This is a genomic window from Brucella sp. (assembly GCF_032066345.1).
GTDB lineage: Bacteria > Pseudomonadota > Alphaproteobacteria > Rhizobiales > Rhizobiaceae > Brucella > Brucella pseudogrignonensis.
The window spans coordinates 1-199,439 of the sequence record NZ_DAMBKZ010000007.1; the positions used below are offsets into that span (position 1 = coordinate 1).

The following is a 199,439-nucleotide window of genomic DNA, read 5'->3' on the forward strand; positions in this document are numbered from 1 at the left end:
CGCTGATCAGCCAGTATCTCGGAACACTTTATCCGGCTGTTGCAGCCGGCAAGGTTGAAGCCACGCCACATGCGCTGATGGTCGAAGCCGTCAGAAACGTTATCCGCGTCTATGGAAAAGCCGTCGGAACGCATTAAGCCGGTACCTCCGAGAAAAGGCGGCCGTTACGGCCGCCCTTGAAAACTCACGCGTCAAGCGAAGCCATGTCAATGACAAAGCGATAGCGGACGTCGCTCTTCAACACACGTTCATAGGCTTCATTGATGTCCTTCATCGCAATCATCTCGATTTCCGAAACAATATTGTGCTTGCCGCAGAAGTCGAGCATTTCCTGGGTCTCCTTGATCGAACCGATCATTGACCCCGCCAGTGTCTTGCGTCCGGGTACAAGCGAGAAGGCATGAACCGGAACCATATCTTCGGGCACACCGACAACCACCATGGTGCCGTTGATCTTGAGCAGGCCCAGATAAGCGTTCCAGTCAATCGCCACACCGACCGTGCAGATGATGAGATCAAATGTTCCGGCCAGCGACTTGAAGGTTTCCTGATCGCTGGTGGCGTAATATTCCTTGGCACCAAGCTTCAGCCCATCTTCCTTCTTGGAAAGCGACTGACTAAGCACGGTGACATCTGCACCCATCGCCGTGGCCAACTTGACGCCCATATGGCCAAGACCACCCATTCCGACGATCGCCACCTTCTTGCCAGGCCCCGCCTGCCAGTGTCGCAACGGTGAATAGAGCGTGATGCCGGCGCAAAGTAACGGCGCCGAGGCATTCAGTGGCAGATTGTCCGGCATTGACAGGACATAGCCCTCCTTGACCACGATCTGGTCAGAATAGCCACCCTGGGTCCGTGTCACACCATCACGATCAAAGGTGTTATAGGTCTGGACCAGACCCGGAAGATAATGTTCATTCTCAAGATCGCGCGTCGCGCAGCCAACACATGAATCGACAAAGCAGCCAACCCCAACCTTATCACCAATCTTGAACTTGCTGACATTGGCGCCAATTGCGGTTACCACACCAACAATCTCGTGGCCGGGCACGATCGGATAGACGGCGTTTCTCCACTCATTACGCACCGTATGAATATCAGAATGGCAAACGCCACAATACTGGATCGCAATGACAACATCATCCGCATTGGGCTCACGGCGTTCAAAGGTGAACGGAACCAGCGGCTGATCGGCATCGGTTGCAGCATAGCCTCTTGCAATAGCCATAATAAACTCCAATCATAAAATAGGGATGGGCATCGGAAAGGGACGCTGCACTATGCGGATTAAACCGGCAAGCAGGTAGATCGATCCTGCAAGCTTCTTGCACGATCCTGCAAAAATTGCTCTATGCCGCTCGCAGACTGCCCGCATCCACTATAGATTTGCATGGAACAAGCAATCAAGAGGGCGTCATGACATCTTCAGCACAAGCCTATCGCGAACTCGCTTTGCTGGCTGCACGGCACATCGAGGCAGACGGAGAAATCCGTACGCCGATCGATGGTCTCTCGCTCAGCCGGCGCTCAGAACCCAGCACGCCCTGTCATGGAAGCTACCGGCCTTGTCTTGCCATGGTCCTCCAGGGGGCAAAATCCTTGCAGCTGGGGACTGAAACCATTCATTACGCAACCGGCGAATATCTTGTCACCTCTCTCGACCTGCCGGTGACATGGCGGGTGTCTCAGGCCAGTGTCGAGGCACCGCATTTCTGCCTGTCGCTGGCAATTGACAGCGAGAAACTGGTTGATGTGCTTGGGCGCATGGATCTGCGCCGAAAACCCGACAGCTCGGCGGCCAAAACTGGCATCGCGGTCAATGCAGCGCCTGCTGAACTGCTTGATGCAACAATCCGCTTGCTGCGCCTTCTTGATACGCCTTCGGAAATTCCGGTGATGGCACCGCTCATCGAACAGGAGATCCTCTATCGCCTTCTTTCAGGTTCCGATGGAGAGCGCCTCATCAATATTGCAACCGTTGACAGCCACGCCAACCGCATCGCCCGCTCCATCGGTTGGTTAAGACAGAATTTCGCGATGCCGCTCCGCGTCGAACATCTTGCGGAATACGTGCATATGAGCGCCTCATCCTTTCACCACCATTTCAAAGCCATTACCGCCATGACCCCGTTGCAATATCAAAAGCAACTGCGTCTCACCGAAGCTCGACGCCTGATGCTTGTCGAACGGCTGGATGCGGGAACGGCCGGCCATCGCGTCGGCTATCAAAGCCCTTCGCAGTTTAGCCGCGAATATAGCCGCCTTTACGGAAACCCGCCGGTTCGCGACATCGAAGCCGCATAGCGTTCAAACGAAAGCTGAAAGCAAACTTAGCCCGGTCGAGGTGCCGGGATGACCAGCGCTGCGCAGGCACCCCCGCCCGGCCTGTTTGACAATTGCAAACGTCCCCCATGCGCGACAGCGATCGCCTGAACCACCGAGAGCCCCAATCCCGTGCCACCGGTGGCGCGTGAGCGCGAGGCCTCTCCGCGCAGAAACGGCTTGGGCTCGCGCGCGCAGATATCCGAAGGGAAGCCCGGGCCGCGATCCAGGACGCGCAGCCAGATCTCACCTGTTCCCAACGCCAGTTCAAAGCGCAAACTGCCGCCACACGCCGCATAGTGACAGGCATTCTCTATCAGCGCCAGAATGGCCTGCCGGATGCGTTGTGCGTCAACCGATACGGCATGCCCGGCAAGCGCAGTTTCCACCGTTATGCTTTGGGCGTCCAGCATCGGACGGGCCGATGTAACCACCGCATAAATCAGCCCTCCCAGATCAGTCATCTCTTTCTGCGTCACAAGCTGCTGACCGATCGCCAGTGACAGCGTCCTGAGATCCTCAACAATCCGTGACAGGCCTTCGGCCTGCAGAAGCAGGCTGGCGAGCGCCTTTTTCTCCATCGGAAAGACATCGTCGACCATGCCCTGCATGGTTCCCTGCAAGATTGTCAGCGGTGTCCGCAATTCATGCGCGACAGCCATCGTATTAAAGCGCAGCCGCTGTTCCATCGTCTCAAGACTGGTTGCAAGCGCGTTGAAACTTTCGATCAGGCTTTTCACCTCGCGCGTGCCACGATGCGAGCGCAGCATACGGACCGAAAAATCACCGCCCTCTAAAGCCTGTGCCGCCCGCGTCAATTGTTCGAGCGGCCGGGCAATCTTGCGGACGAGATAGATTCCAATCGCGCTGCAGATCATTGCCGACAGCAGTCCCGAGACCAGCACCGACATATAAAGATGCCAGTCCAGCGGCTCCGAAAAACCGTTAAGCTGATCAAACAAGGCCTCCAGGGCCTTTGTGTCAGGGACGATGCCAGCATTCATGTCGCGATAGGCTGATGCGGCATCGGCAGGCAATTGCTGCAAAAGCCCCGCCTCAAGATAGGCTGAATACCAACTGACACCCAGATAGGCCAAACCGACACTGAGCAGCAGCATCGCGGTGATGATCACTGCGGTCAGCGTTGCAAGCGAGAGCGTGGGTATCCTCATCTGGGTTCACAAAACCGGTAGCCCACACCGCGCACCGCGCAGAAAAAACCCAGCTGTCCGAGTTCCTCCACCTTGCGCCGGAGATTGGAAATATGGGTATCGACAGTGCGCGCCAATGCTTCACTCTCCGGCAGACAGGCATCCAAAAGATCCGCTCTTTCAAAGGCATGGGTCGGTCGGCGGATCATATAGGCGAGGATGCGGAACTCGCTTAAAGTCAATTGTAAAGCAACCCTGCCTTCCTGTTGATGGACAAAGGCCGTATAGGCTTTGAAATCCACTTCAAAATTGCCAAACCGCCGTGTCGTTTGATCCATTTCTCCCCGGCTCCGCCGCAGCACTGCCTTGACCCGCGCCACCACCTCCTGCGGATTGAACGGTTTGACAATATAGTCATCGGCGCCAAGCCTGAGCCCGCTCAAGCGATCGAGATCCTCAGCCAGAGCCGTTATCATGATCACCGGCGTGTTGTGGGTATGCCGCAACCGCCCCAGCACGGAAAAGCCATCCAGCTTTGGTAGGCGCGCGTCGAGCAAGACAATGTCGGGTGAAAGAAACGCGTGGTGCTGCAAGGCGGTTTCGCCATCGCCAGCGCGAACCGTGCGATAGCCTTCGCGTTCGAGATAGGCACTGAGAATATGCGCAATGTCCGGCTCGTCCTCAACGATCAGAACAAGACTGTTCTCCATTCTCACCTCCCCCTTGTCCCGTAACAAAAATAGAAAGCCCCAGTGCGCGTCGAACTTATGGCGCAGAAACTCTCCGCCGGCAATTTCTCAGCATCCGTTTTCCACTCCCGCACAGGCTGTGGTGGCCGGGTTCGACAGAGCGCGGATGCAATCTCCATCATCTCTTGACAATCAGCAATCACATCGGGGTCGTGTCAATTCTCAAGGCCGGTTTCATGCAAGACGCAGCTTCACACGTCCCTTCCCCTTCCAATCGGATCCACCATGATGGCCCATCAACAATCTGGGCAAGCCAGGTCCTCACGATCCTTCTGGTATCCAGTTTTATTTTTATCCTTTTTCCTGCCTTCGATCTGGCTGTCAGTCGCTTTTTTGCGCGTGGGCACGCATTTCCTCTGTCGGATAACAGCCTGTTGCTCGCAATAAGGGATGTAAACAGGCGGGCGACGATCTACCTGCTTTCAAGCATGATCGGCTTGACTTTTCTCTATGCGATCAACCCGCGCCGGTTGCGCCATTTGCCGCCCCACAAGAGCTTTTTTGTATTGCTGACCTTCCTGCTCGGACCATTCTTAACTGTCCAGGCCCTCAAACATTTAATCGGACGCGCGCGTCCGCGCAGCCTGATTGAATTTGGCGGATCGGCCGAGTTCACGCCCCTGTGGCAGGTTGCCGGCCATTGCAATCGCAACTGCTCGTTTCCATCCGGGGAAGCGGCGACCGCCGCCGCAAGCCTGGCAGTCATTGTGTTCTTTCCAAAAAAATGGCGGATTTCTGCCCTGACGATCATGGTGCCGGTCGCCTTGTTTACCGCCTTCAACCGGGTGATATTTGGAGCGCATTTTCTATCGGACGTGGTCATCGCCTGGGGCCTGATGCTCTGCCTGATGATCTGGCTCTGGCAACGCATTGCCACACATGCTGAGAGGATCGATGCGGCGATCGCACGGCTTGGCCGCAGGTTTCACGGCTGATCGTCCAGCGGCCAAGGTCTCGAAAAGCTCAGCCCGAAAACCCGGAAAGCGCTGGCAGGCTAAGGATCAACAGCCTTGCACCTGCGGCAGCGCGCTGCCGATTGAGCCTTCCTGCTCACACCACACAACACCTGTCGATCAAACAAGCGCTGGGCTCACGCATGACGCAGTCCTATGCTGTTTGATATAGGCCAGCACCGATATTCGAGAATTCAGCGTGTATAAAAGCTCCACGCCCCGACCCATCTTTGTCTCCGCAAAACCCTGCACGAGATCGACGCAGATATCCTCGTAATCGAGCATCACATAATCCAGCGGAAAGACCGCCTTGTAGACAGCTTCCTTTGCGCAGAACAAGAGCCTGTCCATCAGTGCCTCGTCAAAGCCTTGCGGGGTCCGATCATCGGCGTGCCTGACAAGCGCACGGATTTCCTCAGGCAATCGCAAAGCAGGCTCCACATCGACGCCCAGCGCCCGATAATCAGACGAGCAGCCAATCGCTGCGACAGCCACCTCATCATCATGGGCCAGAGATCCGACAATGCTATCGGGCCAGACCGGCGCCCCCGATGATGCGCGCCCGATCACCGCATCTGGCCAACCGCGTGACGCCAACAGCTGTCGCGCTACAAAGCGCGCAGCCCCACTCTGATCCCGGCGCGGCAACGACTTCGTTACCAGGCTGCGCTGTTCCTCTGCCAATAAAAATCGCGCATCCCCCGCCTCGACCCGTCGATAGCCGAGCGAAACGCCTTCCGGACAGAGCCGTTTGAAATCATCGATCATTGGTGATCATGTCCGGCAAGGTAAGATAGCAATCATCTCGCCATCCGCGTCAATGCCCTGCTCGACAAAACCGGCCTTCGCGTATAATTGCCGTGCGGCAAAATTTCCAGGCTCATAGCAGATGCTGACCTGTTTGATGGCAGTGATCGATCGAATTTCCGCCAGAAAGGTCTGCAACGCAGCAAAACCATAGCCACGACCCTGGTAGCGGCGGTCGATCATCAACCGGTAAAGCTGTGCAGTGGCCGGTTCACTGGTTGCATCATACATCAAGAACCCGACCAGATCGGCATCAATCAGAATGGCCGTGGGTCTTGCATCTGGATCCTCGTCTGCCTCCAAAAGCGAGTCCTGATTGCAGGCGACCAGATCCTGCTGCCCCTCGGCCAGTTCAAGAGCCGCGACGCGGGACCGGATCGCATCGGTCACCGCGACGAGTTCAACGTGGATCGGGGTTTGTGGCTTCGTCATGCTCAACCCTTCTGCGCCGCAGGCGCTGTTGTGCCCCTCGGATAGAGCCGGCCTGCATGGCTGACATCGGCGAGCACCACACCCTGCGGATCAACCGGGACCACAAACCGGTTCAGCTTGGCCGGATTGCCACGCCACACCGAATAAGGCTCAAGAACTTCGCCCTTCATGACAAAGGAATCCACATCGACGATCGAACCTTCCCCCATGACGACCCCATAATGAATGAACGCCGAGGGGCCCAAGGTACAGCCACTACCAATGGTGATATAATCCGATTTGAAAGCGCCTTCTTCGAGCGAATGCGGCTGAATGACCGATCCCTCGTTCAGCGTCGCATCATCACCGATGATCACCAGCGATCGTTCGGTGAGATTTGCACCGCCATCATAGACGCGCTTGCCCACTTTCACGCCCAGCATTCTTAGGATCATTGGTCGGAACGGCGTGCCGGGGAACAACCGCGTAATCGGCGAATCCGACAATTTCCAATGCCGCTCATGACGCCAGAACGCAGCGTCGTAGATGGTGGTCATGCGTGGCTTGAGCCCTTTGAAGCCCAACGACAACCGCTCGATCAGAATATAAAATGGAATGGCGATCGCCGAAGTCAGAAAGACTGCGACAAACAACGCCTTATGCGTCCAGGCATCATAATAGTTGAGCGCGCGGTCCCAAATGGCAATCGTCGCAAACAGCATCAGCCACTGCGCGGCGAGGAACATCACACCGGTGCGTAGATTGTGGAAATTCTTGCGCCGCAACCGCGCCAGACGATCCGTCTCGTCAATATTGGCGATCAGTTCCTTGTCACGATTGACAATGCGCGGGATTTCAAAGGATGGCGATCCCAGCAGCCCCACATTCTCGCGCAACGGCCCGTCAATCGGCACCATGACTTTGGTGCCCAAAAGGCAATTATCCCCGGTCTTGCCGTCGGGCGGATAAAAGATGTTGTTGCCGAAATAATTGCGTTCCCCAATCCGCGTGTGCTCCAGCCTGAAGGTGGCGGCGGACTTGTGCATATTGATCATGAACAGCCCGTCGGAAACCATGGTCTTCGAGCCGATCTCGCAGAGCAGCGGATTTTCCTGCTGCTGATTGGTCCCGAAATTCGATCCTGTCTGCACGACCTCATTGAGGTTCCAGCCAATCGCCCGTATATAGTGAACAATCGCCGAGCTGTCGCCAAACAACAGATTGAGCAGTCGCGAATTGCTGCTGAGTTCCACCAAGGATTGGAGCCAGTAATGGAAGCCGTATAATGTGTAGGTCCGGTTGGCTTTCAGGAAAAGCCGGACAATGCGCGGCACAGCCACCGCCGCAAGCAATGAAACGGCGATCGCGCCAAACAGCGTGACCGTGGTGCCGATCGCTACAATGCCGATCGTCTCCTGATAATCATCGCTCACATTCTGCCAGTAGCTATGAAAAAGCAACGGAAACGGGGTGACTAGTGTGAACAGGCCAATAAGCTGCAGCAGTTCAAAAATCACGCGGCGGGTCTTTGACAGCGTGATGCTGCGGACCTTGCAGTAATCAGCCGTTGTCCGCGCCGCAGGCGAGCCGTGCCAATGTTCGCCTTCGGGAATGAACTGGCCGCGCTGCAATGACGATGCATGTCCGAGCTGCGCACCATCGCCGATCCCGGTGTCAATATCGAGTGTTGAGCCAACACCGACAAAGGCGTCCCTGCCAATGATCACCGAGCCGGTATGGATATAGCCACTCTCTGCGCGATAGCCCAGAATATTGCTCTCACGACGCAGGATCGAGTTTTCGCCGATCGAAATCAGGTCGGTGCACACCGGAATCGCCCGACATTCAATAGCCGTGTTGCGACCAAGCTTGGCGCCCAGCAGACGCAGATAGAGGCTGTAAAGCGGATTGCCCCGAAACAGCACAACCGGCGCTGTCCGTATCAATGTCTGGACCACCCAGAAACGATAATAGCGCAGCCCCCAGATCGGAAAGCGCTCTTGTTTCCAGCGACCAATCAGTAGCCATTTGGCAAGTATCGCAAAGCCGGTCATCCCGAAAAAGCTGGCGCCGGCCAGAACAACGCAGCGCAAATAAAGCTGCACGGGTTCATCAAGCTTCAGATAGACCCAGTCCAACCCCTTGTCGAAGAACATCAGACCGACATAGCTGTAGAGCGCGTAGAAAGCGAGCTGCGCGGCGCCACACGCCCAATAAGCCAGATTGGAGGCCTTATGGGTCAGGCTCTGTTCGGTCACAGACGCGACCGTCTGCTCAGGCACCAGCAGATGCCGTGCAAGGCCGCTGATGGTCGGATGCAGATAAATATCGCGCATCGAGGCCATTTCCCAGCCCTGGGCGGTGCGCAGACGCGCGCAGAAACGCGCCATCAACAGCGAGTTGGCACCCAGATCGTCAAAGAAATGATCATCCACCGAGACCACATCGAGATTGAGGATCTCAGCCAGCGCCTCCACCATGAAGCGTTCGTCATCGTTTTCAGGCGCAACCAGTTCGCGCTCGGCCGACAGCCGCACATTGGTGGGCTTGGGCAATTGCCGCAGATCGGCCTTGTTGGAGACCGTCATCGGGATCGCATCGAGCTCTTCCAGATAGGCCGGAACCATATAGGACGGCAGTCGCCGTTTCAGCTCGCGCGCTATATCGGCGCGCTGAATCGGCGGCATGCCGGATTTCGGTGCATAATAGGCAACCAGCTCCACACGACCTGGTTCCACTTCCCAGGTGGTGACGGCGGCCTGGGCAACGGCCGGTTCATCCAACAGCACCGCTTCAATCTCACCAAGTTCAATCCGGTAACCGCGGATCTTGACCTGGGTATCGATGCGGCCGCGATACTCGATCTCGCCCTGTGCATTGATACGGCCCAGATCACCGGTGCGGTAAATCCGCCGGGACGGATTGTTCGGCAGACCCAAGAAATCGGGGATGAATTTTTGGTCGGTCAGGTCCTGCCGGTTGAGATAGCCAACCGCAAGGCCAATACCGGCAATGCCGATCTCACCCAGTTCGTCAGCTTCACTGAGCTTGGGTTCATTGGGATCAATGATGACGATGGAATAGGTCGGCAAAGGCGCACCAATCGTCACTGGCTTTTCGGGCGTCAACACACCCATGGTTGCCGTGACCGTCGCCTCGGTCGGGCCATAGGTATTAAGCAACAGACGCCCGGGTTTGGTCCAGCGCGCAACCAGATTGAGCGGACAAGCCTCACCGCCCACCATCAAAAGGCGGAGCTTCGGCACATCACTCTCAATGGAGGAGAGCAAGGTCGGGCTGCAGGCCATGCAATTGATCGCATTGTCGCGTAGAAAATCCGCCAATTCCTCGCCAACAAGTGTCAGCGGTCCCGGCGCGGGTATGACGGTCGCACCTGCCACAAACGGCACCCAATATTCCTCGGCGGAAAAATCAAAGGCGATCGTCATGCCGTGATAAACCCGGTCACTTGCCTGATAGCCATAAGCGGTCGCAGCGACGCGGAGAAAATTGCAGAAGCTCTGATGCCGGATGGCAACGCCCTTCGGCCGGCCGGTCGTCCCCGATGTGTAGAGAATATAGCAGATCTCGTCGGGATTGGCGCCTCTCGCCGCAGTCTCGAACCGGGCTTTGGATTGTTCGGCAATGGCCGCAGCACAATCGTCAATCAAAACATGCGGCACCGGCATTTTCTCAACCCGCTCAGCATAGGCTCGCAGGGAAATCACCAGCTTGACATTGGCGTCCTCGATGATCAGCGCCATCCGGTCTTCCGGAAACGCTGTTGCCAGCGGGACATAGGCAGCCCCTGCCTTCATCACCGCAAGCAGCGTGATATAGGTCTCCGCAGAGCGGTCGAGCAACAGACCAATCCGGTCACCCGGCGCAACGCCACGATCCTTGAGCAGGCGCGCGAACTGATTGGCGCGTTCGTCGAGATCCTGATAGGTCAGACTTTCACCATCCGAAATGACCGCGATGGAGGAACGGTACTGATCCGCCAGTTGCTCGAAGAACATATCAAGCCGTTCGCCGGCTTGGCCCGATTGCGGAAAATCCGCGCCACATAGGACCTGCTGCCCGTCCTCACCAAAGCGTCGGCTCTGTGATCGCAAGCCGCTATGCGGCGCTGAAGACACATCCGCAACCGGCTCAACCATCTGTTCAAACTCATTTACATTCTCGGTCGCTGAAACCTTATTCGTTTCAGCACCCTGACTACCGTGGCTCATTCTTTACACTCACTGACCAAAGGTCGCGCTTCGCCGGGCATTTGTTCGCGTTAGGTGAGAAACCTGACTATCAAGCAGGGATTATCTATCGTCGGACTGTGCACAGCGGCTCATCTGACCGCTTTGGGAAGGCAACTAGCAAATTATACAAAATAAGAAAGTGACATTGTGTTGACTAAAAAAATGCTTTCGTAAGTGTTGCAGATTAGTACGCAGCTTTAAAGTCCTCTATCCTCTATCCTCTATCCTCAGAAATCAGTCCATTGCCGCCAAGGGCAAGCTTTCCCTCGCCGCCCGTTTCCTTCCCCCTTATCGCTGATAGCCAATTGGCAATGAGGACAGGCCGCTCGCTGGTAAACCACAGCAAATTCGTCCTCAAGACTTGTTCCCCGCCGCATTCGTCTCTAAAGTCAACGCCTCCAGGACGAGCCATTCACCCCATGCAGCAATTTCTGACAAGAATTTTTGTGAAACCGGGCTGGGGCGCACCCGTTTCCATTCTGTTTCATCTGGCGCTGGCTGTCCTTGTGTTTTACCGCTTGCCTGCCATCCGCCTGCCAGAACCCGATCCGAACGTTAATGTCGAGCTGGTTGATCCGCCCATCCATGAGCCAGACAAGCCCAAGCCGGAGGAGGCGCCGAAGTCTCAACCGCAGGCGTTTGAAAGCGCCAGCCAAGACGTGAGAAAGATGGAACCCACGCAATCGCCGCCCACGCCAACAGATGCGAGCGATAATGAAGTCGACCAAAAAAAATCCGACAATGACCACCGGCGCGATCCGCCTTCAAGGCCAACGAACGACACAGACCAGGTCAACCTTCCACGCCAGGAGCCTGTTCTGAGCGCCCGATCGCAATCCGAGACAACGAACGCACCTGCTGATCCGCAACGCGCCAACAGCGAAGCGGTCATCCCAACGCCTCTGCAAAAGCCTGCAAAGCTGAAGCCCGCCCAACAGATTTATGCGAAAGATACGCTCGCTGATCCGCGTATTAAACAGGCTCTTGGAAAATTGCCCAAGCGAGACCGGATGCTGCAAATCTGTGGCATCGAAGCGATGGAGCAGGTGCGTCACCAAAGGCGCAACACCTTCCCGGACATGCTGGCCCCCAGCGGCGGCACGGTTTCCGGAAACAGTTTTTCAGTCCGCAATGGGGCGTTTCGCCGCCGCGCGCGCTGGTATGCGATCGATTTTGATTGCCAGCTTGACGATAAAGCAATGCAGATAACGCAATTTAGCTACGCGATCGGGGCGGAAATTCCGCCTGCACAATGGCGTGCGCGCGAACTGCCACTGCAATGAAAACACCGATCTGAGCCGGACAGGCTGCGGACGATTATAAGAAAGCGGATTGGTAAAGGGGACAAGTATGCTGTTTGCTTATCATCATCGTCCCTGCTTCGATTTGGTCCGATCGCCTTGATCTACACGACGATCGTGCGGTTTCTCCTGGCCAAACGGTGTCCTATCGCCAGTTTTGAGGGTGAAACGGCTTTTGCTTCGAGGAGCCGTCAGTACGAAGCTTGGACGAGAGACGAAATCAGCATAGCTATTCCTTGGTCAAGACATCCGGCGGAATCCGCCTTCGTGTCGCGAATTTTGACTGCACAATACCCAAGCTCAACCGACTAAGTCAAAGAATGGCGAGAGCCCCTCTCTCGCCATTCGCTCAAGCTCAAACCCGTCCGGCTACAGCTGGGTTTTGCGAGGTCGCGAGGGCGGGTTCTGCTAACCCTCAGTTTAGCGTGTGATTGATAACCCCATCGATCCCATCGGCCGCGCGCAGCAAAAACTGCGCGACTTTGCGCGCATTATCGGAATCCAACTCCATATGAACCCGCCCTGTCTCCATGTCGTCCGGAAAATCAAACTCCAGAAGGATTTTTCCCTTGTGTTCAAGGATCGCTTTCAAACATTCAACGCCAGTCAGTTCTTCAATTTTCAATGAAAAATTCCTTTCAAAAAACCGCAAAAGAAATGATTCTTCTTACAGAGTAAATCATCACAAAGGTTCCACCGGCTCTGTTGCGCCAGCTTTGCAGCCAATGGATGCAACGCCAGTGCGCCCTGGCGCCGTCGCAGCCACGAAGTGCAGTGGATACAAACCAGGCATCCGCGAGCGATGCACCGCCGCCCCGTTGAACCCGTCGCAACCGCGTCTTGATCATCGATCCGAACGATCTTGCTCTTTGACTGGCCTAGTTGTCGGGCCCCGATCCCGATTGTTAGCCACTTCCGCCTTTCAACCCCACGCGCGCAGAGCGGCTGCAAACCTCAAACGAATGGCGTCTTTGCAATCGCTGAAGCCACGACAACAAAAAACGCCATCCCATCACCCACCGATTTGATAGGCACTGCCATCAGCCCCTTTCCAGCCGAGCCTACGCTGCGTGCATTGTTGTATAGCTGGCGAGTTTTCGATTTTTTGACTGCATGACGCCGCTCCCAAAGGTGATCCGGGCTGTGCAATGCTACAAGCAGAGATAGACATGGAAAGAAGAGACATCATTGCGACACTTGAAATCTTATTCATATTACTTGCTTCTGTTATTTCAGAGTTTATTTTAATTAGCGAGTCTAACGTTCTACAATATTATTTCATATTTATTGTCTTAAACTTTACTTATTGACGAACTATACTAAATATGTGAGCGTATACTCACATTGTCTACTCGCTTTTGGAATCCGCCTCGATGACCCTGCAAATCCTGACAAATCCCCGAAAATCTGCCTCTCAGCAACGTTCGCGCGTCACTGTCGAAGCCATTCTTGACGCCACTGCTCGCATTTTGACCAAGGAAGGTTATGCGCGCGCCAGTACAAATCGCATTGCCGCAGTGGCGGGTGTCAGCATTGGATCGCTCTATCAGTATTTTCCCAACAAACAGGCACTGATCGCAGCGCTGGTTGCACGGCACAATCGTGAAATCCTCGATCTGCTGGAACAAGCGATGCAGCACTGCGTCCATGACAAACTCGTCGACGCCATGCGTGACCTTGTCCGCGCCATGCTCGCCGCGCATCGGATTAATCCCGCGCTGCACCGCATCTTCAAAGAGGAGGTTCCCCGCATCGGCAAACTTGTTGAAGTCGAAGCAATCCGTAAAGACACGCTCGACGTTGTGAAGCGTTTCATGCAGCAATGTCAGGACGAAATCCTGGTATCGGATCTCGAGGCAGCAGCCTTCATCTGCGTGACAACCGTCGAGGCTCTGACCCACGCACTGGTCATTAATGATTGCGGACATTCGTTGACAGAGGAGGAGGATGCCGTTGAACATGTGACGCGACTGCTGGCAGGCTATCTCAGCATTGCGCCAGAACCGCTCCGCCCTATTCTCAAGTCAGCCGGTTTATTGCCGGGTTGAGCGACGTTTGTCCTGCAGCCAACGCCAAGTTCGGCCTTCCGCTTCACGAGGGGAAATGATGACGGCGCAACCTTGCCGCCGCTGACGAATGCGTGGTCTCAGCAAATTGGCAATGAATTTTGCGGGATCACAGCATGACCTGCCCGGAAAGCGCACAGTCAGCGAAAGGATTCACTCGCGGCGCGCATCAGTAGGTCGATCAAAATAGCCTTGTCGATCATCAACGGCACGCCATGTCAATTTTCTTCAACCGTCGGCAAGGGTGCATCTCGGCTCATTGCGTGATCCAGCACACGCTGCAGATTGGCGGCATGCCGGAAATTCGGCTCCAATCCCACACCATCCGCGACGGCGCGGGCAAAGCGCTGATAATTTGTCTCCACCGGTTCCGCCTCTATTGCGCGCCAGGATGGAATTTCAATATCAGTGCCGATCGAGCCGCGCAGGCTTGAGCCAATTGGGGTGTGAATGACTTCCAGTGCCCCCTTGTCCCCATGGATGCGCAGACGCAATTCATTGAGATGGCCGGTCGCCCAGCGGCTGGCATGAATGACACCGAGCGCGCCATTGCCATATTCCGCCATCATGACGAAGCTGTCATTGGCATCGAGCACATATTCACCGATATGGTCATTCTCCGCCTTGTCAAAGGTCTTCAGCCGCGCGGAGGCGCGTTCAACGTCACTACCGATGGCATAGGACGCGAAATCCAGGATATGGATGCCGACATCACCCAGCACGCCATTGGAGCCATGCCGGGTGGAAAGACGCCAGAGCCATTTGCTTTCCGACTTCCAGTCTCCCCACGTCTTGGAGACCAGCCAGCTTTGCAAATAAGAGGCTTCGAAATGGCGAACCTGGCCGATCTCGCCCGCCATCACGAGTTGTCGCGCCTTCTGCAACGGCGCCACGTTGCGATAGGTCAGGTTAACCATATTCACGATGGATGCCTGTTCGGCCGCATCCGCCATTTCCGCAGCCTTTTGATAGCTTTCCGCCAGCGGCTTTTCGCAGAAAATATGCTTTCCCGCGCCGGTTAGCGCCATAGATGTCGGGTGATGGATGGCATCGGGCGTGACATTGGCGACCGCGTCAAATCGATCCCAGTCAAGCGCATCTTCAAGCCGGGTGAAACGATTATGAATACCGTGATTTTCCGAGAAAGCATCGACGCGCTCCGCCGACACATCGCAGGCCGCAACAACTTCAACCCCATCGATCGCCGCAAAGGCCTCGACATGGTTTTTTGCCATCCCGCCTGTTCCAAGAATGAGAAGACGCATGCTTCACCTCAACGATAGCCGGCTTCGCCCGGCTTATGCAGCTTGGGCCCGCGCTCGACGATTGGTTCCAGAGCCTGTTCGATCGCGACATTTGGAGCAGTATGAATGGCCGTGAAAGCGGGCTGCGGGTTGAAGGCCCATTTGACGGCGTTGCGCAGCACCAGTCGGACATTGCCATCATGATAAGTCGGGTAGGTTTCATGCCCGGGTCGGAAATAAAACACATTGCCCGCCCCCCGACGCCAGGTCATGCCGGAGCGGAACACTTCGCCGCCTGCGAACCAGGAAATGAACACCGTCTCCAGCGGCTCGGGAACCGAAAACTGCTCGCCATACATTTCCTCGTTTTCCAGCACGAAATTGTCGTCAAGCCCCTGAGCGATCGGATGACCTTTATTAACCACCCACACTCGCTCGCGCTCACCGGCTTCCCGCCATTTCAGCGCGCAGGGCGTCCCCATCAGACGCTTGAAGATCTTCGAAAAATGTCCGGAATGCAGCACGATCAGCCCCATACCTTCAAAAACCCGGCGGGCGACGCGTTCCACCACATCATCCCTGACACCGCCATGGTCCTGATGGCCCCACCAGACCAGAACGTCCGTTTCAGCAAGCCGCTCTTCGCTTAAGCCATGGTCCGCCTCCTGCAATGTGGCAGTCGAGGCCGCAATGGCGCTGTCTTCATTCAACGCCGCAGCGATCGTGTGATGCATCCCGTCAGGATAAAGTTGACGCACGGTTTCATTGACCTGCTCGTGTATATTCTCGCCCCAGACGATCGTCCTTATCGACACGTGATTTCTCCTTTGATCGCGACGCCATCGTCGCCGTTTCGTTTGAGTTCGGGAGAAGACTTCAGACAGGAAAACCCAATCCTGCTGCGGATTGTTCCTGAATTTCTTCATCTTTGTGTTCCCACGCCTTGGCAAGCGCGCGCCCATCCTGATCAAACCGATGCATCTGCGCGGCCATCGGTTTGATCGACACCGGCGCTCCGGGCCTTCGCTGCGAAACGCCGCTTTCACGGACCACAACCGGCTCATCAAGCCCAAGATCCACATAGACGTAGCTGTCGGAACCCAGAATTTCCGAGTGGATCACCCGACCACGCCAACAGCCGTCACTGTCGACAAACACCAGATGTTCCGGACGGATACCAACCGTCGAGGCCCCGAACCGCGTAGCATGCATGGCCGATAGTAGATTCATCCTTGGCGAACCAATGAAGGAGGCGACAAAGGTCGAATTGGGATATTGATACAGTTCAAGCGGCGTTCCGATCTGTTCAACCCGCCCGTCACGCAGGACACAGATCCGGTCGGCCAGCGTCATCGCCTCGACCTGGTCATGGGTAACATAGATCATCGTGGTATCCGCCATGCCCTCGTGCAGCTTTGCGATTTCCAGCCGCGTCGCAACCCGCAACGCTGCATCCAGATTGGAGAGCGGCTCATCAAACAGAAACAGTTTGGGGTCTCGGACAATCGTACGACCGATCGCAACGCGCTGCCTTTGGCCACCGGAAAGCTGGCGCGGCAATCGGCTAAGATAGGGCGACAGCTGCAACATCTCGGCAGCCTGCTCAATACGCTGCTTGCACGCCGGTTTACTGCTGCCGGCAAGCTGCATTCCAAACGCCATGTTCTGATAGACAGTCATATGGGGATACAGCGCATAGGACTGAAACACCATCGCCACACCCCGTTTGGACGGACTGAGACCATTGACCTCGACGCCATCGATCAGAAGGCTGCCAGCGGTGATATCTTCAAGCCCGGCGATCAATCGCAACAGGGTCGGCTTCCCACAACCCGACGGACCGACGAACACCATGAATTCGCCAGCGCGGATATCCATGTTCACGCCTTTGATCACCTCAAAATTCCCAAATGATTTGCGCAGATTACGCAGTTGTAAATCAGCCATTTTAAATTCCTATCCTTTCACGCCACCGGCCGTCAGACCCGATACGATCCGCCGCTGAAAGATGAGAACAAGTATGACAAGCGGCACAGTCACAATCACCGATGCCGCCATGATATTGCCCCAGGGGATTTCGAACTGCGAACTGCCCGACAACAAGGCAATCGCGACCGGAACCGTGCGCTGCTCGGCAGAGGCCGTGAAGGTCAACGCGAACAGGAATTCATTCCAGGCGGAGATGAACGCAAGCAGCCCTGTTGTCACAAGCGCTGGCCACATCAGCGGCATGAACACTCTTGTAATGATGACAAACGGTGTCGCGCCGTCAACAATCGCTGCCTCCTCGATTTCCACCGGCAAATCGCGCATGAAAGTCGTTAAGACCCAGACGGTGAAGGGAAGCGTAAAGATCATATAGGAGAAAATGAGCGCCAGTGGCGTGTTGAAGATACCCAGAAAGCGGATCAACTCGAACAAGCCGGCCAGAACCGCAATCTGCGGAAACATCGAGACCGACAGAATGGTGAGCAATAACAGTCCACGCCCGCGAAAACGCACCCGCGCCAGCGCATAGGCGGCTGAAACCGCCAGCAGCAGCGACAAGACCACCAACACTGTCGCCACCAGCAGCGAGTTTGCCAGACTGCGCAGGAAGCCACCCTTTGCCAGCACCGCTGCATAATTATGAAGCGAAAAATGTCCAGGCCAGAAATCAACCACGAAAAGCGCGGTGCCGGATTTGAAACTGGTCAGGATTGCGTAATAAAATGGAAACACAGCGATCACGATGATGACCGCCACAACCAGATAAAACCCCAGGAACTTCACCGCTCGCATCCTCATTCCCCCCGACTGGCAATACTTACACGCCCGAAAAACATGTAGATGAGGGTGATGGCCGCGATGATCACAAACAACATCGTCGATGCCGTCGCGCCATAGGCGAATTTGTCAAAGTCGAAAAGATTTTCGCGCGCAAACACCGACATTGTCTTGGTCTGTGCATTGTTGGTGGTCAGAACATAGATTAAATCGAAAATCCGCAGGGCATCGAGCATCCGGAAGATCACAGCAACCATCAAGGCCGGCCGGATCAGCGGCAGTGTCACGCGCCAGAAGACCTTGATTGGATGCACGCCATCGACCCGTGCTGCCTCATAAATATCGGATGGAACCATCTGCAGACCGGCAAGGATCAACAGCGCCATGAACGGTGTTGTCTTCCAGACATCCACGATGAGAATGGCAATAATTGCAGTGTCCGGATTGGCGGTCCAGGCGATTTTCTGACTGATCAGACCCAGGCCGAGCAGAATATGGTTCAGGATGCCGAACTGATCATTGAGCATCCATGCCCACATTTTTCCCGAGACGATGGTCGGTATCGCCCAGGGGATCAGAATAGCTGCCCTTACAAGCCCGCGTCCCGGAAAACGCGCATTGAGAACCAGCGCCACGATCAAGCCGAAAATGGTTTCGAGACTAACCGAAATAAAGGTAAAACTGATGGTGTTCCACACCGCACCCCACCACGCCGGATCCGCCAGAAGTCCGCGATAGACCGTGCGCCCGCTCTTCAGCGTTACCCAGGACAGGTAATTCTTGAAGCCGACAAATTCCGCGCCCGCGAGATTGGTCAGCGATGCATTCGTGAAGCTGAAGCAAATGGTTCTCATGAGCGGCCAGCCCGCCACCAACGCAAGCACAAGCAAGGTCGGCGCCAGGAACAGCCAGGCCGCGCGGATGCGCGCCCGCTTCAAATCAGAATGCCGCGGGCCGATTGCGCGTGCGGGTGAAACATCAATCGAAGTCTCTGCCATTCTCGTCCTCCGGCTCTGCTTGCTCCTCGATTAAAGCGTTCGGATCGCTTGGGGAACCCGAACGCCGCTTGATGCGTCGCTACCAGCCGGATCCTTCGAGTTCCGTCAGTTCGACCTCAAGCATTTCGAGATTCTCCGCAGCCGTTCCCTGTCCAGAAAGCGTTCTGTGGACCCCATTCCAGAATTTCGACGACACTTCATTATACTTGACCTTCGTCGCCGCCGACGGCCGTGGCACCGCATTGTGCCAGGATGATCCAGCCATTGTCCTCACGAACCGCCACAAAATCTCCGGTCCCTTTGCCTCGATCGCGCCAGCCAGTGCATTTAACCTCGATTGCCTTCGTTCCCGGATTGGAACTGACAGAACGGATTCCCGGCAGGGCGCGGAACCCCCGATTGCAAGCGCACAACTGCAATATTCCCCGCACTTAGCAACAGCAGTGCCGTATCAAGTCCCATATCAGCTTTCCCCTATCCTCTTTGAATCTGCACATCGATTTCCTTTCGATCATGCTCCCTGCGCGCGCCCGTCGAACGGGCCGTCGCCAGAGCCAGCAATGGGCCAGCTGCGACAACACAACCGCTATGGCTACGATGGCTGTGCACAACAACAGTGTTGATTGCCAAGGCTCAAAGCCTTATGAAAACCGCAAACCTGCAACAATCACGCGGTGCGCAGTCTTTTCGCGCCCCTTCAAATAGAGCGTCGAGATCACAATGACCCTTTACATGGATTACCTGGCTGAGATCAAAAGCAGACAACCGCAAGGTCTTGATCCGAAGCCGATCGATGATGGCGGGCTCGTTGCGGAAATCATTGCTCTGATCGAAGATACCGAAAACCCGCTGCGCGCCGACGCCCTGAAATTCTTCATTTACAATACGCTACCCGGAACCACGGCCGCAGCCGCGGTCAAGGCAGCGTTTCTCAAACAGATCATTCAGGGTGAAAAGAACGTTGCGGAGATTTCTCCGGACTTCGCGCTTGAACTGCTCTCCCACATGAAGGGCGGCCCATCGATCCGAGTGCTGCTCGACATCACTCTGGGCGATGATGCCGTCCTGGCCGTCAAGGCGGGCGAAGTCCTCAAGACGCAGGTCTTTCTCTACGACGCCGACATGTTCCGCTTGCGCGACGCCTTCCAAGCCGGCAACGCCATTGCAAAAGACGTCCTTGAGAGCTACGCGAAGGCCGAGTTCTTCACCAAGCTCCCCGAAGTGGATGACGAGATCAAGGTGGTGACATTCATCGCTGCCGAGGGTGATATTTCCACCGATCTGCTTTCGCCGGGTAACCAGGCCCATTCGCGCTCGGATCGTCAGCTGCACGGCCAATGCATGATCACGCCCGAAGCACAGCAGGAAATCGTTGCGCTCCAGAAGCAGCACCCTGACAAGCGGGTGATGATGATCGCCGAAAAGGGAACCATGGGCGTCGGCTCGTCGCGTATGTCCGGCGTCAACAATGTCGCCCTTTGGACCGGCAAACAGGCAAGCCCCTATGTGCCCTTTGTCAATTTTGCCCCAATCGTCGCCGGAACCAACGGTATTTCGCCGATTTTCGCGACCACCGTCGATGTGACCGGCGGTATCGGTATCAATCTGAAAAACTGGACCAAGAAGACCGGTGACGATGGAAAGCCGATCCTCAATAATGACGGCAATCCGATCCTCGAACAGCAATTCTCGGTCGAAACCGGAACGGTGCTGAAGATAAATGTCAAGAACAAGCAGCTCTGTGACGAGCAAGGCAATGTTCTGGTGGATGTCGCCTCGGCCTTCACACCGCAAAAAATGGAGTTCATGAAAGCAGGCAGTTCCTACGCGATCGTGTTTGGCAAGAAACTGCAGACATTTGCTGCCCAGACCCTTGGCGTCGAAGTCACTCCGGTATTTGCTGCCAACAAGGAAATCACGGTTGAAGGTCAGGGCCTGACCGCCGTTGAAAAAATCTTCAATCGCAATGCTGTCGGTGTAACCCCAGGCAAGGTTCTGCACGCTGGCTCCGACGTCCGCGTCAAGGTCAATATTGTCGGCTCGCAGGACACAACCGGCCTGATGACCGCTCAGGAACTCGAAGCCATGGCAGCGACGGTGATCTCGCCTTTAGTGGATGGCGCCTACCAGTCGGGCTGCCACACGGCTTCGGTCTGGGACAAGAAAGCCCAGGCCAATATCCCCAAGCTGATGAGTTTCATGAATAATTTCGGGCTCATCACCGCCCGTGATCCTAAAGGCGTCTATCATTCCATGACCGACGTCATCCATAAGGTGCTCAACGATATTACCGTCGATGACTGGGCGATTATCATTGGCGGCGACAGCCATACCCGCATGTCGAAAGGCGTGGCCTTTGGCGCGGATTCGGGCACGGTCGCTCTGGCGCTGGCAACCGGCGAAGCCACGATGCCAATCCCGCAATCTGTCAAGGTGACGTTCAAGGGCAGTATGCAGCCGCATATGGACTTCCGTGACGTCGTGCACGCAACCCAGGCGCAGATGCTCAAGCAATGCGGTGACAACGTCTTCCAGGGCCGGATCATCGAAGTCCATATTGGCACATTGCTTGCCGACCAGGCTTTCACCTTCACCGACTGGACAGCTGAAATGAAGGCCAAGGCATCGATCTGCATCTCCGAGGACGAGACGCTGATCCAGTCACTCGAGATCGCCAAGTCCCGCATTCAGATCATGATCGAAAAAGGCATGGAAAACGCCGCCGGAACGCTGCGTGGCCTGATCGCCAAGGCGGATGCGCGCATTGCCGAAATCCGTTCAGGCGAAAAACCTGCCCTGGCTCCCGATGCCAATGCACATTATTTCGCTGAGGTGGTCGTCGATCTCGATCTGATCGATGAACCGATGATCGCCGATCCCGACGTCAACAATGCCGATGTCTCCAAACGCTATACCCATGATACCATTCGTCCGGTATCCTATTACGGCGGCACCAAAAAGGTTGATCTTGGCTTTGTCGGTTCGTGCATGGTGCATAAGGGCGATATGAAGATCGTCGCGCAAATGCTCAAGAACATTGAGAAAAACGAAGGCAAGGTGTCGTTCAAGGCCCCGCTTGTCGTCGCCGCACCGACCTACAACATCATCGACGAACTCAAAGCAGAGGGCGACTGGGAAATCCTCCAGCGCTATTCTGGCTTCGAATTTGACGACTTGATGCCAAAAAATGCCGCGCGCACCGAATATGAAAATATTCTCTATCTTGAGCGTCCAGGCTGCAATCTCTGTATGGGCAATCAGGAAAAGGCTGAGAAGGGGGATACCGTTCTTGCGACCTCAACCCGCCTGTTTCAGGGCCGCGTCGTTGAAGATTCTGCCGAAAAGAAGGGCGAGTCTCTGCTTGCTTCGACCCCGGTCGTGGTGCTCTCGGCCATTCTCGGTCGAACCCCAAGTGCCGAGGAATATAAGGCAGCAGTCGAAGGCATCGATCTGACAAAGTTCGCGCCGCCAAAAACCACTCCGCTCGACGCCCTTTCGGTTCACTACTAAGCGCGCCGCACCATCACAGCGCCCTCATCACGCCTCGCCCGATCCTTGCTGATCGGGCGAGGCGAAACCTTGCGATGACGCTTTTGCTTTCAAGCCAGTTGCTGCGCAAAAAATCTGCGCTCCGGATCCCGGATTGACATGCGGCTTGCTTTTACCGCCTCGCCCGCTCTGCCGCCAGCTTTCTCCAATCGCAGGATAAAACCTTCGTTCAAGCCCTTTCAACGACCATGATCAAGCGGCACCCGACCGCTGAAAATGCGAAGCGATCGACCCGCTTGCGCAAACCACAAAGGGTTCCACGTCGCAACTGCGCCATGCCGCAGCGCGCAAGCGAGCCCTCCTGCCATCGCACCGGATCTGCGGCTGTTTTTAAACGGTCCCAACCTCACCTTCTTTTCGACACGCCCGCGGTTCTCCATTGCCACCCGGACCATCATCCCGCGCTCATGGGCAAGAAGCAGCTACGCAATTTTGTGTCGCATCCAGGTCACTTTTGAGAAAAAGTAAAAAGCTCCGCCTGCAATGCATTGCAGTTTATTGCCGGATCAGTATAGGTAGGCCTTTGATCAATGCCGTGCGCGCGACAATGGCAAAGGAGCAATGACGGTCCTGCAGTCCCCCCGCTTCGCGCGCCTGGAGGAGTGTTTATGAGAGAAAATCCCAGCCGCGCCAATATCCAGCCAGGCCCATGCCACCATGGATAAAAGTTCTTCTGCGAGCCGGCAAACCATCCTGCCCTTACCAGCGATCGATCTCAACAATGTGCAGATCTCCTTCGCCCTCGCCAATGGCCAGCGCTTCGACGCAGTCGCGGAAAGCAATCTGCAGGTTGCCGATCATGAGTTTGTCGCCATTGTCGGACCGACCGGCTGTGGCAAGTCAACCTTGCTCAATGCCGTTGCAGGTCTGCTGGTGCCGGCCAGTGGCCGCGTCGAAATCGAAGGCCAGCCGCTGCGCGGTCTTAATCGCAAGGCCGGCTATCTGTTTCAGCAAGACGCACTGATGCCATGGAAAACCGTGCTCGAAAATGTGGCGATCGGCCTCGAAGTTGCCGGGACGGCAAAGGCCGATGCGCGCGCTAAGGCCGAGCAATGGTTAACCAAGGTCGGACTTGCGAATTTCGGGGATCGCTATCCGCACATGTTGTCCGGCGGCCAGCGCAAACGCGTTGGCTTGGCGCAGGTGCTGATCCGCAATCCCAAATATCTGCTGATGGATGAACCCTTCGGACCGCTCGATGCGCAAACCCGCGTCATCATGGGCGATCTTCTGCTGGATCTGTGGTCGCAGGACAAGAAGGCGGTGATGTTTGTCACCCATGATCTTGAGGAAGCCATCGCGCTGGCCGATCGGGTCGTCATCATGTCGGCCGGTCCGCGTGCCCGCATCATGGCCGAATATAGGATCCCGCTCGAGCGCCCGCGCGAAATCTCGGAAATTCGCCTGCTCGACGCGTTCCATGACATCCATCGCGAAATCTGGAACGCTCTGAAGGACGAAGTGCTTAAAGCCTATCAGCAGACAAGCGGAGCAAGAGCATGAAAAAGCCGGCATTATTCCTGGCTCAGCTGAGCGTTGCGGTCATTCTGCTGCTGGTCTGGCACGTGTTTACCGCAACCCATCTGTTGGGTAACCCTGCAAAAAGCCAGTTCTTCTTTTCAACGCCCGTCGATGTCGCCGCGCGCATCTATAAATGGTTTGTCGAAGGCACCATCTGGTATCATCTCGGCATCACCTTGCTTGAAGCGATGCTGGCATTTTTTATCGGTTCAGCCGGTGGTGTGCTGATTGGCTTCTGGTTCGCCCGCAAACCGGTGCTGGCTGCCATCTTTGACCCCTATGTGAAGGCTGCCAATTCCCTGCCACGCGTGGTTCTTGCACCTATTTTTGCGCTGTGGCTCGGCCTTGGCATCTGGTCGAAGGTCGCGCTTGGCGTATCACTGGTATTCTTCATCGTGTTCTTCAATGTCTATCAGGGCGTCAAGGAAGTGAACCAGACCGTCTTGTCGAACGCGCGCATGCTCGGCATGAATGAACGTCAGCTGTTGCGCAATGTCTATTTGCCCTCCGCGCTGTCCTGGATGTTCTCCAGCCTGCACACAGCCGTTGGATTTGCAGTGGTCGGTGCGGTGGTCGGTGAATATCTCGGCTCCTCGGCAGGTCTGGGCTACCTTATTCATCAGGCTGAAGGCGTGTTCGATGTCACCGGCGTCTTTGCCGGCATGTTCGTGCTGACGGCTTTTGTGTTGTTGATCGACTGGGTGGTTTCTCTGGTCGAGGAACGATTGCTCATCTGGCGCCCCAAGACCGCCAGCGCGAACGGCGCCTGAGATCGGGCGCTTCAACATATTTTAAGGAGGAAGGCCATGAATTTTACCCGCAGAGATCTGTTGCTCGGCGCAGCAGCGATGGGAATAGCCAATCTCGCAGCCCGTCTGCCCGCCTATGCCCAGGACGCATCGGCAACCCCGGAAAAGCCGGAACTGATGTTTGGCGTCGGCGGCAAGCCGCTGTTCTACTACCTGCCGCTGACCATTGCCGAGCGCAAGGGCTTCTTCAAGGAGGAAGGGCTTTCGGTCACCGTCAATGATTTTGGCGGCGGTGCAAAATCACTGCAGGCTCTGATCGGTGGCTCGGTCGATGTGGTTACCGGCGCCTATGAACACACAATTCGCATGCAAAATCGCGGCCAGGATATCAAGGCAATCTGCGAACTTGGCCAGTTTCCCGGCATCTGCATCGCGGTGCGCAAGGACCTCGCCAACGACATCAAAACCATTGCCGACCTCAAAGGACAGAATGTCGGGGTGACCGCACCAGGGTCTTCAACCTCGCTGTTCCTGCAATATGCATTGATCAAGAACGGCCTGGCGGCTGATGACGCGTCAATCATCGGTGTCGGCGGCGGCGCCAGCGCTGTGGCAGCCGTCAAGAAGGGTGAAATCGCCGCCCTGGTGCACCTCGATCCGGTCATCACCCGTCTCGAGGTCGATGGTGATATCTCGATCCTTCTCGACACCCGCACGGAAGCCGGAACCCGCGCCTTGTTCGGCGGCACAAACCCGGCTGCCATCACCTATGTCCAGCAAAGCTTTATCGACGCAAACCCCGTCACCACCCAGCGCGTTGTCAATGCCTTTGTCAAATCACTGAACTGGATTCACCAGGCATCCGCTGATGATGTGGCCGATACGGTGCCGGAAGAATACCTGCTGGGTGACCGCGCCCTCTATAAGACCGGGTTTGAGAAATCGCGCGCCATGTATTCACAAAAAGGCATCATCGCCGCCGATGGTTTTGACAGCATGATGAACATGCTCAAGGCGCTCGATCCCGAACTGGCCAATTCAAAGATCACATTCGCCCAGACCTTTGATCCACGTTTTGCGCAAGCGGCCAAGACGTAACAGAGCTAAAACAGCATCAGCTGTTCCGGCAAGCCTGTGCTGCCGGAACAGCCGAGACCAACCTTGAACGACCTTTGATGGCGACAGACGACAATTCCAGATGAATTGATCAACCCATCGAACCAATTGCTCCGACGCGCGTTTAAAAATCGAAAATGCCGCGTGAAGGAACATCAATTTGACGCAACAAGAAGCAACGCAGAAGCGACAATTGCGACAGTCCCAGCCCTATTGGGAAACAACCCCGAAAATTACACTCACCACGCGACAAAAACCGTCCCGCCGTCACTATGATGTCGTGGTGGTCGGCGCCGGCATCAGTGGCGCGCTGATCGCCCAGGCACTCATGGATGGCAAACGAAAAATCGCCATCTTTGACCGCCGCCGCCCGGTGTTTGGCAGCACAATGGCCAGCACGGCAATGCTGCAGCATGAAATCGATGTTCCCTTGTTCAAGCTCAAGAAGCGTTTATCACCAAACGCCGCCGAGCGTATCTGGCAGCGCTCAGCGGACAGTGTCGACGCCTTGATCAAACTGACAGCCGAGCTGGATATCCATTGCTCGATGCAACGCAAGAAGGCCCTTTATCTAGCCGGCGACGAATACGGCGCACGCGCGCTTGGCCAGGAAGTCGAGGCGCGGCAGGCGATCGGTCTTCATGCTGAATTTCTTGATGCCCATATTTTGAAGGAACGCTTTGCGATCGACCGAACGGCTGCGATCGAAAGCGATATGTCGGCCTCCGCCAATCCCGCCCAGTTGACCGCAGGTTTGTTACGGCACTGCGTGAAAGGTGGAATAGAAATCATTCGTGACATGGAAATCACCGATTTTCTGAGCCTCAATCAGCAGGTCGCTCTCGCCACCGCGCAGGGCGCGGTGATAAGCGCCGGCGCTGTCGTGTTCTGTACCGGCTATCAATTCCTCAAAGCGCTGGCCCATAAAAATCACAAGATCATCTCGACCTGGGCGATCGCCGGCGCAAAGCAACAGCCCACACCCGCCTGGCTGCGCGATTATCTGGTCTGGGAAGCCTCCGATCCCTATCTGTATTTTCGTAATGCGAGCGATGGCAGACTGATCGCCGGTGGCGAGGATGAAGCTTCTGAGACGGCGTTTGAGGATCCACAGAAAGCCGCACAAAAAAGCCAGACAATTGCGCGCAAAATCAGCCGGTTGATCGGCTGTGATGTCGGCAAGCCGGCTTATCAATGGTCGGCCGCCTTTGGCTCAACCCCGACCGGTACGCCGATGATCGGAGCCATTGAAGGCCATCCCAACGTCTATGCCGCCATGGGCTATGGTGGCAATGGCATCACATTCAGCAAGATTGCCGCCGAAATTCTCGCCAAGGCGCTCAATGGCAAGGAAGATCGCGACGCAGCCCTCTTCGCCTTTCGATAGCTGAAGAAAGCGGCGTGCTGCGCGGGTTCATCCCCCAAGCCATAAGCCGACGGAACAATCCGTACGGCGCGCGGTTAACTTTCAAGACCGTCTGCAACCGCCCGGCTTCAAAACCGGACCGCGCTTGTGACGGTGATGATCCACAGATGCAATCGCCTTGAGCAAGGCAAGGATCTGACGCACCGATCTTTCAACTGGAGCAGGAAAACGCATGACATCCAACCACACCGATCCGCTCACCCAGGATGAAGACATCAAGTTTCTGGCTGAAAACTCCGATCTGTCGCCGCTTCAGGCCAAGGCGCTGATCGAAAAATTTGGCCGTGACCGCGAAAAATTGCTTGAAGAGGCCAAGAATTTCAAGGCGGAGAGCTAAGAGGCCGAGGCGTCTTCGTTCTGTGGCTGCCCTTTTCCGCCAGCAGCGAAGACGCGCTGCGATCGCTGCGGCTGGAGCGCGCCAATCCGTAAGGTTTCAAGCGGCTATTTCAGCCTACCGGCGCCCTTTGCGGCAACGCAGATGTCATCTGAGCAATAGCACTCAGCGCTCGTTTGCGCTGATATCCGTGCCGACGTGGCGTAGCCATTTTAAGGCAGTCCGTTCATCCTGATCAAGCTGTGGCGCCACCACACGCAGGCTGGAGGCCGCTTGCACCGTTGCAGCCAGTTGATCCTGCTGCCATTGCTCAAACACCAGTGGATGAATATAGGAACGCCGGCAGACGGCGCGGGTATTACAGAGCCGCTGCGCGATCCTGTCGATTTCCGCATTCAGCGCCCGCTTTGATGCCGCGGCGCTCTCTGGCCGCGGCAAGGCTGACAATCCCTTCACAGCCGAAGCGGTCGCTGCCCAGGTCCGGAAATGCTTTGACGTGAAGTCGGCCTTCGTCACATCGCGAAGATAGTCGTTGATATCCTGCGAGCTGATCGCATGGCGCTGTCCCTCATCATCGAGATATTGAAACAGATGCTGACCGGGGAGTTCCTGCAGCGAGCGGATAATTCTGGCGATCCGTCTGTCGGAAATCTTCAGGTTCCAATCTTTTCCCGATTTGCCCTTGAAGATCAGCCGCAAGCTGGTGCCGTCAGTCTTCAAATGACGGTTGCGCAAGGTCGTCACGCCAAAGCTCTTGTTGGAACGCGCATAATTGGGGCTGCCGACGCGCACAAGCAACCGGTCCATCAGCCAGACAATCGTTGCGATCACTTTTTCACGACAGAACGAGCGCCGCCGCATATCAGCCTCGACCTGCTGGCGCAAACTGCTCAACACGCTCGCAAAATCAGCAAGACTGGAGAATTTCGTCTCTCCCTGCATCGCAGACCATGTAGAATGATAGCGATATTGCTTGCGTCCGCGTTGATCCCTGCCAGTCGCCTGAATATGCCCTTTTGAATGGGCACAGATCCAGACATCCTCCCAGGCGGGCGGAATGGCCAGCGCCTTGATTCGCTCAATGTCCTTCGGCAAGACCTTGCCTGCACCGATCGCTTTGTAACGAAAACCCGCGCCGCAGCGTTGTCTTCGAATGCCGGGTTCGCTGTCGCTGACATAATGCAGCTCGCAGTCCAGAAGCGGCACGGGCTCTGTAGCAGAAGCGTTCAATCGATCAAGCAAATGGCACCTCGCACGGTTAGCGCAGCAGAAACCTGCAGCCATTAACGCAATGCGTCGCTTCAGGTTCCCGATTCAGCCCGGCTGCGGAACCAAGCCCCCATTGAGGCGTTCAACCACGTAACCCGATGTGCAATTCGGCCGGTAACCGGCCAGGACTCGGACCTCAACGCGAAAAGGATAAAGCGGTGCCCAGACCTTTCTGGAAAGGCTACCTCAAACTCTCGCTCGTCACCTGTGCCGTCGAACTGCGACCTGCCACCAGTGAAGCCGAACGCGTGCGCTTCCATACGCTGAACGAGAAAACCGGCAATCGAGTGATCATTCGCTACGTAGACCAGGAGAGCAAAAAGCCTGTGCGCGATCAGGATCAGGCAAAAGGCTTCGAGAAAGCAGAGGGTGACTACATCATTCTGGAGGACGAGGAGCTTGAAGCAGTCGCGCTCGAAAGCACCCGAACCATTGATATCGACAGGTTCGTCCCGCGCGATAGTATCGGTTGGATCTGGTACGACAAACCGCATTTTCTGTCGCCCGCCGATAAGATTGGGGCGGAAGCTTTTGCGGTCATCCGCGAGGCAATGGACAGCGCCGAGGTTTCAGGCCTCGCACGCCTAGTGATGTATCGGCGCGAGCGCGCTGTCTTACTGGAGCCGCGAGACAAGGGCATTGTGCTCTGGACACTCCGCTACGGCGATGAAGTACGCGATGCGAACGACTATTTCAGCAAGGTCGACGCCGACAAGCCCGAAAAGAAAATGCTGACGATGGTGCGCAGTCTCATTCAGCAGCGGACGCAGGACTGGGACGAGGAACTGCTCACAGATCCCGTGCAAAAAAACCTGAAGCGGATGATCGCAGCGAAGAAAAAGAAAAGCAAACCCCGCGCCCAGACAAAGCGCGAGACCAAGGCGCCTCGCGGCGGCAATGTGATCGATATTATGGAAGCCCTGCGTAAAAGTCTCGAGAAGGAGGGGAAGGCATAATCCCCCGATATTTCCAGGCAGGCCTTCAGTTTGTTCACACTTTGAAGGCGCAAAGGCGGAGCGCTGCAGGTCTTTTGTCAGACTGTGTTTCAATAGCATCGGCCTTATAACCAGCCTTACTAAGGCGGCGGAGAAGAGAGCTCTGCCGGTCCACCATAGCACTGGCCGTGCGTTGCAGCTCTCACTCACGTTCCTGGCCGCTCTCACCCAAATCACAAAGGAAAATCTTGTCTGAGAATAACATCACGCGATTGTCCGATGTGCCGACAATAGCGGTCAGCAACAGATAACGGTCGCGAAAGCAAAGGACCGCTAGTCAAGTCACTGGTTGATAAAGGCGCAGCTGGTTGAATCGAGCGCCTCTCTAACTCGCCTTTTTGCTACTACTCTGCTTAGCCGGAGCTTTCTTGCCGCCCGCCTTCGGGCGAGATGATTTTTTGGCAGCTGCCGCCAATCCAGCACTCTTACGCAGTGCTTCCTTGAGATCGATGACCTGCGCTGACTTGGTTTGTGCCGGTTTCTTGAACGGCTTGCCGGCAATTTTGGCCTTTATCAGATCCGCAAGCGCCGCATCATAACGGTCATCAAAGCCCGCCGGATCGAAACGGCCCATCTTGGTATCGATAATATGCTTTGCGAGCTCCAGCATTTCCTCGTCGAACTTGAAACTGCCGATATCCGAGAACGCTTCCTTTGTTGAGCGCACCTCATAATCAAAATTGAGCGTGGTCGCCAGAAGCCCGTCATCATATGCGCGGATCAGCAGCTTGCGGGCGCGCCGAAATAAAACCGCCTCGGCAATTGCGCCGACTTTCTCCAGCTGCATCGCCTCGCGTAACAATGTGAACGCTTCCTGATTGTCGTCGGTCGGTGCGATATAGTAAGGCCGGTCCAGATAAACATCATCAATTGCATCGCAGGCAACAAAGCACAGCACATTCAACGTCTTGTCGCTTTCAGGCACTGCGGCTGCAATCTCATCCTCGCTGAAACTCACATAGGCCCCAGAGGCGACTTCGTAGCCTTTCACCTGATCTTCACGCGCGACCGGCTTGCCGGTATCGCTATCGACAAATTCGCGATTAAGCCGATTGCCGGTCTTCCGATTGACAAGGTGAAACGAAACACGCTCCGAGGTTGAGGCCGCAGTATAAAGCGCGACTGGACATAAAAGCTCGTCGATCTTGATCTGTCCCTTCCAATTCGCCCGCGGTGCCATTGTCACGCTCCATCCTCGTGCGAACTGGCTTTGCCAACCCGTTTCAAGATCTTTTCAAAGGCAAAGCCAAAGCCCAACAACACAGGAAGACCGAGCAATACGATCCAGAACAACAACCATCCCATTGCTTTTCCTCCCTCCTGTTGGAACACGGAACAATTAGATCAAGGCAGAGAGCCCGCGCCTTGCTCATTGCTGAGACAACCCACCGCCTCGACAATGGTTCCCTATATTGGGGTTCCCTAGCAGCGTTGGCGAGCCCTCTCAGCGTTGAAGTTGACTACCGACACTGCAGAGAACTCACGTTCTCCTGGACCGCAACCCGTATGCCCCATGGACCACGCATTGCACTTGGGTGCAGCAGTGCAAGCATTGCGAGCTGCGCCTCCCTCAGGCGGCTTACCGCTTTCGTGCGCTCTTCAAATCATCCCTCGAACCGCTATCGCGATCGCGTGTGGCGCAATCACGCACTTGGAGAGCGTGCGGCGCGGATCAAAACGTCATCGGCGCCACCACGAGCTTTTTCAAGGGAACGAAGGTTCGCGCTGTTCGTTAACAGCCAATTCGCGGCGCATGGAGGCTTTGATGAGAAATATCGACAGGAAAGATCGCTTGATCCTGGCGCTCGCAGCATTGCTACGGGCTGAACGCGAAACCCGTGGCGCTCTGCAAGCAGCACTCCAGAATGACAGCGTCAACGTCGAGACATTGCGCGCTATCCTGTCCGATCCGGTGCCAGTCGTCACCGAAGAGGACATCTTATTTGCCGAGCATTTCGCCCGATCAAGACAACTCCCTCCATTCCATCTCAACAGCAACCAACTGAGGACAACCAAAGAGACTTTCTGATAGATCGAAACCCCTGTTGTCGTTCTCCAAAAATGCGCTAATCTTGCGTCCTTCTTCTGTTTGATATTGTTTCAGGATTTCCGATTGTGGAGTGGACTGTGAGCGGCAACAGAATTCGAGAGGGAGCTAGGCTTGTTGATTGCCAGGCGCGAGAGGAAGCCCTTGCCTCTGCGATAGACACACCGGACTGCCGGAGCCTTCTTCAGACAATGGATTGGTCAAAAAGCCCACTCGGCCCACTGGATACCTGGCCGTCTGCCTTGCGCTGCGCATTGGACCTCGCTCTTCCGTCCGACGCGCAGATTGTCATTTTCTGGGGCCCCGCGTTCATCGCGCTTTACAACGACGCCTATCGTCCGACCATCGGCCAAAAACATCCCGCAGCCTTTGGTCGACCGGCGAAGGAAAACTGGACAGAATTGTGGGATGATCTCGAACCCTTGCTTAAAACCGTGCTTGAAACTGGTAAGACCGTCTCCGCACAGAACCGCCCTTTTCACATTGAGCGTTTCGGCTATCCGGAAACAGTTTATTTTGATATCTCCTATTCGCCGATCAGTGCGTCCGAAAAGGGTGCGTTAGGTGTTCTTTGCATCGTCAATGAAACCACCGCGCGCGTCGTCGCGCAGCAGAAGCTCATCGAAAACCAGCAGCGACTGGAGTTGCTTTTCTCGCAGACCGACGCGGGAATAGCTCTGAGTGATCGCGCGGGCACGATGATCAAGGTCAATCCGCGGCTCTGCGCCCTTTCCGGTCACAGTGAAGAAGCCATGCTGGCTGGCACGCTCGAAGCCATGCTTGATCCTGCAGATCGGGCGGCTTACCGGGCCTCCATCAAAGCGCTGTTCACAAGCGGGGAAAGCTTTGTTCAGCGCTTCACCCTCATCGGGGCCGACGGTCGCCACACGCCCGTCAGCTGCGCTGCAAGCCCGGTACGCGACGGAACGGGCGTTATAACGCACGCGGTCTGGACCATTATCGACATTACCGAGCAACTGCGCGCACAACACCTCGAAAGTCAGTTGGCAGCAATCGTTTCATCTTCCCATGACGCAATTCTAAGCACCGATCTTAACATGTGCATTCTCAGCTGGAATCACGGCGCCGAACGCCTTTATGGCTACAGCGCTGCCGAGGCCATCGGGGGCAAAGTCACCATGCTGCTCCCATCCGACAGATTGCACGAAGAGGTCGAGATCATCGAAAAGATCTCGCATGGTGTGGCGGTCGCCCCCCATGAGACAGTGCGGCTCAACAAGAACGGCACGCGACTGGATGTTCGATTGACCGTATCGCCGGTCCGGGATGGCAGTGGCCGCATTATCGGTGCTTCCAAAAGCGCCCATGATATCAGCGACCAAAAAAAATCCGAGCAGCTGCAACAGGCAATTCTGGGCGAGATGAAACATCGTATCAAGAATGTTCTGGCCACCGTTCAGGCATTGGCGCGTCAGACCTTTCGAAATCCGGCTCATAAAAGCGCCTATCAAACCTTTGAGGCTCGATTGGGCGCCATGGCTCGCACGCATGATCTTCTCACCGCCGATGTCTGGCAGGCAACAGAACTCAATAAGCTGGTCGAAGAAGCGCTGCTGCCCTTCGGTCTCGCTAATTTTTCCATCAAAGGCCCCAAGATCGAGGTTTCTTCACGCGCCGCCATGGCCTTTTCCCTGGGCCTGCATGAACTTGCGACCAATGCCTCGAAATATGGTGCGCTGTCAGTGCCAGGCGGCTCTGTTGAAGTCACATGGTCCCACGATCAAGCGTTGCAGCAGCTCGATTTTATCTGGAACGAAAAAGGCGGCCCCAGCGTCTCAGCCCCCAAAGGCAAGGGTTTCGGCAGCAAACTCATCGAGCGCGTGCTTGCAGGAGAAATCAGCGGTCGCGTCAAACTGACTTATCTCGCGCAAGGTTTGCATTGTCAGCTCAGCACCAAGATCGCAAATCTCAAGCAGCAAGGATAAGTCACACGCATTTTGCGCGACGATACCCAACATCCACCCGTTCAACGTCAACTGCACAGTTTCACAATCTCACCTTGCCATCCAGATTGGAGATGCGCGCTGATTGGGTCTATGCAAGCGCATGGCGCCCATCATTTACGCCCGCGAGCCGATCTTTGTTCAGAAAAAGACTCTGAGGCATGAAACAAAGCCTCGCCTTGAAGGTTCGGTCACTGTGCGCTTGCGAAGAAGCATGCCGCATCGACACGAAATTCAAAGGAGGAGCCGGAAATGGCCAAAGCAAAGCAACGCAATCTTGACGATCTGTTTTACGACACTTTGAAAGATATCTACTATGCCGAACGCAAAATTCTCAAGGCGCTTCCCAAAATGGCGCGCGCGGCCAACGATGAAAAGCTGAAAGCTGCGTTTGAAACCCACCGCGATCAGACCGAAACCCATGTCGAGCGCCTGCAGCAATGTTTCGAATTGCTTGGAAAACGCGCGCAAGGCAAAACCTGCGACGCCATCGAGGGGATCCTTGCCGAAGGCGAAGAGATCATGGAGGAATTTTCCGACAGCGTTGCGCTTGACGCAGGCCTGATCTCTGCCGCCCAGGCAGTCGAGCATTATGAGATCACCCGTTACGGCACACTCAAGCGCTGGGCAGAAACTCTCGGCCACAAGGATATCGCCAAGCTTCTTGATGCAACACTGCAGGAAGAAGGTCAGACGGACAAGGATCTGACATCACTGGCAGAAACCTCGGCGAACGGTACGGCGCAGGCCGCCTGACAGGGACCGGGCTAGAGACCGGGCATGTCGCATTGTTTGGTGGTCAGGAACACCGTGCGGGACCGCGATTTGCGGTCCCATAGTTGCAAAGGGAGGCAAAATGGCTTGTGTGAGCGGACTTTTCGACAGCTTTGACGAGGCCTATGACGCGATGACCGCACTGCGGCAAGGCGGTATAGGTGCCGAGCATTTAAGCCTGATCACCAACAACATGGTATTGCAGGCGAACCGGGAAGCGAAGCTATCCACCACCCGGACATCGGATGCGTCTCAAAGCGATGCTGCAGCGCCAGTGTCGCCACCTCCGGACAGCCATGCCTTTGAAGCCCTGGGCATTATGACCTTGCCCGGTATTGGTGAAGTGGCCGCTATCGGCTGGGTGACGGCCGCGCTGGTAGGGGTGGCCGGTTCAACCCAAAATGCAATGCAGCCCGCAAGCCTCGTCAACACACTGCAACAAAATGACGTTTCTGAGCGAATGGCTGAAACCTATAGCGAAGCTCTGCGTCGCGGAAGCACGCTGCTGCTCATTCGCTGTGCAAAGGCGGAGATCGCCCAGGTCGAAGCGCTGCTCGATGAATGGGGCAGTGTCAAAATCGACGAGCGCCGCGATGCCTATGTGGCGGAGGGCTGGATCACCTTTGATCGCACCATGCCAGCCTTGACCTTCGAAGAGATCGAACGGGATCGCCGCACAAGAGGGCTCGTGCGATGAAAAAGATTGATCCGGACAAAGCCCGTCAGGGTCCCAAAGGCAGGTCCGTGCTCCTTGTCCTTCTGACAAGCCTGATCCTCGCCCTGCTTGTCTGGGGTGCAGTCGAATTCTACGGGCAGATGCACCCGGGACGCGGTTTCATGGATGATGACGCAACGCCGCCAGCCTCCACACCGTCGCAAACGCCGCCTTCTGCAAGCGGTCGTCAATAAGAGGTTTGATCAGCGATGTCTGTCTTTGTCAGGCCGCAGCTTCTGCTTGCGTCCCATGATATCCAGGCTTCACGTGCATCATAACACCGCTTCTTGCCTCAGCCTTGCCGGCTTTTCCGATCCATTCTCGCGATAGGCGCACCGCGGTCTTCCGACCATCCCGACAAGATGACGGACTTGAAGGCAAAGGGCACCGCGTGCTGATCGCAGGCAACAGGCAAAGGAAACTGATCGTTCGTCCGTCACCCATTGTCGGCAAGCGCATACGAACTCTTCAACAATGTCTTGGCTGTTGCCAACGGGCTTTCCCGTCGCTCAGCCCTCGTATAGCGCCGATCATCTGCAGCGGCAAAAGCCGCGAGCGCGTTAATCGTGAACTATATTACAGTGGCATTTGCGGAACATCCCCCTCCCCGCACGGTTAGACTCCCATCACCCACGATAAATTCCAGCCACCAAGAATAAATGGGGAGGAAATCACGATGGAACAAAATCATAACCAGGGCAGTAGCCACCAACAACATGTCAAGGCTGGCCAGCAGAGTCTCAAAAACACCGGCAAACACGCCAGCAAAAGCGACGATAACAAACAGAATGTGTCATCGTCACCTGGCGGCAGCCATGAACTGCATGTCAAGGCCGGTCAACAAAGCCATAAAAATTCATAGTGTTAAAAGGGCAGCGTCCGCTGCCCGAACCGGGCCTTACCCGGAAAGGCTGGACCAATGTTATCCAGATCGCCTAATCATAATGCGTCCGACCCCGTGCTTGAACCAGATCAACTGGTCGCCATGATTCCTGCTTTGCGGGCCTTCGCGCGTAAATTCTACCGTGAAAGAGAGGACGTCGAGGATCTCGTTCAGGAAACACTCGTCAAAGCAATCGCCAATCGCAGCAAATACGTCCCTTACGCGCCGCTGAAATCGTGGTTGTTTACCATCATGCGCAACACATTCTGCACGCGCATTCGGATTCAAACCCGCGAAGCGCCCGGACTTAATGACTGCATTTCGCAGGATATGGTGGTCAAACCGTCCCAGCAATACGCACTCGAAGCGCATGAGGTCCAACTGGCCCTCGAGACATTGTCAGACAAGTATCAGGAGGTTCTCGCTCTGGTGGTTTTTGAAGGCAAGTCCTATCAACGCACCGCTGAGCTCTGTGACTGCTCTGTCGGCACCGTCAAGAGCCGACTGCATCGCGCTCGCCAACAGTTACACATGATCGTGGACGGGTGATCGTTGAAATGACTGCGGCGCGGAAAACTTCTCGCGCGTGGCTTGCAAATTGCAATCAACCATGGCCAACTCTCTGTAATGGTTCAATCAAAGCGTTGCTCCCCGCATCTTTATCGCGGCAAGAAATTACTGATCTTCGAGGAAAGTTTCCTGCTGAGCGAGGAAGCAAAGACGAAGCTTATGGCGCTCGGCGCCTCCATTCTGGGACCCGTCGATAGCGCGAAAAGCATCCTCGCTTATCTGGCGAGCGAAACCGTCGACGCGGTGATACTGGATGTCACAATCGAACCGGAAATCGTCCTGCCGGTTATTTCAGCGCTGGAAACTCATCATATTCCCTTCATATTCGCGTTATCGAGCCATCCAGGGCTTAATGGGCAGCGCTTTGCCGGCTTTGTGTTAAGCGCCGCTGACGACGATCTTGCAACCATCGCCACCGCATTGTTCGGACAACCTTCCCTGATGCACTGACCGCGGTCGTAGCAAGAAATGCAGCCAGCCATTGCTGCAAAGCCTTCATCAACTTGCAGCTTGCCTTGCGACATTGTCTTAACGCCGCCCAAACTACACTTCGACTTTGGCGCAGGCACGTGTTTGTCTGCTATCGTACAGAAAAACCACGCCGGATCAGGGTGTTATAGATTGTTCCTCGTCGAATAGAATCGAGGGGGCGATGTGGTGCGGAGCGCGTTCCAGGCCCAAAGTAGGATACATGGACGGCGTCAGACAATTGCAGAACCGAATACTCAACAGCCTGCCCCCCGATATATTTTGCGAAATCATTCCATCTCTTGAGCCCGTCACCCTGGAGCGCGGCCAGGTGATCGTCACCGCGGATCAACCGATCGATTACCTCTATTTCCTTTGCAGAGGTATCGGTTCCGTCATTACAGTTTCTTCAAGCGGTCAACTTGCTGAAGCCGGCATGGTCGGGCGCGAAGGATTTGGCCCAACTTCGCTTGCCGTTGGCGCCCAGAAAAGCATCCACCAGATTGTGATGCAGGTCGGCGGCTACGGCCACCGGATGACGGCGCGCGCCGCACGCCGCCATATTGAGCGCCACAGCCTGTTCGCCAATCTGCTCGCCCGTTACCTTCAAAGCTTTTCCTCGCAGGTCTCCTACACGGTCTGGGCCAATGTCAATTTAACCATTCATGAGCGGTTGGCGCGCTGGCTGCTGATGACCCATGACAGGACCGATGGCGACGAAATCATCCTCACGCATGACTTTATCGCGCTTATGCTTGGTGTCAGGCGCCCAAGCATCACCACCAGCCTGCATATGCTGGAGGGAAAGAAACTGGTGCGCTCTGAACGGGGACGAATTACCATTCGCGACAGAAAGGGATTGGAGGAATTTGCAGGCGAAGCCTATGGCAAGCCTGAGGAGGAATATAATGAACTCTTCGGCACAAAGCTTTGAGCGAGGAAAAAACCTCTACCGCCTCGCCACATATGCGCAAATACCGTGCAAAGCCTTGATCACGGCCCGCCTGCGCGAAGCGCGCATTTCCTCTCTATAACAGGCACCTTGCTCGCCGGGGCTCCGCCAAACCTACAGCGTTGCTTGAAGAACGCGGTTTGTCTTTGCCCCGCGCCAGCCGGTCGGCTTCTTCACAACCGATCGAACTGCACCTCCCTCGATGCGCTTTGCGCCAAGAGCAGGATCGACCAACGTCTCATGAGCCGCCAGCCTGTTTGACTGCGTGCTCGACCCGCTTCACGCTGGCTGGACGCTTGCTTCTGAGCGCAGATCCTGCATCAGACGACGATATTCCTGTTCTGCCCAGCCATAGGCACCACCGGCATAGGCCTCAAGCGCTTTGCGGTCTCGGATCACAATATTGTTTCGCAACGAGCGGATAAGCCCCAGTCCCTCCAGCACGTGAAGTGACGTCGTGACACTGGGTCGCCGCACAGCAAGCATGATGGAGAGAAACTCGTGCGTCAGCGCAATTTCTGAGCCTGAAATGCGGTCATCACACATCAAAAGCCAGCGCGCCAGACGCTGATTGATCTCGTGAATGGCGTTCGTCACCGCAGTTGAAGCCAGTTGCACCGAAAAGGCTTCGATCGCGCGGATCATCACCTTGGCAAAGCTGCGGCTCGTCTCCATCTGCTCTCGGAACCTGCGATAGGCCACCGCATAGCCCTGTCCCGCCACCTGCATGGTGACATCATAGGAACTGGTCTCGACACCTGCGACGGCGGATGTTGGCACATATCCATCCAGTCCAAACAGCCCAGCTTCTGCGCGGTGACCCTCCTTCGTGGTCACGATCACCGAACCAATGCCCGCGGTTAGAAAATAGACGGTTTCGATTTCCTGGCCGGCTTGCGCCAGTATATGCCCGCGGGGAAGTTCGACATAGCGCGCATGCCCGGCAATCGCATCGTAATCGGCTTGAGGAAGCAGGGACAGCAGCCGATTTTCCATATTTTGCAGCTCGGGAAATGTCATTTCTACTTTGCCTTGTCTTGCCGCCTTTAAAGCAAAACAAAGGCCTCCGGCTTTTGTTCCACCCACAGCCGATCATCACTGGCATACATCAACGCCGCTTTCGTACGCTAGCGGACAAAAAAGGACCGCATCCCGATATAGGCTATGCTGAACGAAGATCACCGATCGGTGATCATCACATCGAGGAGATTGCCGTGCCCCTGTTTAACGAAGCGAGCAGAATTTACGCGCCAGATGAGATCGACTTTCTAAGAAACTGCGTCGCTCTTGCTTCCCTGAAACTCTCCAGCACGCAACTCGACGAAACCGTTCTGGCGGAGCGTATCTTACGGCTCTATGAAAGTGGTCTGCGTGATGCCTCGACAATCTGTGATCTGGCAGTTCGTTTGATCAATCCAGCAAACGAAAGCGCAGACATCTTCGCCGCAAATGGCAATGCTCCGCATGAAATCGACCTGCTTCCCGAATAAGCAATCTGTTAAGACGCTGTGTTCAGATCGGATTCCAGCTGCATGCGGGCCCGACACAGACGGCTTTTTATCGTGCCAATTGTGCAACCGCTCTCTGTCGCCGCATGTTCATAACTCAAGCCATTGAAGACTACCAAATCAATGACATTGCGATGCCTTGCTGAGAGCTTGCTGTAAGCGCGGCCCACGTCCTGCAGTTCGATCGCCATTTCCTGCGGAGCGCTGATCGTTGGGCCCGTTTCATCCAGCAAAGGTGTTTCGCGACGCGCGCGTTTAATCCGGCTGCAAAAGCTGTTCTTCATGATGGTGAACAACCACGATTTGAGCGAGCCATAAGGCTGGTATTTATCCCGGTTTTTCAGGGCTTTGACCAAGGTCTCCTGAACGAGATCCTCTGCATCGGCGGATTGGCGACATAACGATCGCGCAAACTGGGTCAAAGCGGGCAGAAGTTGCATCAACGCATCTTCGAAATCTGGCTGTGATAACATCATCTCTCTCCCTGCCCCGCCTGGGATTTAAGGCGTGAACCGCGCTTTGGTTCCGGGAGAGCAACCCACCGTACGATAGCGTACACGAATGATCGTTATCGCGTTTCAGCGAGAGCTGCTGCGGTTCAAAACCTTTAACGGCGGCTACGCTCTAAAAGGCGGGAACGAAAATGGATTGGCGGAGTTTGGTGGGTGAACCAGCGGCCCGGTGAGCGCAGGAACCCTCCATCATTCCAACTGGTCGCCTGATTGTTGAGAAAGCGTGAGATCAAGATGCTGCCTGAAACCGGGATTACCAAAGGAACCCTCCGTGCTGGAAGCATGCATCTTTGCATCGATATGCAGAAATTGTTTGGGCCCGGCGCGCCCTGGCATGTGCCGTGGGCGGAGGCGGTTCTCCCCAATATTATCAGAGCTTGCGAGATTTTTGGCGAGCGAACAATCTTCACACGGTTTATTCCACCCCAGTCTCCAGACGACGCCATCGGCGCCTGGAAACGCTATTATTATAAATGGCAGAACGTGACGCTTGAACGCCTTGATCGTGATCTGCTCAATCTTGTTGACCCCTTGCAACGTTTCGTCCCGCCGGCAACGATTCTGGACAAGGCTGTCTACTCACCCTGGACGCAAGGCCTGCTGCAGAAACTCCTGTATAAAAAACGTGTCCACACTTTGATTGTCAGTGGAGCCGAAACCGATCTCTGCGTGCTCGCAACCCTTCTTGGCGCGGTGGATCGCGGCTATCGCGTCATTCTGGTGACCGATGCCGTCTGCAGCACATCCGATGCAAGCCATGATGCAATCCTCGCGCTTTGTCACCAGAGGCTCACAGAACAACTGGAACTGACGACAACACAACAACTGATTGATGCGTGGTGAACGCGCGTTTGAGAGAGGATGAAAAACATGCAATGGAACAATGCCGTTATTGTCAGGAAATCGGAGGGCTTGCATCAGGCTGTCGCAAGCGTTGCTGAAGCGGAAGCCCTGCTGCTCGACGATTGGCAAATCTTTGAATTGGAAAGTCTCGGCAATGCCCTCAAAGCTTGCCTGCTGTGCAACCATGACGAAAACAGCACGCGGACAGCCCGTACAGCTTTCGAAACTGCTGCCCGGTGTTCCGGCATTCTGATGCAGCAATCCTATTGAGACGAACTGCGCATTTTTGGGCCGTTTTCGCAAAACCCATGACAATTTGCGAAAGAAAATTAGCTGCGGCTCAAAACGGGTGAAGGGCATCCCAGTCTGCTGCGCAACCCGTGATTCATACAAATATCAGTGGCTCATCAAAGAGCTAATCGATTGACAGCTTCCGCGCGATAGCCTTCGGTTCCACCAATCTGCAAGCGGAGAGCAGGCGATCCTGGATTGATCGGGTCTGGCGGAATTTCTACCGGCTGCGGAACATCGGGAGCAGGGTCCGGGCGATCGGGAATATCAGGACCAAGCGGTTCGGGTAAAATATCTGGCTGCTGCTCAGGCACGCTTGCCGGCGGAATATCCGGTATCTCAGGCTTTGGTTGCGGTGGTTGAGGGGGTGAACTCGCATGGGCTGGACGCAAGAATGGTTGGTAGGTCATTATTCGCTCCTCGTTTCTGCAATGCCCAACCCGGCCGAACCCTCTTTGTTCCAATCAAATTGATAGCTTCACAACACCTCTCAGATTTTAGAGCCATCCACAGCCGGCCCGCTGATCGAAAGCCTGAAGCCAGCACCGCCTTCCATTCGCGCTATTTCTGTGCTCTTGCGCCGCCTCTCAAATGCCTGTCATTGGAGCGTCGCTCACAAAAACCGCCCGCCGTTTCCTCAGTCCCAGAGCAAAGTGAACTGTTCCGCGCAACGCGTTTGCCGGGCAGCCACGTGATGGCCGACACCCTCCCGAGCAGTTGACAGCGATGTCTTAAGCGCCAAAAGTGGTTCAGGGGTCAATATAGCTTTCCACGCGCAGCTTCAGATCTTGATTGCGCGGATCTTTTGCAAAGAACAGCGCACCCTTGGTCTGGGCCTTCGATGCAACATAATCAAATGTCGCTTCGGCCTGCTCGCCACCCCCTTTCTGTTCGCCCACAATTCCGACAACGCGCACCTGGGCGGCGCTTGATCGTGTCAGATTGAATACAGAGAATGCGACACGATACCCATTTTCGACCGCGCTAAAATTCGTCACGTCAACACGGAAATCAGCTTTGTCTGGTTGATACTGATAGCTTTGATATCCCAGAAAGCCGAGCAGTGCGACAATGAGCAGGGCGGATAACGCGCCTGCAAGCCACTCACTCCAATGGACTTCCGCCCTCTTTGAATCAGACTTCGTGCTGTTGGCTCTCTTGTTCATGTCACCGCCTCATAAAACCAGACGGGCAGACGCCGCGCCGATTGCTGCCGGAAACGACAGCACAATAATCGTTGTCACCATTTGCGTAAAAGAGGCTTCATCCAGCCGTTCAAAGGTCCATAATGTATAGGCACTGGTCGCAAAGGCCAGCAGATAGCCGGGCAGCGTGAAACGAATGAGCGAATTCCACCACGGCGCTCCTTCCTTTACCCCATGTCCACCTTTGAAATGGACGCTATAGACAAAGCCATGCATGATGGCGATCGACGAAAGCAGGATCAGCGCAGTTTGAAGGGGGACAATCTTATAGGCAATCAGGATCATCTCCTCGGTGGGGGCCACATTCAATCCCAAAAATAGCGCTCCAACGACCATCATGAACAATTCGTTGAAATAGCCGCTTTCTCCCTCATATTCGCCGGCCTCTTCGTCATCCTCCTCTGAGCGTATCCCCAGTTGGCTTCGACCAAGCAAGGCCCCAATACTGGCGGGCACAGCCTGAAGGGCAATCATCGCAACCATATGCTCAAACGGCAATTCGGGGCTCAACAGACCAAACAGCCAGAGGATCATCCCGCTCAACACGATGCCGAGCGCCAAGGCGATCGCCGCATCCCTTAGCGTCTGTGTCCAGGTGGTCATCCGCTCAAAACCGATCCGATAGGCAAGCCCCACCAGCAACGGGATGTTCAACAGGCAGAGCAACAACAACCGCAAAGGATTGGCATAAAGACCGAGCTCCCACATTTCCATCGTCATCAGCATCGGCAGCGCAAACAACAGCGCGCCGCCCAGACCGCGCGCCAGGCCTGTAAAAAAGTCGGGGTGGATCTTGGGAGAAGAAACGGTTGACGTGGAACGCACAATTAACACCTCATCATTGCGACCAGACAAATCTGAAACTGCCTTCACGGCAACATGTTCCCGCAGCCACCCGTGCGCACCATCCCGGCAATTATTCTTTGTCGTTTTGGAAGTTTTTTGGAACTTAAACCAAGGGCGGTAGTTCGGTAAGTGTAGACATTACATCAGTGGAGAAAAACCATGAAAATCAGCGTTTTAGCGCTCGCTGGCGCTTGCCTTGTCGCGCCATCTCTTGCCTTTGCTCAGGATAGTGGTGCCACTTCACCGGAAACACCAGCCGTCTCGACCCCCGACAGCAAAAACCCGGATGCACCGGTTAAGGGTGCCAACAGCTTCACCGAAGATCAGGCCCAAAGCCGTATTGAAGAAGCTGGCTACAAAGATGTCACCGGTTTGAAGCTCCGTGAGGATGGCGTCTGGGAAGCCTCGGCGATGAAGGGCACTGAAAAGCTGGATGTCCAGCTTGATTACCAGGGCAACGTCACCAAGAAGGCGATGTGACCCCATTCCCCTCACACCAATAGCTTTATGAACAAGGGAGAAGAATATGCGAACTGTAACTGGACTTTTTGATAGCTATTCCGCAGCTCAGGACGCTGTTGCGCGTCTGGAAAGCGCGGGCTTTCCTTCCGACGATATTTCGATCGTCTCCCATCATGATGAAAAAGAAAGCAATGCTGGCTCCGGAGCAGGTGTTGGCGCAGGGCTTGGTGCAGCCGTCGGCGGTGCTGGCGGGCTCCTCGCCGGCCTCGGCATCATGGCCATTCCCGGCGTCGGTCCCGTGGTGGCTGCCGGTTGGCTCGCAGCCACTCTGACCGGCGCTGTGGGTGGTGCCGTGGTTGGCGGCGTGGCGGGCGGCCTGATTGGCGCCCTCACCGAAAGCGGCGTCTCGGAGGACGACGCGCATGTCTACGCAGAAAGCGTGCGTCGTGGCGGCTCGCTGGTCACTGCACGCGTCGATGACGAGCGCTATGCAGAAGCGGATGCTATCCTGGCTGGCACCAGCAGGGTTGATGTCGCCACGCGTCGCAAGCTTTACACCGAGGAAGGCTGGCAGCGCTTTGACGCCGATGCCGATCCTTACACGCCCGAGGAAGTCGAGCGCGAACGCAGTCGTTACTTGTAAGTGAGAGAGCGGGCGAAAGCCCGCTTTTTTCCTATTTGGAAGAAACGAATTGAGTTTCCATTTCTTCCTCATTCACAAAGGAAGAGAAAATGTCTGATAATCCCACCCTCCAGGATCCTCGAACGCTTTATCCGGCTCCGCCTTTTCCGCAACAACGCCAGCAAAGACCCGGCATTGCTGAAAAGATGCAACCCGAACCTGATCACGGTGAAAAATCCTATCAGGGCCACAATCGCTTGCAGGGGCGACGCGCTTTGATCACCGGCGGCGATTCCGGCATCGGCCGGGCTGCAGCGATCGCCTTTGCGCGTGAAGGTGCCGATGTGGCAATTTCCTATCTCCCGGAGGAAGAAGAGGACGCCCAGTCGGTCATCGCCTTGATCAGCGCTGAAGGCCGCAAAGCGGTTGCACTTCCAGGTGATATCAGCGACGAGGCCTGGTGCCGCGATATGGTCGCTCAGGCTGCGCTTAAGCTCGGTGGGCTCGACATCCTGGTTATCAATGCCGGACGCCAGCAGTTCCGTGCCGAGATTTCCGAACTGACCAGCGCGGATTTCGACAAAACCATGAAGACCAATCTTTACGCGCTGCATTGGATCGCTCAAACAGCAGCTCCATTGCTGCCCGCCGGTGCCGCAGTGATCACAACGGCATCAATCCAGGCCTATCAGCCCTCGGAAATCCTGCTTGATTATGCCACCACCAAGGCCGGTATCGTTGCCTACACCAAAGCCTTGGCCAAGCAGTTCATCAAAAAAGGCGTGCGTGTGAATGCCGTTGCACCGGGTCCCGTCTGGACGGTGCTGCAGCCTTCCGGTGGACAACCCGATGAGAAGGTGGTGCATTTTGGTGAGAACAGCGATTTCGGCCGGCCGGGTCAGCCGGTTGAACTGGCACCGATCTACGTGTTTCTGGCCTCCAAGGAAGCAAGCTTCATCAATGGTGAAGTCTATGGCGCCACCGGGGGCAAGGGCATCGGCTAGATCATGGCCCATGGTTATCCAAATGGGTATCCCAAAAGAAGGGGGGCCGACCGGCCCCCTTTTGCGTTGCGGGACACCCGAAAAGGGCGTTACGCGCACAAGCCAGTCAGGCCGGGATATCTCTGGATGCCAATACAAGCGAGCGGGAGTCGGCAATGCAGAAATGGCGCCGCCGCCCGGTCGGCCAAGATGGATAGCTAACATCAGTTTAATCCTAACCAGCTCCTCTGGCGGCCACCAAAAAGCTGTTGGCTGATTGAAAGCACCCCGCAAAAAGGTGATCATGGCGCCGTTGCCACCGCTTTTCCGCTATCAACGCTCAGCCATTGGGTCTCATCACAACCTTGATGCAGCCATCCTGTTTGTCGCGAAACCTCTTATAGGCCTCGGGGCCGTCTTCAAGACCGACGCGGTCCGTGATCAAAAAGGATGGGTCGATCTTTCCTTCTAAGATTAACTGCAACAACGGCTCGAGATAGCGCTGCACATGGGTTTGTCCTGTCTTCAAGGTGAGCCCCTTGCCGACCACCGCCCCCAGTGCCGTTGAAACTGCAGACCCTACGAATACCCCGGGAATCGACACTGTGCCACCCGGCCGACAAGCGAGAATTGCCTGGTTTAGGGCATATGGCCGTTCACTGGCGGTAAGGTTTGATTGGAGGGTTTCGATCACTCCGCCCGCTCCGTGACTTTCCATGCACACTGCTTCGATGACCGCATCCGGGCCCTGTCCGTTTGTCAGATCGATGATCTGCTGCTGAAGCTCTTCACTTGTATAATCCAACACCTCAGCCCCTGCCTGCCGGGCCAAGGCGAGCCGTTCGGGAATGGTGTCAATCGCTATTACTTTCTCCGCACCCAGGAGGAAGGCCGACTTGATTGCAAAAAGGCCAACGGGGCCACAGCCGAAAACCGCAACGCTCTGTCCTGGCCGAATGTCGCAATTCTCCGCCGCCATATATCCGGTTGGAAAAATGTCTGACAAAAAGAGAACCTGGTCATCGCTGAGCGCGTCCGGTATCACGACCGAGCCGACATCAGCGAAAGGCACCCGGAGATACTGCGCCTGCCCACCTGGAAAACGTCCGTAGAGTTCGGAGTAACCAAATAGACCGGCGGTTGGATAACCGATCTGCTTGGCCTGCATGGCAGCTTTCGGATTTGAACGTTCGCAGAGCGAAAAAAGCCCACTGCTACACATTCGACATGCGCCGCATGAAATCGTAAAAGGCACAACGATGCGGTCGCCTACTTTCAACTTGCTATTTCCTCTGCCCACCTCCACCACTTCGCCCATGGTTTCGTGGCCCATAATGTCGCCAGCATGCATCCCTGGTACAAAGCCACCATAAAGATGCAGGTCAGAGCCACAGATGGCACAGCTTGTCACCTTGATGATCGCATCGCGCTCATCCTGGATGATCGGATCGTCGACTTCCTCACAACGTATGTCGCCAGTACCGTGCCACGTTAACGCCTTCATTGTCTTCTCCCTGTGTCAAACCGCGGACATGCCGCTCAACGAGATGGCTTATCCCAAGCCCGCGTCTCGGTTCCCATTGTTGCTATTGTTATCATTTTCATCCCCCGAACCCGTCGGGGCGGCAACTGTTCCATCTGCGAAAGATTTTCTTCGGGTCGCAAAGCAAAGGGAACAAGTGCTTCTCAGCTAGGTTCGGCCATCAAAGCATCACGCCAGAAGGAGTGTCCCATGCGATATCGCGATATCAACCCACCCAATGACTGGGGCGAAGCGCCAGAGCCCGGCATTGCAGTCAAACCCTTGACCGAAATGTATCTATATGCCCTCCTTCCTCAGGAAGGGGCCGAGGGCCAGGATCGAGCCCCAATTTCAGGCGGGCGGCTGGTCGCGGCTGCGTCCGCCGCCGATGCGAGACTGGTCGCCGCCGAAACAGAATTCATGCCGGAAACAGAGCAGCATCTGAAGCCAGGCTTAAACCATAGTTCGGCCTTCCGCGACGAAAAGCTTTACCGTGTCCAGCAAATCGATCAACGGCCCATTGACGCGGCTCGGGGTCTGATCGCAACCGAGTTTGATGAGCAGTGCCAGTCATTTCTCTCGCTGCCCAATCCGCGCCGCTAGTCGCGAAAAGAACGGTTCTGTTGCGGGCACGTTTCGTGTTGGCGGGGGTTTGACGTTACGCAGGCTTGCCCTTGTGCTTTCGCAATGTGTTAGCCGGCTTTAACAACCAAGCCAGGCCCAAGCCAAGCCATTGAGGGCGGATGCATCTGGGGGTCCTATAAAGCCACCGCACCTATGAAAACACGCCGTGGAATGCGCAACAATCGTCCCATGCCCGGCCAATGAGAGTGATTGGAGTTCAAAACTGACGACACCAAAATATGCGCCTTCCGCGTTTCTCTAACGCAGGCGGAAGGCGCATGGCTTGTCACAATTTGACTGCGGTTTCACGCGCCCAGACACGCAATTTCGCGCAGGCCGCGTAAAAATGATGGATAGCATCCTCGTCCTCAAGAGACATCAGCCCATCATCCAGATCTGGATCGATACCGGCCAGATCAAGCAGCGGCACAGCTCCTTTGCTGAACGCTATGAATTTGCAGTGCGCAAAGGCATCGCCGACAAAATCGCGCGCCGTCGCTTCTCCGCATAAACGTTGCGCTGCCTCTTCGCTCAGCACAAGTGCGACAGCGTCGAACAGGACCGATGGACCGCCATCGATCATATAATCACCTTCAATCAAGCTGCCATCCTGGGCGACCACACCGCCAACCTTTGGTGCAATCACCTCAACGACCGCACCCTTGGCTTCGAAATGCTGCTTCAGACTGTTGAACAATTCGCGATCGCTGCCCGGACCAACGAGCACACCCAGTTTCCGACCGGCAAAGTCCGCGGGGCCATTCGAGACGATACTGAGCGCCGCCGACACTTCAAGATCCTTGCGCGGCGCGACAGCCGCATCGGCCGCCGCAGGCATGGTCTGCAGGCCAAGCTTATCAGCGACGGTGGTCGCCAGACCCTCATCAATGTTGAGAAGGTGTGACACCATTCTCTCCCGGATCCGAACATTTTCGCATCGGCTTAATTCAAACGTCACGGCAGCGGCGATATGGTGTTGTTCCACTTCGGTCTGACTGATGAAAAACTGGCGTGCCTGGCTATAGTGATCCGCAAAGCTTTCCGGGCGAAGCCGGAGCTTTTTTCCCTCTTCCTCCGCCGGATAGGTGGTGAAACCAGTCTGCGGATCTTCACGCGGCTCCTCCTCCCATGAATTGGGCTGATAATTGACCCGCCCCACCGGATTGCGCATCGCCATATGCCCATCCTGCTGAAAATGGTGGAATGGGCATTTGGGTGCGTTGATCGGCAGATGTGTGAAATTCGTGCTTCCCAGCCTCTTGAGCTGCGTATCGAGATAGGAAAAATTACGGCCCTGCAACAGGGGATCATTCGAGAAATCAATGCCCGGCGGCACATTCTGCGTCATGAACGCAACCTGCTCTGTCTCCGCAAAGAAATTGTCCGGCATCCGGTCCAACACCATGCGGCCAACCGGGATGGGCGCCAGGATCTCTTCCGGGATAATCTTGGTGGGATCGAGCACATCAAAATCAAATTGATCGGCGAATTGCTGATCGAATAATTGGAGATTGAGTTCCCATTCGGGGAAGTTTCCCGCAGAAATTGCGTCCCACAGATCACGACGGTGGAAATCGGGATCAGCCCCATTGATCTTGACTGCTTCGTTCCAAACAACCGACTGCATGCCCAATTTCGGTTTCCAGATAAATTTCACGAATGTGGATTCGCCCCTGGCATTGACCAGACGGAACGTGTGGACCCCAAATCCTTCCATGAAACGGAAAGAGCGCGGTATGGCGCGGTCAGACATCACCCACATTATCATATGCATGGATTCCGGCGTAAGGCTGATGAAATCCCAGAAATTGTCATGCGCGGATTGCGCTTGCGGGAAACCGCGATCCGGCTCCGGCTTCACCGCGTGAATGATGTCCGGGAATTTGATCGCGTCCTGAATGAAGAAGACCGGTATATTGTTGCCGACAAGATCCCAGTTTCCTTCCTGGGTGTAGAATTTGACGGCGAAACCGCGCACGTCCCGCGCCAGATCAAACGATCCTTTCGAGCCCGCCACCGTGGAAAAGCGGACAAAAACCGGCGTTTTCTCGCCAGCACGCTGAAAAAGATCTGCCCGTGTGTAGGCAGCCAGCGACGCATAATTCTCGAAATAGCCATGCGCGCCATATCCCCGTGCATGAACCACACGTTCGGGAATTCGCTCATGATCGAAATGAAAAATTTTCTCCCGAAAATGAAAATCCTCCATGAGAACCGGGCCGCGCGACCCGATCTTGAGACTGTTCTGATCGTCCGCTATCGGTACGCCGTGGGCGGTGGTCAGCCGCGCCTTGCCCTCCTCGACAGTCTGATGAAGCTCTCCTCCCGCCCCTCTTTGAAGCTTCTGGTCGTGAATCGTGGCGGTTGCTGGCTGGCTTTTCCTGGCTGGCATTCGCTCTCTCCCTTCAAGAACTGCGTGCCTAACCCGCCGATTGGTTCAAGGTTCCCTAATCTTTAAGACAAAGCCGCATTTCGCTGTCACATCCCACCCAGCCACGAGGTTCGGCGGACATCTCATCCCAAATTGCGACCAATGCAGTGGAGGGAGCGCGAAACATTTTGCAGTTGCTGTGGTTAGGTCAACCGCGACAATACCGATCCATAACCGGTCAATGGCGCGGGTATGGCCGCGCCCCGACACCAAGAAACAGTTGGGTGCACCCGGACTGTGCCGGTATAAACAACAAAGGAATCATCATGAGCAGCCGATCGCAGAAGCCGTTGAAAGCTCTCGCTCTCAACGCGACATTGAAAACGTCTGACAAGCAGTCCTCGACAAAAAAGCTGTTATCCTATGTCGAAACTGAGCTTCATCCGTTTGGTGTGGAAACCGAACATGTCCTTCTGACAGATTTTACCATCGCGCCTGGCGTCAGCTCGGATGAAGGTGGGGATGATCAATGGCCCGAGCTGCGACAGAAAATCGTCGAAGCCGATATTATTCTGATCGGCACGCCGATCTGGCTCGGCCAACCATCCAGCGTCTGCAAACGCGCTTTGGAACGTATGGACGCGTTTTTATCGGAAACCGATGACAAAAACCGCATGCCCTCCTACGGACGCGTCGCGGCTGTCGTTGTGGTAGGAAACGAGGACGGAGCGCATCATGTTTCGGCCGAGCTTTTTCAGGCGCTCAATGATGTTGGCTTCACATTGCCTGCCAACGCCGTCACCTACTGGGTGGGGGAGGCCATGCAGTCCACTAATTTTATCGATCTCGACGAAATCCCCGACGCCGTTGTGACCGCCACCAGGCTGCTGGCAGCCAATTGTGTTCACCTGGCTGCATGTTTGCGAAACAAGCCCTACCCGGGCTTCACGTGATACAGAGGTGAAACTCCGATAGCCGCTTTCTTAGCCGGAGCGCGATGTTGGGGTGGCCGTAACCATTACGTCAGTCTGCGGGCAGGCGGGCGGCTGACATAAGGACTTCCTGAAAGCCAAAACCGCCAGGCAACCTCCTGCGCCCGGCTGATCCCGATGCGCGGGCCTGTTTCAATGTGTGGATCCGCCTGTGAAGCGATGAGTTCGAACGGCTGATCAAAAAGTGGCGCGCCGTCAAGCTCAGCGGTAACCCCCATCGCCTGGGCAAGTTTCGCAGGCCCTGAGCACAAAGCCAACCCATTGCTGGTCCCTCTTCTTTGTTGCATGAAAGCAAGACCCTTGGCGGGTGCTAGCGCTCGCAACAAGACAGCAGAACCATCCAGGCAGACAAAGTTCAAACACCAATGCAGACCGTATATTCGATAGACATAAGCATGCCCAGGAGGTCCAAACATCGAACGATTTCTTCGGGTCTGGCCTTTGAAGCTGTGGGAGGCGGGATCCATCCGGTTATAGGCTTCGGTCTCCACAATCATGCCCCCAATTCCCTCGATCGTTAGTTCCCAGCCGATGAGCTGCGGTGCCACCACACTCGCATCGCGGGCAAAGAAAGATTGAAGATCATTATTTTTCAATGGGGAACATCTCCCTAAAACCGGCGGCGTTCCGTGTTAATTTGGCGCGAGGGGATTGCACGTTCGCGGCAAAACATCAGCTGTTCCGACGCTTCCTTGTTCCCTGGCTGCTGACCCTATAGCCCCCTCTGCCGAACCGCAATGGCTCACATTTCCTCATCGGTCGAGAAGTTTGCCTGTCAATTGGAGCGGCTTTCAAACGGGCTTGCGCGCCAATTCGCTGAATCAAAATTTTGAACGCCAAAGCGGAAGCGCGGCAATTGTGAAGACGCGCAATAAAAACTCTCCCAAAAGCCAAAGATTTATCTTCGCGCTTCCGCAACCAGCGCACGATCCAGATCGTCAGCCACGCGACCAAAGTCGCTCCTTTCCGATGTCATGCACGTTGCAGGCGGATGCTAGGGGAACAAAGCTGTTGCGCATTGGTTAGGGGCGTCTCCCACAACAGGAGATTGGACATGACAGAAGCAAAGAAAGGCTCGTCCGGTGGCTGCGTAGCGCCCATGCCATGGAGAGACAGGCGAAAACAATGATGTCCCGAATTAAAGAACTATCCGGTGCTGGCCGAAAGCATCCGGCAGCGTCCAACAAGCCTGCGCAACACGAGCCACAGCCTGCATGAGATTTTAAACGCGATCTTTATTTGCAAATGATGAAAACATGAAGGGAGTTTTAAACATGCCTGCCAAGTCAAAAGCGCAACAACAAGCAGCGGGTGCGGCCCTTGCCGCAAAGCGTGGTGACAAAGCCAAAGCAGAGCTTCGGGGAGCCTCGAAACAAATGGAAAACACGATGAGTAAAAAAGAGCTCGAGGAACTCGCTTCAACCAAACACAAGGGCAAGCCTTCGCATAAGAAAAAGCAATCATAAAACAATCCTGGCCGCGAACAGCCCGACGGCTGGCAGTTTAAAATAGGGACCAAGGATCAATTATCGATCAGGGTGTGTCGCGCTCCTACGCACTCGTTGAAGTTCGCGACGCCTAAATTGCCACAGGCTGTCGCCCGCCTTTCATTGTAGGAGGCATGACGTGTCATTTATCGAAATGCCAATAGATGACCTGTGCTAAAGCGGGTTCATTGCTTGCGGTGTTTCACATTATATTCCCGACATGCTTTGGCATCCTGTCCCGGCGCGCATTTCTTGAGCTTTTCTGCCTTGCGTTGCGCATCTTCCTGCTGCTCCTGCGGAGATTTTGGCGCCGGTTTGATGTCGGGTGGAACAGGTTTTGCGCCCGTAGTGGAATTGTTGCCAGGGACCTCGGGTTCTTGTCCACTTGATTGATTGGGAAGGCCGGATTCTTCCGCCGATACGGCGCTGGGCAGATGCCCGAGCGCCAGTGTGAAGAGGACCGCAGCAATGGTAGCAGGTTTCATAGTTCACTCCTTAGGCTGGACTAGCCTTGACTGCGCTTGCTCCCGACCTAACATCGCAGCGATTCGAATGTTCCGCGCCGCCTCTGGCAACGATAATCATTTTAGCTATAGCCCAAAACCTCCAGCCTCGATGGATTAGTCATTTTCCTGATCGACAACGCGTGAGTTGAAGCCTTCTGCGGACAATGGTCGCAACCAAACAATCACTGGCAGGGAAACAGAGCCTCATGATGCTTTTCGCTTTGCCTTCATCCGCTGACCTCACCATTTGCCCCAGACGAGAAGGATGACTGCGACCCCGAGCACTGCAGACAGCCCTATGGAAGCTGCATGAAGGCCGCTATCAAGCAGCGTGGAAAGCTTTGGCTTACTAAGGATATCTCGGCTCTGGATCATTTTAACACATTGAAATATCACCAGATAAGCAATCATTGCCAGAAGACCCGAGGTCCATGCAAAATCCTGCCCAGGCGTTGGGTTGCCCGGCACACCCAGAATCCACGGCAACAGCAGCAAACCGGATAGACAAGCGGCGAAACTGGCAAAGTAGCGTCTGAAGAAGCGAGGAACCATCTGAAATCCGGATCCGTTATTTTCCAATGAGTTGCTTATAGCAACAATGATGCAGTGGATGGAAACGACATCGTGACGGGCTCACAAATTCTGGCTCTGAACTCTAGAGATCAACCGGCTTGCCCGATCCTTCTTCTTCAAGTGTAACTGCGACATCCGCATTCGCCGAGAGCCTGACGCGCACATCACTTTCGATATCAGCAACAAATCCCAGCTCGATATAATGATGATGATCGCGGTGGCCTGGCAAATTATCGGTCTTTTTAAGTTTGATCCGGTTGCCCTCAAGCCGGTCAACGGTGCCAATATGCACACCATCTGCGCGGATAACCTCCATATTCTCATGAATTCGGTGTTGCATCGCTATTTCCTCCTCAAGCGAAATCGACACTTCTTCGAAATAGTGCATCATCGCAAAAAGGCGATGCCGAATGAAATTTCCCGGCTGATCAGGTAGCGGTTCCTGCTGATTGCTGATGCGCAGCCCCCGGATAGAAGTGCGACTTAATGACCAGAAAGCCTCAATGGCCGATGTTTTTTCCCAGCTTTTCGACGCAAAGATACTTGTCTGAAGAAATGGATCCGACTTTTTCCCGATATGAGGGCATTTTGAAACTTTCTCCCGCATGCCGAGTTAATGCAGGGGAGGAAACGGCGAATGGGTTGGTTCATCACAGCGGTCTCGATCGCGCTTTTTGCGTTAATCGTTTTCATGGTCATTTCGGAGCACCGCCGCAGATGATATTTCTCGACGTCGCTTTGTCGGATCAGACATTCCTGGTTGTTGGAGCCGTGATCGCAACAGCTCTCGCCTGCTTTTTGCTGTGGTGGTTGCCGCATTGATAATGCCCGCCCAGCCGGTTGAGTGTGGCAGTCTTTGCGCGGCTGGCATAGATGGAATGGCAGTACCCGAATTTTGCAGAGGGCGGGCAAAATAGCGTCGTCGGTTTGAACCGCATCGCATAAATGCCTATCTTGGCATGAGACTTCATAATTCTCGCTCGGGAGAGAGATGCCAGGATATTTACAGATAGCGATGATGATCGTCGGTATAGTCACATTTCCCGCGCTTGCAGCAACGGACTCGGAAGTGGTGACGGACCTGGCGAGCAAATGCCTGAGCTTGCCCCCCGACACCAGCTACAATCGAGCATCCGCGACCTTTGAAGTGAGCTACGACGCGAGTGGCAAGCTTACAAGGATCATCACAGTCGAATTTCAGCCCGTAAGGCAGGCCGGCGAAGCTTTCGCAATTGCCGCGCAAGATGCCATTTTGCAATGCGCCAGCCAGACGCGTGTGCAGTCACGAACCATTCGGGTGGTGCTGCGTTATTTCGAACAAAATTCCAATGGCCCGCTGATTATGAAAAAACCGCTCCGCTAGCCAAGCGCGCTTTTCCGCGCGCAATCGGGTCATGGATCGAAACGATTGGCCCCTCTTAATTCAATCAGCATCCTATCACCCTGATACCACGAACAGGCGGATCAATTGGCAGATGATGCCGATTTATTTTTGACTTTGTTTCTTGACAGGGAGTCCAGTCTCCTTACTTCACTCGTCATTCACATCCTGTGAACTGGAGGGACTTTAAATGCGTAAAATTGGACTGTGCCTGGTTGGACTGATGGCAATCTCCGGATGTACATCGACCGAAAAAGACCTCAGCGTTGGCACCGTTGCCGGTGCTGCGATTGGCGGTATCGCCGGTGGTGGACGCGGCGCTCTGATCGGTGCGGGAGCCGGCGCAGTCGGTGGCCTTCTTGTTCGCAATCTGCGCAATGGCAACTGCCAGTATCGCGATCGGCATGGCCGGATTTACACGGCACGCTGCCGCTAGAAGCAACTGGGCGGCGTTCAATCTCCGCCCAGCTGACCCATCTTCCAACACCGGATCATTTGAAACCGCCACAAGCCACAGCCAGACAACTGCGAGCTTTTAAACCGCTTTCCCCTCTTTACAGAACTGCCAGCCGTCTATCGCAAATGACGGCGAAGTGCATGATCGCCCGTCGCAAAATTGACGTTGCAGTGGGACTTTTGCGATCCGCATTCTTTTTTGAATCTTTGAAACCAAAAGCCTTGCGCTGCGTTTTTTCTTTCGCATCGCAGCCTTCGCTGCCCACCCATTATTGAAAAGGAATAGTCTCAATGGCAAACGAACCAGAAAACACTGTCGCCGATCAGATCAGCGAACTTCGTAGCCAGCTGAGCAGTCTGTCGTCGCAGCTTGCCGATCGACTGGGATCTGCAACCGACAAGGCTGACAACGCCTTGTCATCAGCCTCATCAGCCTTTGACGATGTTGCGTCCAGTGCGCGTTATCACGGGGAACGTGTCCTCAATGCGGCGCGAGAAAATCCCGGAGCCACCACCGCGACACTGGCAACTGTCGGTATTGTCGGTGTGCTGGCTGGTATGTTGCTTGGTCGTTGCCGTCGATAGAAGCGCGGTTTGACAAGACAATCGAAAAGGGCGGCATGCGCAGAACGCTCATAGCCGCCCTTAAGCTTGCCTGATCAGTCGCTATGGCGGCTCCGCGCAAGCGATCCAGGCTTTTATCACCTGGCTGCCATCGCTGGCCTGAGGCCGCAGGGCCAAGAACCGAACCTTTTCAGCGATTTTCTCAGCGCTTGAGCTGAGCCATTGAATTTTCACGGCGACCAGGGCGCCAAGGGCGCGCTTCAATCTAGCGCGCTTTTTGCTGGGATACCCATAATATCTTGCTTGCGTCGACATGGAGGTCGCGCGCAGCGCGCAGCGCCCTTTTTTTAAGGCTTTGCGTGAGTTTGGATTGACGCGACAACACCCAGAAATACTTATTTGGGTTGGGACCCACAACAATTGCCCATTGATAATCTTCATCCAGAGCAACAATATCGTAGCCGCCATAAAATGGTGGGAAGAACGAGACCTTCAGCGCCCCCACATCCTTTGTCTCGACGAACTTCGCTTTGCCAATCGCTTCCCGAACCTTTCCCTTGGCCGGATCATAGCCCGCATTCACAACCCTTATCGTACCGTCACGATTAAGCGAATATTGGGCCGTTGTGTCAGTCATTCCGCGTTCGAAGCGGTTCTCGATGCGACCAAGTTCATACCACTTGCCAAGATAGCGGGTTGCATCGAAATTGCGGACCGGGACAATTCCAGCCTGTCTGTTGACAGATTTGGCGTAACCGGCACAGCCAACCAGGGCAACGAGAGAAACCAGAGCGAATATTCGATATTTCATGGGGCCACCTATTGCTATCCTCTCCGCACCAATTAGCGTTGCCGCGTTCGTTTTCAACGGGATGGCGCAACGCGCTCGGATAACCACGTCTCCACCCATCAACACCGCAATCAGCGCCAATCGCTTTTTGCGAAAGAGGCAACAACGTGCGTCAGGAGCAATTGGCTTCATTGAGCCGGCAGCCAATCCAGGGCGGCCAGCTCCTTTCTCCTCGGCTGATATGCTCCCTCCGAATTGGAGTTGTTGCCATTTGAAAATCGTGATGGAGTTGCATGCGCTTGTCTCCTGCCTTTCAAGCGCTTGCTCCGGACTGGGTTGGCTGCGATGTTTACACAACCGTCCGGAGCAACCTCAGACCTATTCTGCCTGTTCGCGTCTCGCTTGTGAGCTGCCTGGGCCTTGCACCACCTCAATTAGCAAGCGGTCCGGCAGGAATTTTGATCATTTCCTGTAGCCCTCCCTTGTGCGGCACTTCTATTCTCCCTCGCGTAATAGCTGGCGATATATTGGGATGTTCTTTCGCAGTGCTCTCGGCTTACTCTTTGCCGCATTTTTCAACGAGATCGCTTATGAATCACTTTGTAAAATCTATGTCAGCCACGCTGATGCTCCCTGTCTTGTCTTCCACCTGTGCCGCGCAGGCCTGTAATTCAACGGTGCTGACGGTCAAGGACTGGTCCGTTATCGAAAGCAGGCACCCAAACCGGACGTCTGGAAACCATCATTCAATCCAATGCCTCACAAAAAACTAACCGTGATAAACGCTTCGATCGTTTTTGAAGACGCCGAAGGCGACATGTTATTTTCATCCTATATTGATCAGGGCCTAACCCTAGCACCCCACGAGACACACGGATTTCAGGCAACCATTATGAAGGCGGAAGCGCTTTATCACCTGCGCAAACAAACGGTGAAAGCCAGCGTCTGCATGAGATCCCTGAAATATAGTGATGGTCGTATCCAGAATTTCGATTCAGGCCGACCCAAATTATCCAGCAGCCGTCATCTTCTCTTGAAAACTGCAAGTGATCTTTTGTGTGCAATGGCAGTCCGAGCACGTCTGGCCGGCCAACGCCACAGGGTTGAATCCCGCGGTCACTGGGAGTAGATTACAAAGGATCACGACCCTTCCTCATCGGCTCCAGGATTGAAGCGACCCTATGAAATTCCCCGTCAAACGATTGATCGTAGAATATAAGAATCGCCGCGCGCGCAAGAACGTGACATCGCTCTGGGGGGATATAAATATCAAGGAAATCGCGCGCGCGGTTGAAGATGACACTGCAGCCCCTTCCGATATCAAGAAAGATACGCCTCCAGCACCTGAGCAAGAAACTCCAGTGGCAACAGCTGCAGAAAAGGGCGTAGTGCCGGCACTGACTGGCGGTCGCATCCTCGCGGCAATACCGCCGGCTACTCCCTTCGATAAGGCGCCGAAGCCGCGTCAGGCAAAAAAAGCTAACATAGAATTTGCTGCGTCAGCAAGGCATGAGGGAGCGGCAAAGCCCACCTCTCAAGCGGGGGCTGACAACAGCCCGAGGATTGCTTCCGCCACAGATACCACCCTATCGCCGAAAATCGATCCGCAGCGAATGCCTAGATCCGGTCCGTCCGATCTGTCTGAAGAAACGGCCACTGCAGTAGCGATGACGGACGAGAGCAGCGTGCCGGTCGCAAAGCCTGCCCATCGCAAGTCCGCACCGGTCGACCAAGCACCTGCTGCGAATGCCAAGCCCGACCAGCTGGATAGAAAAACCCGCAAAGTCAAGGCCAGGACGGTCAATCACGCACAACGGCAAGCGCCACGACAGCCATCGGTCGGTTTCTACCAGATCCCGGCAGATATCAACGAAGACATCGCCAAGCTCGAGAAGGAAAACACCGAGCTCAAGCGATCGCTGATCAAACATTTGCAGGCGGAGAACAGACGGCTGGAAAAAATGATCCTGCGCGCGTCCAGTCCGATCGAAACCAGGTGACGGGGCGGGCGCTGAGCGCGACGCCGGCACCATACCAGGCCATATGCCCGTTCGGTGGTTGACCCTTGCTGGGAAGGCAGTGCTACGAGCAACGCTGGCACGGCTAATCGCCGGCTTTGATACGGATCTATGCTTGCAGCCTGTAGCCATAGGTCGGAACGCCCAGCGCAATCGCTGCAGACCGACGCTTTGCCACATCGGTTGCGATCGTCAGGCCGAGTCTGGTCCCTTCCGGCCTTCAGGAACCCGGGATAAGTAAAAAGCGCTGAAACACCGCCTCGGCTTGATGTGCGGGGATGCCAGGACCGGTGTCGCAGACCTGAACCAGCCATGTATTATTGCAGGCCGCAGCAATCACCACATGGACCCGGCCGGATGTCGGGGAATATTTCATGGCATTCTCGAGTATATTCTCAAGCAGCAGGCGTAGCAGGGCTTCATCGGTTTTCACCCAGGCCGTTTCGCAGCCTGAAAGCACGACATCCTGCGCCTTGCTCCGGATCGTTTCACCCAATTCGGCCAGGATCGATGCGGCGACGTCGTAAAGATTGACCGGACCGATTACCAGGTCCTGGTGATTGACGCGCCCCGATTGCAGCAATTGCTCGATGAGGCGAAGCGCCTTGTCATTACTGCGGACCAGATTGTTCAGGATCATCATCCTCTCGTCTTCCTGCTCCGCCTGCTGCAGCATCTGAAGCAGCGGACGAAGGCTAGCTTGTGGGTTCCGCAATTGATGCTTAACATGATCAGCAAATTGTCGCTCGGTGGTCAGAGGTCGATCGTGCTTGCTTAACAGCAGATTTGCCGATTCCTCCAAATGGGAGTAGATCGCGCGGCAATGTCTCGGTGGTAAGCAGCAACAGATCATCGGGGGAACGGTTGCTGATCTGTAGCACAAATCCATGCACCGCCCAGACCTCTCTGAGCGCCAATCCATATCAAAGCGTGATCATCGGAACCGCTGCTTTTTGCCAAGAACATACTTCTGCCGATTTCACTGTGCTGAAGAAGACAAAATCTCAGCACCAAAGCCCGCCAGCGTGACGGTCTTCGGTGCGAAGACTATAACAACTTCAAGCCACGACTTTAGGGTATTACATTTTGGGGGTAGAGAATGCAGAATTAGAACCACAGTTTTTGGCGTCAATTCCGTGTTATTGGTCAGGAAATCAGTTTCACTTCAGTGACTTCTCAGCATCGCCCCGGTAAGCTGCCAAGACGCGATGGCAAAGAGGGCGTGAAGGATTTTCATCGTTTCCATACTGTCTTGCGCAGGGATGCTTGTTTCCAAATGACGATAAATTGACGGCGAGGACAATTCCCGCGACGCGCTTTCGGTGCTGGCCATTCGCGTTCAGCTATCTGACGCAGCTTCTAAAGTCACCTGATCCGACGGAAGTGGATTTTACATTTCAAAGAGCCTACAGCACCATTCATATATGCGCATCGGACCCGTCCAAGATATTTCAAAAACATCCAGCTACGAACAAATGACGCCCCCGCTTTGAAGTAGTAAGCGAAAAAACTTTTTCTCCCCGGGATCGAAACAAGTTATATAAAACGCTACCTTATAGATCGACACAACATTTCCTTGATTCCGCGATCGACTTGTACGACATGGGTAAAGCCGCATCTTCGCGGAGCAGATTGTCTTTCAGAGGATGTGCGAAACCAGGCACCTGGCGCAGGCGACGATCGTGCAGCCAAAGCTGCGTTCGCTTGTCGCATCCTATCCAAAAAACGCCTGGTGCTGGCTCCGCTCGTAATAGCATCCAATCATGTCAGCTGCTGGATCGATGCCGATTGCAGCATAACCCGTCTCAGGCTCTGGGCTTTGCCAATCTCTATAAGCAGCTCATTGACACCGCCGACCATATCTAAATTGCCGATGTCCGCCTCGCTACCGACAACATCGACCGGACGTGGGGGAACTGGGTGTGAATGTCAATTACAGCTGGCTGGACGACAAATATGCCCTCTATGGCAAGTTGAGCGCCGCAACAAGTCTCAACAACGTCTCCGACAGCTACACAATCACCGGAAATGCAGGCTTCCGCGTCAAGTGGTAAATCAACAAAATGCGCAACCGCTCAACGCGGTTGCGCAAATGCTCACATAGCGAAACATCGCCAAATTTCTCCTGATAGCAAAGGCCGCGTCCGTCCGAATATCCGCCAAATCCGCAAAGGCAACACCGCCTTCCCCCGGGCGCCGTTACGGCGTCATCCCCCTTCCATCGCGCGTTGTTTCGGTCTCCCAGGACGCTTTCTGAGCATTTTTGCTGGTCTTTCTCCCCAATCCTGCGGCCGGGCATCGGAGAGACATTCAAGTGTCGCCGTCAGCAGATCGAAAGCCACGAAATCGGCTTCAATCTCGGAACGTAACCTGGTTTCATCAATACCCTCAGCCGCTTCGTCGCCTCGCCAGATCGCCAGGCCAATCCGGGCAAGCGGATTGAGCCGTCTTAACCTGCGCAAAAGGAATTTCGCGCGATTGGCCGATTCCAGATCAAGCACGCAAAGCACAAGGGCTGTCGCGTGCTCAATATCGGCGCGGCGCAATTGACTGGGCTGGGAATGTTCATGATCGACCACCCAGCTCCTTGCGCCCTGCACCGACAGAACCTGCGCCAGCATGGCCGCGCTGACGTCATCCAGCGGACCCCGCCCGCCAAGACAGATGATCGATTTTCCTTCGCCGGACGGCAATTGCAGCGCTTCGCCCTGCTCGCCATCGGTCGCGGTCTCAACCGCAACCTCTTCCTCATTGTCTTCTTCTTCCTCGGCAATCTGTCTTAGATTCGCGACAACCAGGCGCGCGCTGTGCGAAAGCTGGCCCAATTGCGTGTCGCTCAACACGCCCCGCACCCGATCCTGCTCCGCAATCAGCAAAGCCGGTATCGCCACGCTGCCATAATACTCGACCAGAAACGCCTTGGACAGAAATTCCAACGCATTGTCAGTCGCCTCGTTGGGGTCCCCGGATAACAGGCGCTGATAAAGCCTTTCATGCGGGTTCAACACCGGCTCCGCACCAAACAGAATTTCCAGAAAGCGGAACTGCGGAACATAACGCCCGAGCACCACCAGGCACACTGTCAACGGCGTTGACAACACCAGGCCGATCGGCCCCCATAACCAGGTCCAGAAAATCGCCGCCACGATGATGGCGAGTGGCGACAAGCCGGTGCGCGATCCGTAAAGCCACGGCTCCATCACATTGTTGGAAATCAGCTCAATCACAATGAACAGTCCGATCGTCCACAGCAGCAGGCTCCAACCCGGCGCGATGGCGAAGGCCAGAAACAACGGCATGACCGCAGCAATCACCGGACCAATATAGGGGGCAAAGCGCAACAGAACCGCCAGCATGCCCCATAGGAGTGCATTGGGGATCCCCAGAACCCAAAGACCAATCCCCAAAGGCACTCCATAAGCGATATTGACCATAAGCTGGGTTAAAAGATAACGCCCAACCCGGCTGCCCGCTTCCTGCAGAGCTATGGTGGTGCGGTGCAGATCACCATAGCCGACCAGACGAATGAAGCGATCGCGCAACTCCTCCCTTTCAAGCAGCATGAACACAACCACAACAATCACCAGGCCGAGCGTGGCAAGCGGCCCCACCAAGGGGCCGATCACCGTTTCAAGCGTCTCTATCGGGTTGCGTTGCGCAAAAATCTCCACCAGGATCGGTTTGCGTTCAACCTCGGCATTCCCTGGTGCGGAAGTGGCCCTGTCTTCGTCCTGGTTGATTTCTGCACCTACCCGCTCGACAAAGCGATTGAGGCGGTTGATCAGACTGTTATCGGTGCCCGCCTCTTTCAGCGTGCGGATTTTCTCGATGATATTATACTGGTATGTCGCGATATTCTGACCAACTTCCGAAACCTGAAACGCTAGGATCGCGCTGAACAGCACAATTATGAGGAACCCGCCGGAAACGCTTGTGATGATGGCTGGCAGACGCGGCAGGCCCAGGCGCCGCAATGTCGAGACGATCGGTGCCAGCATGAAAGTCAGCAAAACGGCAATCGCCAGCGGCAGAAACACATCCTTGGCAAAATACAGCACGGCAATCCCAGCGGCGACTGCCGCAAGCGCCGGAAGGCGTGACTGTTCCTGCACCGCGGATAAGGAACGAGGTTCGAGTTTGAGTTCGGGCTCCATCAAGGCTCTTGTCTTCTGGCGTTCATTTGCTATCGGGGTAGATAGAGCCCGAACTGACAATGGCAAAGGCTCGCAGCCTGCAAATTTCAGCTGCTGAGCAGAACGGCCTTCCGTGCAGAACAGGTCACTTTTGCAGGTGAGAAAACCTCGTTATCCGCTGAACGCGCGCTTAACTGGCGCGAGCGCCTTACCGCTTGCCATAGGCCTAAAAGCGCAAGCCATCCTTGCCTTCACCCTTGACCTGATAAAGAAGCGCATCGGCATCGTTCAACAGCTCTTCGAGCGCCGATTTTTGCTGCGACCAGATCCCGCCAACACTGACGCCGACATCGCTTGCAATCCCACCAACCAGGATCGGTTGACGCATTGCCGCGACAATCGCACCCGCCAGACGGATGCCGCTCTGCTGATCGCCACGATGGGCGATCAAAAACTCGTCTCCCCCCATCCGCGCCACCAGATCGCCATCGCCGGTGATGGCCGTCAACCGTCTGGCGGTCGCTTCCAGTATGGCGTCTCCCATCGCGTGGCCATAGCGGGCATTGACCGTTTTGATGCCATCGCTGTCAATTGCCAGGATGCAATAGCCCAGCCCCGACTGCGCAACTAGCGTTTTTCGATGGTGTAGCCATCACGCTCTCCCGCCAGGACGGCATTAAAAAGATCAAGGTCTGCTGAAAGATCATCCGGATGTGTAAACGCCCTGAAATGCAGCCCCTCGGCTCGTACCAGCGGTAGACCGATCATTGCTGCAAAAGCATCATTGCCGCGCAAGATGTGACCGTTTATATCAACCAGTGCGATGCCAATCGGCGCATGTTGAAAGGCGAAATCACAGTGCCAGCCGACTACGGGCTTCGGAAGCATCGCCGGAGTGTTCGGTTATTGTGTCCACCTCACATGCTTTTGAGGATAAATGGCGCAGTCGGAAAGGTTTCAACTTCGATCATAGGCACCCATCCGAGCGATAGCGGGAGGGGAATTGATGTGTCACCCGTCAAACAAGACTTTGGCGAGACAGCCGCAGGATTGGCTGAACCCCACTTGCTTTTCGGGAACCATCCGTCCGTCACCAGCAACAGACGCGTTGCATTGATTGGGGCCACAATGGCCAGACCAACTGGACCTCCTGCGACTATTGATCTATAAAAAGCGATGAAAGATGCAGTATCTTAAAGAATAGGTTAATTTTATTGTTCTAGGTTCACCCCGAATGCTGTGCAATTGTACCATACCATATTAGGAGAAGTGACACATGGCCGATCAGAACACAACTGAAGTTTCGGAAGCAACTGCAACCCCCAAACCGGAACAGGCGAAAGCTGCCGAGAAGAAAACACCAGCTGCAAAGACGGCGCCGAAATCCAAATCGGCTGCAGCTGCAGCTGCCCCTGTGCGCAAGCTGCGTCGTTACACACCGGAAGAACGCTCCAGCCTGCTGGCAGCGGTGGGCAGCGAAACAGCTGCCGGCAAGACCCTCAAAGACACGCTCGTCAAGCTCAATCTGAGCGAACAGACCTACTACAACTGGAAGAACGACGGCCAGTCAAAAGCCAAGCCGGCTGCGGCGAAGGCTGCAACCAAGTCAGCCCCGGCAAAGGCTTCCAAGCCGAAGGCCGCTGCTGCAAAAGCCCCCGTTTCGAAGCCATCCTCTGCAAAGGCTCCGGCAACCAAGGCTCCCGTTGCAAGCGACGATCTCAAGGCACTGGTCTCGCTGGAAGCCGAAAACCAGCGCCTGCGCAAGTCGCTCGCCGAAAAGCTGCGCAAGGAGAATGCTGAACTGCGCAAACGTCTCGGCCTGAATTAATTGCGCCCATGGCGCCTGGTGGTCCCGCTTCGCCGTGATCGTGACCAGGCGTCTTCGGGCAGACAAGCATCCGGCCCTGCATCGACGGATTGGGGTGCGTTCTCATAACAGGCAATGGAGGTTGCTTCTCCACCTGCCGGCCCCTTAACGCTGATCATCAATTCCGTCCCATCGGTTGCGGCGGTCAATCTCTCCTCATTGCGCATTGCTGCGGTCTCAAACCTCAGCGCCAGCTGTCACCGCCATGCGTTTGCTATGCTCTCGACATTCGAAATGAACCTTATTACTGTTTGCTTATGAAGCAACCGGTCACACGACGCGCAGTTTTTTTTATCGGTGGTTATGACCCCAAGACGCCAGCTGCTTTTTTCGGGCGGATGCGCAAGGAAATCCAGCGGTTTGACCTTGTGTGGGGCACAGAGACCCAAATATTGAATCAACCCTGTCTGCCCGATGATGAAAGTGGTCATGTTACGATCACCGCGTGCAGCCTGCCAGAAGGCTGGTCAACCCAGACTGATTTCAGCTTTCTCGCCCTCGACCCGATCGTGCTTTCCGATTTCAACAGGCCGGTCCTCAATCGTCTTCTTCGCTATCTTGCAGCCTTTTCGGGCTTCATCATCGAGGGTAGCGCACAGCGTTTCTTTCTCAAAGCCTGGCGCTTCGGACTGTATTTTCTTTATCCGTTTCTGACACTTGTTGCATTTGCATTGCTCGGTGGCCTCATAGCTCTGTTGGTTTGCGTCTGGCTCGGTCTGGCCAGCATCGCGATCGGGCTTGCGGTGTTCTTCCTGGCGTTGTCGGTCTTTGGACGGCGTTGGTCAACCCTGCATCTGATGGACCTGTGGTCATTCTCGTCGCAATTCATGCGGTCGCAGCGACCTGACGCGGAGGCGCTGCTCCAGCGCTTCGCCAGTCGCATTGTTGATAAGGCTGAGGCCGAGCGTTACGACGAAATCATTCTGATCGGTCACAGCACTGGCGGCATGCTCATTCTGGATGTCGCAGCCCGCTGTCTTTCTCTTGATCCAGACTTCTCGCAGCGTGCGCCCGAGGTGAGCATCCTGACCCTTGGCTCTACAGCACTGAAAGCCGGCTACAGCAAGGCTGCGAAAGAGTTTCGCAAGCGGATGCGCCAACTCATCGCCGACCCCCATCTGCGATGGGTGGAAGTTCAATGCCTCACCGATCCAATCAACTTCTATAAAACAGACCCGGTCAGGGAGATGAAGCTTGATCAGCAAACCAGAAGGGAATTTCCGCTGATACGCACCGTCAGAATAAAAGAAATGCTGCAACCTGACAGCTATCGCCGCATCAAACGCAATTTCTTTCGCGTGCACTATCAATATATTTTCGGGAACACGAAAGCCTACTGGTATGATTTCTTTCAGATCTGCTGCGGGCCTAACACGCTTGATAAGCGGGCACGCGAACACCTCCTGGGCAATCGACAAGGTTTGAAGGAGTCTTCTCCATGACGCCGCAGCTGGCAATGATTATCTGGGCGGCCGGGCTGATTGCCTGGGTGGTAATCCGTTTTCCCCACCGCAGGCGAGCGCGCAAGACGGGCGTTGTTAAGGATGCGCGCACCAGCCTCGATCGGCTGGCACTGGCTGCGGCAACATTGTCGCTGTCGCTTGTTCCCCTCGTCTATGTAGCCACAGGATTTCCCTCTGGCGCCGACATGCCGTTTCAGCCATGGCTGGCTTGGGCCGGTCTCGGGATTGGGATCGCCTTCCTTTGCATTTTTTATACAAGCCATCAACAACTGGGCCGTAACTGGTCGGTTTCCTTACAGATCCGCCAGGAACATGCATTGGTCACCGGGGGGCTTTATCATTACGTTCGTCACCCGATGTATCTCTCGTTCTGGCTCTGGGCTCTCGCGCAATTCTGTCTTCTGCAAAATTGGATTGTTGGTCCGGCGGCTCTCCTCGGCATAGGGTTTCTATATTTTTACCGCGTTCCCCGTGAGGAAGCGATGATGCAGGCTCGTTTTGGTGCGCAATATGACGCCTATGCCAGACGCACCGGTTCTGTCATTCCAAAATTCTGGTGATTTGTACCATGACTGATCCTGTGAACCGTTCAGATCAAGCCTCCTTGCACCGTCGCCACCTGCTGCGACTAGGTCTGGCCTTGTTGGTTACACCCGCATCGCTCACCTCGTCCGCATCGCCAAGAAAGCCCGGAACCGCAGCTGCAAGCCGAACGACACCCGTAAGTCGTGCCTCCGTCTATCTGTTGCGCGGCTTTGGTAATATTTTCTCGACCGGTCTCGACGCCATCGCTGCGGATCTCAACGGGGATGGTATTGCCTGCCATGTCGAAAGCCATGTGGCCTGGCGTCTGGTCGCTCAGACCATCATCTCAGAACGCCAGAAACTCGGGACCCGCCCCGTTGTCCTGATCGGTCATTCGCTCGGCGCCAACGCCATTATCGCCATTGCCGCATCGCTCGATAAATTCTCCATTTCCGTCGACTATCTTGCAAGCTTCGCCGCGACCGCGCCTGAGCCCTTGCCTAGGAATGTGAGAAAGGCTGTCAATTTCTACTTCTCACATCATGGCTGGGGATTACCCCTCAAAGCCGGTCCGGGCTTTAAGGGCAGGCTCGAAAATCGGGATTTTTCCGGCGCGAAGGACATTGGCCATTTCAATATTGAAAAGCAACGTCTGTTGCAGCAAGAGGTGGTACGCCAAGTCAAAGCTTTGGTGAAATGATGATGGCAATCTGACCGAATTCCTTGCGAGGATTCCAGTTTTGATTGCGACATTGGAAAGGCTCGTACCCTCTGTTTTTATGCGTATCTTGTTCCGAAAACTGCCTGGCACATTTCGGGAGCGCCCGAGCAGTTGCCATAACGCAACATGAGCGATCGGTTCCGGGTGTTGACGGTGGCACCGGACGACGGGAATTGTAGCCTCACCAGGCCTTAAAGGGGCTGTAAGCCCGCGTTTATTGCGGAATACCCCTATTCCAACCGGACCTGGTAGATCACTGTGGCTCTCAACGCCCCGCCGACCGCATAGGGCAGGGTCACCGGACCGGGCGCAAGGCAAAACCTATTGGATAGGACATGATCTGAAACTGTCCTTTGAGCTGCCGAAAAGACCGCCATGCTTCCTTATTCCAGTCGCCCTCGTTTCGCCCGTTCCAACTCCGCCGCATTCGGCAACGATGCCAGCCCTCTCTTTGATCGCACCGCTGAAACTCCTGTGGCAATCCTCCTAACTTCATCGCTGGCACCCGGCCATTGAAGGAAGGCGGCACTGGTGCACTCCGCGCAATCGACTGCGCGAAGAGACGACGCCTCTTCACGTCAAAGCCCAGCCGCTGTTTGGCAGGCTCTGCATTCGCCAAACCTTCCGCCATCAACAGGAGCAGGAGATCTCGCGCCGCCGAAGAGCGTTTCTGCAACAGTTCGCCGCCCAGCGGCGACTGGGACGGAATTAATAGTTATGATTGCCACCGCCGGAATCACGCTGCAGAATGCCGTCTTTATCGCAATCCAGGTGAGAACATCTGCTGATTGAAACCCCAGCTAAATCCCAGCAAGATTTGAAGTCCATCCTTTTAAACAGCGTCGGCCATTCAGTTTCCGTTTCAGCTGTCGCTCCACATCCATGGTACAGCCGCGCGGTCGTGGCAGGTTAGACCGATGTCAAAATATGCGAACAGACATTTGAAGCTCTGCCTGCCGACGCGGGCTGCATACTAATCTTCGCCTCGTCGTAAACAATCCGATCCGGTCGAAGCTGGCGACTCATCTGATGGGCTCCAAATGACAGTCCCTTTTAGGCGCGGCTGCAGAGCCGTTAGTGAACACTAAAGTATGAGCCGGATAAACCCATCAATACAACCTAGGGTAAATTGGCGGCGTATTTATGTGTTTCTGAAGCTTTTAGCCCTGCATCACCTCATTGGCTGGCGCAGGCCAACGCTTTCGTCGTACAACAGTGGCCGTCCAAAACAGTTCCTAAGACAATTGGCGGCGGGAATGTCATAGTCACGCGCGTTCGGCGGCGCTTTTCAGCCCTTTGCCGAAAGAATTTTGATCTCCTGCTTGATCCATTCACCGTTGCACCGTCGACTACAGTGCAAAACAGTGACGATTTTGATATCGTTGACCCTTTACTGGCCATAAGGCGGATTGAGAGCGAGAAGGGAGCGCAATGTCTTTGCGTCCCCATCGATCTCTGCCGCGGATTTGTAATGGACCATAAAAATCCCCGGATCAGAGAAGACCTGATCTTCTGCATGCCACTCTCCGGACATAGCAAGCACAGGCGTCGCAAACAGGATGGGTGAGCAGGGCGAGTGAAGCCCGCTCTCAGAGTCAGTCCTTCTGTGTTTTTCCTTGGCGCATGATAGTGAAACATCTGGCTTCGGAAAGGTGGTCAAAGGCCATCCAGCATCAAAACCAATACCACCCGATCAAAATTAAGTTGAACGGTCCTGAAACTTTTCCCGCCCTGTAGAGTTACTATCGCATCGAGAAATAATCGTCTGAAAACAGGCTATTCTGACCGCTACACATTTTAAAAGGAGATAAGTCAACATGAACTCTATCATCTATTTAGTAGGTCTTGTCGTGATCGTGTTGTTCATTCTTTCTTTTCTGGGATTACGTTGATGGTAGACCAAACTGTGATCGAAAACACCTCCGACCGAAGCTATGTTGACTGGGCTGCCATCTTTGCTGGTGCTGTCGTGGCATCTGGCGTCATGGTGGTGATGACCACTTTTGCGAGCGGGCTCGGCCTCAGCTCATTCTCCGTCGATGAGGGCGGGGAACTGAGCAATGTCTGGCTGGTGATTACCGCCTTGTTCCTGATCCTGTCCATGGTGGCCTCCTATATGCTCGGCGGCTATATTGCTGGGAGAATGCGCCGGCCGACCGGCACCTCTACCCGCGATGAGTCAACTGTGCGCGATGGATTGAACGGTCTCGTGGTCTGGGGACTAGGAACGATTATCTCTGCGCTGTTTGCGGTCAGCTTGGTGTCGGGCGGTGCCAAAGCGGTCGGCGGCGCAGCGCAGACAGCTGTCGAAGCCACTGGAGCAGTGATCGGTGGAACCGTTCAGGGTGCAGGCCAACTGGCAGGCGGTATCCTATCGGGTGCTGGCAATGCTGTTGGTGGCGTCGCACAGGGTGCGGGTCAGGCAGCAGCGCCGTCGCTTGAACAGATGTTGCCGGAAGGTCTCAAATCCAACCCGCTGGACTATCTGACCGACAGTTTACTGCGCAATGATGCCCAGACCTCCGGCGCAGAGCAGCAGGGCGAGGACATGGCGGCCTTGCAACGTCAGGTGACCGGAATTCTTGGCAACCTGCTGACGACAGGTGAAATCTCCGATGCCGACAAGGCATGGTTGGCCGGCCAGATCGCCAGCCGCACCGGCATTAGCCAGAATGATGCGCAGACCCGCGTCAATGAGACGGTCAATCGTGTTCAGGCTCTGCGGAGTGAAGCGCAAGCCAAGGTCGATGCGGCTCAGAAGACCCTCGCTGATGCGCAGGGACAGGCTGAACAAGCCGTCGAGGAAGCTAAGACGAAGGCTGCGGCTGCGGCTGAACAGGCACGCATCACCGGCATTCTCACCGCCTTTTTCCTTGCTGCCTCCGCGCTCGTCGCAGCTGCGGCCGCCTATATTGGGGCCGTGCATGGTGGACGTCATCGTGAGGAGGGCCGCATCTGGGGTGGTCTCGCCTATCGCCGGTAACCTTGCCTGGCCAAATGCCTGAGCATCGCAGCCCCTGATGGCTGCGATGCTTTCTTTTTGCGGCAACCTCGTTGAGCATGCGTCCATATGAAAAGATCCCCCGGGCAACCAACGCCTGTTGGATCGTCCCGCACATTCCCGCGCCTTTGCCGTCCCGTTTCGAACCAGTGGCTTTCGGGGAGCGACCGCCGGACAGACCAATTCATCGTTTTGCGCAGCCTTGCATTGAACATTAAGCGCCGTCAGAAGTTGTGGAACCAAACGGTTCAGGATCGGTTAGTGTGGACAATCAAAGCGGAAAGATGGTCTGCCATGCGCCTTCACAATCACCTGCTACGTGCAGCCCATCGCGCCGTTGCCAGAAAGAAGACACAGGCTTTGCATCCGGCGCAGGCCATTGGAGAGGCGCTGCAGGAACTCAGCCAGCTGCCTTCATCGACGCAGGACCTGGACTTCGATGAGCTGCTGCAACGTTTGCAGGAGGCGGAGGGAAAACCGCCCAAAGAGCAGTAGACCTTGCGATAAACCTGACTTCTGAACTGACTTTTCAGCAGGGGCCGATAGCAAATAATGGCTGCCCTTTGCATTTGCACAACCATAACAGGTCTCAAACCGTCACCCCGCCGGGAGGTCTAAGACTGCCAGCGAGGCTTTTTGCAAAGCATGGATCCTATCAATTCATCGAACGTTAACCATATGCCAAACGAAACGAGGTAGGTGATGACGGAAGAACTTTTGGGAGTGGCGGCAACAATTGGTGTTTTGGCTATGAGATGGCCGTGCCGACAGAGAGTTGAACGTTCCATGCACTGATTTAGTCGACTAGCAGCAGCGACATTTCCTGCGGACTGTCCAGACCTTGATCATGTTTAAGCGCTTGGACCGCGCTACTGCTTTAAGAGCCGGGGGATGACAAGCGATCATCGATCTGTTCATGGTAATCAGCATTACGTTTGATGCGCAGGCAGCGTGTGGCATTGCGCCTCCAATGACAGCATGGCTTGCGTCAAAAATCCAACGCGCCCGTCCTGAAATTCCCGTTCAGATTCCAGTCATCTCAAAGATGCTAATGCGCCAGGAACATCATGTGCCGGCAGCCATCCTGTGCAGATGCCGGCCAGTCAAAAAGGATCGTTGCACCATGTCGCTCGCCCGTTCGGTCATCCCCTGTGCCGCTATTTTCGTGGTAATTGCACTGGCTGGCTGCCAGAAACAGACAGTGTCTGCAGCGCCCGATCCGCAAAAATCACTCTGTGATCAAGCTGCGGCGAGCGCTTTGGCTGGCAAGAACAGGATAAGCGATCAACAGGCAATGCAGCAGACCGGCGCAACACTTGTTCGTCAGATCAAGCCCGGCGACCCGGTGACCATGGATTTTCGCCAGGAACGTGTCACTATCGAAACGGATCCCGATAGTGGCAGGATCGTTCGCGCCGCCTGCGGCTAACAGAACCCAACAAACCCGTGCCGGCTACCAGGGCGGCCCCGCCGCCCAGGCGCTTCGCAATGCTTCGACAAATCGGCGAACTTTCGGCGACACATGACGGCGAGTCGGATAGACTGCAACGATTGGCGGTTCCTCACGGGCATAGTTCTCAAGCACCGCGACCAGCCGCCCCTGTGCAATGTCGGCCCCCACCAGAAAGGCGCCGAGCTGGACAAGCCCGAGCCCGTTGAGCGCCGCATCGCGAATGGCTTCGGTATTGCTGAGCCGCAAACGCCCCTCAACAGCCAGGGCGCGCTCTTCACCTGCAATCTGATAGCGCCAGGATACCGGCAAATTGGCATAGCTGAAGGCAATCCTGTCATGATGCCTGAGATCATCAAGCACCTGCGGGATACCACGCTTTTCCAAATAGGCCGGCGCAGCACAGGTCAGCAGCCGATGCGGTGCCAGAACCTGGCGGATCAATCCGCTGTCGGTCGGTCCGCCAATGCGCACAGCAACATCAATGCCGTCGCCGACCAGATCACAATAATCGTCCGAAAATGAAACCTCGGCTTCCAGTTCTGGCCATTCCGCCAGGTAGTCCTGCAGGACAGGCAGAACATGCAGCCGCCCGAAGGCCGTTGGAAGGTCGACACGCAGGCGTCCCTTTGGCTGCTGGTTGCGTTGCGACAGCATGGCTTGCGCGTCATCGACCTCGCAGAGAATCCGCAGGGCGTGCTCGTAAAACAACTGGCCTTCTTCGGTCAGACGCACGCTGCGGGTCGTGCGATGCACCAGACGCGTCGACAACGCCTCCTCCAGCCGCGTGAGGCTCTTGCCCACCGCCGACCGCGTCACGCCAAGCCGTTCGGCAGCCTTGGTAAAGCTCGCCGTGTCCGCCACACGCACAAAGGCCAGTACATCACCGAAATGATCGATCATTGTTTCCAAATCGTCCCATCTGTTGCCACAACAGCGTTCTTTATCGAATTTTCAGACCGAGTAAACAGGGGGCACGTACAGGCAACCCAGCCGCGTCTTGAAAGATCACAATCCTATGCAACACAATCAATCATCGCCGCTCACCCCCAGACATCGCGGGTGGCCCGCTGTCCATGCCGTCGCACTGGCAATTTTTGCTGTGGTGACCACAGAAATGTTGCCGGTTGGCCTGATGGCACCGATCGCCAGCAGCTTCGATATAGAGCTGGGCGTCGCCGGGCTCACCATCTCCGTACCGGCAATCATCGCTGCCCTGTTTGCACCGCTCATTATCGTGATGGCCGGCAGCATCGACCGGCGCCAGATCCTTGCTGGTCTGCTCCTCCTGTTGGTTGCCGCCAATTTGATGGCCATGTTCGCCGCCTCGTTCTCCTGGCTTGTTTGTGCGCGGATCCTTGTCGGGTTCTGTATGGGCGGCATATGGGCGATCGCCGGCGGCCTGGCCCCACGGCTGCTGCCACCCCAATCACCGGATCGGGCAACCAGCCGATCCGGCGCGCACGCAACGGCCAACGCAACGCTCCATTCAATGCCCGCCTCAACGCCGCATTTGTCGGCAAAGGCGGTGGCGCGGGCGACGGCCATCATCTTCAGCGGCGTCGCCGCCGCTTCCGTTCTGGGAGTGCCGCTTGGCGCGCTGATCGACAGCCTTTTTGGCTGGCGCACAGCCTTCGGTGCGATGGCCGCATTCAGCGTGATCGTGCTTGGGCTCAATCTTTGGACATTGCCGCCGCTTCCTGTTGATCACGCCATTGATCCCGCCCGCTTCCAGGCCGCTCTCCGGCTTCCTCTGGTGCGACCAGGCCTGTTGCTGACATTGTTGCTGGTGGCCGGACATTTCATGGCCTATACATTCGTCACACCGGTCCTTCTGACACTGAACGCCATTCCGGCATCCGCAATCAGCCTGCTTCTCTTTGTCTATGGCTTTTCAGGGATTGTCGGCAATTTCCTCGCCGGCATGATGGCCGCACGGCGGGTGGGAACAATTATTGGCGGCATCGCCTGCATGCTTGCAGCAACCCTGCTGGGCTTCGCGCTCGCTTCAGACAATACGGTGAACGCGACAGCGCTGCTGATCCTCTGGGGACTGGTCTATGGCGGCGTCTCGGTGGCTTTGCAGACATGGATGATGAAAGCCGCACCCGCTGCCATCGAGATCGTGACCGCACTTTTTGTCTCGGTCTTCAACATTGGCATCGCAGCCGGCTCCTTCGTCGGAGGTCGCATCGTTGACCGTTTCGACCTGCAGATCAACCTGATGGCGGCGGCAAGCCTCGCCGCCCTCGCTCTCATCACGCTTGCCCTGCTCGCTATCAACCCTGAAAGGTAACAGGATGCATTATGATCATCTTGAACTGGGCGACATTGCCTTGCAATCGGGGAGCATCTTCCACAATGCAAAACTCGCCTATAAGACCTATGGCACCCTCAACGCGGCCAGAGACAATGTCATTGTCTATCCAACATCTTTTGCTGCAACACACAGCGATGCGGAATGGCTGATCGGCCCCGGGCGTGCGCTCGACTGCACACGCTACTTCATCATCGTGCCAAATCTGTTTGGCAACGGGCTTTCCAGCTCCCCCAGCAACACCGCTTCACCAAACGGCTCCGCCCGTTTTCCCAACATCACACTGCACGACAGCGTCAAACAGCAGCACCGGCTTTTAACCGAGGTTTTCCAAATCAATAAAATCCGCCTGGCAATTGGCTGGTCAATGGGCGGCGCGCAGGCCTTTGAATGGGCGGCCGCCTATCCCGCGATGGTTGAGCGTCTGTTCACCTTCCAGAGCGCCGCGCGCGCCTCCCGTCACTTTCGACTGTTTTTTGAAAGCGTCCGTGCGGCCATCGAGCTCGATCCCGCGTTTCGGCAGGGCTTTTATACAAGCCCACCCAAGCGCGGTCTGCGCGTGGCAGCCCGCATCTATGCCGCCTGGGGCTTCTCGCAAGCCTTCTTCAGACACAGGCTCGACGAAAGCGCCCTTGGTTATGCCACGCTCGAAGACTTCCTCGTCGACTTCTGGGAGGCCTGGTTTCTGAAACGCGACGCCAATGACCTGCTTGCCCATCTGTGGAGCGGCATTCACGCGGATATCAGCGCAAACGACATATATCACGGCGATCTCGACACAGCGCTTGCGGCCATCACCTCAGATACCATCATCATGCCTTCTTCAAGCGATCTGTATTTTCCGCCCGAAGACGCAGCGCAGGAGGCAGCGCGGATCGCAAAGGCCGAATTGCGCATTCTGAAAACCCCCTGGGGCCACGTTGCCGGCGAAGGTCTGAATGACGCCGACACAATCGTCATCGAACAGGCCATCACGGAACTCCATGGCCGCTGAGCCGCATGCTCCGCAGGAGGGAAAGGTCCTGCGGAGCCGATTTCTGCTATGGTTTCGGATCCAAGCGCCGAATTGATATCATTTTTTGGCAGCCACGGCGCGATTGAAATCTTCAATTACCCGGGCCCGATTGCTGTTGATTTCATTCCAGTTGGGAAGCGACAGGTTCTTTACACTGCCATCAACACCCCAGGGCATTTTCTGCTTTGCATTGTCAGAAAATTCAACGCCTTTGGTCGCCGGGCCGACGAAAATCCGCTCAGACATGCATTGCGCGGCCGCCTTGCTCACAGCGAAATCGATGAACTTCTCCGCAGCTTTCCGGCGCGGCGTATCGGCAACCAGTTGCAACCGGATATCGCCACCAATCGCGCCCTCCTCCGGCACGACGAAATCGATCAGCAGTCCCTGGTCACGCATAGCAAATGCCGAACTGGCATAATACGCCCCAGCGATGACCTCACCGCTCTGGAACAAATTGGTGCCTGCCCCGGCCGTATCGAAATAGGCCGCGACCCGCAATTTATGAATTGAATCGAAAACCGGACCCATCGCGCTGAGCGGTTTGCCCTTCTACTTGGCCAGCTCCGCCAGGAACGGTACGCTCATCACATTGGCCGGGCTTGGAAATGTCACCGCACCCTCATAATCAGGCCGCCATAAATCCTGCCACGATCTGGGTGGCGTCTCCACCTGGTCTTTGTTGTAGACCAGACCGAGCGAGTAAAAGCCGGTGCTCACCGCCAAAATATTGCCAGCTTCATCCTTGTAGGCGAGATTGATAGCGCGGGCAACACGCCGTTCCTGCGTTCAGTCAGACAAAGCGACCGGCTGCAAATGTGACCCATCCCCAATAGCTATCGCTAAATGTCGCAAATCGTGCCGACCGCGGTATTCACTTTTGTTTTGATGTTTCAAGATGTCTCTCACGTCTTTGAATGGCTGGGGCGACCCTGATCGTGCTGTCGCTTTCCTGCTGGAACCTACCCGGGAGAGCCTGACTGGACAGGCTCCGCCAAGACGGGCCCTCAGCCCAGATGACTGCACGGTGAAACAGCCCGATCCAGCCTGATCAGCAACATTGCCCGGCGCTCAGATGCCCGCAATGCTTCAACACCATCAACCAAGCTGGCGCCCGAACAGGAACGTTGCAGCAGCGACGCAGCCGATCACCCCAAGATAGAGCAGCTTATAAGGCGCAGGCATCGGCAACTTCACTGCAAGATAGGCAAAGGGGCCGCAGAGCATGATTGTAAACAAAGCAATCGCTACGGTCATCATGCCGCCGACAACAAAGAAATACTGAACAACTGCAGTGCGTCGGACCCTTGGTCAGCGGATGCAAAAATTTTCATGAGATAGGATCTAGGATATTTCCGCATCAGGCACAACCATGGGCGCGCTTGCGCTCAACCAATCAGCGATCGCTTCCAGTTTCCCGTTCAGCTTTCTCGGCACGGCTTCGCCGCCAGTTTGATAGCGCGCCTTCGGAATGGAAGCCGCTTTCGAACAGCGCTATTGCAGGCCGCAGCTGTCCGCAGAACTAGGGCTGCTGCCGCGTGTTAAAAGCGGCCCCGATCGCGGCAATGGATGGACCGGATAAGCGTGGAAGCACTCGACGCCTTTCTGTAGGACCGCGACCCTGATATCCGCTTTAGCGCCACAACCGAACTGATCAGACTTGGGCAGCTGCAGGTGCCGGAAAGCCTCGAACCCCAGCAAGGCTCATTGCTATAATTCCCCAGCACCGTGAGGCGCTCTGCGGAGCCCGGCTTCCGTGCAGCTTAATTTCAACCGCCTGTCTGCCGGCCGGGATGCTGCGGCGACACCGTCTGTGGCATTGCCCGCACGAACAATGAAGGCACGCAGCGGCGAGGGCACCAGACGCCGCCCGGGATAATAGAGAAAAGGCCCGAAAAGCGCACCCACCAGTGCTCCATGATCGACGAAAGCGCTCCAGTTTGAAAATCCGCTGTCAGCCAATCTTCAAACAGACACAGAATACCAAGCCCTGCCTTCGACGCCTCGATCTCCAGATGGTGGCCCCACCGGACTGCACAATAAGCCGGCCGGTCGGCTCAATGAGCACCACATCCCCATTGCGTTAAAACTCCCAGGCCGGGATCGCACGACCCGCAAAACGATCGCGAATATAATCATGGACCAGCAGATCCTGCGGCGTTTTCGGGGTGCCTCGCGCAGCCAGATACTCTGGTGATGCCGCAAGCGCAAAGCGCTGCTCGCGCGGGCCGATTGGCACAGCAATCATGTCATGTTCCAGCCGCTCGTCATAGCGAATACCCGCGTCACACCCACTTTCGATGATGTCGATAAAGTTCTCATCGGTGACGATCTCCAGACGGATATCGGGATAGGCCATCAGAAACGCCGGCACGACACGTGGCAGCACAAGCCGCGCTGCACTGGCTGGAACATTGAACTTCAGAGATCCAGCAGCGCGATTGCCGTGACTGGTCGCCTGGTCAAGCGCTGATCCTATATCGGGAAAGGCCGGGCCCAGCCGTTCGATCAATATCCGTCCAACCTCGGTCGGCAGTACACTGCGGGTGGTGCGGTGGAGAAGACGCAGGCCGAGGTCACTTTCCAGACGTTTAACCGCATCACAGAGCGACTAGTAACTGCGTCCGCCAATCCGTGACGCCTCGCGAAAACCACGCGCCCGTGCCCAGTAAAATGCCTCATTGCCCGCCAGGGCGGACAACCCAACCGATTGTTGGTTCAAAGTCTGAGGTTTCCCCTCTTCAGAGCAACAGGAGAAACAACCATGCCAGGCACCCCGATTTCAGCCACCTACAGGCTGGGTGAAAACCCATTCTCGCGAATGGGCTACGGCGCGATGCAGCTTGCAGGCAAGGGCGTCTTCGGGCCAGTGCGCGATCGTGCCAAAGCCATTGCAGTGCTGCGTGAAGCGTTCGAGAGGGGCATCAATCATATCGACACCAGTGATTTCTATGGCCCGCATGTCACCAACCAGATCATCCGGGAAGCCTTGCATCTCTATGCCGATCCGGTGGTGATGGTGACCAAGGTCGGCGCCGTACGCGGCGCGGATGCGTCCTGGAATCCGGCATTTTCCCGCGTCGAACTCACACAGGCCGTACATGACAATCTGCGCAATCTTGGCCTGGATGTTCTCGACGTTGTCAATCTGCGCGCCATGTTCGATTTCCATGTACTTCCGAAGGAGCCCTGGAGGAACCGCTCAGCGTGCTTGCCGATCTCAAGCGTCAGGAGCTGATCCGAAATATCGGCCTATCGAATCTCACGGCACAGCAGATCGACGACTGCCGGATTGTGACAGATATCGTCTGTGTGCAGAATCAGCACAATTTGGTTCATCGCGCGTATGACAGCCTGATTGATAAGCTTGTTGCAGAACAGATCGCCTCTGTTCCATTCTTTCCGCTCGCCGGCTTTTCACCCATCCAGTCCTCTGCTCTCACCGCTGTCGCGCAACGCCCATGCAAGTGGCCTTGTCCTGGCTGCTCAGACGTTCACCCAATATCCTGCTGATCCCTGGCACCGCTTCACGATTGCATCTGCGCGAAAACCTTTCCGCCCGCAGCATCGAACTGCAATATGCGCTGTCCGAACTTGACGCGCTCTCGGCGCAACCAGGCGCTGCGCAGCAAAATTGAGTATGGCACGCTGCACCACGCGCTCAAACAGCAGCGCCGATCTTGAACATAAGATCAGCGCCGCGCCAGTTCCGCGGTGGCAGGCAAGCCAAAAAAACAAGGCTTCAATCCGAAGAACCATTTGGCCCGGTCTGCGGCAGGCCGTTCGAATAGGCTTCCATTTCTGAGGCAAAGACCCAGCCCTGCGGGCAGCCCGCCATGGACTTCTGATTGCCGGGCTGGCAATTCTTCATCGCCGCCTGAAACGTCTCAGCGAGCGGGCGTGGCGTGCGGCACAATTCTTCACCCTTGCATTCCGGGCCGTGATCCATCGGAAGCGCAATCACGTAATATTCCTTATCACTTGACTGCACCTGGGCGGCCGCCTTGATGCAGACCAGTTGCTCAGGTGCCAGCGCGGCGTCTGTCTTGCCGGTGCTGCCGGTTGTCGCGACATCCTTTCGTAAAGAAGCCGCCTTATCGGCAATCCGACCGTAATAGGCAGCGATCGTGCAGTCACCATAAATGCGCACATCATAGTAATCGCCACTGTCAACATTGCCGGCAGTGCACTTATCCTTGTCATTCGCATCGCAATCAATACTTGCCGCATGCTGAAGTTCGGCCCTTTGCTTATCAGTAAGATCGCCGGAGCCTGAGGCAGCGAAGGCCACTGGCGTCACCGCTGAACCGGCTAGACTTACAACCATTGCCATCGCAAGCGACCACGTTTTCAAGCTGATCATTCTCCCACTCCATACCGATATCTGCGCAACAATCGGCAGGACTGTTGGTCCGGACCCGAGCCATTGCGATGTGTTGAGAAGGCTTCAGCGAATCGAAGCCCTCGAGGCGTGAACGATACTATGGCTTTATTTGACCGGTGGTACGACCGGTTTGTTAAAAAGGCCGGGCGCACCCCGCCAGCCACCCTTCATGACCCATGGTGGCGCGTGATGGCCTGCTAGGTCATGGCATGGAATGGCATCGGCATGGCATCGCCTTTTTCGCAAACAGGGATGAGCAACCTATAAACGCCCTCGCGTTCTGCTAGCGCAGCAGCGCTACCGCCGCTGCTTTTCATTATCAACCTCAGAACATTACCCGTTAAACCGGCGCAGGAGAACGCCGCGCATCGCACAAAAACGCGGTGCAGGCATTTCCTTCCATCAACAGAGGATTAATCTCTCTCGCCTATGGAGAGAAATGCCACAGCATATGAATGCGGGAGAATGTCGATGTTGTCAGATTTCATCATAGGATCAGCGGTCGGGTTGATCGTCATGATCGTGCATCTGTTGTCGACGCTTCTGATCTATTACTTAGTTCATCTCATCGGCGCCCGCATGAATGAACGACGGGTATTGTTTCTGGTGATCTCACTGATCGTGCTTTATCTGGTGCTGTTTGTCTGTGTCTGTCTGAGTGTGAGCATCTGGGCCTTGACCTATTATCAGATGGGGTTTGCCGGCAGGTTCAGTGATGCATTTTACACAGCCATGTTGAATTACACCACGCTTGGGCCTGGTGGATCTGCCGAAATCCTTGAAACACGGTTGTTTGGACCGATGACCGCAGCCAGTGGAATATTGATGTTCGGCTGGGCGGTCTCGCTGATGGTCTACATCATCCAGCTGCATCTGCCGGCGATCCTCAAAAACAGATGGGGCGGCACGGCCGAACACGGATCGGATTGAGGCAACGCAATGTCGGCATTATCGGCTCTGGGCACCCGGTGCTGCCGGCCGATCAGCCGCCGTTTTTGCCTTCTCGCTGCCTTTGTCGCCTGGCATATCCGCGACTGGCTGCGACGGTGGACTGGCGCCCGATTTTGATGGAACCAAGCGTGTCGAGGAAACCGATGCGCCGCCCAGGAAGGTCCAGGCCAGAAAAACGACGATCAGAACGGCAAACAGCAACAGCACCACGCGCGGGACGTAACGAAACAGCTGCGGTGCCGTGCCTGCTACTTTACGCTGTTTGTCAGCATTCCCATTCATTGCCACACCCATGAAACAAGCAAATATCCAATAATGCCCGCTGCAATCATCAGCCACCAGATGAGATATGCGGGTCCTTCGCGCAATGGCGCTTGCCGCGAAACGGGTCTCTTATCGCGTGCCCGCCATGCACGCAGTGAAGAGCCATCACTGGACGCATTGTTGTCATGCGGCTCGACCGATCGCGGTGTCGCATCGCAGTCAACAGGCTTTATGGCGCCGCGCAGCCGCGCACCGGCAGTTTTGTCTGCGAATAGATCTCTTGCCATGCTTCACCTCTGCCCCCTAACCGCAGGATCCTGAGATTGTTCCCGAGCGTTCGGATCGACACGCCCCCTCGCCCACGCCGCGCCGGGCCGTGCAGCGCGTTCGGAGCGCGCGATCCACAACTTATTGAAGCGACAGGCGGGAACACTGTGGCGCGTGGGCAGTTGGGCTTTCAAGACGCAATTTCAAAGCGCCGCAAACCACAGCTCCAACCCTGATTGAGACAGCATGGATATAGCCCTGATCATTGGTTACCTGGCTTCGATATGTTCGGTGACCAGTTTCATTCCTCAGGTAATCAAGGTCATCCGAACCGCCGACACCGCAGCCATTTCAGCACGCATGTATATGGTCACCGTTATCGGCTTCGCACTATGGACAATATTCGGCTTTCTGCGGATGGAATGGCCAATCATTCTCACCAACACGGCCTGCTTTTTCCTCTCCGGCTATATCTTGCTGCGCAAATTGTGGGCATCGTAAAGCCAGCCGAGGCAACCAGCCTCATTTGGGCAACGACAATCAACGCCCCAAAGGCGACCCTGTGCCGGTTTGTCTGGGAACCATCGAAACCCGTCAGAGTTGTCATGACATCACCGACCTACCATCTGATGGGCCTCATGAAGATTGCAACCTACAATGTCAATGGCGTGAATGGTCGGCTTGAAGGCTTGATACGCTGGCTTCAGAAAGACCGCCCCGACATTGTGGGTCTTCAGGAACTCAAGACTGTCAACGAAAAATTCCCTTTTGAGAAACTCGAAAGCATTGGTTATGGTTCTGTCTGGCACGGAGAAAAAGGCTTCAACGGCGTGGCAATCCTTGCGCGCGACACCACCCCGGTTTTGACCCGGGTCGGGCTGCCCGGTCCAAATCCAGACCCGCATAGCCGCTATATCGAAGCGGCAGTGGCCGGTATCCTGATCGGTTGTCTTTACCTCCCCAATGGCAATCCGGTCGCCAGCCGCAATTTTGATTATAAACTTGACTGGTATCGCCGTTTCAACGCCCATGCAGAACAGCTTCTGGCTCTGTCCGTGCCAACCGTTCTGCTTGGGGACTTCAACACCATTCCGACCGACCGCGATGTTTACGCGCCGCAGCGCTGGCGCGGCGACGCCCTGTTTCGCCCGGAGGTTCGCAAGGCCTATGCCGATCTCCTCACCCAGGGCTGGACCGATGCGCTTCGCCACCTGCACCCTGAGGAGACGCTCTACAGTTTCTGGAAATACTGGCGCAATGCATTCGAGCGCAATGCCGGTCTGCGGATCGACCATATTCTTGTCGATCCCATACTCGCCGGAACGCTCCGATCGGCCGAAGTCAGACCCGCGCCGCGCGGCTGGAACCATGCCAGTGACCATGCCCCCGTGATGATTGAGGTTGATGCCGCAATGCAAGCCATCAAATGATGCGATAGCCGGTTGCGCTGGCGCCGGACGCCCGCAGGGATCAACCTGGCACGCATGGTGTCGCAAACCCTGACTTGCTAGAAAACCTGTCCCCCTGCAAAAAGCGCGGGCTGCTGTGCGGATCAAAACCGCCGCTCACGGCGTTGGGGTTCATCCTGGGAGGAAACCATCATGAATGTTGCAAATCTACAGATTGAAGGACTGTGTCTGGCGATCGCCGCCCTCAACCGCGCATTGATTGACAAGGGACTGCTGTCGCGAACCGGAATCGAAGGCGCACTAAAGAGCGCTGAAGTGACGGCTCGCAGTGATGATCGCTTCGTCGAAAACCTCAATCCCGCCCATCGCGATGCCGTATGTTTTCCAATTCGAATTCTGCAAGTGGCAAATGGCTGTGACAGCGCAGTGCCGCTGACCTTTTCTGCGCTGGCGAAATCGGTCGGAGAAACAAAAAAGCCCTATAATGACATGTTTTAACTGACAAAAGACTGCTAGCATCGGCGGGCCTGCAGCAACAGGTTTCAAGTTGCTGCGGAGCCCGCCTCGCAGGGATGATTGACTTTTGCGTCTGCGCTTTCCATCTATTCTAACCATGACCAAGTTCAAAGATTTCGATGGCGCGCAAAAAATAAGGAGCTGGACCTTGCCCGTCGAGGCGACGCTGGGCTCGGCTGTGCGCGCCAAGGGCATTTTGCAGCACATAAGGGCAAGGCTTCCGCTCAGCCAGCGCAAGTCTGTCGAGCTTGAAGCCGGCACCCTTTGCTTTTGCATGCCGGTTACCCCGGACAGCCTGTCAACAGCAGCGATCCAAACCATTCAACAAAGCTTGGAGGATATTCGCAGCCTGCCGATCATCCCACGGGAGATCGAGGATATCCTGTCAATCTCCGCAAGCGAACGCCATCGATGGCTGAAGGATGGTCGCCTGGTGAGTGCCGGGTTAAGGACCGTAAAACTGCGCGGGCGCGCCAAAAAAATCAGCTTTCATGTCTATGAGCCCCGCTTTGTCGAAGATATTCTTGATCAGGGCGCACCCGATCTATGGCGGGTGCAGGACCGGGAAACAGCTGCTGAAAACCGCAGGCGCGCTGCTGCAAAGGCCAAATACACCCGCGCCCTTGTCAAAAAGACCGGTTCCGGGGACAAGGCGGCGGCGTCAAAGCAGACACCACAATTGCGCGGCTGGGAAGATTTCGATGCCGAAGGCTTCCTGAAATAACCATTTGAACCAGTTGCCGTTTATGGCTTGCCAGAAAGGCGCTCCCTGGCGGGGAATACGCACACATCCGTCACACGGTCACCAGACATTGAACCAGGCGGCTTAACTTTTAACATTAGCCGCCTAATCAGCAAAAGCTGCGGAATAGTCGCGGCAATAATGGCGGGCAACAAACTCCGCCCTTACGGCATTGATGAGAGTATAGTTGGAGAGGCCAGTCTCGCCGCTGTCCTGCAAATCTCTGATTTCGTTACAAAGTACTGCCGCATTGGCGATCATCTGGCTATGAAGCACACTCTCACTCCAATAAATGTCGCCGCGGAAATCCATCAGATCATCCATGAATACACGTTTGAAATTCTCTTTGAAGCGGGGAAGAATGAAGTGATCGCTCAATCCGCTGCGAGCCAGAGTGAGCCGGTTGAGCAGACGGTTCTGCTTCAGCTCAAAAGGAAGCATCTGTGCGAATTGCGCCAGTCGCGGATCGATGAACGGGTTTTTTGGCCATATCCCTTGCCGAAGAAACAGCGGCGCGCGTACGAAAGCCGCCGATAAGGCGCTTTGGCTGACGCCGGTCGCCGGCAGGCGCCGCGTGGGGACCATCTGGTGAAAGAACAACGCCTTGAGAGCCTCGGTGGAGCGTGCAGAGAGGGCCATTGTGGCATCGGATAAATCGGTAATCGTCATCTCATCCCTCCAATACCGGTGATCACCAGATCCGGCCTGCCACACGGCATGGCATTGAGACATTCCAAGATCCCATCCCAGTACAAATCGTCATAAACACCGATGCAATCGTCACCCTCGGCACATGGCTGTTGCAGCCGGGTAAAGGGTTTACAGATCTTCGAGGGGATGCAGCGATCCGTGTAATCGAGCTGCGACAGCAATTCCATTCACCTGAGCTTCTGTTTATGTCCGGCATTGCCGTCATGCAGCAATGCATAGGAAAGAAACGGCCTGTCTGCCGCCTTCAGGGCAACGGCCACACAGGAGGAATCCATACCGCCGCTGAGTTCAAGCGCAGGTCGCGCTGCATGCTGCAGCACCGCACGACAACTCAGATTGATCAGATCGACGAAACCCGCGGTGACATGTGCCCCAGGTCTTAGAACCGATTGTTCCAGGCTCTCACATTCGATCATGGGATCGATCTCAATCTCTGTCTGACCCGCAGACCAGCTGGCTGACTGCCCGGCAAACAACTGTTTCACGCCGATAACGATCGTCTCCTGCGCAAGTTGCGGACCATAAAGGATGAAGTAACGCAGTTCGCTCCTCGACAACACCACCGCACCACGTGCCGCCACAACGGCATGATAATCCCAACTGACATTGAGCCGGTCAGCTTCTGCGGACACATAAAGCGGTATGGTGGCATGGGCCGTGCGGACCAGTGTCACGCGACGAGTATCGGAAATATAAATCAGCAGACCATCGCCAGTGAGATTGTGCGCAAAGGCGGACAGAACTTGCTTTCGCGTGCGGGTGGAGAGGCTGGGGAGGTCCAGCGACTGTTCCGCCACGATGAAGATCAAACCGCCGTCAGCGACAAGCATGGCCCGCTTTAGACAGCAATTGTCGATGAGGCTGATAAGGTTTGGCCCAGATTGCCAGCCGGCTTCGGTCTCGATCCAATCCGCCGCTGGCGTGTCCGATACAATTGATGTTGAAATCATCGCGGTCTCCACTGCTGCAGAGGCTATTCGTAGAAAACATAGCCTGCATCAACGGTGCCATCCGCCTTGCGCCCACTGCGCGCCGACCCGTTGCGTGGTGCCGATAAAAAGACAGTCGTGAATATTTCCATGTCATCACTCCTTCTCTGTTTGTATTTCTATGTCTATCTCTATCTCGATTGACGATGGTCTGGATGAAGATACCCCGACAGATCGCGGACCTGTTCAAGTATCGAGCAATTAACGCATATTCACTGCGATGGTGAAACGGGTAGTGATTGTGACCCATGCTTTATCGTGCGCAGTAGCTGCGTCAGTCCTGTGCAAAGTGATAGGCTGCCAGTGGTAGCCTACAAGTGATTGCCGGGACGCAGCGCGTGAGCAAGGCCGATGCCCTGCCTTGATCGAAACACGCTCATATATCCCCTCTTTGCTGGAGTTACGCAGGCATGGACCGGTGTGCTAGCTTTTTTGGTGTGTAGCGGAATCGACTCTGTCAAGCGATTTTGCACAACGTCCCTGGTTCGGGCGAGGGATGTCATTGACCGGGTTATTGCGAATCTGACTCCGTGCAATGCGCATCGGCCGGCCGGAAACTCATTTTCCGGCCGGCCGATGACAAAGCATGCGTGCAGGATGATCGGCAAAGCCCGCGTCATCACAACCTTTCAATTGCATTCGCTTCGACCGCCTGGCACCGGCTATGCCTGGTCTATGCTGAGAGCATTCAGATCAGTTTTGCCCGGATCAGAAGCCGGTCTCTTCGTCGGAAACCGGAAAGCGGCCGATCCTGTCACTGGATGTGTCCGGCATGAAACTGGGGCCAACACTGCGCAGAGCCCGATCCGGCATCGGCTTGTAGTCGGAATAGATGCGTGCATCCGTTGCAGCGCTGTTGAGATCGGGACGCTTGTCCGGCAGCGGTATATCGAGCTTTGCAAGCAGCTTTGACTGCTGACGCAGCAGGAGATGATCGCGCATCCTGGCCACATAGCCATTCCAGTTGCAGCGTTGAAACGCCTCACCGCCATGGTGGTTATAGGCCACCGGAAGATCGGCATAGGATTGCCCTTTGGCGACCGACACCATGTCGGCGCTTTCATCATTGTGATCTTTCAGAACATAAACCGCCATATCCTCTGTCTCACAGATCATGCGGCATTGCGCCAGCGCCGTGTCGGCTCCGCCCTTCTGGCCATATTGCGAATTGGGGGTGGGGAAGTAATAGCCATCCGAAAGGCGAACACAAAACTGCAGCGCGTTCTTCGGCGCACGGCGCTTTCTTGGCATCACATCGGCTGATCGCACCGACGCCCGCCTCACAGCCACCGCCTGTTGCGGTGCCCGTTCTGAAGCGCGCAGCGATTTGACGCGGCCAACCTCTCTTGTCCGCACATGCGTGCAACTGGTCTTAGTCGTAGACCCAAGCTGCTGCTGAACCTCATTGATCTTGATCGCCACTTCCCGACAGGCATTGAAAAACCCGCTTCGGTCCCCGGTCTGGCAGCCGCGCGCCCGTTCAATGGATGGCAAAGCAGATAGTTGTCGCTGCAGCATTTTTGAAGCTGCGTCATTGGCCGCGCTCTCTCCACCACATGTTTGGGCGCGGCCGGCGGTGGAAGCAGAACCAGCAGCAAACCCGCGAGGAAAGCGATGATCTTCAGCATTGATCCCTCACATTTCTTTCCGATCGACCTTGGCATCGCAACGCGCTTATGACCGGCCGCGCCATGATCGCTTGGCAAGGCCGGGGCCAGCAAAACCCGGGCCCCCTATATGCTCTGGCGCCAGGGGACGAGAACATCCGGCCCGTTTGCCAAAACCGCGCCGAAGTGATGCGGTGGATGGCGCCGGTATCAATCATGCAGCAACAGCCGGGTGAGAACCATGCAGGCGGCGATTTGCACAAGCCCCCCGGCCAGCGCGCCATCGAAAAATGGGCCAATGAACGCCCCGGGATCCCAACCCGTAGCCATTGCGGTATTGCCAAGAATATGGCTGATCAGTTGTCCGCCCGCGACGCCACCCAGCGCCCCTGTCACGGCATTGATGACGAGGCCCGCATCCGAAAGATGGACAATCTTGCCCGAAACCGAGCCCCCGGTTATGCCGCCGAGAAACTGAGAAAGAATTGTCTCCATGCAAAGTCTCTCCAAGAGCGCTTTAACCAAATACTGAAGACTGCTCAAATACAGAATAAAACAAAAGACCTGCCCGCCTAAACCTTCGAGCGCTTATAAATATTAAGCGCTACAATGACATGAAAATACATTTTTATATTGATGACATGCAATTTTTATAGTGGCTATATCGATACATTATATTATATATAACTCAAATTATGACAATATAGCTATAAATTCTTTATTTCATTCATCTCTAATATTTGTCAAAATTTGATTCCGATCCGGGAAGGACTGCACCCTCGACCGGGCGCAACTGAAGGGCCTTCTCCTGAGCCTTTGTTGATATATGAATACCCCGGGATGGGTGGTGCGGCGCCCTTTGTGGCTCCGAAAACCAGAAACGCCTCATAACCTCTCGCATAGGCATGCGAAGGCGGCGCGCGCCGGGGAAAACGCGAGAGCGGGCAAAGCAAGCGATCATTTTAACGGCGTGATATCTCGTACCCCTTAGATCAGGCGACGATCCTCATTTGCGTAAGATGATGGGCGTGCCGGCCTGATCCAAACAGATCGAAACATGTTCGCGGACCGTCGTGATTGACCTGTTTGGGCCGCAGTCGCCAGCCGGACCAATTCAGGGCATGGCCGCGATGTGATCAGGGCATATTCTTCATCATGTCATGGCTAACCGGCATCATGTTCGCATTGAGGTGATGCATGACCCACAGCGAGCCCGCAAGGGCAATACCCACGATAATCAGCGTGAAGATCAGCGCCATCAATGTCCATCCGCCCTCCGAGCGCGGGCTCATATGCAGAAAATACACCATATGAACCACAATCTGGACGGCACCGATCGCCATGACCAGCATCGCGGTCAGTTGCTTGCTGGCCAAGACATCTCCCATCACCAGCCAGAACGGGATCGCAGTGAGAATGATCGACAGGACAAAGCCCGTCATATAGCCGCTGAAGCTGGCGTGAATCTCCCCCGTCGCCGAAGCATGCAGGTCGTGACTGCCTTTTTCCAGGTCGTGCTGATTGCCGTCAATGCTCATCCCAGAACCCCCAACAGATAAACAAAGGAAAACACACCAATCCAGATCACATCCAGGAAGTGCCAGAACATCGAGAGACACATCAACCGACGCCTATTCTCGACGATCAATCCATGACGCGTCACCTGCAGCATCAGGGTGATCAGCCAGATGATGCCAAAGGTGACATGCAGCCCATGGGTGCCAACCAGTGTGAAAAAGGATGACAGGAACGCCGAACGCCCCGGCCCCGCCCCCTCTCTGATAAGATGGCTGAATTCGTAAACCTCTATCGCCAGGAAGATCGCACCAAAAATTCCAGTGATCGCCAGCCAGAACAATGTCGCGGTCTTCTCGTCGCGCTGCATCTGCAGCATCGCAAAACCATAGGTGATCGATGACAACAACAGCATTGCGGTATTGATCGCAACCAGATTGAGGTCAAACAAATCCGCCGGCGCCGGGCCCGCAGCATAATTGCGACCGAGCACCCCATAGGTGGCAAACAGAACCGCAAAGATCAGACAGTCGCTCATCAGATAAAGCCAGAAGCCCAGCATGGTGCTGTTTTCCGGATGATGATCTTCAACCAGATAGAATTGCGGCTTTTCGGCAGTGTCGAGACGGGTCTGGGTCATGGTGTCAAACCTACCGGGCCAGAAGTTTCGAACGTGCGTCCTCGGTCACCGCCACCGTCTCGGCGGGGATGTAGAAGTCACGGTGATAGTTGAACGTATGGGCAATCGCCGCCAGGAGCAAAGACAGCAGCGACACTGCAGCCAGCCACCAGATATGCCAGATCAGTGCGAAGGCAAGAACCACACTCAAAGCCGCAAGGATCACACCGGCACCGGTATTGCGCGGCATATGGATGGGGCGAAAACCCGTTAACGGCCGCTCATAGCCGCGGTTCTTCATGTCATACCAGCTGTCATGATCATGCACGACCGGAGTGAAGGCAAAATTATAATCCGGTGGCGGGGACGCCGTCGACCATTCCAGCGTGCGCCCACCCCAGGGGTCGCCGGTCCAATCGCGCAAGGCGTCGCGCTTGCGGTAGCTCACCACCAACTGGATCAGAAAGGAGGCGATGCCCAGCGCGATCAGCCCGGCGCCGAAAGCCGCCACAATGAACCATATCTGCAGCGAGGCGTCTTCAAACTGACTGACGCGGCGGGTCACGCCCTTCAGACCCAGCACGTAAAGCGGCATGAAGGCAAAGAAAAAGCCGATCTGCCAGAACCAGAAACTCATCTTGCCCCAGAATGGATCAAGCTTGTAACCAAAGGCCTTCGGCCACCAATAGACCAGTCCGGCCATCAGGCCGAAGACCACACCCCCGATGATCACATTGTGAAAATGGGCGATCAGAAACAGCGAGTTGTGCAGCACGAAATCAGCAGGCGGAATGGCCAGCATCACCCCCGTCATACCCCCGATCACGAAGGTCACCATGAAACCGATCGTCCAGTACATCGGTACTTCAAAGCGAATGCGTCCGCGATACATTGTGAATAACCAGTTGAACATCTTTGCCCCGGTGGGGATTGAGATGATCATCGTGGTGATCCCGAAGAAGGCGTTGACCGACGCGCCCGAACCCATGGTAAAGAAATGATGCAGCCACACAATATAGGAGAGGATCATGATGACGCAGGTTGCGTAGACCATCGATGCGTAACCAAACAACCGCTTGCCACAGAAGGTGGCCACCACCTCCGAAAAAATGCCAAATGCCGGCAACACGAGAATATAGACCTCCGGATGGCCCCATATCCAGATGAGATTGATATACATCATCGGATTGCCACCAAGATCATTGGTGAAAAAATTGGTCCCGACATAACGGTCGAGCGACAGCAGGGCCAGCGTTGCTGTCAGGATCGGAAATGTTGCCACAATCAGCACATTGGTGCAGAGCGCCGTCCATGTGAAGATCGGCATCTTCATGAATGACATGCCCGGCGCCCGCATCTTGACGATGGTTGCGATCAGGTTGATCCCCGACAGGGTAGTACCGACCCCCGCCACCTGCAGACCCCAGATATAATAGTCGACGCCAACGTCGGGACTGTAGTCAATCCCCGACAAGGGCGGATAGGCGAGCCAGCCGGTGCGCGCAAACTCGCCGACGAAAAGCGACATCATGATCAACACCGCACCACCGGTCGTCATCCAGAAGGAAAAATTGTTCAGAAACGGAAAGGACACATCCCGCGCGCCAATCTGCAGCGGCACCACATAGTTCATGAAACCGGTCACGAACGGCATCGCCATGAAGAAAATCATTATCACGCCATGGGCGGTGAAAATCTGGTCATAGTGATGCGGTGGCAGATAGCCCTCATAGCCATTAAACGCTATCGCCTGCTGGATGCGCATCATGATCGCGTCGGCGAAGCCACGCAGCAGCATCACCAGAGCCAGAATGATATACATGATGCCGATCTTCTTGTGATCGACACTGGTAAACCACTCATGCCATAGATAGGACCAAAGCCGGAAATAGCTGATCAGTCCGACCACGGCAATGCCACCGATCGCCACCCCGATGAAGGTGACCAGCAGGATCGGCTCATGATAAGGAATGGCCTCCAGCGTGAGCCGCCCGAAAATCATACTGCTAGCACTGTTATCGCCGATCATGATGGACATTCCCGAGGTTAACGTTATCTGTCGCCGCGGCTTGACGCTCACTCCCGTTCAAACAGCGGATCGCATCGAAATTCTCCATTCCGCGCGCAAGCAGGATGCGGATCCGGCCGGGTTACGGCATGATGTGGTGTTCATGGCCTTGCTGCTGCGCTGCGCCTGGCAGCGTTGCCGCTTCGCTGGCATCGATCGGCAGGGCTTGACTGCCATGCCGATTGTCATGTTCGAGCCTCGACTTATTGTCGTGACTATCCAGACCGCCGCCGCCCATCGCGTCAATATGCATCATATCGTGCATGCACATCTGGCCGGGACGCACACACATGTTCAACACCGCTTCGTAAAGCCCTTCCTCGACCGCCCCGAAATATCGCACCGGTTCACGGATACTCGGCTTTTCCAGCTTGAGATAACTATCCCGGTTGAGCATGGTGCCATTCTGCTTCACCTTTGCAATCCAGCTGTCAAAATCCGGCTGTTCAAGCCCGCGAAACGCAAAGCGCATATGCGAAAAGCCCTCACCGCTGAAATTGGAGGAAAAGCCTTCAAAATCACCCGGCTTGTTGATCACCGCATGCAGCCGTGTCTGCATGCCGGGCATGGCATAGATCATGCCTGCAAGTGCCGGGATGTAGAAGGAATTCATCACCGACGACGCCGTGATCTTAAAGGCGATCGGCCGATCAACCGGCGCTGCCATCTCGTTGACGGTGGCAATGCCATAATCTGGATAGAAGAACAGCCATTTCCAGTCGAGCGCCACCACTTCAACAACCAGCGGCTCGGTTCCGGCAGCAACGGGACGGGCGGGATCAATCCGGTCAAGCGGCCGGTAGGGATCAAGCTTGTGCGTATTGACCCAGGTGATCGCCCCCAGAGCGATGATGATCAACAAGGGCGCGGTCCAGATCACCACTTCCAGCGCTGTCGAGTGATGCCATTCCGGATCATAACGGGCGGCGGTGTTGGACTGCCGGTAGCGCCAGGCAAAGTAGAATGTCAGGAAAATGACCGGAACAATGATAATCAACATCAGGATTGTCGAAATGACAATCAGATCCCGTTGCTGTGCCGCGATGTCACCCGAGGGAGACATGACAACCATGTTGCAGCCCGCCAGCCCCAGTCCCACAACAAGGAGCAGCAGCGATTTTCGTGTGAAACTCAAGAATGCGTCCATGTTTGATCCGACCTACATTCTGTTCCTTTCAACATGATAAGGCACAATTGGATTTCGGAAAGTCCAATTTTTCAATTTATACAGATTTCGTAGTAAACCAGGCATTTGGGCAACTATATCTACTTTTTTTTTCGCCTTTTCCTTGATATCGTAACATGGTGCGACATCATAAAACCATTGCTACGCTTTTGGAGAGTTTCATGAGTTCGTCAGCCACACCGACTTCAAAAGGTCTTGAACAAGACGCACGCCGCATCCACAGCGACGGAAAGCCCCTGTCCCCCGGCAATGTCGCCATCGGTGTTGTCATCGGACGAACCTCCGAATTCTTCGATTTCTTTGTGTATGGCATCGGCTCGATCCTGGTGTTCCCCAGGCTGATCTTCCCTTTCGCACCAGATCCGGTGACCGCGACGCTGATGTCGTTTGCGGTTTTTTCGCTGGCCTTCATCGCACGCCCGATTGGCTCCTTCATCTTCATGTGGATCGATCGGCAATATGGTCGTGGAACCAAGCTGACTCTCGCCCTGCTGATCCTGGGAGGATCCACTGCCTCGATCGCCTTCCTGCCAGGCTTTGAAACGATCGGATATTGGGCGGTGCTGCTGCTGGCTCTGTTCCGGCTGGGTCAGGGCTTTGCCCTTGGCGGGGCCTGGGACGGGCTTGCGTCGCTGCTCAGCCTGAGTTCGCCCCCAAAAAAACGCGGCTTCTATGCCATGATCCCGCAATTGGGGGCACCGATCGGTTTCGCGCTCGCCAGCACGCTGTTCGCCTATTTCGTTCACAATCTCAGCGAGGCGGATTTTCTGGCCTGGGGCTGGCGCTATCCGTTCTTCGTCGCCTTCGCCATCAATGTGGTGGCGCTGTTCGCACGCCTGCGCATCGTCGCAAGCAGCGAGTTCGGTGCCGCAATGGATGCCCAGGAACTGCAGCCGCGGCCGGTGTTTGAAATGCTCAGCAAGCACAGTATCGACGTCATTCTGGGGGCATTTGTCCCGCTGGCGAGCTTCGCCATGTTTCACCTTGTCACCATCTTTCCGCTCAGCTGGGTGATGCTGACAGGCGCGCAACCCGCTGAACGCTTTCTGCTGGTTCAGATCGCCGGCGCAGCCGTCGGCATTGTCGGCATCGTGCTGTCCGGCTTCATCGCAGACCGCATCGGTCGACGTCGGGAATTGATGCTTGGGGCCATATTGATCGCCATCTTCAGCTTTTCCGCCCCCTTCCTCCTTGATGCCGGCAGCGCCGGGCAGGACGCCTATATTCTGATCGGCTTTGGCGTGCTCGGACTGACCTTCGGGCAATCTTCGGGCGCCGTCTCCTCGCGCTTCACCCAATATTACCGCTATACCGGCGCTGCCCTGACTTCAGACCTCGCATGGCTGGTCGGCGCAGCTTTCGCGCCGCTCGTCGCGCTTGGCCTTGCCACCAGTCTCGGTATCGTGTTTATCGGTGGCTATCTGATATCGGGTGCGATCTGCACCTTGTTGGCGCTGAGCATGTCGCGCGTCCTTGATCGGAACGACTGATAGTCTATGGGGGCGCCAGGCGCCCCCTCCTTGTTTCGCCTCAGATCAAAAGGGCTGTTGCGGCCCTGTTTCCCTGGCACCGACCTGGGTATGCCGGCGTTCGGGCAAGGGTTGAGGGCTGCGACGCGCGTTCAAGATCAATCCGGCAACCAGGCCAATCATCAGACCCCAGAACGCCCCACCAATGCCTAAAAGCGTGATATTGGCCGCACAGGCAAGAAATGTGATCAAGGCGGCTTCGCGTGTGGCAGCCTCTGCCATCGCCCCCGCCAGGCTCGTCGCAATCGCACCCAGCAGGGCAAGGCCGGCCAGCAGGGTGATGAAACTCGACGGTAATGCCATGAACAATCCTGCCAGGGTGACACCAAATATTCCAACCAGGACGTAAAGGCTTCCCGCAGCAATCCCGGCGATCCATCTTTTACCCGGATCTTCATGGGCTTCACGCCCGGTGGCGATGGCCGCAGTGATGGCGGCGATATTCAGGGCATGCGCGCCAAATGGCGCCATCACAAGCGAGCCAAGGCCGGTCACCGCAACAATGGGATTGGCGCTGGTGTCAAAACCATCATTGCGAAGCACCAGCATCCCCGGCATATATTGCCCGGTCAGCGTGATCACAAACAGCGGCAGGGCAATGGCGAGCGTGGCATTGACGCTGAATTGCGGCCAGGTCAATACCGGCATCGCAAATTCGAGCTGCAATTTCGAGACATCGATCCGGCCTTCAAAAGACAGCATCACCAGACCAGCCAGCAACACCGCAACGATGGCGTAGCGAGGCAATGCCCGCTTGACGAGCAGATAAACAGTGATCAAGACCGCTGCCAGCAGCGGGTCAACGCTCGCCGTTGCGAAGGCGCCGATCCCGAATTGCAACAATATCCCTGCCAGCAAACCCGACGCAATACCGGCGGGGATCAAACGAATGACCTTGTCGAAATAGCCCGACAGGCCCAGCAGAACAAAAGCAAAGGCCGAGATCATGTAGGCGCCCACCGCTTGCGCATAGGAGGTGGTGGCAAGTGCTGTGACCAGGAATGCTGCAGCGGGCGTCGACCAGGCCGTGATGATCGGGGCCCGGTAACGCCAACTGAGATAAAGACCGGTAAGGCCCACCCCGACCGATACCGACCAGACCCAGGATGCGGTCAGTTCCGGACTCAAATCGGCGGCCTTGGCCGCGTGAAAGACAAGAATGAATGTTCCGCCATAATTGACGATCACCGAAATAAAGCCCGCGACGACGGGATGAAGCATATCTGCGGCTGTAATGGATGGGTTGGATGGCTTAAACGGCATCAATGGCTTTCTCCAGAAACGATGCGATAACTGGCTTGACATCTAACCGATCATTGGCCTGATATTTCCAGCCATTTTCGCGGGGAAGATCAGACCATTGTTCAAGCATTCGCAACTCGAATCGGTGAAGGCCTGGCTGAGCCATCCAACCCATGCCAGCATGCCGCTTCACGCTCGCATCCAGCGGGCAATCCGTCAGCTGATCGTTGATGGACGTCTGAAGCGGGGCAAGCCTTTGCCTGCCTCACGCAGCCTGTCCCAATCGCTCGGCGTGTCCCGGGATACCGTGGAAGCCGCTTATGCACAGCTGCATGCCGAAGGCTTCATCGATCGACGGGTTGGCAGCGGCAGCTTCGTTGCGCAGACCCCGGAATTGCAATCGCGGCAATCCCGCCCGCGCCCCCATGCCACCCGGCAATCATCCTCGCAACTCAGCAGGCGCGGTGATGCGCTGTTCGGGCTTGGCGGTATCACTGAAATTCAGGCACCGCGACCGTTTGCGCCCGGCGTTCCGGACGTGCGGAGCTTTCCACTGGCGATCTGGGAAAGATTGCAACGCCAGGTTATCAAGGAACTTGGCGCGGACGCCCTCTGTCATGCCGATCCGCAAGGCGTGCAGCCGCTTCGCCAGGCCATTGCGGATTATCTCAATCTTGAACGCGGTGCCCGCACTACAGCCGATCAGGTGCTGATCCTGACCTCCTCACAACAGGCCCTGACGTTGTTCGCCACCATGCTATTCGACCCCGGCGAGCGCATCTATATAGAAAACCCGGTCTATCAGGGTGCGCAAAAGGCATTTGATGCAGCCGGGCTCATCTCGGTTCCGGTGGCTGTGGACCAGCAGGGCATGGCCCTTGCTCCTATCATCAGCGACCCCAAGCCGGGGCGGAGTGTTTTTGTGACGCCATCCCATCAGTTTCCGACCGGCACAACGCTTTCACTGAAGCGGCGACTGCAGGTGATAGACTGGGCACAGCGTCACAACGCCTTCATTCTCGAAGATGACTATGACAGTGAATTTCATTATGTCGGAAAGCCCACCGCCTGTCTGCAGGGGCTCGATACCCATGACAGAACCCTCTATATCGGCACCTTCACCAAATCGCTGTTTCCCGGCCTGCGGATTGGCTATGCGGTGCTGCCGCAGAGCCTGGTAAAGCCAATGACCGCCGCCCGCACATTGCTTGACGGTCACAGCGCGTCCATCGCCCAATACACGCTCACACGCTTCATCGAAGGCGGACCTTTCGGCATTCATATCCGCAGCATGCGGCGTATCTATGCCCAGAGACTGGTGGCATTGCAGCAGCTGGTTGACCGGCACCTCTCGGAATTCGTCATCCCACAGGTACCCGCAGGCGGATTGCAGCTGCCCTGCATCCTGGCCTGCAATCTGTGCGAACAGACTGTCGTCGAGGCGGCCGCAAGGATCGGTATCGAATTGATTGGCCTGTCTTCACTGCACGCTGGCACCACCGATAGGAAGGGCTTTCTGATCGGCTTTGCAGCCTATACGCCTTTGCAACTCGAGGCGGCGACCCAGAAACTCGCGGCGCTGTTTCAATCCTTGACAAACAATCCGCATGCGCGGATGCCCGGCAATTCTGCCGGCGCGTTCGCCCCCCATTCGGGACGATCGCGCCCTCGCCGCGATGATCGCGGCTCCGACAACAAAGGCGGCAAATGAACCAGAGCCCAAAGGCCCGCCGCGTTTCGTTCCCGCACCTATTCGCCGGCAATGCGGCGATCAAGCAATTTCATGCTATCAGACGCGGTACAGGGATCTAACAACAACCGGTGGCGGACCATGCAATTGGCAAGACAACAACTCTTTCCGGAACTCTTTCCGGATTTCAAGATGCAGGATGTGCAAACCAAAGCTGTTCGCTTTGCGGTGATGTCGGCCGGACAAGGCCTGCCGATCCTGCTACTGCACGGCTATCCGCAAACCATGGCCGCCTGGCACAGGATCGCGCCCGCGCTGGCTTTGTCGCATCAGGTTATTGTCGCGGACCTGCCCGGTTATGGTCGCAGCCGGATCACCGCTGACGCTCAAGGAGCCGGTTCAAAACGCCGTATGGCCGCAAGCCTGGTGGAGATGATGCAAGCCCTTGGCCATCAGCGTTTCGTGGTCTGCGGCCATGATCGCGGTGGACGCGTCGCCTATCGCATGGCACTCGATTATCCTGACATGGTGCTGGGCCTGATCTCGGTGACCGTCGTCCCCACCCCAGAAATGTGGGAGGGGGCCAGCAAAGCCTTCGGTCTGGGCGCCTGGCACTGGTTCATGCTCGCCCAGCCCGAACCACTGCCGGAAACACTGCTGTCGGGCGATCCGGGCTTCATCATCGATGCGACCCTGGCAAAAATGGCTGGCAGCCTCGATCAGTTGCATCCCCTCGCCCTTGCCGATTATCGGCAGGCCTTCCGCGACCCTGTGGTGCGGCATGGCATCTGCGAAGACTATCGCGCCGCAGCAGGGATCGATGAAATAGATGATCTTAATGATCGCGCGGCAGGACGGCGGATCACCGCCCCGGTGCTGGTTTTGTGGGAACAGGGCCGAACCTATGGCGGCAACAGGCAACCGCTCGCCATCTGGAATGACTGGGCCAACGATGTTACCGGGCAAGGCCTCTCCGGCGGTCACTTGCTTCCGGAACTGGCCCCGGAAGCACTGCTAGCGCAGATGAGACTGTTCCTCTCCCGGCATGAACAGGCCTTTGCGCATCATTGCAGCGGCTGAAAATGCGCATCGTCCCTGTCATGGAAAACAAGCCGGGAAGGCTAGATGGAAGAGACGTAATAAAATTTTGTTTGCCGGGCCGCGCAGAGAAATCTAAACCATGCGCAGACCGAACAGCACAGGAGCGCCCGCATGGATTTGTCCCCAACCCGCCGACAGGCCCTGATCGGACTGAGTGCTATCGGCGCCAGCGTGGTGCTGGGCTCGCCCGTCCGCGCCGCCACCCGGAATCTTGCCGTTCTGCATCTGGCAAGCCATGCTCCCAGCTATATCGCCTTTGAGCGTGGCTATTTCAAAGATGCCGGGCTCGATATCGCACTGAAATTCTTCGAAGCCGCCCAACCCATGGCGGTGGCGATCGCATCGGGGGATGCGGATTTCGGCGTCACCGCCATGAGCGGCGGTCTGATCAGCCTGGCGGACAAGGGTGCAATCAAGGTGATTGGCGGCGCGCTTTGCGAGGAACAAGGCATCACCGGCAATATCATCCTTGCCTCCAACAAGGCTTATGATGGCGGCCTCACCGATCCCTCCAGGCTCGCCGGGCATAGTTTCGGCATCACCACCGCGGGATCCTCGTTCCATTTCATGGCGCACAAGATTGCAAAAGCCAACAATATTGCGCTTTCCGACATTCAATTGCGGCCGTTGCAAAAGCTCGGCGCGGTGGTTGGTGCCCTGTCGACGGGCCAGATCGACGCCTGGGCCATCCAGCCCAATGTCGCCAGAAAGCTCATCCGTGACGGTGCCGCCAAGCAGATCGGCCTTGTTGCTGATTATGCGCCGGACTATCAGGTGACGACCGCTTTTACCTCAACCCGCAATGCCAGCGATCAACGCGCCATGACCGAGGCTTTCGTCAAAGCCTATTCACGGGCCATTGACGACTATAATGCCGCCTTTGTCGACAATCACACCGATGATGCAGCCCGCGATGATCTCGCGCGGATCGTGCATAAATATGTCGAGAGCGACAGCCCGTTTGAGACAGCACGACAGAACCTGGTTGATGGCGCCATGCGCATCAACAAGGGGCTTGCTCTCTCCCTGTCCAGCTGTATCGAACAACTCGACTGGTTTCGCGCCGAAGGCATGGTCAAGGAAGCGGTGACAAAGGAAAAGCTTTTCGACACCTCCTTTGTCAAAACAATCTAACAAAGTGATGCCGCAACGCTGCAAGCAACGCTTGATTGGCGGCAGATCGAAAACGATCAGCCGGCAACAGCCTGCCGGATCAGCGCGTTTCGGTGTGGGGAGTTAAATGGATCTGCTGCTTGAAAACATCGGCCATAACTATGGCCCGGTTGAAGTCCTCAAGGACCTGTCGTTGCGGATACCAAACGGACAGATTGTCTGCGTGATAGGACCTTCGGGCTGCGGGAAATCGACATTGCTGCGTTTCCTGGGTGGACTTGAGCGTCCCACCGCCGGCAAGGTGCTGGCAGTTGGAACGCCGCCGTCAGACTCGCTCAATCCGCTCACTTATGTCTTTCAGCATTTTGCCTTGCTGCCCTGGCGCAGCGTCGAAGGCAACATCCGACTGGTGCTTGAGGATCACCCGATCAGTCGCGCGGAAACCGAGCAGATCATCAGCAATGTGCTCAAACGGACCCGGCTCGTCGACTTCCGCAAGGCTCTACCCAAGCAGCTCTCGGGCGGGATGCGTCAGCGCGTGGCGATTGCCCGCGCTCTGGCGGTACGGCCGGCGGTGATGCTGATGGATGAGCCCCTGTCGGCCCTTGACAGTCAGACACGCGAATTGCTGATGGACGATCTGGTCACATTGTGGAGCCGACAACCTTTCACATCCGTCTATGTCACCCACAATCTCAATGAAGCGGTTCGGCTCGGTCATCGCGTGGTTGTGCTGTCGCGGCGCCCGGGAACAATCCGTGAGATCGTCGACATCGATATTCCATTGGGCGAGCGCCGGCCTGGCAATCCCGTGCTGGAAGAAAAGCAAAAGCAACTCTGGGAATTGATGCGGGCGGAGGCCGAGGCCGCAGATCAGGAGCTCATTCATGGTTGAAATCGCCCCGCTCAAGCAACAAGCACAGATCGTGCGTCCGGTGCCGTTTCGCGGGGGCGGCTTCGCACCCCGACCGGTTCGCCATGTCGCGCTCATTCTGTTCATTGCCCTCATCGCGCTGGCCGAAGTCGGAACACGTGTTGGTTTTATTTCCAATCTGACGCTGCCCCGCCCTTCCGCCGTCCTCGAAACATTTGTCCAGCTCTGGCAGACGGGTCTGTTATGGCAGCATCTGTTGCCATCGCTGCGCCGCCTCCTTGTGGGCGCCAGCCTTGGCATTGCAGCCGGCGTCAGCCTTGGTGTGATGATCGGTCTGTTCAGCCATGTGCGCGCCGGTCTGGTACCGCTCGTTGCCGCCTTGTTTCCGATCCCGAAAATCGCGCTGCTGCCGCTGTTTGTCATTTGGTTCGGCATTGACGAGATGTCAAAATATATGCTCATCGCCTTCGGAACATTCACCCCGACGGTCGTTGCAACCTATGGTGCGGTCGACAATGTCGATCGCTCCCTTATCCGTATGGGCCAGAGCTTCGGCCTGGGCTGGTGGTCGATCGTCCGCAAGATCGTGCTGCCCGGCGCCTTCCCTGCCATCCTGTCAGGTTTGCGGGTGTCGATCTCCATCGCCATCATCCTTCTGGTCGCCGCTGAAATGCTGGGCGCGCAGTTCGGCATCGGTTCCTACATTCTGGAAGCCGGATCGCTCTATGATCTCGAAAAGCTGTTTGCCGGTGTAACCATCCTCTCGCTGCTGGGTCTGATCGTCAACGCCATCATCACACAGATCGAAAGACATTTCCTGAACTGGCGTGGTTGATCTTTCGATCATGCCTGCCTTCAGCCCGCCTCGGAAAGCCCGCTTCAGAAGGAAGTGACGACAGGCGAGCTAAGTCAAAATCTGCCGCACCCCGCAGACCTCGTTGCAAGAAGGCCTGTGGGGTTCGATCCCTCATGCGACATTGAGCACCGTTTCCGCTGCATAGGCCTGATAACCGAGGGCTTCCGCCACCGGTCCGTTGGTAATCCGCCCCCGATGGACATTCAGCCCATTGCGCAAATGCCTGTCCTCGGCAAGCGCACGCAACCCCCGGTCAGCGAGCGCAAGCCCGTGACGCAGCGTGGCATTGTTAAGCGCATGGGCTGCAGTAACCGGCACGGCACCGGGCATATTGGCCACACAATAATGCAGAATTCCCTCCACCAGATAGGTCGGGTCAGAATGCGTGGTCGGCCGGGAGGTTTCAAAACAACCGCCCTGATCAATCGCCACATCGACGATGACCGCGCCAGTTTTCATGCCCGACAACATGTCATGGCTGACCAGTTTGGGGGCGGCTGCGCCCGGTATCAGCACGGCGCCGATCACCAGATCCGCCGCAAAGACCTCATCCTCAATCGCCTGCAGACTGGCATAACGCGTATGCACACGTCCCGCCAGCAAATCATCGAGCTGGCGCAGACGCGGCAGAGAACGGTCGAGAATGGTGACATCGGACCCGAGTCCGACGGCCATCCGGGCCGCATGCAATCCGACCACCCCGCCGCCGATGATGGTGGTCTTGGCTGGCAGCACGCCCGGCACGCCACCCAGCAGGATGCCGCGTCCACCATTGGCTTTCTGTAACGCAGTCGCGCCCGCTTGAATGGACAGTCGGCCGGCCACTTCCGACATCGGCGCCAGCAGGGGCAAACCACCACGATCATCGGTCACCGTTTCATAGGCGATGGCTGTCACACCCGATGAAAGCAAACCCTTGGTCTGCTCTTTATCAGGAGCCAGGTGCAGATAGGTGTAAAGGATCTGGCCCTCGCGCAGTTGTTCCCATTCTTCGGGCTGCGGCTCTTTCACCTTCACGATCATGTCGCATTTTGAGAAGATTTCCTGCGATGACGCGACGATCCGCGCGCCGGCTGCACTGTAATTGGCGTCATCGGCGCCGATGCCGGCTCCGGCGCTGGTTTCCACCTGGACATCATGGCCATGGGCCACGTAGTCACGCACTGCATCGGGGGTCAGCCCAACACGATATTCATGGTTCTTGATTTCCTTCGGGCAACCGACACGCATAGACGTTCCTCTCTGTTCGCCCACGTTCTGTGGCTCATTATCCATTCTGAAATCAAACCATCTCCAGCACGCAATGTCCTTGCAAAGAGGATTTGCAACCATCGGTATTCTGGTGGATTATTGCGTACCCAGCCCTTTGTTTCGAAGGTTCTTCGAATGAGCACTCTTGATCCGATTGATCTTGCAATCCTCAGGACCTTGCAGGCCAATGCCCGTATCACCAATGCGGAGCTTGCAGAAAAAGTCGGTCTGTCGCCATCTGCTTGTTCGCGCCGGCTCGACAGTCTGGAAAAGAACCAGATCATTGCCGGCTATCACGCCCGCCTGTCACCCAAAGCTCTGGATTATCGGATGATCGCGATTGTCCATATTTCCTTGTCGGGCCAGTTTACCAAAACCCTCGCCGAGTTCGAGGCCGCAGTCAAACGGTGCCCCAATGTGCTGGTCTGCTATCTGATGTCGGGGGAATATGATTAAATCCTGCGGGTCGCAGCAAAAGATCTCGAAGACTACGAACGCATTCACCGCGACTGGCTGTCCGCGCTGCCGCATGTGGTCAAGATCAATTCAAGCTTCGCTTTGCGGGAGATCGTCGACCGGCCCTATGTCGGACCTCATCAGACTTAAGAGCGTCATAGGGCAAGAAAGAGCCCGGCGCGGGCGACGGGCTCTCCCGAGACAACTTACTTTTTGTCGTTTGACTGGCTGGATTTGCCCGTCTGGCCACTGCCAGACTTCTTCTCTTCATTCTTATGGCTCTGCTCGCCAGCCTTGACATGCTGTTCGTGGCTTCCGCCTTGCTTGCCAGAGGCCTGTTTCTTGTTGTCCTGCTGATTGTTCGCCATGGTCATTCCTCCACATGTACCGGAATGGTACGGCGTCCTAACCGGGGCGATCAGAAAAAGTTTCACCCGCAACGCCTGAATGTCATGCAACGTACCAAACGAACTCTGAGCAGCTTCGCGCCGCGTTGTCGCCGGTCTTCAGCCTTGTCCGCAGGCTGGAGATCAGGGCTTCTCGCCAAGCATTTGCAAAGCCTCCCGATAGCCTCTGCTGCGCTCCGCGTCATCGCGGTGAAGACGCAGATTATCCAGCAAATCGGCGATCTTGACCGGCCGGGCAATTGGATTAGAGCAGGCACGCTTCACAAAGACCAGATGGTCTTCATCATCGCGACGCGTGATGGCATTGAGCGCTAAGACAATATCGTCATCAAAGCCAAAGGAATAAATATCATTCAGTGATGTCGCCGTATGCTCAATCATATCATGCATGACAGCAAGTATCTGTGTTTCCCTTGTGGTCTGCGCCATCATCACCCGCAAGGCATGCAGGATATAGGGATCCCCGTTGCAATCCTTCTGATCCATATGGGCGGCTGCGGCAACCGCGATCGCTGTTTCCAGATTACTCAATTGTCTCTCCTGCCCGACCGCTTGTTGGGGTGGCACTGCTTGCTGCGGCCGATAACACAATCCTCAGCAAAGATAAATTTGCCAAAGCGAGCGGCACAAAAACCGACTGTTTCAAACATTCCGTGACTCCTGCTCAAAAAAGCGTATAGTCGTCGCATCGTCACCAATACGAATATGTAGGCGGTGACGGCTAAGGGTTATTTGTGCTCTTGCCTGCTAGCAAGGAGGAGCACGGATGGTACTCCCCAATCATGCATGCAGCCATCTCGAAGATGATTTGCTCGACAATTCCCTAATCGATAATGATCTGCGCTTGATGCTTGGCCGGCGAGCCGAACATTATTCACCCGGGCGTCGCATGCAAAATCGCATTGTCGAAGCAACGATCGCGCGGCTGATCGACTCTCCCCAACAATTATCGGAAGGTGACCCCGACCGGGTGCTGTTTGCCGTGCTGCATCAGGTTGCTGTCGATCTTCTGCAGATGCCGATACCATTGTTGGGCTTTCCAGAGGACGCGGCTGAGGCTGCGGAATGAATCTGCGTTAGAACCCTCAGCCATGGTGCCCGCGCGAAGCTTGCAATTGATCAAAGGTTGTTCGGAATAAACCAAAGTCCGACATGACCCACCAACGGCTTAATGGTAGAAAACTCCCCTCAACCCAGGGGGGAAGAAATGGGACACGATGCTGATCTGCACAAATCAGAAATTTTGAACGCATTGCTGGCGGAAGCAAAAGATGCAACTGCGGCCCGCAATGGATTTCCACGCGCAAACTGGCTCGACCGGATGCCGGCGAGTTATTTTTCTGCATTGGCGGGTTGTTGTATCCTCGCTACACTGTTTCTCATCACCACACTTGTTTGACAGCCGGCTCGCACTTTTTTGGTGACCACAACATAGGCACTCAGCCAGGTTTGATCCCTTCTGATCTCGCAGTGGTGGCTGCACGACATCCCCATGGGGACGCGCGACGCTTGAGCGCCCGATGCACACACGCCAACCGCGCGCGCCGATGCCTACACCCGCTCAGCAACAGGATGGCGTAACAAACGGGACCAATAATTTCCCAAAACTGATTTGCACTCTCGGCACCCCAGCCCCTTTTCATCGCGCCATCGTCGATCATGGCCTGCGCAATCCCATGACCTGCAACTATTCATCCACCATTATCGGTGATAATGCAGCCAGCAGCGCAGCAAAGGAATAACAGGTCGATGGGCATTTTCGCGGGTGGCAAAACAACTGTTCTGGTTGTCGAAGATGAAGCACTGTTGCGCCTTGTCGCCGTCGGCGAGCTCGAGGATGCCGGCATGGCAACCTTGGAAGCGGAGAATGGCAGCCAGGCGCTGGAGATCCTGGGTTGCAATCGCAGCATTGATGTCGTCTTCACCGATATCGATATGCCCGGTGCCATCAATGGCATTGAGCTGGCCAATATCGTCCGCGAAACCTATCCGCATATACGGGTGATTGTCGTTTCTGGTCTTAGCAACATCGAAAATACCACACTGCACAAGGCTATTCCCTTTTATTCCAAACCCTATGACATGGCGCGCATTATTGAGCAGATGCAGGCGATTGATCGGATTGCCCGACCTCAAGACCAGACCCAATCCGACATCTGAACCGCATGGCTCGCTTTTCGAGGATGGACCGCTCGGACCGACACTTTCCGCGATGCGAAGATGCCGCTATAGCAAGACAATACTGGCAGAGGCGGGGGGAAATGGCTCACACAATCATTGCCCAAGGCAAAGTCATTCGGCTGTTCATCGCCGCAATCATAGCGATTATCCTTGCTCTCTTGCCGGTCTCGCAAGGCAGGACGCAAGACCTGCCTCCCTATCAAACCCTGGAGGTTCGCAGGCTGTGTGCGCCCACCCAGATCAGCCGGACGCCCGGCCAGAGGGCCAACCAGACAGGTCACATTCTGCTGAATTCTGGCGGTGAGGTCAGACTGGTCGACATCACATTTGGCCCCGATCGTCGGCCTTATTTCGCGGTCGACTATGCAACAGGCAAAGGCCTCGAGCGCGCAAAAGGCTTTGTCCCGATCGAAAACGCCTCCAACTTCTGTGGATTTTCACAGCGCGCGGAAAATGGTCAGCCCTTTGTTTCCCCGCCCAACACCTGCCATCTCATCGCCGCTGTAGCCCTCTCACTCGCCGCTTTGAACAGCCAGGCGCGGGCGCTAGCGGCCTTCCGCCCATCAATGGCGGCGTACCTCCAGTCCGACGGTCATTATGCGCTGTCGCTGGGCCTGCTGAATATCAAAGCCAGTAGCAGCATTCTCGCGCGCGCAACACGGCTGCCAGAAAACAGTCATTGCTCGACCGGCAACGCATTCATCGCTTCGCTGGTAAAGACCGGCAGCGCATTCTCGCAACCTGAAACAGCGGGTTATGCCTCCACAGAAGAACGGCTTGCCGCCGCAGGCGCGCTGCTGCAGGCTGCGGCTCAGACGCAAGACAGCAATGGCCTCAGGAAAGCCTGCCATCTGGGACTGGGCTCGGCTTGCAGTCTTTACGCGCAGGCGATCTATGACGCGGCGGATCCCGACGGGGACCTGCCTGCAACCGTGACCCATTATGCCTTGCTTGGCTGCATGAGCGGCGATGTTCTGGGCTGCAAGCTGGCGATCAATCGTTCCGAGAACACGCTGGAAAATGCCCAGTTTCGCGCAATCGAAGGTGGCACCGGCGATGCCAACGATCTTGTCACCCCGGAACTCGCCAAGCCAGGCTGTGATGCAGGTGACGCTGTGAGTTGCGTTTTACTGGCACGTGGAACCGCAAGCACCACCACCGCAACAGCTGTCGAGGCAAGCTCCAATTTTGCCGCCCTCTATACAGCCTGCGGTGCCGGCATTGCCTTTGTCTGTCGTGATCTTCCCGACAGTTTTGATCCGGTCATAAGCGCGCGTGGCCAGGCAGTATCCGCAACACCGGACGAAAATTATGCGCTGGCTGCCCTTCTCGAGGAAAGCTGCGAACCGGGCCCCGCACGAGCCAACCATATCCATTGCAAACCTGCCTATTACAAATATCGTGACTTTCTGCAGGACACGGAGCCAGATCGCCTCGAAAAGCCCCGTCTGACAAAGGCCAAAGCCCTGCTCGAGCGCGGCTGCGCTGACGGCGATCCATCGGCCTGTATCGCACAAACACGGCTTGCGGCGCACTGGGCCTTGGATGCCCGCAATCACAGCGCAGCCCGCGCGATCGCTCTTTGCGCAGAGCAGACTGAGAAGGATAGTGCCTGCACCGGGCTGGGGTCGGCGCTCGATCCCGGCCTTGCTGCGGCAGCGCCGGCACAAAATGACAGCTATCAGGCTCTTTCCAACAGCTGTCGCACCGATACATCCGCCAGCGGACCGCAGGCCTGCGCGGCAGCCGTCGCTGCCGCTCTCGCTTCCAAAGACATCAAGCGACCACAACTTGAAGCCATGCTCGACAGTGCTTGCGGCGATGAAACAATCAATGGATGTCAGGCATTGGCCTCATTGCTGTTCGCCAATACCAAGGAGCAATCGCCGCCCCCGATCAAAGCCGACAACGATGCCAGGGCGTTGGCGGCCCTTGAAAAAGGCTGTCGTTTCGACAATGCGCCAGCAAGCACCTGTCTGTCGCTGGCGCGACTGCATGGCGACGCCGGTGAAATTGCTGCAGCGATGAACCTGTTTGAAAAAGGCTGCGCCGCTCCGATCGCGCAGAGCAGCAATAGGCCGGAAACCGTCAGCCTCTGCTACGAGGCCGCAAAATTCGCGTTGCAACACAAGACGCATTATCCGGCAGCGCTGCAATGGGCGGACTTTGCCTGCAAGGCCGCCGATCCCGGGCTTTCGCCTTATGCCTGCAAACTGATCGGCAATATTTACGCTCTCGGCCTCGGCACCGCTGTCAACGCCCAGCAAGCAGCAATGGCCTACCAGAGCGGCTGTTTCCATCCTTTCGTCGCCACCACCGATGGCGAAGCCTGCATAAGATATGGCAATCTTCTGCTTGGAGCAAAGCCCCCGATCGTGCTGGCCGGTGAAGCCTATGCTGGCGATCAAACCCCGGCCAGCTTGATTACCGAAGCCTCACGCGCATACGACATGGGCTGTATGGACAATATAGAGCAGGCCTGTCAGCTTAACCGGACATTGCTCGAAGACTGGAGCAGGGGCCGCTATCCCCATGACCGCACCACCTGCAGCGTTAAGGATGATGCCGGAACAACCCGATCTGAAAAAACCTGCCGCAGGTTTTCCTTCTATCAGGCGGCAGCCGAACGCAAACCAGGCCGTCGTCAGCTTCGTCTTAACGTCCATGTCTGGCCTGATGGCGATAAAACCGTGATCTATCAGGACAATGGCCGTTGGCGTCTCAATGAAGTGATCACCGATGGTCCCCAGCGCAAATCCGACATGACGTGCTGGCGCAACCCGATCTCAAAACGCAGTTTTTGCGCAAAGCCCTTATGACGCGCGTGCCTCGCGACCGGCTGCCCCTGTCAGGCGGCCCCTGTCAGCCTGCCCCTGTCAGCCTGCCCATGTCAGGAGAATGTCAGGCGAATGTCAGGCGAATGTCAGCAGAAACCAACCCGGTCGAAGAAGGTGATTGACGAACAAAACGAGAACTTCTAATCTTGGTTCATGGCTTCCATGACCCTGCAAAGAAAACTTGAAATCCTGTCGGATGCGGCAAAATACGACGCATCCTGTGCTTCCAGTGGTGGCGAAAAGCGCAATGCCCTGAAAGGGGGCCTGGGATCCTCCGGGGGCTCGGGGATTTGTCATGCCTATGCGCCCGATGGGCGCTGCATTTCTCTTCTCAAAATCCTGATGACCAATTTTTGCATGTTCGATTGCGCCTATTGCGTCAACCGGGTTTCCAGCAATGTCGAACGCGCGCGCTTTTCCGTTGACGAGATTGTCACCCTGACCCTCGAATTTTATCGCAGGAACTATATTGAAGGCCTGTTTCTGTCGTCGGGGATTATCCGATCACCCGATCAGACAATGGCGGACATGGCGCTGATCGCCCGCAAATTGCGGACCTTGCACGGTTTCAAGGGTTATATCCATCTCAAGACAATTCCGGATGCGGCCCCTGAGCTCATTCGGGAGGCCGGGCTTTATGCAGACCGACTCTCAATCAATGTCGAATTGCCACAGGACCAAAGCGTACGGCAACTCGCCCCTGAAAAGCGCCCGGAAACCATCCGCGCCACCATGGCTCAGGTCCGGCTTGAAGGCGAGGCAGCTTCTGACAAGACCATCACAGGGCGCAAGCCGCCAAAATTTGCGCCTGCCGGGCAAAGCACCCAGATGATTATTGGCGCCGATAGCTCCAATGATACCACTATCCTCAATACCGCCGTCCGGCTCTATACCGGCTACAAGCTGCGCCGGGTCTATTATTCCGCCTTCAGTCCGATCCCCGATGCAACCAAGGCATTGCCCTTGATCAGGCCACCGCTTGAACGCGAACATCGTCTTTATCAGGCAGACTGGTTGATGCGGTTTTATGGCTATGAGGCCTCGGAAATAACCGCAGGCACCCACGACGGATTTCTCGATCTGGATATCGATCCCAAACTTGCCTGGGCACTGCAGAATCGCGGCCATTTTCCGGTTGATATCAATAAGGGATCACGGGAAATGCTGCTGCGTGTTCCCGGTTTTGGCGTCCGAACCGTCGATCGCATCATCAGCGCGCGTCGGCTGCAGCCGTTGCGGATCGGCGATCTCGTGCGCATCGGTGCACTGACACGCAAGGCCAAACCATTCATCACCGTCACCGACTGGACCCCCGGATTGGTGCTCGACAGTGCGAATTTGCGACAGCGTTTCATGCCCGCGCCCAAACAGTTGAGTTTGCTCTGACAGGAAAAGATTGAAAGCGGCTGCATGTCTTTTTGTGCCACTATTGACGAGATCGGAACGGTCAACAGCTGGCGTCAGGCGGCGCGGCGCGCCATGTCGCATCGTATCCCGCCGGAGAGCATGAACTGGAATCCCGCTGATGGCCTGTTTGATGGCGATGGTTTGCCGCAAAGTGAGGGACCGCATGCGACCCTTGCCTCCAAGGCCTTCCTTGAAACCATGCGCAGCGTGATATGGCATGCCGACGCCGAACGATTTCATCTGCTCTATCAAGCCTTGTGGCGTCTGGTGCAACGCGACGGCGATCCGCTGTCTCCGGTAGATCCCCTCGGTTACCGTCTGATCCGGATGAGCAAGAATGTAAGGCGGGATCTACACAAGATGCATGCATTCCTGCGCTTCCGCGAAATCAGCGCAACAACGCAACGCCGGCGTTTCATCGCCTGGTTCGAACCCGACCACAATATCGTCGAACCAGCCTCAACATTTTTCGTGGCACGCTTCTCCGACATGGACTGGACGATCCTGACCCCAAAACGCAGCGCTGTGTTTGAAAATGGCGTGCTGGAATTTCGGGCCGGTGCCGCAAGACCCAATCTGGCGCCGGATGACAGCGAGGCGCTTTGGAACGCCTATTTCAGCAATATTTTCAATCCAGCCCGAACCAATATACGCGCCATGCTATCGGAAATGCCGAAAAAATACTGGCGTAACATGCCCGAAACGAGCCTGATCCCGGCCATGCTGAAGGACGCGGAGGCGCGCACCACCAAAATGCGCGAGGCGCAGGCCACCCCTCCACGAAAAGGCTCCGAGCTGATCACGCAACGCTATCGCGACCAGTTCCCGGCCGTTGCAGCCGCCGCAGACACAATCGACGACCTGAGCCGCGCGATCCGCACTTGTCAGCGCTGCAGCCTTTGCGAACAGGCCAGCCAGGCTGTCTGTGGATCTGGAAGCCAGAACGCCGCAATAATGATTGTTGGCGAGCAACCCGGAGACCATGAGGATTTAAGCGGCCTGCCTTTCGTTGGACCAGCTGGCCAGATCCTGCGTCGGCTGATGCAGCGAGCCGATATCGCTGACAATAGCGTGTTCCTGACCAATGCGGTCAAGCATTTCAAATTCACACCGCGCGGGAAAAGACGCCTGCACCAAACGCCAAATCGCGATGAGATCAATCATTGCCGATGGTGGCTTACCCAGGAAATAGCGCTGGTAAAACCCAGGCTTATTGTGGCACTCGGTGCATCGGCGGCTTTTGCTGTAAGCGGCACCGCGCGCCCGATCTCCCAGCGGCGCGGAACCGTGGAACAGTTGCAGGATGAAACCCGTATCCTTTTCTCATGGCATCCCTCCTATATTCTGCGGTTGCCTGATCCGATACACCAGCAGCGCGCGGAAGGCGAATTGCTCGACGACCTGGGTCAGGCCAGAGACCTTATCGCAGCATTGGGCAGCGCTGGCTGACGTGCCACAATTGATCGATGACCACAGGGCCGGCAATCCCATAGCCATCGCAATCAGATCTGCATCCGCATCAATGATTTCAAACAGCCCGAAGCGAAACTGGTAGCCCCAGTTGGACTTTGAACGCGTGAAGGAAAGCGCGTTGAGCATGGGTCTGATCAGTGCCTGTAGTGCCGGCAACCAATTCACATCGCGCCGCCATGGATTAAAGCCGGGTGCCATCTCGACCTGGTAGGGCTGATGATCACGAAGATGGCCGATCGTCGTAAATGCCTGCAGGCTGTCATTGCCACCGAGACTTGGCTTTGGTGAATAGGTGAAGACGCGATCACCACAGCGACGCCGGCGTAACGGTGCCGCCTTCCCGTCACCCGGGCTGGTGGGGGCGGCTGGGGTTTCAAGTTGAGTGTGCTGACGAGGTCGACAGACTGCATGTCGGCATCCTCTTCCCCAACTTCTCCGTCTGTCACCCGTGCTCTCGGCGATCATAGCCTGATCGCTGCCAGCAGCGATCGATGTAAGGGTCCCAAACAAACAACGCAATCCCAACTATCACCTCCCATTTACGTGGATATCTTTCCGAGAAGCCGCATATTTAGAAGCGTCCCCGGGAACAGATTGCCCGCCACCGGGTTATACCCACTCAGAAAACAAGGAGGATTTGAGATGGATCACAGCAAACATATTAGACTAACAGCGCCGGAACTGAATTCGGACACGCTCGATGGCGCCACCGTCTATGGTATCGATGACCACAAGATCGGAACCGTCGACCACCTCCATGGCATGGGGCCCAATGCGCAGGTCATCATTGACGTTGGCGGGTTTCTGGGCATTGGCGCAAAACCGGTCTCGGTTCCACTCAGCGGCTTTGATTTCATGCGCGATGATGACGGCAATGTTCATGCGGTGACGTCCTGGACCAAGGATCAGCTTAAAGAGCTGCCTGAACATCGCGACTAGCTTTCTCCTGCGGCTTGCTGGCGCTGACGCGCCTGCAGCTGTCCGCTGCAGCCTTGTGATGGCCGTTGTGCCCGGCGTGTGGTGGTTGTGTCAAAGGAATGGTGGCAATGCGCCCCGAGTCAGGACCGTCTAAGCCGTTCAGGTGTAACGCAAATCACTGGTGCAGTGCCAACAACCGGCACTGCGCCCAAATAAACCATGAGGATAGTTATGACTGAAATCACCGATGCCAATATCGTCATTCTCGCAGCAGATGGATACGAACGCTCGGAGCTTCGTGTCCCCTTGGAAAAACTGCGCGAACGGGGGGCCACGGTGAAGATCGCCTCTCCCAAAAGTGGAAGAATCAAAAGTTGGGACGACGGCGACTGGGGTGACAGCGTTGATGTCGACCTCACGCTGCAGGAGATTGCACTCGATGACACCCATGCGCTGGTTCTGCCGGGTGGGCAAATCAACCCCGACAAATTACGCGCCGATGAAGATGCGATAGGCGTGGTACGCGCATTCCTGAAATCGGGTAAAATCGTCGCGGCAATCTGCCATGCACCCTGGTTGCTGATCGAAGCGGACGCCGTCAGGGGCCGCAAGGTAACCTCCTATGGTTCGATCAAAACCGACCTGAAAAACGCCGGCGGCCACTGGGTCGATGAAGCAGTCATTGCTGATCAGGGCATTATAACCTCGCGATCGCCCGATGATCTTGACGCTTTCGTCGACAAGATTGTCGAGGAGATCGCGGAAGGCCGTCATCCCCGTTAAACTGCATTCCCAAATCAGGACCGCCAGTTGCGCTGGCGGTCATTATCTTAAGCCGAAGCCAAGAGGACCGCATGCGAAGCAAACTTTTGTCCAATGACAGCGAGCGCGTCTTCATATTGGTGGTTGAACCAGGCGAGGAAGCTTTCGAGACAATTCGCCATTTTGCCATCAAACATGACATCAACGCCGCATCGGTTTCGGCGATCGGCGCGTTTCAGGAAACAATGCTCGCTTTCTTTGATCTCCAAGCCCGGCGCTACCAGGATATTCCTGTGACCGTGCAAAGCGAGGTCTTAAGCCTGATCGGTGATATCACATTGAACGAACAAGGTGAGCCGCACCCCCATCTTCACGCGGTGCTGGGCTTGTCCGACGGACAGACACGTGGCGGGCATTTCGTCAAAGGCTATGTGAAGCCAACCCTGGAAGTCATTATTCGAGAAACACCCGCATCACTCAAACGCAGCTATAATCCAGATTTTGGCATCGCATTGATTGATATCGATCTTTCAGACAGGACTAACGAGTAGCAGATGGCGCTGGCTAAGCCGGCGGTCTCCGGTGTCCTTTAAGGAAGAACACGTGCTGCACGATACCACAGAACGCAGGCTTTAGCCCGCGCAAGCCTTGTTCGTTCCCGTTAAAACTTCTCCTCGATCATCCTCACTGAGCCGCACCTGCGGGCACGATTGCGGACAACGGATTGGAGTATCGGTCGCCGAGCCCAAGTCTCATCTGCTCAAATGGAGGCAGCGCGTTTCAATCACGCATTAATACCGATGTAGGTCGCAAAATCTGGTTCAGAGAAAGCTGCATTTTCACCGAACAAATCGAGTTGCGATCAGCTCGTGTGGCTGGGTTGATGATTCATTTTCTGACGGAGTGATTCTGCCGAAGGCCACTGATATCGCATTTGTTCCAATCCTATCATTTCCCCACCGGCTCCTGTCACGCTTATTTTCAATTACCGTACCACCGAGCTTTTCATAGAAAACTACAGCATTCGAATTCTCCGCGAATACCAGAAAATAACATGGCAAAAAGCATGGTTCGCCTCTCGCCATCGAAATCTTCAATTGCGTGACGAAGGAGCGCCTTCGCTACGGGGGAGCGTCCCTAATATTTTGGCGAGTCATATAGGTTAAGAAGGTAGGTGCCATGCTCCGTTCAATCACTCAGGCCAGCAAATCGCTTCTCCCAAATTTCCTTCCACCCTATCACGCCTCATCCGGTACTCTTCATCTACGGCGACGATCCGCACACCCTGCCGCTCTATGGCCGGCCTGCGGCCGCCTCTGTTTTTTCTTCGCCCAGGGGCCGGGGAAAATCTCAAGCAGAAAGATCATGAGCATCTACACTAAAAGCGCTCGCTTCGACCAGACCCATTCCCTGACGGGGGCGTAAATGCAGGCGCGGGCACCCTCGATTTTTGCAGACACCGCGCATGCGAGCCGCTCGCAACAGTTCACCCAATTCCCACCCTTGAAATAATACGCGGCCTCAAAAAGGAAGGCTTTGTCACGGACGGAGCAAAACAATCCGCAAGCCGCAGTTTAGACAAGGCCCATTCCACCACGCATCTCATTCGGTTGCGCGATGTTGAAGATGGCAACATCTATAATGTCGGTGACAATCTGTGCGAAATCCTGCTCAAAAATGCCAATGATGGCACAAGTCCCTGTGAGTTGATGGCCGGGCTCTATCGCATTCGTTGCATGAACTCGCTTGTCACTCAAACAGGCACCATCGACGCCATCCGGGTGAGACATTCCCACGACGCCACGCAAAAAAGTCATCGAGGGCAACTATCAGGTGCTCGAAGAGGCGGAGCGGACCCTCCTGGCACCGCAGCAATGGTCACAGCCCTTGCCCACTGCGCCCGCTTGTCCACAATGCGGGCGAAAGGCAGAATCCGATCAAACCGCAGCAATTGCTGCAGCCCGACGCAGCAGCGACCAGGCTATCCGGCTCAACAAGGCCCTCAGGGTGTTGGGTGAAAAAATGGCAAGGAATTCAAACTTGTGCCGAGGCGTTGATGGAAACAATTTCCAGTTCAAGCGCCCCTATCTCAACAACCTCGCCTACCGCCTTACCCATCAGGGCGATTGCAACCGGTGAACCATGCGACAACGTGTCCCGCGATGGATCAGCCTCATCTTCACCGACAATTTTGAAACTCAGCCTGCGACCATCCGAGCGCTGAAAGGTGACCACATGCCCAAAGCCAACAACATCAGAAGATGCGGAGGGCTTAACCAGCTCAGCCGTACGGATGCGCTCACTGTAATAGCGTACATCACGCAGCCAAACCGCTGACTGACGCCGTCTTTCATTGATATCCTCGAGCCGGTTTGCAGCGTCAAGCCTGCTTTGCGCCGATGCAAGCGCTTCGTGCAGCATTTCAAGCCCGCTCTCCGTCACCAGATTGATTCGACCAGAAATCGGTCGCGGCGGCAAAATTGTCTCCGCAGCAGCTTCCGCACTTTCTTCTTTGACAAAAGCGACGCTCAAACTGTCAGGCTCCCTGTCGATGTATTCTTGCAGAGATTAACGCATTAACGATTAAAAAGCTGCAGAAATTGTCACTGGAACATTAGACAGCGGTTTGTTTCTGCCAGCGCTTCGTGGCATTGCTCCGACATTTTGCCGAAAGGGTGCAACAGGCTGAGAAACCCGCACCCTGGAACAAATTGTGAGGCAAGTCCGTTTTCCTTGCAAATCCGGCGTTTTGCAACTGTGGGACCCGAGAGGCCGCAGACAATTATCACTGTCCACCATGATTGAGCAGGAGGATCTTGATGTTTCCATATGTCGATTACATGACCGCGCCATCGTCTGATAAACTCACCCGCGCGCAGCACGACGCCCTGCGGGCCATCGCCTTCTTCCGCCGTCAGAAAAAGATCGGCAGCGACTGGCTCGTTGGTGACAAACGACTGTCCCATCGCGTTATCGGACGGCTCGAACAGCTCGACCTCGTCGAGGAAAGTGTCATTCGAGGCGAGCCCATGCTGCAGCTTACCATTTTTGGTCAAGCAATGAAGGCCAAGCTGCTGCAGTAACCACTTCCCTGATAAGCCGGCCATATCTCGAATCTGTGCTCAAAGCCCTCAAGGCCGTGCCCGCTGTCACGGGCATCGCAGAAGGCGCGTAAGGCCAATGCGGACCCGACGCCGGCATTCTCTGAAACGCCCAAGCCGACAGGTTGACGCAACCCTCCAATCTTCTTCCAACAACCGCTGCGTGGGGCGACGTGGACCGCGCTTTGGGCCGGGTTCCCGAGCGCCTTCGACGGATAGTCCAGACCCGCTCTTTAAATCGCCCCTCTCTGTGTTTATCTGAAGCCATAAGCACATATCCTGATTAGACGGGGAACCACGGCAATGGCACAGCCTTCATGTCCAGACGAAGCTTTGGAAATTGAGATCCTGCCCCCCGAACCGCGCTCGGATGCAGCGGCCATTCTCTGCGATTGTTGCCGGCAGAAAAAGCCTGCTTTCTGTTTTGACGAGGACTGTTGCGGTGTTTGTATCGATTGCCTCGAAAGTTGATAATTTTCTGGCAAACAAACTGTAGCCAGCAATACCGCGTGCTTGGCGGCCTGTCATGCACCCATCAGGCATCATTGCCCACACACCCCAATCAATTTTCCTGCAAGATGTTGAGCTAAACCCGTCCGTCAGCGCGATGATAGTCTGGGGGCAGATTCAGGTTTGCATGGAAGTGCTTTCTTCCATTTAAATAGCTAGAAAGTCATATTTACATCAATCTCCGTGCCCGTTGACCGACCGATCGACAGGACGTCGATTGGCACCATGGCGCCAGTTCCGATATTCGCTATTGTCAGATGGCGGGCAAGGCCGGTCAACACATGGCGCAGGATATGTATGGAAGGGCTTGTTCCCAAGGGTCTCTTGTCAAACTGCAAGCCGGCAGTCTGATCGGCGCGTTGTTTCTTGAGAGCGTGATGCAACCCTTGTCTGGCCTAGCATAACGGAACGAAGCAACTCCCTGAACAAGGGCGACGTCTTTAAGGACGAACCATAGTGTGGCGGGAAACCATGCGCACTCCCTCGTTTTTCCTGCTCGACGCGCATTGCATTTTTGTCCTGCCGCGGTTCCTTTTTTGTATAAGGTCGTGGACATTCGCAGTGCTGCTCGCCACAGTTCTGTCTTTCGCTGCCATACCAATGTTTCCGTATCGCCCGGCAAGTGCTGTGCGGGAATTCAGATCGGCGCTTGCGGTCCTCTGCGCCAGCCCTTTGGCGACAACAGACTGCGTCCTGTGGTGGATTACGGCTTTGAGTATCGCATTGAGGGCAAAAAAGCGGCTGTTTGTTGCGGATGTCCGCCGTGTAAAGCTCCACGCTTTTGCAGGTTTTTTTCGGGTGCGCAGAGCTGGCAGGAACAAAAACTATCTTGCGCGGTTGTTTTCTCAGTGATCAGGTGCCTGAGGAGACCGCGGAGCCAGCGACGGTCAAGCTCTTCCCCTGTCGTCTCGTGCCAGCAAGACGCTGTGGGTCAGAATTGAGCAGTCTGGCATCACCGTTCTATAGTGGACGCATCGATGGTGCACTGACAGCTAGATGAGGACAGTCATGGCCCGCGATAAACTCGAAACCTACAAAAAAAAGCGCGACTTTGAAAAGACGCAGGAGCCAAAAGGGGTGAACCGGCCAAAGGCCTCGAAGAAGCTGCGTTTCGTTATTCAGAAACATGCTGCGACGCGACTGCATTACGATCTGCGTCTCGAACTTGACGGTGTCTTCAAATCCTGGGCCGTGACCAGAGGACCCTCTCTTGATCCCGGCGACAAGCGTCTGGCGGTCGAGGTCGAAGACCATCCTCTTGATTACGGGGATTTCGAGGGAACGATCCCCAAAGGCCAATATGGCGGCGGCACAGTGATGCTCTGGGACCGTGGTTACTGGACACCGGAAGGAGAACTGACCGCCAGCGAGGCGCTTGCCAAAGGCGACCTGAAATTTACCCTAGAAGGTAAGCGACTGCATGGCAGCTTTGTGCTGGTGCGCATGAAAGCGGATCGCAACGGCTCCAGACGAACCAACTGGTTGCTGATCAAGCATCAAGACGCGTTTGCCGTATACAGCAACGGTGCTGCCGTTTTGGACGACAATGACACCTCTGTCGCATCCGCTCGTTCCATGCAGATGATAGCAGCCGGCAAAGGCAGAAAGCCGCGCCCCTTCATGATCGAAACTGACGCTATCGCGGCAGACGCCGTTTGGGATAGCAGTCATGGGCTTGCTGCAAAAAAGCGCGAAAAAAACAAAAGGATGTCGGAGACCGTCAAGTCAACGCCCGCCACCATGCCGGACTTCGTCCCACCCCAATTATGTGAAACCCACGACAGGCCGCCGGCTTCGAAAAACTGGATTCACGAAATTAAATTCGACGGCTACCGCATCCAGATGCATGTCAATTCTGGCGCAGTCACATTGAGAACCCGAAAGGGTCTCGACTGGACCGAAAGATTTCCAGCCATTGTAAAAAGCGCGGCAGCACTCCCCGACGGCATCATAGATGGGGAAATCTGCGCGCTGGACGAAAGTGGAGCACCTGATTTTGCAGCATTGCAGGCAGCTTTGTCCGAGGGCAACACCGATGCCCTGGTTTATTTCGCGTTTGATCTGCTTTTTGACGGCATCGAGGACCTGCGGCAACTTGCTCTTACCCACCGCAAGCAACGGCTCGAGCAGATGGTAGAAAGCGTCAGTGAGGATCCGCTGATCCGCTATGTGACACATTTTGAAACAGGCGGGGAAGCGGTTCTGCGTTCCGCCTGTCGGCTTTCGCTGGAAGGCATCGTTTCCAAACAGGCGGACGCCCGCTATGTCTCGGGTCGTTCCGACAGCTGGGTCAAGTCCAAATGCCGTTCAGGCCATGAAGTGGTGATTGGCGGTTATGCCACGACCAATGGCAAATTCCGTTCTTTGCTCGTCGGCGTCAATCGCGGCAGACATTTCGTATATGTTGGTCGTGTCGGTACCGGCTATGGCGCAAAAACCGTTGCGGGCATTCTACCGAAACTTCGTGCGCTTGAGGCCAGGAAATCGCCTTTTACCGGGATCGGTGCGCCCAAGGGAGGCACCGATATCAAATGGCTGAAACCGCAATTGGTCGCAGAGATACAATTCGCCGGGTGGACGGCAGACGGCCTCGTTCGCCAAGCTGCGTTCAAAGGGTTGCGCGAGGACAAGCCAGCGAAAGAGGTGGTTGCCGAAACGCCGGCAGCGCCGAGCGACGTCGATGTCCCTGAAAACGACACCGCAAAGCCTGGAGATATTCTCACATCTCAAGCAGGCGGCAAACCCAATATCATGGGCGTATTGATTTCGAGCCCTGATAAGACACTCTGGCCGGATGCTGGGGATGGAAAGCCAGTCACAAAACTCGATCTCGCCCGCTATTACGAGGCGGTGGGACCGTGGTTGATCAACCATGTCAACGGCCGGCCCTGCTCGGTGGTTCGCGCGCCCGATGGTTTGCAGGGCGAGCAGTTCTTCCAGCGTCATGCGCTCCCAGGCACCTCGAACCTGATCGAACTTGTAGAGGTGTTTGGTGACAGGAAGCCCTATCTCCAGATCGATCGGGTGGAAGGGCTCGCAGCAGTCGCTCAAATGGGTGGCGTCGAACTGCATCCGTGGAATTGTTTACCCTATCAACCAGAAATCCCTGGTCGGCTGGTGTTTGATCTCGATCCTGGCCCTGACGTGGCTTTTTTCAGCGTTATCGAAGCGGCGCTGGAAATGCGCGATCGCCTTGATCAGCTTGGTCTGGTCAGCTTCTGCAAAACCACGGGCGGCAAAGGACTGCATGTGGTCACGCCGCTTGGCGGTGGCAAAGGCAAAAAACTCAACTGGGCAGAAGCCAAAGGTTTCGCACACGATGTTTGCCAACAAATGGCCGGCGACTATCCCGACCGCTACCTGATCAAAATGGCCAAAAGCCAGCGCAAAGGCCGTATTTTCCTGGACTACCTACGCAATGACCGCATGTCGACAGCCGTTGCACCGCTCTCACCCAGAATGCGCGAGGGGGCGACGGTGTCGATGCCGCTCAACTGGACCCAGGTCAGAAAGGGCCTCGACCCCAAGCGATTTACAATCCGGACTGTTCCCGCGCTACTCGGAAAGAAAAAGGTTTGGGAGGACTATTTTGACGAGCAACGATCTTTGCGTGAGGCGATAAAGAAGCTCGAAAAATCGATACGTCCACCAGCTTGAGCATTCGTCAGCACTGTACGCGCGCGCGATGAGAATGGGGTTGCATCCGTAGGGCAATATATGAATCCTTATGCGATATCATATTCTGCAAGTGTTTCCACCACGATTTGTGAAGCTCAGGTGCCCTTCGCCTAGCCTCATCTTTGCCGCCAACCCAAACGCCGGTTCCGCTGATCGACTGTCGAGGAGAAGCTCGTGGTTGTAAGATCAGAATTCTGCAACTCGCCCCGTGCTAGCTGCTGGGGTATCTTCAGCTTGTTTCAAAATCGAAAAGCGATGAATGCCATGGGCTGCAGCTATTATCCGGTTGGTACGTGTGCCACCAACCTCAACTCGTTTGGTCTCTGTTGGTGTACTATAAAAAGCCAGCACCAGTACGCAAACAGCATCGCAACCAACGCCGACTGCGCGCTGGATAGAGAGGGCCCAGGTTTTATCGTTTGCAGTCAATCGACCCACGCTGTGATAGGAAGACGTTGCGGCTTTCTATAAATATATGCCCCCAAACTTCTTTGCCGCATGCACTTTCCCAAGGGATAAGCAATGAGACTGATGCTTTCAACCTCTCTATATCATTCACTGGAAATAAGAGTTTTTTGCGAGCAAGCCGGTTGTTCGGCTGAAAGACTTTACTGAAGGGCTCCAGCGCGATGCTCATTTAGCAGAAACGCCAGCAACTATAAAGGAGCTGCATTCGCATCCTCCCGCGTCGGTCTCGTTAACGCCACATCTTGCGCATTCTCGCTCCAACATCCATTCTGACCGATGCCTTGCTGCGCTCCGCTCTTGCGGCTGAGAGCTTTGGCCAACTTGTGATCTCGAACAGCGGCAGCAAGTTTTTGGGGATGAAGCGGGTTCTGGACGCATATACGTGCCGGTCCCCCTGCGTGTTCTGCCCATAGGTGAAGAAGCGTTGTGGTGTGATAAGGCTCAGGCTATCTCGCGCGCGGGTCATCCCCACATAGAGCAGGCGCCGCTCCTCTTCGAGTTCCGCCGTCGTTCCGGCACCGAGATCCGACGGTATACAACCGTCCACCACATTGATCATGAAAACCGAACGCCATTCCTGGCCCTTGGATGAATGGATAGTTGAAAGGATGAGATAATCTTCGTCCAGCAGCGGTACGCCCGCCTGGTCACTGGTGGCATCGGGCGGATCAAGCGTCAATTCGGTCAGGAACCGCTCACGGTTGGGATAACCGCCAGCAATCTGCTCAAGCTGGAGAAGATCGGCCTTGCGGGTTTCAGCCTCCTCATGAAGACGTTCAAGATGCGGTTCATACCACAGGCGCGCCTGACCGATTTCCCCGGGCCAGCCGCCTTCTGCTTTGCGCAGAGCTGAAAGCATCGCGATAAAGGCAGGCCAGTCGTCGCCAGTCCTGGGTGGTGGTGGAATTTCGGCGAGAGATATCAGGGGTTCAGGGTCTGTGGCAATGGTGTCGAGTATTTTGCCGGCTGTCTGCGGACCAACGCCGGGAAGCATTTGCAAAAGGCGAAAGCCCGCCACACGATCACGAGGATTCTGTGCAAAGCGGAGCGCCGCCAGCAAGTCCTTGACATGCGCGCTGTCGAGAAATTTCAATCCACCGAATTTGACGAAGGGGATGTTGCGTCGCGTCAGTTCGATTTCAAGGGCACCACTATGGCTCGATGTCCGAAACAGCACAGCCTGTTGCTTGAGCGTCATACCGATCTCGCGATTGGCCAATACCTGCTCCACAATGTAGTGGGCCTGGTCACTTTCGTCCCGGACGGTCACGAGCAGGGGACGCTGCTCCGAGCAACGGTCCGTCCATAGGTTCTTGGTGAACCGCTCGCGTGCGAGGTCGATCACTCCATTGGCTGCAGCCAGAATGGGTTGTGTGGAGCGGTAATTGCGATCAAGCGTGATGATGTCTGCCGGCTTTGGCGCGAATGCTTCCGGAAAATCAAGGATGTTGCGCACCGTTGCCGCCCGAAACGAATAGATCGATTGCGCATCATCCCCGACCACAGTCAAACCCTGTCCATCAGGCTTGAGTGCCAGAAGAATGGAGGCCTGCAACCGGTTGGTATCCTGATACTCATCGACAAGGACATGATCAAAACGCCCGCCAATATCCTGCGCGAGTTCGGGATCAGACACCATCTGCGCCCAATAGAGCAGAAGGTCGTCATAATCGAGCACATTCTGCGCCTGTTTCGCGTCGACATAGGCCGCAAATAGCTGTTTGAGTTCGTCTTCCCAGCCGATCGCCCAGGGATAGGCCGATTTGAGGATCTCGCCGATAGAACTTTCGGCATTGACCACCCGCGAATAGATGGCAAGACAAGTCCCCTTGGTGGGAAAGCGGCTTTCTGTCTTCGACAGGCCCAATTCGTGCCGGACCAGGTTCATCAGATCCGCACTGTCTTCACGATCATGAATTGTGAAATCCACATTCAGACCGATCTGTTCGGCGTAAATCCGCAGCAGCCGGGCACCGATGCCGTGAAAGGTCCCTGCCCAGTGTAGCGCATCGCGCATGATGGCAGCGTTCTCACCCAGAACCTGCCGACAGATCCGCTCGACCCGTCGGCCCATTTCGGAGGCCGCCCGGCGCGAAAAAGTCATCAGCAAGATCCGTTTTGGATCCGCGCCTTTGACAATGAGATGGGCAACCCGATGCGCCAATGTGTTGGTCTTGCCTGAACCAGCACCGGCAATCACCAATAGCGGACCGCTGACACCAGCGTCCCCCACGCCATATTCCACTGCTTCCCGTTGCCGGTCGTTGAGCTTTTCCAGGTAAGCCGTCATCTGTCCCCGTCATATACAAAAAATTCCTGCCGCTGGGCTTCGCCGATATCCCCTTGAAACCCTTGCAGGATTCAATTGAACACCGCGCAAAAGCTGTGATTTCAATTCAGCAGGCCCGATTGACTCGCAAAGGCAATCGGAACAAATAGGGAACTTATCAGCTTTTATTGAAGCTGCAAACCCCTGCAAGGAACTGTATCGCAATGCCCGAACCCGCCGCCAATCCCGTTATTGCAGAACTGCGGTCGCGCATCGAGCGGCTGGAGGGCGGACATGCGCGACAACGCCACGTTCTGCCTTTCGGTTTGCCGGCGCTCGACAGCAAACTGCCGGGTGGCGGTCTGGCCTTAGCTTGCCTGCATGAAGTGGCTGGCGGTGGCAATGGTGCCGTGGATGGTGCTGCTGCCGCCTTGTTTGCAGCAGGGATTGCCGCACGCACGCAGGGCAAGATCCTCTGGGTGGTCACGCGCCGCGATCTATTCATGCCGGCCATCGCTCAGGCTGGCCTTCATCCCGACCGAATGCTGCATCTGGAGGCGGGGGATGAAAAGTCCCTTCTTGCCTGTTTTGAGGAGGGCTTGCGTCACGGCGGTCTGGGCGCTGTGATTGCCGAAACGGCCCGCCTGTCGATGACAGCATCGCGACGGTTGCAACTTGCCGCCGAAAATGGGGGAACGATCGGCATTGCCTTGCGGCGCTGGCGTCGACAGAGCGAAGCCGGTGATTTTGGTCAGCCCACGGCCAGCGTCACGCGATGGCGCGTGTCTCAAATGCCATCCGCACCCCTTCCCGTTCCAGGACTCGGCCGGGCACGCTGGCTTGTCGAACTCATCCGTTGCCGCGCTGGTGACAGCGCAGATTTTGAAGTGGAGGCCTGTGATGACCAGGGTCGTATCGCTCTTCCTTCCAAGGTGGTCTACCGATCGCCTCAGAAGGAAATCGGACGTCGGATCGCTTGATGACACCGCCCCGCTGGTGCTTGTCGGACACGATAGCCGGCGGCGTGTCATCATGGCACTCGACGACAATGCAGAGGCGCTCGGCCTGCGCCTTGGCATGCCCGTCGCCAAGGCGCAGGCACTGGCGCCTGACCTTCGCCTGATGGATGCCAATCCCGCCGCCGACGCGGCGGGACTGCAGAAACTCGCTCATTGGGCCTTGCAGCGCATCTCTCCGATCGTCATGGCTGATCCACCCGACGGGCTTGTCATTGACACGACCGGTGCAGACCATCTTCACGGTGGTGAAGCCGCGATGCTCGGCGCAATCCTGCAGCGCTTCGCCTCTTCCGGGGTCAAGGCGCGCATAGCGCTCGCTCAAAGCTGGGGGGCAGCCCATGCAGCCGCCCGCTTTGGTGAACACAGCATTGAGATCATACCAGACAACAAAACCGCATCTTTTCTGGCGGCGCTGCCGCTTGCAGCGCTGCGTCTGCAAAAAGACATGATCGTCGAATTGCACCGGTTGGGTTTTGAAACCATCGCCGATGTGATGAACCAGCCGCGCGCACCGCTGACCTTGCGCTTTGGTCCACAGATTGCCCGTCGGCTCGATCAGGCTTTCGGGCGATTACCCGAACCCATCACGCCCTACCGCGTCCCCGAAATTATCGAAGCAAGAAAGGTGTTTGGTGAACCGATCGGTGCGGCAGAAACCATCCGCCGCGCAATCGGCAAACTGGTATCCCAGCTCTGTGCCGAACTTGAAACCAGGGGAATGGGTGCACGGCGGCTTGATCTGCTGATCCATCGCGTCGACAACGCCCGACAGGCACTCCGGGTTGGCGCAGCGCAGCCTATCCGCGCCCCCCAACGCCTGTCACGGCTGCTCAATGACAAAATTGCCAGCATCGATCCCGGCTTTGGCATCGAAATCATGGAACTTGCAGCCGTGATTGTCGAACCGTTGCGTGAAAGACAGCCCATGGTCACACTCATCGATGCGGCAAACCCCGATATTTCCGACCTGGTTGATGTGCTGGCCAACCGCATTGGCGAAAGCCGACTGTGTCGCTTTACACCCGTCGAGAGCGACGTCCCCGAACGCTCGGTGGCAATGATCGCAGCACTGTCACCCGAAACCGGCGCCACTTGGAACGGCAAATGGCCTAGACCAACGCGCCTGTTAGCACGCCCCGAACCGATCGAAACCATGGCTCTTCTGCCCGACAATCCGCCGGTCTGGTTTACCTGGCGCGGTGTGAGACGACGGGTGCGACAGGCAGACGGCCCGGAACGCATTCGCGGCGAATGGTGGAAGCGCGATGCCGAAATGGCAACGGTGCGCGATTATTTCCAGGTTGAGGACGATGCCGGTGAACGCTACTGGATTTTCCGTTCCGGCGACGGCGAGCACAGCGAGAGCGGTAGCCAGCGCTGGTTCCTGCATGGGGTCTTTGGATGAGAGAAACAGCCTATGCCGAGCTGCAGGTCACCAGCCATTTTTCCTTTCTGCGCGGCGCCAGCAGTTGTGAGGAACTGTTTGCCGAAGCCGCGCGATTGGGCATTGCCGCGCTCGCAATCGTCGATCGCAATTCGCTGGCAGGTCTTGTGCGGGCGCATCAGGCCGCCCGCGACAGCGGTGTGCGTCTGGTCGTCGGTTGCAGGCTGGACCTTTGCGATGGCATGTCTGTTCTTGCCTATCCCACCGACCGACAAGCCTACGCCCGGCTATGCCGGTTGCTCTCGTTGGGAAAAATGCGCGCCGGCAAGGCAAAATGTCGGCTCGAATGGGACGATCTCGCAAGCTATAGCGAGGGATTGCTCGTGGTGCTGTTGCCCGATGAGGCCAACGCAGTCGTAGCCACCCATCTTCGCAAACTCCATGCCGTATTCGCTGATCGTGCCTATATGGCATTGACATTGCGGCGCAGACCCAATGACCAACTGCGCCTGTGGCAGCTTTCCCAAATGGCCGCAGCAGCCAAGATCAGCACCGTGGTCACCAATGATGTGCTGTTTCATGAGCCGGCACGCCAGGTTCTGCAGGATGTGGTGACCGCTATCCGCCACAATGTAACGATTGACGAACTCGGACATCGTCGAGAACGTTTCTGCGACCGCTATCTCAAAAAACCGGATGAAATGCATCGGCTGTTTGCCCGCTATCCGGAAGCGCTTTCCAGAACAAACGAGATCGTTGATCGCTGCAGATTTCAGCTCGATGAATTGACCTACCAATATCCCGAGGAAAAGCTCTTCCCTGAACTCTCGACCCAGCAGGCGCTGGAGAAACTGACATGGGCGGGTGCTCTCGAACACTACCCGGAAGGGCTGCCCGATAAGGTCCGACGCGGGCTTCAGCATGAATTGCAGCTGATCGCCAAGCTCGACTACGCCCCCTATTTTCTCACGGTCAACGCAATCGTGCGCTTTGCCCGCTCAAAAGGTATTCTCTGTCAGGGTCGTGGTTCGGCGGCCAACAGTTCGGTCTGCTACGTTTTGGGCATTACCAGCATTGATCCTGACCGCAATGATTTGTTGTTCGAACGCTTCGTATCGGAAGAACGACGCGAACCACCCGATATCGATGTGGATTTCGAGCACGAGCGCCGCGAAGAGGTCATCCAGTGGATCTACCAAACCTATGGGCGGGAGCGGGCAGCCTTGTGCGCAACCGTTGTTCGCTACCGTGCCAAAGGCGCCTTGCGCGATGTCGGAAAGGCGCTTGGCTTGCCCGAAGATCTCACCAAAACACTCTCGTCACAGGTTTGGGGCTGGTCGGAAAGCATTGAAGCCAAACATGCCGAAGGGCTCAATCTCAACCTGCAGGATCGTCGTCTGCGTCTGGCGCTCGACCTTGCCCATCAGCTGGTGGGGACACCGCGACATCTGTCCCAGCATCCCGGTGGCTTTGTCCTGACGCGCGACCGCCTTGACGAACTGGTTCCGATCGAACCTGCCGCAATGGCTGATCGGGCGATCATTGAATGGGACAAGGACGACATTGATATATTGAAGTTCATGAAGGTCGACATTCTGGCACTCGGCATGCTGTCCTGCATGCGCCGGGCTTTCGATTTTCTGGCACAGCATAAAGACACCCAGCTTAATCTTGCCTCCATTCCTTCTGAGGATCCGCGGACCTATGCCATGATCAGACGCGCCGATACGCTGGGCACGTTTCAGATTGAATCGCGTGCACAGATGGCAATGTTGCCGCGCATGAAACCCCGCACTTTCTATGATCTGGTCATCGAAGTGGCGATCGTCAGGCCAGGACCGATCCAGGGTGACATGGTCCATCCTTATCTCAAGCGGCGCGAAGGCCGCGAGGAGGTCATCTATCCCAGCCCGCAACTGGAAGCCGTGCTCGGCAAGACATTGGGGGTTCCGCTGTTTCAGGAACAGGCGATGCGGGTGGCCATCGAATGCGCCGGCTTTTCTGCTGGCGAAGCCGATCAATTGCGCCGTGCAATGGCAACCTTCAAACATACAGGCGGGGTTTCCAAATTCGGTGAAAAGCTGATCGAAGGCATGGTGGCCAATGGCTATCCACGGGAATTCGCAATGCAAACCTTCAAGCAGCTTGAGGGCTTCGGCTCCTACGGCTTTCCGGAAAGCCATGCGGCGAGTTTCGCGCTCATCGCCTATGCCAGCAGCTGGATGAAATGCTGGCATCCCGATGTCTTCTGCGCCGCACTTTTGAACGCCCAACCGATGGGGTTTTACGCCCCGGCGCAGATTGTTCGGGACGCGCAATCCCATAATGTCGAGGTTCGTCCCGTCTGTATCAATGCGTCCCGCTGGGATTGTACCTTAGAGGCGCGCAACCCCGATGACGGCCGGCTGGCCGTTCGGTTGGGCCTGCGCATGGTGAAGGGATTGGGCAATGCCGATGCCGCGCGGCTGATTTCGGCGCGCGGTGATCAACCCTTTGCTTCGGTTGACGATCTCTGGCATCGCGCGGCAGTTGGTGTGGAAACGCTTAATGAACTGGCCAAGGCCGATGCTTTCAAACCCTCGCTCGGCCTGCAAAGACGGGAAGTCTTCTGGGCCATGAAGGCGCTCAGGGATGAGCCATTGCCGTTATTTTCTGCTGTTAGAAACCGGGTACTGGCAACATCAGGCCAGACATTCCGGCAACAGGACGGGTTCAAAGAACAAATCGAGCCCAAGGTCAAGCTGGCTCCCATGACCGCCGGCAGCGAGGTGGTCGCCGATTACGGCCATACCGGTCTCACCTTGCGCCAGCATCCGTTAAGTTTTCTGCGCTCCGAGCTTGCAGATCGTGGCGTGGTGAGTTGCGCCAGAGCGACCGCCATGCGTGATCGCCACTGGGTCGACATTGCAGGGCTTGTGCTTGTGCGGCAGCGACCGGGATCCGCAAAAGGGGTCATGTTCGTGACGATTGAGGATGAAACCGCTGTTGCCAATCTCGTGATATGGACCAAAACATTCGAAAAGTTCCCTCGAATTATATTGGGGGCAAATATGATGGGTGTGCGTGGCCGCGTGCAACGAGAAGGCGAGGTCGTTCATATCGTCGTCCACCACTTGACCGATCTGTCACACGAACTCGCCAGCATCGGCTCACGTGAGTGTCGGTTTCCCCTCCCCCATGGCAGGGGCGATGAATTTCACCATGGATCCCCGACACCCGATCCGCGCGGCCTGCCCAAGCCACGCGATATGCCGGACCCCTACCTGCATCTTGACGAGATCGCAATGAAGACACGAAATTTCCGCTAGAATATCTGACTGCGAAGATCGCCACAAAAGCCAGGCCTGCGCATAGCGAGACCCGCCCTCGGCCATGATGTTCTCTCACCCTCGAAATTGGTCCGCTAGCGTACCAACGCCCCTTGCTCCAGACTGCTTGGTGCAGCAAAACCGCTGTATTCTGCACCATCAGACGTGCTCAAAGCCGTTTTCGCGCGCGCGCTTAATGATGTCTGGTGATGAAGGCTAAAACCTGCATGCACCCCCTCTTGTTTAGCGCTCACTTTCGTGCTTTCTGGTTGTCGGGTTTCGGCGATTGCAACCAGCTTGTCACCGACAGAGCCATTGGTTGCTGCGCTTGATTGGGCGTGTCTCGGAAGAGGCATCTCGCATGATGAGGGTCATGCGAAGAAAAATTTGGGGCTGGGATGAAATCTTCTGTTTATTGGATGCGTCGCAGCCTTGCGACGCGAAGCGCGACACTCCTTGCAACCACCGCGCTGACTGCCATTCTCGCAATGAACACATTACCGGCTTCTGCCCAGCTTGCCTGGGACGGCATCAACACCACTTCGGGTGCGGATGGCGGCGCTGGCACCTGGTCCGTGGGTTCGGCAACCAACTGGGTCGATGCCAATGGCAATAATGTTGCCTGGATCAATGGCAGCCATGCGGTGTTCGGCGATTTCACGGGTGCTTCCGGCGCAGTACAGGTCGTGGGCAATGTGGCGGCGAGTTCTCTGACCTTCAACCGCACCAGCTTTCCCGGCTATAATATTTATGGCGGGACCGTGATGGGCGTGGGGGCAGCCGGTACTGAGCTGTTTAGCGACGGATCGCTCGACGTCTCGGCAAATCTTGCGGGCGGCGACTGGATAAAGACCGGAACCGGGATTATCCGCTTTCTTTCTGCCAACAGCCATACTGGCACCACCTATATCAACCAGGGTGCCATCGCAATCAGCAATGCCAACGCATTGGGAAGCGCTGCGGGGGGCACCGTTGTTGCATCCGGCGCGGCCTTGATCTTCAACGGGAATTTCACCGTCGCCAATGAAGCCCTGACCCTTTCGGGCACCGGTCTGGGAAGCGGGGCGCTGACAAACAATGTGTCAAAATCGGTCTGGGGCGGTTCGGTCACATTGGCGGCTGACACGATGATTGGTGCTTCCGGCGCCGACCAGAGCCTGTCGCTGACGGGCGCAGTCGACAGTGGCGGCCATACGCTTACCTTCAATATTGGTTCCAACGCCAACGGACTGATCTCCGGCATCATGTCGGGCACAGGCGGCCTGACCAAAGGCAGCGCCGGAACATTGACCCTGAGCGGCGTCAACAGCTTTACCGGCGCCACGACAATTCTTGGTGGCTCGCTCGTCATGGGCGCACAAGATGCCCTGGCAACATCCTCGACGGTCCAGCTCGCAAACGGCACCTGGGATCTCAAGGGTTTCAATCAGACGGTCAAGGGACTGTCCAGCAACAACAGTTCGGCCAGTGTAGCGCTCGGCTCAGCCGCTCTTACGGTCAACAATGCCGGTAATTTCACCTATTATGGCGACATTACCGGAACGGGAAGCCTCACAAAGTCAGGTGCCGGAACTTTGACACTGGGCGGTGTGACAAGTTACACAGGCGCAACCGCGATCAATGGCGGTATTTTGCGAACCGGCGTTGCAAACGCTCTTACCCAATCGACAGGCATCGCGCTCAACGGCGGCACCTTCGATTTGTCCGGCTACAATCAGACAGTCGGCGCGCTGAATGGCGGCACCGGAGCCAGCGTGACTTTGGGATCTGCCATGCTGACCGTTGACACCGCCACAAACAATAGTTTCTGGGGAAGCATTTCCGGTGGGGGCGGTCTGACAAAAGCCGGTTCCGGCCTATTGGATCTGCGTTCTGCGAACAGCTATTCAGGCGCAACCGCTGTGACTGGCGGCACGCTGAGAGTAGGCCCGGGCGCTTCCCTCGCCAATTCTTCAGCCATCTCGATCAGCAATGGCGGCACTCTCAGTTTGACGGCAGCCAATGCGCTCTCCTCCAACGCTGCCGTCAGCCTGACAGGTAACGGATCCCAGCTTGGACTCGCCGCCGATCAACAGATCGGTTCCCTTGCCGGCACGGCGGGCACGTCGATCTATGTCGACCCAGGGGTGACACTGACGACCGGAACCAGCAATACCAGCTCGGCTTTTTCTGGCAATATCGGCAGCAATGGCGAGGGAAATCTCGTCAAGCTCGGCAGCGGCGGCCTGACCTTGTCCGCTACCAACAATTATAGCGGCACCACCACTGTTCAGGCTGGCTCGCTGATCGTCAACGGCTCCATTGCCGCTTCCTCCCTGACCACAGTCCAAGCCGGTGCCGCCTTGGGTGGCGGCGGCCGCGTGGGAGCGACCAGGATCAAAGACGGCGGCACACTTGCCGCCGGCGCACCGGTCGGTACATTGCACATTGATGGAAACCTGACACTCGATCAGGGAAGTCAGATCGCCTATGAGGCGGGTGCGCCGGGCGTGGACTATTCGACGCCCGGGACATCCGATAGTCTTTCGGTCACCGGAAATCTCGCACTGAACGGCGCCAAGCTCAACGTCACCGACGCGGGTGGATTTGGCCCCGGGCTTTATCGCATCTTCGATTACACCGGCACGCTCACAACCACCAATGGCGGCTTGTCAATCAACCAGGCGCCGGCCGGAGCGCCCCTCACCATTCAAATTCTGACCGCGGACAAGCAGATCAATCTCATCAATGTCGGCAATCAGACGCTTGGGTTCTGGAATGCCGACGGCACTGCAAGCGCCAGCCAATTGGGCGGTGGAAGCGGAACCTGGTCGGTGGTCTCCCCGGTCTGGACCGACGAAAACGGTAGTCTGACCGCTCCGATGCAGCCACAGCCAGGCTTCGCCATATTCGGTGGCAATGCCGGGACCGTGACAATCAACAACAGCGCCGGATCCGTCCAGGCGACGGGCATGCAGTTCGCCTCCGATGGATACCGGATAACCGGCGATGCCTTGACGCTCATCGCAGATGCAGATCATCCGGCACCTGTGGAAATAAGAGTGGGCGACGGCAGTGCGTCAAGCGGATCCTATGTCACAAGCATCGACAATGTAATCACCGGCAGCGAGGGGCTCAACAAGACCGGCGCCGGAACGCTTGTGCTAAACGGATCCAATCTCTATTCCGGCGGCACAACATTGTCGGCAGGCAGGCTTTCCGTGTCCTCTGACGCAAATCTCGGCGCAGTCAATGGCGGCTTGACCTTTGCGGGAGGCGTCCTCGAACTTGGTTCCTCGTTCGATCTTGCAACCGCGCGCTCCGTGCAACTGACCGCAGCGGGTGGAACAATCGACACCAATGGTTTCAATTCGACCCTGCGTCGCGAGATCACCGGCAGTGGCGATCTGATCAAAGCTGGCACCGGCACGCTGACACTCAATGGCATGAACAGCTTCACCGGCAAGACCCGGATCGATGCAGGCGGAACGCTGGCTCTGGCGGGTCAGGGCCGGATCAATAGCTCCAGTGGTGTCGAAGTCAATGGTACGCTTGACATCTCAGCCGCCGCAGCCGCGCAGATCAAGACATTGTCTGGCAATGGATCGGTTGTTCTGGGCTCCAATTATCTAACCATAGCACAGGCCGCAGGCGTCTTTTCGGGCGCAGTCACCGGGACTGGCGGCGTCATGGTGACCGGCGGCAGCCAGGTTCTGTCCGGCAACAGCAGCTTCTCGGGCACATTGGGGATCTCCGAGGGAGCTACGGTTCGCATCGGCGATGGCGGCAGCGCGGGATCAATCACCGGCGACATCAACAATTGGGGCATGTTGGTATTCGACCGCTCTGACGCTCTGACCTATGGCGGGACGATCACGGGTGGCAAAGGCACGCTCGGCATCACCGGTGGCGGGACATTGACGCTGACAGGCGCCAATAGTTACAATGCCAACACCATTATCGACCAGGCGACATTGATGATCGGCAATGGTGGAACAGGCGGACGTCTGGGCTACGGTGATACCATATTTGCTGGTACCAGCGCCCTGGTGTTCAATCGCAGCAACAGCTACGCCTATCGGGGAGCGCTAATTGGCGACGGCACGCTCCGGCAGATCGGCAGCGGCACCACCATCCTTGCCGGCGATCTGACGCGATTTGCCGGAAACACCGAGGTTTCAGGCGGTACATTGCAGCTCGAGAGCCTGCCAGGCGGCGATATGACGGTTGCAAACACCGCAACAATCGATTTCGCTCTGCTCAAGGATGCAGTCTTTCAAGGCGCAGTGACGGGCAATGGCCAGTTGCTCAAATCGACGAATTCCGTGTTGACACTCTCCGGCGACAATAACGGTTTCACAGGCCAGACAAAGGTTAATGCCGGCACGCTTGTCATTACCGGATCATTTGGCGGCGACTACAGTGTCGGAAACGGCGCAGTGCTGATTGCTGACGGCAACATGAAGGGTGGCCTCACCGTAACAGCCGGCGGTCTACTGGGCGGAACTGGTGTCCTGGGCGATCTGACAATCGAAACGGGCGGCGTGCATGCGCCGGGTCATTCGCCTGGTACCCAGACCATCGTGGGCGACTATATCAACCATGGCACTTTGCTGGTGGATGTCACACCTGATGTCTCCGACAGGCTGGTGGTTACCGGTGGGGTCGATATTTCAGGCGCAACACTCAGCCTGTTGCTGTCGCCGGCCACAGCCGAGAGCTGGAACCCACTCAACGGCCCTTACACGCTCATCGCAAATCAGGGCAGTGATGCCGTTTTGGGGCGTTTTGCCTCGGTGAGCAAAAACCTGGTCTTCCTTAATGAGACCCTCGATTATGCGGGCGGTGATGGCAATGATGTGACCTTGCAGCTCAACCGCAATGATGTCGGCTTCGACGATGTCGCCGCGACACGCAACCAACGCAGCACGGCACGGGCGATTGCATCGCTGCCTTCCGGAAACGCGGTCTGGAACACCATCGCCTTGCAGCCCGACGATCAATCGGCACGGGCAGCCTTTGACGCGCTTTCAGGCGAAATTCATGCCTCGGCGAAATCGGGCCTGATCAATGACAGCCATATCCTGCGCGATGCCATCAATGATCGACTGCGCGCGGCTTTTGCCACCGCTGAAGTAAAAACCTCCTCCGCATCGACCGCCAATCTCGCGGCATGGGGCCAGGCACTTGGCTCCTGGGGGCGTTTCAACGGCAATGACAATGCGGCCGCCTTCGACACTTCAACCGGCAGCTTCGTGACCGGCTTAGATACACAGCTTGGCGACACATCCCGCCTCGGACTGGTCGCCGGATACAGCCATTTGAGCATGCATGCCAAAGACCGCAGCTCGTCGGCTTCCGCACAGAGCTTGCATCTTGGCCTTTATGGCGGCAGCCAATTTGATGCGATCAGCCTGCGTGCCGGAGCGGCCTACAGCTTCAATGCGCTTGAGACGAACCGCTATGTGGGCATCCCAGGGCTTACTGACTTCCATGATGCCGATTATGATGAATCAACCTTGCAGCTTTTCGGCGAACTGGGCTACCGCATCGATACCGACCTTGCCGTGTTCGAACCCTTCGCCAATCTCGCTTATGTCAATCTACATACCGATGGCTTCAGCGAGACCGGCGGGGCGGCTGCGCTTTCAGCAGGCAGCAATTCAACCCAAACCACCTTCACGACGATCGGCTTGCGCAGCTCGAGCACCTTCACGCTCAATCATCTCACAGCCAATGTGAATGGCATGGTCGGCTGGCGTCATGCCTATGGTGACCTCGACCCGGTTACCCGCCTTTCTTTTGAAGGATCAGACAGTTTCCAGATGACGGGCGTGGCGATCGGCAAAAACGCGGCTGTGGTTGAATTGGGCGTCGATTTTAATCTCGCCCCCAATACAACATTGGGCGCTGCCTATCGGGGTCAGTTCCTGGAAGGCGCCATCGAGAACGGCTTTAACACCAAACTCGCTGTCAAATTCTAGCAGGACAATCATCAGGCGGCGATGACAATTGCCGCCTGATCTGAGCGCGCTCCGATCGGCAGTCCCCTCTCCATGATACGCCGATCAACTGCAATGAACACCGCTAAAACACCGCCTATGTTTTGCCGGCTATATATTTCTCCGCAGGAATTGGTATACCCTCCGGATTGATGCTCTGTATTCTACGCACAACCACTGATTTCAGGACGTATAGCAGAGCCATGCCATCAACGCTTTCTCTCCATGATTATGATTTGACGCTTCGGGACATCAATGCCATCTGCCGCGAGGCCTTAAATCGCGACAGACTCAGCTTTGACAGCGATTTCTTTGCGCTCGGGGCCGATTCCCTGACCTTGGTGGAAATTCAGCTGCTGATCGAAGACAAGTTTGGCATTGCGGTCGACTGGCGTGATATATTGCGATGCCGCAGTGTCTCTTCGCTGGCTTATTTTCTCTGTTCACGAGACTATCAGGATGCGCAGCCGCATAAGCAGGCAGCATTTAACGGCGTGACATTCTGCTACCGTGTCATCGGTTCCCTCAACGCCAACAGCGTGCCCAAGCTGATCATCGGCGGCGGCTTTCAGGACATGTATTCCCTGCCGCATCTCGAAAGCCTGCTTGCTTCAGACGGGCCGCTTATTTTCGTTGATGTGCCAGGGACCGGTGCTGCCGACGACATTCCGGAGAATGCCGGCTTTGCTTTCCTCGCGGCCTGCATCAATAAAATTCTCGAGATCGAGACCCTCGCAGAAGTCGATTTGATCGGTATTTCCTATGGCGGATTGATCGGGCTTGAATTTTCATACCAGTGGCCAGAAAAAATTGCCCATGGGGGTCGCTGAAACCCACCCGCTGGCCGTGAAAGCGAAGCTCGATCACGCGCTTAGCCTGCTGCGTTCGGGTGCCAGAGAACAGGCAGCCGTTGAAATTGTCGAAAGCCTGATGTGCATGGACGCAACAAAAGAAGTGCAACTGCGGGACGAACTCTACAAATTATTGAAAACCGCTTTGATGTCCTATGCTGAAATACAGCAATCCCGCTTCGAGGCGCTACGCAAACGAATGACAGAGCGAAAGCCTAGAACCGCCCCGGTCAAGCTTGACGCACCAACGCTGTTTGTGACCGGCGAACATGACAGCATCACTTTGGCAGAAGATATCGCGGCCTGCGCGGCGCTTTTTGAAACCGCCACCTTCTACACGATTACCGAGGCTGACCATCTCGTCTTCATCGAGAGACCAACCGAGCTGGCCGAGGTGATCATTCGCTTTGTCCATGGGATCGACTTCACCCAGGCGCCCTATCTCAAGCAATACCACCGTCTCGATGAGGCAGCGCTGGCCTGATCGCAGCGCCGATCAAGAGCCGTTCAAGCGCCGTTCAAGCGCCGCAAAGCCCAAAGCCCCGTCAAGGCGCCAATGCGGCGCCTTGCAGACCGTCGCCAACGTACTGCGTGCCGTCCAGGAATTCGTCCAGGAATTCACCTAGGAGTTCACTTAGGATTTCACCGGGAAATTATCCCTCGCATTCGAACCGAATCCGGCGCCCTCCTGTGACAGAGAATTTCGGTCTTGACTAAAGGGGCGCTGAAAGCCGATGGGACACGTTCTTGACCACCGTATAGTGGTGCAGCCCTTCCGCACCGCCTTCACGGCCAAGTCCGCTCTCCTTCACACCGCCAAAGGGCGTTTCCGCGACAGAGGCTTCAAGCGTGTTGATCGAAACATTTCCCGCTTCAAGGCCCGACATCAGTCGATCGACATTATCCGCAGAGCGCGCAAAGCCATAAGCCGCCAGACCAAAAGGCAGCGCATTGGCCTTGGCAATGGCTGTCTCAACGCAAGCAACAGGGTTAATCAGAGCCAGCGGGCCAAACGGCTCCTCCGACATCGCGCGCGCATCATCGGGCAGTTCCGCCAAGGCTGTCGGCGCAAAGAAATATCCATTGCTGTTCAGCCGCTCGCCACCAAACAACAGTTTCGCCCCCCTCACCTTCGCATCCTCGACCAGCATTGCCAAAGCTTCCAGGCGGCGCGCATTGGCAACCGGCCCCATATCGATACCTTCCACCATTCCATTGCCGACGCGGATCGATTGCGCCGTTTCAACAAAGGCTGCGGTAAAACGCTCATAAAGCGCTTCGTGAACAAAGAAGCGGGTTGGTGAGGTGCAGACCTGACCGGAATTGCGATATTTTCGGCGTGCCGATATAATGCCGGCTGCCACCGGATCCGCATCCTCGCAGACAATTACCGGCGCGTGGCCGCCAAGCTCCATCAAGGCAGGCTTCATGTGCCGCGCCGCCATCTCCGTCAGATGCTTGCCGACGCTCGTCGATCCGGTAAAGGCAATTGCCCGGATTTCCGGGCGTGGGATCAGGAAACCGGAAATATCGGCCGGAATCCCGAAGACCAGATTAAGCACGCCGGCAGGCAAACCGGCATCCACCAGCGCCCGGGCAACATGAACCACCGCGGTTGGCGTTTCCTCCGAGGCTTTCAACACCACAGAGCAACCAGCAGCCAGCGCCCCGGCAATCTTGCGCGCCGGCTGGCTCATCGGAAAATTCCACGGCGCGAACGCCGCTACCGGACCGATCGGTTCATGCAGCACGATATAGCGAATGCCCGGGGCGCTCGGCACGACCCGTCCATAAAAGCGCACACATTCACCGGCATCCCACTCGAAGAACTCACAGCCTCGTATCACCTCAAGCCTTGCCTCACTCAGTGGCTTTCCATTCTCCAAGGTAATCGAACGGGCGATCTCTTCCTGCCGGTCACGCATCAGCGAGGCCGCCTTGAGGAGGACGGCAGCGCGCGCCGCAGGGGCCGTGTTCTTCCAGAGCTGGTAACCACTCCAGGCCGCCTCAACCGCTGCATCAAGATCGGCAGGCTCGGCAATGGCGACCCTGCCGATCTCGCTCTCGTCGGCCGGATTGATGATAGGAAGCGTGTTGTTGGTCTTGCGCCATTCGCCGCCTATGAAAAGCTGCACCTCGGTTTTTTGCATCACAAAGCCTCTGCGATCTAGAAATTCGGGCCCAGCCCGGATCAGTCATTGCGAAAGAATGCGTTGCTTTAATTCATGCGACAATCCACGTTAAATCCATATATCCATGACATTATTCTCATGAATTGATCAGCGGCTTGAATGGTTTTGTACAGCCGCCGGCCATCACCGCAGGTTGCGGTGACGCTGCAGACCCCATTTCAGAAACCGTGTCAGCCGATCGCGCGAATGCCCGCAAGCAGCGCTTGCGAAAGCTCTGTTTCTGGCGAACACCAATCCAACAGAATATCGTAGTGGTTACGGTTCGCGACCTCGATCTGTCTCACCACCCCGCCAGCTTCTGCCCAACAAGCGGCAAAGGCGCGCGACTGCCGCGTGAAGCCCTCTGCCTCCTGTTGCGACCACGCCACGGTGATCGGGCAGCCCCGTTGCGGAATGTGGCGAATTGGACTGAGTGCATCAATATCGGCAGGACCAAGCCTCAGCCATTGTTGCGGAAATGTTGCGGCCAGCGGCGCCAGTTCAAACAGGCCACTGACGGGCATGCCAAATTTGACGATATCGGCTGGAAGCCGAAAATCATCTTGCCACCCTTCTGCCAACAACGCCGCCGCAAGATGACCACCCGCTGAACTGCCGCCGACCGTGATGCGCTCTCGATCAAGTTGAAATTGCTGCGCATTGCGCCAGACAAAGCCTAGCGCAGCCCGCACCTCACGGGTTATTTCTGCAAGACTGACATCGGGCGCCAGCCGATAGTCAACCACGACGGTCGCGATGCCTTCGGCCGCCAACATGCCGGCCATCATCGCGGAATCCTCCTTGCCGAGCGCCCGCCAATAGCCGCCATGGATGAACAGGAAGACCGGCAGCAATCCTTGCGAGCCCGGCGGAGCGAAAATATCAATCCGCTGTCCGCTCTCCTCATCATAGACCACATCAAAATGTCGGCCCCAGCGCTCACGCTGCGCAATGCTTTCTGCGCGATAAAGCTGCATCTGCGCCGCAAATTCCGCCGCCGAAACGGTTGCCTTGGCATTATAGTCGCGCTCAAGGCGTGCCGGATCGATACCGGCTTCTGAAGACAAAGCGCTCATGCGTATACATCCTTGGTCATGCTCTATCTTTCCTCACATCACCAGGGATCCGACCCGGTTTTCAATCAGTCGAACAAGGCTGAGCGCTGTCATTTCCGAGGATTTGGGGTTGGTCCTGAGTGGCGCATTTTCAAAGCGCAGCTGCATGGTTCCAAATGCACCCTCGGCAAAGATCTCATGCAGGTTGCTCTCGGCATCAGGGTCCGCCACCAATGTGACCTGGGTCTGATCAAGGCCAATTCCCGCAAGTGCGGTGATTACTGCGACATTGGCATTCTGCGGAAAGGCATCGGCCGTGTCGCGGGCGCTGGCGCTGAAGATCACTGCGGGCTCGGTAATCCGCTCAAGGTCAATCAATTGCGCGGCACGGGTGCCCTGCCATGCCATTGCCGGCTTGGTAATCCGGTGTTCGACCCGATCAACGGCCAGTCTGGATGCGGCGGCGAGCGCATCAATACCGCCAAGCGCGCCGGGCGGAATGATCAGCTTGCAGCCTTTCTGCGCAGCCAGTGCCTGCAGCTCTTCAAGGCGCCCCGCCTCGACAAATGCAGATGTCGACGACACCGCGAAATCCATGCCGTGCGAAAGTGCCGCCATGCCATAGGGAATAACACTCGAGCGACCCGCCATTTCGATCACCAGGCTCGCTTGCGTCGCGGCAAGGTCTTGTGGATCATCAATCAGCAGAGCGCCGTCCGGCAGCCCCTCCCGTGACCGCGAGCGGTCGCGCACGGCGACCGCAACGATATCAACCGGGCATTTGCGCTTAAGAAGAAGGCCGGCGACCCGGCTGCCAATGGCGCCCCAGCCGATCAGTGCAATTCTTTCAGATCCCGACATAGCCCTGCACCTTGTCATGCTCACGCTCCAGATCGGCACCACTGCCCTGCCAGACCGTCAGTCCCTTCTCAACGATATAATGGCGATCGGCCAACCGCTTTAACACCGCAATATTCTTGTCGATCAACAGGATCGACTGCCCCATCTCACGCAAGCGCATGATGCAATGCCAGATCTCGGTGCGGATCACCGGTGCAAGTCCCTCGGTCGCTTCGTCCAGGATCAGCAATTGCGGATTGGTCATCAAGGCGCGTCCGATGGCCAGCATCTGCTGTTCGCCACCCGACAGCGTCCCGGCGGTCTGGCTGGCCCGCTCCTGCATGCGCGGAAACAGCGCGTAGACCTTCTGCAGATCCCAGGGAGACGCGCGCTTGCTGCGATTGGATGCAGTGGCAACGAGATTCTCCCGTACCGTCAGGGTGGGAAAGATCTGCCGACCCTCCGGAACAAGGCCCACTCCAAGCCGGGCGACTTTTTCCGGCCTGTAGCGCGTCGTATCGCGACCGGCTATCTCAACGCTGCCGCCCGTCGCTTCGAGCAGTCCCATCATTGTCCGTATCGTCGTGGTCTTGCCCATGCCATTGCGACCCATCAGGGTGACCAGTTCGCCCTCTTTCACTTCCAAACAGACATCATGCAGAACCTTTGAATGCCCATACCCAGCCTGAAGTCCCTGAATTTTCAGCACAGCTGTTCCTCCCCGCCAAGATAGGCATCCCGCACAGCCTGGCTTGACCTTATTTCCTCCACCGTGCCCGTCAGAATGACACGCCCGTAGACCAGCACTGAAATGCGATCCGCGAGTGCGAACACCGCCTCCATGTCATGTTCCACAAGCAACATCGTTACCTTGCCGCGCAAGCCGTTGAGCAATTCGATCATCTCCCGACTTTCCAAGGCCCCCAGTCCCGCCATTGGTTCGTCCAGCAGGAGGAGTTTCGGATTGAGAGCCAAAGCCATCAGCAATTCCAGCTGCTTGCGCCCGCCACTCGACAGATCTCCGGCGCATTTGTCGGCATGATTGGCCAGCCGGCTTCCGGCGAGGATCTCCTCAACCGCGTGCCAGATTGACCTGCGCCCTTTCAAACGGTCGAAGATCTGGAAATTATGCCCTTCGCGCATCTGAACCGCCAGCGCGATATTCTCACGCACACTCATCTCGTCAAGCAGCGTGCTGATCTGGAAGGTGCGGCCCAGACCGCGCGCGACACGTCTGGCCGCGCTCAATTGTGTGATGTCTTCACCCATCAGGCGGATCGAACCGGAACTGGGGGCGAGTTCGCCGCACAATTGATTGATGATCGTGGATTTTCCCGCACCATTGGGGCCGATCAGCGCATGAATATGGCCCTGCTCCACGTCGAGGGTGACATGATCGGTCGCAACAAGCCCGGCAAAGCGCTTGACCAGATCACGAACTTCAAGAAGTTTGCTCATGTCCGCACCTCGACTTTGCGCAGTCGTGACGACCAATGCCGAATTCTCAGCCAGGCGCCGACAATCCCACCTTTTGTCCCCATCACCACAAGCAGAAGAACAAGGCCCATCGCAAGCTGCCAATGCTCGGTCCAGGAGGCAAGATAGGTCTGAAGAATGAGGAAGGCTGCCGCGCCCCAGAGCGGACCAAAGAAACTGCCTACCCCTCCCAGAATAACCATCACCATCAATTCCCCTGACTTGGTCCAGTGCAATGTGTCAGGGCTCGCAAAACGCATGAAGATGGTCAGCAGCGCGCCAGCGAGACCAGCGCCCATTCCAGCCAGGACAAAACCGTAGAGTTTGTAGCGATAGGTTTCGATCCCCATGGCGGTCATCCGTCTTTCACTCTGCCTTATGCCGGAAAGCACCGCGCCATAGGAGGAATGCACGACGCGCCAGAGAAAGCTGAGATAGAGGATCATCGAGACAAGGATGACATAATACATAGTTGTCTTGTCCCGCAGGCTAATGCCGAACAGATCATTGGCCTGGCGCACGATGATGCCGTCTTCGCCACCATAGGTCTTCAGTGAAACGAACAGGAAAAACAGCATCTGCGCGAAGGCCAGAGTTATCATGATGAATTGCACACCCGATGTGCGCAAGGCCAGAGCGCCGATGAACAGCGCAGCGATCCCCGAAACCAGCACCGCTGCCGCAACCGTTATCGGAAACTGATCGGAGCCCGGGATGAACCCGAAAAGCAGGGTGTCCTCAGCATGGTGGAAATAGAGAATACCCACAACATAAGACCCGATGCCGAAAAAAGCCGCGTGACCAAACGAAACCATCCCACCATAGCCGAGGATCAGGTTGAGACTTGCAGCGGCAATCGCGTAGATCATGATGCGGGCGACAAGGCTTGTGGCGGCATTCTGCCCCAAGGCGTCGGCCGCCAACGGAAACAACGCCAGCAAGCCACAGCCAGCAACAATGAGCAGCATACGATAAGACATGATCTATCCTCCCACCGGAAACAGGCCTTTTGGGCGGAACAGCAGAACGATGGCCATCAAAAGATAGATTCCCATCGAGGCAATTCCCACGCCCAAGGCATCGGCTTGCGCGGCAGCCATCACATTGCGCAGGATACCAGGCAGGAACGCGCGCAGACAGGTATCGATGATCCCCAGTGAAATGCCGGCGATGAAAGCGCCTTTGATTGAACCCACCCCGCCGATGACCACCACGACAAAAGTTGCAAGCAGGATCTGCTCTCCCATCCCGACCTGAACGGCAAGGATCGGACCGGTCATGAAGCCGGCAAGCCCGGCAAATGCCGCACCGAGTGCAAAGACCAGCGTGTAAAGCAGTCTGATATCAATACCCAATGCCCGCACCATATCCCGGTTTGTAGAGCCTGCGCGCACCAGCATGCCGATACGGGTCCTGTTGATGAAAAGATAAAGTCCGACTGCGACCAGCAGACCCGCGGCAATGATCATCAGCCTGAAAGGCGGGTAACTCAGACCCTCAAACAGCTCAACTGGCTGCGAGAGCGATGCGGGCAGCTGCGTGAAGACCGGCTGCCGCCCAAAAGTGAGAACGGTCAACTCATTGAAGATCAGGATCAGCGAGAAGGTCGCCAGCACCTGATCAAGATGATCGCGCTGATAAAGCTTCCGCATGATACCAAGTTCGATGGCAATACCCACCACCATGGCGGCGAGAATTGCCACTGGCAGCCCCAGCCAGAACATTCCCGACTGAACCGCGACAAAGGTGCCGATGAAGGCACCGATCATATAAAGCGACCCATGTGCCAGGTTGATCACGCCCATGATTCCGAAGATCAGCGTTAACCCGGCGGCAAGAAGAAACAGCATGACGCCGTAAAGAAGGCCATTGAGAAGTTGTTCGACGATGAGTGTCATTATGGAAACTGACCTTCAAAACAGATAATAACTGGGTGGCGCGCAACCTGTGCGCGCCCGCAACCCGGCTCAGAGCTTGCAAGCCTGCGCGTAGGAATCACCGTAATTCTCAATCAGTTTCTTCTTGATCCTGGTTGTCGGATTGCCGTCCTCGCCAGCCACGACATCGACCAGATACCAATCCTGCAGCGGATGCTGGTTCGGTCCGAAAGCGAAGCTGCCCCGGACAGACTGGAAATCAGCCTTGCGCAATGCTGTGCGCAGCGCTTCGATATCATCAACCCCGCCCGTCTGCTTTAAGGCCGAGGCAATCAGACGGCCAGCATCATAACCTTGCGTCCCATAATAGGTCAGCGGCCGGTCGGGAAAGGCCGCTTTCCATTTTGTCACCAGCGCATGACTTGCGGCATTGTCGATATCCGGGCTCCAGTGACTGGTCGCCATCAAGCCGATTGCCGCCGCGCCCAGAGATTTGAGGATAACTGCGTCACTGGATGGCTCCGAGAGAACCATCGGCACCTTGCCCAACAAACCGGCTTGCTGATATTGCCGCATGAATGCGATGCCCATACCGCCCGGATGCGACTGGAAAACCACGTCTGGATTGGCCGCGCGGATCTGCGCCATTTCTGCCGAATAATCGGTCTGATCAAGCTGGGTGTAGATTTCGCCGGCGATCTCGCCCTTGAAGCCGCGCTTGAAACCGGCGAGCGCATCCTTGCCCGCCTGATAATTGGGCGCCAGAATGAAGGCCCGCTTGAACCCCTCCTGCTCGGCGGCGATCCCCGACGCCTCATGCAGCGCGTCATTCTGCCACGAAACCACGAAGTAATTCGCATTGCAGTCCTTGCCCGCCATATTGGAGGGAGCGGCGTTGGCGCTGATATAGATGCCATCATTATCGACAATATCGGGCACCGCTGCACCCAGCACATTGGAGAAAATGATCCCGGTGAACAGCTTGACCCCGTCTTCAGACATGAACCGTTCAGCGATTTGGCGTCCGTTTCCCGGCTTGGCGGCATCGTCCTCAACCTTGAGCTCGACTGCAACACCGCCCAGTTTGCCGCCCTCCTCGTCGATTGCAAGCTGCAGGCCGTCGCGAATATCCTGGCCCAGATAACCGCCTGGGCCCGACAAGGTCGTTATCACACCGATCTTGACCGGTTCCGCAGCAGCGCTTGTCGCCAGCCCCGATAGAAGGCCGATCAGCAACAATTTGTCTTTCATCGCATTCCCCTTTGAATTTTTATTGCTTGTTCCCGGAAGGCGCCCGATCATTAGCCCGGGCGCTGGCGTTTCAAAGTGCCACCCAGCCCTCTGGCGGGTTCTTGCCGGGGTGGATGCTGCCGCAATGCGGGCAGGTCCGCAGTTTCTCGTCATTGTAGAAAGCAGCGTAAAGCGGGGGCAGATCATCCACGATGGATTCAAGATCGACCTCGGCGCGGTGCACCAGGCCACTGCACTCGAAACAATACCATTCTACAGCGTCAAGCGCGCCTTCGGGCCGCGCCGGCTCGATCACCAGTCCGATCGATCCCTCCTGCGGACGCTGCGGCGAGTGTCGGATATGGGCGGGCAGCAAGAATATATCGCCCTCGCGGATCGGCACATCATAAAACTCACCGGTCGCCGTGTCGTGCAGCTTCAGCAGCATGTCACCCTTGAGCTGGTAGAAGAATTCTTCGACCGGATCGTCATGATAATCCGTGCGCTTGTTGGGCCCGCCAACCACAGTGACCATCAACTCCGCATCCTTGAAGACCAGCTGGTTGCCGACCGGCGGCTTCAGCAGATGCTTGTGCTCATCAATCCATTTTTGAAAGTTAAATGCGGCTCGTCTTGTCATATTGTTCCCCTTTTCGGTTTGCTTTAGGAAAGTTTCAGATCACAGCGCTCAAACGCCTCCCGGATCACGCGTTTTTCGGCTTCGGTCAGTTCCAGCATTGGCGCACGCACCGGTCCACCCACCTGGCCAAGCAATTCCTGCCAGTATTTCTGATGGGCTGTCGGCTTTTCCGCAGGTCGCGTCGACTTGAAGGCGTGACGCAGGCTGTCAAGGCTTTTGAACACCGCCCTTGCCTCATCGGCTTTGCCGGCAAAGGCAAGATCAGTGTAATCGCGCATGCGGCGGTCAGCACGGCTCTGCAATGTGTAGGGTGGCGACGAACACAGATAGAGCTGCCAGCCCAGTTCCAGAATATTATCCAACCATTCCTCTTCCGATGCGGTGGAAACCAGAATGCGATCCCCGGCCAGTTGCGTGAGCTCGCGATACATCGCACGGGGAACCGAATATTTGATCGCTACCACCGTTTCAATGTCGGCCAGCCGATTGCATAATTGGGGGCTCATCAAATAGCCACTGTCGGGATGCGACCAGAGCGCAAGGCCGATATCCACACGCGAAGCGATGGTCTCATAGTAGCGCAGCAGCGTCTCGTCCTGGGCGCGCAGGAAATGCAGTACCGGCGCATGGACAACAATATAGTCTGCACCGCAGGCCTGTGCGTGGCGGGCAAGGTCAATGACCACATCCATGTTTTGATCCGAGCAGGACATGATCGTCTGCGCCTTATCGCCCACCGCCGAAACCGCCAGCTCAAACATTCGCTTGCGCTCGTCCACCGACATCGCGAAAAACTCGCCCTGCTTTCCGGCAACGAAAAGCCCGTCAATGCCAAGATCATTGACCCAGTGATCGACATTGTTGCGAAAGCCCTCTTCATCGATCGCGCCTTGATCGGTAAAAGGCGTGTTTGCCGCAGCCCAGATTCCGCGCATGGTCGCGCGCGAATGGGTCTTGGCATTATGCCGGTCATACTTCATCGGAAATTCCTCGCTTCAGCACGGGTCACTCCAAACCCGCTTGTCTCTGATCGAGCCTGACTTTCTTTCATTCGGGAAGTATTGTAAGTAGAATATATTCATAAACAAAAACACATAAGTGATCGCATGCGACCCACACTGCGTCAGATTGAATGCTTCCAAGCCGTCGTAGAACTGGGAAATTTCTCCCGCGCCGCCGAGCGCGTGAAAACCACCCAGGCCAATCTTTCTCACACGATCCGCGATCTCGAGGCCGTGCTTGACGCACGACTTTTCGATCGTACGACCCGCCGGGTGAACCTGACCGAAGCCGGACGCGCCTTCGCGGTCGGCGCGCTGGCAGGACTTGCCGAAATCGACCGCGCCTCCGATAGTGTACGTGATCTTGGCAAGCTGCGGCGCGGTCAGGTCAATATCGCAGCACCGCCGCTTCTATGCACCACGATCCTGCCGCAGCTGGTTCGTCGCGTGGCCGATGAACACCCCAATCTCGTGGTAAAGATCGAGGATGTCGGTCCGGAAATCGTGCTCGAACAAGTGAGAACAGGTCGGTGCGACTTGGGAGTGGGTACGTTTTCAGGTGAGGATTCCGATGTCGAAAGCCAGACGGCACTGCGCGACCAGCTGATGATCTTCGTATCGCCCCATCATGATTTTGCCGGCTATGATCACGTCACCTGGTCGCAACTCGATGATCAGCCACTGATCACCCTCACCCAGAAAAGCAATATCCGCCTGTTGACCGAAATGGGGTTCGAACAGGCAGGACTGTCGTTGAGGCCGCATATGGAAGTCAACCAGATCCATAGCGTGCTGTCACTGGTCGAGGTCAATGCCGGAATTGCCGTGCTGCCTGCCTATGCGTTCACTGCCCTGCGCGGTCGCGGCATTGTGGGACGCCCGCTCACAGAACCGGCGATCATACGCGAAGTACGCCTGATCACCCCGCGTGATCGCGAACAATCGGCGGCGACCGCTGCGGTGCGTTTGATCCTGCGCGACCTGCTGCGTCAGATGATCCCCGAACTCCCAGGAAGCGGAAAAAGCTGCTGACCTAAGCCCATTTATACTTGCCTCCTTTGTCGTTGCGGGATCAAATGACAAATTCGTTGTTTAGAATCAGCTGAAAAGGCGACTGCAACAACCAACCACGGGACGCCGATCGCCACGGCAGCAAGGGAATGCAGCCTCATGAAAACCTATCAAAAACTAGTATCAGCAGCCCTGATTGCGGTTGCGCTCAACAGCACGGCGATCACCGCGGTCTTTGCCAAGACGCTGATCTATTGTTCTGAGGCCTCTCCCGAAATGTTCGACGCCGCACAGACGACGTCCGGCGCTGTTTACGACGCTTCCGCGCGCAATCTTTCCAATGGGCTTGTCAAGATCAAGCGTGGCTCCACCGAGCTCGAGCCCGGTCTCGCAGAAAGCTGGGAGGTATCGGCCGACGGCAAGGAGTATAGTTTTCATCTGCGCAAGGGCGTGAAGTTTCACACCACCAGTTATTTCACGCCGACCCGCGATTTCAATGCCGATGATGTCATCTTCACCTTCGATCGCCAGGGCAACAAGGACAATCCCTATTATAATCAGGGGACCTGGCCGCAATTCGGTGCCTATTCCTTTTCCGCGCTGATCGACAGGATTGAGCGGGTCGACGATTACACTGTCAAATTTGTACTGACGCGGCCCGAAGCAACATTCATTCCCAGCCTGTCGCTGACATTTGCAGTCATTCAGTCCAAGGAATATGCCGACAAGCTGGTGGCCGAAAATCGCATCGCCGAGTTCAGCCAGCAACCGATCGGAACTGGGCCCTACCAGTTTGTTGCCTATCAGAAGGACAGTGCCATTCGTTACCAGGCCAATCCCAATTATTGGGCCGGCAAGCAAAAGATCGACAATCTCATTTTCGCCATCACCCCCGATGCGGCCGTGCGCCATCAAAAGCTCAGTACGGGTGAATGCCACGTCATCGCCGCTCCCAATCCCGCCGATATAGCGGAGATGAAGAAAGATCCTGCAATCGAAATGCAGAACAAGGAAGGGTTGAACCTCTCCTTCCTGGCCTATAATACCCAGCAAAAGCCATTTGACGACGTGCGGGTGCGAAAGGCGCTCAACATGGCCGTCAACAAGCCGGCCATTATCGACGCGGTTTATCTGGGCTCAGCGGTCGTCTCCGTCAATCCGCTGCCGCCCAGTGTCTGGGGCTATAACAAGACAGTCAAGGATGACGCTTACGATCCCGAACAGGCGCGCAAGCTGCTTGCCGAAGCCGGTGTCAATGATCTCAAGATGAAGATATGGGCAATGCCGGTGCAGCGGCCCTATATGCCCAATGCACGCCGGGCGGCTGAATTGATTCAGGCCGATTTTGCCAAGGTCGGGGTCACTGCCGAAATCGTCACCTATGACTGGGGTGAGTATCTCAAGCGCTCGCTCGACAAAGAGCGGGATGGTGCGGTCATGCTGGGCTGGACAGGCGGCATCGCTGATCCCGATAATTTTCTTGCCGCTCTGTTGAGCTGCCAGGCCGTCGGCAGCGCCAATCGCGCCAACTGGTGCGACCAGGATTTTGAAAAGCTGATCCAGGCCGCCAAACTGACAACCGACCAGGCTGAGCGCAGAAAGCTTTATGAACAGGCGCAGCTGGTGTTCAAGGAACAGGCGCCATGGCTGACCATCGCCCATCAGATCGTCGAGCAGCCGGTCAGCAAGAAGGTCAAGAACTTCCGGATCGACCCATTCGGGGGCTATCTTTTCGAGGATGTCGACATCGAGGAATAGGCCCGCAGCAACGCGAACCACATATATTGCTGACAAGCGGTTGAAGCCACACCGCTTGTTTTTGAGCGCCCCGCCGCAGCCCGGCGACAATGACTGACATATGCCGAGACTTGAAAAATGGATATCGTTGAACGCTTTCTAGCCTATACCCGCATCAACACCACCGCCGTGCCAAATGCGGATACCCTGCCCTCAAGCCAAGGGCAGCATATCCTTGCCCGCCTTCTCGCCAACGAGATGCGCGCGTTTGGCATGGAGGTCGAGGAGCGAGAGCATGCGATCGTTGTGGGCACATTGCCTGCCAATGTTGACCATAGCCAGATTGCAGAGTTTCCAACCATTGCCTGGGTTGCGCATCTTGATACCTCCGCCGAATACGCAACCGACACCCACGCGCATGTGGTCGATTATGCAGGTGGAGATATCCTGCTCAACAAGGCGACCGGCTCAGTGATCCGGCTTGAGGCCTTTCCTGAACTTCAGCACTATATTGGAGACAGGATCATCGTCACGGATGGCAGCAGTCTGCTGGGCGCAGACAACAAGTCAGCCATCGCCGAAATCATGCACGCCATGCAGGTCCTGACCGCGCATCCCGAGATCAAACACGGTATTGTCAAAGTGGTGTTCGTCCCCGACGAGGAAATTGGCCTGCTCGGCGCCAAGGCTCTTGACGTACCCTCCCTTCATGCCGATTTCGCCTATACGCTTGATTGCTGTGCGCGCGGGGAGATCGTCTATGAAAACTGGAACGCCGGTGAGTTTCACCTGTCGTTCAAAGGCCAGCCCGCCCACCCGATGTCAGCCAAGGGCAAGCTGCGCAACGCCATCCTCTATGCTCAGCAATTCATGGCGATGATGCCAGCCGGTGAGCGTCCCGAATATACCGAGGGCACCGAAGGCTATTACTGGGTCAAGGCGATCCAGGGAACGGTTGCCGAAACAAAGCTCACTATCGATATCCGCGATTTTACAACCCAAGGCTACGAAACGCGCCGCGCATTCATCGAGAATCTGGCAGCGAGTTTCAACCGTCTGTATGGCGAAGGCAGCGTGCAGCTCCACTATAAGCCCGTCTACAGAAATGTCGCCGAGACGCTACGCGGCAACAATTATTATCCTGTGCAGATCGCGCTTGAGGCCATGAAAACGCTCGGCGTCGAGCCACGTCCTTTACCTATGCGCGGCGGCTATGATGGCGCGGTCTTATCGGAAAAAGGCCTGCCCTGCCCCAATCTGTTCTGCGGCGCGCATAATTTCCACTCCATCTATGAATTTCTTCCAGTTTCTTCGCTGCAGAAAGCGTCGGAAATGGTTGTCGAGATCATCAAGACAGCACGCAAACCCAGCGGCTCTGCCTGACGCAAAAAGGCAGCAGCGATCGACGGCTTGATGGCAAATTCAGCAAGGCCTGCAGACGCTTTCTGCGCTCAAACCCTTTGCCGCCCGTCAAGCGACCGAGCAACCGGCCATCACCCGCTTTTAGGCATGGCGTTGCAGTGTGCGGCGCCCAGCGCCATGGGGTTTGCAATACGTGGCACGCCTCGCTGCCTGCGCGCATAAGGCAATTTTTTTGGAATAATGAAAAAGCGAGGGATCGTTTCCGCGTCATGGGTGTTGTTATCAGCAATCCATTGTGAGGAATTTCAATGACCAACAACAAAACACCCTACGCGCTCGTGGCCGATGACGATGTCATTATCCGCATGGACGCTGTCGACATTCTGGAGACGGCCGGCTTTCGGGTCAAGGAGGCGAGCAATGTTGAAGAAGCATTGGAATTGCTCGAAGCTGACGCCGACCGTTTTCAATTGCTGTTCACCGATGTCCAGATGCCGCCCAGCGAATTGACCGGTTTTGACCTCGCCCGCCGCTGCTCTCAAGACTGGCCTCATATCGGAATACTCATTGCCTCCGGCATGGTTCAGCCAGAAGGGGACGAACTGCCAAAAGGTGCGGTCTTTGTGCGAAAACCTTTCAGCGCAAATGTGGTTTATGATCACCTGCAGACAATTTTGCCGGATGGCAAGAAGCCGGAGCCACTCAAGACGATGGCGCTATAGCACCATTAGCAGCCGCCATGGTTGACGATGTTCGTCGGCCGTCCTGCTTCAGGCTGCATGCATCAGCCGATCTTCAGATATTTGCAGACGAAATCAAACGGAATAGCGGCGGGCGAGGGGACGAGTTCGATTGAATAACCTCTCGCCTCAACAGTCTTGCTTATATTGACAGCCTTCTCGACTTCAAAGGCCTTATCCTTATGCGGCTGGGACCAATGCTGAATTTCTGCCAGCGCGCGCGCCTTGGCGGTTTTGGCGTCGGGACAAACCAGCAACACGTTACGATGCAACTCGCCAAATTCAGCGGGGTCATATCCACCCAGATTGATAAAGAATAGCTTGTTGTTATCCAAATTGTTGCGCCGCGGCACAATCTGGATGTCGTAACCGTCGAAATGGCGGATCTCTCCCCAGCAGTCCACATGCAGGCTTTTCGGATTGCCCCACCATTGCGACCGCAAATCATCATAGCAGTCCGAGGCGGTCTTTCCGACACAGAAGCGTATGTCGTGCAGCTCGACATTCGAACCGCCACAATCACCACCAATCTGGAACATGAACAATTTCATCGCGGAACCTCGCATCAGGAAATGGACTGTCTTCTGCTCAATCTAACGCAGATGGCGACAGAGGCAAATAAAAAACCGATTATCTTCATAGGCTTAGCGAGATTACATGAATTGCGCCGCCCCGCAGATTGCTTTCCATGTCAAGCATGTCCTAATATAGAGATCCGTAAAGCGGCAACTGATCATCAGTTCTCTTGCTTGCCAGATGTGAAAGAGATCTTGATGAACAATGATTATGCGTTCTTGAACGCAGACGGACAATCTGCGGATGAAATACGCCGCTTTGATTGGGACAGCAGCCCGCTGGGCGCACCATCGCAATGGCCGGCCGCGCTGAAGACAGCGGTGCAGATGATGCTGGCATCGCATTTTCCCAAGGCAATTGTCTGGGGTCCGCATTTCATCACAGTTTTCAATGATGCTTTCCGTCCTATCCTTGGTGCCAAGGAAAACTGCATGGGCAAGTCTTTCAGGGCTATCTGGGCAGAGGCATGGCCCGAAATTCAGCCCATCGTCGAGAAGGCCTATCAGGGCGAAGCAACCTTCATCGAGGATTTTCCGCTGGTGATCAATCGCTACGGATATCCTGAAGAATGCTATTTCACGTTCTGCTACAGCCCGATCCTGCTTGAAAGTGGTGATGTCGGGGGGATGATCGACACGGTTGTCGAAACCACCGGAAAGGTTGAGGCCGAAAAGCGCGCCTCGATCTTCAATTCGGAACTCGCCCACCGCATCAAGAACACCTTCAGCATCGTCAATTCCATTGCCAATCAGACTTTTGTCGATGCCGACACCGAGCAGCGCAGCAAATTCACCGAAAGGCTGCATGCCCTTAGCCAGGCACACGAGATCCTGCGCCTGCAGAACAATTCGCAGAGCTCCCTCTCGCAACTTATGGGCGGTATTGCCTCTGCTCTGGGCGTAGCCGAGAAAATGGATATTGAGGGCCCCGAGATTGCAATAGGCTCAAAGGGCGTCGCATCGATATCGCTTCTCATTCACGAATTGACGACCAATGCCATTAAATATGGTGCACTTTCAAAAGAAGGTGGCCGCGTGCAGATCAGGATGGAGATTGTGAAACTGGACGGCACCGAGACGCTGACCCTTTACTGGAAAGAAAGCGGCGGACCCCAGATCACGGCACCAAGTCGAAAGGGCTTTGGCACAAAGCTGATCCGAACCGGCTTGCTTGGTACCGGGGATGTCAACCTGCGTTACGAGACGACCGGGCTTGAGGCGGTTATGACTGCCCCTCTCTTCAAACTCCGCGCTGACACGGGAAAATCTTGATCGTCAAGCGATATTAAGACCGTCCTGGAACCAATTGCCCTTCCGGTGATTATCATCGCGTGCACGGGAAGGCTTGCTAGAACGGAACAACTAGATTGGCGAATGAAGAGGCGCGCTGCGCCCATTTAATGGGACAGCTATATAGTTTGCGCAACGTTCTCAGAAGGATCATTGCGCAGCTGGACGCTGATGCGAAACAAGCACTTATATCCAGCATTTCCGATGATATTGTTATCCTACAACAGCAAGTTGAGGGGTTGGATGACGACAAATCGCGTGCCTTTGTGACAGGAGCGCTGGAGGAAAACAGACGAGTTGCCCTGTTGATGAAGTGATGAAAACTGAAAAACCACGGGCTTTCCCGTGGTTTTTGCTTTTGGCTTATGCAAGATATATACCGCAGATAATCAAGCCAGTTTGATCATCTGGCGTCGGCAGATCAGCTGTGAAACCGGTGAATGTGCTGAATTGCGATCATAAACTCCGCTCTCGCATCCTCTGGGCAGATCCCATCATCTAGGACGGCGATCAGTTTCTCAAGCGGCTTGAGCATCGTGGCCGTCATCTCGGCCGGCCATCGATCCAGAATGAAAGCGGCGGCTTCCTCGGCGCTCCTGATCTGATTGGTCACGCCATTGATTCCGGCGACCTCAATCGGCTTATCCCAAAATCTGTTCATTGGCTTTCCCTTCTCTTTTAAAACGAGAATGGCAGCGCTTTGTTCCGCGCTTTAGAGCTTCCGCCACCGTGAAACCGGCTATCAATCCAGGCAATTTTCAGCGGAGTTGACCTTGCAGGAGCGCCCTTGCTACAAGGCAGGGATCCTCGTTGGGGTTGCATCCCCTTGCGCTCTCAAGCTGTCAGCCAAAGATGCAACGCGACTTTGTCCAAACTGAGACCCAAGTTGCAGGGAAATGCAGAATGCGGCCAGCTTCTCAGAGCATGCTTTGCATGCCGTTGCGCGCCATGTAATGCCTGGTTGCCAATCGGAGGCTCCGGGTTGGCCCCTTTAAGACGATGTTAGAAACAGATTATTGATAGAATAGATATTTTTAGATGTTGAACTTTCCCACGCTCTCCAGCACGGCCTTTCCTGCATGCCTTCTGCGATTTGATTTCAATCGCGGGCGTCGCTTTTTGCAGTGCATCATTGCATGCAGCAGATGGTGTCGATGGACCCGTCGCTTCTTGAACCGGGACGCTCAGCCGGTCAGGGAATTGCCTCAGCGGATCCTTGCGAGAATGCCACGGCCTTGCACGCGGAACACTGCCAGCGCTGCAGGATCGACTTTTGTTGCCATTGTTTACGATCGGAAATAGCTTGACCACACGATCGGCATCCTTTCCACGATCATCGGTCCGTTTCGTCTGCTCCCCGGTTTCAAACCTTTCAAGCCAGAGATTATAAGAGACAATCATGCATGAGATCATCTGTCCCCATTGCAGCAAGGCTTTCAAGATTGATGAGGCAGGATATGCCGATATCCTAAAACAGGTCCGGGACACTGATTTCGAGACGCAGTTGCATGAGCGGCTGGAACTGGCCGAACAGGACAAGCGCAACGCCGTTGAACTTGCGCAGGCCAGGGTCGCTCAGGAATTGCAGAAAGTTAGCTCAGCCAAAGATTCTGAAATCCAGCATCTACAGGCGAAGCTTGAAGCCGGCGAAGTTTCAGGAAAATTGGCGATCGCCGAGGCATTGAGCGCTGTGGAAAAGCAGCGCGACGCCCTGCTCAACGACCTTGAGAAGGCCCGACGCGATCAGGACGCATCCTCCAAACTCGCAGAGGCGAAGCTGGTCGCCGAACTGCAGAAGACGGCGTCAACCAAGGATGCCGAAATCCAGAGCCTCAAAGCCAGGCTTGATGCAAGTGAGCTTGCACAGAAACTTGCTGTGACCGAAGCGGTCGGTGTGGTTGAGAAGGAGCGCGAGGCGCTGAAGAATGGTCTTGCTCGGGTCGAGCTGGAAAAGCAACTGGCCGAAACAGCTCTCCGCGACAAGTATGAAACACAACTCAGAGATCGCGACGACGCCATCGAGCGCTTGCGCGATATGAAACTGAAGCTGTCGACAAAGATGATCGGTGAAACGCTCGAACAACATTGTGCCACAGAGTTCGACCGCATTCGGGCAACCGCATTTCCCCGCGCCTATTTTGAAAAGGACAATGATGCGCGTACCGGCAGCAAGGGTGACTTTGTTTTCCGCGATATGGACGACACCGGTGCCGAAATCGTTTCGATCATGTTCGAGATGAAGAATGAGAATGATGAGACGGCGACCAAGAAGCGGAATGAGGATTTTTTCAAAGAGCTCGACAAGGATCGCACCACCAAGGGCTGCGAATATGCGGTGCTGGTTTCACTGCTTGAACCCGAGAGTGAACTTTACAATACCGGTATTGTCGACGTCTCGCACCGCTATCCAAAAATGTATGTGGTCCGGCCACAATTTTTCATGCCAATCATCACGCTTTTGCGCAATGCGGCGATGAGTGCTCTCAAATACAAGACTGAACTGGCGCTGGTGAAAGCGCAGCATGTCGACATCACTCATTTTGAATCTCAGCTTGACGATTTCAAAACGGCTTTCGGGCGAAACTGGCGGCTGGCCTCAGATGGCTTCGAAGAGGCGATCAGGCGGATCGATGAAGCCATCACAGACCTGGAAAAAACCAAGGATGCGCTGCACAAATCAGCAAACAATCTTCGTCTTGCAAACGACAAGGCGGAGGATCTGACGGTGAAGCGTCTAACGCGAGGCAATCCGACGATGGCCGCCAAATTCGCCGAACTCAAACCGGCCGACTGAGCAAGACCTCAATGCGGAATTCCGTGCGTCTCGCGGGAGCCATGGCTATCATCCCTCCTCGCCGGATTTGATGGGCGGCTCTCGAAGCCGTTGCTGGGCCTGCATAGCGTGCAGCCGGTATTGGACGGCTAGGATTTCCGGCAAACTATCCGGCAATCGAATTCGCTGAGTGGGGACAGAAACCGCACCACCGAAACGAATTTTCTGTCACAGAACCCTTCAGTCCGCTATCCCCCTTGCCTGGAGCCGCCATGTTGCTTATTCCCACCCGCAATAGAAGCAGCGTTAAGAGGATCAGAGAGAATGGAAGATGCAATTATTCGTGTCACCGATCTGTCCGTCCTCTTTGACAATGCATCGGCTTTAGCCGCAGTCAGCGTCTCCATTGCGCCAGGAAAAATAACCGTGATCTGCGGCGCAAATGGTTCAGGGAAAAGCACCTTGTTGCGGAGTATGGCGCGACTACAAGCGCCCTCGCAAGGCACCGTCTTCTTCGAAGGAACGGATATCAGCCGTTTACGGCGCATTGATCTGGCCCGCAAGATCGCTGTTCTTGGACAGATGCCCGAAGTGCCGGCCGGGCTGACCGTAGAGGAACTGGTTGAAAATGGTCGACATCCGCATCGACGTTTGTTCTCAAGACTGGGACCGGAAGATCAACGATTTATTGAGGATGCAATTGCCCAGGTTGGTCTGCAAGACTTGCGTCAAAGGCATGTGGCATCGCTGTCTGGTGGTGAGCGGCAACGGGCCTGGGTTGCGCTCGCCCTTGCGCAGAATCCCACTGTACTTTTTCTCGATGAACCGACGAATTTCCTCGACATCAGACACCAGTCTGAACTGTTATCGCTGTTGAAAAAGCTGAACCGGGAACGCGCGCTGACGATCGTTGCCGTCCTCCACGATCTCAACCAGGTGATTGAACTGGCAGATCATGTGATCCTGATGCGCGAAGGCCATGTGATGACAACAGGGGAGCCTGCAACCGTCTTCACAAAGCCGCATCTCAAACAGGCATTTGATTTCGAGATCGATATTACCCAGCATCCGGATTTACCGATCCCCTTCTGCCTTCCCCGCTGGGTCCATCATCGCGATCGGCCGTGAGAAAATGAAAATGAATGCTGCAACCACGATGCGATCGCGCGCTTTCGGGCTCGCTTTAATCCCGATCATCCTCGGAATCGTGTTGCTGGTGCTTCTGTCCTTTGCAGACCTGATTGCCGGCAGTGGTCAGGTCACAATAAAGGATCTGTTGCTGGCACCCGCAAGGCCGCAATCGGTTGCACAGATCATCATCGAAACGATCCGGCTCCCGCGGGTGTTTGCAGCCATCCTCGTCGGAGCGGCCCTCGCAACTGCCGGTACCATCATGCAGACGATCCTGCGCAATCCACTCGCCGCGCCTGATATTCTAGCAGTGACCAGCGGCGCACAACTCGCTCTCGTCATATCGAGCCTGTTGTTGCCCTTTGCGTTTCCTGGTTTCGCAGCAACCATTCTCGGCGGCGCGATCGGTGGGATGGTTTGCTTGTCCGTGGGGGGCGGATTGCGCGCGCAACCCGTCAGGCTGGCACTGGCGGGGGTTGCGGTCAGCCTGGCGTTTTCAGCACTGACCGCAGCAATCATTCTAACCGCAGACGATCGTGCATCCGGAATTATTCTCTGGTCTTCGGGCATTCTGGATCAGACCGGCTGGAACAAAATCCTATCGCTCGTTCCACTGGTTTTCGCCGGAATTATACTGCTGATCATGTTTGGCAGACAATTTGATGTCATGAATTTGGGCAATGATATTGCCTCAAGCCTCGGCCTGGGAAAAGCCACAGCCATCATTGGGCTTTTGCTGTCCGTCATCCTGGCTGGAGCAGCTGTCTCCATCGCCGGACCGATTGGCTTTATCGGCCTCGCCGTACCGAATTTCTTGCGGGCAGTTGGTTTAATCAAACATCGTATCCTGTTGCCAGCTGCATGTATTTGGGGTGCGGTCGCCTTGTTGGGCGCCGACGTTATTGCGCAAGGGTTGAGCAAGGAAGGCAGGGTCGTTCCAACCGGGATTCTCGCGGCGTGTCTGGCTGCGCCCGTTCTGATCATGATACTTCGCAAGGTGAAAACGGAGGCAGGCAGTCGCGCCAATGTTTTGCTCGCCACCGTGCTGTTTGCTCGAAAGCCCATGCTTTATGGCTGCCTCTTGCTGGTCCTGTCCGCAGCAGTCTTCGCAGGGCTCACATTGGGCGACGGCATATTGGGCAGACAAATCGATTGGAGTATCGCCTATACGCTGCGCATGCCTCGGGTTTTGATCGCGATGGGCGCTGGCGCATTATTGGCCGTGGCAGGATTGTTGCTTCAGGCCGTGACCAGAAACCCGTTATCAGGGCCAGAAACGCTTGGGCTTGCGCAAGGGGCCGCGCTGGCAAGTCTGCTTGCACTCCTGATAGGCTTTGTTCCGGGAAGCCCCCTCTTTGCCTTGTTCGCCGCCCTGGGTGCAGGTAGCGTCGTTGTCTTGATAGCGGTAGTCGGGCGTCGTTTATCGCCAGCGAGCATCGCCTTGACCGGACTGGCGATTGCAGCCAGCCTGTCAGCCTTAAGCACCCTTGTGGTGATTGAGGCCAAGCTGCAGGTTGCGGAAGCTCTTTCCTGGCTTGCGGGATCGACCCATGCGCGCAGTTGGCAGGATGTTGAAGCGCTTTCGCCCTGGCTAATCCTGCCGCTGCTGACATTGGCGCTTGCAAAGCGGCTTGATATACTCGCGCTCGGTCATGACGGGGCTCAATCGCTAGGGGTTGATCCCGCCTCAACCAGGATATGGGCGATGGTGCTCGCCGCCTTCTGTGTTGCAGGCGCGGTGGCTGCGGTCGGCGCCATCGGCTTTGTGGGATTGATTGCACCGCATGCGGCGCGTCTATGCTGCGGCGCACGCTATCGGCATCTCCTGCCCGTCACGGCACTGATCGGCGCGTTCCTGACTGTTTTGGCGGACATGATCGGACGTTCCATCATTGCGCCTCATGAAATCCCGGCAGGCATAGTGACCGCCTTCATCGGGACCCCATTGTTTATTGTCTTGATGCGCAAGCAATCCCGCTAGGGTACCGCACTCATCGCACGATTTCCATTCAGACTGCGAGCGCGCTGGTCGTTTTCTCAACCAGCCGCGCCATTGACCTGGTAGATCCGAATGGCCAGATATCACCACCGATCGCATAGACCTGTTTGGCGGCAACCATCGGCAGAACAGACCAGATGGCGCTTTGGCTCAGCTCATCGGGCACAGCGTCACCGAGCATCAGCAGTTTTGTATCGACGCTCACGCTTGCCAGCTCTTCAAGCCCAATCGTTGTAAAGCCAAAGGGCTGAGTGCCAAACTCGGCACCAAGCGCGAACCCGGCTTGCAGAAGCGTCCTCATGATCAGAGAATTCGACGTGAAAACGCGCAACCGGGCAACCCCAGGCAACGGCTGTGCAACAATCAGCTTGACGGAATCGCGGTTGTTTTTTCCAACAGCAATCAGTCGCTCCTCAAATGACTGCCATTCTGCCTCCCCGATTCCCGCGCGATCGATGGCTTTTGCAACAGTTGAAAGATCGCGTTTTGTGGCCTCATAGAAATCCGGAGCATTGGTGCCTGCATCCAGGAGAAGCGTCGGAGCGATTGCTTTCAACCGGGCCGCAATCGTCGCATGGCGCAAGGCAGAGGTCACGATCAGGTCCGGTTTGATGCGCATCAGCGCTTCAAGGCTTGGTTGCTGGCGGCCCCCCACGTCAAGGGCGCCAACCAGCGCTTCATTGTCGATCCCAACCCATCGCCTGTAGCCACCCAGATCAGCCACGCCCGCAGGAACAAGCCCCAGTGAGAGAACCATTTCGGTTTCGGCCCATTCGAGGGTCACGATTTTGCGAGGCACGTCGGCGGCACCTATGCGCGGAAGCGCGGTCAAAGCCGCTCCAACCAGAAACCCGCGACGGGATAAGCCTGCTACCATCGAACGCTCGTCGTTGCCACAACGGATCGGCCTTGGCCAAAATAGCACTGGCTTGTGGAATTGCACCCTGCCACATATTTCTTGTCGCCAAGATTATAGGCGTTGACCTGCAAGCGATAGTTACCAAGATCGTAACGCAGGAACGCGTCAAGCAGTGTATAGGATGGCACGTAGAATGTATTGAGCGTGTCACCCGCCGTCTTGCCAATACGACGCACCCCGCCGCCAACAATGAGCGTGCCATCGATGCTGTTTGGCAAAGGCATGTCATAGCTGACGAAAAGTGACTGCTGGTTCTTCGGAACCGTATAAGGCAGTTTGCCGATCTGAGCCGGATTCTGGCTTTCGCTGACTTCCGGATCCTGGAAGCTCAGTCCACCCGTGAGGTTCAACCGGTCCCACAAGCGTGCCGTTGCTTCCAGTTCAACCCCGCGAACACGCACTTCATCGGTTTGATAGTAAATGCCGGAGATACGATTGACGACATTTTGCTGTTCAGCCTCAAATGCCGAGAGTGTTAGCGAATAGTCCTCGCCTTCCGGCGCGTATTTCAGACCGACCTCCTTCAAGGTACCGGTTGTCGGCTTCAACGGCGTGTCGGCAAGGGTAAGCGTCGGCAGGAACGACGTCGAATAGAGCGCGTAGGGGACAAAACCTGAATCGAAAATATAAGCTACCCCGACCCGCCCGGTGAATTTATCGGGATTCTGATCATAATCCACGCTGCGGCCCGTAGACAGGGTCGTCTGCTCGGAATCGATGCGGGCAAAATCCTTGCGTCCACCGAGCGTAACGCGAAGTTTTCCCGCCTCGATTTGATCCTGCACATAGATTCCGGTCTGATACTGCTTTTGCAACAGACGTGTCGTGGGCGAAAGCCTGGCTATGGATTTGTCGTAGGTCGGGTTGAACAGGTCTTGAGAAGGACCACTCGCAGACGCTGTGTGATTGTCCAACCGCTGCCACTGCTGATCAACACCAAACAGCAAGGTATGAGACAATGGGCCGGTCTCGAAACGGGATTCCAGTTGCGTGTCAAACGCAATTGCATCCAGTTCCGGCTGAGCGAGGTAATTGGTGCGCGGAATGGTATGACCGTCCCAGCCACTCGATGGCAGGACGCCGGTGAACAGGTTGCGGTAGTCGGTTTTCATGTGCGAGTAGCGGAAATTCTGACGCAGCGTGAAGGTATCATTGAAGCGATGTTCAAATGCATATCCGACGTAGCCGATTTCCTTTTTGTAGACGGCGCTGCGTGGGTCTCCATCGGAAAAATCACGGGCAATGTTTTGCCCTGACGGGGTCGGAAGAACACTGCCATAAGCCGGAATGATAACACCGGCCTGTCCCATATCATCTTTGAGATAGCCGCCCGATACGATCAGGCTCGTCTCCGCATCCGGACGCCATGCGATGCTTGGATTGATCGCAAAACGATTGTTCTTTCCGAAATCATAGGAAGTATCGCTGTCACGGAACATGCCATTGAGCCGATAGGTCAGTCGCGGATCATTATTGATCGACCCGGTGGTGTCGAAACCCAATTCTTTGCGCGCGAAGCTGCCACCACGCAGATAGACCTGATGCGCGGCTTCAGCCTGCGGCTGTTTGCTGACCATATTGACGATGCCGCCAACGTTACTCTGTCCAAACAAGGCCGAACTTGGCCCGCGCAGGATTTCCACGCTTTCAAGCGAATAGGGTTCGACGACAAAGCCGGAGTAACCACCCGACTGGCTTGCAATCTGGGGAATGCGCAAACCGTCGAGATAAAGATCCGCAGGAAAACCGCGGACGGTAAAATAATCAGATCGAACGTCTGCACCGTAACGCTGAGCGTTCACATTTGCGCTGTAAAGCATCGCTTCACTCACCGACTGAACAGCTCTGTCATTCATATTATCGCGGGTTACAACGGAGACTGATTGCGGGACTTCACGAAGAGCCATGTCACTTTTGGTGGCGGCGCGGCTGTAGTCAGAAATATATCCCTTCACCGGGATGCGCGGCCCGGTGCCTCCGCTTGTCTGAACCTCAATAGTATTGAGTTGAATAGCACCCGCTTCCTGAGCCATCGCCGGCTTGGACAGCACAAGTGCAGCCACACCCGACAGCAACATCGCCTTGAGTAACGCCTGCAAAGAGAAACGATCTGTTTTGTGATTTGGATTTCGTTCGCAGGCAGCGACGCCACTCGTCTTCAATTCGGCTCTCCTGGTCGTTCATCAAGCGAACGATTTATGTCCCGCTGACGATAACGACCGCAGGCTTTGACTGTCATCTTTGAGGTTGCGCAATTGTAGAATTCAGAATAATTCTAAATTACACACGCATATCCATGCGTTGCGCGCCAGAATATATTCATCATCAGCTGTTGAGTCAGGCCAAACTCGGTTGCAATCGGGTCAAAATTCTGCAATTTCCGTCAAATATGACTTTTTTAGTCAAATTGGGCCAATTGGAAGTTAGAATGCGACCGAAGCATGCCATCGACTATCAGAACATCGACCGACCGCTGGCTGTGATGCGGCGTGAATACAAAACGACTACAAATTTCGGCTGGCATAGTCATCGACGCGGGCAGTTTCTGGTGGGAAACAGCGGCTATATGACCGCGATGACCGAAGAAGGCGCGTTCATGCTACCCGGCGGCTACGCAATACTCATTGCCCCTGACCTGCCGCATGCGGTTCAAACCTTCGGAGAATGCAGAATGCATTCTGTCTATCTGGAGGAAAGCGTCTTGCGGGGCTTCTGGGGGCCGACAAGGATTGTGAAAGTTTCAGCGCTGCTTGATGCAAGCATAGAGGCGCTCGCCAATGAACCGGTGCTCTATGATGAAAGCGGCAGAGGACACCATCTTGCGGCGCTCATTCTTGATGAAATTCGCAATGCAGATCCACAGCCCTATACCGTTCCGCTCCCGTCCGAAAAGCAGCTGCGCAGACTCTGCCGGGATCTGCTCGATAATCCAGGCAATAAACTCACCATCGATGACTGGGCTGATAAGGTCGGTATGAGCCGTCGGACAATGACGCGCAAATTTCGATCGGAAACAGGCATGAGTTTCATCGAATGGCGACAGCGACTGCGGGTCTCGCATGTCATGCGTCGCTTAGCAGAGGGGATCCCACTCGCTGTGGCAGGAACGGAAGCCGGCTATCAGAGCCTCTCAACATTGCGCAAAATACTCAAGACATGGTCCTCTTGAACCGCCCCATTTGGCGCAGCAGCAGCGATCGCAACGGCTGATCCGATGCAGGGGTTGGGTGACCGCAACAAAGCGTTCTTGCTGATCGGATTGGAAAAATCAACTTCAAGCCGATTGAACGCTTTGCGTCGACATGAGCAGACCCAGACGAACCAAGTTCAGCGGATGAGCAGCACAGTTTATCGCACCCGTTTCAGGCTGAGCCTTCGCAATTGCCTTGTGAATGCTCGCATCCTGATTGTCTGCGGTGATAAGCTGACGAGCGGCACATTCTTTGGAGCATCCCTGGTTACTCGATGAATTGTCGCTCCCCTCTCACATGGGCGGGGCTCAGAGGACTTTTCGTAAGCAATGGGCCCCTTTATTCGCGAGGAATGCATTCACGCTGCAGCTTCCTTTTGACATGAAGCGGGTGATCGATCACCTGATTGCAGACGCGAAGCGGCATATGGAATGAAGCCCGCTCTTAAATTTTGTGATCGCGCGCGATCCTTGCCGCCCTTAAACGCTGCGTTTTAGCATCCAAGACGGATTTTTCTTGGACCATGATCGCTTTGGCTGTCTTATCGGTCGCGGCTTTCTGCGCTTCCATCCGAGAGAGTACAGGTTTGAAAAGCGCATTGGTGGTGTGGTGTTTGATCAATTTTCTGATCTCCCGTTTTCACCTTTCGTATTGCTAACGCGCACGGCTCCTCGAACAACCGCCGCCACTACGCTGCAAGACGTTAGAAAGTTTAGACCATTCGCTGGAAAATGGCTTCTTGATATCTAGAGAGCGAATGGGTGCCGGTTGGGCCAAGTGAAGAATAGACTCATTCTTTGACGGGGGATAGTTCCTGACCGAATAATTTGATGGCCTATGCAATTAAACCTCCCTGTTAACGTTTGATCACCTTTATGATGCAGCAAATAAAAAAGGCCGAGCGTGCACTCGACCCTTTCGACGTAATCTTCAAATCAATGCCAGTACATCCGTGGTCAAAGATAGAGGAAAACGTCCTTATGCAGCCTGAAGATTACACGCCGACATTTTACCGGACTTACGATCCTGTTCGAGATCGTAAGTCAGCTTCTGGCCTTCTGTGAGTGAAAACAGGCCAGAGCGTTCAACGGCCGAGATGTGAACGAACGCATCCGCACCACCATTGTCAGGCTGAATGAAGCCAAAGCCTTTTGTCGAATTGAACCACTTAACTGTTCCGGTGTTCATGATGAACCCTTTCGTAAAGATTATAAATAACGACACGAGGTTACGTGGCGTAAACAGATACGATTTTTAAAAAGGGGGTTCGTTCAGCGCACCATGCTAACTGTGCAATAAGCAAAAACTCTTCAAGAAAATATCGATGCCCATCATGTAATATTTTTGATGGAAGTTGTCAAATAACATTTTCGAAATATTATAATGAGGCATTTATTATAGAGAAAAATATTTAAAAATAAGACAGATATTTCTAGAAATTCTATACGATAATTTACTTTTATTCTTTCTTTTTTATCGTGTCATTCAGCGAGCCACGCGACCACCGGCGATCATAGCGCTGGTGACATGGAGGACGCCTTCTCGGGGCTGGCGGTGGCTCCTGATCGATCGGTCGAGTGGTCCGCGACCAAGCCAGAATTGTGCGAGGCTCTGGTGACAAGGAATGACAGTATCATTGGCATGTCGAATTGACATGGCTGAATAATTAGGTTGATATCAATCTATATAAGCAAGATACCAATCGCTTTTCATAGCCGCAGGCCGCGGAGTGGCGAGGCAGCGTAATCATTGCGACGCTGCATGGGTCAGGGAAACCCTGCTGACGGACAGGCCGACCGGTCGGATGACAGGATATACACGTCAATTTTAATGGGAGAGAGATCATGAGGATCGTCACCAGCCTGAGTTTTCAGGGTCAGTGCCGTGAAGCCTTCGAATTCTATGCAAGAGTTCTCGGTGGAAAGATTACGGCCGCGATACCCTATGGCGACGGCCCGCCGGACATGCCGCTGACCGATGAAAAATACAAAACATGGCTGATGCATTGCTGGCTCGAAGTGGGTGACCAGGCCTTGATGGGTGCAGACACGGATGTGCAATGGGCTCGCAATGTGGACAAGCCAAAAAACGGCTTTGACGTCACGTTGCACACGTCGGACAAAGCCGAAGCCCAGCGCTGGTTCGAGCAGCTTTCTGAAGGTGGCAAAGCGGTAATGCCGTTCGGCGAAACCTTCTGGTCACCAGGCTTCGGCTCCCTTGTTGATCGGTTCGGCATTCCCTGGATGGTGAATACCATTCCAGCATCCGACTGGAAGCCGTCCCAGAGCTGATCCACAAACAAGCACCGAAAACGCGCGCAGGTGCCGAAGGCAGTGCTAACCGCACCTGCTGGGAGCAATTCTCCTCCAGCGTCCAAGGATGCCGAAGATACCTATCGGGGAAGAGCATGCGCATTTCCTACCGTTGGATGATCGTCGCGGCAGGCGGCCTTCTGGGATGTGTCGCCGCCGGGGCCATGTTCTCATTGCCCGTTCTGCTGCGACCCATCGCTCAGGAGACGGGGTGGTCGATCACCGGAATATCCTCGGCAATGACGTTCGGCTTTCTCGCGATGGCGGCGGCAAGTATCGTATGGGGAAGCCTCTCCGATCGGTTCGGCCCCCGCCCGATCGTGCTGGCAGGCTCGGTGATGCTTGCTTTGAGCCTTGCACGCGCCAGCCGGGCTGAAACTCTTGGCGAATTCCAACTGATTTTTGGTCTGCTGGTCGGGACAGCGACTGCCGCCGTCTTCGCACCAATGATGGCATGCGTCACCGGCTGGTTCGAAACCAGGCGCGGCCTGGCAGTTTCGTTGGTTTCCGCCGGCATGGGCATGGCTCCGTTGACAATGGCACCTTTGACGGCGTGGCTGGTGACACTGCACGATTGGCGCAGCGCAATGTTGATTATTGCCGGCATTGCCGCCAGCCTGATGATACCTGCAGCTTGCCTGGTGCGTAGCCCTCCAGCGATGCATAAAGGTTCAAACGAAATGCTGGCCGATGCGCTCCAGGCGGATATGTCAGTGCAACAGGCAGTCCGATCGCCACAATTCTTCACACTGATGTTGACAAATTTCTTTTGCTGTGCAACGCATTCCGGCCCAATCTTTCACACGGTGAGCTATGCCGTGACCTGCGGCATCCCGATGATTTCAGCGGTCTCGATCTATAGCGTTGAAGGACTGGCCGGCATGTTTGGCCGTATCGGTTTCGGGCTCGCCGGCGACCGGTTCGGCGCCCAGCGGGTATTGGTAATGGGGCTTCTCGCTCAGGCCTTTGGCGTGCTTGCCTATGTTTTTATCTCAACACTTGCACCCTTCTACGCGCTCGCTGCATTGGTGGGTTTCATCTATGCCGGTACAATGCCACTTTACGCCGTGATCATAAGAGAAAATTTTCCGATGAAAATGATGGGTACCATCATTGGAGGTACAGCCATGGCTGGCAGCCTTGGCATGTCGACAGGACCCCTTCTGGGTGGGTTGGTCTATGATCGCTTCGATTCCTATGTCCTGATGTATATTGGCTCATCGGGCATGGGGGTGGCGGCCGTGCTGATCCTGATGACGTTTCGCCCATTTCCATCACGCCAAAGCACGATGGCGGCAATTTGAAGAACCCTTTGCCCAGGTTCTCCCCTCATCTATCGGCTTCCATCGACTGTTGATCGCCAGCCAAGTTTTCATGCGCCGCCATTCGTCGCGCATGCGGACGGACTCAGCCTGTTGCTGCCTTATGCAGCTTGTCAAACAATTGCCGATGACATCACGCAGATCCTCCGCATGTCCAGTCAAAGCACAACGCGCAGAAAGGGCCTTTCCCGACGCACCGCCCCTTGAGAAGGCAATGAGCTTGCCTGCGATGGCAAAGCCATTCATAACTACAGTCATAACCCTGTTCGATTGGATAGAAGGGCGTTCCGACGCCGCGTTTCGCGCAACCGGAGCCGGACCGGCTATCGCCAGCCAGCAAGTCTACGGCCTCACCGACAGGACATCTGGTTGCCAGCAGATCCTGAAACAGCAGGTTAAGGGACGGGAAGCGCAATGGATCTGGCCAGTATCATCTCAATTGTTCTCGCCGCCACTTTCATCGGGTTCATCATCCTCTTTCTGATGATCCATTTCGTTCTGCGCGACTGAAGAACGCCAGCCCCTGTTTGACTGCGGTTCGCATTCCGATCCCATTTTCATTTCGCGACCTTTTCCCAATCACCAAAATGCCAGGTTCCGCCATCATTTCCATCAGATTGCGCAGGCCCAATTTTAAGCCAAGATAATATCAGATCATCCACTGACCAAAAGCTTGCAACAAAACCTAGAGGTGGAAGGGCGGCATAAAAAGCTTGCGTTATGCACATAAATGTGTCAACTCTTGTACAAGAAAGGATGTACAAAAATGCCCTTCAATATCAATGATCCTACCGTCGATGCGTTGCTGGATCAAATAATGAAACAAAGTGGCGTCCGAACAAAAGTCGGTGCAATCCGCATGGCACTACAGCATGAAGCTGATCGTCTCAGCCACCAGACGCCCTTGCGAGACAAGCTAGCAGCGATCCGTGCGAAAAAAAGGCGGGTTCTGGGTACAGCTGTTCCTGACGTGAACCATAAGCAACAGATGGATGAGTTGTGGGAGGAAGAGGATTGAGTTTTGTAGATGCCTCCATCATTGTTGCTATTCTAAATGAAGAGCCGGGGTATCAGGAAATCGAGAAGCGGCTAAATGAGGAGAAGAAGGGCCTGTATGTCTCTCCCCTTGTTCGTTTTGAGGCTACGATGGCGATTGCACGTATCTCAATAGAGGCCGCCAAAGGTAAGGTTGACCGGTCGGCTATCATAGCGGAAGCGAAAGCTATCGTTGACGAGATAATTGACGTGCTGGATGCCAAAGACATTTCCATCGATGCGAAAGTCGGCAACCTCGCAACCGAGGCTGCAATACACTATGGAAAAGTGGCCGGCCATAAAGCTAAGCTGAACTTTGGTGACTGTTTTGCCTACGCTGCGGCCAAAGCATACCGACTGCCGCTTCTATATAAAGGCAATGATTTTTCAGAAACTGATTTGGCTTAACGATTTTCCGAAAAGCCGCCAGAGAACGACTCGCGGATATTTCCATTGAGATTAATATAGTCGCGATATTGTCCAAACATATACAAGGAAGAAACATCGACTCTACTGGATTGTGTTGCGAAGATATGAGTTGAACGGAGGATGGGTTCTCTCTGGGCGCAATTGTGCAGCGAGTGCTTTGGAGTGTTGTTTGGTAGAGAGTGCATTTGCGCTGAAGCGATGCCTTTTTGTTTACACATCCTGTGAACGCGTTCTATACCGGCGAGCGTGATACCGGCTGCCGTTTCTGACTTGAAACCAAGCACGAAGCGTGTGGGTCGTGTTATGCGACGGCGATCCTGCTCAATCATGTTGTTCATGTATTTGCTGGAGCGAATGACAATAGGTCTGCCGATCTGTCTAAGCCGGTTCTCTGCATCACATTGTAAAACAGTAATCCTATTGGTCTCGTTTCCATCGATGCTGATGCACACTGGCCTACCATCGCACGCTATATGTACAGCCGCTCGCCTTTGACCTTGATGTACGTCTCATCGCGGTTGCATTTGCGTGTTACCTGACGCTTTTCCGATTGAACAGTTCAAGCAGTTTTGCACTGAAGCAGATGACCCAGCTGTGGACGGTTGAATGATCGAGATCAATGCCACATTCCGCCATCATTTCCTTCAGATTGCGCAGGCTCAAATTGAAAGCCCAGATAATATCTGTCATCCATTGACCAACAGCTTGCAACAAAAACCGGCCGAGGGACGCGCTAAATTTGCTCCAGCCCCGACCGCGGCTTTCGATGTCAAGGCAAGCCTAAACGATCTCATCACGGTTGCGCCGCCGCAGAGACGCTCTGGAACGATGGCCGTAATTAAGAGGTTGAAGATTAACAAACGAGATGGTTTGAAGGACCTTTTGCAGTTGCCAACTCCAAGAAAGCATCGCTCTGCCGAGCCTATCGCCAAACCTCGCCCACAATCTCCGTTTTCTACTCCAAATAACCCATCAAAGATTTGCCGTCCATGTCATGAACAAAAATGGTCAGCAGGATAAGCTCGCTGTTGTGTGTTCGCGCGAAGAATACCGGCACCCCCACGGAACGAGCAGGAAGATCGATTGTCCACACAGGTATCACAAGGATAAATTATGAGTCGTCTTTGAGGCATAAAACCCAACGAATGCAGGGTTTATCGTTCTACATTAAGAAGAGATGGTGCTTCGCTCGCATCCTTTCGATGAGCAACAACGGCGAGCGGGCCATCTCCGGCGCCAGATCACGCTATGCAACGACGCCGTCATCGGACGCTGGATTATTCAGCCGTGTAGCAAAAGCCGTTTGAGCCGCATTGCGTGCCTGCCTGTCAGCCAGTTCGTTGCCGATCACACCAGCGTGGCCCTTGCACCATGTCATGGCCACATGCGGGTAGCGTTCTAGAAGGTGATCGAGTTTCCGCCAGATCTCCATGTCAGGAATGGTGCGCCGCCGGAGGTGACGTTTTGCCGTAAGCCGCTTCCAGCCATTGTTTCGCCAGATCGCTCTCCAGCGATGGCAGCCCTCCATGACATAGGCGGAGTCGGTCCAAAGCGTGACCGCGCAAGTCGGCATGGCGGTGGCGATCCAGTTCATCGCATTCAGCACGGCAAGAACTTCGAAACTGTTGTTGGATATGCCCGGTGCACTGCCAGACGCAGCATATCGCTGACAATTGCCCTCGTAGACAATGAATGCCCAGCCCCCCGAGTGCGAAGCAACGTCAAAGGAACCGTCCGTATGGATGTGGTAGCTGCTGTCCATAATGACGTGATAGCACTGGTTCGTGGGTTGATCGAGCCGTTTCTATCGTCGGCGCCGGACCCGGTCCGGCTTGGTGATCTGTCTGCTGAGAGAAAGACCAGCGAGGCGAACCAGCTGCACCTATGAGTTTCGAGGTGTCGTCAGCTGCCGTTCTCACCGGATAAAGACGCACGCGCAAGCAAAAGACAAAAATTTGTCGGGAAGCGTAGGTCAGCACGTACGACAGGCGTCACTTTCCTATTCGCGCCTTGCGGCTCTAATTCCCTGATTGAATTTCTGTCGCAAGCTTAAGGTGTCACAGTCTGGCCAGAGCGAGGGATCTACGCGCGCCGATCATATTCGCTTGCCATGTCCGCGCCAGTATTACAGTCAAATTTCCGGCAAGTCATAAAATATGCGGCTACGTTTGGTTGAGTTGAAAGATAAGACTAAGGAATTTCGGTTGTAAGACAGATGAACTTATGCTCAGATCATGTCGTTCGGATCTTCTTGATGTATAACCGTGAAGCATTATGAAAGGGAATTGCATGGAATTGCTAAATCCCCTTGTCGACCCCGATGCAACATTCATCTCTACAGGCAGATTACCGCCTGCTGATCGCGTCAAAACACTCGTGACTGAGGCGCATGAGCGGTTCGGCAGCGTCGGACTCGGCAAGAACTCACAAGTATACCCGGCTCTGGCAAGGGTGCCCGAGCGCCTGTTCGGCATATGTGTGGCCGGTATCGACGGTCAACTGTTCGCCGTGGGAGATGCCGATCATGAATTCACCATTATGAGCGTCTCCAAACCATTCATCTTTGCGCTCATCTGTGATCTGATCGGCGCAACGGGTGCCCGTGAGCGGTTGGGCGTAAATGCGACAGGCCATGCTTTCAATTCGCTTGCAGGTATCGAGCGCGACAAGGATGGGCGCACCAATCCAATGGTCAATGCCGGCGCCATTGCAACGACAAGTCTGGTACCGGGCAAGACCGAAGCCGAGAAGTGGCATTTCATTCAACAAGGCCTGTCTCGCTTTGCGGGGCGCAATCTTTCCGTCAATGAAGAGGTCTATGTTTCGGCTTCGGAAACGAATTTCCGCAACCGGAGCATTGCCTGGATGCTGGAGAGCACCGGTCGTCTCTACAGCAATCCCGTCGAAGCGGTGGAACTCTACACCCGGCAATGTTCATTGAACGTGAGTGCCAGAGACCTCGCAGTTATGGGTGCCACCCTGGCGCATGGGGGCGTCAATCCGCTGACAAAAGAGCAGGTGGTCAAACCTGATGTCTGTCACTATGCCCTCGCAGTGATGCTCACTGCCGGGCTTTACGAAACGTCAGGAGACTGGCTCTACGAGATCGGACTGCCTGGCAAAAGCGGCATCGGCGGCGGTATTGTCACTGTATCGCCCGGTAAAGGCGGTCTGGGGACATTCGCCCCACCGCTCGATGACGCCGGAAACAGCGTCAGGGGACAACTGACCGCGCAATTTTTGTCGCAACGGCTTGGGCTCGATCTGCTCATGTCGTCACCGGCAAGCTAGGACTGGACTGTATGGATTGATCTGGCTGACGGCGAGAGGGGATATCGGTAATGGCAGTTTCTACACCCGCTTCACACTCCGAAGAACGCACTTCGTGGATTCCAATGGTCGCTATCGCCTTCGGCCAGGCCATCATGTCTTTCAATGTTGCCTCCCTACCGGTCGCATTGGGTGGCATGGTCGAAAGCTTCGACGTTGCGCCAACAGTCGTTGCCACAGGCATCGTGGCCTATTCCATGATTGTCGCAGGCTTCGTGATGTTGGGCGCCAAACTTGTGCAACGTTTTGGTGCCTTGCAAGTCTTCCGACTGGCCGTCATCATATTCGGCCTTGCACAGATCCTGATGACATTTAGTCCCAACGCAACCGTCATGATTATGGCGCAAGCGCTGTGTGGTGCAGCAGGTGCGGTCATCGTCCCTGCACTCGTTGCCCTGATAGCGGAGAATTACCAAGGCAATCAACAGGCAACCGCTCTTGGCGCACTCGGGTCTGCGCGCGCTGGTGCCGGTGTTCTGGCCTTCCTGATCGGTGGCGTTCTTGGAACCTATATTGGCTGGCGCCCAGTTTTCGGTATCCTCATTGCTGTATCTGTGCTGGTTCTAGTTCTCAGCTTCCGGTTGAAGCCAGATCGGGGGCGGCCAGATGTGAAAATCGATCTGGTCGGCGTTGCGCTCGCTGCGGCAGCCATCATCTCAATCAGCTTCGGATTTAACAATCTGAACGGCTGGGGACTCATGCTCGCACGTCCAACGGCTCCTTTCAATGTTCTGGGGCTCTCCCCTGCACCGATCCTCGTCGTCGCCGGTATCGTATTGGGGCAGGCATTCTTTCTTTGGACCCGTCGCCGCGAAGCCCACAACAAGACGCCCCTGCTGCCACTGCAGGTGTTGGATTCACCGCAGGAGCGTGCCGCGGTATTTGCGATGTTTGCGGTCGTTGCGCTGGAGGCTGCGCTGAATTTCTCGGTCCCGCTTTATATACAGATCGTCCAGGGACGCTCGCCACTTGCAACTGCGGTCGCCATGCTTCCGTTCAACCTGACGGTCTTCTTCGCTGCAATGCTGATCGTGAGGACCTATGGAAAACTCACGCCACGGCAGATCGGTCGTTTCGGCTTCGGGCTCTGTGCTGTAGCGCTTATCTGGCTGGCCTTTGTCGTCCGTAACGACTGGAGTTCCGTTCCGGTCCTCTTTGGCCTGATCCTGTTCGGCATCGGACAAGGGTCACTTGTCACGCTTTTATTCAATGTGCTGGTGACGGCTTCACCAAAGGAACTTGCCGGAGACGTTGGTTCCTTGCGAGGAACCACCAACAACCTTGCAGCCGCTGTCGGTACTGCCGTCGCAGGAGCCCTTCTCGTCGGCCTGCTCAGCAGCGCCGTCATGCGGCAACTGGCTCAGAACCCGACCTTGCCCATAGAGATTCAAACGGAGGTTAATCTCGACAGCATCACGTTCGTCAGTAATGATCAGCTGGAAAGTGTCATTAACGCGACATCGGCTAGCCCAGAGCAGAAAGCAGAAGCATTACGGATCAATACAGAATCTCGCCTGCTTGCCCTTAAGATCGGCTTCCTCATCATGGCGGGCCTCGCTCTCGTCTCGATCCTTCCCGCCAGCCGATTGCCCAACTATCGGCCCGGGGAAATCCCCGAACCATAGAGCCTCGCTAAGGATGAGTGTGCCTTTATTGCCATTTTTCGGGTCGATAACACCCGTTGTGATGGGACATCCCTTGGGAAACATACGGCATGACAGAGAAAGCTCGTTCGGCGGACCATTCGCGCTGTCTTACTATTGGGGAGCGCCGGCTAACCCGACACGGACTTTTGGAGGGCACGCTGTCGATTACCGAAACATGCAGACTCTGACCGCGATACATTGTCTTTAAGCGCACTTGCTCGCATTGCTATTTGCAGCCTGCTGTCAACCGGCACAGGAGCTCCTCCGTCTACGTGTCCGCCGGACAGAAGGATACAACCGCCAATTCCGCAAGCGTGGCGTTGAGCGGCGTGCCGGACACAGTGACGGTGATGATGAAGGATAGCAAGTAGCCATCTATCCTGAGTCGTAGTCGTACGGCGATGTTAGCAGCCGCATCATAAGGCCCATCATTGCCGCGCGGCCGACCGGTATAGGTGGTAAACTCCTTCTCAAGTGCTTGCAATGCAGGATCGGCCGTCGCGTCGATCTGCAATCTCAGGCGCTCGATGAGCTGGATGCTCTATTCGTCGAAGTTGGCAATGCGTGGCACCAGCCCTTTCGGATGCAGGCTGAGCCGCGTCCGAGCACCGTTCGAGACCACTGATCACTTTAACGGTTATTGGCAGGATGTCAGTATGAGGCACGATGCGACACGCGCAATCAAAGCCGCGGGTTTATCTCAACGAAGCGATGGGGATGGCCGCGCTGGCGGGCCAGCTTTTCCGGGAATTGCTGGAGACCCCCATTCCTGACGGGATGGGTGCCCCCCGGACGCTTTGCTTGCAGGATGCGATGTTGAATGGCCGCTATTTCACATCGATACGGCTTTAGAACGGCATTTGCGATGCGACCTCAACCGTCCTCCCTGTGCTACCGCGATGAGGTGGGCGGTTGATGCTCACGAATTTCATCCGATAAAGTGTCGCTACGCGGAAACGACCCGACTATCACTCAACAGCCCGGCTTCCTCCATTATCGGATAAGCAACGGACACGATATGCGCATTGATGCGTTTGAGATCACGCAACATATCGAGATGGATGGAGCTTGTCCGAAGGCTCTCGATCCTTCCATCACGAAGCCTTGCCAGATGCTGTTCGGAGGAAAGCTTCTCCATGCGCCGTACTTCGATCTTGATCTCCATCAAACGCTTCGCGAGGTTGAAATCTCGAGTCGCAATGATGGTTTGGGCGGTCCGGAGATTGTCGACCGTCAGATCGAAGAGATGGGTCAGCTCCCCAAATCCGTCCTCTGAAAACGTCAAGCCCAATGCGGCTTTCTTGGCGAGTGTCGGCAGCAGGCTTTTCTCGACAATGTCGCCGATATGTTCCAGATTAACCGCATAATCGATCAGCTCAGCGGATCGCCTTTGATTTTCCGCGCTCATTTCCTGGCGACCGAGTTGCGAAAGATAGACCTTTACCTCCTGATGCAGAAAATCAACACGCTGTTCGAGCTCTGAAATGGTCGTCGCCGCAGCGGGGTCGCTGTTATGAAATGCCGAAGAGGCACGCATCAGCATACGCTCAATCAGATCACCGATGCCCAATACCTCGCGGGTAGCGCTCGCCAACGCCATCACCGGCGTCGTCAGTTGCTGTCCATCAAGAAAGCGGGGGCCTGTTTCATTTTGCTGAGGTTGGGGAACCAGTCGAAACATCAGTTTGGAGAACACGCCCGCAAGCGGCCATGCGACGATCGCAAGTACAATGTTGAACACCAGATGTGCATCGACCGGGAGCTTTATTGGTGACAACGATAAGCTCGCGGCGAGATCTGCGCCATATTGGGCGAAAGGCAGTGCGATCAGACAACCAACCGCACGAACAACCAGATTGCCCAAAGTGACCCGTCTTGCAGAGGCCTCGCCGCTCAGGGAAGCAATCACCGGCGGCACAGCGCCACCCAGATTGGCGCCAAGAACCAGAACAATGATTAAGGCGGAAGGCAAAAGGCCGGTTGCCGCAAGCGACAGGATCAGCACCACCGCTGCCAGACTCGATGATGAAATAACCGCAATCGCCGCGGAAAAAAGTAGCGCAATTGGCCAAGCATTGTCCAGCATGGCAATGAAACTCGCCACGGCTGGAGAGTGACGCACCGGTTCCGTCGCCATGCTAAGAAGATGCAGGGAAAGCAGCATCAGCCCGACACCCATCAGCATGGTGCCGACGCCGCGCCGACTGCCCGTTGCCTTCTTTTGCATGCCTATGCCGGCGAGGATGAGCAATGGCGACATCCATTCTATCCCGGTGGAGACAATCCACGCCGTGACCGCTGTACCAACATTGGCGCCCAGCAGTACAATCTGCGCCATGCTTTGCTGGATAAATTCGCGTTCGACAAAGGAAGCAACCATCAGTGCAGTGGCCGTGGAACTCTGAAGACCGATCGTTGCAACAAACCCGGCTGCAAAGGAACGGAGTCGCGTACTGGTGCCGCGCGCGAGCCCGGCGCGCAAGCTGGCCCCGAACGCCCGTTGGACGCCATCTTTCACCTGTGTCAATCCAAACAGTAGCAGTGCAACCGCACCGCACAGGTTGATTATGACGATCGTCGATTCCATAAAACTGCTCCGACAGCCTTCTTCAGACGGTTCGCGCGACGTTGCTCATCGCAAAAGCTTCAATTCGGTCCCATGACAGCTAAACTCTGCGCGTCAAGCACTGTCTCCCCGAACCAGTTCAAGCGACTAACGCAAACATTGCCCCGATCAATCAGGTCATTGTCGTCACCCGCCTGCGCGGCATGCGCACGTCCACGCGGGACGATAATCTCTGTCTTGTCACCCTTCTTCGACAGGATTTCCGCCCGGGTTCCAATTTTATCGCGACCGATGCGGGGTTGAACGATTGCAGCAGGTAGACCCTCTGGCAGATTGACGCTCAACCAGTGCCCTTCCAGAAAAATCGCTTCCCGCTGCGCCAATATCCGACGGATAAAGCCGGCAAGCCAATCAGTATCGCTTTCGGCTTCTGCCGCCTGTTTGACGCGCGAAAACCCGATGGCCGGAATACCCCAGAATGTCGCCTCACGCGCGATCCCCAACGTGCCGGAATAAGCAAGATCCTCAGCGACATTGCGACCGTCATTGATCCCGGACAGCACCAGATCCGGCTTCTTCTGTCCGTCAAAAAGCCAGGCCATTGCCGCAACCACGCAGTCGGCCGGTGTCCCTGAACAGGCGTATCGGCGCTCGGTATGCTCAACCATCGTCAGCGGTCGCCCGATGGTGATCGATGCTCCGGCAGCGGTCCGCTTGCCATCAGGGGCCACCACCCAAACATCATCACTGAGGTACCGTGCAGCTCTGGCCAGCCGGTCAAGGCCTGGTGCGTCAATGCCATCATCGTTTGCAACAAGAATTCTCATTTCATCTCCATTCAGATCGACAGCTGCGATCCTGACATTGCCGTGGTCACAAGAGTGGTCAGATAGGGCTTTAGTTCTTCAAGTTTTTCGGATGTGCACGAATGCCCCAGTGCCATGGGTTTTCCAGCCGCCTGCCACAGCGCCAGGTTCTCGGACCGGGTTGGATGCGTGGGAAGGCGAATCCAGGTTGCCCGCCCTTGTTCGAGCAGGGCCTGAGCCGGCGTGTTTTCGGGAACGTGCCCCGTCAGCAGAACCGCTGCCTGTTCATCGACAGCTTGTCTGAGCGCGCCTATCGATGGCCCGGCACTGCCCATGCCGTCATAGGTCATCAAAGGGCAGTCCGGCAAAGCCGATCCTTCCCGCCAGTCCAAGGCGCGTTCCAGTTTGTGGCGTAAACTTCTTGCTGTCTGTGCAGAGACTGCGTCAGGGACGCCGATCTGGGCGATCAGTGACCGGCGCATATCGTGATGAATTGCAAAAGATCCGGGCAAGATCGCCATCAGCTCCAGTGGCTTCCCGGATAATGGCACCGGAAGGACCAGCTTGCCTCTATGAGCCTCGATGAAATCTCCGATCTGACCAATGCGATCGCCCGCAGAAACCGGGTCGCCGCCATAAGAAGCGTCCAGAATGACCAAATCACAACGAGGCAGTGCGTCCATCACGAAAACCTCGCTGTTTGGAACCACATCCGCGCAATACACAACACGCTTTGATGGTGTCGTAACCGAAAACCAGACCCCGCCCGCCACATGTCCCGAACGGCCGGATAGGATCTCGCTCTCACCCATCCGGATGGATTGCCCCGGCGTGAACAGTTTTATGCGCGCATCTTTTAATGGATGCGCCCGACGATGCGACGGATCAGCATATTGGTTCAGCATCGCTTCCGCGTCGTCATGCGTTTCACGCGTCATATAGAAGGTACCTTGAAACCCGCATGCGCGAAGCCAATACAAACCTCCGATATGATCTTCATGGGCGTGCGAGATAAACACCGCATCTAGCGTCGCCACATCGCGTTCAGCAATGGCCGGATAATAGTCCCGTCCTTTTGCGCCCACCTTGATGCCCACATCGAACAGAAGGCGGCGATCACTGTGGATGCCGACGCTGGTTCGACCCTTTTCGCCAAAACCGCCATAGAGTTCAATCATCATCATCGCGACGCTCCATCTGGAATGACCCAGCCGGAATTGATAGCGATATGGATCGTTTCGCCTTGCTGGCCACCCAAGCCATCGGCAAGGTCAAACGTGAGTTCCGTGCTGGGATGATTGACCGGACAGGCTTCAATCCGCGCGCCGCCACCCCGATAGATGCGGCGCCTGACCGAAAGCGCGATGCCCGTATCGTCGCACAGCTCAATATTCTGCGATCGAATACAGATTTTTGCGTCAGCCTGCACCGCCTGCCCCGGCACGCAGCGCATGACCGCCTTCTGTCCCAACACCTCAACTGCACATTGGCCATCTTTTTCCGCACCGATGACTTGCGCAGGAAGCACCATGCCATGGGCTATGAACGAAGCCACCATCTCGCTCTGAGGTCGCTCATAAAGCTCCCGCGGCGTTGCGAATTGGATAAGCTTTCCCCTGTCCATCACCGCAATTCGGTCCGCCAGGGCCATGGCTTCTGCCTGATCATGGGTGATGTAGACAATTGTTGTGCCTGTGCGCTTGTGGAAAGATGCAAACTCATCCTCCATCGAAGCGCGCAGGTGCACATCCAAATTGGCGAGAGGTTCATCAAACAAGACCAGCGAAGGCGCAGCTACCAGACATCGCGCAAGTGCCACGCGCTGACGCTGGCCGCCAGACAGACTGGCGGGGCGCCGATCACCAAGGCCCGTGAGATCAACCAATGTGAGTGCTTCCGTCACGCGGCGTTCCAGTTCTGGCTTTGCAACGCGTGCCACGCGAAGGCTGTAACCGACGTTTTCTGCAACCGTCATATGCGGCCATAATGCATAGTTCTGAAACACGATGCCGACCCTGCGGTTTTCTGGCTCGACATGCCTGTCGGCGGCTGACATGACATTGTCACCCACCTGGATTGCCCCACTGGTGATCTTTTCAAAGCCCGCGATCGCACGCAATAAGGTGGTTTTCCCGCAGCCTGACGGTCCAAGAACCGCTACAAATTCACCATTTTTAATGTCCAGTGTCACATCCGAAAGCGCATCGAAGTTTCCGAAGCTTTTGGTGACATCGTTAATTTTCAATCCCGCCATGGCAGCACTCCATCAGGCAGACGCCGCGCGAACAGGTTCGTCGACAGCATGAGAAAGATTGTGACCACGATCGTTACAATCGACGTGGCAGCGGCATAGGTGGAATCGCCACCCTGTTCGAAGGAGAAAATGACGACACCGATCGTTTCAGAACCTGACGCCCACAAGAGTGCAGATACTGTCAGCTCACTGAACGCAGTCAGAAAGATGAGAACCCCACCGGCAAGCGTCGCCGGCGCAACAAGGGGAAAGATGATCGTCCGCAAGCGCATGAACAATGATGCGCCCGCCACCTGGGCTGCCTCTTCCAGCGACCTGTCAATCTGGTGAAGCCCGCTCACGGTCGGTCGCAGGGCAAGGACAAAGAAGCGCGCAAGATAGGCGTAGAGAATGATCCAGATCGTGTTGTAGATATGAAAGCCCAACAGCGGTAGCGGTTTTAGAAACAGCAGCAGCGACGCAATCGCCATAACAACACCCGGCAATGCATAGGGCAGCTCAGCAGTCAGATTGAACAGTCTGGTCCACCAGCGCTTACGCCAGGTTGTGATATAGGCCAGAGGTACAGCGATCAGCACTGCGAAGAATGCTGCCGCAAGCGACAGTCCAAAACTGTTGAGGAATGCGCGTTTGGTTGCGGCATGTTCGAACAGGATGAAGGAGTAGTTCGAGAATGTCAGGGTTTCCCATCTCAACGGCGTGCCATAGGCATTGACGAGAGAAGTCAGAACAAGGCCAAAAATCGGCAATAGAAGCACCGCCACGACAATCAGCATCATCACGATCTCGGTCCATATCCTGTAACCTCCCAGTTCAAACGGACTGGCCGGAAGCGATGTGGAGGCGATCCGGTAATCGCGCCAGCGGGAAACATAATCCTGTGCGACAATCCCCGCGATCGCGATAACGCCGATCAAAGTCGACAATGTTGCGACATCGCTGAGAACAGCAGGTCCACCACCGCTCAATCGCTGGTAAATCAAGGTTGGCAGCACGAGATAGTTGGCGGGAATCCCCAGAAAGGCCGGAATACCAAAATTACCAACACAGGACACGAAAGTCAGGGCGGTCGCACCGATGATCGACGGCGCCATTAGGGGGACAATGATCGTTCGCAATACAGTCAGTTTGTTTGCGCCACTGCTCAACGCAGCTTCGATCAGTTCACGGGGGAGCTTACGCAGTCCCGCTCTGACGATTAGAAACACCAGCGGCCCGTACTGAACACCAAGAAGCGCAATGATGCCGGTGGATGAATAGAGCGGGTTGCGCGATCCGAGTGGCGGGGCCATTCCGATCATTTTGAGGAAGGGACTTGCCGGACCAAACAATTGCAGCCAGGCAAGCGCTGTCACCTGCGGGGCGATCAGCAGCGGAGTGACATACAGAAAGATGAAAATCGCCCGCCCGCGAATATCGGTCAGGCTGACGAGCAGAGCAACACTGGTCCCCAGCACCACCGCAAAAAGGGTTCCAAAAATCCCGACATAGATCGAATTCCAGGTTGCCGCCCAGGTCGCAGACGAGGAAAAGACCCGGCTCATTGCTTCGAGCGCCGTGCCTTGGGCCGGGAACACAACCTCGACAAGCAGGCGCCCCATCGGCAAAAGCGAAAGCAGCGACACGACAATAATCGTCACGGCGATCAGAGCCCTGTCCCGGCCCTGACCGCTGGTTACAGCGATTTTTTCCATCTGTCTCTGGTCCTAGCCGCCAAACATTCCCGTGAAGCGCGATTTGTCGGCATCCGTGTTCTTTAGAACCTTCTGCGTATCGATCGGCATGATCTTCACAGTCAAGCCGTCAGGAAGCCATGCGGGTTTTCCGACCGACGTCTTAGCCGGCAAATAGCCCTGCTTCAAAGCAAGTTGCTGGCCAGCATCGGAGAGGATGAAACGAATGAATTTCTTGGCATCCTCAGGATTTTTGCTTGATGAAAGAATGGCGACAGGTTCGGTGACCGCGGGAACCCCTTCTTCAGGAAAGACAAACTCGACCGGAGAGCCTTTCGCTTTGGCATTGAGCGCCATGAAATCAACCAGAATTCCATAGGGCTTTTCCCCGCTGGCGATTGATTTGAGCACCGCGCCATTTCCGCGAACGCTGACCACTTCATTCGCCTTGAGCGCCTCAAAAAACTTCCAGCCTAGATTGTCATTGGCGACAAATCCACTGAGCAGAAAAGCCGCCGCCCCCGAATAAAGTGGGCTCGGCATGACCACCATCCCTTTATATCCCGGCTTTTCCAAATCGGACCAATGTTGGGGCTTTTGATCGGCAGCTGAGTTATAGGCGATGCCCGTGGTGATCAGCTTGCTGCCAAAGTAATATCTGTCAGGATCAAATGAACCGGCTTCAAATCCGTCGAGGCTCGCCTCGGAAAACTGCAACAAACGCTTATCGGCTTTCAGGCTTTCCATACTCACCGCGTCGGCAATCAGAAGCACATCGGCTTGCGGAGCGCCGGCTGAAAACTCAGCAGCAAGCTTACTCATAATATCGCTGGTCCCGGAACGGTACACCTGAACATCAATGTCGGGATTAAGCTTCTTGAATTCTTCAACTGTACGTGCAGCATCGGCATCGGGTTGCGATGTGTAAAGCGTCAGCGTTCCCGCGAAAGCGGTCCCGGTCATCATCAGACTGGCAAGCCCTGCCGTGAGGATTCTCATCCCCCAGATTCTTCTCTTCATTGCTTCCTCCCTTAGAAACGACGTCAAACGGCGTTCCTGTTCCTCCCTGTAGCGGGACGTTAATCACGTCCTCAGCAATCATAATAGTGTTCATTTGTTCTTTGTCAAATACAATTGAACAGTTGACGACAGGGGGATGATTGTTGCTATAGATCGACTTGTAACGGAAAAACCGGGGAGCGAGCGGCAGGAATGGCAGGCAATAACTGGCCGTTGAGATCCTCTGATCTCAAAGTTAAGACCGTCTGGCTCTACTATGTTGAGGGCATGACTCAGGAACAAATCGCCGAGCAGCTCGGTGTCAGTCGCGTCAAGATCATGCGCACACTTGCAGCTGCAACCTCGGAAGGGATCGTTGTCACGCGGATCAATGCCGCAACAGCCGAACAAGTCGAACTGGAACGTCGGCTGGAGGAAAAATGGGGCCTCTCATCCGCCATAGTTGTACCCACGCCAGAGAATGGCGGCAATCTGGAAAAGGCTCTCGGCAACGCCGTCGCTTCCTATCTTGACCAGGAAATGCAGGATGGAATGACCCTGGCTATCGGCGGGGGTGCCACGCTCTACGCCTGCGTTCAATTTCTAGAGCAAAGAAAACTTAACGACGCTTGCGTTGTCGCCTTGGTGGGAAGCCTTCCGCATTCACGCTGGATAAATCCGTCTGTTGTTGCGGCAAGAGTCGCCGAAGTCTACCAGGTCGACAGTTATCAGATCACCGCACCGGTTATTCTCGACGAACAGGGGCTTCGCAACTTGTTGTGGCGCCAGACAGAACTTCGAAGTTTAAAGGCGCTCGCGGCAAAAGCCGACATCGCGCTTCTGACGGTCGGTGAAATCTCGGAAAATGCCACAATTTTCCGCCATGGCATTGTTCCCTCCGACCTCATCAGCCCATTGCAGGCTTGCGGTGCCGTCGCCAATATTCTGTGTTACTTCGTCGACGAAAATGGACATCTCGTCGATCACGAAATCAACCAGCGGGTGATGTCGATCGAACTGAGCACAGTTGCGGGCGTCGAAAGGGTCGTGCTCGCGGCGGGAGGTCCCACAAAGGTCACCGCGATGAAGGCCGCACTTAAAATTGTCAAAGCGAGCGTGCTCATCACCGACAGCCAGACGGCAGCCGCTCTTTTGCAAGATTGACCGCACCTCGCTATCACCTTGATGAGTGCGATGCCGCCAGCGGTCTAGACTTTGCGACTACGCAGGAAATCGACAAGACCGACATGGGTGATGGCTTCGAACTCACGGGTTGCCTGATCGAACTGTTGTCGCTGGGCCAGCATCATCAGCAATACTGCCCGCATTTCCGAGGAAACGCCGAACCTTTCCCAACGCTTGGCGACGTGGGTGGGAATACCTGCCGCATCACAAAAATCGGCAATGCTACTGTATCCCAGTTCCAGCAAAGCCACGCGCAGATCAGACGCGGACATCCGCTCTTCGACGGCATGGTCGTGCAGTCGCTCAGCAAAAAGCTGGATATCTCGCGGTGACGATTCCGCAATTTTTGTCAGAAATCCCCCGACTTCGTTCAGTAATCTTGACATTTTAATCTCTCCTCACATTCAAACGCTCCTGATCATTGAATAGGAGTATCAGGGGATAGCGGACAATAGTCTGACACGTGAACAAGCGCAATCGTAATCACTATGCAGGGGTCTGGGCTGCCGGTGGTCCGACAATGATAATGCTCGTCCGTCTATGCACGGGTCCCGCCAATTCTCCGTCGCATTCTGGCAAGATTTGATATCGACAACATCTCAAACCCACCATGGGTGACTGCGGTTCAAAAACTGCATCAACTGCGAGAGGTGGATCGCGTGCGACAGCGGGCGTGCGATATTGTCCTGCACGGAATTTCGGGATTCCGTTGTGCAAGCCTGCCAAGCCGGTTGAAAGAATATGATCGCGATTTCAGTCAAAACCCGGTAACTGAAAATAGTCTTTCACGCTGCGATACGCATTCGCAATGAGCTAAGTGAAATTAATACGCTATCGATGATGGGAATCAATCCATACTGCCTCCAACGAAGTGTGACTGGTTTCCGCTGTTGATAGTTCTATACGGAAGAAAACCTGATGAGCGTATTCATCCAAACGGGCTTGGCACATTTAATCTGCAATGGAGTTAACGTGGGAGAAGTTGAATATAACGTGTCCCTCGCGTCTGATGGGCTTGAACACTCTATGCGCGGTCGTATCTGGGCGAACAAAGGGGTGATTGCCAAAGCGCTTGATGCCTCCGTGATAGGCCTTCTGTTAACGGATCAAACTTTGATTGGGCTTCAGGTCGAAGAACTGGATCGGGATGGGGCGGCGCTGGTAACTGCACGCATCTGATACGGTCACTCACTCATGGCCAGCATCCGCCCCAACAATGACCGATGTCTGTGTCGCAGGTGAAAAGTCTACCCATAAAAGCGTCACGTTATTCAGCCGTTGTCTCACTCGCTGCCTATCGTTTTTTTATGCGAAAGGCTTTTATCGCAGCCGGATTGGCGATAGGTTGCTTTTCGGTGTTGGTCCCATGCCCTAAGCCCTCTCCAACACCCCGACCCCAGCGGCGACAAACAACCGCTGGGGTTGTTGTCTGAGGATGAATATCAAGGAATGACGACCCTGTTCTTGCCCGCTCTGGCCTTTTTTGTTCACCGGGTTTGGAACTGAAGAAACGAGTGGATCAACAACAGTATAAAACATCGAGCCTTCGCACCAGAGATGTTTCTACTGTCCTATTCTCTCGCACAGAGATCAACAGTCTGGGAGCTGATAAAGACATATCTTTCCCCGCATGCGAATAACGCCGGAATCTACGTCAGCCTTCCCTTGCTGTGCCCGTATCATCGGTTCCAATCGTCGAAAAAGCGCGGCATGATTAGAAATTGACGATGTTGACTTTCCAAAACTATCACAACTTACAATCGAAGTCCCGCGTGTCAAATCCCGACCCACGCATATCGTGAAAACTATCCTGTTCCATTTTCTACTCATGCTGTTTGCCCTGCTTTCTCCGGCGAAGGCGAGCGATAGTATGAAGCTCAGCGCCTACCTTGAACGACTGAATGATGGCGCTGCCGCTCAGCGGCTGGCGATCGAAGTGGCGGAGTTAATTCGGCTGAACGATAAAGCTTCGATGGCAAAGCTCGCAGAGGTGTTTGAGGAGAAGGATGGAGAATTGCTCGACTATGTCAGGCGATTTGACGACAGCGCCGCGCACCGCTTCGCTCTGTCCCTGCAGCCGTGCCAATATGCCAGTATTTCTCTTAGAATGATCGTTATGAGGCTTCTCGATGGCGGGAAGCCACACTTGAGAAGCCGTAGCATCATGCTCGAGGGCACGGATATTGACGCGATTTTTGCCGAGCATATGTGGCGCTGCGAAACATTGTCAGGATTAACTTATTTAACCACAATCGGGACGAGATGATCGATGACGGGCGAGAGTTGCCTTGACAACCAAGATGGGAATTAGGACGCCGGCTACAATAACGCCAGTGACATAATGTTCAAACACTGTCGAATTGAAAGCAAAAGCAGTTGGACGCGTCGATAGGTGGGGGCGCCACCGGAGCCGTTCTGGTGTGCACAAGGGTGCCAACATGTTGCCGACGGGCTCTTCAGTGCAACTGTTGCACAGCAAGCGTAGCCATGCTTGCATCTTGATGATCCAACACTTTGATTGCGTCAGTGCAACTGCAGGGCTTGTTTCACAGATGAGATGGCACAGGTCGGCTTCCGTCCTGTCGCATCCGTCACACGGTCTGGCGCCTGGCACCCGGAAAGCTCGGCCTGCGCCTAAGCGCACTTAGCCTGGATGGCGTTATAGCTGCTTGTGCACTGCCGGCTTCGATAACATCCCCCGTCGAAACAAGCCATGTAACAGCTTTCGGAAGAAGATACAGCGTCAATGCACAACCCGATATTTAGGCGAAGACCTCTGTGCGCTGTACGACGCAGGCGCTTCCGTTACAAGCAGATTGTGACGCTCAGAGAACGCGGCAAAAAGACTACGAGCTGTCTCGGACTCGATTTCACCGCGGAGCGCTGCCACACAGGCCTGCAAAGTAATATGATGGGTTGAATCCCGCAATGATGGCGGCAACTCTAAAAGATATTGATAGGCATGCTGCACGGTGTTGATCTCTATCGGAAAGCCAAGGCCCACGAGGATGGATAGGGGTTTGTTAAAAAGATCACATGTCATCGCATTCTCCTTTCTGTCCGATAAGCTCGATCTTCTGTCGTTCCTCAACAATGGGAGGCTCAGGCTCACTCTTCTCTGTCTTGTCGGGTGTGGCGATAAAATACCGAAATGGCGCATAAACTCTAAATAGATTAATCCGCGTCTCGCTGATCAGCAGCTTCGAGAATATCAATAAGATCGGCGACTTTGCCGGAGGGCGGCCGCCGTCCCTCATTGACAAGGGCCTCGTCCGCATTCAGCCATGCCCAAGCCTCCGCGAGCTCGGCTGCCGACGCGCCTGTTGCGGTTAGCTCTGCGGCCAATACCTCGTCAGTTGACCCCAGAACCGCGATTATTTCCTGCATTTTCATACGAACGTCCTCCGTCATACTGTCGGATTAGCTCACCTATAAACCGCTTATGAAATAGTTCTCGGTCGCGGCATGACAAGGAGCGGGACGCTCATTTTTAATGTCGGCGTTTCTAATAGATCGGCCCGACAGGCACGCCGCGCGTTTAAGTCTATTCAACACCCGCCGCCGCTCAAACTTAGCCAGCCGGACTTCCGAACTCTACGACAGTTGATGAATCTTTCATGAAGAGATGCAGAAGCGCTTGTGCGGAGGGGTGGTTAAATTCATTCAACTCCCGGCGATGAGAAGCTCAAACGCCAGCTATTGCGACCAAAAGAGAAGCGGAGGCTCCACCTCCCGCTGTTGAGCCTCGCAACATCGTCTCCCTAAATCGTTGCGCGCCTTACACCCTGGATGCTTCACACAAAGACTTGCTGTTTCTTAAAGCATTCAAGCTTCGATCCAAATCCAGAAATCCAGAGACAACATTCAGCTCAAATTCCACACGTGAAAGGCGCGATTGAAAGACAGTCAAAGATCTACTCGCCCTCTCGTTTAACCGGTAAGGAATGAATTTGGCGCTGCTGCGCTCTGCTTCTTTTATCCGCATATAAATGGGAGTCGGCCTTGTTGAGAAGGTCAGAGAGCGGCTCTCCCGGCTCCCATTCGGCAGCCCCCATACTCGCCGATAACGAAATCATTTGTCCTGCCAACTCAACCTCATTTTTTTCCAAGCTGCCTCTGATCTGGTTGACCAACTCCAACGCTTCAACTCGTTCTGCAGAAGGGAGAACTATGCCGAATTCGTCACCACCCAGGCGAGCGACAAGATCCCGAGGTCCGACCGTATCCGCGACTAACCGCGAAAATTCGATCAGAACTCGGTCACCTTCTGCGTGCCCATAGGTGTCGTTGATTGCTTTGAACTGATCAAGATCGGTAACTATAACCGAGAATGTCGTGTTCGAGGCGAGCGCCCTCTGTTCCTCAAGCGTCAACAATCGATAGAATGCTCTTCGATTTGCCACGCCTGTCAACTCGTCCGTTTCAGACAAGCGGCTCAGTCCATTCTGAAGCTTTTCGACCATCATTATAGCGAAGCCTAGGTTCCAGACACTGCTGCAAAATATCGTGCAAAGCAAAGCGAAAGACGCCAGCTGATAAAAAAGGGAAAACGATATAATATTTGCAATCACACAAATATTGCCGATAATTACTAGTATTTGTCCCAAAGAGGCGCCCACAAAGGCTGCTGAGGAAACTTTTGCGCCCACCTCCCCATGCCAATTGGCAAACAGGTAATATGCACAGCTGGCCATGACGGTTGTCTGTCCTGTTGCATAGATAATACTTCTGATACGATCGTGGTCCTTGAAGATGACCATGCAAAAAAAAGCGCAAAGCGAGAACCCAATTGCTACAATTCGCCCGCCCGCACAATCATTGAAGCGCCGCAACCCAATAAGGTAGTGGCAGAATGCAAACACAATGATCGTATTACCGAATACGGCGGGCCAGAACCGGCCCTGGGCACCCTGGGAAATGAGGACTGCCCCTCCGAGCAATGACAACAAATTGGCCTGGAACCAATTCAGAGCGGCACTATCGGTGCGGTATTTAAGCGCGAAAGCGCACCAAACAATTGATATTGTTGTGCCTTTTAGGAAAATGACCGCATAAAGAGTTACAAAGTCGAGGTGAAACATTGGCGACTTATTCTGTTGATCCGCATTTTACTTATTAATTAATGCGAATGAACTCAATCAGTATTGTACGCCATCGATGACCACACCCCGTTGATGTCGTTAAACATGGTCGCTTGCCGCACCGATCTGTGTTTTCCGGGTGGTCGAAAGCGGACAATGCACCTGTCCACTCTGCTCTTGGTCGTACCGAGTACATTACCAAACGTAACCCAAGCAGCATTGTTTTGCGTTTCTCTAATCGTTATGCGGTCTGGAAAGGCCATCCCCTCTGAAACGCCTGAAGATGTCCTCACCAAGGAAGCTGCTGGGGAAGTATTTTCTGTAGATACGTACGGCAATCCTCAAGTTGGCAGAGCGCCCTGCACTTCTTGCGGAGATCAACAAGCAAAATCGACAGGTTCCGACGGGACTCAATTCTCTCGAAATCCGCAGCGGCCGGACGAACCAGCAATCGTTCCCTTGCATCAATTTGTTAGATTGGACGAACTGAATTTTCAAACACCTAGAAAAATCACACTTCGAATATGGTAGTGGTTGAAGCCGTGTAGAGACATACTCTCGGGTGACACATTTGGGAGGATAAAAAAGTTTTGTCTCAGGCTTGAAACCTCATTTAGCCTAATTAAATTTCTTCTGTCGGCTGCTCAATGAGGGCTGATGCTGAACGCGAGGCTTTCAGCTGTTTAACCATGTTGCTTTAAGGAGAATGTGGCTATGACAACAACACATGATTACTCACCGCTGTTTCGCTCCAGCGTGGGCTTTGACCGAATTTTTAGTCGACTGGAAAATGCTCAGCGCGGGAGAACCATTAGTGACTGGCCGCCTTACGATATAACGAAAAACGGCGAAGACAGTTATTCTATTACAATAGCTGTTGCGGGATTCGCTGATAATGATCTCGATATCACCTATCAGTCAAATCTCGTCACCGTAACAGGCAAGAAGCAAGAGGCCGATGATGCCGAATACTTGTATCGTGGGATTGCAGGACGTTCATTTGAACACCGCTTTCAGCTCGCTGATCACGTCAGGGTTGCAGGCGCAGATTTGAACAAAGGCCTGCTGACGATCAATCTTGTACAGGAAATTCCTGAAGAGATGAAGCCGCGAAAGATCGAGATTGGCAAAATCTCAGCACTTGAGGATAAGTCAATCAACGCAAAGCATGCCGCATAAACTATCACAGACGATCGGCAGGGTTGCTCCGCAGCAATGCGGAGCAACCTTCTCTGAGGACCATTGCTTTGGTCAATTGGCACGTGCGATTTTGCCTAACAGGGCCTTGGTAGGAGAGGGCGAAAGACAAAAGACGCAGAAACCAATATTGTCAAATTCACATAAGCGAAGTTAAGAACCAGCATTTGTAAAACATCTTCCAAAGAGACTTCAGCATACCGGAAGCTTTTCACATTCTTATCGCAATCATCGTACATTCAACGAGGGCGGTTACCGACAGTTTGAAACGCTGTCCCGTACAGCCGAAATCAATTCCCATGCATCGTTGGAGTATGCCTTCCGTTGTACAATGGGTGGCAAAATCCCAGCACATCAACTCCGAAGGCCAAATCTTAAACGAGGTACCTCGGCGTTGTCTCGATCCAGAATACGCAGGATTGAATTCATGAAGCGAACCCACAATAAAGACGTATGGCCCGCCCCGTTGCAAGAGGATTTTACGCTGTTCTGATCAGTCTACGTCAACATATACGGTCTCATGAGCAAGCTCATGACTAAGATGGACATCCGCACGCTTAGAGCCCCAGTAACAACTTCGGAAACAGGTGCCATTTTTTGCCCGGGCTTTCCAAACGCCGTTCGACTGTCAGGCCATCTTCACGATCCTTCTTGCAAACTTCGTTGGCTACGCGTTCCTTGTATGTAGCCGATCCTATTACACAGCCACTGGGTAGCTGCGTTAAAGCCAAGTTCCTTGCGCAATGCAGCCCATGCTATCCGCGCCAACTTATTTGCTTACGCTACAACCACGGCGTTACGGTGTACGCTCGCGCTCGATCATGGACTTCAGCCAATGCCCCAGAGGCGTGTCAGTACTTGAAAGGGACGGAAACGCTGCGCGAGTTCCCTGAATGAGCAGAGTGCGTAAATAAGTGTTGCCACGTTTTGATATTCCAAGCAGCCGGGGGGTGCCGCCGGTGCTGTGCTGTTTAGGGACCAGTCCGAGCCAGGCACCCAGATCGCGCGCTTTCTTGAAGCTGCTTGCATCTCCCACTGTAGCCACCAGGGCCGTAGCATTGAGAAAACCTATGCTGGGGATACACGTCAGTCTACGCATGGCCGCATCATTGCGTGCAAGTTGGATAAATTCAGAATTCAAGGCTTCGATCTTCGTATCGAGGCCCTTCCATTCCACACGCAAATCGCCAACCAGCTGACGCATACGTGGAGATAATATTTCGTTGCTCTCTGCGAGCAGAGCATCCATGCCGATCTCGAACTCTTTCCGTCCGACCGGGAAGATGATCCCACGTTCCAACAGAATTGCGCGAAGCTGAATGATTAGATTCCTTCGCTCTGCAACAAGGCGACTATGCACCCGATGCAGTGTCTGGATATCCAATTGCTCTTGGCTCTTAAGATCGATAAACGCATGGTATAATCAATTAGGGTCTAACGACGCATCGTCCTGCGAGTAACTACCGCGCCAGTTGCATCAACACCCACGACGCTACAAGATGTCTTGCCCAGATCAACTCCGAGGATCACAATAGTCATTGGCTCGTTCCTTTCTTCTTCGCACACGACAGCATCTTAACAGACGCTGGGGAAAGGGCCGGGCCATTCCATAATAACTGGGTTTTGTGGCAAGCGTTAGCAACTCTAATGAGCTTCAGTCACTTACTCCACCGAAAACTCTTGGGCGAGAGGGCACAAAAGGCCTTTCTGACGCTTGTAATTGAGAGTCGAGAGTTTCGCAGCTAGCCTGTCGGAACTAAAATAAGCCTCATACTATTTGGCTTCTGTCAGAGTAACAGGAGTTTTATCGTGACTGGCTGGCCAGCGGCCGTCGTCATCCTGAGTGAGCGGGATAAGAACTTCCTTGATTCGCAGGTGCGTAAGTATAAAGCGCCGCGTTCCTTGTCAGACCGTTGCCTGATGATTTTACTGTGCGCTCAGGGTTTGCACATCAATTACGTTGCCGAACGTCTGAGTATTCACGAACATACCGTTGGTAAGTGGCGCCGCCCGTTTTGCTCAGGATGGTATTGAAGGTTTAAAAGAAGAGTATCGTGCAGGTCGACCGCGAAGGGTTTACAACGCGCAGGTTGCTCAGGTTGTTGAACGCACGTTTAACACTATACCCAGAGATGCACGCGCTGGTCCATTCATTCGACAGCGGCCCATAGTGGGCTTTCGCACACAGCTATCCGGCGGATGGCGCACACCGTTCATCTGCAGAACTCGAAACCGACATTAACGACTTTATAAAAGCCCATAACGAAAACCCTGCACCCTATAAATGGGCTAAATCTGCCGATCAAATTCCCGCGTTCGCCAAGCGTTTCTGCCAGAAAAGAATGAGCCGAACTTTAGATTCTGGTGATTGGAGACCGCCCGCATTTGTCAGATAAAGGATCTTGAGGCTGTTGCTCTTTCGGGCAGCCCCAATTTAGGCGGCGTCTTAACGCTCGGAAAAGCATATGGGCCCAATAGTACTAACGTGGCAATATCACGTTAGTGATTGATGCGGTTGAAGAAGTTCTGGTCGAGATTTCTCTGGCAATGTTTCCATGGCACTCAGTAAATACGTTCCGCAGGTTAGATTTGGGGGAATGTTGGGCAAGATTTACCTTACTGTGCTATCCTCCGGATCGCCTACGTATCATAACCTTTGTCCTCAAGTAGCGTGGGCCCGATTAACGCACTCCACCGAGACCTCTACGTTCGAGTAGTCACCAACCTGATCACCCGTGATTAAAGAATGATCAGGCGGCCCTCTGCATCAACAATTCGAGGATTATGCCCGAGAGGCCGCTCCGGAACGCCGCAGGGCTATCACCGGCATCTCTTTTTCCTGTTGCTCGGGGCAGATGAAGACGAGCATAAGTCCTAGCATTTGCCACGATACTAGAGTTACAGTCTGGTAGACCTACACGAGCAGTTGATCCCAGTCACCAGCACGTTGCCAACTACCCGTTGTGATAGATCGTTTCTTTATGACAGTTCAGAGCGTGAGCGCTAACATAGTCGATTGCAATAAGTTGATTATTTGCAACGCGTTCCGTCAAAACTCGCTCTAAAGTCACTCACCATTGCATTTAACAAGGTTGGTTGTGACAAATAGTATCCCTGAGTATGAGTCGCCCCAGCGATCATAGCGTCAATAAGATGAGTCCGGGTTTCCACACCTTCTACTACCACTATTGGAGCGACGCATTTTGCGAAACCAATTAAAAAATTCAGACTGTTTCCGCCAGAAATGTTCTCTTTTATTTCACGCACAAATCCTCCATCGATTTTAATAATATCGACCTTCATTCTTAAAAGCTGCCACGGCGTCACCTGACCGCGGCCGAAATCGTCGATGGCAACCAGACATCCCAGTTGACGTGCGGATGATAAAAATTCATTTGCAGTAAATACGTCGCCGAAAGCATGAGTTTCAGTAATCTCCAAGATCAAGCGATCAGCTAAGTGTGAACGCGCGAGAAGCTGATTGTAGATTAAATTCCAGCTTGACTTATTCCGAAGGCTATCCGTCGATATATTGCAGCCTAAAACCGCGCGCTGATCTGCTTCTAATTCATCAAGAATGAGCTTAATCATATGTCTGTCAAGGACGGGCGTTTTTCTAAGAAGTTCGAGAGAAGGAATAAAATCTCCAGCATTTAATACGGTATTATTCTCCGAAACCAAACGAGCTAGACACTCACCATAAAACAGACAATCTCTGTTAGCTGTCGAATGAATTCCTTGGACCGCGATATGAATACGATTTTCTGTGATCGCATTCAATGCTTTTGAAGCGATCCTCTCGTCTTCTATTCCTACTTCACTGCACATCAGCCACCTCTAGAAAGGTTAGGTATTACCTATCATAAGATCAATATAAGTGAGATTATCATGGGTATATAAATTCAAGCCGCCGATATGGGAAATCGGCGACTTTTATTTATCAGAACTTCATATTCAAAGTTGCATTGAACCCATTCTGCTTGGCTCCGCTGCCAAACTGACCGACATAACTCAAACCAAACTTCGCACTATCCGTAAGAGCCATATCAAATCCCGCTTCAACCAAAGCAGCATCCCTGGCAATGGCTACACCTTCAACGGTGAAAGGATTGCTTCCCGCAAAGAGATGGGTGGATTCAGGTGTTATATCACCGTAGGAGCGACGCCATCCCAACGTACCTTTAAGGCTCGCGTTGGCACCATCGAGTGGAAGTGGTGCCGATGCATGCATACCAAGCGTGGTGAATGTTGTGTTTGTATTGTTGCCATCGACAGTAAGTGCAGCCGCTCCACCCCTCTCTGTGAAGCCATCAGTGTGAAGGCGTACATGTGAGAAATTCGCAAAAGGCTCAAAGGCAGCGACAGTTGTATCTATACGATATCCCAGTTCGCCGAATGCCTGCAGCGTTCTAGCATGATAATCTGCACCGAGGCTGTCACTGAAGCCACTGTAAGAGACCGAACGAGAAGAGTCTATGCTGTGCCAGGTATGAACAAGACCAGCACGAAGACCGATTGGTCCCCACTGATTGCCCCCATAAATGCCCAGATGCCAGTTGTCACTGTCTGCGGAAGCATTGCGGCCCTTCCCATTTAGGTCCGTTTGGCTATAGCCACCAACAACACCCAAACGCCAGCCAGAGTTAAGGCCAACATCGACACCTGAAAGGAAACCACCAGTGATTGTCTTAAGTCCACCAGCTTTAGAATTTCCGTCATGGTTTACCCAGGAACCAAAACCGGAGGCCCATACACCGTAGTCCAGAGACGCCGGTTTAACTGCGTCAAAAGGCTTTGGAGCACGGCCATTTGGTGACTGAGCAAAATTCAGAACCGGCACGTTTTGTGAACCAACACCGTCAAACGCGGAACGAAGACGATTGTTAATCGCGTCTGCAGTCAGGTTTGCTGTATCAATTAAACCAGTATTGACGGAGTCATGTACATCGCCCGAAAGCTGATTGAAAGCATCGCGTGCTTCAGCCTCATCTGTAAGGAACAGAATGGAATTATAAAGCTCCAAAGCGGAACCCTCTTGAGCAAGGCTATCAAGAGCGCGGGCTGTTGAAATTTCATTGTTCGATTTTGCCACTTTTTCGAAGACGACATCATCAATGGGATCGGCGACCAAACCTATTTTCAAATCGACCTTGTTGACCTGATGGTCCAAAGAAGTCGTCAAAAATATTGATTTAGATATGGCTTCGGAGAATGTTCCCTCAATACCATTTGCGGCAGTCAGGATCGTGTATGTCTGACCATCCTGATAGCTGACCTTGTTGTCCAAAGCGAAGACGTCAAGGCGCCCCCCCTGAAGGCTTGCCTTACCAGTTGCGTCAATGCGGTCACTTGCTCCATTTCCTGCTACCTCGACTTCATAAACTGAGTCAGCACCGAATGTCACATCGCCACCAACGGTGACAGTTCCGATCGAATTGCCCGGGCGAAGTGTGCCTTGAGCAGTCAAATCGCCACCGATATCCCAGTTGCCTCCCATAAAAGAGGTTTGATCGACAAGAACATTCCCGGAAACTGTGATCGGGGTATCCGTTGTTCCACCACCAGTTGATGATCCGGAATACAGCTCTACGTTTCCTGCAATCAGTGCACCAGTCGAATGGAAGGAATACGTACTACCTGTCGCAACGATATTCCCGCCGATTGACGTGCCTTCAGCGAAAGACATTTGAGTACCAGATTCAGTTTTAAGGTCCTGGATACCCGAAATCTTTCCGTTGAACTTCGCATTCTCTTCGACATTAACGTGCGTCTGACCTGAGCCTTTTTGGTCCGTATCGACGATATCTCCGCTTGCTTCAGATCCAGCCTTTAAGGTGATGTTCATGTTGGCGTCTGAACCGCCTTCATAGCGGGCAACGTTCACTAACATTCCATTGTTATCGACAGCAACAGTACCGGCTCCAAATGTAACATTCGCGATCTCTTCTGCTGAAGAAAAAGTAACGAAAATCGTGGGCCCTTGCGCGCTCTTAAGAACAGTACCTTCAATATTTAAGGTGCCGGATCCGTTTATTTCGAGTGCAGCTGCATCGAGACCGCTGGCCGCAACAGTGCCACCTATAAGGGATACTGTTCCGCCATCCTTTACAAAAACGCCTGATGCAGCCTTACCAGTGGTCTTGATGACTGTATCGGTTACAAAAATGACGCCAGCAGTGCCGGATACATCATTATTTGCAATTATCCCGTAGCCTTTCGCACCAGAGGTTTCGATAACAGAGTTTGATAGATTGATGGTTGAGAACGTTTCCGCAAATACACCGAAACCATTAATTCCTGATGTTGTGACGTTAACGGTTCCGTCGATTTTACCGCCATCAATGGCATGCAGACCAAAAGCATCATTACCTGTAGTCGTAACTTTGGCAGCATTCTTAAGCGTGATAACTGATTGATCTAAGCCGTGTGGCGTGCTGCCGTTCAAACCCGCCTGAATACCATGAGCCTTTGACCCTTTTGTAGAAACATCCGCATCAGAAATGATCATCGATTTTTTGCCTGCTAGCAAACCAAATGAGCGATCGCCTCCCGTAGTGACACTTCCACCATTCAGCTTAATGTGACCGCCATTATCTGCAAAAGCACCATAAGACCAATCCTTATTAGTTTGAACTTTTACATCAGTGGCGACCACTTTACCGCCAGTCGTTTTACGATCATCGTTGGCTATTAAGCCATGGCCGTATCCGCCATCCGTGGTTACTGAACCACCAGTTTGATTGATGGTTGATGCCGATTCAGCAAAAATACCGAAACCATTCTTTCCGGATGTCTTAATATCAGCGGAGCTATTAATGGTTCCGCCGTCGATGGCATGAAGTGCAAAAGCGTCACTGCCCGCAGTTGACACAGTTGAACCTGCATTCAAATTAACGACAGACTTATCTGAACCATCACCTGTTGACCCGTTTGCGCCAGCCTGAACAGCGTGTGATTTATCATTTATCGTGAATACTGCGGCTTGGCCGCTAACAGTTGAGTTCTTGGCGGCCAAGATACCGAAAGCTCGTGAGCCTTCAGTTGTTATTTTCGCTCCGTCAAGGAAGATAGCTCCGCCATTGTCCGCGAATGCACCGTGCGCCCAATCTCCACCTGTTTCGATAACCGTACCAATGGCCGTAACTTTTCCAGCTTCAGCATTCGCAATATCATTATTAGCGATCAGCGCATGACCATAGTAACCAGTGGTTACAATATTTCCCCCGTCCTGAGTAATTTTCGAATAGGATTCAGCAAAGATACCGAAGCCATTCATGCCGGATGTCTCGATATCAGCGGAGCTGTTAATGGTTCCACCGTCGATTGCATGAAGACCAACTGAATGTGAACCGGTCGTCACTACCTTGATATTGTCAGCCAAACTGATTTCAGATTTGTCCTGGCCGTTAGCATTCGAGCCTTTTGCGCCAGCCTGAACGCCATGCGCTTTGCCGCCTTCGGTGGCAATACTGATAGGACCATTTTTACCCGAAATCTCGAGATGGCTAGCCGCACTCACCCCCTGAGATACCAAAACACCCCAGGCGCGCCTAGACGGTCCAGTCGTGCCAGCCTTAACTTTTGAAACTTCTTCAGAAGTGATAATTCTTGTGGTGCCGTCCCGGTGAATGACTGCGGCTTTGTCTGTTACAACTATTGAAATAGGATCTGCCTGAGCAGTTGAAGCCAAGCCGAAGACCAACAGCATAGCTGTTGAGGCCAAGGTTGACTTCTTATTTCTAGAAAAAATAGACATATGTGCCCCCCAGGCTCCATTGAAAATTTTCGGGGGCGGAACGGTCAACGCCTTATAGGCATCCCGGTTACTAAACCCCAATTAATAGGGAGTAGTAGACAAAATTAATTGTTTATCTAATAAAAAAAATCTGCATTTGCGTCTTTCTTGCCGGCGTTGCGCTTAAGCAACAACTCTACTGCGCTTCTCTAGTCAGTCATACTGAAAAAATTTCTAACAAGCTTTAATATCTTTGTATTTCAATATGTTATAAAAATCCAAGATCATAATGAAATGAATTCTGTTATTCAACGACCGTAAACTATTGAGCGAGCAACGAATGCCACTCGCTTAAATCGTAGTCCGTTAAGAAATATCTTGGCAAGAGAACCGGAAACGACCAACGACAAAGCGTCTAGAACAGTGTTCTGCCTTCGATAAGAGTTTTACTGCAACGGTATATTCGGTGGCTCTAGGAATGGGGTTCTACTTGATACTCTCAAAAGCTTCTGCAAAACCTTTCAAAGAGACTTCCATTGTTTTCTCTCTTCGATCGGACGCACCTTCAAACCCCACGGAAATCCTGCTGGCTTTCTTAAGGGCATCTACTGCCTGAGGACCAAATTCAAGAGGTACGATGCAACCGGCAGGTATGCATGTTTTAAATGGGATGCGCGGTGCATTTTCTGGAGTTTTATCGAGGCCCAAAGAGACGCCCTTGCTCACATTAATTCCGAAAGGCAATATCATACTTCCCGTTGCAGAATCTCCTGAACGTATGATTTCTACGGCGATTAGGCGCTGCTTGGTGTTAGGTTGGCCCTCAATCTGCCCGGCCACCTGCTGAACAGCCGCGCAAAGCCGTTTTCCGCTCGCTTCCTTACAAACAACCTGCCAGTCGTCATATGTTTGGGTTACGGCATTTGCATCGTCAGATGCTGCAAGAGCAGGAAAGCTGATAGCGAAGACGATGACGCAACTTGCCCCGGCAGATTTCATCAGATTGAACATGCGACCCCTCGTATATGACAGCGCATCGCGAAAAAGTAAAACTGTTTTCGTGATGCGCGTTAAGAACAAATGACTAGAGCGCTGATCTGGCCCAATAAGATCGGAAGCGCTCTAGAAGTGCCGGAGAATAGCATTCTCCGGCTTCTCTCTATAATGTATTACAGCTTAGAATTTCCACTGCAGCCGCGCCTTAGCGCCATTATCCTGGGACCCCTTGCTAAACTGTCCAGAATACGAGACGCCGATGCTCAAACCATCGTTTAGTTTCCGATCAAGCCCGAACTCCAGCACTCCAACGTCTTGTGCAATCGGCACACCACCAGTCGAGAATACATTTCCTCCCGCCACAAAGCTTGTAGTAGCGGCAGGGTTGAGATCATTATAAGCATGCCGCCAACCAGCAGAACCATAGAATTTTGTTGCTCCATCCTCAGACACTGCGAAACTCGCACGTAAACCAAGGGTTGAGAAAACGGTACTGGAATTGTTGCTATCAGCCCTCAATGCAGCCGCGCCACCATCCTCTGTAAAGCTTCCGCTATTCAGATGCACATATGCCAAGTTTGCAAACGGCTCTGCCACGACACCCATGACATCGAATTGATGCGATACTTCACCATAAACCTGCGTGACATGATTGCGATAACTGGCGGACAACGCATCGGTATAGCCTGTGAAGCTGATAGACCGTGAGGTATCAATCTCCTGCCAGCTATAGGCAGCACCCAACTTCACATCGAGCATGCCGGCTTTACCGCCGCCATAGACACCTACGTGATAGCCAGCCGCCTCGCCACTTGAATCCAACCATCGTGTATTGAAGTTTGAATGGCTATAGCCAGCAAGTGCGCCTATGCGCCAAGAATTGTTAAGCGCGGCGTCTACGCCTGCAAATCCTCCACCAATGGTGCGGTCAAGATCAGACGCACCATTGTTTGTTGTGTTTTCAAACCGTCCGCCCGAGCCGAAACCATGGCTCCACCAAGAAACGCCATCGTCTTTAACCGCTTCTCCCGCTCCAATACCTCCCAAGCTGCTGCGCAAACGTCCAAAGGCTGCTTCACGAACGAAACGACTGTCTTCTATTGCAACAGCTTGGCCAGAAGAATGTATCTCACCACCCAATTGTGTGAACGCACGTTTTGCCTCATTCTCGTCAGTCAAATAACCGATTGCCTGATACAGTGGATTGTTAATATCCAAGAACTGCAGAGCACCTGCAACAGCATTCTGATTTTTATTTAGCCCGCTGATTTGATCAAATGAACGGCTCTGAGAAACGCGCAACACAACAGCGTTAGGATTGCTATAATCAGCGGTCAATCCATAGAATGTCGAGATATAAGTATCACCAGTTAGCGTGTATGTGCCCGAAACACCGTTTTGTGCACTAAGCACCTGGAATGAAGCATCCAGTGCATATCTTTCACCCGTCAGGTTTTCAACATTCAGAACGGAACCGTTCTCAATTGAGGCGCTTCCGCCGGCAATAAGGCTGTCATTCACACCTGATTGTGCAACCTCGACCTGCCAGAGAGATCCGCTTTGCTGTTGAATGTTCCCAGTCACATTCAAAGTGCCAATGCTTTGGCCGGTAGCAAGCACAGAACCATTTTCAAGAGTTAGGTTGCCAACTCGTCCTGTTCCACCCAAAATTGCACCGTTGCCGATCTCAAAATTACTTTGACCTAATTGAGAGTTGGCAATCACGGCTCCCTCTTCGACATAAAATGTGCCGTTAAAATCGCCGTCGCCAGAAAGTGTTAGCGCTCCGGCTCCCGCTTTCACGAAGGAACCCGCGCCAGCAAGGACATTGCTCAGTTCGCCAGCCTGTTGCTGACCAAAAACAACAAGGCCGTTATTGCTAATCTTCCCCTTACCAAAGCTTGAGGCTGTTCCCAGAGCAACACTGCTGGCAACGTTCGTGCTGCCTTCATATTGGTTGTTGTTTCCAAGCTGGGTTACTCCACCTCCTGTAAGGACAAGGGAGCCAGTGCCCGAAATATCACCCGTAAAATCAACTCTGTCCGATCGGTTAAGAACAAGCGTACCATTATTGGCAACGTCACCAATAATCGATCCACCGGTAGCGCCATTGCCGACAACGAGTGCTCCACCCTCGATTGTTGTGCCACCGGTGTAACTATTGGCATTGGTCAGTGTGACGGTACCGCTTCCGGTCTTGGTCAGCTCTGCTGCGCCATTCAGCACGCCATCAACTTGTCCTGCACTGACAGAAATCGCGTCCGTTGCATTGATCACCGCAGTGCTCGCAAGTGTGCCGCCTGAAAGCGTATAATCGTCAACATTTACAGTGCCGTTCTGGACAGTGCCCGACGACTGAACCAGTGCCTGCTGCGTCTGCGACGTACCGCCGAGTTCCAGCGTGCCGCCATTGATGGTGGTCGTGCCACTTTCAGCACCCAGTGTCCCATTGCCGGAAACAGCCAGCGTGCCTGCATTCATCGTTGTGCCACCGGTATAACCATTGGCATTGGTCAGTGTGACGGTACCGCTTCCGGTCTTGGTCAGCTCTGCTGCG

178 protein-coding genes and 9 pseudogenes are annotated in these 199,439 nt (G+C 55.2%); 100 read left to right on the forward strand and 87 right to left on the reverse strand.

What is annotated here, in order from left to right; all coding sequences use genetic code 11:
• Positions 1-184 precede the first annotated feature (184 nt).
• Positions 185-1,231 (reverse strand): NAD(P)-dependent alcohol dehydrogenase, encoded by a 1,047-nt coding sequence (locus RT142_RS10555; protein ID WP_064323144.1) that lies wholly within the window; start codon positions 1,229-1,231, stop codon positions 185-187.
• A gap of 188 nt (positions 1,232-1,419) precedes the next feature.
• On the opposite strand from RT142_RS10555, the gene RT142_RS10560 reads away from it, so the two are divergent.
• Positions 1,420-2,307 carry an AraC family transcriptional regulator gene (locus RT142_RS10560; protein WP_313028538.1) on the forward strand — a complete coding sequence of 296 codons (888 nt, stop codon included), beginning with the start codon at positions 1,420-1,422 and terminating at the stop codon, positions 2,305-2,307.
• Between the two features lie 26 nt (positions 2,308-2,333).
• Here RT142_RS10560 and RT142_RS10565 read toward each other — a convergent pair whose 3' ends face one another.
• A complete protein-coding gene (locus RT142_RS10565) occupies positions 2,334-3,497 on the reverse strand; it encodes a HAMP domain-containing sensor histidine kinase (protein WP_313028541.1) in 1,164 nt (387 codons plus the stop codon).
• Positions 3,494-4,186 (reverse strand): response regulator, encoded by a 693-nt coding sequence (locus RT142_RS10570; protein WP_313028542.1) that lies wholly within the window; start codon positions 4,184-4,186, stop codon positions 3,494-3,496. The genes RT142_RS10565 and RT142_RS10570 overlap by 4 nt, the downstream gene beginning before the upstream one ends.
• Before the next feature lie 215 nt (positions 4,187-4,401).
• Between RT142_RS10570 and RT142_RS10575 the strand changes: the two genes are divergently transcribed.
• Positions 4,402-5,160: a phosphatase PAP2 family protein gene (locus RT142_RS10575; protein WP_313028544.1), complete on the forward strand. Its 759-nt coding sequence runs from the start codon at positions 4,402-4,404 to the stop codon at positions 5,158-5,160.
• A gap of 138 nt (positions 5,161-5,298) precedes the next feature.
• Here the strand turns inward: RT142_RS10575 and RT142_RS10580 are convergent, their stop codons facing one another.
• From RT142_RS10580 to RT142_RS10590, 3 genes are read right to left on the reverse strand one after another with little or no spacing between them, the layout of a single operon-like run.
• On the reverse strand, positions 5,299-5,946 hold the full coding sequence (locus RT142_RS10580; RefSeq protein ID WP_113486095.1) for a 4'-phosphopantetheinyl transferase: 648 nt from the start codon (positions 5,944-5,946) through the stop codon (positions 5,299-5,301).
• A 6-nt stretch (positions 5,947-5,952) separates the two neighbouring features.
• On the reverse strand, positions 5,953-6,417 hold the full coding sequence (locus RT142_RS10585) for a GNAT family N-acetyltransferase (RefSeq protein WP_064323141.1): 465 nt from the start codon (positions 6,415-6,417) through the stop codon (positions 5,953-5,955).
• A 2-nt stretch (positions 6,418-6,419) separates the two neighbouring features.
• Positions 6,420-10,628: a Pls/PosA family non-ribosomal peptide synthetase gene (locus tag RT142_RS10590; protein WP_313028546.1), complete on the reverse strand. Its 4,209-nt coding sequence runs from the start codon at positions 10,626-10,628 to the stop codon at positions 6,420-6,422.
• A 440-nt stretch (positions 10,629-11,068) separates the two neighbouring features.
• Here RT142_RS10590 and RT142_RS10595 point away from each other — a divergent pair, with 440 nt between their 5' ends.
• On the forward strand, positions 11,069-11,932 hold the full coding sequence (locus tag RT142_RS10595) for a DUF930 domain-containing protein (protein WP_313028547.1): 864 nt from the start codon (positions 11,069-11,071) through the stop codon (positions 11,930-11,932).
• 433 nt (positions 11,933-12,365) lie between these two features.
• On the opposite strand, the gene RT142_RS10600 is transcribed toward RT142_RS10595, so the two are convergent.
• Positions 12,366-12,575 (reverse strand): hypothetical protein, encoded by a 210-nt coding sequence (locus tag RT142_RS10600; protein ID WP_313028549.1) that lies wholly within the window; start codon positions 12,573-12,575, stop codon positions 12,366-12,368.
• Between the two features lie 748 nt (positions 12,576-13,323).
• Between RT142_RS10600 and RT142_RS10605 the strand changes: the two genes are divergently transcribed.
• Positions 13,324-13,998 carry a TetR/AcrR family transcriptional regulator gene (locus RT142_RS10605; RefSeq protein ID WP_313028550.1) on the forward strand — a complete coding sequence of 225 codons (675 nt, stop codon included), beginning with the start codon at positions 13,324-13,326 and terminating at the stop codon, positions 13,996-13,998.
• A 236-nt stretch (positions 13,999-14,234) separates the two neighbouring features.
• Here RT142_RS10605 and RT142_RS10610 read toward each other — a convergent pair whose 3' ends face one another.
• From RT142_RS10610 to RT142_RS10635, 6 genes and pseudogenes are all read right to left on the reverse strand, one after another.
• Complete coding sequence (locus tag RT142_RS10610; RefSeq protein WP_313028551.1) at positions 14,235-15,281, reverse strand: Gfo/Idh/MocA family oxidoreductase; 1,047 nt, start codon at positions 15,279-15,281, stop codon at positions 14,235-14,237.
• Positions 15,282-15,289: 8 nt separating this feature from the next.
• Entirely contained in the window at positions 15,290-16,075 is a 786-nt protein-coding gene (locus RT142_RS10615; protein WP_007881162.1) for a ThuA domain-containing protein, read from the reverse strand.
• A gap of 61 nt (positions 16,076-16,136) precedes the next feature.
• Positions 16,137-17,207 (reverse strand): ABC transporter ATP-binding protein, encoded by a 1,071-nt coding sequence (locus RT142_RS10620; protein ID WP_313028552.1) that lies wholly within the window; start codon positions 17,205-17,207, stop codon positions 16,137-16,139.
• 9 nt (positions 17,208-17,216) lie between these two features.
• On the reverse strand, positions 17,217-18,041 hold the full coding sequence (locus RT142_RS10625) for a carbohydrate ABC transporter permease (protein ID WP_313028553.1): 825 nt from the start codon (positions 18,039-18,041) through the stop codon (positions 17,217-17,219).
• A 2-nt stretch (positions 18,042-18,043) separates the two neighbouring features.
• Positions 18,044-19,024: a sugar ABC transporter permease gene (locus tag RT142_RS10630; protein WP_313028555.1), complete on the reverse strand. Its 981-nt coding sequence runs from the start codon at positions 19,022-19,024 to the stop codon at positions 18,044-18,046.
• A gap of 79 nt (positions 19,025-19,103) precedes the next feature.
• Positions 19,104-19,274, reverse strand: a pseudogene (locus RT142_RS10635) (ABC transporter substrate-binding protein); the annotation flags it as partial.
• Between the two features lie 470 nt (positions 19,275-19,744).
• On the opposite strand from RT142_RS10635, the gene RT142_RS10640 reads away from it, so the two are divergent.
• The 6 genes from RT142_RS10640 (at position 19,745) to RT142_RS10665 (ending at position 27,722) form a co-directional block, all read left to right on the forward strand.
• Positions 19,745-22,534 carry a bifunctional aconitate hydratase 2/2-methylisocitrate dehydratase gene (locus tag RT142_RS10640; protein ID WP_094544058.1) on the forward strand — a complete coding sequence of 930 codons (2,790 nt, stop codon included), beginning with the start codon at positions 19,745-19,747 and terminating at the stop codon, positions 22,532-22,534.
• Positions 22,535-23,230: 696 nt separating this feature from the next.
• Positions 23,231-24,076: an ABC transporter ATP-binding protein gene (locus RT142_RS10645; protein WP_313028557.1), complete on the forward strand. Its 846-nt coding sequence runs from the start codon at positions 23,231-23,233 to the stop codon at positions 24,074-24,076.
• Complete coding sequence (locus tag RT142_RS10650; protein ID WP_007881184.1) at positions 24,073-24,864, forward strand: ABC transporter permease; 792 nt, start codon at positions 24,073-24,075, stop codon at positions 24,862-24,864. The genes RT142_RS10645 and RT142_RS10650 overlap by 4 nt, the downstream gene beginning before the upstream one ends.
• Before the next feature lie 36 nt (positions 24,865-24,900).
• The gene (locus RT142_RS10655) at positions 24,901-25,941 is read left to right on the forward strand and encodes an ABC transporter substrate-binding protein (protein WP_113159425.1); all 1,041 of its coding nucleotides are present in this window, start codon (positions 24,901-24,903) and stop codon (positions 25,939-25,941) included.
• Between the two features lie 178 nt (positions 25,942-26,119).
• Entirely contained in the window at positions 26,120-27,346 is a 1,227-nt protein-coding gene (locus tag RT142_RS10660; RefSeq protein ID WP_313028560.1) for an FAD-dependent oxidoreductase, read from the forward strand.
• A 211-nt stretch (positions 27,347-27,557) separates the two neighbouring features.
• Entirely contained in the window at positions 27,558-27,722 is a 165-nt protein-coding gene (locus tag RT142_RS10665; protein WP_313028561.1) for a hypothetical protein, read from the forward strand.
• Between the two features lie 162 nt (positions 27,723-27,884).
• Here the strand turns inward: RT142_RS10665 and RT142_RS10670 are convergent, their stop codons facing one another.
• A complete protein-coding gene (locus RT142_RS10670; protein WP_064323129.1) occupies positions 27,885-28,961 on the reverse strand; it encodes a DNA topoisomerase IB in 1,077 nt (358 codons plus the stop codon).
• A gap of 185 nt (positions 28,962-29,146) precedes the next feature.
• On the opposite strand from RT142_RS10670, the gene RT142_RS10675 reads away from it, so the two are divergent.
• Complete coding sequence (locus RT142_RS10675) at positions 29,147-29,944, forward strand: Ku protein (protein WP_094544182.1); 798 nt, start codon at positions 29,147-29,149, stop codon at positions 29,942-29,944.
• 364 nt (positions 29,945-30,308) lie between these two features.
• Here RT142_RS10675 and RT142_RS10680 read toward each other — a convergent pair whose 3' ends face one another.
• The gene (locus RT142_RS10680) at positions 30,309-31,163 is read right to left on the reverse strand and encodes a Ku protein (protein WP_313028564.1); all 855 of its coding nucleotides are present in this window, start codon (positions 31,161-31,163) and stop codon (positions 30,309-30,311) included.
• Positions 31,164-31,748: 585 nt separating this feature from the next.
• Here RT142_RS10680 and RT142_RS10685 point away from each other — a divergent pair.
• From RT142_RS10685 to RT142_RS10725, 9 genes are all read left to right on the forward strand, one after another.
• Positions 31,749-32,012 carry a hypothetical protein gene (locus tag RT142_RS10685; RefSeq protein WP_313028566.1) on the forward strand — a complete coding sequence of 88 codons (264 nt, stop codon included), beginning with the start codon at positions 31,749-31,751 and terminating at the stop codon, positions 32,010-32,012.
• A gap of 209 nt (positions 32,013-32,221) precedes the next feature.
• Positions 32,222-33,976: a PAS domain S-box protein gene (locus tag RT142_RS10690; protein WP_313028568.1), complete on the forward strand. Its 1,755-nt coding sequence runs from the start codon at positions 32,222-32,224 to the stop codon at positions 33,974-33,976.
• A gap of 270 nt (positions 33,977-34,246) precedes the next feature.
• Complete coding sequence (locus RT142_RS10695) at positions 34,247-34,750, forward strand: ferritin-like domain-containing protein (protein ID WP_313028569.1); 504 nt, start codon at positions 34,247-34,249, stop codon at positions 34,748-34,750.
• Positions 34,751-34,850: 100 nt separating this feature from the next.
• Positions 34,851-35,465: a hypothetical protein gene (locus RT142_RS10700; protein WP_094544067.1), complete on the forward strand. Its 615-nt coding sequence runs from the start codon at positions 34,851-34,853 to the stop codon at positions 35,463-35,465.
• Positions 35,462-35,677 (forward strand): hypothetical protein, encoded by a 216-nt coding sequence (locus RT142_RS10705; protein ID WP_313028572.1) that lies wholly within the window; start codon positions 35,462-35,464, stop codon positions 35,675-35,677. The genes RT142_RS10700 and RT142_RS10705 overlap by 4 nt, the downstream gene beginning before the upstream one ends.
• A gap of 482 nt (positions 35,678-36,159) precedes the next feature.
• A complete protein-coding gene (locus tag RT142_RS10710; protein WP_313028573.1) occupies positions 36,160-36,345 on the forward strand; it encodes a hypothetical protein in 186 nt (61 codons plus the stop codon).
• A 57-nt stretch (positions 36,346-36,402) separates the two neighbouring features.
• The gene (locus tag RT142_RS10715; RefSeq protein WP_313028575.1) at positions 36,403-36,915 is read left to right on the forward strand and encodes a sigma-70 family RNA polymerase sigma factor; all 513 of its coding nucleotides are present in this window, start codon (positions 36,403-36,405) and stop codon (positions 36,913-36,915) included.
• A 42-nt stretch (positions 36,916-36,957) separates the two neighbouring features.
• Entirely contained in the window at positions 36,958-37,386 is a 429-nt protein-coding gene (locus tag RT142_RS10720) for a transcriptional regulator (protein ID WP_171380487.1), read from the forward strand.
• A 241-nt stretch (positions 37,387-37,627) separates the two neighbouring features.
• Positions 37,628-38,338: a Crp/Fnr family transcriptional regulator gene (locus RT142_RS10725; protein WP_039861179.1), complete on the forward strand. Its 711-nt coding sequence runs from the start codon at positions 37,628-37,630 to the stop codon at positions 38,336-38,338.
• A gap of 297 nt (positions 38,339-38,635) precedes the next feature.
• Here the strand turns inward: RT142_RS10725 and RT142_RS10730 are convergent, their stop codons facing one another.
• Positions 38,636-39,376 (reverse strand): Crp/Fnr family transcriptional regulator, encoded by a 741-nt coding sequence (locus RT142_RS10730; RefSeq protein ID WP_313028577.1) that lies wholly within the window; start codon positions 39,374-39,376, stop codon positions 38,636-38,638.
• A 194-nt stretch (positions 39,377-39,570) separates the two neighbouring features.
• On the opposite strand from RT142_RS10730, the gene RT142_RS10735 reads away from it, so the two are divergent.
• Positions 39,571-39,846, forward strand: coding sequence for a hypothetical protein (locus RT142_RS10735; RefSeq protein ID WP_143853409.1), 276 nt, complete (start codon positions 39,571-39,573; stop codon positions 39,844-39,846).
• 8 nt (positions 39,847-39,854) lie between these two features.
• On the opposite strand, the gene RT142_RS10740 is transcribed toward RT142_RS10735, so the two are convergent.
• Positions 39,855-40,340, reverse strand: coding sequence for a sigma-70 family RNA polymerase sigma factor (locus tag RT142_RS10740; protein ID WP_313028578.1), 486 nt, complete (start codon positions 40,338-40,340; stop codon positions 39,855-39,857).
• 270 nt (positions 40,341-40,610) lie between these two features.
• Between RT142_RS10740 and RT142_RS10745 the strand changes: the two genes are divergently transcribed.
• Both RT142_RS10745 and RT142_RS10750 read left to right on the forward strand, forming a co-directional pair.
• Positions 40,611-41,219 (forward strand): isochorismatase family cysteine hydrolase, encoded by a 609-nt coding sequence (locus RT142_RS10745; protein WP_313028580.1) that lies wholly within the window; start codon positions 40,611-40,613, stop codon positions 41,217-41,219.
• 27 nt (positions 41,220-41,246) lie between these two features.
• Entirely contained in the window at positions 41,247-41,489 is a 243-nt protein-coding gene (locus RT142_RS10750; RefSeq protein ID WP_313028581.1) for a DUF982 domain-containing protein, read from the forward strand.
• A gap of 137 nt (positions 41,490-41,626) precedes the next feature.
• Here RT142_RS10750 and RT142_RS10755 read toward each other — a convergent pair whose 3' ends face one another.
• The 3 genes from RT142_RS10755 to RT142_RS10765 all read right to left on the reverse strand — a co-directional run bounded on the left by RT142_RS10755 (position 41,627) and on the right by RT142_RS10765 (position 43,543).
• Positions 41,627-41,920 (reverse strand): hypothetical protein, encoded by a 294-nt coding sequence (locus RT142_RS10755; protein ID WP_313028582.1) that lies wholly within the window; start codon positions 41,918-41,920, stop codon positions 41,627-41,629.
• Between the two features lie 339 nt (positions 41,921-42,259).
• Positions 42,260-42,676, reverse strand: coding sequence for a TIGR02588 family protein (locus RT142_RS10760; protein ID WP_313028583.1), 417 nt, complete (start codon positions 42,674-42,676; stop codon positions 42,260-42,262).
• A gap of 9 nt (positions 42,677-42,685) precedes the next feature.
• Entirely contained in the window at positions 42,686-43,543 is an 858-nt protein-coding gene (locus RT142_RS10765; RefSeq protein ID WP_313028708.1) for a TIGR02587 family membrane protein, read from the reverse strand.
• 177 nt (positions 43,544-43,720) lie between these two features.
• Between RT142_RS10765 and RT142_RS10770 the strand changes: the two genes are divergently transcribed.
• The 3 genes from RT142_RS10770 (at position 43,721) to RT142_RS10780 (ending at position 45,649) form a co-directional block, all read left to right on the forward strand.
• Entirely contained in the window at positions 43,721-44,041 is a 321-nt protein-coding gene (locus RT142_RS10770) for a PepSY domain-containing protein (protein ID WP_313028585.1), read from the forward strand.
• A gap of 46 nt (positions 44,042-44,087) precedes the next feature.
• A complete protein-coding gene (locus RT142_RS10775; RefSeq protein ID WP_007881216.1) occupies positions 44,088-44,666 on the forward strand; it encodes a general stress protein in 579 nt (192 codons plus the stop codon).
• Positions 44,667-44,755: 89 nt separating this feature from the next.
• Positions 44,756-45,649: an SDR family oxidoreductase gene (locus RT142_RS10780; RefSeq protein ID WP_105520336.1), complete on the forward strand. Its 894-nt coding sequence runs from the start codon at positions 44,756-44,758 to the stop codon at positions 45,647-45,649.
• 319 nt (positions 45,650-45,968) lie between these two features.
• Here the strand turns inward: RT142_RS10780 and RT142_RS10785 are convergent, their stop codons facing one another.
• On the reverse strand, positions 45,969-47,132 hold the full coding sequence (locus tag RT142_RS10785) for a zinc-dependent alcohol dehydrogenase (protein ID WP_313028587.1): 1,164 nt from the start codon (positions 47,130-47,132) through the stop codon (positions 45,969-45,971).
• A 228-nt stretch (positions 47,133-47,360) separates the two neighbouring features.
• Here RT142_RS10785 and RT142_RS10790 point away from each other — a divergent pair, with 228 nt between their 5' ends.
• Positions 47,361-47,753, forward strand: a complete 393-nt coding sequence (locus RT142_RS10790) for a hypothetical protein (protein WP_313028589.1) — start codon at positions 47,361-47,363, stop codon at positions 47,751-47,753.
• 307 nt (positions 47,754-48,060) lie between these two features.
• Here the strand turns inward: RT142_RS10790 and RT142_RS10795 are convergent, their stop codons facing one another.
• The gene (locus RT142_RS10795) at positions 48,061-50,166 is read right to left on the reverse strand and encodes a catalase (RefSeq protein ID WP_313028591.1); all 2,106 of its coding nucleotides are present in this window, start codon (positions 50,164-50,166) and stop codon (positions 48,061-48,063) included.
• A gap of 305 nt (positions 50,167-50,471) precedes the next feature.
• Here RT142_RS10795 and RT142_RS10800 point away from each other — a divergent pair, with 305 nt between their 5' ends.
• Entirely contained in the window at positions 50,472-51,098 is a 627-nt protein-coding gene (locus RT142_RS10800) for an NAD(P)H-dependent oxidoreductase (protein WP_313028592.1), read from the forward strand.
• 65 nt (positions 51,099-51,163) lie between these two features.
• On the opposite strand, the gene RT142_RS10805 is transcribed toward RT142_RS10800, so the two are convergent.
• The gene (locus tag RT142_RS10805; RefSeq protein ID WP_105520341.1) at positions 51,164-51,733 is read right to left on the reverse strand and encodes a DNA-3-methyladenine glycosylase; all 570 of its coding nucleotides are present in this window, start codon (positions 51,731-51,733) and stop codon (positions 51,164-51,166) included.
• A 678-nt stretch (positions 51,734-52,411) separates the two neighbouring features.
• Between RT142_RS10805 and RT142_RS10810 the strand changes: the two genes are divergently transcribed.
• Positions 52,412-52,603, forward strand: a complete 192-nt coding sequence (locus tag RT142_RS10810; protein WP_113159495.1) for a DUF3008 family protein — start codon at positions 52,412-52,414, stop codon at positions 52,601-52,603.
• 206 nt (positions 52,604-52,809) lie between these two features.
• On the opposite strand, the gene RT142_RS10815 is transcribed toward RT142_RS10810, so the two are convergent.
• From RT142_RS10815 to RT142_RS10825, 3 genes are all read right to left on the reverse strand, one after another.
• Positions 52,810-53,109, reverse strand: a complete 300-nt coding sequence (locus RT142_RS10815) for a hypothetical protein (RefSeq protein ID WP_313028594.1) — start codon at positions 53,107-53,109, stop codon at positions 52,810-52,812.
• Positions 53,110-53,370: 261 nt separating this feature from the next.
• Positions 53,371-53,682: a hypothetical protein gene (locus tag RT142_RS10820; RefSeq protein WP_007881227.1), complete on the reverse strand. Its 312-nt coding sequence runs from the start codon at positions 53,680-53,682 to the stop codon at positions 53,371-53,373.
• Positions 53,683-53,785: 103 nt separating this feature from the next.
• Positions 53,786-54,043 carry a DUF2171 domain-containing protein gene (locus RT142_RS10825; RefSeq protein WP_313028597.1) on the reverse strand — a complete coding sequence of 86 codons (258 nt, stop codon included), beginning with the start codon at positions 54,041-54,043 and terminating at the stop codon, positions 53,786-53,788.
• Between the two features lie 146 nt (positions 54,044-54,189).
• On the opposite strand from RT142_RS10825, the gene RT142_RS10830 reads away from it, so the two are divergent.
• The 4 genes from RT142_RS10830 (at position 54,190) to RT142_RS10845 (ending at position 56,125) form a co-directional block, all read left to right on the forward strand.
• Positions 54,190-54,525, forward strand: a complete 336-nt coding sequence (locus tag RT142_RS10830) for a hypothetical protein (RefSeq protein ID WP_152425734.1) — start codon at positions 54,190-54,192, stop codon at positions 54,523-54,525.
• A gap of 169 nt (positions 54,526-54,694) precedes the next feature.
• A complete protein-coding gene (locus tag RT142_RS10835) occupies positions 54,695-55,066 on the forward strand; it encodes a hypothetical protein (protein ID WP_105520343.1) in 372 nt (123 codons plus the stop codon).
• A gap of 208 nt (positions 55,067-55,274) precedes the next feature.
• The gene (locus RT142_RS10840; RefSeq protein ID WP_007881230.1) at positions 55,275-55,520 is read left to right on the forward strand and encodes a YMGG-like glycine zipper-containing protein; all 246 of its coding nucleotides are present in this window, start codon (positions 55,275-55,277) and stop codon (positions 55,518-55,520) included.
• Between the two features lie 311 nt (positions 55,521-55,831).
• Entirely contained in the window at positions 55,832-56,125 is a 294-nt protein-coding gene (locus tag RT142_RS10845) for a hypothetical protein (protein WP_007881231.1), read from the forward strand.
• Between the two features lie 244 nt (positions 56,126-56,369).
• On the opposite strand, the gene RT142_RS10850 is transcribed toward RT142_RS10845, so the two are convergent.
• Positions 56,370-56,915, reverse strand: a complete 546-nt coding sequence (locus RT142_RS10850) for a lipocalin family protein (protein ID WP_007881235.1) — start codon at positions 56,913-56,915, stop codon at positions 56,370-56,372.
• 1,220 nt (positions 56,916-58,135) lie between these two features.
• Between RT142_RS10850 and RT142_RS10855 the strand changes: the two genes are divergently transcribed.
• Complete coding sequence (locus RT142_RS10855) at positions 58,136-58,894, forward strand: hypothetical protein (protein ID WP_313028600.1); 759 nt, start codon at positions 58,136-58,138, stop codon at positions 58,892-58,894.
• 238 nt (positions 58,895-59,132) lie between these two features.
• Here the strand turns inward: RT142_RS10855 and RT142_RS10860 are convergent, their stop codons facing one another.
• Entirely contained in the window at positions 59,133-59,714 is a 582-nt protein-coding gene (locus RT142_RS10860; RefSeq protein WP_313028602.1) for a HAMP domain-containing sensor histidine kinase, read from the reverse strand.
• Positions 59,715-60,834: 1,120 nt separating this feature from the next.
• On the opposite strand from RT142_RS10860, the gene RT142_RS10865 reads away from it, so the two are divergent.
• Positions 60,835-60,966 carry a hypothetical protein gene (locus tag RT142_RS10865; protein WP_007881245.1) on the forward strand — a complete coding sequence of 44 codons (132 nt, stop codon included), beginning with the start codon at positions 60,835-60,837 and terminating at the stop codon, positions 60,964-60,966.
• A gap of 153 nt (positions 60,967-61,119) precedes the next feature.
• On the opposite strand, the gene RT142_RS10870 is transcribed toward RT142_RS10865, so the two are convergent.
• The 3 genes from RT142_RS10870 to RT142_RS10880 all read right to left on the reverse strand — a co-directional run bounded on the left by RT142_RS10870 (position 61,120) and on the right by RT142_RS10880 (position 63,933).
• A complete protein-coding gene (locus tag RT142_RS10870) occupies positions 61,120-63,066 on the reverse strand; it encodes an AI-2E family transporter (protein WP_313028603.1) in 1,947 nt (648 codons plus the stop codon).
• Between the two features lie 205 nt (positions 63,067-63,271).
• Positions 63,272-63,658, reverse strand: coding sequence for a GGDEF domain-containing protein (locus RT142_RS10875; RefSeq protein ID WP_313028709.1), 387 nt, complete (start codon positions 63,656-63,658; stop codon positions 63,272-63,274).
• Between the two features lie 14 nt (positions 63,659-63,672).
• Complete coding sequence (locus RT142_RS10880) at positions 63,673-63,933, reverse strand: PAS domain S-box protein (protein ID WP_313028604.1); 261 nt, start codon at positions 63,931-63,933, stop codon at positions 63,673-63,675.
• A gap of 388 nt (positions 63,934-64,321) precedes the next feature.
• On the opposite strand from RT142_RS10880, the gene RT142_RS10885 reads away from it, so the two are divergent.
• The 8 genes and pseudogenes from RT142_RS10885 (at position 64,322) to RT142_RS10915 (ending at position 72,051) form a co-directional block, all read left to right on the forward strand.
• Positions 64,322-64,873 (forward strand): transposase, encoded by a 552-nt coding sequence (locus RT142_RS10885; RefSeq protein WP_007881252.1) that lies wholly within the window; start codon positions 64,322-64,324, stop codon positions 64,871-64,873.
• 296 nt (positions 64,874-65,169) lie between these two features.
• Complete coding sequence (locus RT142_RS10890) at positions 65,170-66,354, forward strand: alpha/beta fold hydrolase (protein WP_007881253.1); 1,185 nt, start codon at positions 65,170-65,172, stop codon at positions 66,352-66,354.
• Positions 66,351-66,935, forward strand: a complete 585-nt coding sequence (locus tag RT142_RS10895; RefSeq protein WP_007881255.1) for a protein-S-isoprenylcysteine O-methyltransferase — start codon at positions 66,351-66,353, stop codon at positions 66,933-66,935. Before RT142_RS10890 ends, RT142_RS10895 begins: the two co-directional genes overlap by 4 nt.
• Positions 66,936-66,979: 44 nt before the next feature.
• Positions 66,980-67,600, forward strand: a complete 621-nt coding sequence (locus RT142_RS10900) for an alpha/beta fold hydrolase (RefSeq protein WP_039861201.1) — start codon at positions 66,980-66,982, stop codon at positions 67,598-67,600.
• A gap of 523 nt (positions 67,601-68,123) precedes the next feature.
• A pseudogene (locus RT142_RS24370) lies at positions 68,124-68,333 on the forward strand (DUF1173 family protein); the annotation flags it as partial.
• A 1,179-nt stretch (positions 68,334-69,512) separates the two neighbouring features.
• A complete protein-coding gene (locus RT142_RS10905; protein ID WP_313028607.1) occupies positions 69,513-70,604 on the forward strand; it encodes a hypothetical protein in 1,092 nt (363 codons plus the stop codon).
• Between the two features lie 312 nt (positions 70,605-70,916).
• Entirely contained in the window at positions 70,917-71,117 is a 201-nt protein-coding gene (locus RT142_RS10910; RefSeq protein WP_094544091.1) for a hypothetical protein, read from the forward strand.
• Between the two features lie 628 nt (positions 71,118-71,745).
• A complete protein-coding gene (locus tag RT142_RS10915) occupies positions 71,746-72,051 on the forward strand; it encodes an I78 family peptidase inhibitor (protein WP_064323274.1) in 306 nt (101 codons plus the stop codon).
• A gap of 24 nt (positions 72,052-72,075) precedes the next feature.
• Here the strand turns inward: RT142_RS10915 and RT142_RS10920 are convergent, their stop codons facing one another.
• On the reverse strand, positions 72,076-72,975 hold the full coding sequence (locus RT142_RS10920; RefSeq protein WP_094544092.1) for a LysR family transcriptional regulator: 900 nt from the start codon (positions 72,973-72,975) through the stop codon (positions 72,076-72,078).
• Between the two features lie 232 nt (positions 72,976-73,207).
• Between RT142_RS10920 and RT142_RS10925 the strand changes: the two genes are divergently transcribed.
• Complete coding sequence (locus RT142_RS10925; RefSeq protein WP_409558578.1) at positions 73,208-74,368, forward strand: MFS transporter; 1,161 nt, start codon at positions 73,208-73,210, stop codon at positions 74,366-74,368.
• 4 nt (positions 74,369-74,372) lie between these two features.
• On the forward strand, positions 74,373-75,383 hold the full coding sequence (locus tag RT142_RS10930; RefSeq protein ID WP_313028611.1) for an alpha/beta fold hydrolase: 1,011 nt from the start codon (positions 74,373-74,375) through the stop codon (positions 75,381-75,383).
• 78 nt (positions 75,384-75,461) lie between these two features.
• Here RT142_RS10930 and RT142_RS10935 read toward each other — a convergent pair.
• The 3 genes and pseudogenes from RT142_RS10935 to RT142_RS10945 all read right to left on the reverse strand — a co-directional run bounded on the left by RT142_RS10935 (position 75,462) and on the right by RT142_RS10945 (position 78,105).
• Positions 75,462-76,166 (reverse strand): annotated as a pseudogene (locus RT142_RS10935) (extracellular solute-binding protein).
• Between the two features lie 336 nt (positions 76,167-76,502).
• Positions 76,503-76,664 carry a hypothetical protein gene (locus RT142_RS10940; protein ID WP_194270519.1) on the reverse strand — a complete coding sequence of 54 codons (162 nt, stop codon included), beginning with the start codon at positions 76,662-76,664 and terminating at the stop codon, positions 76,503-76,505.
• 509 nt (positions 76,665-77,173) lie between these two features.
• Positions 77,174-78,105: pseudogene (locus RT142_RS10945) on the reverse strand (LysR family transcriptional regulator).
• 63 nt (positions 78,106-78,168) lie between these two features.
• Between RT142_RS10945 and RT142_RS10950 the strand changes: the two are divergent.
• Positions 78,169-79,042, forward strand: a pseudogene (locus RT142_RS10950) (oxidoreductase).
• A 104-nt stretch (positions 79,043-79,146) separates the two neighbouring features.
• Here RT142_RS10950 and RT142_RS10955 read toward each other — a convergent pair.
• The gene (locus tag RT142_RS10955) at positions 79,147-79,767 is read right to left on the reverse strand and encodes a hypothetical protein (RefSeq protein ID WP_007881278.1); all 621 of its coding nucleotides are present in this window, start codon (positions 79,765-79,767) and stop codon (positions 79,147-79,149) included.
• Between the two features lie 492 nt (positions 79,768-80,259).
• On the opposite strand from RT142_RS10955, the gene RT142_RS10960 reads away from it, so the two are divergent.
• Entirely contained in the window at positions 80,260-80,718 is a 459-nt protein-coding gene (locus RT142_RS10960; RefSeq protein WP_007881279.1) for a hypothetical protein, read from the forward strand.
• A gap of 18 nt (positions 80,719-80,736) precedes the next feature.
• On the opposite strand, the gene RT142_RS10965 is transcribed toward RT142_RS10960, so the two are convergent.
• Both RT142_RS10965 and RT142_RS10970 read right to left on the reverse strand, forming a co-directional pair.
• Entirely contained in the window at positions 80,737-81,021 is a 285-nt protein-coding gene (locus tag RT142_RS10965; protein ID WP_313028614.1) for a hypothetical protein, read from the reverse strand.
• Entirely contained in the window at positions 81,018-81,290 is a 273-nt protein-coding gene (locus RT142_RS10970; RefSeq protein ID WP_313028616.1) for a hypothetical protein, read from the reverse strand. The genes RT142_RS10965 and RT142_RS10970 overlap by 4 nt, the downstream gene beginning before the upstream one ends.
• 226 nt (positions 81,291-81,516) lie before the next feature.
• Here RT142_RS10970 and RT142_RS10975 point away from each other — a divergent pair, with 226 nt between their 5' ends.
• From RT142_RS10975 to RT142_RS10990, 4 genes are all read left to right on the forward strand, one after another.
• A complete protein-coding gene (locus tag RT142_RS10975) occupies positions 81,517-81,771 on the forward strand; it encodes a SemiSWEET family sugar transporter (protein WP_007881285.1) in 255 nt (84 codons plus the stop codon).
• A gap of 137 nt (positions 81,772-81,908) precedes the next feature.
• The gene (xth, locus tag RT142_RS10980) at positions 81,909-82,700 is read left to right on the forward strand and encodes an exodeoxyribonuclease III (RefSeq protein ID WP_039861205.1); all 792 of its coding nucleotides are present in this window, start codon (positions 81,909-81,911) and stop codon (positions 82,698-82,700) included.
• A 171-nt stretch (positions 82,701-82,871) separates the two neighbouring features.
• Positions 82,872-83,177 carry a hypothetical protein gene (locus RT142_RS10985; protein ID WP_007881290.1) on the forward strand — a complete coding sequence of 102 codons (306 nt, stop codon included), beginning with the start codon at positions 82,872-82,874 and terminating at the stop codon, positions 83,175-83,177.
• 115 nt (positions 83,178-83,292) lie between these two features.
• Positions 83,293-83,919 carry a hypothetical protein gene (locus RT142_RS10990; RefSeq protein ID WP_039861207.1) on the forward strand — a complete coding sequence of 209 codons (627 nt, stop codon included), beginning with the start codon at positions 83,293-83,295 and terminating at the stop codon, positions 83,917-83,919.
• 123 nt (positions 83,920-84,042) lie between these two features.
• Here the strand turns inward: RT142_RS10990 and RT142_RS10995 are convergent, their stop codons facing one another.
• From RT142_RS10995 to cyoA, 8 genes are all read right to left on the reverse strand, one after another.
• Positions 84,043-84,606: a hypothetical protein gene (locus RT142_RS10995; protein ID WP_007881294.1), complete on the reverse strand. Its 564-nt coding sequence runs from the start codon at positions 84,604-84,606 to the stop codon at positions 84,043-84,045.
• Positions 84,607-84,815: 209 nt separating this feature from the next.
• Entirely contained in the window at positions 84,816-85,598 is a 783-nt protein-coding gene (locus tag RT142_RS11000) for a hypothetical protein (RefSeq protein ID WP_007881298.1), read from the reverse strand.
• 747 nt (positions 85,599-86,345) lie between these two features.
• A complete protein-coding gene (locus tag RT142_RS11005) occupies positions 86,346-87,155 on the reverse strand; it encodes a DUF2865 domain-containing protein (protein WP_007881300.1) in 810 nt (269 codons plus the stop codon).
• A gap of 299 nt (positions 87,156-87,454) precedes the next feature.
• On the reverse strand, positions 87,455-87,739 hold the full coding sequence (locus tag RT142_RS11010; protein ID WP_007881302.1) for a hypothetical protein: 285 nt from the start codon (positions 87,737-87,739) through the stop codon (positions 87,455-87,457).
• A gap of 641 nt (positions 87,740-88,380) precedes the next feature.
• Positions 88,381-88,782 carry a cytochrome o ubiquinol oxidase subunit IV gene (gene cyoD, locus RT142_RS11015; RefSeq protein WP_007881304.1) on the reverse strand — a complete coding sequence of 134 codons (402 nt, stop codon included), beginning with the start codon at positions 88,780-88,782 and terminating at the stop codon, positions 88,381-88,383.
• Positions 88,779-89,399, reverse strand: a complete 621-nt coding sequence (gene cyoC, locus RT142_RS11020) for a cytochrome o ubiquinol oxidase subunit III (RefSeq protein WP_007881306.1) — start codon at positions 89,397-89,399, stop codon at positions 88,779-88,781. The genes cyoD and cyoC overlap by 4 nt, the downstream gene beginning before the upstream one ends.
• 10 nt (positions 89,400-89,409) lie before the next feature.
• Complete coding sequence (cyoB, locus tag RT142_RS11025; protein ID WP_007881308.1) at positions 89,410-91,407, reverse strand: cytochrome o ubiquinol oxidase subunit I; 1,998 nt, start codon at positions 91,405-91,407, stop codon at positions 89,410-89,412.
• A gap of 121 nt (positions 91,408-91,528) precedes the next feature.
• Entirely contained in the window at positions 91,529-92,593 is a 1,065-nt protein-coding gene (gene cyoA / locus RT142_RS11030; protein ID WP_313028619.1) for a ubiquinol oxidase subunit II, read from the reverse strand.
• Between the two features lie 200 nt (positions 92,594-92,793).
• Here cyoA and RT142_RS11035 point away from each other — a divergent pair, with 200 nt between their 5' ends.
• The gene (locus tag RT142_RS11035; RefSeq protein WP_313028620.1) at positions 92,794-94,122 is read left to right on the forward strand and encodes an MFS transporter; all 1,329 of its coding nucleotides are present in this window, start codon (positions 92,794-92,796) and stop codon (positions 94,120-94,122) included.
• Positions 94,123-94,167: 45 nt separating this feature from the next.
• On the opposite strand, the gene RT142_RS11040 is transcribed toward RT142_RS11035, so the two are convergent.
• Entirely contained in the window at positions 94,168-95,424 is a 1,257-nt protein-coding gene (locus RT142_RS11040; protein ID WP_313028622.1) for a benzoate/H(+) symporter BenE family transporter, read from the reverse strand.
• A gap of 97 nt (positions 95,425-95,521) precedes the next feature.
• Between RT142_RS11040 and RT142_RS11045 the strand changes: the two genes are divergently transcribed.
• The 5 genes from RT142_RS11045 to RT142_RS11065 all read left to right on the forward strand — a co-directional run bounded on the left by RT142_RS11045 (position 95,522) and on the right by RT142_RS11065 (position 101,016).
• On the forward strand, positions 95,522-97,114 hold the full coding sequence (locus RT142_RS11045; RefSeq protein ID WP_313028623.1) for a PLP-dependent aminotransferase family protein: 1,593 nt from the start codon (positions 95,522-95,524) through the stop codon (positions 97,112-97,114).
• Between the two features lie 126 nt (positions 97,115-97,240).
• Entirely contained in the window at positions 97,241-98,173 is a 933-nt protein-coding gene (locus RT142_RS11050) for an alpha/beta hydrolase (RefSeq protein WP_312471124.1), read from the forward strand.
• A 132-nt stretch (positions 98,174-98,305) separates the two neighbouring features.
• On the forward strand, positions 98,306-99,328 hold the full coding sequence (locus RT142_RS11055; protein WP_094544115.1) for an ABC transporter substrate-binding protein: 1,023 nt from the start codon (positions 98,306-98,308) through the stop codon (positions 99,326-99,328).
• Between the two features lie 106 nt (positions 99,329-99,434).
• Complete coding sequence (locus RT142_RS11060; RefSeq protein ID WP_313028627.1) at positions 99,435-100,202, forward strand: ABC transporter ATP-binding protein; 768 nt, start codon at positions 99,435-99,437, stop codon at positions 100,200-100,202.
• Positions 100,195-101,016 (forward strand): ABC transporter permease, encoded by an 822-nt coding sequence (locus tag RT142_RS11065; protein ID WP_007881323.1) that lies wholly within the window; start codon positions 100,195-100,197, stop codon positions 101,014-101,016. Before RT142_RS11060 ends, RT142_RS11065 begins: the two co-directional genes overlap by 8 nt.
• A gap of 132 nt (positions 101,017-101,148) precedes the next feature.
• On the opposite strand, the gene ald is transcribed toward RT142_RS11065, so the two are convergent.
• Positions 101,149-102,267, reverse strand: coding sequence for an alanine dehydrogenase (ald, locus tag RT142_RS11070; protein WP_313028629.1), 1,119 nt, complete (start codon positions 102,265-102,267; stop codon positions 101,149-101,151).
• A gap of 156 nt (positions 102,268-102,423) precedes the next feature.
• Here ald and RT142_RS11075 point away from each other — a divergent pair.
• Positions 102,424-102,894: pseudogene (locus RT142_RS11075) on the forward strand (Lrp/AsnC family transcriptional regulator).
• Positions 102,895-102,950: 56 nt separating this feature from the next.
• On the opposite strand, the gene RT142_RS11080 reads toward RT142_RS11075, so the two are convergent.
• Both RT142_RS11080 and RT142_RS11085 read right to left on the reverse strand, forming a co-directional pair.
• Complete coding sequence (locus RT142_RS11080) at positions 102,951-103,112, reverse strand: hypothetical protein (protein WP_167659796.1); 162 nt, start codon at positions 103,110-103,112, stop codon at positions 102,951-102,953.
• Positions 103,113-103,274: 162 nt separating this feature from the next.
• Complete coding sequence (locus RT142_RS11085) at positions 103,275-103,682, reverse strand: GTP pyrophosphokinase (RefSeq protein ID WP_313028631.1); 408 nt, start codon at positions 103,680-103,682, stop codon at positions 103,275-103,277.
• Between the two features lie 235 nt (positions 103,683-103,917).
• Between RT142_RS11085 and RT142_RS11090 the strand changes: the two genes are divergently transcribed.
• The 7 genes from RT142_RS11090 to RT142_RS11120 all read left to right on the forward strand — a co-directional run bounded on the left by RT142_RS11090 (position 103,918) and on the right by RT142_RS11120 (position 111,025).
• On the forward strand, positions 103,918-104,220 hold the full coding sequence (locus RT142_RS11090) for a hypothetical protein (protein WP_313028633.1): 303 nt from the start codon (positions 103,918-103,920) through the stop codon (positions 104,218-104,220).
• 138 nt (positions 104,221-104,358) lie between these two features.
• Complete coding sequence (locus RT142_RS11095) at positions 104,359-104,550, forward strand: hypothetical protein (RefSeq protein WP_007881341.1); 192 nt, start codon at positions 104,359-104,361, stop codon at positions 104,548-104,550.
• A 121-nt stretch (positions 104,551-104,671) separates the two neighbouring features.
• Positions 104,672-104,893 carry a hypothetical protein gene (locus RT142_RS11100; RefSeq protein WP_007881343.1) on the forward strand — a complete coding sequence of 74 codons (222 nt, stop codon included), beginning with the start codon at positions 104,672-104,674 and terminating at the stop codon, positions 104,891-104,893.
• Positions 104,894-104,900: 7 nt separating this feature from the next.
• On the forward strand, positions 104,901-105,311 hold the full coding sequence (locus RT142_RS11105) for a response regulator (protein WP_007881345.1): 411 nt from the start codon (positions 104,901-104,903) through the stop codon (positions 105,309-105,311).
• 101 nt (positions 105,312-105,412) lie between these two features.
• Positions 105,413-108,151: a hypothetical protein gene (locus tag RT142_RS11110; RefSeq protein ID WP_313028635.1), complete on the forward strand. Its 2,739-nt coding sequence runs from the start codon at positions 105,413-105,415 to the stop codon at positions 108,149-108,151.
• A gap of 180 nt (positions 108,152-108,331) precedes the next feature.
• Positions 108,332-109,555, forward strand: a complete 1,224-nt coding sequence (locus RT142_RS11115) for a putative DNA modification/repair radical SAM protein (RefSeq protein ID WP_313028637.1) — start codon at positions 108,332-108,334, stop codon at positions 109,553-109,555.
• A 24-nt stretch (positions 109,556-109,579) separates the two neighbouring features.
• Entirely contained in the window at positions 109,580-111,025 is a 1,446-nt protein-coding gene (locus tag RT142_RS11120; protein WP_007881352.1) for a UdgX family uracil-DNA binding protein, read from the forward strand.
• A 48-nt stretch (positions 111,026-111,073) separates the two neighbouring features.
• On the opposite strand, the pseudogene RT142_RS11125 reads toward RT142_RS11120, so the two are convergent.
• Positions 111,074-111,514 (reverse strand): annotated as a pseudogene (locus RT142_RS11125) (hypothetical protein); the annotation flags it as partial.
• A 177-nt stretch (positions 111,515-111,691) separates the two neighbouring features.
• On the opposite strand from RT142_RS11125, the gene RT142_RS11130 reads away from it, so the two are divergent.
• The 4 genes from RT142_RS11130 (at position 111,692) to RT142_RS11145 (ending at position 114,747) form a co-directional block, all read left to right on the forward strand.
• The gene (locus tag RT142_RS11130; protein WP_007881354.1) at positions 111,692-111,988 is read left to right on the forward strand and encodes a PRC-barrel domain-containing protein; all 297 of its coding nucleotides are present in this window, start codon (positions 111,692-111,694) and stop codon (positions 111,986-111,988) included.
• Positions 111,989-112,198: 210 nt separating this feature from the next.
• Positions 112,199-112,750, forward strand: coding sequence for a type 1 glutamine amidotransferase domain-containing protein (locus RT142_RS11135; RefSeq protein ID WP_313028641.1), 552 nt, complete (start codon positions 112,199-112,201; stop codon positions 112,748-112,750).
• A gap of 71 nt (positions 112,751-112,821) precedes the next feature.
• Complete coding sequence (locus RT142_RS11140; protein ID WP_007881356.1) at positions 112,822-113,280, forward strand: PPC domain-containing DNA-binding protein; 459 nt, start codon at positions 112,822-112,824, stop codon at positions 113,278-113,280.
• Between the two features lie 960 nt (positions 113,281-114,240).
• On the forward strand, positions 114,241-114,747 hold the full coding sequence (locus RT142_RS11145; RefSeq protein WP_313028713.1) for a DUF932 domain-containing protein: 507 nt from the start codon (positions 114,241-114,243) through the stop codon (positions 114,745-114,747).
• 16 nt (positions 114,748-114,763) lie between these two features.
• Here the strand turns inward: RT142_RS11145 and greA are convergent, their stop codons facing one another.
• Complete coding sequence (greA, locus tag RT142_RS11150; protein WP_007881358.1) at positions 114,764-115,261, reverse strand: transcription elongation factor GreA; 498 nt, start codon at positions 115,259-115,261, stop codon at positions 114,764-114,766.
• Between the two features lie 287 nt (positions 115,262-115,548).
• Between greA and RT142_RS11155 the strand changes: the two genes are divergently transcribed.
• The 3 genes from RT142_RS11155 (at position 115,549) to ligD (ending at position 119,997) form a co-directional block, all read left to right on the forward strand.
• A complete protein-coding gene (locus tag RT142_RS11155; RefSeq protein ID WP_007881360.1) occupies positions 115,549-115,812 on the forward strand; it encodes a hypothetical protein in 264 nt (87 codons plus the stop codon).
• Positions 115,813-116,811: 999 nt separating this feature from the next.
• A complete protein-coding gene (locus tag RT142_RS24375; RefSeq protein WP_409558579.1) occupies positions 116,812-117,192 on the forward strand; it encodes a hypothetical protein in 381 nt (126 codons plus the stop codon).
• Positions 117,193-117,348: 156 nt separating this feature from the next.
• On the forward strand, positions 117,349-119,997 hold the full coding sequence (ligD, locus tag RT142_RS11160) for a DNA ligase D (RefSeq protein ID WP_313028643.1): 2,649 nt from the start codon (positions 117,349-117,351) through the stop codon (positions 119,995-119,997).
• Positions 119,998-120,715: 718 nt separating this feature from the next.
• Here ligD and RT142_RS11165 read toward each other — a convergent pair.
• Positions 120,716-122,776, reverse strand: coding sequence for an ATP-dependent helicase (locus RT142_RS11165; RefSeq protein ID WP_105520377.1), 2,061 nt, complete (start codon positions 122,774-122,776; stop codon positions 120,716-120,718).
• Between the two features lie 203 nt (positions 122,777-122,979).
• Here RT142_RS11165 and RT142_RS11170 point away from each other — a divergent pair, with 203 nt between their 5' ends.
• The 6 genes from RT142_RS11170 (at position 122,980) to RT142_RS11195 (ending at position 135,782) form a co-directional block, all read left to right on the forward strand.
• Positions 122,980-123,735, forward strand: a complete 756-nt coding sequence (locus RT142_RS11170; RefSeq protein ID WP_007881366.1) for an ImuA family protein — start codon at positions 122,980-122,982, stop codon at positions 123,733-123,735.
• Complete coding sequence (locus RT142_RS11175) at positions 123,656-125,179, forward strand: DNA polymerase Y family protein (protein WP_313028645.1); 1,524 nt, start codon at positions 123,656-123,658, stop codon at positions 125,177-125,179. The genes RT142_RS11170 and RT142_RS11175 overlap by 80 nt, the downstream gene beginning before the upstream one ends.
• Positions 125,176-128,466 (forward strand): error-prone DNA polymerase, encoded by a 3,291-nt coding sequence (locus RT142_RS11180; protein WP_313028647.1) that lies wholly within the window; start codon positions 125,176-125,178, stop codon positions 128,464-128,466. Before RT142_RS11175 ends, RT142_RS11180 begins: the two co-directional genes overlap by 4 nt.
• A 398-nt stretch (positions 128,467-128,864) precedes the next feature.
• Positions 128,865-134,429, forward strand: a complete 5,565-nt coding sequence (locus tag RT142_RS11185) for an autotransporter domain-containing protein (protein ID WP_313028649.1) — start codon at positions 128,865-128,867, stop codon at positions 134,427-134,429.
• A gap of 122 nt (positions 134,430-134,551) precedes the next feature.
• Positions 134,552-135,277, forward strand: a complete 726-nt coding sequence (locus tag RT142_RS11190) for an alpha/beta fold hydrolase (RefSeq protein WP_313028650.1) — start codon at positions 134,552-134,554, stop codon at positions 135,275-135,277.
• Complete coding sequence (locus RT142_RS11195; RefSeq protein WP_313028652.1) at positions 135,264-135,782, forward strand: alpha/beta hydrolase; 519 nt, start codon at positions 135,264-135,266, stop codon at positions 135,780-135,782. The genes RT142_RS11190 and RT142_RS11195 overlap by 14 nt, the downstream gene beginning before the upstream one ends.
• Positions 135,783-136,011: 229 nt before the next feature.
• On the opposite strand, the gene RT142_RS11200 is transcribed toward RT142_RS11195, so the two are convergent.
• The 10 genes from RT142_RS11200 to RT142_RS11245 form a co-directional block, all read right to left on the reverse strand.
• Entirely contained in the window at positions 136,012-137,448 is a 1,437-nt protein-coding gene (locus RT142_RS11200) for an NAD-dependent succinate-semialdehyde dehydrogenase (protein ID WP_105520383.1), read from the reverse strand.
• A gap of 212 nt (positions 137,449-137,660) precedes the next feature.
• Positions 137,661-138,545, reverse strand: coding sequence for an alpha/beta hydrolase (locus RT142_RS11205; protein WP_105520384.1), 885 nt, complete (start codon positions 138,543-138,545; stop codon positions 137,661-137,663).
• Between the two features lie 33 nt (positions 138,546-138,578).
• On the reverse strand, positions 138,579-139,385 hold the full coding sequence (locus RT142_RS11210) for an aspartate dehydrogenase (RefSeq protein ID WP_313028655.1): 807 nt from the start codon (positions 139,383-139,385) through the stop codon (positions 138,579-138,581).
• Entirely contained in the window at positions 139,372-140,073 is a 702-nt protein-coding gene (locus RT142_RS11215) for an ABC transporter ATP-binding protein (protein ID WP_313028657.1), read from the reverse strand. Before RT142_RS11215 ends, RT142_RS11210 begins: the two co-directional genes overlap by 14 nt.
• Positions 140,067-140,822 (reverse strand): ABC transporter ATP-binding protein, encoded by a 756-nt coding sequence (locus RT142_RS11220; protein ID WP_313028658.1) that lies wholly within the window; start codon positions 140,820-140,822, stop codon positions 140,067-140,069. The genes RT142_RS11215 and RT142_RS11220 overlap by 7 nt, the downstream gene beginning before the upstream one ends.
• A complete protein-coding gene (locus tag RT142_RS11225) occupies positions 140,819-141,820 on the reverse strand; it encodes a branched-chain amino acid ABC transporter permease (protein ID WP_094544137.1) in 1,002 nt (333 codons plus the stop codon). The genes RT142_RS11220 and RT142_RS11225 overlap by 4 nt, the downstream gene beginning before the upstream one ends.
• Positions 141,821-141,823: 3 nt before the next feature.
• Entirely contained in the window at positions 141,824-142,738 is a 915-nt protein-coding gene (locus tag RT142_RS11230) for a branched-chain amino acid ABC transporter permease (RefSeq protein ID WP_094544138.1), read from the reverse strand.
• A gap of 69 nt (positions 142,739-142,807) precedes the next feature.
• Positions 142,808-143,968, reverse strand: coding sequence for an ABC transporter substrate-binding protein (locus tag RT142_RS11235; RefSeq protein ID WP_064323269.1), 1,161 nt, complete (start codon positions 143,966-143,968; stop codon positions 142,808-142,810).
• Positions 143,969-144,038: 70 nt separating this feature from the next.
• Entirely contained in the window at positions 144,039-144,587 is a 549-nt protein-coding gene (locus RT142_RS11240) for a 3-hydroxyanthranilate 3,4-dioxygenase (protein WP_105520388.1), read from the reverse strand.
• A gap of 23 nt (positions 144,588-144,610) precedes the next feature.
• Positions 144,611-145,567 (reverse strand): dihydrodipicolinate synthase family protein, encoded by a 957-nt coding sequence (locus RT142_RS11245; RefSeq protein WP_312469471.1) that lies wholly within the window; start codon positions 145,565-145,567, stop codon positions 144,611-144,613.
• A gap of 126 nt (positions 145,568-145,693) precedes the next feature.
• Here RT142_RS11245 and RT142_RS11250 point away from each other — a divergent pair, with 126 nt between their 5' ends.
• The 4 genes from RT142_RS11250 (at position 145,694) to RT142_RS11265 (ending at position 150,420) form a co-directional block, all read left to right on the forward strand.
• The gene (locus RT142_RS11250; protein ID WP_313028662.1) at positions 145,694-146,620 is read left to right on the forward strand and encodes a LysR family transcriptional regulator; all 927 of its coding nucleotides are present in this window, start codon (positions 145,694-145,696) and stop codon (positions 146,618-146,620) included.
• Between the two features lie 138 nt (positions 146,621-146,758).
• Complete coding sequence (locus RT142_RS11255; protein ID WP_313028663.1) at positions 146,759-148,357, forward strand: ABC transporter substrate-binding protein; 1,599 nt, start codon at positions 146,759-146,761, stop codon at positions 148,355-148,357.
• Positions 148,358-148,474: 117 nt separating this feature from the next.
• The gene (gene pepT / locus RT142_RS11260; RefSeq protein WP_007881376.1) at positions 148,475-149,719 is read left to right on the forward strand and encodes a peptidase T; all 1,245 of its coding nucleotides are present in this window, start codon (positions 148,475-148,477) and stop codon (positions 149,717-149,719) included.
• Between the two features lie 287 nt (positions 149,720-150,006).
• Entirely contained in the window at positions 150,007-150,420 is a 414-nt protein-coding gene (locus RT142_RS11265; RefSeq protein ID WP_007881378.1) for a response regulator, read from the forward strand.
• A 62-nt stretch (positions 150,421-150,482) separates the two neighbouring features.
• On the opposite strand, the gene RT142_RS11270 is transcribed toward RT142_RS11265, so the two are convergent.
• Positions 150,483-150,989, reverse strand: coding sequence for a DUF1543 domain-containing protein (locus RT142_RS11270; protein ID WP_039861214.1), 507 nt, complete (start codon positions 150,987-150,989; stop codon positions 150,483-150,485).
• Between the two features lie 222 nt (positions 150,990-151,211).
• Between RT142_RS11270 and RT142_RS11275 the strand changes: the two genes are divergently transcribed.
• Together RT142_RS11275 and RT142_RS11280 are read left to right on the forward strand one after the other, a co-directional pair.
• A complete protein-coding gene (locus tag RT142_RS11275; RefSeq protein ID WP_007881381.1) occupies positions 151,212-152,285 on the forward strand; it encodes a PAS domain-containing sensor histidine kinase in 1,074 nt (357 codons plus the stop codon).
• Between the two features lie 95 nt (positions 152,286-152,380).
• Entirely contained in the window at positions 152,381-152,620 is a 240-nt protein-coding gene (locus RT142_RS11280) for a hypothetical protein (RefSeq protein WP_007881391.1), read from the forward strand.
• Between the two features lie 104 nt (positions 152,621-152,724).
• On the opposite strand, the gene RT142_RS11285 is transcribed toward RT142_RS11280, so the two are convergent.
• Positions 152,725-152,964 (reverse strand): DUF982 domain-containing protein, encoded by a 240-nt coding sequence (locus tag RT142_RS11285; protein WP_083898701.1) that lies wholly within the window; start codon positions 152,962-152,964, stop codon positions 152,725-152,727.
• Between the two features lie 738 nt (positions 152,965-153,702).
• Here RT142_RS11285 and RT142_RS11290 point away from each other — a divergent pair.
• The 3 genes from RT142_RS11290 to RT142_RS11300 all read left to right on the forward strand — a co-directional run bounded on the left by RT142_RS11290 (position 153,703) and on the right by RT142_RS11300 (position 158,188).
• Positions 153,703-155,097 carry a DUF2130 domain-containing protein gene (locus RT142_RS11290; protein WP_313028665.1) on the forward strand — a complete coding sequence of 465 codons (1,395 nt, stop codon included), beginning with the start codon at positions 153,703-153,705 and terminating at the stop codon, positions 155,095-155,097.
• Positions 155,098-155,400: 303 nt separating this feature from the next.
• Complete coding sequence (locus tag RT142_RS11295; RefSeq protein ID WP_064323020.1) at positions 155,401-156,204, forward strand: ABC transporter ATP-binding protein; 804 nt, start codon at positions 155,401-155,403, stop codon at positions 156,202-156,204.
• A 10-nt stretch (positions 156,205-156,214) separates the two neighbouring features.
• Positions 156,215-158,188: an iron ABC transporter permease gene (locus RT142_RS11300; protein WP_007881404.1), complete on the forward strand. Its 1,974-nt coding sequence runs from the start codon at positions 156,215-156,217 to the stop codon at positions 158,186-158,188.
• Positions 158,189-158,216: 28 nt separating this feature from the next.
• Here the strand turns inward: RT142_RS11300 and RT142_RS11305 are convergent, their stop codons facing one another.
• Both RT142_RS11305 and RT142_RS11310 read right to left on the reverse strand, forming a co-directional pair.
• Positions 158,217-159,083: an iron-siderophore ABC transporter substrate-binding protein gene (locus tag RT142_RS11305; RefSeq protein ID WP_007881410.1), complete on the reverse strand. Its 867-nt coding sequence runs from the start codon at positions 159,081-159,083 to the stop codon at positions 158,217-158,219.
• Positions 159,077-161,203 (reverse strand): TonB-dependent siderophore receptor, encoded by a 2,127-nt coding sequence (locus RT142_RS11310; RefSeq protein ID WP_152425738.1) that lies wholly within the window; start codon positions 161,201-161,203, stop codon positions 159,077-159,079. The genes RT142_RS11305 and RT142_RS11310 overlap by 7 nt, the downstream gene beginning before the upstream one ends.
• Positions 161,204-161,553: 350 nt before the next feature.
• On the opposite strand from RT142_RS11310, the gene RT142_RS11315 reads away from it, so the two are divergent.
• Positions 161,554-162,294, forward strand: coding sequence for an AraC family transcriptional regulator (locus RT142_RS11315; RefSeq protein WP_007881415.1), 741 nt, complete (start codon positions 161,554-161,556; stop codon positions 162,292-162,294).
• A gap of 466 nt (positions 162,295-162,760) precedes the next feature.
• Here RT142_RS11315 and RT142_RS11320 read toward each other — a convergent pair whose 3' ends face one another.
• Positions 162,761-162,937 (reverse strand): hypothetical protein, encoded by a 177-nt coding sequence (locus RT142_RS11320; RefSeq protein ID WP_007881416.1) that lies wholly within the window; start codon positions 162,935-162,937, stop codon positions 162,761-162,763.
• Between the two features lie 357 nt (positions 162,938-163,294).
• The gene (locus RT142_RS11325; RefSeq protein ID WP_007881418.1) at positions 163,295-163,504 is read right to left on the reverse strand and encodes a cold-shock protein; all 210 of its coding nucleotides are present in this window, start codon (positions 163,502-163,504) and stop codon (positions 163,295-163,297) included.
• Between the two features lie 656 nt (positions 163,505-164,160).
• Here RT142_RS11325 and RT142_RS11330 point away from each other — a divergent pair.
• From RT142_RS11330 to RT142_RS11345, 4 genes are all read left to right on the forward strand, one after another.
• Entirely contained in the window at positions 164,161-164,607 is a 447-nt protein-coding gene (locus RT142_RS11330) for a VOC family protein (RefSeq protein WP_313028669.1), read from the forward strand.
• A 116-nt stretch (positions 164,608-164,723) separates the two neighbouring features.
• On the forward strand, positions 164,724-165,932 hold the full coding sequence (locus RT142_RS11335; RefSeq protein WP_007881420.1) for an MFS transporter: 1,209 nt from the start codon (positions 164,724-164,726) through the stop codon (positions 165,930-165,932).
• Between the two features lie 784 nt (positions 165,933-166,716).
• Complete coding sequence (locus RT142_RS11340) at positions 166,717-166,968, forward strand: type II toxin-antitoxin system VapB family antitoxin (protein WP_007881421.1); 252 nt, start codon at positions 166,717-166,719, stop codon at positions 166,966-166,968.
• A complete protein-coding gene (locus RT142_RS11345; protein WP_007881422.1) occupies positions 166,965-167,393 on the forward strand; it encodes a type II toxin-antitoxin system VapC family toxin in 429 nt (142 codons plus the stop codon). Before RT142_RS11340 ends, RT142_RS11345 begins: the two co-directional genes overlap by 4 nt.
• A 496-nt stretch (positions 167,394-167,889) precedes the next feature.
• On the opposite strand, the pseudogene RT142_RS24380 reads toward RT142_RS11345, so the two are convergent.
• Positions 167,890-168,104 (reverse strand): annotated as a pseudogene (locus tag RT142_RS24380) (transposase); the annotation flags it as partial.
• On the opposite strand from RT142_RS24380, the gene RT142_RS11355 reads away from it, so the two are divergent.
• Entirely contained in the window at positions 168,021-168,434 is a 414-nt protein-coding gene (locus tag RT142_RS11355; protein ID WP_313028718.1) for a hypothetical protein, read from the forward strand. The pseudogene RT142_RS24380 and the gene RT142_RS11355 overlap by 84 nt on opposite strands.
• Positions 168,435-168,660: 226 nt before the next feature.
• On the opposite strand, the gene RT142_RS11360 is transcribed toward RT142_RS11355, so the two are convergent.
• Complete coding sequence (locus RT142_RS11360) at positions 168,661-169,176, reverse strand: ribonuclease H (protein WP_007881424.1); 516 nt, start codon at positions 169,174-169,176, stop codon at positions 168,661-168,663.
• A 527-nt stretch (positions 169,177-169,703) separates the two neighbouring features.
• Here RT142_RS11360 and glsA point away from each other — a divergent pair.
• Both glsA and RT142_RS11370 read left to right on the forward strand, forming a co-directional pair.
• Entirely contained in the window at positions 169,704-170,705 is a 1,002-nt protein-coding gene (glsA, locus tag RT142_RS11365; protein WP_007881426.1) for a glutaminase A, read from the forward strand.
• Positions 170,706-170,755: 50 nt separating this feature from the next.
• On the forward strand, positions 170,756-172,369 hold the full coding sequence (locus RT142_RS11370) for an MFS transporter (RefSeq protein ID WP_313028673.1): 1,614 nt from the start codon (positions 170,756-170,758) through the stop codon (positions 172,367-172,369).
• Positions 172,370-172,658: 289 nt separating this feature from the next.
• Here the strand turns inward: RT142_RS11370 and RT142_RS11375 are convergent, their stop codons facing one another.
• The 7 genes from RT142_RS11375 to RT142_RS11405 form a co-directional block, all read right to left on the reverse strand.
• Positions 172,659-172,904 (reverse strand): hypothetical protein, encoded by a 246-nt coding sequence (locus RT142_RS11375; RefSeq protein WP_007881430.1) that lies wholly within the window; start codon positions 172,902-172,904, stop codon positions 172,659-172,661.
• Between the two features lie 432 nt (positions 172,905-173,336).
• Complete coding sequence (locus tag RT142_RS11380) at positions 173,337-174,977, reverse strand: Na/Pi cotransporter family protein (RefSeq protein WP_094544155.1); 1,641 nt, start codon at positions 174,975-174,977, stop codon at positions 173,337-173,339.
• Positions 174,978-175,036: 59 nt separating this feature from the next.
• The gene (gene surE, locus RT142_RS11385; RefSeq protein WP_007881436.1) at positions 175,037-175,783 is read right to left on the reverse strand and encodes a 5'/3'-nucleotidase SurE; all 747 of its coding nucleotides are present in this window, start codon (positions 175,781-175,783) and stop codon (positions 175,037-175,039) included.
• 11 nt (positions 175,784-175,794) lie between these two features.
• Complete coding sequence (locus RT142_RS11390; protein WP_094544156.1) at positions 175,795-176,946, reverse strand: MBL fold metallo-hydrolase; 1,152 nt, start codon at positions 176,944-176,946, stop codon at positions 175,795-175,797.
• Entirely contained in the window at positions 176,943-178,016 is a 1,074-nt protein-coding gene (locus RT142_RS11395; protein WP_313028677.1) for an ABC transporter ATP-binding protein, read from the reverse strand. Before RT142_RS11395 ends, RT142_RS11390 begins: the two co-directional genes overlap by 4 nt.
• Positions 178,004-179,710, reverse strand: coding sequence for an ABC transporter permease (locus RT142_RS11400; protein ID WP_094544157.1), 1,707 nt, complete (start codon positions 179,708-179,710; stop codon positions 178,004-178,006). The genes RT142_RS11395 and RT142_RS11400 overlap by 13 nt, the downstream gene beginning before the upstream one ends.
• Positions 179,711-179,722: 12 nt before the next feature.
• Positions 179,723-180,688 carry an ABC transporter substrate-binding protein gene (locus RT142_RS11405; protein WP_094544158.1) on the reverse strand — a complete coding sequence of 322 codons (966 nt, stop codon included), beginning with the start codon at positions 180,686-180,688 and terminating at the stop codon, positions 179,723-179,725.
• A gap of 213 nt (positions 180,689-180,901) precedes the next feature.
• Here RT142_RS11405 and RT142_RS11410 point away from each other — a divergent pair, with 213 nt between their 5' ends.
• Positions 180,902-181,852 carry a sugar-binding transcriptional regulator gene (locus tag RT142_RS11410; protein WP_007881451.1) on the forward strand — a complete coding sequence of 317 codons (951 nt, stop codon included), beginning with the start codon at positions 180,902-180,904 and terminating at the stop codon, positions 181,850-181,852.
• A 44-nt stretch (positions 181,853-181,896) separates the two neighbouring features.
• On the opposite strand, the gene RT142_RS11415 is transcribed toward RT142_RS11410, so the two are convergent.
• Entirely contained in the window at positions 181,897-182,259 is a 363-nt protein-coding gene (locus RT142_RS11415; RefSeq protein ID WP_007881453.1) for a hypothetical protein, read from the reverse strand.
• 532 nt (positions 182,260-182,791) lie between these two features.
• Here RT142_RS11415 and RT142_RS11420 point away from each other — a divergent pair.
• Both RT142_RS11420 and RT142_RS11425 read left to right on the forward strand, forming a co-directional pair.
• On the forward strand, positions 182,792-183,052 hold the full coding sequence (locus RT142_RS11420; protein WP_007881455.1) for a hypothetical protein: 261 nt from the start codon (positions 182,792-182,794) through the stop codon (positions 183,050-183,052).
• 691 nt (positions 183,053-183,743) lie between these two features.
• On the forward strand, positions 183,744-184,139 hold the full coding sequence (locus tag RT142_RS11425; RefSeq protein WP_313028679.1) for a hypothetical protein: 396 nt from the start codon (positions 183,744-183,746) through the stop codon (positions 184,137-184,139).
• Between the two features lie 477 nt (positions 184,140-184,616).
• Here RT142_RS11425 and RT142_RS11430 read toward each other — a convergent pair whose 3' ends face one another.
• The 3 genes from RT142_RS11430 to RT142_RS11440 form a co-directional block, all read right to left on the reverse strand.
• On the reverse strand, positions 184,617-184,916 hold the full coding sequence (locus tag RT142_RS11430) for a DUF982 domain-containing protein (protein ID WP_007881459.1): 300 nt from the start codon (positions 184,914-184,916) through the stop codon (positions 184,617-184,619).
• A 131-nt stretch (positions 184,917-185,047) separates the two neighbouring features.
• Entirely contained in the window at positions 185,048-185,266 is a 219-nt protein-coding gene (locus RT142_RS11435; protein WP_007881460.1) for a hypothetical protein, read from the reverse strand.
• A gap of 521 nt (positions 185,267-185,787) precedes the next feature.
• Positions 185,788-186,954: a GGDEF domain-containing protein gene (locus RT142_RS11440; RefSeq protein ID WP_007881465.1), complete on the reverse strand. Its 1,167-nt coding sequence runs from the start codon at positions 186,952-186,954 to the stop codon at positions 185,788-185,790.
• A 714-nt stretch (positions 186,955-187,668) separates the two neighbouring features.
• On the opposite strand from RT142_RS11440, the gene RT142_RS11445 reads away from it, so the two are divergent.
• Positions 187,669-188,133 carry an Hsp20 family protein gene (locus RT142_RS11445; RefSeq protein ID WP_007881466.1) on the forward strand — a complete coding sequence of 155 codons (465 nt, stop codon included), beginning with the start codon at positions 187,669-187,671 and terminating at the stop codon, positions 188,131-188,133.
• A 795-nt stretch (positions 188,134-188,928) separates the two neighbouring features.
• Here RT142_RS11445 and RT142_RS11450 read toward each other — a convergent pair.
• Positions 188,929-189,690: pseudogene (locus RT142_RS11450) on the reverse strand (IS110 family transposase).
• A gap of 336 nt (positions 189,691-190,026) precedes the next feature.
• Between RT142_RS11450 and RT142_RS24385 the strand changes: the two are divergent.
• Entirely contained in the window at positions 190,027-190,185 is a 159-nt protein-coding gene (locus RT142_RS24385; protein WP_374891542.1) for a helix-turn-helix domain-containing protein, read from the forward strand.
• A gap of 996 nt (positions 190,186-191,181) precedes the next feature.
• On the opposite strand, the gene RT142_RS11455 is transcribed toward RT142_RS24385, so the two are convergent.
• The 4 genes from RT142_RS11455 to RT142_RS11470 form a co-directional block, all read right to left on the reverse strand.
• Positions 191,182-191,979: an EAL domain-containing protein gene (locus tag RT142_RS11455; RefSeq protein ID WP_007881472.1), complete on the reverse strand. Its 798-nt coding sequence runs from the start codon at positions 191,977-191,979 to the stop codon at positions 191,182-191,184.
• A 112-nt stretch (positions 191,980-192,091) separates the two neighbouring features.
• Positions 192,092-195,907: an autotransporter domain-containing protein gene (locus RT142_RS11460; protein WP_171380414.1), complete on the reverse strand. Its 3,816-nt coding sequence runs from the start codon at positions 195,905-195,907 to the stop codon at positions 192,092-192,094.
• 465 nt (positions 195,908-196,372) lie between these two features.
• Positions 196,373-196,897, reverse strand: coding sequence for an invasion associated locus B family protein (locus tag RT142_RS11465; RefSeq protein ID WP_007881475.1), 525 nt, complete (start codon positions 196,895-196,897; stop codon positions 196,373-196,375).
• Between the two features lie 165 nt (positions 196,898-197,062).
• On the reverse strand, positions 197,063-199,439 hold a 2,377-nt coding region (locus tag RT142_RS11470), incomplete at its 5' end, for an autotransporter domain-containing protein (RefSeq protein ID WP_313028684.1).

Bases quoted from the DNA above. Each gene is read 5' to 3' on its own strand.
- RT142_RS10555 (WP_064323144.1), bottom strand. From the start codon at position 1,231: ATGGCTATTGCAAGAGGCTATGCTGCAACCGATGCCGATCAGCCGCTG.
- RT142_RS10560 (WP_313028538.1), top strand. From the start codon at position 1,420: ATGACATCTTCAGCACAAGCCTATCGCGAACTCGCTTTGCTGGCTGCA.
- RT142_RS10565 (WP_313028541.1), bottom strand. From the start codon at position 3,497: ATGAGGATACCCACGCTCTCGCTTGCAACGCTGACCGCAGTGATCATC.
- RT142_RS10570 (WP_313028542.1), bottom strand. From the start codon at position 4,186: ATGGAGAACAGTCTTGTTCTGATCGTTGAGGACGAGCCGGACATTGCG.
- RT142_RS10575 (WP_313028544.1), top strand. From the start codon at position 4,402: ATGCAAGACGCAGCTTCACACGTCCCTTCCCCTTCCAATCGGATCCAC.
- RT142_RS10580 (WP_113486095.1), bottom strand. From the start codon at position 5,946: ATGATCGATGATTTCAAACGGCTCTGTCCGGAAGGCGTTTCGCTCGGC.
- RT142_RS10585 (WP_064323141.1), bottom strand. From the start codon at position 6,417: ATGACGAAGCCACAAACCCCGATCCACGTTGAACTCGTCGCGGTGACC.
- RT142_RS10590 (WP_313028546.1), bottom strand. From the start codon at position 10,628: ATGAGCCACGGTAGTCAGGGTGCTGAAACGAATAAGGTTTCAGCGACC.
- RT142_RS10595 (WP_313028547.1), top strand. From the start codon at position 11,069: ATGCAGCAATTTCTGACAAGAATTTTTGTGAAACCGGGCTGGGGCGCA.
- RT142_RS10605 (WP_313028550.1), top strand. From the start codon at position 13,324: ATGACCCTGCAAATCCTGACAAATCCCCGAAAATCTGCCTCTCAGCAA.
- RT142_RS10610 (WP_313028551.1), bottom strand. From the start codon at position 15,281: ATGCGTCTTCTCATTCTTGGAACAGGCGGGATGGCAAAAAACCATGTC.
- RT142_RS10620 (WP_313028552.1), bottom strand. From the start codon at position 17,207: ATGGCTGATTTACAACTGCGTAATCTGCGCAAATCATTTGGGAATTTT.
- RT142_RS10625 (WP_313028553.1), bottom strand. From the start codon at position 18,041: ATGCGAGCGGTGAAGTTCCTGGGGTTTTATCTGGTTGTGGCGGTCATC.
- RT142_RS10630 (WP_313028555.1), bottom strand. From the start codon at position 19,024: ATGGCAGAGACTTCGATTGATGTTTCACCCGCACGCGCAATCGGCCCG.
- RT142_RS10640 (WP_094544058.1), top strand. From the start codon at position 19,745: ATGACCCTTTACATGGATTACCTGGCTGAGATCAAAAGCAGACAACCG.
- RT142_RS10645 (WP_313028557.1), top strand. From the start codon at position 23,231: ATGGATAAAAGTTCTTCTGCGAGCCGGCAAACCATCCTGCCCTTACCA.
- RT142_RS10650 (WP_007881184.1), top strand. From the start codon at position 24,073: ATGAAAAAGCCGGCATTATTCCTGGCTCAGCTGAGCGTTGCGGTCATT.
- RT142_RS10655 (WP_113159425.1), top strand. From the start codon at position 24,901: ATGAATTTTACCCGCAGAGATCTGTTGCTCGGCGCAGCAGCGATGGGA.
- RT142_RS10665 (WP_313028561.1), top strand. From the start codon at position 27,558: ATGACATCCAACCACACCGATCCGCTCACCCAGGATGAAGACATCAAG.
- RT142_RS10680 (WP_313028564.1), bottom strand. From the start codon at position 31,163: ATGGCACCGCGGGCGAATTGGAAGGGACAGATCAAGATCGACGAGCTT.
- RT142_RS10685 (WP_313028566.1), top strand. From the start codon at position 31,749: ATGAGAAATATCGACAGGAAAGATCGCTTGATCCTGGCGCTCGCAGCA.
- RT142_RS10690 (WP_313028568.1), top strand. From the start codon at position 32,222: ATGGATTGGTCAAAAAGCCCACTCGGCCCACTGGATACCTGGCCGTCT.
- RT142_RS10695 (WP_313028569.1), top strand. From the start codon at position 34,247: ATGGCCAAAGCAAAGCAACGCAATCTTGACGATCTGTTTTACGACACT.
- RT142_RS10700 (WP_094544067.1), top strand. From the start codon at position 34,851: ATGGCTTGTGTGAGCGGACTTTTCGACAGCTTTGACGAGGCCTATGAC.
- RT142_RS10705 (WP_313028572.1), top strand. From the start codon at position 35,462: ATGAAAAAGATTGATCCGGACAAAGCCCGTCAGGGTCCCAAAGGCAGG.
- RT142_RS10710 (WP_313028573.1), top strand. From the start codon at position 36,160: ATGGAACAAAATCATAACCAGGGCAGTAGCCACCAACAACATGTCAAG.
- RT142_RS10715 (WP_313028575.1), top strand. From the start codon at position 36,403: ATGTTATCCAGATCGCCTAATCATAATGCGTCCGACCCCGTGCTTGAA.
- RT142_RS10725 (WP_039861179.1), top strand. From the start codon at position 37,628: ATGGACGGCGTCAGACAATTGCAGAACCGAATACTCAACAGCCTGCCC.
- RT142_RS10730 (WP_313028577.1), bottom strand. From the start codon at position 39,376: ATGACATTTCCCGAGCTGCAAAATATGGAAAATCGGCTGCTGTCCCTG.
- RT142_RS10740 (WP_313028578.1), bottom strand. From the start codon at position 40,340: ATGATGTTATCACAGCCAGATTTCGAAGATGCGTTGATGCAACTTCTG.
- RT142_RS10745 (WP_313028580.1), top strand. From the start codon at position 40,611: ATGCTGCCTGAAACCGGGATTACCAAAGGAACCCTCCGTGCTGGAAGC.
- RT142_RS10750 (WP_313028581.1), top strand. From the start codon at position 41,247: ATGCAATGGAACAATGCCGTTATTGTCAGGAAATCGGAGGGCTTGCAT.
- RT142_RS10755 (WP_313028582.1), bottom strand. From the start codon at position 41,920: ATGACCTACCAACCATTCTTGCGTCCAGCCCATGCGAGTTCACCCCCT.
- RT142_RS10760 (WP_313028583.1), bottom strand. From the start codon at position 42,676: ATGAACAAGAGAGCCAACAGCACGAAGTCTGATTCAAAGAGGGCGGAA.
- RT142_RS10770 (WP_313028585.1), top strand. From the start codon at position 43,721: ATGAAAATCAGCGTTTTAGCGCTCGCTGGCGCTTGCCTTGTCGCGCCA.
- RT142_RS10775 (WP_007881216.1), top strand. From the start codon at position 44,088: ATGCGAACTGTAACTGGACTTTTTGATAGCTATTCCGCAGCTCAGGAC.
- RT142_RS10780 (WP_105520336.1), top strand. From the start codon at position 44,756: ATGTCTGATAATCCCACCCTCCAGGATCCTCGAACGCTTTATCCGGCT.
- RT142_RS10785 (WP_313028587.1), bottom strand. From the start codon at position 47,132: ATGAAGGCGTTAACGTGGCACGGTACTGGCGACATACGTTGTGAGGAA.
- RT142_RS10790 (WP_313028589.1), top strand. From the start codon at position 47,361: ATGCGATATCGCGATATCAACCCACCCAATGACTGGGGCGAAGCGCCA.
- RT142_RS10795 (WP_313028591.1), bottom strand. From the start codon at position 50,166: ATGCCAGCCAGGAAAAGCCAGCCAGCAACCGCCACGATTCACGACCAG.
- RT142_RS10800 (WP_313028592.1), top strand. From the start codon at position 50,472: ATGAGCAGCCGATCGCAGAAGCCGTTGAAAGCTCTCGCTCTCAACGCG.
- RT142_RS10810 (WP_113159495.1), top strand. From the start codon at position 52,412: ATGCCTGCCAAGTCAAAAGCGCAACAACAAGCAGCGGGTGCGGCCCTT.
- RT142_RS10815 (WP_313028594.1), bottom strand. From the start codon at position 53,109: ATGAAACCTGCTACCATTGCTGCGGTCCTCTTCACACTGGCGCTCGGG.
- RT142_RS10820 (WP_007881227.1), bottom strand. From the start codon at position 53,682: ATGGTTCCTCGCTTCTTCAGACGCTACTTTGCCAGTTTCGCCGCTTGT.
- RT142_RS10825 (WP_313028597.1), bottom strand. From the start codon at position 54,043: ATGCAACACCGAATTCATGAGAATATGGAGGTTATCCGCGCAGATGGT.
- RT142_RS10830 (WP_152425734.1), top strand. From the start codon at position 54,190: ATGACCAGAAAGCCTCAATGGCCGATGTTTTTTCCCAGCTTTTCGACG.
- RT142_RS10835 (WP_105520343.1), top strand. From the start codon at position 54,695: ATGCCAGGATATTTACAGATAGCGATGATGATCGTCGGTATAGTCACA.
- RT142_RS10840 (WP_007881230.1), top strand. From the start codon at position 55,275: ATGCGTAAAATTGGACTGTGCCTGGTTGGACTGATGGCAATCTCCGGA.
- RT142_RS10845 (WP_007881231.1), top strand. From the start codon at position 55,832: ATGGCAAACGAACCAGAAAACACTGTCGCCGATCAGATCAGCGAACTT.
- RT142_RS10850 (WP_007881235.1), bottom strand. From the start codon at position 56,915: ATGAAATATCGAATATTCGCTCTGGTTTCTCTCGTTGCCCTGGTTGGC.
- RT142_RS10870 (WP_313028603.1), bottom strand. From the start codon at position 63,066: ATGGAGCCCGAACTCAAACTCGAACCTCGTTCCTTATCCGCGGTGCAG.
- RT142_RS10880 (WP_313028604.1), bottom strand. From the start codon at position 63,933: ATGCTTCCGAAGCCCGTAGTCGGCTGGCACTGTGATTTCGCCTTTCAA.
- RT142_RS10885 (WP_007881252.1), top strand. From the start codon at position 64,322: ATGGCCGATCAGAACACAACTGAAGTTTCGGAAGCAACTGCAACCCCC.
- RT142_RS10890 (WP_007881253.1), top strand. From the start codon at position 65,170: ATGAAGCAACCGGTCACACGACGCGCAGTTTTTTTTATCGGTGGTTAT.
- RT142_RS10895 (WP_007881255.1), top strand. From the start codon at position 66,351: ATGACGCCGCAGCTGGCAATGATTATCTGGGCGGCCGGGCTGATTGCC.
- RT142_RS10905 (WP_313028607.1), top strand. From the start codon at position 69,513: ATGGTAGACCAAACTGTGATCGAAAACACCTCCGACCGAAGCTATGTT.
- RT142_RS10910 (WP_094544091.1), top strand. From the start codon at position 70,917: ATGCGCCTTCACAATCACCTGCTACGTGCAGCCCATCGCGCCGTTGCC.
- RT142_RS10915 (WP_064323274.1), top strand. From the start codon at position 71,746: ATGTCGCTCGCCCGTTCGGTCATCCCCTGTGCCGCTATTTTCGTGGTA.
- RT142_RS10920 (WP_094544092.1), bottom strand. From the start codon at position 72,975: ATGATCGATCATTTCGGTGATGTACTGGCCTTTGTGCGTGTGGCGGAC.
- RT142_RS10925 (WP_409558578.1), top strand. From the start codon at position 73,208: ATGGCACCGATCGCCAGCAGCTTCGATATAGAGCTGGGCGTCGCCGGG.
- RT142_RS10930 (WP_313028611.1), top strand. From the start codon at position 74,373: ATGCATTATGATCATCTTGAACTGGGCGACATTGCCTTGCAATCGGGG.
- RT142_RS10940 (WP_194270519.1), bottom strand. From the start codon at position 76,664: ATGATGACCGTAGCGATTGCTTTGTTTACAATCATGCTCTGCGGCCCC.
- RT142_RS10955 (WP_007881278.1), bottom strand. From the start codon at position 79,767: ATGATCAGCTTGAAAACGTGGTCGCTTGCGATGGCAATGGTTGTAAGT.
- RT142_RS10960 (WP_007881279.1), top strand. From the start codon at position 80,260: ATGTTGTCAGATTTCATCATAGGATCAGCGGTCGGGTTGATCGTCATG.
- RT142_RS10965 (WP_313028614.1), bottom strand. From the start codon at position 81,021: ATGAATGGGAATGCTGACAAACAGCGTAAAGTAGCAGGCACGGCACCG.
- RT142_RS10970 (WP_313028616.1), bottom strand. From the start codon at position 81,290: ATGGCAAGAGATCTATTCGCAGACAAAACTGCCGGTGCGCGGCTGCGC.
- RT142_RS10975 (WP_007881285.1), top strand. From the start codon at position 81,517: ATGGATATAGCCCTGATCATTGGTTACCTGGCTTCGATATGTTCGGTG.
- xth (WP_039861205.1), top strand. From the start codon at position 81,909: ATGAAGATTGCAACCTACAATGTCAATGGCGTGAATGGTCGGCTTGAA.
- RT142_RS10985 (WP_007881290.1), top strand. From the start codon at position 82,872: ATGAATGTTGCAAATCTACAGATTGAAGGACTGTGTCTGGCGATCGCC.
- RT142_RS10990 (WP_039861207.1), top strand. From the start codon at position 83,293: ATGACCAAGTTCAAAGATTTCGATGGCGCGCAAAAAATAAGGAGCTGG.
- RT142_RS10995 (WP_007881294.1), bottom strand. From the start codon at position 84,606: ATGACGATTACCGATTTATCCGATGCCACAATGGCCCTCTCTGCACGC.
- RT142_RS11000 (WP_007881298.1), bottom strand. From the start codon at position 85,598: ATGATTTCAACATCAATTGTATCGGACACGCCAGCGGCGGATTGGATC.
- RT142_RS11005 (WP_007881300.1), bottom strand. From the start codon at position 87,155: ATGCTGCAGCGACAACTATCTGCTTTGCCATCCATTGAACGGGCGCGC.
- RT142_RS11010 (WP_007881302.1), bottom strand. From the start codon at position 87,739: ATGGAGACAATTCTTTCTCAGTTTCTCGGCGGCATAACCGGGGGCTCG.
- cyoD (WP_007881304.1), bottom strand. From the start codon at position 88,782: ATGAGCATTGACGGCAATCAGCACGACCTGGAAAAAGGCAGTCACGAC.
- cyoC (WP_007881306.1), bottom strand. From the start codon at position 89,399: ATGACCCAGACCCGTCTCGACACTGCCGAAAAGCCGCAATTCTATCTG.
- cyoB (WP_007881308.1), bottom strand. From the start codon at position 91,407: ATGATCGGCGATAACAGTGCTAGCAGTATGATTTTCGGGCGGCTCACG.
- cyoA (WP_313028619.1), bottom strand. From the start codon at position 92,593: ATGGACGCATTCTTGAGTTTCACACGAAAATCGCTGCTGCTCCTTGTT.
- RT142_RS11035 (WP_313028620.1), top strand. From the start codon at position 92,794: ATGAGTTCGTCAGCCACACCGACTTCAAAAGGTCTTGAACAAGACGCA.
- RT142_RS11040 (WP_313028622.1), bottom strand. From the start codon at position 95,424: ATGCCGTTTAAGCCATCCAACCCATCCATTACAGCCGCAGATATGCTT.
- RT142_RS11055 (WP_094544115.1), top strand. From the start codon at position 98,306: ATGGATTTGTCCCCAACCCGCCGACAGGCCCTGATCGGACTGAGTGCT.
- RT142_RS11060 (WP_313028627.1), top strand. From the start codon at position 99,435: ATGGATCTGCTGCTTGAAAACATCGGCCATAACTATGGCCCGGTTGAA.
- RT142_RS11065 (WP_007881323.1), top strand. From the start codon at position 100,195: ATGGTTGAAATCGCCCCGCTCAAGCAACAAGCACAGATCGTGCGTCCG.
- ald (WP_313028629.1), bottom strand. From the start codon at position 102,267: ATGCGTGTCGGTTGCCCGAAGGAAATCAAGAACCATGAATATCGTGTT.
- RT142_RS11080 (WP_167659796.1), bottom strand. From the start codon at position 103,112: ATGGCGAACAATCAGCAGGACAACAAGAAACAGGCCTCTGGCAAGCAA.
- RT142_RS11090 (WP_313028633.1), top strand. From the start codon at position 103,918: ATGGTACTCCCCAATCATGCATGCAGCCATCTCGAAGATGATTTGCTC.
- RT142_RS11095 (WP_007881341.1), top strand. From the start codon at position 104,359: ATGGGACACGATGCTGATCTGCACAAATCAGAAATTTTGAACGCATTG.
- RT142_RS11100 (WP_007881343.1), top strand. From the start codon at position 104,672: ATGCACACACGCCAACCGCGCGCGCCGATGCCTACACCCGCTCAGCAA.
- RT142_RS11105 (WP_007881345.1), top strand. From the start codon at position 104,901: ATGGGCATTTTCGCGGGTGGCAAAACAACTGTTCTGGTTGTCGAAGAT.
- RT142_RS11110 (WP_313028635.1), top strand. From the start codon at position 105,413: ATGGCTCACACAATCATTGCCCAAGGCAAAGTCATTCGGCTGTTCATC.
- RT142_RS11115 (WP_313028637.1), top strand. From the start codon at position 108,332: ATGACCCTGCAAAGAAAACTTGAAATCCTGTCGGATGCGGCAAAATAC.
- RT142_RS11120 (WP_007881352.1), top strand. From the start codon at position 109,580: ATGTCTTTTTGTGCCACTATTGACGAGATCGGAACGGTCAACAGCTGG.
- RT142_RS11130 (WP_007881354.1), top strand. From the start codon at position 111,692: ATGGATCACAGCAAACATATTAGACTAACAGCGCCGGAACTGAATTCG.
- RT142_RS11135 (WP_313028641.1), top strand. From the start codon at position 112,199: ATGACTGAAATCACCGATGCCAATATCGTCATTCTCGCAGCAGATGGA.
- RT142_RS11140 (WP_007881356.1), top strand. From the start codon at position 112,822: ATGCGAAGCAAACTTTTGTCCAATGACAGCGAGCGCGTCTTCATATTG.
- RT142_RS11155 (WP_007881360.1), top strand. From the start codon at position 115,549: ATGTTTCCATATGTCGATTACATGACCGCGCCATCGTCTGATAAACTC.
- RT142_RS24375 (WP_409558579.1), top strand. From the start codon at position 116,812: ATGCGCACTCCCTCGTTTTTCCTGCTCGACGCGCATTGCATTTTTGTC.
- ligD (WP_313028643.1), top strand. From the start codon at position 117,349: ATGGCCCGCGATAAACTCGAAACCTACAAAAAAAAGCGCGACTTTGAA.
- RT142_RS11165 (WP_105520377.1), bottom strand. From the start codon at position 122,776: ATGACGGCTTACCTGGAAAAGCTCAACGACCGGCAACGGGAAGCAGTG.
- RT142_RS11170 (WP_007881366.1), top strand. From the start codon at position 122,980: ATGCCCGAACCCGCCGCCAATCCCGTTATTGCAGAACTGCGGTCGCGC.
- RT142_RS11175 (WP_313028645.1), top strand. From the start codon at position 123,656: ATGACCAGGGTCGTATCGCTCTTCCTTCCAAGGTGGTCTACCGATCGC.
- RT142_RS11180 (WP_313028647.1), top strand. From the start codon at position 125,176: ATGAGAGAAACAGCCTATGCCGAGCTGCAGGTCACCAGCCATTTTTCC.
- RT142_RS11185 (WP_313028649.1), top strand. From the start codon at position 128,865: ATGAAATCTTCTGTTTATTGGATGCGTCGCAGCCTTGCGACGCGAAGC.
- RT142_RS11195 (WP_313028652.1), top strand. From the start codon at position 135,264: ATGGGGGTCGCTGAAACCCACCCGCTGGCCGTGAAAGCGAAGCTCGAT.
- RT142_RS11200 (WP_105520383.1), bottom strand. From the start codon at position 137,448: ATGCAAAAAACCGAGGTGCAGCTTTTCATAGGCGGCGAATGGCGCAAG.
- RT142_RS11205 (WP_105520384.1), bottom strand. From the start codon at position 138,545: ATGAGCGCTTTGTCTTCAGAAGCCGGTATCGATCCGGCACGCCTTGAG.
- RT142_RS11210 (WP_313028655.1), bottom strand. From the start codon at position 139,385: ATGTCGGGATCTGAAAGAATTGCACTGATCGGCTGGGGCGCCATTGGC.
- RT142_RS11220 (WP_313028658.1), bottom strand. From the start codon at position 140,822: ATGAGCAAACTTCTTGAAGTTCGTGATCTGGTCAAGCGCTTTGCCGGG.
- RT142_RS11225 (WP_094544137.1), bottom strand. From the start codon at position 141,820: ATGTCTTATCGTATGCTGCTCATTGTTGCTGGCTGTGGCTTGCTGGCG.
- RT142_RS11230 (WP_094544138.1), bottom strand. From the start codon at position 142,738: ATGACACTCATCGTCGAACAACTTCTCAATGGCCTTCTTTACGGCGTC.
- RT142_RS11235 (WP_064323269.1), bottom strand. From the start codon at position 143,968: ATGAAAGACAAATTGTTGCTGATCGGCCTTCTATCGGGGCTGGCGACA.
- RT142_RS11240 (WP_105520388.1), bottom strand. From the start codon at position 144,587: ATGACAAGACGAGCCGCATTTAACTTTCAAAAATGGATTGATGAGCAC.
- RT142_RS11245 (WP_312469471.1), bottom strand. From the start codon at position 145,567: ATGAAGTATGACCGGCATAATGCCAAGACCCATTCGCGCGCGACCATG.
- RT142_RS11250 (WP_313028662.1), top strand. From the start codon at position 145,694: ATGCGACCCACACTGCGTCAGATTGAATGCTTCCAAGCCGTCGTAGAA.
- RT142_RS11255 (WP_313028663.1), top strand. From the start codon at position 146,759: ATGAAAACCTATCAAAAACTAGTATCAGCAGCCCTGATTGCGGTTGCG.
- pepT (WP_007881376.1), top strand. From the start codon at position 148,475: ATGGATATCGTTGAACGCTTTCTAGCCTATACCCGCATCAACACCACC.
- RT142_RS11265 (WP_007881378.1), top strand. From the start codon at position 150,007: ATGACCAACAACAAAACACCCTACGCGCTCGTGGCCGATGACGATGTC.
- RT142_RS11270 (WP_039861214.1), bottom strand. From the start codon at position 150,989: ATGAAATTGTTCATGTTCCAGATTGGTGGTGATTGTGGCGGTTCGAAT.
- RT142_RS11275 (WP_007881381.1), top strand. From the start codon at position 151,212: ATGAACAATGATTATGCGTTCTTGAACGCAGACGGACAATCTGCGGAT.
- RT142_RS11285 (WP_083898701.1), bottom strand. From the start codon at position 152,964: ATGAACAGATTTTGGGATAAGCCGATTGAGGTCGCCGGAATCAATGGC.
- RT142_RS11290 (WP_313028665.1), top strand. From the start codon at position 153,703: ATGCATGAGATCATCTGTCCCCATTGCAGCAAGGCTTTCAAGATTGAT.
- RT142_RS11295 (WP_064323020.1), top strand. From the start codon at position 155,401: ATGGAAGATGCAATTATTCGTGTCACCGATCTGTCCGTCCTCTTTGAC.
- RT142_RS11300 (WP_007881404.1), top strand. From the start codon at position 156,215: ATGAATGCTGCAACCACGATGCGATCGCGCGCTTTCGGGCTCGCTTTA.
- RT142_RS11305 (WP_007881410.1), bottom strand. From the start codon at position 159,083: ATGGTAGCAGGCTTATCCCGTCGCGGGTTTCTGGTTGGAGCGGCTTTG.
- RT142_RS11310 (WP_152425738.1), bottom strand. From the start codon at position 161,203: ATGTTGCTGTCGGGTGTGGCTGCACTTGTGCTGTCCAAGCCGGCGATG.
- RT142_RS11315 (WP_007881415.1), top strand. From the start codon at position 161,554: ATGCGACCGAAGCATGCCATCGACTATCAGAACATCGACCGACCGCTG.
- RT142_RS11325 (WP_007881418.1), bottom strand. From the start codon at position 163,504: ATGAACACCGGAACAGTTAAGTGGTTCAATTCGACAAAAGGCTTTGGC.
- RT142_RS11330 (WP_313028669.1), top strand. From the start codon at position 164,161: ATGAGGATCGTCACCAGCCTGAGTTTTCAGGGTCAGTGCCGTGAAGCC.
- RT142_RS11335 (WP_007881420.1), top strand. From the start codon at position 164,724: ATGCGCATTTCCTACCGTTGGATGATCGTCGCGGCAGGCGGCCTTCTG.
- RT142_RS11340 (WP_007881421.1), top strand. From the start codon at position 166,717: ATGCCCTTCAATATCAATGATCCTACCGTCGATGCGTTGCTGGATCAA.
- RT142_RS11355 (WP_313028718.1), top strand. From the start codon at position 168,021: ATGATCGAGATCAATGCCACATTCCGCCATCATTTCCTTCAGATTGCG.
- RT142_RS11360 (WP_007881424.1), bottom strand. From the start codon at position 169,176: ATGGACAGCAGCTACCACATCCATACGGACGGTTCCTTTGACGTTGCT.
- glsA (WP_007881426.1), top strand. From the start codon at position 169,704: ATGGAATTGCTAAATCCCCTTGTCGACCCCGATGCAACATTCATCTCT.
- RT142_RS11370 (WP_313028673.1), top strand. From the start codon at position 170,756: ATGGCAGTTTCTACACCCGCTTCACACTCCGAAGAACGCACTTCGTGG.
- RT142_RS11380 (WP_094544155.1), bottom strand. From the start codon at position 174,977: ATGGAATCGACGATCGTCATAATCAACCTGTGCGGTGCGGTTGCACTG.
- surE (WP_007881436.1), bottom strand. From the start codon at position 175,783: ATGAGAATTCTTGTTGCAAACGATGATGGCATTGACGCACCAGGCCTT.
- RT142_RS11390 (WP_094544156.1), bottom strand. From the start codon at position 176,946: ATGATGATGATTGAACTCTATGGCGGTTTTGGCGAAAAGGGTCGAACC.
- RT142_RS11395 (WP_313028677.1), bottom strand. From the start codon at position 178,016: ATGGCGGGATTGAAAATTAACGATGTCACCAAAAGCTTCGGAAACTTC.
- RT142_RS11400 (WP_094544157.1), bottom strand. From the start codon at position 179,710: ATGGAAAAAATCGCTGTAACCAGCGGTCAGGGCCGGGACAGGGCTCTG.
- RT142_RS11405 (WP_094544158.1), bottom strand. From the start codon at position 180,688: ATGAGAATCCTCACGGCAGGGCTTGCCAGTCTGATGATGACCGGGACC.
- RT142_RS11410 (WP_007881451.1), top strand. From the start codon at position 180,902: ATGGCAGGCAATAACTGGCCGTTGAGATCCTCTGATCTCAAAGTTAAG.
- RT142_RS11415 (WP_007881453.1), bottom strand. From the start codon at position 182,259: ATGTCAAGATTACTGAACGAAGTCGGGGGATTTCTGACAAAAATTGCG.
- RT142_RS11420 (WP_007881455.1), top strand. From the start codon at position 182,792: ATGAGCGTATTCATCCAAACGGGCTTGGCACATTTAATCTGCAATGGA.
- RT142_RS11425 (WP_313028679.1), top strand. From the start codon at position 183,744: ATGAAGCTCAGCGCCTACCTTGAACGACTGAATGATGGCGCTGCCGCT.
- RT142_RS11430 (WP_007881459.1), bottom strand. From the start codon at position 184,916: ATGACATGTGATCTTTTTAACAAACCCCTATCCATCCTCGTGGGCCTT.
- RT142_RS11435 (WP_007881460.1), bottom strand. From the start codon at position 185,266: ATGAAAATGCAGGAAATAATCGCGGTTCTGGGGTCAACTGACGAGGTA.
- RT142_RS11440 (WP_007881465.1), bottom strand. From the start codon at position 186,954: ATGTTTCACCTCGACTTTGTAACTCTTTATGCGGTCATTTTCCTAAAA.
- RT142_RS11445 (WP_007881466.1), top strand. From the start codon at position 187,669: ATGACAACAACACATGATTACTCACCGCTGTTTCGCTCCAGCGTGGGC.
- RT142_RS11455 (WP_007881472.1), bottom strand. From the start codon at position 191,979: ATGTGCAGTGAAGTAGGAATAGAAGACGAGAGGATCGCTTCAAAAGCA.
- RT142_RS11460 (WP_171380414.1), bottom strand. From the start codon at position 195,907: ATGTCTATTTTTTCTAGAAATAAGAAGTCAACCTTGGCCTCAACAGCT.
- RT142_RS11465 (WP_007881475.1), bottom strand. From the start codon at position 196,897: ATGTTCAATCTGATGAAATCTGCCGGGGCAAGTTGCGTCATCGTCTTC.